The 222,619-nt window shown below is 73.7% G+C and carries 202 protein-coding genes, 1 tRNA gene, 4 pseudogenes and 1 riboswitch (1 of these 208 only partly in view); of the genes and pseudogenes, 99 read left to right on the top strand and 108 right to left on the bottom strand.

Annotated elements, in window-relative coordinates; genetic code table 11:
* A protein-coding gene (locus IF19_RS0125245) for a class I SAM-dependent methyltransferase (RefSeq protein ID WP_030116160.1) crosses the window boundary here: on the bottom strand, window positions 1-333 show its 5' portion. 294 nt of this gene lie to the left of the window's left edge; the window shows 333 of its 627 coding nt (coding positions 1-333); it begins with the start codon at window positions 331-333; its stop codon lies off the left edge, out of view.
* A 198-nt stretch (window positions 334-531) separates the two neighbouring features.
* Window positions 532-1,050, bottom strand: coding sequence for a hypothetical protein (locus IF19_RS0125240; protein ID WP_234310496.1), 519 nt, complete (start codon window positions 1,048-1,050; stop codon window positions 532-534).
* A 239-nt stretch (window positions 1,051-1,289) separates the two neighbouring features.
* On the opposite strand from IF19_RS0125240, the gene IF19_RS0125235 reads away from it, so the two are divergent.
* The 4 genes from IF19_RS0125235 (at window position 1,290) to IF19_RS0125220 (ending at window position 4,942) form a co-directional block, all read left to right on the top strand.
* Window positions 1,290-1,646, top strand: a complete 357-nt coding sequence (locus IF19_RS0125235) for a hypothetical protein (protein ID WP_030116162.1) — start codon at window positions 1,290-1,292, stop codon at window positions 1,644-1,646.
* A 373-nt stretch (window positions 1,647-2,019) separates the two neighbouring features.
* Window positions 2,020-2,676, top strand: coding sequence for a DedA family protein (locus IF19_RS0125230; RefSeq protein WP_030116163.1), 657 nt, complete (start codon window positions 2,020-2,022; stop codon window positions 2,674-2,676).
* 150 nt (window positions 2,677-2,826) lie between these two features.
* Complete coding sequence (locus IF19_RS0125225) at window positions 2,827-3,390, top strand: tellurite resistance TerB family protein (protein ID WP_030116164.1); 564 nt, start codon at window positions 2,827-2,829, stop codon at window positions 3,388-3,390.
* Between the two features lie 208 nt (window positions 3,391-3,598).
* Entirely contained in the window at window positions 3,599-4,942 is a 1,344-nt protein-coding gene (locus tag IF19_RS0125220) for a COG1361 family protein (RefSeq protein WP_030116165.1), read from the top strand.
* A 168-nt stretch (window positions 4,943-5,110) separates the two neighbouring features.
* On the opposite strand, the gene IF19_RS1000000138445 is transcribed toward IF19_RS0125220, so the two are convergent.
* The 3 genes from IF19_RS1000000138445 to IF19_RS0125205 all read right to left on the bottom strand — a co-directional run bounded on the left by IF19_RS1000000138445 (window position 5,111) and on the right by IF19_RS0125205 (window position 7,636).
* Window positions 5,111-5,317 (bottom strand): ferredoxin, encoded by a 207-nt coding sequence (locus IF19_RS1000000138445; protein ID WP_030116166.1) that lies wholly within the window; start codon window positions 5,315-5,317, stop codon window positions 5,111-5,113.
* On the bottom strand, window positions 5,314-6,564 hold the full coding sequence (locus IF19_RS0125210; RefSeq protein ID WP_030116167.1) for a cytochrome P450: 1,251 nt from the start codon (window positions 6,562-6,564) through the stop codon (window positions 5,314-5,316). The genes IF19_RS1000000138445 and IF19_RS0125210 overlap by 4 nt, the downstream gene beginning before the upstream one ends.
* Window positions 6,565-6,988: 424 nt before the next feature.
* Window positions 6,989-7,636, bottom strand: a complete 648-nt coding sequence (locus IF19_RS0125205; protein ID WP_030116168.1) for a DUF6518 family protein — start codon at window positions 7,634-7,636, stop codon at window positions 6,989-6,991.
* Window positions 7,637-7,944: 308 nt separating this feature from the next.
* Here IF19_RS0125205 and IF19_RS0125200 point away from each other — a divergent pair, with 308 nt between their 5' ends.
* Window positions 7,945-8,436 carry a flavodoxin family protein gene (locus IF19_RS0125200; protein ID WP_030116169.1) on the top strand — a complete coding sequence of 164 codons (492 nt, stop codon included), beginning with the start codon at window positions 7,945-7,947 and terminating at the stop codon, window positions 8,434-8,436.
* Window positions 8,437-8,481: 45 nt separating this feature from the next.
* Here IF19_RS0125200 and IF19_RS0125195 read toward each other — a convergent pair whose 3' ends face one another.
* Entirely contained in the window at window positions 8,482-8,973 is a 492-nt protein-coding gene (locus IF19_RS0125195; RefSeq protein WP_030116170.1) for an FBP domain-containing protein, read from the bottom strand.
* Window positions 8,974-9,055: 82 nt separating this feature from the next.
* Between IF19_RS0125195 and IF19_RS0125190 the strand changes: the two genes are divergently transcribed.
* Window positions 9,056-9,628, top strand: a complete 573-nt coding sequence (locus IF19_RS0125190) for a TetR/AcrR family transcriptional regulator (protein ID WP_030116171.1) — start codon at window positions 9,056-9,058, stop codon at window positions 9,626-9,628.
* A 50-nt stretch (window positions 9,629-9,678) separates the two neighbouring features.
* Window positions 9,679-10,863 (top strand): SGNH/GDSL hydrolase family protein, encoded by a 1,185-nt coding sequence (locus IF19_RS0125185; protein WP_030276985.1) that lies wholly within the window; start codon window positions 9,679-9,681, stop codon window positions 10,861-10,863.
* A gap of 145 nt (window positions 10,864-11,008) precedes the next feature.
* On the opposite strand, the gene IF19_RS0125180 is transcribed toward IF19_RS0125185, so the two are convergent.
* A complete protein-coding gene (locus IF19_RS0125180; RefSeq protein WP_030116174.1) occupies window positions 11,009-11,587 on the bottom strand; it encodes a snapalysin family zinc-dependent metalloprotease in 579 nt (192 codons plus the stop codon).
* A gap of 250 nt (window positions 11,588-11,837) precedes the next feature.
* Here IF19_RS0125180 and IF19_RS0125175 point away from each other — a divergent pair, with 250 nt between their 5' ends.
* Both IF19_RS0125175 and IF19_RS0125170 read left to right on the top strand, forming a co-directional pair.
* Complete coding sequence (locus IF19_RS0125175; protein ID WP_030116175.1) at window positions 11,838-12,731, top strand: NAD-dependent protein deacetylase; 894 nt, start codon at window positions 11,838-11,840, stop codon at window positions 12,729-12,731.
* A gap of 251 nt (window positions 12,732-12,982) precedes the next feature.
* Window positions 12,983-13,813, top strand: a complete 831-nt coding sequence (locus IF19_RS0125170; protein WP_030116176.1) for an aldo/keto reductase — start codon at window positions 12,983-12,985, stop codon at window positions 13,811-13,813.
* A gap of 89 nt (window positions 13,814-13,902) precedes the next feature.
* Here the strand turns inward: IF19_RS0125170 and IF19_RS0125165 are convergent, their stop codons facing one another.
* The 5 genes from IF19_RS0125165 to IF19_RS0125145 all read right to left on the bottom strand — a co-directional run bounded on the left by IF19_RS0125165 (window position 13,903) and on the right by IF19_RS0125145 (window position 19,940).
* Complete coding sequence (locus IF19_RS0125165) at window positions 13,903-14,925, bottom strand: ABC transporter substrate-binding protein (RefSeq protein WP_030120609.1); 1,023 nt, start codon at window positions 14,923-14,925, stop codon at window positions 13,903-13,905.
* Window positions 14,926-14,939: 14 nt separating this feature from the next.
* Window positions 14,940-15,722 carry an ABC transporter ATP-binding protein gene (locus IF19_RS0125160; RefSeq protein ID WP_030116178.1) on the bottom strand — a complete coding sequence of 261 codons (783 nt, stop codon included), beginning with the start codon at window positions 15,720-15,722 and terminating at the stop codon, window positions 14,940-14,942.
* Window positions 15,722-16,831: a FecCD family ABC transporter permease gene (locus IF19_RS0125155; RefSeq protein WP_030116179.1), complete on the bottom strand. Its 1,110-nt coding sequence runs from the start codon at window positions 16,829-16,831 to the stop codon at window positions 15,722-15,724. Before IF19_RS0125155 ends, IF19_RS0125160 begins: the two co-directional genes overlap by 1 nt.
* Window positions 16,832-17,092: 261 nt before the next feature.
* Window positions 17,093-18,616, bottom strand: coding sequence for a hypothetical protein (locus IF19_RS0125150; protein WP_030116180.1), 1,524 nt, complete (start codon window positions 18,614-18,616; stop codon window positions 17,093-17,095).
* Window positions 18,617-18,716: 100 nt separating this feature from the next.
* On the bottom strand, window positions 18,717-19,940 hold the full coding sequence (locus IF19_RS0125145; RefSeq protein ID WP_234313227.1) for an endonuclease/exonuclease/phosphatase family protein: 1,224 nt from the start codon (window positions 19,938-19,940) through the stop codon (window positions 18,717-18,719).
* 87 nt (window positions 19,941-20,027) lie between these two features.
* On the opposite strand from IF19_RS0125145, the gene IF19_RS0125140 reads away from it, so the two are divergent.
* The 3 genes from IF19_RS0125140 to IF19_RS0125130 are packed head-to-tail and all read left to right on the top strand — an operon-like array spanning window position 20,028 to window position 22,216.
* The gene (locus IF19_RS0125140; protein WP_030116182.1) at window positions 20,028-20,732 is read left to right on the top strand and encodes a response regulator transcription factor; all 705 of its coding nucleotides are present in this window, start codon (window positions 20,028-20,030) and stop codon (window positions 20,730-20,732) included.
* A 40-nt stretch (window positions 20,733-20,772) separates the two neighbouring features.
* On the top strand, window positions 20,773-21,849 hold the full coding sequence (locus tag IF19_RS0125135; protein ID WP_030116183.1) for a sensor histidine kinase: 1,077 nt from the start codon (window positions 20,773-20,775) through the stop codon (window positions 21,847-21,849).
* A 37-nt stretch (window positions 21,850-21,886) separates the two neighbouring features.
* Window positions 21,887-22,216, top strand: coding sequence for an antibiotic biosynthesis monooxygenase family protein (locus tag IF19_RS0125130; RefSeq protein WP_030116184.1), 330 nt, complete (start codon window positions 21,887-21,889; stop codon window positions 22,214-22,216).
* A 161-nt stretch (window positions 22,217-22,377) separates the two neighbouring features.
* Here the strand turns inward: IF19_RS0125130 and IF19_RS0125125 are convergent, their stop codons facing one another.
* On the bottom strand, window positions 22,378-22,923 hold the full coding sequence (locus IF19_RS0125125) for an AAA family ATPase (protein ID WP_030116185.1): 546 nt from the start codon (window positions 22,921-22,923) through the stop codon (window positions 22,378-22,380).
* Window positions 22,924-23,113: 190 nt separating this feature from the next.
* Here IF19_RS0125125 and IF19_RS0125120 point away from each other — a divergent pair, with 190 nt between their 5' ends.
* The 8 genes from IF19_RS0125120 (at window position 23,114) to IF19_RS0125085 (ending at window position 45,254) form a co-directional block, all read left to right on the top strand.
* A complete protein-coding gene (locus tag IF19_RS0125120) occupies window positions 23,114-35,722 on the top strand; it encodes a hybrid non-ribosomal peptide synthetase/type I polyketide synthase (protein WP_050493921.1) in 12,609 nt (4,202 codons plus the stop codon).
* 48 nt (window positions 35,723-35,770) lie between these two features.
* Complete coding sequence (locus tag IF19_RS0125115; protein WP_030116192.1) at window positions 35,771-36,289, top strand: hypothetical protein; 519 nt, start codon at window positions 35,771-35,773, stop codon at window positions 36,287-36,289.
* Window positions 36,259-37,692, top strand: a complete 1,434-nt coding sequence (locus IF19_RS0125110) for a hypothetical protein (RefSeq protein WP_234310494.1) — start codon at window positions 36,259-36,261, stop codon at window positions 37,690-37,692. Before IF19_RS0125115 ends, IF19_RS0125110 begins: the two co-directional genes overlap by 31 nt.
* The gene (locus tag IF19_RS0125105) at window positions 37,689-39,110 is read left to right on the top strand and encodes a VWA domain-containing protein (RefSeq protein ID WP_030117107.1); all 1,422 of its coding nucleotides are present in this window, start codon (window positions 37,689-37,691) and stop codon (window positions 39,108-39,110) included. Before IF19_RS0125110 ends, IF19_RS0125105 begins: the two co-directional genes overlap by 4 nt.
* Window positions 39,111-39,250: 140 nt before the next feature.
* Complete coding sequence (locus tag IF19_RS0125100) at window positions 39,251-40,381, top strand: ATP-binding protein (RefSeq protein WP_030120603.1); 1,131 nt, start codon at window positions 39,251-39,253, stop codon at window positions 40,379-40,381.
* A complete protein-coding gene (locus IF19_RS0125095) occupies window positions 40,378-43,248 on the top strand; it encodes a DUF5682 family protein (RefSeq protein ID WP_030117105.1) in 2,871 nt (956 codons plus the stop codon). Before IF19_RS0125100 ends, IF19_RS0125095 begins: the two co-directional genes overlap by 4 nt.
* Before the next feature lie 192 nt (window positions 43,249-43,440).
* Window positions 43,441-44,328, top strand: coding sequence for an SIS domain-containing protein (locus IF19_RS0125090; RefSeq protein ID WP_030117104.1), 888 nt, complete (start codon window positions 43,441-43,443; stop codon window positions 44,326-44,328).
* Between the two features lie 56 nt (window positions 44,329-44,384).
* Window positions 44,385-45,254 (top strand): class II fructose-bisphosphate aldolase, encoded by an 870-nt coding sequence (locus IF19_RS0125085; RefSeq protein WP_030276979.1) that lies wholly within the window; start codon window positions 44,385-44,387, stop codon window positions 45,252-45,254.
* Between the two features lie 70 nt (window positions 45,255-45,324).
* Here IF19_RS0125085 and IF19_RS0125080 read toward each other — a convergent pair whose 3' ends face one another.
* The 6 genes from IF19_RS0125080 to IF19_RS0125055 all read right to left on the bottom strand — a co-directional run bounded on the left by IF19_RS0125080 (window position 45,325) and on the right by IF19_RS0125055 (window position 52,626).
* Window positions 45,325-46,809 carry an HAD-IA family hydrolase gene (locus IF19_RS0125080; protein WP_030290105.1) on the bottom strand — a complete coding sequence of 495 codons (1,485 nt, stop codon included), beginning with the start codon at window positions 46,807-46,809 and terminating at the stop codon, window positions 45,325-45,327.
* 51 nt (window positions 46,810-46,860) lie between these two features.
* Complete coding sequence (locus tag IF19_RS0125075; RefSeq protein ID WP_050491023.1) at window positions 46,861-47,847, bottom strand: hydroxyacid dehydrogenase; 987 nt, start codon at window positions 47,845-47,847, stop codon at window positions 46,861-46,863.
* Window positions 47,848-47,891: 44 nt separating this feature from the next.
* Window positions 47,892-48,818 carry a carbohydrate ABC transporter permease gene (locus IF19_RS0125070; RefSeq protein ID WP_030117098.1) on the bottom strand — a complete coding sequence of 309 codons (927 nt, stop codon included), beginning with the start codon at window positions 48,816-48,818 and terminating at the stop codon, window positions 47,892-47,894.
* Window positions 48,815-49,807, bottom strand: a complete 993-nt coding sequence (locus IF19_RS0125065) for a carbohydrate ABC transporter permease (protein WP_030117097.1) — start codon at window positions 49,805-49,807, stop codon at window positions 48,815-48,817. The genes IF19_RS0125070 and IF19_RS0125065 overlap by 4 nt, the downstream gene beginning before the upstream one ends.
* A gap of 88 nt (window positions 49,808-49,895) precedes the next feature.
* The gene (locus tag IF19_RS0125060) at window positions 49,896-51,203 is read right to left on the bottom strand and encodes an ABC transporter substrate-binding protein (protein WP_030117096.1); all 1,308 of its coding nucleotides are present in this window, start codon (window positions 51,201-51,203) and stop codon (window positions 49,896-49,898) included.
* A gap of 289 nt (window positions 51,204-51,492) precedes the next feature.
* Window positions 51,493-52,626, bottom strand: coding sequence for a substrate-binding domain-containing protein (locus IF19_RS0125055; protein WP_030117095.1), 1,134 nt, complete (start codon window positions 52,624-52,626; stop codon window positions 51,493-51,495).
* 401 nt (window positions 52,627-53,027) lie between these two features.
* On the opposite strand from IF19_RS0125055, the gene IF19_RS0125050 reads away from it, so the two are divergent.
* Both IF19_RS0125050 and IF19_RS0125045 read left to right on the top strand, forming a co-directional pair.
* Entirely contained in the window at window positions 53,028-55,445 is a 2,418-nt protein-coding gene (locus tag IF19_RS0125050; protein WP_030117094.1) for a polysaccharide lyase 8 family protein, read from the top strand.
* 100 nt (window positions 55,446-55,545) lie between these two features.
* A complete protein-coding gene (locus tag IF19_RS0125045; protein ID WP_030117093.1) occupies window positions 55,546-56,058 on the top strand; it encodes a DinB family protein in 513 nt (170 codons plus the stop codon).
* A gap of 7 nt (window positions 56,059-56,065) precedes the next feature.
* Here IF19_RS0125045 and IF19_RS0125040 read toward each other — a convergent pair whose 3' ends face one another.
* Both IF19_RS0125040 and IF19_RS0125035 read right to left on the bottom strand, forming a co-directional pair.
* A complete protein-coding gene (locus tag IF19_RS0125040) occupies window positions 56,066-56,566 on the bottom strand; it encodes a GNAT family N-acetyltransferase (RefSeq protein WP_030117092.1) in 501 nt (166 codons plus the stop codon).
* A gap of 91 nt (window positions 56,567-56,657) precedes the next feature.
* Window positions 56,658-57,089 (bottom strand): hypothetical protein, encoded by a 432-nt coding sequence (locus IF19_RS0125035; protein ID WP_030117091.1) that lies wholly within the window; start codon window positions 57,087-57,089, stop codon window positions 56,658-56,660.
* 214 nt (window positions 57,090-57,303) lie between these two features.
* On the opposite strand from IF19_RS0125035, the gene IF19_RS0125030 reads away from it, so the two are divergent.
* The gene (locus IF19_RS0125030; RefSeq protein ID WP_030117090.1) at window positions 57,304-58,665 is read left to right on the top strand and encodes an ATP-binding protein; all 1,362 of its coding nucleotides are present in this window, start codon (window positions 57,304-57,306) and stop codon (window positions 58,663-58,665) included.
* Entirely contained in the window at window positions 58,662-59,789 is a 1,128-nt protein-coding gene (locus tag IF19_RS0125025) for a tetratricopeptide repeat protein (RefSeq protein ID WP_030117089.1), read from the top strand. Before IF19_RS0125030 ends, IF19_RS0125025 begins: the two co-directional genes overlap by 4 nt.
* 105 nt (window positions 59,790-59,894) lie before the next feature.
* On the opposite strand, the gene IF19_RS0125020 is transcribed toward IF19_RS0125025, so the two are convergent.
* Window positions 59,895-60,896, bottom strand: a complete 1,002-nt coding sequence (locus IF19_RS0125020; protein ID WP_030117088.1) for a sporulation protein — start codon at window positions 60,894-60,896, stop codon at window positions 59,895-59,897.
* 450 nt (window positions 60,897-61,346) lie between these two features.
* Here IF19_RS0125020 and IF19_RS0125015 point away from each other — a divergent pair, with 450 nt between their 5' ends.
* The 5 genes from IF19_RS0125015 to IF19_RS0124995 all read left to right on the top strand — a co-directional run bounded on the left by IF19_RS0125015 (window position 61,347) and on the right by IF19_RS0124995 (window position 65,481).
* Window positions 61,347-62,684: a hemolysin family protein gene (locus IF19_RS0125015; RefSeq protein WP_030117087.1), complete on the top strand. Its 1,338-nt coding sequence runs from the start codon at window positions 61,347-61,349 to the stop codon at window positions 62,682-62,684.
* Window positions 62,681-63,697, top strand: a complete 1,017-nt coding sequence (locus IF19_RS0125010) for a hemolysin family protein (RefSeq protein WP_030117086.1) — start codon at window positions 62,681-62,683, stop codon at window positions 63,695-63,697. The genes IF19_RS0125015 and IF19_RS0125010 overlap by 4 nt, the downstream gene beginning before the upstream one ends.
* Before the next feature lie 133 nt (window positions 63,698-63,830).
* The gene (locus IF19_RS0125005) at window positions 63,831-64,451 is read left to right on the top strand and encodes an L-threonylcarbamoyladenylate synthase (protein WP_030117085.1); all 621 of its coding nucleotides are present in this window, start codon (window positions 63,831-63,833) and stop codon (window positions 64,449-64,451) included.
* Between the two features lie 67 nt (window positions 64,452-64,518).
* Window positions 64,519-65,139 carry a hypothetical protein gene (locus IF19_RS0125000; protein WP_030117084.1) on the top strand — a complete coding sequence of 207 codons (621 nt, stop codon included), beginning with the start codon at window positions 64,519-64,521 and terminating at the stop codon, window positions 65,137-65,139.
* A 117-nt stretch (window positions 65,140-65,256) separates the two neighbouring features.
* Window positions 65,257-65,481 (top strand): hypothetical protein, encoded by a 225-nt coding sequence (locus IF19_RS0124995; protein ID WP_030117083.1) that lies wholly within the window; start codon window positions 65,257-65,259, stop codon window positions 65,479-65,481.
* Between the two features lie 18 nt (window positions 65,482-65,499).
* Here IF19_RS0124995 and IF19_RS0124990 read toward each other — a convergent pair whose 3' ends face one another.
* The 3 genes from IF19_RS0124990 to mptB all read right to left on the bottom strand — a co-directional run bounded on the left by IF19_RS0124990 (window position 65,500) and on the right by mptB (window position 69,629).
* The gene (locus IF19_RS0124990; protein ID WP_032747961.1) at window positions 65,500-66,063 is read right to left on the bottom strand and encodes a P-loop nucleotide/nucleoside kinase family protein; all 564 of its coding nucleotides are present in this window, start codon (window positions 66,061-66,063) and stop codon (window positions 65,500-65,502) included.
* A gap of 74 nt (window positions 66,064-66,137) precedes the next feature.
* Window positions 66,138-67,814, bottom strand: a complete 1,677-nt coding sequence (locus IF19_RS0124985) for an ABC-F family ATP-binding cassette domain-containing protein (protein WP_030117081.1) — start codon at window positions 67,812-67,814, stop codon at window positions 66,138-66,140.
* Between the two features lie 309 nt (window positions 67,815-68,123).
* Window positions 68,124-69,629 (bottom strand): polyprenol phosphomannose-dependent alpha 1,6 mannosyltransferase MptB, encoded by a 1,506-nt coding sequence (gene mptB / locus IF19_RS0124980; RefSeq protein WP_030117080.1) that lies wholly within the window; start codon window positions 69,627-69,629, stop codon window positions 68,124-68,126.
* A gap of 146 nt (window positions 69,630-69,775) precedes the next feature.
* Here mptB and IF19_RS0124975 point away from each other — a divergent pair.
* Window positions 69,776-69,848 (top strand) — tRNA-Trp (locus tag IF19_RS0124975).
* A 21-nt stretch (window positions 69,849-69,869) separates the two neighbouring features.
* On the opposite strand, the gene IF19_RS0124970 is transcribed toward IF19_RS0124975, so the two are convergent.
* Window positions 69,870-70,139, bottom strand: coding sequence for a hypothetical protein (locus IF19_RS0124970; protein WP_030117079.1), 270 nt, complete (start codon window positions 70,137-70,139; stop codon window positions 69,870-69,872).
* A gap of 175 nt (window positions 70,140-70,314) precedes the next feature.
* On the opposite strand from IF19_RS0124970, the gene IF19_RS0124965 reads away from it, so the two are divergent.
* From IF19_RS0124965 to IF19_RS0124945, 5 genes are all read left to right on the top strand, one after another.
* Entirely contained in the window at window positions 70,315-70,935 is a 621-nt protein-coding gene (locus IF19_RS0124965; RefSeq protein WP_030117078.1) for a DinB family protein, read from the top strand.
* 103 nt (window positions 70,936-71,038) lie between these two features.
* Window positions 71,039-71,872: a PP2C family protein-serine/threonine phosphatase gene (locus IF19_RS0124960; protein WP_030117077.1), complete on the top strand. Its 834-nt coding sequence runs from the start codon at window positions 71,039-71,041 to the stop codon at window positions 71,870-71,872.
* A gap of 63 nt (window positions 71,873-71,935) precedes the next feature.
* Entirely contained in the window at window positions 71,936-72,961 is a 1,026-nt protein-coding gene (locus IF19_RS0124955; RefSeq protein ID WP_167398100.1) for an MASE1 domain-containing protein, read from the top strand.
* A gap of 315 nt (window positions 72,962-73,276) precedes the next feature.
* Window positions 73,277-73,471 (top strand): antitoxin, encoded by a 195-nt coding sequence (locus IF19_RS0124950; RefSeq protein WP_030117075.1) that lies wholly within the window; start codon window positions 73,277-73,279, stop codon window positions 73,469-73,471.
* A gap of 266 nt (window positions 73,472-73,737) precedes the next feature.
* Window positions 73,738-75,354 carry a sigma-70 family RNA polymerase sigma factor gene (locus IF19_RS0124945; RefSeq protein ID WP_030117074.1) on the top strand — a complete coding sequence of 539 codons (1,617 nt, stop codon included), beginning with the start codon at window positions 73,738-73,740 and terminating at the stop codon, window positions 75,352-75,354.
* A gap of 218 nt (window positions 75,355-75,572) precedes the next feature.
* On the opposite strand, the gene IF19_RS0124940 is transcribed toward IF19_RS0124945, so the two are convergent.
* A complete protein-coding gene (locus IF19_RS0124940) occupies window positions 75,573-75,914 on the bottom strand; it encodes a hypothetical protein (RefSeq protein ID WP_106973584.1) in 342 nt (113 codons plus the stop codon).
* Between the two features lie 38 nt (window positions 75,915-75,952).
* A pseudogene (locus tag IF19_RS01000000134965) lies at window positions 75,953-77,547 on the bottom strand (cytochrome c oxidase subunit I).
* A gap of 341 nt (window positions 77,548-77,888) precedes the next feature.
* Here IF19_RS01000000134965 and IF19_RS0124930 point away from each other — a divergent pair.
* Window positions 77,889-78,395 (top strand): SRPBCC family protein, encoded by a 507-nt coding sequence (locus tag IF19_RS0124930; RefSeq protein ID WP_030118593.1) that lies wholly within the window; start codon window positions 77,889-77,891, stop codon window positions 78,393-78,395.
* Here IF19_RS0124930 and IF19_RS0124925 read toward each other — a convergent pair.
* On the bottom strand, window positions 78,392-79,261 hold the full coding sequence (locus tag IF19_RS0124925) for a pentapeptide repeat-containing protein (protein ID WP_032747902.1): 870 nt from the start codon (window positions 79,259-79,261) through the stop codon (window positions 78,392-78,394). The two genes, IF19_RS0124930 and IF19_RS0124925, sit on opposite strands and share 4 nt — an antisense overlap.
* Window positions 79,262-79,383: 122 nt before the next feature.
* Here IF19_RS0124925 and IF19_RS0124920 point away from each other — a divergent pair, with 122 nt between their 5' ends.
* Entirely contained in the window at window positions 79,384-79,866 is a 483-nt protein-coding gene (locus IF19_RS0124920; RefSeq protein ID WP_030276975.1) for a hypothetical protein, read from the top strand.
* A 65-nt stretch (window positions 79,867-79,931) separates the two neighbouring features.
* Window positions 79,932-80,159, top strand: a complete 228-nt coding sequence (locus IF19_RS0124915) for a hypothetical protein (protein ID WP_030118590.1) — start codon at window positions 79,932-79,934, stop codon at window positions 80,157-80,159.
* Window positions 80,160-80,306: 147 nt separating this feature from the next.
* On the opposite strand, the gene IF19_RS0124910 is transcribed toward IF19_RS0124915, so the two are convergent.
* On the bottom strand, window positions 80,307-81,416 hold the full coding sequence (locus IF19_RS0124910) for an enoyl-CoA hydratase/isomerase family protein (protein ID WP_030118589.1): 1,110 nt from the start codon (window positions 81,414-81,416) through the stop codon (window positions 80,307-80,309).
* 277 nt (window positions 81,417-81,693) lie between these two features.
* Between IF19_RS0124910 and IF19_RS0124905 the strand changes: the two genes are divergently transcribed.
* The gene (locus IF19_RS0124905; protein WP_030118588.1) at window positions 81,694-83,820 is read left to right on the top strand and encodes a SpoIIE family protein phosphatase; all 2,127 of its coding nucleotides are present in this window, start codon (window positions 81,694-81,696) and stop codon (window positions 83,818-83,820) included.
* 79 nt (window positions 83,821-83,899) lie between these two features.
* On the opposite strand, the gene IF19_RS0124900 is transcribed toward IF19_RS0124905, so the two are convergent.
* The 4 genes from IF19_RS0124900 to IF19_RS0124885 all read right to left on the bottom strand — a co-directional run bounded on the left by IF19_RS0124900 (window position 83,900) and on the right by IF19_RS0124885 (window position 87,050).
* Window positions 83,900-84,520 carry an LAETG motif-containing sortase-dependent surface protein gene (locus IF19_RS0124900; RefSeq protein ID WP_050493920.1) on the bottom strand — a complete coding sequence of 207 codons (621 nt, stop codon included), beginning with the start codon at window positions 84,518-84,520 and terminating at the stop codon, window positions 83,900-83,902.
* A gap of 255 nt (window positions 84,521-84,775) precedes the next feature.
* A complete protein-coding gene (locus IF19_RS0124895) occupies window positions 84,776-85,264 on the bottom strand; it encodes a GNAT family N-acetyltransferase (protein ID WP_030118586.1) in 489 nt (162 codons plus the stop codon).
* Window positions 85,265-85,303: 39 nt separating this feature from the next.
* Window positions 85,304-86,527: a DUF6397 family protein gene (locus IF19_RS01000000134960; RefSeq protein ID WP_418952724.1), complete on the bottom strand. Its 1,224-nt coding sequence runs from the start codon at window positions 86,525-86,527 to the stop codon at window positions 85,304-85,306.
* Window positions 86,528-86,636: 109 nt separating this feature from the next.
* Window positions 86,637-87,050, bottom strand: coding sequence for a roadblock/LC7 domain-containing protein (locus IF19_RS0124885; RefSeq protein WP_030118584.1), 414 nt, complete (start codon window positions 87,048-87,050; stop codon window positions 86,637-86,639).
* 142 nt (window positions 87,051-87,192) lie between these two features.
* Here IF19_RS0124885 and IF19_RS0124880 point away from each other — a divergent pair, with 142 nt between their 5' ends.
* Window positions 87,193-87,621 (top strand): PPOX class F420-dependent oxidoreductase, encoded by a 429-nt coding sequence (locus IF19_RS0124880; protein WP_030118583.1) that lies wholly within the window; start codon window positions 87,193-87,195, stop codon window positions 87,619-87,621.
* Between the two features lie 24 nt (window positions 87,622-87,645).
* Here IF19_RS0124880 and IF19_RS0124875 read toward each other — a convergent pair whose 3' ends face one another.
* Window positions 87,646-88,338 carry a GTP-binding protein gene (locus tag IF19_RS0124875; protein ID WP_030118582.1) on the bottom strand — a complete coding sequence of 231 codons (693 nt, stop codon included), beginning with the start codon at window positions 88,336-88,338 and terminating at the stop codon, window positions 87,646-87,648.
* A gap of 301 nt (window positions 88,339-88,639) precedes the next feature.
* Between IF19_RS0124875 and IF19_RS0124870 the strand changes: the two genes are divergently transcribed.
* The 5 genes from IF19_RS0124870 (at window position 88,640) to IF19_RS0124850 (ending at window position 93,581) form a co-directional block, all read left to right on the top strand.
* Window positions 88,640-89,005: an ArsR/SmtB family transcription factor gene (locus tag IF19_RS0124870; protein ID WP_030118581.1), complete on the top strand. Its 366-nt coding sequence runs from the start codon at window positions 88,640-88,642 to the stop codon at window positions 89,003-89,005.
* Window positions 88,989-91,745 (top strand): magnesium-translocating P-type ATPase, encoded by a 2,757-nt coding sequence (mgtA, locus tag IF19_RS0124865; protein ID WP_032747901.1) that lies wholly within the window; start codon window positions 88,989-88,991, stop codon window positions 91,743-91,745. The genes IF19_RS0124870 and mgtA overlap by 17 nt, the downstream gene beginning before the upstream one ends.
* Window positions 91,746-91,879: 134 nt before the next feature.
* Entirely contained in the window at window positions 91,880-92,044 is a 165-nt protein-coding gene (gene tatA / locus IF19_RS0124860; RefSeq protein ID WP_030118579.1) for a Sec-independent protein translocase subunit TatA, read from the top strand.
* Between the two features lie 213 nt (window positions 92,045-92,257).
* Complete coding sequence (locus IF19_RS0124855) at window positions 92,258-92,833, top strand: TerD family protein (protein WP_030118578.1); 576 nt, start codon at window positions 92,258-92,260, stop codon at window positions 92,831-92,833.
* Between the two features lie 127 nt (window positions 92,834-92,960).
* Entirely contained in the window at window positions 92,961-93,581 is a 621-nt protein-coding gene (locus IF19_RS0124850; protein WP_030118577.1) for a methyltransferase domain-containing protein, read from the top strand.
* Window positions 93,582-93,798: 217 nt separating this feature from the next.
* On the opposite strand, the gene IF19_RS0124845 is transcribed toward IF19_RS0124850, so the two are convergent.
* Entirely contained in the window at window positions 93,799-94,665 is an 867-nt protein-coding gene (locus IF19_RS0124845; RefSeq protein WP_050493918.1) for an oxygenase MpaB family protein, read from the bottom strand.
* Between the two features lie 240 nt (window positions 94,666-94,905).
* Between IF19_RS0124845 and IF19_RS0124835 the strand changes: the two genes are divergently transcribed.
* The gene (locus IF19_RS0124835; RefSeq protein WP_030276967.1) at window positions 94,906-95,754 is read left to right on the top strand and encodes a hypothetical protein; all 849 of its coding nucleotides are present in this window, start codon (window positions 94,906-94,908) and stop codon (window positions 95,752-95,754) included.
* A gap of 18 nt (window positions 95,755-95,772) precedes the next feature.
* Here IF19_RS0124835 and IF19_RS0124830 read toward each other — a convergent pair whose 3' ends face one another.
* Window positions 95,773-95,955, bottom strand: a complete 183-nt coding sequence (locus tag IF19_RS0124830; protein WP_030118573.1) for a hypothetical protein — start codon at window positions 95,953-95,955, stop codon at window positions 95,773-95,775.
* A 193-nt stretch (window positions 95,956-96,148) separates the two neighbouring features.
* Between IF19_RS0124830 and IF19_RS0124825 the strand changes: the two genes are divergently transcribed.
* From IF19_RS0124825 to IF19_RS0124815, 3 genes are all read left to right on the top strand, one after another.
* Complete coding sequence (locus IF19_RS0124825) at window positions 96,149-99,097, top strand: DEAD/DEAH box helicase (protein ID WP_030276964.1); 2,949 nt, start codon at window positions 96,149-96,151, stop codon at window positions 99,095-99,097.
* A complete protein-coding gene (locus tag IF19_RS0124820) occupies window positions 99,094-100,470 on the top strand; it encodes an SWF or SNF family helicase (RefSeq protein ID WP_030118570.1) in 1,377 nt (458 codons plus the stop codon). Before IF19_RS0124825 ends, IF19_RS0124820 begins: the two co-directional genes overlap by 4 nt.
* 247 nt (window positions 100,471-100,717) lie before the next feature.
* Window positions 100,718-101,302: an N-acetylmuramoyl-L-alanine amidase gene (locus IF19_RS0124815; RefSeq protein WP_030118569.1), complete on the top strand. Its 585-nt coding sequence runs from the start codon at window positions 100,718-100,720 to the stop codon at window positions 101,300-101,302.
* A gap of 64 nt (window positions 101,303-101,366) precedes the next feature.
* Here IF19_RS0124815 and IF19_RS0124810 read toward each other — a convergent pair whose 3' ends face one another.
* Together IF19_RS0124810 and IF19_RS0124805 are read right to left on the bottom strand one after the other, a co-directional pair.
* Entirely contained in the window at window positions 101,367-102,620 is a 1,254-nt protein-coding gene (locus tag IF19_RS0124810) for a DUF6357 family protein (RefSeq protein WP_030118568.1), read from the bottom strand.
* Window positions 102,621-102,660: 40 nt separating this feature from the next.
* Window positions 102,661-103,488 carry an AraC family transcriptional regulator gene (locus IF19_RS0124805; RefSeq protein ID WP_050492915.1) on the bottom strand — a complete coding sequence of 276 codons (828 nt, stop codon included), beginning with the start codon at window positions 103,486-103,488 and terminating at the stop codon, window positions 102,661-102,663.
* A 158-nt stretch (window positions 103,489-103,646) separates the two neighbouring features.
* Here IF19_RS0124805 and IF19_RS0124800 point away from each other — a divergent pair, with 158 nt between their 5' ends.
* On the top strand, window positions 103,647-105,083 hold the full coding sequence (locus IF19_RS0124800) for an MFS transporter (protein WP_030118566.1): 1,437 nt from the start codon (window positions 103,647-103,649) through the stop codon (window positions 105,081-105,083).
* 171 nt (window positions 105,084-105,254) lie between these two features.
* Here IF19_RS0124800 and IF19_RS0124795 read toward each other — a convergent pair whose 3' ends face one another.
* Entirely contained in the window at window positions 105,255-105,734 is a 480-nt protein-coding gene (locus IF19_RS0124795; RefSeq protein ID WP_030118565.1) for an HIT family protein, read from the bottom strand.
* A gap of 231 nt (window positions 105,735-105,965) precedes the next feature.
* On the opposite strand from IF19_RS0124795, the gene IF19_RS0124790 reads away from it, so the two are divergent.
* Window positions 105,966-106,145 (top strand): hypothetical protein, encoded by a 180-nt coding sequence (locus tag IF19_RS0124790; RefSeq protein WP_030118564.1) that lies wholly within the window; start codon window positions 105,966-105,968, stop codon window positions 106,143-106,145.
* A gap of 64 nt (window positions 106,146-106,209) precedes the next feature.
* Here the strand turns inward: IF19_RS0124790 and IF19_RS0124785 are convergent, their stop codons facing one another.
* Window positions 106,210-107,127 carry an NAD-dependent epimerase/dehydratase family protein gene (locus tag IF19_RS0124785; RefSeq protein WP_030118563.1) on the bottom strand — a complete coding sequence of 306 codons (918 nt, stop codon included), beginning with the start codon at window positions 107,125-107,127 and terminating at the stop codon, window positions 106,210-106,212.
* 629 nt (window positions 107,128-107,756) lie between these two features.
* Between IF19_RS0124785 and IF19_RS0124780 the strand changes: the two genes are divergently transcribed.
* Entirely contained in the window at window positions 107,757-108,644 is an 888-nt protein-coding gene (locus IF19_RS0124780) for a bile acid:sodium symporter family protein (RefSeq protein ID WP_030118562.1), read from the top strand.
* A gap of 471 nt (window positions 108,645-109,115) precedes the next feature.
* Window positions 109,116-110,067: pseudogene (locus tag IF19_RS1000000136450) on the top strand (alpha/beta hydrolase); the annotation flags it as partial.
* Window positions 110,068-110,115: 48 nt separating this feature from the next.
* Here IF19_RS1000000136450 and IF19_RS0124765 read toward each other — a convergent pair.
* Together IF19_RS0124765 and IF19_RS0124760 are read right to left on the bottom strand one after the other, a co-directional pair.
* Window positions 110,116-111,711 (bottom strand): succinic semialdehyde dehydrogenase, encoded by a 1,596-nt coding sequence (locus IF19_RS0124765; RefSeq protein WP_030118561.1) that lies wholly within the window; start codon window positions 111,709-111,711, stop codon window positions 110,116-110,118.
* 19 nt (window positions 111,712-111,730) lie between these two features.
* Window positions 111,731-112,657 (bottom strand): acetoacetate decarboxylase family protein, encoded by a 927-nt coding sequence (locus IF19_RS0124760; RefSeq protein WP_030118560.1) that lies wholly within the window; start codon window positions 112,655-112,657, stop codon window positions 111,731-111,733.
* Window positions 112,658-112,878: 221 nt separating this feature from the next.
* On the opposite strand from IF19_RS0124760, the gene IF19_RS0124755 reads away from it, so the two are divergent.
* The 3 genes from IF19_RS0124755 (at window position 112,879) to IF19_RS0124745 (ending at window position 116,120) form a co-directional block, all read left to right on the top strand.
* Window positions 112,879-113,646 carry a dienelactone hydrolase family protein gene (locus IF19_RS0124755; protein WP_030118559.1) on the top strand — a complete coding sequence of 256 codons (768 nt, stop codon included), beginning with the start codon at window positions 112,879-112,881 and terminating at the stop codon, window positions 113,644-113,646.
* 152 nt (window positions 113,647-113,798) lie between these two features.
* On the top strand, window positions 113,799-114,404 hold the full coding sequence (locus IF19_RS1000000137130; RefSeq protein ID WP_030121396.1) for a TetR/AcrR family transcriptional regulator: 606 nt from the start codon (window positions 113,799-113,801) through the stop codon (window positions 114,402-114,404).
* A gap of 57 nt (window positions 114,405-114,461) precedes the next feature.
* Window positions 114,462-116,120, top strand: coding sequence for an acyl-CoA dehydrogenase family protein (locus IF19_RS0124745; protein ID WP_030118556.1), 1,659 nt, complete (start codon window positions 114,462-114,464; stop codon window positions 116,118-116,120).
* Between the two features lie 48 nt (window positions 116,121-116,168).
* Here IF19_RS0124745 and IF19_RS0124740 read toward each other — a convergent pair whose 3' ends face one another.
* Window positions 116,169-116,933, bottom strand: coding sequence for a TioE family transcriptional regulator (locus IF19_RS0124740; protein ID WP_030118555.1), 765 nt, complete (start codon window positions 116,931-116,933; stop codon window positions 116,169-116,171).
* 58 nt (window positions 116,934-116,991) lie between these two features.
* Between IF19_RS0124740 and IF19_RS0124735 the strand changes: the two genes are divergently transcribed.
* The 9 genes from IF19_RS0124735 to IF19_RS0124695 all read left to right on the top strand — a co-directional run bounded on the left by IF19_RS0124735 (window position 116,992) and on the right by IF19_RS0124695 (window position 126,765).
* Window positions 116,992-118,194 carry an erythromycin esterase family protein gene (locus IF19_RS0124735; RefSeq protein ID WP_030118554.1) on the top strand — a complete coding sequence of 401 codons (1,203 nt, stop codon included), beginning with the start codon at window positions 116,992-116,994 and terminating at the stop codon, window positions 118,192-118,194.
* A gap of 140 nt (window positions 118,195-118,334) precedes the next feature.
* Window positions 118,335-119,234: a TIGR03620 family F420-dependent LLM class oxidoreductase gene (locus tag IF19_RS0124730; RefSeq protein ID WP_030276962.1), complete on the top strand. Its 900-nt coding sequence runs from the start codon at window positions 118,335-118,337 to the stop codon at window positions 119,232-119,234.
* Between the two features lie 142 nt (window positions 119,235-119,376).
* Complete coding sequence (locus IF19_RS0124725) at window positions 119,377-120,471, top strand: Rieske 2Fe-2S domain-containing protein (RefSeq protein ID WP_030276959.1); 1,095 nt, start codon at window positions 119,377-119,379, stop codon at window positions 120,469-120,471.
* 276 nt (window positions 120,472-120,747) lie between these two features.
* A complete protein-coding gene (locus tag IF19_RS0124720) occupies window positions 120,748-121,509 on the top strand; it encodes a DeoR/GlpR family DNA-binding transcription regulator (protein ID WP_030118551.1) in 762 nt (253 codons plus the stop codon).
* Between the two features lie 136 nt (window positions 121,510-121,645).
* Window positions 121,646-123,010, top strand: a complete 1,365-nt coding sequence (locus IF19_RS0124715) for an ABC transporter substrate-binding protein (protein WP_030121398.1) — start codon at window positions 121,646-121,648, stop codon at window positions 123,008-123,010.
* The gene (locus IF19_RS0124710; protein WP_030118549.1) at window positions 123,007-123,969 is read left to right on the top strand and encodes a carbohydrate ABC transporter permease; all 963 of its coding nucleotides are present in this window, start codon (window positions 123,007-123,009) and stop codon (window positions 123,967-123,969) included. The genes IF19_RS0124715 and IF19_RS0124710 overlap by 4 nt, the downstream gene beginning before the upstream one ends.
* Complete coding sequence (locus IF19_RS0124705; RefSeq protein WP_030118548.1) at window positions 123,966-124,847, top strand: carbohydrate ABC transporter permease; 882 nt, start codon at window positions 123,966-123,968, stop codon at window positions 124,845-124,847. Before IF19_RS0124710 ends, IF19_RS0124705 begins: the two co-directional genes overlap by 4 nt.
* Window positions 124,844-125,833 (top strand): zinc-dependent alcohol dehydrogenase family protein, encoded by a 990-nt coding sequence (locus IF19_RS0124700; protein ID WP_030276956.1) that lies wholly within the window; start codon window positions 124,844-124,846, stop codon window positions 125,831-125,833. The genes IF19_RS0124705 and IF19_RS0124700 overlap by 4 nt, the downstream gene beginning before the upstream one ends.
* A complete protein-coding gene (locus tag IF19_RS0124695) occupies window positions 125,830-126,765 on the top strand; it encodes a carbohydrate kinase family protein (RefSeq protein WP_050493917.1) in 936 nt (311 codons plus the stop codon). The genes IF19_RS0124700 and IF19_RS0124695 overlap by 4 nt, the downstream gene beginning before the upstream one ends.
* A gap of 116 nt (window positions 126,766-126,881) precedes the next feature.
* On the opposite strand, the gene IF19_RS1000000139010 is transcribed toward IF19_RS0124695, so the two are convergent.
* From IF19_RS1000000139010 to IF19_RS0124670, 6 genes are all read right to left on the bottom strand, one after another.
* Window positions 126,882-126,959, bottom strand: coding sequence for a 50S ribosomal protein bL37 (locus IF19_RS1000000139010; protein WP_472980334.1), 78 nt, complete (start codon window positions 126,957-126,959; stop codon window positions 126,882-126,884).
* A gap of 199 nt (window positions 126,960-127,158) precedes the next feature.
* Window positions 127,159-127,545, bottom strand: a complete 387-nt coding sequence (locus tag IF19_RS0124690) for a VOC family protein (protein ID WP_030118545.1) — start codon at window positions 127,543-127,545, stop codon at window positions 127,159-127,161.
* Window positions 127,546-127,594: 49 nt separating this feature from the next.
* The gene (locus tag IF19_RS0124685) at window positions 127,595-128,023 is read right to left on the bottom strand and encodes a DUF4190 domain-containing protein (RefSeq protein ID WP_030118544.1); all 429 of its coding nucleotides are present in this window, start codon (window positions 128,021-128,023) and stop codon (window positions 127,595-127,597) included.
* A 77-nt stretch (window positions 128,024-128,100) separates the two neighbouring features.
* A complete protein-coding gene (locus IF19_RS0124680) occupies window positions 128,101-128,667 on the bottom strand; it encodes a heme-binding beta-barrel domain-containing protein (protein WP_030276954.1) in 567 nt (188 codons plus the stop codon).
* Between the two features lie 236 nt (window positions 128,668-128,903).
* Complete coding sequence (locus tag IF19_RS0124675; protein ID WP_030118541.1) at window positions 128,904-129,122, bottom strand: MbtH family protein; 219 nt, start codon at window positions 129,120-129,122, stop codon at window positions 128,904-128,906.
* 156 nt (window positions 129,123-129,278) lie between these two features.
* A complete protein-coding gene (locus IF19_RS0124670; RefSeq protein WP_030118540.1) occupies window positions 129,279-130,172 on the bottom strand; it encodes a siderophore-interacting protein in 894 nt (297 codons plus the stop codon).
* 151 nt (window positions 130,173-130,323) lie between these two features.
* On the opposite strand from IF19_RS0124670, the gene IF19_RS0124665 reads away from it, so the two are divergent.
* Window positions 130,324-131,352 carry a S66 family peptidase gene (locus IF19_RS0124665; RefSeq protein ID WP_032747896.1) on the top strand — a complete coding sequence of 343 codons (1,029 nt, stop codon included), beginning with the start codon at window positions 130,324-130,326 and terminating at the stop codon, window positions 131,350-131,352.
* 101 nt (window positions 131,353-131,453) lie between these two features.
* Here IF19_RS0124665 and IF19_RS0124660 read toward each other — a convergent pair whose 3' ends face one another.
* The 3 genes from IF19_RS0124660 to IF19_RS0124650 form a co-directional block, all read right to left on the bottom strand.
* Window positions 131,454-132,017: a type 1 glutamine amidotransferase domain-containing protein gene (locus IF19_RS0124660; protein WP_030118538.1), complete on the bottom strand. Its 564-nt coding sequence runs from the start codon at window positions 132,015-132,017 to the stop codon at window positions 131,454-131,456.
* A 78-nt stretch (window positions 132,018-132,095) separates the two neighbouring features.
* Window positions 132,096-133,226, bottom strand: coding sequence for a glutamate--cysteine ligase 2 (locus IF19_RS0124655; RefSeq protein WP_050493301.1), 1,131 nt, complete (start codon window positions 133,224-133,226; stop codon window positions 132,096-132,098).
* A 32-nt stretch (window positions 133,227-133,258) separates the two neighbouring features.
* Window positions 133,259-133,486, bottom strand: a complete 228-nt coding sequence (locus tag IF19_RS0124650) for a DUF5133 domain-containing protein (protein WP_030118536.1) — start codon at window positions 133,484-133,486, stop codon at window positions 133,259-133,261.
* 299 nt (window positions 133,487-133,785) lie between these two features.
* On the opposite strand from IF19_RS0124650, the gene IF19_RS0124645 reads away from it, so the two are divergent.
* A complete protein-coding gene (locus IF19_RS0124645; RefSeq protein WP_030118535.1) occupies window positions 133,786-134,031 on the top strand; it encodes a hypothetical protein in 246 nt (81 codons plus the stop codon).
* 75 nt (window positions 134,032-134,106) lie between these two features.
* On the opposite strand, the gene IF19_RS1000000138715 is transcribed toward IF19_RS0124645, so the two are convergent.
* Window positions 134,107-134,235 (bottom strand): LPFR motif small protein, encoded by a 129-nt coding sequence (locus IF19_RS1000000138715; RefSeq protein ID WP_252120214.1) that lies wholly within the window; start codon window positions 134,233-134,235, stop codon window positions 134,107-134,109.
* A gap of 264 nt (window positions 134,236-134,499) precedes the next feature.
* Between IF19_RS1000000138715 and IF19_RS0124635 the strand changes: the two genes are divergently transcribed.
* Window positions 134,500-136,047: an MFS transporter gene (locus IF19_RS0124635; RefSeq protein ID WP_030118534.1), complete on the top strand. Its 1,548-nt coding sequence runs from the start codon at window positions 134,500-134,502 to the stop codon at window positions 136,045-136,047.
* A gap of 69 nt (window positions 136,048-136,116) precedes the next feature.
* On the opposite strand, the gene IF19_RS0124630 is transcribed toward IF19_RS0124635, so the two are convergent.
* From IF19_RS0124630 to IF19_RS0124595, 8 genes are all read right to left on the bottom strand, one after another.
* Window positions 136,117-136,320: a cold-shock protein gene (locus tag IF19_RS0124630; protein ID WP_030188562.1), complete on the bottom strand. Its 204-nt coding sequence runs from the start codon at window positions 136,318-136,320 to the stop codon at window positions 136,117-136,119.
* Between the two features lie 233 nt (window positions 136,321-136,553).
* Window positions 136,554-136,931, bottom strand: coding sequence for a DoxX family protein (locus tag IF19_RS0124625; RefSeq protein WP_030276952.1), 378 nt, complete (start codon window positions 136,929-136,931; stop codon window positions 136,554-136,556).
* Between the two features lie 113 nt (window positions 136,932-137,044).
* Window positions 137,045-137,443, bottom strand: a complete 399-nt coding sequence (locus IF19_RS0124620; protein WP_030118531.1) for a DUF6221 family protein — start codon at window positions 137,441-137,443, stop codon at window positions 137,045-137,047.
* Between the two features lie 95 nt (window positions 137,444-137,538).
* The gene (locus IF19_RS0124615) at window positions 137,539-138,003 is read right to left on the bottom strand and encodes a VOC family protein (protein ID WP_030276950.1); all 465 of its coding nucleotides are present in this window, start codon (window positions 138,001-138,003) and stop codon (window positions 137,539-137,541) included.
* A gap of 3 nt (window positions 138,004-138,006) precedes the next feature.
* Window positions 138,007-139,623, bottom strand: a complete 1,617-nt coding sequence (locus IF19_RS0124610) for an MFS transporter (protein ID WP_050491139.1) — start codon at window positions 139,621-139,623, stop codon at window positions 138,007-138,009.
* Window positions 139,624-139,746: 123 nt separating this feature from the next.
* Window positions 139,747-140,763 carry an NAD(P)/FAD-dependent oxidoreductase gene (locus tag IF19_RS0124605; protein WP_030118527.1) on the bottom strand — a complete coding sequence of 339 codons (1,017 nt, stop codon included), beginning with the start codon at window positions 140,761-140,763 and terminating at the stop codon, window positions 139,747-139,749.
* Window positions 140,760-141,287 (bottom strand): isoprenylcysteine carboxyl methyltransferase family protein, encoded by a 528-nt coding sequence (locus IF19_RS0124600; RefSeq protein ID WP_030118526.1) that lies wholly within the window; start codon window positions 141,285-141,287, stop codon window positions 140,760-140,762. Before IF19_RS0124600 ends, IF19_RS0124605 begins: the two co-directional genes overlap by 4 nt.
* A 97-nt stretch (window positions 141,288-141,384) precedes the next feature.
* Window positions 141,385-142,437 (bottom strand): type III polyketide synthase, encoded by a 1,053-nt coding sequence (locus IF19_RS0124595; protein WP_030118525.1) that lies wholly within the window; start codon window positions 142,435-142,437, stop codon window positions 141,385-141,387.
* A gap of 118 nt (window positions 142,438-142,555) precedes the next feature.
* On the opposite strand from IF19_RS0124595, the gene IF19_RS0124590 reads away from it, so the two are divergent.
* The 3 genes from IF19_RS0124590 to IF19_RS0124580 all read left to right on the top strand — a co-directional run bounded on the left by IF19_RS0124590 (window position 142,556) and on the right by IF19_RS0124580 (window position 145,227).
* On the top strand, window positions 142,556-143,470 hold the full coding sequence (locus IF19_RS0124590; RefSeq protein ID WP_030276947.1) for a UbiA family prenyltransferase: 915 nt from the start codon (window positions 142,556-142,558) through the stop codon (window positions 143,468-143,470).
* A gap of 201 nt (window positions 143,471-143,671) precedes the next feature.
* Window positions 143,672-144,751, top strand: a complete 1,080-nt coding sequence (locus IF19_RS0124585; protein WP_030118522.1) for an NAD(P)H-dependent amine dehydrogenase family protein — start codon at window positions 143,672-143,674, stop codon at window positions 144,749-144,751.
* Window positions 144,748-145,227 carry a carboxymuconolactone decarboxylase family protein gene (locus tag IF19_RS0124580; RefSeq protein WP_030118521.1) on the top strand — a complete coding sequence of 160 codons (480 nt, stop codon included), beginning with the start codon at window positions 144,748-144,750 and terminating at the stop codon, window positions 145,225-145,227. Before IF19_RS0124585 ends, IF19_RS0124580 begins: the two co-directional genes overlap by 4 nt.
* 106 nt (window positions 145,228-145,333) lie before the next feature.
* Here the strand turns inward: IF19_RS0124580 and IF19_RS0124575 are convergent, their stop codons facing one another.
* Window positions 145,334-146,977 carry a GMC oxidoreductase gene (locus tag IF19_RS0124575; protein WP_170757413.1) on the bottom strand — a complete coding sequence of 548 codons (1,644 nt, stop codon included), beginning with the start codon at window positions 146,975-146,977 and terminating at the stop codon, window positions 145,334-145,336.
* A gap of 157 nt (window positions 146,978-147,134) precedes the next feature.
* On the bottom strand, window positions 147,135-147,971 hold the full coding sequence (locus IF19_RS0124570; RefSeq protein ID WP_030118519.1) for a transglycosylase SLT domain-containing protein: 837 nt from the start codon (window positions 147,969-147,971) through the stop codon (window positions 147,135-147,137).
* Window positions 147,972-147,974: 3 nt separating this feature from the next.
* Window positions 147,975-148,133, bottom strand: a riboswitch (cyclic di-AMP (ydaO/yuaA leader).
* 483 nt (window positions 148,134-148,616) lie between these two features.
* Here IF19_RS0124570 and IF19_RS0124565 point away from each other — a divergent pair.
* Complete coding sequence (locus IF19_RS0124565; RefSeq protein ID WP_030118518.1) at window positions 148,617-150,008, top strand: FAD-dependent oxidoreductase; 1,392 nt, start codon at window positions 148,617-148,619, stop codon at window positions 150,006-150,008.
* A 15-nt stretch (window positions 150,009-150,023) separates the two neighbouring features.
* Here IF19_RS0124565 and IF19_RS0124560 read toward each other — a convergent pair whose 3' ends face one another.
* Together IF19_RS0124560 and IF19_RS0124555 are read right to left on the bottom strand one after the other, a co-directional pair.
* Window positions 150,024-152,642, bottom strand: coding sequence for a SpoIIE family protein phosphatase (locus IF19_RS0124560; RefSeq protein WP_030276946.1), 2,619 nt, complete (start codon window positions 152,640-152,642; stop codon window positions 150,024-150,026).
* Window positions 152,643-152,732: 90 nt separating this feature from the next.
* A complete protein-coding gene (locus tag IF19_RS0124555; RefSeq protein ID WP_030118514.1) occupies window positions 152,733-153,350 on the bottom strand; it encodes a hypothetical protein in 618 nt (205 codons plus the stop codon).
* Between the two features lie 271 nt (window positions 153,351-153,621).
* Here IF19_RS0124555 and IF19_RS1000000138710 point away from each other — a divergent pair, with 271 nt between their 5' ends.
* Entirely contained in the window at window positions 153,622-155,073 is a 1,452-nt protein-coding gene (locus IF19_RS1000000138710; protein ID WP_267882450.1) for a helix-turn-helix domain-containing protein, read from the top strand.
* Between the two features lie 100 nt (window positions 155,074-155,173).
* Entirely contained in the window at window positions 155,174-156,187 is a 1,014-nt protein-coding gene (locus IF19_RS0124545; RefSeq protein WP_030276942.1) for a PHP domain-containing protein, read from the top strand.
* A gap of 59 nt (window positions 156,188-156,246) precedes the next feature.
* Here IF19_RS0124545 and IF19_RS0124540 read toward each other — a convergent pair whose 3' ends face one another.
* Together IF19_RS0124540 and IF19_RS0124535 are read right to left on the bottom strand one after the other, a co-directional pair.
* Window positions 156,247-156,438, bottom strand: a complete 192-nt coding sequence (locus tag IF19_RS0124540; RefSeq protein ID WP_030081958.1) for a DUF6381 family protein — start codon at window positions 156,436-156,438, stop codon at window positions 156,247-156,249.
* A gap of 87 nt (window positions 156,439-156,525) precedes the next feature.
* Complete coding sequence (locus tag IF19_RS0124535) at window positions 156,526-157,731, bottom strand: FUSC family protein (protein ID WP_030121411.1); 1,206 nt, start codon at window positions 157,729-157,731, stop codon at window positions 156,526-156,528.
* Window positions 157,732-157,859: 128 nt separating this feature from the next.
* On the opposite strand from IF19_RS0124535, the gene IF19_RS0124530 reads away from it, so the two are divergent.
* Window positions 157,860-158,042, top strand: coding sequence for a DUF6480 family protein (locus IF19_RS0124530; protein WP_030118510.1), 183 nt, complete (start codon window positions 157,860-157,862; stop codon window positions 158,040-158,042).
* The gene (locus tag IF19_RS0124525) at window positions 158,039-158,710 is read left to right on the top strand and encodes a hypothetical protein (protein ID WP_030118509.1); all 672 of its coding nucleotides are present in this window, start codon (window positions 158,039-158,041) and stop codon (window positions 158,708-158,710) included. Before IF19_RS0124530 ends, IF19_RS0124525 begins: the two co-directional genes overlap by 4 nt.
* A gap of 81 nt (window positions 158,711-158,791) precedes the next feature.
* On the opposite strand, the gene IF19_RS0124520 is transcribed toward IF19_RS0124525, so the two are convergent.
* The 7 genes from IF19_RS0124520 to IF19_RS1000000137800 all read right to left on the bottom strand — a co-directional run bounded on the left by IF19_RS0124520 (window position 158,792) and on the right by IF19_RS1000000137800 (window position 163,943).
* Window positions 158,792-158,986 (bottom strand): CsbD family protein, encoded by a 195-nt coding sequence (locus IF19_RS0124520; RefSeq protein ID WP_030118508.1) that lies wholly within the window; start codon window positions 158,984-158,986, stop codon window positions 158,792-158,794.
* Between the two features lie 145 nt (window positions 158,987-159,131).
* Window positions 159,132-159,521, bottom strand: a complete 390-nt coding sequence (locus IF19_RS0124515; RefSeq protein ID WP_030118507.1) for a hypothetical protein — start codon at window positions 159,519-159,521, stop codon at window positions 159,132-159,134.
* 118 nt (window positions 159,522-159,639) lie between these two features.
* The gene (locus IF19_RS0124510) at window positions 159,640-161,229 is read right to left on the bottom strand and encodes a hypothetical protein (RefSeq protein WP_030118506.1); all 1,590 of its coding nucleotides are present in this window, start codon (window positions 161,227-161,229) and stop codon (window positions 159,640-159,642) included.
* A 282-nt stretch (window positions 161,230-161,511) separates the two neighbouring features.
* On the bottom strand, window positions 161,512-162,261 hold the full coding sequence (locus IF19_RS0124505) for a hypothetical protein (protein WP_030118505.1): 750 nt from the start codon (window positions 162,259-162,261) through the stop codon (window positions 161,512-161,514).
* 71 nt (window positions 162,262-162,332) lie between these two features.
* Complete coding sequence (locus IF19_RS0124500) at window positions 162,333-162,527, bottom strand: hypothetical protein (protein WP_030118504.1); 195 nt, start codon at window positions 162,525-162,527, stop codon at window positions 162,333-162,335.
* A gap of 117 nt (window positions 162,528-162,644) precedes the next feature.
* A complete protein-coding gene (locus IF19_RS0124495) occupies window positions 162,645-163,520 on the bottom strand; it encodes a phosphatidylinositol-specific phospholipase C/glycerophosphodiester phosphodiesterase family protein (protein WP_030118503.1) in 876 nt (291 codons plus the stop codon).
* Between the two features lie 276 nt (window positions 163,521-163,796).
* A complete protein-coding gene (locus IF19_RS1000000137800) occupies window positions 163,797-163,943 on the bottom strand; it encodes a hypothetical protein (protein ID WP_167345076.1) in 147 nt (48 codons plus the stop codon).
* A gap of 235 nt (window positions 163,944-164,178) precedes the next feature.
* On the opposite strand from IF19_RS1000000137800, the gene IF19_RS0124485 reads away from it, so the two are divergent.
* Genes IF19_RS0124485 through IF19_RS0124475 form a run of 3 tightly spaced genes read left to right on the top strand, consistent with a single transcriptional unit; the run spans window position 164,179 to window position 165,220 of the window.
* Window positions 164,179-164,595, top strand: a complete 417-nt coding sequence (locus IF19_RS0124485; RefSeq protein ID WP_030118502.1) for a phage holin family protein — start codon at window positions 164,179-164,181, stop codon at window positions 164,593-164,595.
* Entirely contained in the window at window positions 164,592-164,957 is a 366-nt protein-coding gene (locus IF19_RS0124480; RefSeq protein WP_030118501.1) for a DUF3618 domain-containing protein, read from the top strand. Before IF19_RS0124485 ends, IF19_RS0124480 begins: the two co-directional genes overlap by 4 nt.
* A complete protein-coding gene (locus tag IF19_RS0124475; RefSeq protein WP_030118500.1) occupies window positions 164,954-165,220 on the top strand; it encodes a DUF4235 domain-containing protein in 267 nt (88 codons plus the stop codon). Before IF19_RS0124480 ends, IF19_RS0124475 begins: the two co-directional genes overlap by 4 nt.
* Before the next feature lie 165 nt (window positions 165,221-165,385).
* Here the strand turns inward: IF19_RS0124475 and IF19_RS0124470 are convergent, their stop codons facing one another.
* Window positions 165,386-166,312: a serine hydrolase gene (locus tag IF19_RS0124470; RefSeq protein ID WP_030118499.1), complete on the bottom strand. Its 927-nt coding sequence runs from the start codon at window positions 166,310-166,312 to the stop codon at window positions 165,386-165,388.
* Window positions 166,309-167,120 (bottom strand): annotated as a pseudogene (locus tag IF19_RS01000000134955) (LysR family transcriptional regulator). The gene IF19_RS0124470 and the pseudogene IF19_RS01000000134955 overlap by 4 nt, the downstream one beginning before the upstream one ends.
* A gap of 190 nt (window positions 167,121-167,310) precedes the next feature.
* Between IF19_RS01000000134955 and bla the strand changes: the two are divergent.
* Together bla and IF19_RS0124455 are read left to right on the top strand one after the other, a co-directional pair.
* A complete protein-coding gene (bla, locus tag IF19_RS0124460; RefSeq protein ID WP_030276939.1) occupies window positions 167,311-168,276 on the top strand; it encodes a class A beta-lactamase in 966 nt (321 codons plus the stop codon).
* Between the two features lie 224 nt (window positions 168,277-168,500).
* Window positions 168,501-169,151, top strand: coding sequence for a GPR1/FUN34/YaaH family transporter (locus IF19_RS0124455; RefSeq protein WP_372340747.1), 651 nt, complete (start codon window positions 168,501-168,503; stop codon window positions 169,149-169,151).
* A 147-nt stretch (window positions 169,152-169,298) separates the two neighbouring features.
* Here the strand turns inward: IF19_RS0124455 and IF19_RS0124450 are convergent, their stop codons facing one another.
* From IF19_RS0124450 to IF19_RS0124400, 11 genes and pseudogenes are all read right to left on the bottom strand, one after another.
* Entirely contained in the window at window positions 169,299-169,973 is a 675-nt protein-coding gene (locus IF19_RS0124450) for an ABC transporter ATP-binding protein (protein ID WP_030122299.1), read from the bottom strand.
* Window positions 169,966-170,964, bottom strand: a complete 999-nt coding sequence (locus tag IF19_RS0124445; RefSeq protein WP_030276937.1) for an ABC transporter ATP-binding protein — start codon at window positions 170,962-170,964, stop codon at window positions 169,966-169,968. Before IF19_RS0124445 ends, IF19_RS0124450 begins: the two co-directional genes overlap by 8 nt.
* Window positions 170,961-171,818: an ABC transporter permease gene (locus tag IF19_RS0124440; protein ID WP_030118491.1), complete on the bottom strand. Its 858-nt coding sequence runs from the start codon at window positions 171,816-171,818 to the stop codon at window positions 170,961-170,963. The genes IF19_RS0124445 and IF19_RS0124440 overlap by 4 nt, the downstream gene beginning before the upstream one ends.
* Window positions 171,811-172,776 (bottom strand): ABC transporter permease, encoded by a 966-nt coding sequence (locus tag IF19_RS0124435; protein ID WP_030118490.1) that lies wholly within the window; start codon window positions 172,774-172,776, stop codon window positions 171,811-171,813. The genes IF19_RS0124440 and IF19_RS0124435 overlap by 8 nt, the downstream gene beginning before the upstream one ends.
* 23 nt (window positions 172,777-172,799) lie before the next feature.
* On the bottom strand, window positions 172,800-174,416 hold the full coding sequence (locus IF19_RS0124430) for an ABC transporter substrate-binding protein (protein ID WP_030118489.1): 1,617 nt from the start codon (window positions 174,414-174,416) through the stop codon (window positions 172,800-172,802).
* 143 nt (window positions 174,417-174,559) lie between these two features.
* Window positions 174,560-175,075 (bottom strand): hypothetical protein, encoded by a 516-nt coding sequence (locus IF19_RS0124425; RefSeq protein WP_030118488.1) that lies wholly within the window; start codon window positions 175,073-175,075, stop codon window positions 174,560-174,562.
* Window positions 175,076-175,175: 100 nt separating this feature from the next.
* Window positions 175,176-176,315, bottom strand: a pseudogene (locus tag IF19_RS1000000136445) (acyl-CoA dehydrogenase family protein); the annotation flags it as partial.
* On the bottom strand, window positions 176,312-177,502 hold the full coding sequence (locus IF19_RS0124415) for an acyl-CoA dehydrogenase family protein (RefSeq protein WP_030118485.1): 1,191 nt from the start codon (window positions 177,500-177,502) through the stop codon (window positions 176,312-176,314). The gene IF19_RS0124415 and the pseudogene IF19_RS1000000136445, both read right to left, overlap by 4 nt.
* Window positions 177,499-178,464: an NADPH:quinone oxidoreductase family protein gene (locus IF19_RS0124410; RefSeq protein WP_030276933.1), complete on the bottom strand. Its 966-nt coding sequence runs from the start codon at window positions 178,462-178,464 to the stop codon at window positions 177,499-177,501. The genes IF19_RS0124415 and IF19_RS0124410 overlap by 4 nt, the downstream gene beginning before the upstream one ends.
* A gap of 129 nt (window positions 178,465-178,593) precedes the next feature.
* Window positions 178,594-179,190 (bottom strand): helix-turn-helix domain-containing protein, encoded by a 597-nt coding sequence (locus tag IF19_RS0124405; RefSeq protein WP_030118482.1) that lies wholly within the window; start codon window positions 179,188-179,190, stop codon window positions 178,594-178,596.
* Window positions 179,191-179,255: 65 nt separating this feature from the next.
* Complete coding sequence (locus tag IF19_RS0124400) at window positions 179,256-179,990, bottom strand: PIG-L deacetylase family protein (protein ID WP_030122201.1); 735 nt, start codon at window positions 179,988-179,990, stop codon at window positions 179,256-179,258.
* Window positions 179,991-180,361: 371 nt separating this feature from the next.
* Between IF19_RS0124400 and IF19_RS0124395 the strand changes: the two genes are divergently transcribed.
* Entirely contained in the window at window positions 180,362-180,934 is a 573-nt protein-coding gene (locus IF19_RS0124395) for a rhodanese-like domain-containing protein (protein ID WP_030118480.1), read from the top strand.
* A gap of 100 nt (window positions 180,935-181,034) precedes the next feature.
* Here IF19_RS0124395 and IF19_RS0124390 read toward each other — a convergent pair whose 3' ends face one another.
* Complete coding sequence (locus IF19_RS0124390) at window positions 181,035-182,330, bottom strand: alpha/beta fold hydrolase (RefSeq protein ID WP_030276931.1); 1,296 nt, start codon at window positions 182,328-182,330, stop codon at window positions 181,035-181,037.
* A 194-nt stretch (window positions 182,331-182,524) separates the two neighbouring features.
* Between IF19_RS0124390 and IF19_RS0124385 the strand changes: the two genes are divergently transcribed.
* Window positions 182,525-183,688 (top strand): ABC transporter ATP-binding protein, encoded by a 1,164-nt coding sequence (locus IF19_RS0124385; RefSeq protein WP_030118477.1) that lies wholly within the window; start codon window positions 182,525-182,527, stop codon window positions 183,686-183,688.
* Between the two features lie 107 nt (window positions 183,689-183,795).
* Here IF19_RS0124385 and IF19_RS01000000134950 read toward each other — a convergent pair whose 3' ends face one another.
* The 4 genes from IF19_RS01000000134950 to IF19_RS0124365 all read right to left on the bottom strand — a co-directional run bounded on the left by IF19_RS01000000134950 (window position 183,796) and on the right by IF19_RS0124365 (window position 186,604).
* Window positions 183,796-184,002 carry a DUF2087 domain-containing protein gene (locus IF19_RS01000000134950; protein ID WP_050493916.1) on the bottom strand — a complete coding sequence of 69 codons (207 nt, stop codon included), beginning with the start codon at window positions 184,000-184,002 and terminating at the stop codon, window positions 183,796-183,798.
* Between the two features lie 259 nt (window positions 184,003-184,261).
* Window positions 184,262-185,212 carry an ABC transporter substrate-binding protein gene (locus IF19_RS0124375; RefSeq protein WP_030118476.1) on the bottom strand — a complete coding sequence of 317 codons (951 nt, stop codon included), beginning with the start codon at window positions 185,210-185,212 and terminating at the stop codon, window positions 184,262-184,264.
* Window positions 185,209-185,880 carry an ABC transporter permease gene (locus IF19_RS0124370; protein ID WP_030118475.1) on the bottom strand — a complete coding sequence of 224 codons (672 nt, stop codon included), beginning with the start codon at window positions 185,878-185,880 and terminating at the stop codon, window positions 185,209-185,211. Before IF19_RS0124370 ends, IF19_RS0124375 begins: the two co-directional genes overlap by 4 nt.
* Before the next feature lie 46 nt (window positions 185,881-185,926).
* On the bottom strand, window positions 185,927-186,604 hold the full coding sequence (locus tag IF19_RS0124365) for an ABC transporter permease (RefSeq protein WP_030118474.1): 678 nt from the start codon (window positions 186,602-186,604) through the stop codon (window positions 185,927-185,929).
* 403 nt (window positions 186,605-187,007) lie between these two features.
* On the opposite strand from IF19_RS0124365, the gene IF19_RS0124360 reads away from it, so the two are divergent.
* The 11 genes from IF19_RS0124360 (at window position 187,008) to IF19_RS0124310 (ending at window position 199,444) form a co-directional block, all read left to right on the top strand.
* Window positions 187,008-188,090 carry a tetratricopeptide repeat protein gene (locus IF19_RS0124360; RefSeq protein WP_030118473.1) on the top strand — a complete coding sequence of 361 codons (1,083 nt, stop codon included), beginning with the start codon at window positions 187,008-187,010 and terminating at the stop codon, window positions 188,088-188,090.
* Complete coding sequence (locus IF19_RS0124355; protein WP_030276929.1) at window positions 188,087-189,136, top strand: polyprenyl synthetase family protein; 1,050 nt, start codon at window positions 188,087-188,089, stop codon at window positions 189,134-189,136. The genes IF19_RS0124360 and IF19_RS0124355 overlap by 4 nt, the downstream gene beginning before the upstream one ends.
* Window positions 189,137-189,553: 417 nt before the next feature.
* Window positions 189,554-190,729, top strand: a complete 1,176-nt coding sequence (locus IF19_RS0124350; protein WP_372340745.1) for a glycosyltransferase — start codon at window positions 189,554-189,556, stop codon at window positions 190,727-190,729.
* A gap of 152 nt (window positions 190,730-190,881) precedes the next feature.
* A complete protein-coding gene (locus tag IF19_RS0124345) occupies window positions 190,882-192,201 on the top strand; it encodes an exopolysaccharide biosynthesis polyprenyl glycosylphosphotransferase (RefSeq protein ID WP_234313226.1) in 1,320 nt (439 codons plus the stop codon).
* Window positions 192,202-192,203: 2 nt separating this feature from the next.
* On the top strand, window positions 192,204-193,562 hold the full coding sequence (locus IF19_RS0124340; RefSeq protein WP_030276927.1) for an O-antigen ligase family protein: 1,359 nt from the start codon (window positions 192,204-192,206) through the stop codon (window positions 193,560-193,562).
* Complete coding sequence (gene murJ / locus IF19_RS0124335) at window positions 193,559-195,274, top strand: murein biosynthesis integral membrane protein MurJ (RefSeq protein ID WP_030276925.1); 1,716 nt, start codon at window positions 193,559-193,561, stop codon at window positions 195,272-195,274. Before IF19_RS0124340 ends, murJ begins: the two co-directional genes overlap by 4 nt.
* A complete protein-coding gene (locus tag IF19_RS0124330) occupies window positions 195,264-196,073 on the top strand; it encodes a polysaccharide deacetylase family protein (protein ID WP_030188459.1) in 810 nt (269 codons plus the stop codon). Before murJ ends, IF19_RS0124330 begins: the two co-directional genes overlap by 11 nt.
* On the top strand, window positions 196,070-197,206 hold the full coding sequence (locus IF19_RS0124325; protein ID WP_030276923.1) for a glycosyltransferase: 1,137 nt from the start codon (window positions 196,070-196,072) through the stop codon (window positions 197,204-197,206). Before IF19_RS0124330 ends, IF19_RS0124325 begins: the two co-directional genes overlap by 4 nt.
* Window positions 197,203-197,874 (top strand): YveK family protein, encoded by a 672-nt coding sequence (locus tag IF19_RS0124320; RefSeq protein WP_030276921.1) that lies wholly within the window; start codon window positions 197,203-197,205, stop codon window positions 197,872-197,874. The genes IF19_RS0124325 and IF19_RS0124320 overlap by 4 nt, the downstream gene beginning before the upstream one ends.
* On the top strand, window positions 197,871-199,019 hold the full coding sequence (locus IF19_RS0124315; protein ID WP_030276920.1) for a GNAT family N-acetyltransferase: 1,149 nt from the start codon (window positions 197,871-197,873) through the stop codon (window positions 199,017-199,019). The genes IF19_RS0124320 and IF19_RS0124315 overlap by 4 nt, the downstream gene beginning before the upstream one ends.
* A 140-nt stretch (window positions 199,020-199,159) precedes the next feature.
* Window positions 199,160-199,444 (top strand): chaplin, encoded by a 285-nt coding sequence (locus IF19_RS0124310; protein ID WP_030188449.1) that lies wholly within the window; start codon window positions 199,160-199,162, stop codon window positions 199,442-199,444.
* A gap of 63 nt (window positions 199,445-199,507) precedes the next feature.
* Here the strand turns inward: IF19_RS0124310 and IF19_RS0124305 are convergent, their stop codons facing one another.
* Both IF19_RS0124305 and IF19_RS0124300 read right to left on the bottom strand, forming a co-directional pair.
* Entirely contained in the window at window positions 199,508-200,371 is an 864-nt protein-coding gene (locus IF19_RS0124305; RefSeq protein WP_030118458.1) for a tyrosinase family protein, read from the bottom strand.
* A 19-nt stretch (window positions 200,372-200,390) separates the two neighbouring features.
* Window positions 200,391-200,864 carry a tyrosinase family oxidase copper chaperone gene (locus tag IF19_RS0124300; protein WP_030118457.1) on the bottom strand — a complete coding sequence of 158 codons (474 nt, stop codon included), beginning with the start codon at window positions 200,862-200,864 and terminating at the stop codon, window positions 200,391-200,393.
* 231 nt (window positions 200,865-201,095) lie between these two features.
* Here IF19_RS0124300 and IF19_RS0124295 point away from each other — a divergent pair, with 231 nt between their 5' ends.
* From IF19_RS0124295 to IF19_RS0124285, 3 genes are all read left to right on the top strand, one after another.
* Complete coding sequence (locus tag IF19_RS0124295; protein WP_030118456.1) at window positions 201,096-202,385, top strand: cytochrome P450; 1,290 nt, start codon at window positions 201,096-201,098, stop codon at window positions 202,383-202,385.
* A 121-nt stretch (window positions 202,386-202,506) separates the two neighbouring features.
* A complete protein-coding gene (locus tag IF19_RS0124290; RefSeq protein WP_030118455.1) occupies window positions 202,507-203,760 on the top strand; it encodes a glycoside hydrolase family 26 protein in 1,254 nt (417 codons plus the stop codon).
* 131 nt (window positions 203,761-203,891) lie between these two features.
* Complete coding sequence (locus IF19_RS0124285) at window positions 203,892-206,357, top strand: SpoIIE family protein phosphatase (RefSeq protein WP_030276919.1); 2,466 nt, start codon at window positions 203,892-203,894, stop codon at window positions 206,355-206,357.
* 26 nt (window positions 206,358-206,383) lie between these two features.
* Here the strand turns inward: IF19_RS0124285 and IF19_RS0124280 are convergent, their stop codons facing one another.
* From IF19_RS0124280 to IF19_RS0124230, 11 genes are all read right to left on the bottom strand, one after another.
* Window positions 206,384-208,267 (bottom strand): ABC transporter ATP-binding protein, encoded by a 1,884-nt coding sequence (locus tag IF19_RS0124280; protein WP_030276918.1) that lies wholly within the window; start codon window positions 208,265-208,267, stop codon window positions 206,384-206,386.
* Complete coding sequence (locus IF19_RS0124275; RefSeq protein WP_078580466.1) at window positions 208,264-210,105, bottom strand: ABC transporter ATP-binding protein/permease; 1,842 nt, start codon at window positions 210,103-210,105, stop codon at window positions 208,264-208,266. The genes IF19_RS0124280 and IF19_RS0124275 overlap by 4 nt, the downstream gene beginning before the upstream one ends.
* A complete protein-coding gene (locus tag IF19_RS0124270; protein WP_030276914.1) occupies window positions 210,102-211,829 on the bottom strand; it encodes a hypothetical protein in 1,728 nt (575 codons plus the stop codon). The genes IF19_RS0124275 and IF19_RS0124270 overlap by 4 nt, the downstream gene beginning before the upstream one ends.
* Window positions 211,830-211,843: 14 nt before the next feature.
* Window positions 211,844-213,313 (bottom strand): YcaO-like family protein, encoded by a 1,470-nt coding sequence (locus IF19_RS0124265; RefSeq protein ID WP_078580465.1) that lies wholly within the window; start codon window positions 213,311-213,313, stop codon window positions 211,844-211,846.
* Window positions 213,304-214,899, bottom strand: coding sequence for a CocE/NonD family hydrolase (locus tag IF19_RS0124260; RefSeq protein WP_030276913.1), 1,596 nt, complete (start codon window positions 214,897-214,899; stop codon window positions 213,304-213,306). Before IF19_RS0124260 ends, IF19_RS0124265 begins: the two co-directional genes overlap by 10 nt.
* Window positions 214,896-215,837 carry a hypothetical protein gene (locus IF19_RS0124255; protein WP_030118442.1) on the bottom strand — a complete coding sequence of 314 codons (942 nt, stop codon included), beginning with the start codon at window positions 215,835-215,837 and terminating at the stop codon, window positions 214,896-214,898. Before IF19_RS0124255 ends, IF19_RS0124260 begins: the two co-directional genes overlap by 4 nt.
* 127 nt (window positions 215,838-215,964) lie before the next feature.
* Complete coding sequence (amiA, locus tag IF19_RS1000000138425) at window positions 215,965-216,099, bottom strand: streptamidine family RiPP (protein WP_006129278.1); 135 nt, start codon at window positions 216,097-216,099, stop codon at window positions 215,965-215,967.
* Between the two features lie 68 nt (window positions 216,100-216,167).
* The gene (locus IF19_RS0124245; protein WP_234313236.1) at window positions 216,168-217,079 is read right to left on the bottom strand and encodes an ABC transporter ATP-binding protein; all 912 of its coding nucleotides are present in this window, start codon (window positions 217,077-217,079) and stop codon (window positions 216,168-216,170) included.
* Window positions 217,080-217,106: 27 nt separating this feature from the next.
* Entirely contained in the window at window positions 217,107-218,102 is a 996-nt protein-coding gene (locus IF19_RS0124240; RefSeq protein ID WP_234313235.1) for a FecCD family ABC transporter permease, read from the bottom strand.
* An 89-nt stretch (window positions 218,103-218,191) separates the two neighbouring features.
* On the bottom strand, window positions 218,192-219,268 hold the full coding sequence (locus IF19_RS0124235) for a FecCD family ABC transporter permease (RefSeq protein WP_030118439.1): 1,077 nt from the start codon (window positions 219,266-219,268) through the stop codon (window positions 218,192-218,194).
* Window positions 219,265-220,263, bottom strand: a complete 999-nt coding sequence (locus IF19_RS0124230; protein WP_030118438.1) for an ABC transporter substrate-binding protein — start codon at window positions 220,261-220,263, stop codon at window positions 219,265-219,267. The genes IF19_RS0124235 and IF19_RS0124230 overlap by 4 nt, the downstream gene beginning before the upstream one ends.
* A 191-nt stretch (window positions 220,264-220,454) precedes the next feature.
* Between IF19_RS0124230 and IF19_RS0124225 the strand changes: the two genes are divergently transcribed.
* Window positions 220,455-221,732 (top strand): hypothetical protein, encoded by a 1,278-nt coding sequence (locus IF19_RS0124225; RefSeq protein ID WP_030276911.1) that lies wholly within the window; start codon window positions 220,455-220,457, stop codon window positions 221,730-221,732.
* A gap of 67 nt (window positions 221,733-221,799) precedes the next feature.
* Here the strand turns inward: IF19_RS0124225 and rpsN are convergent, their stop codons facing one another.
* Together rpsN and rpmB are read right to left on the bottom strand one after the other, a co-directional pair.
* The gene (rpsN, locus tag IF19_RS0124220) at window positions 221,800-222,105 is read right to left on the bottom strand and encodes a 30S ribosomal protein S14 (RefSeq protein ID WP_030118434.1); all 306 of its coding nucleotides are present in this window, start codon (window positions 222,103-222,105) and stop codon (window positions 221,800-221,802) included.
* The gene (gene rpmB / locus IF19_RS0124215) at window positions 222,105-222,341 is read right to left on the bottom strand and encodes a 50S ribosomal protein L28 (protein WP_030118433.1); all 237 of its coding nucleotides are present in this window, start codon (window positions 222,339-222,341) and stop codon (window positions 222,105-222,107) included. Before rpmB ends, rpsN begins: the two co-directional genes overlap by 1 nt.
* 70 nt (window positions 222,342-222,411) lie before the next feature.
* On the opposite strand from rpmB, the gene rpmG reads away from it, so the two are divergent.
* A complete protein-coding gene (rpmG, locus tag IF19_RS0124210; RefSeq protein WP_030118432.1) occupies window positions 222,412-222,576 on the top strand; it encodes a 50S ribosomal protein L33 in 165 nt (54 codons plus the stop codon).
* Window positions 222,577-222,619 lie beyond the last annotated feature (43 nt).

Below are 222,619 nucleotides of genomic sequence, written 5' to 3'. Positions count from 1 at the left end.
GAAGTCGGCGTCCAGGCCGAGGGCGTCCAGCCGGGCGAGGTCGCCCGCACGCCAGTCCTGGCCGGGCGCTTCGCGCCGGGCGACGGCGAGCATCGAGGTGTCGACGTCCACGCCTGTGCAGCGGTGGCCCAGTTCGGCGAGGCGGATCGCGACGCGGCCGGTTCCGCAGCCCGCGTCGAGCACCTTGGCGGCGGGCTCCACCAGCGCGGTGCAGAAGGCGGCCTCCCCGTGGACGTCCTGGCCCGACGCGGCGAGCCGGGCGAAGCGCCGCGCGTACTCCTCCCCCGCCTGTCCCCCGGTGAGTTCCGCCCAGCGGTCGCGCTGCCCCGTCATGCTGTCCCGTTCTTCCGGCCGTCTCCCCCGGGCAGGAGCATAATCGAGCGGGCCGTACGGGGTTTCCCCCGCTCGCGTACGTGCCGCTTCCCGCCCGTGTGAGGGCGGCTGGTCACGGACGGTGGCCGACGGGGCGGGCGAGGACCGTCGCCAGGAGCCGTGACGTCCGGCTCCGGCGCCCCGTCGGCCGTCCGGCGCTCAGCCCTGTTCCTCCAGGGAGTCGGCGAACGCGCGCAGGGCGTCCGCCAGTTCCTTCTTCGTGGGCAGTTCGTCGACCTTCTTCTCCAACGCGTCGATCCGCTCCGCGAGGTCCGCGGGATCCGTGGGATCCGAGGGCGTGGGGCCGGGTCCGCCGGTGGGGGGCGGCCCGCTCGGGCTCGCGCTGGGCCCGGGCCCTCCGGAGGATCCGGAGACGCCGCCGTCCGTGCCGCCGGACCCGCTCACGTTCCCGCCGCTGTCCGAGCCGTCGGAACCGCCCTCGCTCACGCCCCCGACGGAGCCTCCGGAGCCGCTCGGGCTCCCGCCGTCGGAGCCGCCCGAGACCTCCCCGCCGCCGGCCGACGCCGGAGGCACGCTCTCGACCGGCGCCGGGCCGGCCGGCCCGTCGTCCGACGTGCCCACCGCGAGCGCGCCGCCGACGCCGAACACCACCGCCGCGGCCGCCCCGACCAGTGCTGCCATGACTCGTCTCGCCTGTGTCTTTCCCATGGTTGCCATGGTCCGGAGCGTAGCCAGAGCATGGTGGCGGAAGGACGGATTCCCCCATGTCCGCACGGTAGTTCGGCGGCTGCGGCTCGCCCTGCCGCCGCGCATCGCGCCCGATCGGCCGCGGCCGAAATGATCTTCAGGTTCGCTTCAGATCGGACTGTTACAGTGCAGTCCTGCGGCGGCGATACGCCGAGCGGCTCGGGCACGTCGTTCCACGAGCCGAATCATCCGGGACAGGGAGCGTAGGAATGCGCCGCAGGGAGATGCTGGCCCTCTACGCCGGTATCGCCGTGCTCCTGCTGGTGTCGACGTTCGCTCCCGGTTCCTTCGCGCAGGCGTCCCCCGCGGGCGACGCGGTGGCTCACTCCCCGGCCGTCTCCGTATGGGATCCGTCGGGGCCGGGCATGCCGCCGGCCGGCGCGGACGGTGACGCCACGCTGCAGCAGCGCCACAAGGCGGGGAGCGCGACCGCGTCCTTCCCCGTTCCGGCGGGGGTTTTCTGTGCATCGCCCGATCCGCACGACGGCACGGCGGTCATCACCCGGCAGCAGGCCGCGCACACAGGATCGCGGAGCCCTGTCCAGGCCCGGGTCCTTCGCTGCTGAGCAAGCGCGCCCTCCGAGCCTTTCCGCGCGTCCCCCCGCAGGACCACTGACCGCACGACCGCAGCCGACGGTTCGGCCGTCGCGCCGGCTCGTCGGACCGTCGCAGCTCGCCACGGTGGACGAACCGGGTGGTCTCCGGGCGCCGCCCGTCCGCCGATGAACGCGCGCCATGGCGCTTTCCCCTTGTTCACCGCGCATTCCGTCATGCGCCCCCTTTCCGCACGCACGGCCCGTGTCCCGTCGACAGCAGCCCGGAGCAGCGTGCTGCCGCGGCAGCGCACGGGCGGCTGGCGTGTTTCCCGACCGCACCTCACGAGGCCGGGTCGGCCGGTCATCCGGTCACGGCCCCGAACCATCCCTGGAGCAGACGCATATGCAGCACTTCCCCCTCGCCTCGGAGCCGACGAGCGGCATCGCGGGGTGGGCGACCGGCCTCGTCGAAACCATGGGAGGTCCCGGAGCGGGGCTGGCGATCGCGCTGGAGAACCTCTTTCCTCCGCTGCCGAGCGAGGTCATCCTGCCGCTGACGGGCTTCGCCGCGGGGCAGGGTGTGATCAGCCTGTTCTCCGCCCTCTTCTGGACGACGCTGGGGTCGGTGGTGGGCGCTGTCGCGCTCTACTGGATAGGCGCTCTCTTCGGCCGGGAGCGCATGTACGCCCTGTGGGAGCGGCTGCCCCTGGTGAAGGTGTCCGACCTGGAGAAGACCGAACGGTGGTTCCGGAAGCACGGGATGAAGGCCATCTTCTTCGGCCGGATGATTCCGATCTTCCGCAGCCTGATCAGCGTGCCGGCCGGCGTCGAGCGGATGCCGCTGCCGACGTTCGTGCTCTTCACCGCGCTCGGCAGTTTCATCTGGAACTTCATCCTCGTGATGGCGGGCTACCTGCTGGGGGACCAGTGGGATCTCGTGGAGCGCTACGTCGGAGTGCTTTCCAAGGTGGTGCTGGTCCTGGTCGTCGCGGCGCTGGTGGTGGCGGTCGTCCGCAGGGTGCGTGCCCGCCGGGGTGAGCGACGGAAGGACCGCGTGTGAGCGGTGCGGCGGACGGGCCGGCGCCGGCGGCCGGTGACGGCTCACCGGTGACCCGGCGGGGACCGCCGACGGGCTCTTCTTCACAGACGACCGTTGCACGGGGCCGCGCGCGGTGCGCGGACCATCGATCCGATCGACGAGGTGGCAGGCATGGCCATGTGGGACCGCATCAAGGAACAGGCCAAGGGGCTGCAGCAGCAGTCGCAGGGGGCCGGGCAGGCCTCCGGAGGCACGGCCGGGGGCCGGCAGCCGGGAGCGGGAGCGGGCGGCGGCTCGAAGGAGAAGCTGGTGGGGCTGCTCAAGTCCCAGCTGGGGTCGCTCAAGACCGAGCTGAAGAGCGGGGCGTACCGGGACGCGAGTATGGCGATGTGCGCGCTGGTCGCGGCCGCCGACGGCTCCGTCGACCCCGCTGAGCGGCAGCATGTGGAGAGTCTGATCCTGCAGAACGACGTTCTGCAGAACTTCCCCCCGGAGCAGTTGCGGCAGAGGTTCAACAAGCACGTCGACCAGCTGATGTTCAACTTCCCGCAGGGCAGGGCCGACGCCCTGCAGGAGATCGCCAAGGCGGCGAAGAAGCCGGTGGAGGCCAAGGCGGTCGTCCAGACCGGCTTCGTGATCGCCGGTGCGGACGGGTACATCGCCCCGGCCGAGGCCCAGGTGCTGCGCGAGGCGTGCACGGCGCTCGGGGTCTCCCCGCAGGAGTTCGGCCTGTGAGGCCGGTTCGAGAGCGCCGCGGGGCCGCACCCGCCCGGCTTCGCTGAAGGCTTCGCGCCGGGTCGCCGGAGGCGACGGACCCCCTCCGGCGACCCGTTCGCATCGAAGCGGAACCCGGTACAACCCTGTGTGTTCCTTGATCGTCTTATGGTGGCCGGGGCATCTCGTGCCACGGCGGGAGTACTACGTGTCCAGACACTGGAGAGCCATGAGACCCGTCTCCGTCCACCCCTTGGTCCGCTTCGGCGCCGGAGCCTTCGCGACCGCCGGAATCCTGCTGGCCGGCCTGGCGGCGCCGGCGTCCGCCGCGGAGTCCGACCAGCTGTGGATCGCCGCACCGTACGAGAAGAACCTGCAGGCAGGCGGGGCCGCCACCCCGGTCGAGGTCGGCCTGTACCACGACAACGACAACTTCACCGTGACGGACGGCCGTCTGACCGTCGACGTTTCCGGCCTCGCGGGCGTGGCCGAGGTGTCCTGGCCGGAGAACTGCGCGCCCAGCGGGACGAGCGCCCTGTGCTCCGTCGCCGAGGTGCCGGTGACGGGCGGGGACCACACCCCCCAGGTGCGGCTGGAGGTCCGTGCCGCGGACGGGGCAGAGGCGGGGGCCCGGGGCCGGATCACGTACGCGGCGAGTGCGACCGGCGGCCCGGACGGGACGCTGGAGGCTCCGCTGGACTCGTTCGACACGACGCTCACCGTCTCCTCCGGACCGGACCTCGTGCTGGACGGGCTCGACGCGATCGAGGGTGCCACCCCGGGGACGGTGCACACGGTGCCGCTCTCGGTGACCAACGCGGGCGCGGAGCCCGCCCAGGGCTTCACCCTGGGGATGATGGCGTCGCACGGCCTCGGGTACGAGTCGCGGTACGACGCGTGCACGTACACGCGGACGGGCGACGACGAGTACGCGCCCATGTCGCGGGCGGAATGCGCCTTCGACCGGGTGCTGCGGCCCGGTGAGACCTTCACGCTGCCGGAGCCTCTGCGGATAGCCGTGGCGGAGCACGCCCTCAGGGAGCGCCTCGACGTGGACGTGCGGCCCGGGGGCGGCGCCACGGACATCGACGAGGGGAACAACTACCGGATCCTCGCCGTGGACGCGGTGAACACGGCCGATTTCGCGGTGCGGGGGTCCAAGGTCTCCGGCGCGGCGGGCGAGACCGTGAAGGCCGCGCTCACCTTCCGGAACAAGGGGCCCGCCTGGATCGGCAACCTCGGCTCCGGTGACGCGGTCGCCCTCGTCGACTTCACCGTTCCCGAGGGCGTCACCGTCACCCGTGCGCCGGCCGCGTGCGACCCCCGCACGCTGGACGGCGGCTACCGGCCGGGCCGTACGGGCGCTCCGCGCTATGTGTGCGAGATGCCGTACTGGGTGCTGGAGGACGCGGTGCGCACGTTCCGCTTCGACCTGCGCGTCGACACGGTCGTGCCCGACGCCAAGGGACTGGTGGCCCTGCGTCCGGTGATCGCGGGCACGTCGTTCCCGCACGACCCGAAGCCGGGCAACGACAAGGGCTGGGTGACGGTCAACCCGACCCCCGCCGCGTAGGGCGTGCCCGGACGCGCAGGGCGTGCCCGGCGGATTCGGCCGGGTCCGCGATGACCGGCACGGCCTGTCCGATCCCGGTCCGCCGGACACGTCCTGACGGCCGCGGCCCGGTGGGGCGGGTGCCCACCCGCCCCACCGGGCCCGTTCCGGCGTCCGGCCCCGCGAGGGTCAGTCGTCGGTCAGGGTCACCGCCCCGACCGGGCAGGCCCGTGCGGCATCGCGTACCAGCGGGTGGCCTGCGGTGGCGGCCGTGCCACCGGGACGCACCTCGCTGAAACCGTCGTCGTCCTGTGTGAACACCTCCGGCGCGGTCAGCGCGCACATGCCGGCTCCCACGCAGCGTTCCCTGTTTACCTGGACGTCCACGCCGCTCACCAGGCCACGGGCAGTTCGAGCAGGCCCTGGATGGTGTCGCCGGGCTTGTGCCTCACCTCGTCCGCCGGTACGGCGAGCCTGAGCGCGGGCAGCCGTTCGAAGAGCGTGCGGAGCGCGATGTCGAGTTCGGCGCGGGCCAGGTTCTGTCCCAGGCACTGGTGGACGCCGAAGCCGAACGCGAGGTGGTGCCGGGCGGACCGCTCCCAGTCCAGGGTCTCCGGGTCCGCGAACACGTCGGCGTCGCGGTTGACGAGCGAGGTGGAGAAGAAGACGCCCTCCCCCTCGCGGATCGTCGTCCCGTCCACCTCGATGTCCTCGATCGCGAGGCGTTGCAGCCCCTCGGCGATGGAGAGGAAGCGCAGCAACTCCTCGACCACGACGGCCGTCGTGGTCTCCCCCGAGCGCAGCGCCGCCAGTTGACCGGGGTGGCGCAGCAGGGTGAACGTGCCGAGCGAGATCATGTTCGCGGTCGTCTCGTGTCCGGCGACGAGCAGGATCAGGGCGAAGGAGACGAGGTCCTCCCGGCTCACGGGTCCGTCCGGACGGTCCCGGTGGATCAGCTCGTCCAGCAGCCCCTCCCCCGGATCGGCGCGTTTGCGGTCGATCAACGCGCCGAGGTACTCCTCCAGTTCGACGCGGGCCGCGTCCACGTCGTCCGCGCCCGGACCGCGCAGGAGCCGGCGCGAACAGCCCTCGAAGAGCGCGTGGTCGGCGTAGGGCACGCCGAGGAGGGCGCAGATCACCATGGACGGCACCGGCAGCGCGAAGTCGGCGACCAGTTCGGACGGCGGCCCCTGCCGCTCCATGGCGTCCAGCAGCCGGTCCACCGTCTCCTGGATACGGGGGCGCAGCGCGGCGATCCGTTTCACGGAGAAGCTCGGGATGAGCATCCTGCGCTGGGTGTTGTGCTCGGGGTCGTCGACGCCGAGCAGGGCCACACGCCGCTGCCGGGTCTGCGCGAACCGCTCGGCCGGGACGGGGAAGGCGGGGTGGGTGCGGTCGGTGGAGAGTCGGGGGTCGGCCAGGAGGCGGCGGGCCAGGGCGTGTCCGGTGACGGCCCAGACCGGGCGTCCGTCGTAGAGCGTGACCCGGCTCAACGGCCGGTCCGCGCGCAGCGGTTCGTACCCGGTGGGCGGGTGGTAGGGGCACTCGCGGTCCTGCGGGAACGGTGGGGCGGAGGTCGGTTCGGTGGTGGCGCCGGTGAGGGCGGCGTCCTGGCGGGCCGGTTCCGTCGTGGATTCCGTCATGGGATCGGTCGCCTCGCAGTGCTCGGTGATAGGTCCGGAGCGGGCCGCTCCGGACCTCACACCCAATTGGATGCCTCAGGCACCTAATACGTCGACACGTGGATCGGCCACTTCGCGGGACCCCGCGATCTGGCTGGTGCCGTTCGCACAGATCCGAACAGCCGCGCATGCGCCGAGGTCGGACGGTCGCGGCCCCACGACGGTGGCGAAAACGCCACCCGCGCGGGGCCGGATCCGTTCATGAACGCGTCCGGAACGGAACGGTGGCGTCCGCACCGGAGGGCCCTGTCCGTCGCGTTGCGGAGACCGGCCCGGCCGTCGCACTGCGGAGACCGGTCCGGGAGCACCGGCGCCCGCACCGTTCTCCGGGGGCGGAACGAGCGACCGCGACCCGCGCGTTGGGCGAGCGGGAGGCCGGACGGCGTCACGCCGTTCCGATCAGGCTGTGGAGGATGGTCCTCTCGGCGAGGTAGAAGACGAGAGCGCCCACGGGTGCGAGCACGGCGCACAGCCAGGAGCGGCGCGCCCCGGTGCGCGCGAGGTAGACGGTCAGCAGGGCGGCCAGCAGCGCGCCGACGGCCAGGAAGACGGTCGCTTCCCCCCAGTAGCGGAGCGCCAGCCCCATCCAGAGCCCCTCCCCCAGCACCACCATGGCGACAACGGCCCCGGCGACCGCTCGCAGGTCGCCCCGCCCGCGCCGTACGGTCCACCCCGCCCATCCCAGCAGGGGGCCTCCGGCCATTCCGGCCACCGCCCAGACGGCGGCGGTTCCGAGCCCCCCGCTCCCGAACGTGCCCCCGAGGGCGGACGCCGCGTAATAGCCGCAACAGGTGGCGAGCATCATCAACGCCCCGCCCCAGACGGCGAGCCACCGGGAGCGGAACAGCGCACCGGCCGCGGCGGTCCAGATGATCCAGGTGGACGTCGAGTTCGTCGCCCGGTCCAGCACGGGGGTCAGTCCGTGCAGGCCGTACGTCGCCCAGCCGAGCAGGAGCCCGAAGAGGGCGGTCGCGGTGAGGACGGCGACGGGAGTGTTGAGGGTGTCGCGCCGGGACGCGGTCAGAAGAGCCATGGTCCGGAACTATACATGGCATGTATACCCTCGATGCATAGCCAGCGAGGGGACGGGGCTCGCACCGCCCGTCCCGTGCCCGCGCGACGCCCGCACCTTCCCCATGGCGGACCCGGTCGAGAGCCTCCGGGCGCGCCCTGGGCGCCGGATGCGTGACGCACCCGACGCCGCACGGTGTCAGATTCCGCGCGGCTACGCGGTCTGTCCCGTGTGGGCACGGCGAAACGGCACGGGACGCGCCGCCGGAGCCCTGCCCTCACGCGCACCTCCGCGGATTCGCCGCGGGGCCGGGAGAAGGAACCTCCGCCATGAAAGCCGTCATCGTCTGCGTCTCCGTGTCGCACGGGAACACCCTCCGGGTCGCCGACGCCATGGCCCGGGTGCTGGGCGCGAGCGTCGTCACCCCGGAGGAGGCCGACCCGAGGGAGCTGGCCGCCGCCGATCTCGTGGGGTTCGGCTCGGGTGTGTTCCACGGCAGGCTTCACCCCCGCCTGACCGCCTTCGCGCGCACCCTCCCCGCCACGCGGGGCCCGAGGAGTCCGCGGGCCCGCGCGTTCGTCTTCGCGACCAGCGGCCTCCCCGAAATCCCGATGGCGCCGTTCACCCGGCCGCTGACCCGCCTGCTCGACAGCAAGGGGTTCGACGTGCACGGGCCGGCCTTCGCGTGCCGCGCCTTCGACACCTGGGCGCCGTTCAGAATCGTCGGCGGCCTCAACAAGCGGCGACCGGACGCCGACGACCTGTCAGCCGCCCGCTCCTTCGCCGAGCGCCTGCGGGAGGAGTCGGGCCGGGCGGTCTGACCGCCCGCGCCCAGCCGCTCCTTGCGGCACCGCGCGGGTACGGGATCACGCGGTCACCTTGGCGATGAACGCGGCGAGGTTCGCGACGGTCCGTTCGATCTGCTGCTCCAGCGTGAGGGACTCGCGGAGCCGGCCGCCCGTACCCGCGTCCTTCTTCCGCCGTACGTAGAGGGAGCAGGCGAGGTCGCTGCACATGTACGCACCGACCGAGTTGCCCTGCTGGCCCGCCTTGCCCGACTTGGGCGCCACCAGGAGGGAGACGCCCCCGGTGTGGACGGTCACGCAGATCGAGCACATGCTGCGGCGGGTCTGCCAGGAGCCCGCGTCGGAGGAGCGGAGCTGGACGGCGATTGGCCTCTCCCCGGTCGGCAGCACCACATACGCCCGGTCGGGGGCCTGCGGGTCGCGCCAGCCCAGGAAGTCCAGGTCCTCCCAGGGACGGTCGGCCAGATCGCGGGGCACGGACAGGCGCTTGGCCTCGCCCTTGGTGCAGTTCACGAAGGCGGTACGGATCTCTTGCTCGGTCAGGGGCTTCATACGCACCACGCTAAGTTGCCTAAAACTATTAGGCAAACGTATATTTCTTTAGGCAATCATCGGGAGATCTTCGAGGAGTGGCATGGTGCGAGCAGGGCTGGACGCGGAGAGCGTGGTCCGGGCCGGAGCCGAGCTGGCGGACGAGATCGGTTTCGAGCAGGTGACCCCGTCGGAGCTCGCCCGCACGCTGGGCGTGCGCACCGCGAGCCTGTACTCGCACGTGAGGAACGCCCACGACCTCCGGACGCGGATCGCCCTGCTGGCCCTGGAGGAGCTCGCGGACGAGGCGTCCGCGGCCATCGCGGGGCGGGCGGGCCGGGACGCGCTCGGCGCTTTCGCCGACGCCTACCGCGACTACGCGCTCCGGCACCCCGGCCGTTTCGCCGCGGCCCGGTACCGGCTGGACCCGGAGACGGCCGCGGCGAGCGCGGGCCCGCGGCACTCCCGGCTGACACGGGCGATCCTGCGGGGCTACGACCTGGACGAGCCGCGGGAGACGCACGCGGTGCGGCTCCTGGGCGGATTCTTCACCGGCTACGTGGAGTTGGAGGGGGCCGGTGGTTTCAGCCACAGCTCCCCGGGCTCCCAGGAGAGCTGGACGGAGATTCTCGACGCGCTCGACTCCCTGCTGCGGAACTGGCCCGCCCCCTCCTGACCCCGCGCACATCCCGTATCCCCCTCACGAAGAACGAAGAGACCGAGCACATGAGCACCCCCCACGGCTGGACCACCACCCCGATCACCACCGGCATCCTGCGGGGCGCCCTCGACCTGGAGCGCACCGGGCGCGGGGTCCTGCCGCACCGGCTGCCCGCAGCGGCCCGGCGGCAGATCCCGGACGGCCAGCTCGCCATGGCCGAGTCGCAGCCCGCCGGGGTCCGGCTGGCGTTCCGCACCCGGGCCACCACCGTGGAGCTGGACGTGGTGGCCACCAAGCGGGTCTACGTCGGGGCGCCGCCGCGGCCCGACGGGGTGTACGAGCTCCTCGTGGACGGCCGCCTCGCGGGCCGGGCCACCGCCGCCGGCGGGGACACGCTCACCATCGACATGGCCGCGGGGACGGCGGAAAGCCTGCCGGGCCCGGCGGAGACGCTCCGCTTCACCGGGCTCCCGGAGGACGAGAAGGACGTCGAACTCTGGCTCCCGCACGACGAGACGACGTGCCTGGTCGCGCTGCGCACCGACGCTCCGGTCCTGATCACGCCGCCGAACGGCCGGCCGGTCTGGCTGCACCACGGCAGCTCCATCAGCCACGGCTCCAACGCGACCACGCCGACCGGCACCTGGCCCGCCCTCGCGGCGGCCGGCGGCCGGGCCGACCTGATCAATCTGGGCTTCGGCGGCGGTGCGCTGCTCGACCCCTTCACCGCCCGCGCCATGCGCGACACACCGGCCGACCTGCTCAGCGTCAAGATCGGCATCAACGTGGTCAACGCGGACCTGATGCGGCTGCGCGCGTTCGGCCCTGCCGTCCACGGCTTCCTCGACACCCTCCGAGAGGGGCATCCCACCACTCCGCTGCTGGTGGTCTCGCCGATCCTCTGCCCCATCCACGAGAACACCCCGGGGCCGTCCGCCCCGGACACCCGCGCCATGGGCGAGGGGAGGCTGCGGTTCCGGGCCGCCGGCGACCCGGCGGAGGTCGCGGCGGGGAAGCTCACGCTCACCGTCATCCGGGAGGAGCTGGCCCGCGTCGTCGGGCAGCGGGCGGCCTCCGACCCCCACCTGCACTACCTGGACGGGCTGGAACTCTACGGCGCGAGCGACCACGCCGAACTCCCGCTGCCCGACGCCCTCCATCCGGACCCGGCCGCCCACCGTCGTATCGCGGAGCGGTTCGCCCGGCACGCCTTCGGTCCCGGCGGGCCGTTCGCCCCGCACGGCGGGTAGCCGCGCGGGCCGAGCACGGTGACGGGCCGACAGCCGTGAAGGCCGGGGACGGGCCGGAAGCCGGACGGCCGGAATCAGGCGGGGCCGGACGGGCGGGAGCCGGAGCGTACGGCCACGGCGTCCCGCCCTCCGGCGTCCGCTCCGGTTACGGGGCGTCCACCAGGACCCGGCCGTCGGCCGGCGCGAGGGAGGCGAGGCCGCGCGCGTAGGCGGACTCCACGCGGGACCGTTCGGCGGCGTTCGGAACCGCGTTCGCGCAACTCGTCCCGGCGCTGGATCCCGACATCAGCTGCGAGCAGGGACCGGGCTTGGTGTCGGGCAGCCCCAGGCTGTGGCCGAGTTCATGGGCGGCGATACGGGTCTTGTCGTGCCCCTGCGCGACCGCCTGGCTGCCCAGCTCCACCCGGGCCTGGCCGCCGGGGCGGACCGGGCCGAGGGTGGCCTGCGGCCAGCCGCTGGTGGCCACGATCTGGATCTCGGCACGGGTGCCGGGGGCGGCCTCGACGAGCTTGACGTTGCCGACGTTCGCGTTCCAGGAGGCGACGCCCGCGGCGATCGCGGCCTCCCAGCCAGCGGCCCTGCTGTCGTCGTAGCGGAGCGTCACCGCGGCCGCCGCGCTCTCCGCCGCCGTGGCGGGGGCGGGAGCGGCGTACGAGGCCGTCGCCGTGGCCAGGGTGATCGCCGCGGCGACTCCGGCCGTCTTGAACCATCTCGAATCCAGCATTGCTGTCCCTTCACTCATGGGGGGCTCGGCTCCACGGGGAGCCGGGCGAGTGGGAGGGCGGTCGGCTCGCGGGGAGCCGAGCGGCCACGACGGCCGGTCTCCGCTCTCCCGGGGCCGCAGGAACGTATGCCGCGAACGGACCTTGATCATGCACCTGCCATTCACGTCTGGCCGGAAACGCACCCTCACCCGTCGGCGGCACGAGGCCCGGCACCGCCGGGGACCGGTTCCGTACCCTGGGGGCATGCGCATGCGACCCACGCTCAGCTGGACCTCCGCCGAGGAACCGCCGCCGGGCACGACCGACCTGGAACCGGTCGTCGAGGCGCTGCGCGGCGGAGGCGTTCTGGTGCTGAGCGGGGCGGGCATCTCCACGGAGTCGGGCATCCCCGACTACCGGGGCGAGGGCGGGAGCCTGAGCCGCCACACCCCGATGACGTACCAGGACTTCACCGCCGACGCCGCGGCCCGCCGCCGCTACTGGGCGCGCAGCCATCTCGGCTGGCGTACGTTCGGCCGCGCCCGGCCCAACGCCGGGCACCGGGCCGTGGCCGCGTTCGAACGGCGGGGGCTGCTCTCCGGCGTGATCACCCAGAACGTCGACGGCCTGCACCAGGCCGCCGGCAGCGAGGGCGCCGTGGACCTCCACGGACGGCTGGACCGGGTGATCTGCCTGTCCTGCGGCGATCTGAGCGCGCGGCGCGAGCTGGCGCGCCGGCTGGAGGAGGCCAACGAGGGCTTCGCGCCGGTGGCCGCCGCGATGAACCCGGACGGGGACGCCGACCTCACGGACGAGCAGGTCGGGGACTTCACCGTGGTGCCGTGCGTCGTCTGCGGCGGCGTCCTCAAGCCGGACGTGGTGTTCTTCGGGGAGGCCGTGCCCCCGGAGCGGGTCGAGCGGTGCCGCGCACTGGTCCGCGGGGCGTACGCCCTGCTCGTCCTGGGGTCCTCGCTGACCGTGATGTCCGGCCTCCGGTTCGTCCGCCAGGCCGCCGACGCGGGTACGCCGGTACTGATCGTCAACCGGGACGCAACCCGGGGCGACCGCCACGCCGTGACCCGCGTCGCCCTGCCGCTGGGGCCGGCCCTCACCGCCGCGGCCGGCCGGCTCGGTGTCCCCCTCCCCGACGGCGCGACGGCCTGACACCGAGCCCGGGCGGCCACGGGGTACGTCGGCGGCCCCGCCGGACACGGGGGGCCGACCGCGCCTCGCCGTGACTCTGCGCGCACAAGGCATTACCGGTATAGATGCTTATGGGTAGTTTTCCGCCAGGTCTGTCGGGTACCCCGCAGAGAGAGCGGAGTGCGACGGCCTCGCGGGGTGGGCGACCGCCCGCGCCGCCCCGTAACCCTTCGCACACCGCCTTCCGGGCGTCGAGACAGCAAGGAGCAACCGTGCCCTCAGTACCCTCCATCACCCTCAACAACGGCGTGACGATCCCCCAGCTCGGCTTCGGCACCTTCCAGATCCCGCCGGACGAGACCTGCGAGACGACGGTCGCCGCCCTGGAGACCGGCTACCGGCACATCGACACGGCGCAGATGTACGGCAACGAGAAGGAGGTCGGCCAGGCGGTCCGGGAATCGGGGCTCGACCGTGCCGACGTCTTCGTCACGAGCAAGCTGAACAACGGCGCGCACGCCCACGACGAGGCCCTCCGGGCGTTCGACCGCACCATGGAGGAACTGGACCTCGACTACCTGGACCTCTTCCTCATCCACTGGCCCCTGCCGGGCGGTTCGGGTGACTTCGTGGAGACCTGGAAGGCCCTGGAGGAGATCTACCGGTCAGGGCGCGTCAAGGCGATCGGGGTCTCCAACTTCCAGGAGAACCACCTGCGCCGTCTGCTGGACGACAGCACGGTGGTGCCCGCGGTCAACCAGATCGAGGTCCACCCGTACCTCACCCAGGACGCCCTCCGCGCCTTCGGGGCTGAGCACGGCATCGCGACCGAGGCGTGGTCCCCGATCGCCCAGGGCAAGGTGCTGGCGGATCCCACGATCACCCGCATCGCGGAGCGGGTGGAGCGGACCCCGGCGCAGGTGGTGCTGCGCTGGCACATCCAGCGCGGGGACATCGTCTTCCCCAAGTCCGTGACGCTGAAGCGCATCCAGGACAACTTCGCGCTCTTCGACTTCGAGCTGACCGAGGGGGACATCGGCGAGATCTCGGCCCTCAACCGGGACGAGCGCACCGGCCCCGACCCGGACACGTTCAACGGCTGAGCGGGACACGGCCGCACGCGGGCCCGGCCCGGGGACACCCCGGGCCGGGCCCGCGCCGTGTGGCGAGGGCATGGGGCGCGCCGCCGCCGCTACCGGGCGAACGTCCTGAGGTTTTCGGCGAGCGAGCTGATGGCCGCCGGGTTGCGCGGGCTCTCGACGAGGTCCACGTAGTCGAGGACGACGATCCGGTCGTTCTTGATCGCGGAGACTCCGGCGAGCGGCTTGTAGCTCTTCAGGAACTTCCGCTTCTCCTCCGCGCCGGTGTCACCGTAGTCGTTGATGACGATGACCTCGGGGTCGCGGTCGACCACCGTCTCCCAGCCCACGGTCGTCCAGCTGTCCTCGAGGTCCTTCATGATGTGGTCGCCGCCGGCCTTGGTGATGATGTCGTGCGGTCCGGCGTACGCGCCCGAGGTCAGCGGCTTGTCCTTGCCGTCGTCGTACAGGAAGACGCGGAGGCGGTCGTCGCCCGTCGCCGCCCGGGAGCGCGCGTCGGCGAACTCCTTGCGGAAGGAGGTGATGAGGGTGTCGGCCCGGTCCTCCACGTCGAAGATCTCGCCGAGGTTGCGCAGGTCGGTGTAGAGCGCTTCGAGCGGGGGCATGACGCCGCGGGCCTTGCCCTGGCCGTTGCGGCACGACTCGCTGAGCAGGTACGAGTCGACGCCCACCCGCTCCAGCTCGGCGGGGGTGAACCCCTCCCCCTCGTTGAAGCCGTAGTTCCAGCCGGCGAAGACGAGGTCGGCGCGGGCGTCGAGGACCAGCTCCTTGTTGATGCGGTCCTTGGAGAGCCATGTGGTCTTCTTGTAGCCGCCCTTCCACGGCACGGAGGTCATGTCGCCCTTGTCGTCGGGCATGACGTATCCGGCCATGTGGTCCTCGAGTCCGAGGGCGAACATGATCTCGGTGATGCCGACGTCGTTCGTCACGACGCGCTCCGGGGCCCGGTCGAAGCGCTTCTTCTCGCCGCAGTTCTCGACGGTCACCGGGTAGTGGCCGTCGGCGGCGGACGTGCCGCCCTCGCCGTCCTCCCGGGAGGTGACGTCGGCTCCGCAGCCGGTGAGGGCCAGGGCGGCGGCGAGGAAGAAGGCCGCGGGGCGCAGGGGGTGGGGCATGGTGGTCGGGCTCCTCAGGGTGCGGGGTGGGCGGGCGGAAGGTCGAAGAGGAGCTGGAGCGCTCCGGTCTCGGGGTGTGCGACGCGATGGGCCCGTACGCCGAAGACGTCGGCGAGCAGGTCTGCAGTGAGGACGTCGTCCGGCGTCCCGGAGGCCACGATCCGGCCGCCGGCGATGACGTGGAGGGCATCGCAGTGCAGGGCCGCGAGGTTCAGGTCGTGCAGGGCGGCGAGGACGGTCGGGCCGCTGGCCCGGACGAGGCGGAGGACTTCCAGTTGGTGGGCGATGTCCAGGTGGTTGGTGGGCTCGTCCAGCACCAGGACCCGTGGTTGCTGGGCGAGTGCGCGGGCGATGAGGACCCGTTGCCGCTCTCCGCCCGACAGGGTCAGGAAGCCGCGCTCGGCCAGGTGAGCCGCACCGACGTCCCGCAGCGCCCCGTCGCAGACGCGGCGGTCCTCGTCGGTTGTCCGGGCCACCGGCCCCTGGTGGGGCGTCCGTCCCATGGCGACGATCTCGGCGACGGTGAAGTCGAATTCGGCGACCGCGTCCTGCGGCAGCGCGGCGAGCCGCCGTGCGCCCTCCCGGGTGGTCAGGGCGTGCAGGTCCTCACCGCCGATCCTGACGGCTCCGGCCGAGGGGCGCAGGGCCCGGTAGACGCAGCGCAGCAGGGTGGACTTGCCGCTGCCGTTGGGCCCGACCAGACCGACCAGCTCTCCGTCGGCCGCGCCGAGGGTGACCTCGTCCACCAGGCGTGCGCCGGCGATCTCGACGGTGAGCGCGTCGATGTCGATCCGCATCAGATGCCCCCGAAGGAGTAGGCGCGTCGGCGCATGAGGAGGATGAAGCAGGGAACGCCGATGACCGCCGTCAGGACGCCCACCGGGAGTTCGGCCGGGGCGAGCACCACGCGTGAGAGGACGTCGACCCAGATCAGCAGGACGGCCCCCGCGAGGGGCGCGACGGCCAGGAGTCTGCGGTGGTCCGCCCCGACCAGCATGCGTGCGGCGTGCGGGACCATCAGTCCGACGAAGCCGATCGCTCCGCTGACGGCGACGACGGCCCCGGTGACGGCGGCGGAGACGAGGAAGAGTTCCCGGCGCAGCCGCCGGGGGTCGACGCCGAGCGCGGCGGCGGTCTCGTCGCCCATGGCGAGGGCGTTCAGCCTGCGCGCGGACCAGGCGAGGTGGGCGAGGCCGGCGAGTACGGACCCGGCGGCGATCGGCACGGCGGCCCAGTTGGCCCCGCTGAGGCTGCCCAGCAGCCACATCATCGCGGAGCGGGCCGCTTCCCCGCGCTCGGCGGCGAACACCATGAACGTGGTGACGGCGGAGAACCCGTAGTACATCGCGGTGCCCGTCAGGACCAGCCGGAGCGGGGTCAGTCCGCGTTCGGTGCGGGCCACCGCGTACACGAGCGTCATGGCGAGGAGGGCGGAGGCGAACGCCGCCGTGGACAGGGCCCAGACGCCCAGCGCGCCCATGGCCCCGAAGATGAGGACGGCGTTGGCGCCGACCGCCGCGCCGGAGGAGATGCCGAGCACGAACGGGTCGGCGAGCGCGTTGCGGACCATGGCCTGGACGGCGACGCCGATGGCGGACAGTCCGGCCCCGACGACGGCGGCCAGCACGGCGCGGGGCAGGCGCAGTTCCCAGACGATGGTGTACGCCGGGACCTCGTCGGGGCCGATCGCCCCGCCGGTCAGCCCCGCCCACAGATAGCGCGTCACCTCCGCCCAGGAGAGCCCCGACGCCCCGAGCGCCGCCCCGCAGAGCAGCGAGACGGGCAGGGCGAGGCAGAGGCCGGTCAGCAGGAGGGGCAGGGGGACGCGGCGGAGCGGCGCCGGTCCGGTGCCGACGCGCGCGGGACGCGGGAGCTCGGCGGGTATGCGGTCGAGGGACGTGGCCACGGGGGCGGTCGCTTTCGCCTCGGGCCGTGCGTCGCGCGGGGAGGTGCGGCCGCGGCCGGCGGCCGTCCCGCACAGCGCCCTTTCGCAGTCCACGGCGAATGGTCAGGAGCCTTCTCCCCCACGGGTGATCGGGCTCGTGGAACCGGGGGCTCCACCTACCGTTGCGGGTCAGCGCCGGATTTCGACCGGACTTCCCCCGCGGGGACATCGCAGCTTAGCGCGTACGTTCGGGCCGCCGTCGGCGAGGGCGGGAGGGGCCGGTCACACGGCGGGAGCGGGTGCGGGAGGCAGCAGCTCCGTCATCACGGCGCGCGGCAGCGACGGGTTGGCGGCGGCCGCCTCGGCTGACCGGACGTCGGCGCCCGTCACCAGGGCGGTGATGGCCTGCGGGGGGAGCGCCGGGTGCCCGGCGGCCACGACGCGCGCCTCGGGATCGTCCAGGCAGGCGAGGAGCGCGGGGGCGGTGGCGTTGGCATGGCCGGCGATCGCCCTGAGCGCCTTGCGCACGGGTGGCCGGCGCCGGGCCAGCTCGGCCAGGAGCGCCGGGGTCGCGTCGGGGTTGGCCGCGATGCCGGCGATGACCTGGACGCCGTGCCGACGGGCCAGATCGCGGAGCCGGGGCTCCGCCAGCCCGGGGTGCGACGCGACGGCACCGGCCACCTTGGCGTCGGGGTCGGCCGCCAGGGCGTCGAGAAGGCCGGCGGGGAGGTCGCGTCGTCGCGCCGCGAGCATGCGTACGGCCGGGTCGGCCGATGCGGCGAGAGCCGCGATTTCGGTGGGCGACGCGGAGTCCGTCTGGGGCAGCGGCGCGGTGCCGGTCCTCGTGCCGCTCGCCAGGCGGGTGAGCACGTCGAGCGGTATGCGCGGGTTCCCGGCGAGCGCTCGCCGGACATCGTGGCAGGCGTCGTCGGCGAGCGCGCGCATCACGTCGTCGCCGATCGCGGGATTCTCGGCCAGCTCGGCGCGGATCCCGGGGACGGGGTCGCGGGCCAGCGTCTCGTACGCCTCCGGGGGCAGGTCGCGGCGGGCGGCGAGCGGCCATCGCAGCAGCCGCGAGGGGTGGTCGGCGAAGGGGGTGACGGCTTCGGCGGGGGTGGTGGGGTTGTGGAGAGCCGCCCGGAGCAGTTCGTGTGCCGCACAGGTGTGGAGGCCGTCCCAGGAGGGCTCGGGCGCGGGGTCGTGGTCCGGCGTCAGGCCGTGGTCGGGCGACGGCGGTTCGCCTTCGCGGGCCGGGCAGTGGTGGGGTGCGGGCGGCCCGTCGCCGTTCAGCAGGGAGGCCAGTGCGGACGGGGGTGTCGCTTCGTTGGCCGCCACCGCGCGACGCACCTCGGTGCGCGGGTGCGCCGCGAGCCGGGCGGCCACGTGCGCGGGGGCCCGCAGGGCGGCCTCCGCGACGACTCGTGTCTCCGGGTCCGTCAGCAGGGCGTCGAGCACGTCGGGCGGCAGGTCCGGGCAGGCGGCCAGCTTCTCCCGGTGCTCGACGACCGGATCGGCCGCGAGGCGGCGCGCCCACGCGGCGGGGCCCGCGCCCGTGTCGAGCAGGGCGAGGGCCACGTCGGGACGGGCCCGGGGGTCGATGTCCGCCGCGGTCAGCCGGCCCTCGTACGCGAGACGCACCGCGCTCTCCTCGACCCGCCCGGCCAGGGCGACCGCCTGGGCGTGGCTGAGGTCGGAGCGGACGGCGAGGCGGTCGGCCGTCTCGTCGTCGGCGACGGCTATCAGCCGGTCGACCAGGGCGGGCGGCAGGTTCTCGTTCGCGGCGAGCCCGCGCAGGAGGTGGTTCACGGAAGGCATCCTGCCGGGTCGGCGGCCGGCGCGCAGGTCGTTTCCGCAGGCGCGGACGGCCGGGGAAACGCGGTTCGGCGACCGGCGCGGGGAGCCGCGTTCACCAGTGGACGCGCGCCGCCACGGGCAGGTGGTCGCTGCCGGTGGCGGGCAGCACCCAGGCGCTCGCGGGCTTCACACCGCGTACCAGGATCTGGTCGATGCGTACGACGGGGAAGGCGGCCGGCCAGGTGAACCCGAAGCCCGCTCCGGCCACCTCCTGGGCCGGTTCCATCCGCGCGGTGAGGGCGGTGTACGCGCGGTCGTCCGGGGTGCCGTTCAGGTCGCCGAGCAGCACCACCCGCTCGGTCTTCTCGGCGGCGACCGCCCGGCCCAACGCCTCTGCGCCGGCGTCGCGCTGCCCCGAGGCGAGGCCGGCCCGGGGATTGACGCGGACCGACCCGAGGTGGGCGGCGTACACCGCGAGCGGTCCGCGGTCGGTGGCCACGGTGGTGCGCAGGCCCCGGTTGTCGACCAGCTTCTCCTCGGCGGGTTTGGCGGCGCCCAGCGGCCCGGCATCCATCGCGACGTCGACCGGGCGGGTGTCCGACAGCGGGAACCTGCTCCACACCCCGACCGTGCCCAGCACCGTGTGGTGCGGGTACACCGCGGCAAGTTCCCTCTCGTACGTCCCCCGGGCGTGCGCGGCCAGCTCCTCCAGGGCCAGCACGTCCGCACCGGAGCCGGCGAGCGCGCGGGCGGTGCCGGTCGGATCGGGGTTCTCCGCGCCGACGTTGTGGGAGACCACCATGAGGTCGCCGGCCGGGTGGGTCTTGTCGGTGAGCAGCCCGCCGAAGAGGTTCAGCCATGCGGCGGCCGGCACCAGCAGGGCGAGCGCGGCGGAGGCGGAGCGGCGCAGCAGCGCACCGGCCGCCAGCGGCAGGATCAGCAGGCCGAACCAGGGGAGGAAGGTCTCGACGAGGCTCCCGAGGTTCCCGATCCGGTTCGGAACGCTCGCGTGCAGCAGCAGGAACAGGCCCAGGAGCACCGCAGCGGCGGCGAGCAGCGGGCCGCGCCGCCACACGCCCGGCCTGCGGGGCGCGTCCGCCGCACCCCGGCCGTCGGTGGCGCCGGGGTCCTCGCGCGTACCGCCGGTGCCGGGTGTGCCGGGCGGGCGCGGTCGCCCGGCCGTGCCGTCCCCGTTCACCGGGTCGGGGTGGGAGGCCGTCGTCCGTCCTCGTTCGCCGCCGTCCGCGGTCGCGGCCGAGGGGTCGTCGGGCCGATGCCGGGGGTCCGGGCGGGTACGGGAGGCCGGCGTGCGCGCCGACAGCGGAGATCGCGTCATGCCGCCAGTGAAGGCGGGGCGCGGTTGCCCGCGCGTATGCCCTTTTCGATACGCCGACCATAGGTGCCGGCTCCTACCATCGGACGCATGCGTGTGCTGATCGTCGAGGACGAGCCCTTTCTGGCGGAGGCCATCCGCGACGGTCTGCGGCTGGAGGCGATCGCCGCCGACATCGCGGGGGACGGCGGCACCGCGCTGGAGCTGCTGGGCGTCAACACGTACGACATCGCCGTCCTCGACCGTGACGTTCCGGGTCCCTCGGGTGACGAGATCGCCCGGCGCATCGTCGCCTCCGGCAGCGGCACACCGATTCTCATGCTGACCGCCGCCGACCGGCTCGACGACAAGGCGTCGGGGTTCGAACTCGGCGCCGACGACTACCTGACGAAACCGTTCGAACTGCGGGAGCTCGCTCTCCGGCTCCGGGCTCTCGACCGCAGACGGGCCCACAGCAGACCTCCTGTCCGGGAGATCGCGGGCCTGCGGCTCGACCCGTTCCGCAGAGAGGTGTACCGGGACGGGCGGTATGTCGCGCTGACCCGGAAGCAGTTCGCCGTCCTTGAGGTGCTGGTCGCCGCGGAGGGCGGAGTCGTCAGCGCCGAGGAGCTGCTCGAACGCGCCTGGGACGAGAACGCCGACCCGTTCACCAACGCCGTGCGCATCACGGTGTCGGCTCTGCGCAAACGTCTCGGGGAGCCCGGGATCATCGTGACGCTGCCGGGCGCCGGCTACCGCATCGCGGCGACGCCGGAGGCCGGGGGCGGTGCGGGCCGTGGCCGCGGGCGGGGCTGACGTGGTCGGGGCGGAGGGGGCCGGGGCCAGGCGGCCCGGGTTGAGCGTCCGCCTCAGGCTCACCCTCAGCTACGCCGGGTTCCTCATGGTGGCGGGCGTCCTGCTGCTCGCGGCGGTGTGGGTGTACCTCCTGGAGTACGTGCCCGACGACTGGAACCAGCGCATGCTGTACCAGAACCCCAACCGTCAGCTCCTCGCGTACACCTTCGCCCCGGCGGCCGCCACCGTCCTGGGGATCCTTCTCGTGTTCGGTCTGGTGGGCGGGTGGTTCCTGGCGGGGCGGATGCTCGCCCCGCTGACCCGGATCACGGAGGCCACCCGCACGGCCGCGCGGGGCTCGCTCTCCCACCGGATCAGGCTGCCGGGCCGTGGGGACGAGTTCCGTGAACTGGCCGACGCGTTCGACACGATGCTGGCGCGGCTCGAAGCGCACGTCGCGGAGCAGAGGAGGTTCGCCGCCAACGCCTCCCACGAACTGCGCACGCCGCTCGCGGTGTCGAGGACGCTCCTCGAAGTGGCCCGCGCCGATCCCGGCCGGGCGACCGGCGAGGTCATCGACCGCCTGCACGCCGTCAACAACCGGGCGATCGACCTCACCGAGGCGCTGCTGCTGCTCAGCCGCGCCGAGCGGGGGACGTTCGCACGGGAGCACGTCGATCTGTCGCTGATGGCGGAAGAGGCCGCCGAGACCCTGCTCCCCCTCGCGGAGGGACGCGGTGTCACCGTCGAGGCGCACGGCGACATCGCCTTCACGACCGGATCACCGGCCCTGCTGCTCCAGCTGACCACGAACCTGGTGCACAACGCGATCGTCCACAACCTGCCGGAAGCGGGCACCGTCCGGGTCACCACGAGCGTCCGCCCCGGGGCGGTGGAGCTGGCCGTCGAGAACACCGGGGCGCCGCTCCCGGCCGAGCTGGTGCCGACGCTCACCGAACCGTTCCGGCGCGGCGTGGAACGGCTGCGGACCGACGACGCGGGCGTCGGCCTCGGGCTGGCCATCGTCGAGACCATCACGCGCGCCCACGACGGGACGCTCGCTCTGGCGGCGCGCCCGGGCGGCGGGCTCCGCGTCACGGTGGTGCTTCCCGCCGCCGCCCCGCGCGCCGACGGGTGAGCGACGGCGGCCGGGGGCCGTACGGCAGGATGGGACCATGAGCGTAGTCAAGATCAATGTGCTGACCGTCCCCCAGGAACAACGCGAGACGCTGGAGAAGCGCTTCGCCTCCCGCGCCCACGCCGTGGAGAGCTCCGACGGCTTCGAGTGGTTCGAGCTGCTCCGGCCCGTCGAGGGCACGGACGACTACCTCGTCTACACGCGCTGGCGTGACGAGGAGTCCTTCCAGGCGTGGATGGAGGGACCGATGAAGGCGGCCCACCAGGGCGGCGGCGCCCCGAGCGGCGAGCGCCCGAAGCCTGCGGCCAGCGGTTCGACCGTGTGGTCCTTCGAGGTCGTGCAGCAGGCGGCGCCCAAGCAGGCGTAGCCCTCCTCGTACGCGTACGGGCGGGTGGTGGCGCGGCCACGCCCGTCCGGTGCGGTGCGGCCGAGCAGGGCGGGCTCGGCGGGCGGACCGGCCGCCGAGCCCTGCGGCTGCCCGTCCCCTCGCCGCTCCCGTCGCGGTTCCCGGCTGCTGGCCCGTGTGCGTCAGCGGTCGGTCGGCGGCAGTCCGGCGAGACCGGTCTCACGCATCACGCGTTCCACGGTCGTCTCCAGGGCGCTGTCGTGGCCGATCACCGTCTCGACCCCGCCGGGCAGCAGGTCTCCGGGGCGGTACCACTCTCGCAGGTGGCTCTCGTGGACCTCGTCGGCGATCGGTTTGGTCGCGTGCCGGGCCACGGTCTCGGCGAACGGCACGTCCAGGTAGTACCCGTGGGTCGGCCCGCGGTGGTCCGTCCGCAGCCCGGCGAGCATGGCGCCGTAGTGGTCGGCGTAGAGGATGCCCTCCACCACGACGTGGTAGCCGGCGTCCAGGGCGTAGCGGGCCGTCAGGTCGATCAGACCGATGTTCGCCTCTCCGGGACGGTCGCGTTCGCGCAGCACGGTACGGCGGATGGCGTCCTGGCCCACCACCGCCAGTCCACGCCCGAAGGCGGAGCGCAGCGCGGTCGCGACGCTCGATTTCCCCGATGCGCTGTTGCCGCGCAGAATGATCAACCGGGTCTCTTCGGTGCCGACCTTCACGGAGCCCACGGTAGAGGTCCGGGAGGCTTCCGCGTCCCGGATCCGGGGTTCCCGCGCCCGCGCCCCGGGTCGTACGCGGCGTACGCGGGGTCACTCCCAGGGCGCACGCCGTCTCCTCCCGGTGGTTGATTCCGCTCGCCCCGTCCGTTTTTAAGATCATTCTCCGAGCAACGGACCGACCGACCCGGTGGAGCGCCCCATGACCCTTCTGGATGTACTGCTGGACGCGGTCCGTGAGGCCCCCGGGCAGACCGTCGTCCATGTCCGTGGCGACGGGAGCGAGCTGACGGTCACCCTGAGCGAACTGCTGGACGACGCCCTGCTGGTGGCCGGCGGCTTCCGTGAGGCGGGGGTGGCACGCGGGACGTGTGTGCCGTTGTTCGCCGACCGCAGCGAGGACTTCCAGCCCATGTTCTGGGGCGCGGTGGCGGCCGGGCTGGTTCCGGTTCCGCTGGCTCCGGACACCCGGCGGGCGCTGCCGGTCTGGGAGCACCTGGGGCGGCCGCCCGTCGTGGTGGACGCCGCGACCGCTTCGCTGGCCGACGGTTTCCCCTCCGGTGTCCGGGTCCTGGCCCTCGACGCCCTGCGGGAGGGGCCGGCGGTGCGGGAGCCGGTCGCCGCCGGGCCCGACGACGTGGCGTTCCTGCAGTTCTCGTCCGGCAGCACCGGCGCGCCCAAGGGCGTGGAGGTGACGCACGGCGCGGTGCTGGCCAATCTGCGCCAGATACGCGAGGCGTCCGCCCTGTGCGCGGACGACGTGGTGGTCAGCTGGATGCCGTACTTCCACGACATGGGGCTCATCGGCACGCACCTCGCCCCGCTGGCCGCACGGGCCCGGCAGGTCAAGGTCGGCCCCATGTCGTTCGCCAAGCGTCCGCGCCTGTGGTTCGAGGTGGCGGCCCGGCACCGGGGAACGGTGCTCTCCGCGGCCAACTTCGCCCTGGCACTCGCCGTACGCCGGGTCCCCGACGAGGTCCTGGCGCGGCTGGACCTGTCGGCCGTACGCGTCCTCCTGGTCGGGGCCGAGCCGATCGCGCCGACCGTGTGGCGTGCCTTCGCGGCCAAGACCCGGCCCGCCGGGCTGGACCCGGCGGCGGCCCGGCCCGTGTACGGCCTGGCGGAGGCGACGCTGGCGGTGACCTTCCCGCCGCCGGGCGAGGTCGCCGCGCCGCTGGTCCTGGACCGGGCGGCGTTGAGCGGGGGCGTCGTGGTGGACGCCGAACCGGGTGACGGCGCCGTCGAGTTGATGGACGTCGGGCCGCCGGTGGCCGGGTGCTCCGTACGCGTCGTCGACGACGCGGGGGCCGTCCTCGGGGACCGGCGGGTCGGGCACATCATGGTGAGCGGCCCCCACCTGGCCCGTGGCTACCACGGACTTCCCGAGGTGAGCGCGGAGGTGTTCGCCGGGGGCTGGCTGCGCACCGGTGATCTCGGGTTCCTGAGGGACGGGCGGCTGTGCGTCACGGGCCGGCACAAGGACGTGCTGTTCCTCAACGGCCGCACCTTCCACGCCCCGGACATGGAGGAGGTCGCGGCGGCGACGCCCGGGCTGCCGTCCGGGGCCCCGGCGGTGGTCGGTTCGACCGACCCCGTCAGCGGTGCGGAGCGCGTCGTGGTGTTCGTTCCCTGGGCGCGGCCCGCGCACGGCGCGGCGGAGGTGCTGGAACGCGTGGCGGCCCGCGTGCGCGAGGCGTTGCTCCACGACGACGTACGGGTGCTGGCTCTGCCGCCCGCGTCCTTTCCCCGGACGACGAGCGGAAAACTGCAGCGGCGACGGCTGCGGGAGCGTTTCGAGGCGGGCGAGTTCGCGGCGTACGAGCGGGGTGCGCGCGGGCGGGCGGCGGGCGAGGGCGAAGCCGAGGGCGTCGTCGGTGCGAGGGGCGGCGAAAGCGGCGACGCCGGTACGACGGGCGGCGAGGGCGGTTCACCGCTCGCGGTGTGCGGCCGGGCGGAAGGCGGCCGGGCCCCGGACGTGAGCCGTGCGGCGGCACCCCGGGGGCGTGCGGAGACCGTCGAGGCGGTCCGGGGCGCGTGGGCCCGGGTGCTGGACCGGCCCGCCGAGTCGATCGGGGCGCACGAGCCGTTCGGAAGCCTCGGGGGCACGTCGCTCAAGGCGATGGAGGTGCTGGTGGCGCTGGAGGACGCGTTCGGTGTGACGCTGCCGCCGGCGGTCATCCGGGACCACGGCACGGTGTCCGCGCTCGCCGACCACCTGCTGCGGATCGCGCCCGGTAGCGCCGCCGCTCCCCCGCCGTCCGCCCCGGGAGCCGTGGGCGGCACCGCGTCGCGGGCCGGGGACGGCGTCCGCGGGGCAGCCGGGACGGCTGCCGCCTCCGGCCCCGCGGGCGCCTGCCCCACCGCCGTCATCGGTGTCGCCTGCCGGTTCCCCGGCGCCGACACCCCCGAGGCGTTCTGGGACCTGCTCGTGGAAGGGCGGGACGCCGTCTCCCCCGTACCGTCCGGGCGTTGGGACGAGGACCCTCGCGACCGCCGGGGCGGCCGGACGCGTTGGGCGGCGCTACTGGAGGATCCCGCCGCCTTCGACGCGGAGTGCTTCGGCATCGGCGCCGAGGAGGCGCGGGCGCTCGATCCGCAGGCGCGGATCTTCCTGGAACTCGCGCACGAGGCCCTGGAACGCGCCGGGTACGCGGGACCGCGGCGGCTCGATCGCCGGATCGGGGTGTTCGCGGCGGTCGGCGACAGCGGATACCGCGAGGTCCTGGACCGGGCCGCGGCCGACGGTTCTCCCCTGCCCGGCACACTCACCGGGAACCTGCCCTCCCTCATCGCCGCCCGCGTCTCCCAGCACCTCGATCTCGACGGTCCCGCTCTCGGCGTGGACACGGCGTGCTCGTCGGGACTGGTGGCGCTGCATCTGGCCCGGCGCAGCCTGCTGGACGGAGAATGCGACATCGCCGTCGTCGGCGGGGTCAACCTGCATCTGACCTCGTCCCCGCACCGGCTGCTCGAAGAGGTCCGGGCGCTGTCCCCGACCGGGCGCAGCCGCGCCTTCAGCGCCGACGCCGACGGGTTCGTCCCCGGGGAGGGCGGGGCGGCGATCGTCCTGACCAGCTTGGACGCCGCGCTGCTCGCGGACGATCCGGTGCTCGCGGTGGTCCGGGGCACGGCCGTCAACAACGACGGCCGGTCGATGAGCCTGATGGCCCCCCATCCGTTGCGCCAGCGCGAGGTCATCACCCGGGCCTACGAGGCGGCGGGCGTCGATCCCGCCGCTGTGACCTACGTCGAGGCCCACGGGACCGGCACGGCGGTGGGCGACCCGATCGAGCTGCGCTCGCTGGGGCACGCGTTCCCCGCGCGGCCGGACGGCGCTCCCCGGCTGCTCGGTTCGGTGAAGACGAACATCGGGCATCTGCTGAACGCCGCCGCGCTGCCCTCGCTGGTGAAGGTCGTACTGGCCCTGGGGCACCGCCGGCTCCCGCCGTCGCTGCACCACGCCACGCCCTCGGCGGGCCTCGCGTCCGCGGGCTTCCGGGTGGTGACCGAGGCCCTGGAGTGGAGGTCGGACGGGCCCCTGGTCGCGGGGATCAACGCGTTCGGTTTCGGTGGGACCAACGCCCACGCCGTGCTCGAACAGGCCCCGGAGGGATGGTCCGTGACGCCTGCGGCCTCCGTGCCGCCCGCATCGGTCGAAGAAGCCTCCCGGGAGGGCGCCGGGGCCTCGGCCGGCGGTCCTCACCTGCTGACCCTCTCGGCCCGGAGCGAGCCGGCGCTGCGGGAGGCGGTGGACCGGCTCGCCGAGCACCTGGAGCACCGTCCCGGCCTGCGCGAGGGCGATGTGTGCCGGACAGCGAGCACCGCCCGGGACGACGGGGCCCACCGGCTGGCGGTCGTCGCGGACGGTGATCTGCGGGAGCGGCTCGCCGCGCTCTCCTCCGCCGGCTCCGGCGACGTGCGCGGCGGCGTGGGGAGCGTCGTCCGGTCCCGGCCGCGCGTGGCGTTCCTGTTCCCGGGACAGGGCGCCCAGTTCTTGGGGCAGGACCGGGCGTTGTACGCCTCGGCCCCGGTGTTCCGCGAGGCGTTGGACGAGGCGTCCGCGCTCGTGGGCCCGGTGTCCGGCCGGTCCCTGCTGGACTGGGCCCTGGACCCGGAGGCGGACCCGGCCGCGCAGGCGGCGACGGAGGTGGCGCAGCCGCTCCTGGTCGCTTCCGGGGTGGCCCTGGCCCGCCAGCTGCGTGCCTGGGGTGTGGAGCCGGACGCGGTCCTCGGGCACAGCGTCGGGGAGATCACCGCCGCCTGTGCCGGCGGGATGCTGACGCTGCCCGACGCCCTGCGGTTCGCCGCCGAACGCGGCCGTCTCATGGGCGGGTTCACCGAGCCGGGCGCCATGCTCTCCGTGCTCGGGGCGGACGAGGCCGTCGCCGCCGCGGTGGCCGGCTCCGCCGGTGCCCTCGCGGTGGCCGCGTACAACGGTCCCGGTCTCCAGGTCCTCTCCGGGAGCGTGGCCGCCGTGGAGCGGGCGGCGCGCGAGTTCGACGCGCGGGGCGTCACGACGCGTCGTCTGCGTGTCTCCCGCGCCTTCCACTCCCCGCTGATGCGGCCGATCACCGGCCCGCTGGCCGACGCGGCGCGTGCGCTGGCCCCGGCGGCCCCGGCCGTGGCGCTGATGAGCACCGTCACGGCCGAGTGGCTGACGGCGCTCGGCCCGGAGTACCTGCGCGACCACGCCGAACGGCCGGTGCTGTTCGGGGCGGCCGTGGAGCGCCTGGCCCGGGAGGGGTACGACACCTTCGTCGAGGTCGGACACGGTGCGGCTCTGGCGGGCGCGGTCCGCGCGACGACGATGGCGTACGCGGACGGCTCCGCCACGCCAGGGACACGCGAGACGTCCGGGGTGAACGGGGCTTCCGGGGCTTCCGGGGCTTCCGGGGCGCACGGCGCCGACCGTCGCGCGGTCACGGTGCTGTGCGCCCTGCCGGGTCGTACGGCCGGCCGGGCGGACGCGGCGGGGCAGGCCGGTGACGAGCGCGGCGGACGCGGGGATCTGCTCGGGACCGTCGGCCGCCTGTGGTCGCTCGGCGTTCCGCTGGACCGGAGCGCGCTGGATCTGGGGCACCGCCGGATTCCGCTGCCCACCTACCCGTTCCGCCGCAGCCGTCACTGGCCCGGTACGACGAGACGCCCCCTGCTGCACCGGGTCGTGTGGGAGGAGGCCGCCCTGCCAGGACCGGCGGGCGGGGCCGTGCGTTCGGCCCTGGTGACCGGGCCCGACGCCGCGTCCGTCGACCGCCTGGTCTCCCTGCTCTCCGCCGAGGGCATCCGGGCGCACGCCCCGGGTGACGGCCCGCCGGACGCCGTGGTCCTGGTGGCAGGCCCCGCCCGCGCGCAGGACACCGCCGACGCCCTCTCCCGGGCCCAGGACATCGCGGTGGCCGCCTTCGACGAGACCCTGGCCCGGTACGACGAGACGCGCGCGGGCCGGCTGCTCGTGCTGACCGAGGACGTGCACACGACCGGAGCCGTACGGGAGGAGCCGCGCCCCGCCCACGCCGTGCTCGGCGGTCTTCTGCTGGCACTGCCCCAGGAGACCGAGGGCGCGGTCGCCACCGCCCTCGACCTGTGCTCGGCGGACACCCCGTCGCAGCGGCTGGCCGCCGTGCTCGCCGAACTCGGTGCGGTCGGCGTGCCGGGCCGGACCGTCACCGTCGCCTCGCGTGGCGGGCAGCGGCTCACCCGCCGTTTCGTCCCGTTGACCGGCGACGACGGGGCGCTTCCCGCCGCGGTCCCGCCGCCGTTGCCGCCCGACGGGACCTTCCTCATCACCGGAGGCGGCGGTGGGATCGGCGCCGCGCTCGCCCGGGAACTCGCGGCCCGGGGCCGCCCGGCGCTCGTGCTCACCGGACGCTCCCCCCTGCCGCCCGCGGGCCTCGTCGAGGAACTGCGTTCGCTGGGTGCGACCGTCCGGTACCGCGCCGCCGATGTCACGGTGGAGCGGGACGTGGACGCGCTCGTCGCGGAACTGCCCCGTCTCGACGCCCTCTTCCACACGGCGGGTGTCATCCGCCCGGGGACCCTGCGCGACCGGCGTGCCGAGGAGACGGCCGAGGCCCTCGCCGCGAAGACCCGGGGCACCCTGCTGCTCTCGCTCGCGCTGCGCCGGTACGGGCTCGATCCGGCGGTCCGTGTCGCGTTCTCCTCCGTCAGCGCCGTCCTGCCCGGTCTGGCGGGCGCGCTGGGCGACTACGCCGGGGCCAACGCCTTCCTGGACGCGTTCGCCGGTGCGGAACGGCGTGCCGGACGCCGCTGGCTCTCCGTGAACCTCGCGGCGGTGGCCGGGACGGGTATGGCGGCGGGCCTGGGCACCGGCTCGGCCGCCGTACGCGACGGAGCCGGCCGCCCGGTCGGACTGACCTCCGTGCTGGCCGCGCTCCATACGGCCTGTGGCGTCGACGCGGCTCAGCTGCTGCTCGCCGACCTGTCGCCGTCCCCGCGAACGGCGGTCGTCACGTCCGCGACCACCCGGGCGGACGGAACGGCGACGCGTCCGCCCGGCGCACCGGCCGTTTCCGGCACCCCGGCTGTTTCCGGCGCACCGGCTCCGAGTGAGGCGGCGGGCGACGGATCCCGGCCCGGCACCCCCACCACCGTCCTGCTGCGCCGGCTGCTGGCAGGGGCGCTGCGGCTGCCCGACGCCGCGGTCCCCGACGACGAGCCGTTCCTCTCCCTCGGGCTGGACTCGCTCGCCGCCGTCGATCTCGTCCGGCAGCTCGAACGGGAGTTGGGCAGGACCCTGCCCGCCACGCTCTTCTTCGAGTACCGGACCGTCGCGGAGCTCGCCGCCCACCTCGACACCACGCCGGCGTCGTCCGCCGCCCCTTCCTCGCCGGCCGTCGCCTCCCCCGCACCGGAGGGGCGCCCCTTCCCGCTCACCCCCGTCCAACTGGCGCTGCACACGAGCAGCCGCCTCCACCCGGACGTCCCGGCCCACGGCTACGTCCGGCAGACCGTCCGGGGCCCCCTCGACGCCGAGCTCCTGGGCCGAGCGCTCACCGCGCTCGCCGAGCGGCACACCATGCTGCGCGTCCGTATCGGCCGTGCGGGAGCCATCGGGGACGGCGGCGCGCCGACCGCCCCGACGCAGTACGTCGCACCGCCCGCCGCGCTCAGCGACTGGTACGAGGTCCGCGAGCTCTCCGGCCCTGTCGAGGAGCTGGAGACAGCCCTGTGCAACCGGCCGTTCGACCTCTCCTCCGAGCCGCCGGTGCGCGCCCTCCTCGCGCGCGAGAACGCGGACCTGTCCCATCTGGTGCTGGTGGTCCACCACGCGGCCGGCGACGGCTACAGCCTGAACGTCCTGGCCGGAGAGCTGTGGGCCCTCTACACCGCGCTCGCCCACGGCGAGGAGCCCCGGCTCCCCGCCCTGGACGCCGACTTCGCGGGATACGCGGCCGCTGTCGCCGCCGAGCGGTCCTCCGCCGAGGGCTCGGCGGCGCTCGACGCGGACCGGCGGTACTGGACCCCGCGGCTGGCCTCCCGGGGCGAGCCGCCGCGCCTGCCGTACGACGGTGACCCCGCCGGCCCGCCCGCCGCACCCATGACTACCTGTCAGAGCTCCCTCGACCCGGTGCTGACCGCCGCGTTGGAGCGGCGCGCGGCCGCGCGCGGGGTGAGCCTGTTCCATCTGCTCCTCGCCGTGCACGTGCGCTGTCTGGCCCGGTGGAGCGGGCAGCGGGACATCGCGGTGAACGTCGCCCGCGCCCGGCGCGACCACCGGGGGACGGGCCTGGACCGGCTGGTGGGGCCGCTCGCCGACTCGTTGCCCCTGATCTGCTCGACCGGCCCGGAGGAACCGGTCGACGCCCTGGCCGAGCGGCTGGCGGGGATCTGGTTGGAGAGCGAGCGCCACGCGAGCCTCACCGGCCTCGATCTGGCGCGGCTGCTGCCTGCCGAGCCGTCCGGGGCGGGCCCCCGGACCGTGTCCCCGGCCGGGTTCAGCTTCTCGCGGTTCCCCGTCGAACTCGACGGGCGGTGCCCGGTCGGTGTCCGGCCGACCGCCGCGGGCACCGCCACCGCCGCGACGCGCCTGAGTCTGCTGTGCTGGCAGGACGAGTCCGTGCTGCGCTTCTCGTGGAACTTCCCCACCCGGCTCTTCGCGCCGGCGACGGTGGAACGTCTCGACCGCGACTTCCACGCCGTGCTGACCGCGCTCGTCCGGCCCGACGCACCGGCGCTCCCCGCGACCCGGCCGGAGCCCGGCACGTCCGAGCGGACGCCGGCCGCCGGGCCCGACGCGCCGACGCCGCTTCCCGTCCGGGACGCGGATCTCGGCCCGGACGCCCGGACGGCCACACTCGTGAGCCGGTTGGTCGAGCGGTTCCGGGCCGTGCCGGACGCGGTCGCCGTCGACACCGGCGCCACCACCCTCACGTACGCCGAACTCGACCGCGCCTCCCACGCGCTCGCCACCGCGCTCCTCAGCCGGGGAGTGGTCCCGGGCAGCCTCGTCGGGCTGCTCACCGAACCCGGCGCCGACACCGTCGTGTCGGTCGTCGCGGCCCTGCGCGCCGGGGCGGGCTGGGTCCCCCTGGATCCCGGTCACCCGGCCGCGCGGCTGACGGACCAGCTCAGGCGGTCGGGGGCCCGTACGGTGCTGTGCCACGCCGCCACCCGGGCGGTGGGCGCTTCTCTCGGCGACGTCACCCTGGTGTCGGTCGACGACGCGGCCCGGATGCCCGCGGTGTCGACCGACGACGCGGACCGGGCGCCCGCACCGCTGCCGGGCGCTCACCCCGTACCCGACCGCCCGGCCGACGCCGACGCGATCGCGTACGTGATCTTCACTTCGGGTTCCACCGGCCGCCCCAAGGCCGTGCCCGTCACCCACCGGTCGATGGAGAACTACCTCGACTGGGCCGTCGACACCTTCGGATACGACGAGCACGACCGGCTCGCCCAGACCGCGTCGCCCTGCTTCGACGCCTCCGTCCGCCAACTCCTCGCCCCGCTGCTCGTCGGCGCGACCGTGGTCACGGTGGACTGGGACCTGCTGCGCGATCCCGACCGGCTGCTGACGCACGTCGAACGCGCCCGCATCACCGTCTGGAGCTCCGTCCCCACCCTCTGGGAACAGCTCCTGAACGCCTCCGAGGAACGGGTGCGGCGCGGCGTGCCCCGGCCGGACCTGTCCGCTCTCCGGTGGGTCCACGTCGGCGGTGAGGCCCTGTCACCGGCCCACGTCCGCCGCTGGTTCGACTTCTACGGCGACGGGCAGCGGATCGCCAATCTGTACGGTCCGACCGAGGCGACCATCAACACGAGCTGCCACATCATCAGCTCCCGGCCGGACGACACGGTCCGGCGGCTCCCGATCGGCCGGCCGGTGGCGGGCACGCGGGTGATGGTCGTCGGACCCGAGGGCGAGCCCCGGGCCCCCGGCGAGCCCGGCGAACTCCTGATCTCCGGCATCGGGCTGACCGCCGGATATCTGGGCGAACCGGCGCTCACCGAGGCCGCGTTCACCGTCCGGGACGGTCGCCGCTGGTACCGCAGCGGCGACCGGGTGCGGTGTTCGGAGGACGGGGTCCTGGAGTTCCTCGGGCGACTGGACGACCAGGTGAAGATCCGTGGCAACCGGGTCGAGCCGGGTGAGATCGAGGCGGTGCTCCAGATCCGCCCCGACGTCGGCAGCGCCGTCGTCCTCGTCCAGGAGGGCCGCCTCGTCGCCTTCGTGACTCCCGGTCACGGGGCATCGCAGGCCGAGGCCGCGGAGCTCCGGCACCACCTCGCACGGTCGCTGCCCCCGTACATGCTGCCGTCGCGGATCACCCGGGTCGACCGGATGCCGCTGACCGGCACCGGGAAGATCGACCGCCGCGCGCTCCTCGGCCTCCGGGAACCGTCCGCCCCGGCGGGGCCGGGCACGGAAGCCGGCGCGGGTTCGGGCGGTGCGCCCGTCCCGCCCCCGTCCCGTACGGCACCGCGCACGGCGCCCCGTACACCGACGGAGGTCCGGCTGGCCGGCATCTGGTCCGCCCTCCTCCGGACCGACGACGTGTGCCGTGAGGACGACTTCTTCGTCCTGGGCGGCGACTCCCTGCTCGTGCTGGAGGTGTTCGCCCGGCTGGAGCGGCACGGCGGACCGCTCCCCCGGCCGACCGCCGTCTACCGCCACCGGACTCTCGCGGCGCTCGCGGCGGCGCTGGACGAGGCGGCGGCGGGCTGTGTGCCGGAGGCCCCGGTCGTCTTGCCGGCCGAGCGCCCCGGCCGGGAACGGCCGGAGGGCCTTGCTCCCGCGCCGGTCCCGCTCACCCCGACGCAGCGGGGCTTCCTGCTGGCCGAGGCCCTGGCCCCGGGCGCCACCTCGTCGTGGCTCACCCGGCTGCGGCTGCGCGGCCACCTCGACGGCGACCGCTTCCAGCGCGCGGTGGACACCCTCGTCGCCCGCCACGCGATGCTGCGCACCGTCTTCCCCGCAGGGGCCCGTCCGGCGGTCCAGCAGGAGCTTCCGTCCTCGCTGCGGCTCCCCGTCGACTTCGAGACCGTCAACGGCCCGGAGCAGGTCGAGGAGCGGGTCGCCGCCGAGCGGGCCCGCCGCTTCGAGCCGTGGGCGTGGCCGCTGCTGCGCCTCCGCGTGCTCACCGTCGCCCCCGACGAGCACGTCCTGGTGGTGCACGCCCACCACATCATCGGCGACGGCTACAGCGCCGCGCTCCTGATCCGTGAGCTGACGACCGTGTACGACACGCTCACGGACGGCGGCGAACCCGCCCCGGCACCGCCGCGCAGCACCTTCCACGACCACGCCCGCCGACTCGCTGAGCGTACGGAGGCAGCCGCAGGCACAGGCGCGGACCCCGGGGGCCGGTGGGCGCGGCTCGGTGCGCCCTACACTCCTCCGGCTCTCTCCGCCCGTACGACGACGGCGGGCGGACCGGTACGCGCCGTGGACGCGCGAGCCCTGTTCCACACCCGCGGGTTCACGCTCGGCACCGGCCAGGTGGCGGCGCTGCGCCGGCTCGCCGCCGCCCGCGGCGGCTCGGGCCTCCACGCACCCGTCCTCACCGCCTACTACCGGGCCTTGGCAGCCGTCACCGGCCGCGGCGACCTGGTGCTCGGCCTCGCGGTGAGCGGCCGGGAGAACGCCCTGCCCGACGCGCACCGGGTGTTCGGGCCGTTCGCCACGGCGGTCCCGCTGCGCCCCGCCGGTCCGGCGGCCGGACGGCCCGGCGGCGCGCGGTTCGAGGACGACCTGCGGCGCGTCGCCACCGAGACCGCCGAGGCGCGCACGTACGAGGGGCCCGTGCCGTCGCTGCCCGGCGGGCTGCCGCTCGCCTCGCAATTCTTCTTCACCTACCTGGACTTCTCCGCCCTCGGACCGGAGAGCGGCCGGGCGCTGGCCGTCTCCCGGGAGGACGGTGACAGCGTGTTCACACCGCCTCCCGCCGGGACGGACGTGTTCCTGGCGGCCGCTCCCGAGGGGGGCCGGCTGAGGGTCACCGTCCGCGCGGCGGCGACGGCGTTCTCCCCGGAGGCGCTGACCGCGTTCGCGGACGCGGTGCGCGACGATCTCGTGGAGGCGGCGCGTTCGGCCGGGCCCGCCCCCGTACCGGAGCGGACGGGTCGGCAGGCCAGCCGGCCCGAGCGGGCGGCCCGGGAGAGTGCCCGGCCCGGGCGGGCGGCCCGGGAAGGAGGCCCGCCGGACCGGCGCTTCGATGCCGCGCTCATCGGCTATCTGCCGTCCCCGGGCGACCTGGCCCGGATGGCCGGGGTGCCCGAAACGACCCTGCCGCGCGAGGAGTTGCGGTCCCTGCTGTTCCCGGCCGGGCGGCCCCGGCACCTGGAGACCCTGAGCACCCCGCTGGGCCGTTCCGGCTTCGTGTGCGTACCGGTGTTCGCGGACGAACTGGCCCCGGGTGAGGCGCTGCTCGGGCACACCGCGCGGGGCGTGGAACTCGCCGGGGCGCTCGGGGCGCGGACCGTGTCCCTGGCGGGCATGATCCCCTCCCTCACCGGTTACGGCTTCGACGTTTTGCGGGAACTCGGCGCCACCGGGGCCGCGCCCGGCCTGCCCGCCGTCACCACCGGGCACGCGGCGACCGTGGTGTCCGTCGTCCGGACCGTGCAGGCCGCGCTCGACGCGACCGGGCGACGGCTGGACGCTCTCACCGTCGCCTTCGTAGGGCTCGGGTCGATCGGCTCCTCCTCCCTGGAGTTGCTGCTCACCCGTGCCCACCGCCCTCCCGCCCGGCTGCTGCTCTGCGACGCGCCCGGCAGCGGACCGCGCCTGAAGGAACTCGCCGAGCGTCTGATGGAGCGCGGCCTCGTCGAGGAGGTGGAGGTGGTGGAGTCGGAGGGCCACGGGCTTCCCGACGCGGTGTACGGGGCCGGTCTCATCGTCGCGGCGGTCGGCGGGGGCGGCGTGCTCCTGGACGTCGAACGGCTGGCGCCGGGCACGACGGTGGTCGACGACTCGTTCCCGCACTGCTTCGACACGGCACGGGCCCTGGACCGGATGGACCGGGCGAAGGACGTCCTCATCGTCGGCGGCGGGCTGCTCGACGCGGGGCCGGTGCACCGGGAGCCGGCCGAGGGGCTGCCGGCCGCCGCGGTGGCCGGGTACCTGGCCAGGCCGATGGTGCCGGACACCATCGCCTCCTGCCGGTTCGAGTCCCTGCTGCACGCGTCGGGGGCGGCCGTTCCACTCGTCCGGGGCCTCGTCGACCCGCCCACCGGGCTGGCGTACTGGGAGGCGGCGGAGGCGTCCGGCACCCGGGCCGCGCCCCTGCATCTCCTCACCCGTTCCATCGACGTGAACGGTCTCGATCGTGTTGTCAGTGGTCGGGACTAAGTTCGTCACCGTCCCGCCGCCACGGCGCGGACGCCCCCTTTCGTCTGCATGGGAGTTGGCGCGTTGTCGGTCTGGGAGAAGTCGAGTACCGCGCGGGTGACGGCGCCCGCGCGCCCGCGGAAGCTGGCCAAGGTGCCGTTCGTCGAACTGGCCGACGGGCGGTTGCAGGGAGTCGTCTCCAGCGGGTCGGACATCGGGCGGGTCTACGTGTCGTCGGTGGCGGCGCGGACGTACGCGTTCGCGTGCAGCACCAACAACAACCGGCCCTGCGGCGGTGCGCGCGGCATGTTCTGCAAGCACATCCAGGCGCTGGTCGCCGAGGCGGTGCTGCAGTACGGCGCGGAGCGCGTCGCCCGCTACCTCGCCGTGGAGCCCCCGGACGGCGAGCCGACCGCGCAGTCGATCACCGGTGCCATGAGCGCGGAGCGGCCGGAGAAGGGCGACGCCTCGGCTGCCGCCCAGGTGTTCAGCCGGTTCCTGCGCCAGCTCGCCTACCTCGAACGGGAGCCGGTCACCGCGCCGTTGCCGGAGATGCAGTGGTTCCCCCCGACGCGGGCGGTGGCCTGATGCGCGGCGATCTGCTCTCCGATCCGGTCGAGGGGCTCGACGAGGCGCTCGCCGTCGTGGACGCCTTCGACGAGGCGCTCGTGGCCGGGCTGCTGCGGCCGGGGCCCGCCCAGGCCGCCGGGGTCAGCGGGCTCGCCGGGGCGGTCGCCGGGACCCCGCTGGCCGCGCGGGTGGCGGAGGCGGCCGAGAAGGCGGCGGCCGGGACCGGCGGCGAGGATCACTTCGTGGCGCTCGCCGCCGCCCGGAGCGCCCTGCTCGGCTCCGTCCACGACGCCCTGGTGCAACGGATCGACGAGGCCGTGGGCCGGCCCGTCGAGGGTGATGAGACGGCCGGCCCGGAGCCGTTGGCCGCCGCGCCGGAGGAGGCGGCGAACCTGCTCGCGGCGGCCCGGAGCTGGCTGTGCGATCTCGCGCGCGGCGGCTGGCGGGGCCTGGACCACGAGCTGGTGGCCGGGGCCGCCCCGGTGGTCGCGGCGATGCTGCCCGAGCCCGGGATGCGGCGGCGGGCGGCGCTGCTCGACGGGTTCGCCGCCGAGCTCGCCGCGTCCTGCCCGGGGGCGACGCTGGAGCGGGTGCCGGTGCGCCGCTGGGCCGACCTGTGGTCGCGCGCCCTGCTGCTGACGGTGCCCGGTTCGGCCGGGGCGGGGGCCGTGGGCACGGTGACCGGCCGACTGCTGCCGCTCGGCGTCGACGTGCAGGAGCACGCGACGGCCGTGCAGGCGCAGGTCCACGCCGTGCTCGAACCGGCCGGCGGGGGCGCGCCCCGCCTGGTGCGGGCCTCGGTGTCCGCGCCCAAGCCCGACACGGTCGTCGGTGCGGGCCTGTGGCAGTTGCTGCGGCCACGGATGTCGTTGCTCGGCGCGGTGGGCGAGGGCCGTTCGGCGGAGGTGGAGGCCATGCCGGTGACCGCCGAGGGGGATCTGCTCTGGGACGACGCCCTGGCCCGTACGGGGGAGCCCGCCGACGCCTTCGCCACCGCGCGCGTGATGCTGTCGGCCGCGACGGCAGCCCGGGTCGAGCCGCTGGACCGCCATCCCGTGCGGATCGCCGTACCGGTGCTGCTGGAGGGGTACGCCGCACGGGAGGGGGAGGACGGGCTCGCGTTCGAGGTCGCCGGGCGGCTGCTGGCCGTGGACACCGACCGGATGCCCGCCGCGGGTCCGCTGACGCCGGAGGCGGTCGCCGCCTCCCACGCCTGTGTGGGGCTGCTGCGCTGGGACGCAGGGAAGTTCCTCCTCCAGCCGCTCGCGGTCGAGACGACCGTGCGGAAGAAGACCGTGGCCGTGCACGCGGGGGCGTGGGCGGGCGGGACGTCGGACAAGGCCGGTGTCCGGGCGGAGAAGGCCGCCACCGATGCCGTCGCCGTACTGCGCGAGCGCGCCGGAAGGCTGTTGCGGACATGACCGAGGACCCCACACTGGACGCTCCGGGACCCCCTGCCGTGTCGGCGGCGGAGCCCGGATCCGCCCCGGGCGCCCCGTCACCGGGGGAACCCGACGCGTACGACAACCGCCGCCAGGTGCTGTACTGGCGGCTCCTGTCCCGGCTCTTCGACGCGGAGGAGCAGCCCGCGCTGGAGTCGGCGAGCCTCGGCGTGGTCGAGGACATCGGGCTGCCGTCCGCGCTGCTGGATCCCGGTGCGTCGCTCGACTCGGTCGTGCAGCGCCATCCGGAGCTGGCGGCCGAGTTCGACGGGCTGATGACGCCGGACGACGACGGGGACGGCTCCCGCGACGGTGCGGCGGAGGTGCGGCGCGCCGCGCTCGTCTCGAAGGTGCTGCTCAACGTCTTCTCGACCGGTTCCGGCACGGTGTCGGCGAAGCAGTTGGCCCGCTGGCAGGCCGACGCCGGCTGGCTGGAGCGGGCAATGGGCTGCCCGCCCGGTGGTCTCCGCGGCGGCCGGGCGGCCGGCTCCGGACTCGACGCCGGCGGAATCGGACCCGAGCTGGCGGCGATCGAGGGGGACCTCGTGGGGCGCATGCGGCTGCGGGAAGTGCTGGCGGATCCGGTGCTCGCAGCCCGGCTCACGCCCAGCATGTCGCTGATCGAGCAGTTGCTGCGCGACAAGGGCAACCTGTCGGGCGTGGCCCTCGCCAACGCCAAGTCGCTGATCCGCCGCTACGTCGACGAGGTGGCGGAGGTGCTGCGCACGCAGGTGGAGAAGTCCACCGTGGGCGAGCTCGACCGCTCGGTGCCTCCCAAGCGGGTCTTCCGCAACCTCGACCTGAACCGCACGATCTGGAAGAACCTCACCAACTGGAGCCCGGAGGAGGAACGGCTCTACGTCGACCGCCTCTACTACCGGCACACCGTCCGCAGGACGACGCCGCAGCGGCTGATCGTCGTGGTGGACCAGTCCGGTTCGATGGTCGACTCCATGGTGAACTGCACCATCCTGGCGTCCATCTTCGCCGGGCTGCCGAAGGTGGACGTCCACCTCGTCGCGTACGACACGCGCTCGATCGACCTGACGCCATGGGTGCACGATCCGTTCGACGTACTGCTGCGCACCAACCTCGGGGGCGGGAACGACGGTCCGCTCGCGATGGCGATGGCCCGCCCGAAGATCGCCGAGCCGAAGAACACGGTCATGGTGTGGATCTCGGACTTCTACGAGTTCGACCGGTCCCAGCCGCTGTTCGAGGGCATCGAGGCCGTCCACCGCTCGGGCGTGAAGTTCATCCCGGTCGGATCGGTGACCAGCTCCGGGCGGCAGGAGGTCAACCCGTGGTTCCGGGAGCGGTTCAAGGCTCTCGGCACTCCGGTGGTCTCCGGCCACATCGACAAGCTCGTGCACGAACTCAAGACCTTCCTCACCTGAGGTGCCGGGCGCCGAAGGCCCGGCGTGAACCAGGGCGTGCACGGCACGATCCGCCGTGCACGCCCCGGCCGACCGCCCGCCCCGTCCACCTCGCTTCCCCGAACTCCTCCCCGCTTCCCCGCTTTTCAGAAAGGCCCCTCATGTCCGACGTGTTGCGTGCTCCCGCCGAGATCAAGTACGCGGAGGAGCTCGACTGGCTGGAGTCGATCGACGACAGCCCCAAGCCGTTCTCCTGGCGGCTGTCACCCAAGATGGTCCGCCTGTTCATCCTGGGGTCCGAGCGGGCCGACGGCCTGGAGCGGGATGTCGCGCAGAAGTGGTTCGGCGACCGAAGCTTCGTCGAGCGCTCGATCGTCACCCTGGCCTCCGACCGCGGTCTGCTGCTGATCGGGGACCCCGGCACCGGCAAGAGCTGGCTGGCGGAGCTGCTGTCCGCCGCGATCTCCCGCAACTCCACCCTGGTGGTGCAGGGCACGGCCGGCACGACCGAGGACCACATCAAGTACGCGTGGAACGTGTCGATGGTCATCGCCAAGGGCCAGTCGCGGCAGTCGATGATCCCCTCGCCGATCATGACCGCGATGGAGACGGGCGCCATCGGGCGCTTCGAGGAGCTGACCCGTTCCACCAGCGACGTCCAGGACGCGCTGATCTCCATCCTCTCGGAGAAGTACATCTCGGTCCCGGAACTGCAGAGCGACGGCGCGGACGCGGGTGACAACATCGTCTTCGCCAAGCCCGGCTTCTCGATCATCGCCACCGCCAACAGCCGCGACCGGGGTGTCAACGACCTGTCGTCTGCGCTGAAGCGCCGCTTCAACTTCGTGCGCATCCCGGTCGTGACCAACAGGAAGAGCGAGGCGGAGATCGTCCGGTTCCGCACCGAGGAACTGCTGCGCCGCCACGCGATCGACCTGGACGTTCCGCCGACCCTGCTCGACGTGCTGCTCCAGAGCTTCGCCGATCTGCGGGCCTCGGCCGCCGCCGCGGGCAGCGACGACGAGAAGCTGGAGTCGTCGCTGTCGACGGCGGAGCAGATCGGTGTGCTGGAGGACGCCGTCCTGCACAGCAACTTCTTCGGTGAGCGCACGCTGACCGCCCGGACCCTCGCCTCCTCGCTCGTCGGATCACTGGCCCGGCGCGACCCGGAGGACCTGGCCATCTTCAACAAGTACCTGCACGGGGTGGTCGAGCCGCGCGGCAAGGAGGAGGGCGGGGCCTGGCCGGAGTTCCTGGACGGCGGCCGCGACACGATCGCCACCCTGTCATGAGCGGGTCCCCCACCACCGGCTCTCCCTCCCCCACCCCCGGCTCCTCCGGCTCCGGCTCCGGGGAGACGTCGTTCGCCGCGCTGCGCGGGCAGTTGCAGGAGGCGGCCGCCGCATTCGCGGACGGGCCGGGCGCGCTGGAGGGCATCCTCCTGGGGATGGTCGACGACGTCGACCGGGCGGTGCGCGAGCCGCTGGAGATCTTCCCGGTCTGCCACCACTCGCCGGCCTCCGCGCTCGCCATGGCACGCCGGTTGCGGGAGAAGCAGCCGAGGGTCGTGTACCTGGAGCTGTGCGAGGACATGGCCCCGCTCCTGACCGAGCTGCGCAACTGCCGTCTACCGGTGGCGGTCCAGGCGTTCGCGAGCGATGTCGACGGGTTCCCCGCCGAGTGGGCCCCGCTGTCGGTCGTCGCGCCGGTCACCGAGGCGTCCGCCGAGTACCAGGCCATCGCCTACGCCCTGGACACCCCGGGCGTCGAGCTGGTCCTGGTCGACCGGTCGTCCGACCATGTCTTCCAGTGGGACGGCCGCCACGGCGAACACTCCCCCGAGGAGCCCTCCGCCCCGGCGGACGGGGCGCCCGAGCCCGAGGCCGCGCTGCACGGCGAGGCGGTCGGCGTGGAGATCGGCGACCTGCGACCGCGTTTCGCGGAGCTGGAGGAACATCTGCTGCGCCACGGAAAGGTCCGGCACTGGTCGGAGTGGTGGCACCAGTACGTCGAGGTGCCGCTGGGCAGCAGCGACCACGACGCCTACCGCCAGGTGATGTTCCTCGTCGGCAGTCTCTTCCGGCGGCTCGCCCCCGGCGACCGGGACCGGGTCCGGGTGGACGAGGACCGCGAGCGGTACATGTGGACGCGGATGCGCGAACACCTGGCGGCGACCGGGGCGGACCCGGAGGACTGCCTGTACGTGTGCGGCGCCTTCCACGCGGCCAGCCGGGTCGAGGAGTTCGGGGTCGCGGGCGGCGGGTCGTACGTGATCCCCCCGCGCTCCGCCACCACCTGGCAGCACGGGCTGATCCCGTCCAGCCACACGGCGATCGAGGCGCAGTTCGGGCTCGCCTCCGGTTCGGTGTCGATCGCCGCGACGCAGTGGGCCAAGAACCTCAGACGGACCCGGGTGCGGCCGTACCGGCTGGACGGGCAGGGCGGTACGAAGAAGTCCCGCGCGGCGGCGAAGGCCGCGGCCCCCGCCGTCCCCACGGCCGCGACGGAGACCGCCCCGGACCGGCTCACCGGGTTCCTGCGGCAACCGCCGGTCCTCGACACGCTGGACGAGGCCGAACTGCTGGGCTGGTCGGTGGAGATCGTGCGCGCGGCACGACGCGGCGGCTACCCGGCCTCCACCGCGGACGCCATCGCGGTGTTCGAGACGTCGATCCTGCTCGCCGGGGTGCGGGACCGGGCCAAGCCCACGCCGTACGACTTCCAGGACGCGGCGATCACCTGCATCGAGAAGGACGCGGTGCCGGGGCGACGCGATGTGCGGCGGCTCGTCGAGATCATGATGGGCGGCGACCGGGTCGGCCGGGTCGGGTACGACGCGCTGCCGCCACTGGCCCGTGACGTGTACGACCGGCTCGCCCCGCTGGGGCTGAAGCTCCAGCAGCGGGGCGTGCGGCGGGCTCTGCTGGACATGGACGCGCACCCGGAGCTGAGGGCCTGTTCCGACGTGCTGTGGATGCTCCGCCGGCTGATGCCGCACGGTACGGCCCGGCCGATCATGGGTGAGCGGAAGCTCGGCGAGCGGTCGATCCAGGAGTCGTGGGACCTGGCGCTGGGCACTCATGAGCGGTCGCTCATCGAGCTGGGGTACGAGGGGGTGAGCATCGAGCAGGTCCTGGAGCAGCGGCTGCGCCGCGAGGCGTACGGGCCGCGGGCGACCACGGCCGGCGTCCTCGCCGCCGTGGAGGACGCGACGCTGTACCTCCGCGGCGGGCGTCTCGCGGACGAGCTGGGCGCGCATGCCCTGGTCGTGCTGGCGGGCGAGCGGACGGTGGACGGGGCGCCGGAGGTGCTGCGCCGGATGCGGGGGCTGCTCGCGTACTACCGGACCGCGGAGCCGGTGCTGCCGCCGTGGGTGGAATCGTTCGTGAAGGCCGGTTACGCGCATTACTGCACATTGCTGCCGATGGCGTTCACGGACGAGGACGCCACGGTGGGGCAGGTGGCGGCGATGCTCGGCTTCCTGTTCGGCATGGAGAGCCTGGCGCTGTCCCTCGGCTGCGACCGGGCCCAGTTGGAGCTGGCCGTCGCCCAGTCGCGCCCCACGGATCCGGAGCGGACGGCGCTGCTGTGGGCGGCGCGGGTACAGCTCGGCGCGCTGTCCCGGGGCGAGCTGCGGGAGCGCTGCGCGCAGTTGCTGGCCAACCCGATGGCGGTGCCCGCCTATCCGCGCTATCTCAGTGGTTTCGTGCACGCGCTGGTGCCGGTGCCGGGGCTTGCGGACGTGGTGGTGGAGGCCGTGTCGAACGCGTTCGGACGGTTGCCGGACCGGGTTCTGCTGCCCTGGCTGCCGACCCTGATCACGACGCTGCGCTCCGGGGCCGCGGACCTGGCCCCGTTGCTGCCCCGGGAGGCGGGGCGGCTCTTCCCGGCCCGGCTCGCGGCGCTGGACGCGTGGGTGCCGCCGTGGCGCGCGGAGCCGTCGGCGACTCCTCCGGCCGGTGGAGCGGTCGCCGTCGGCGCGGACCGTGGGGCCGCCCTGCTGTTCGCCCATCCGGCGACGCTCGACGCGGTGGCGGGGCTGCTCGGGTGCGACGGCCCGTGGGCCGGACCCGGGTCGGAGGCTTCGGACGGCGCGGAGTTGGTGCGACGTCATCCGGACACGGCGGACGCGTGGGGGTCGCTGCTGGCGGAGGGCTGAGGCTCCGTGGCGGGGGCGCATGCGGCCCCGCCACGGGGCGATGGGGCGCCGGACCCGGACGGGACCGGCGCCCCATCGGCATGCCCGCGCCCAGCGTGCGGCCACCCCCTCACCATCGCCTGCTTGATATTGCTTGAAATGAACGCCTAAAATGCAGATTCGAGCATCGTTGGTCAGGGACAGGGAGTACAGATGACGTACGTGGCGCAGGAGCTGGCCAGCCAGCCCGACTGCTGGCAGGTCGCCGCCGGCATGGCGGACGGACTCGCCCACCGGCTTCCGGCGGCCGGCGAGCGCATCGCCGTGGTCGGGTGCGGCACGTCGTACTTCATGGCCCAGGCGTACGCGGCCCTCCGGGAGGGCAGCGGCCAGGGCGAGACCGACGCGTTCGCCGCGTCCGAGTTCCCGACGGGCCGCCCGTACGACCGGGTGGTGGCGCTGAGCCGCTCGGGCACCACGACGGAGGTGATCGGGCTCCTCGCGCGGATCGGTGGCACGACCCGTCGCACGGTGGTCATCGGCGACCCGGACACCCCGATGGCGGCGATGGCCGACGACACGGTCGTGCTCCAGTTCGCCGACGAGAAGTCGGTCGTGCAGACCCGCTTCGCGACTTCGGCGCTGACCCTGCTCCGCGCCCACCTGGGCCTGCACACCGACTCGGTCGTCGAGGACGCCCAGGTGGCGCTCGCCGAGCCGCTGCCCGCCGGACTGGTGGAGTGCAGCCAGTTCACCTTCCTCGGGCAGGGCTGGAGTGTGGGCCTGGCCAACGAGGCCGCGCTGAAGATGCGCGAGGCGGCGCTCGCCTGGACCGAGGCGTACCCGGCGATGGAGTACCGGCACGGCCCGATCAGCATCTCCACCCGCTCCACCGCGACCTGGATGCTCGGCGAGGCGCCTTCCGGGCTGATGGACGAGGTCCACGCGACCGGCGCCCGTTGGGTGGCCGGCGGCCTCGACCCGCTGGCGGAGCTGGTACGGGTGCAGCGCCTCGCCCTGGCCGTCGCCGAGGCGCGGGGGCTCGATCCGGACCGGCCGCGCCACCTCACCCGCTCGGTCATCCTCAGCACCACGGCCTGACGGCGCCAGCGCCACTCCCCGCCCACCGGCAGATCCAGTCCCCTCCCGGAGTCACCATGCCCATCGCCGCCACCGGCGATCTGATCGCCGAGGCCGACGCGCGGCAGCGCGCGGTCGCCGCGTTCAACGTCATCACCCTGGAACACGCGGAAGCCGTCGCCGAGGGCGCGGAGGCCGCGGGGTCCCCGGTGATCCTCCAGATCAGCGAGAACGCCGTCGCCTACCACCGGGGCCGTCCGGCTCCGCTCGCGCGCGCCGCCGCCGAGGTGGCGGCCCAGGCCGCCGTGCCCGTCTCGCTCCACCTCGACCACGTGCAGTCGACCGAACTGCTGCACCGGGCGGCGGACTGCGGCTTCAGCTCGGCGATGTTCGACGCCGCCCGGCTGCCGTACGCCGAGAATCTGGCGGCCACCCGGGCCGCCGTCGTCTGGGCGCACGAGCGGGGGCTCTGGCTGGAGGCCGAACTCGGGCAGGTCGGCGGGAAGAACGGTGAACCGCCGCTCGACGCCCACGCCCCCGGCGCCCGTACGGACCCGGAGGAGGCGCGGTCGTTCGTCGCGGCCACCGGGGTCGACGCGCTGGCCGTGGCGGTCGGCACCTCGCACGCCATGACCTCCCGGGACGCGGTGATCGACCACGCCCTGCTGAGCGGTCTGCGGGAGGCCGTGCCGGTGCCGCTGGTGCTGCACGGTTCGTCCGGGGCCTCCGACGAGGAGCTGTCCCGGGCGGTGACGGGCGGCATCCGCAAGGTCAACATCGGCACCGCGCTCAACATCGCGATGACCGGCGCGATACGGGAGCGGCTGGCCCGGGACGAGCGGAGCGTGGACCCGCGCCGGTATCTCGCGGACGGCCGGGACGCGATGGCGGCCACCGTCGCCCGGATGATCTCGCTGCTGCCCTCGGGGCGTGCGCACGCCGCGTGACGACAGGACGGACGCCGACGGCCGGCGGGCGCGATGCCCGCCGGCCGTCGGCGTCCGTCCTGTCGTCACGTCATACGGACTCCCGCTGTGCCCACTCGTGCAGCAGGGAGGTGAGGTCAAAGCGGACCCGGCGTCCCGGTGCGGGCTCGATGGGCGCCGACGAGGGCACGGCCAGGACCCGGCAGCCGGCCGCCTCCGCGGCGGCGATCCCGGTCGGGCTGTCCTCGACGACGAGGCACGCCTCGGGCGGCAGCCCCAGTCGTGCGGCGGCCATCAGGTAGGGGTCGGGGTGCGGCTTGGAACGGTCGCTCTCGCCGTCCGCCACCGTCGTGCGGAACGCCTCCCCGCCCAGGGTGCGCAGGACCGCGTCGACGACCCGGCGCGGCGAGGCCGACACCAGGGCGGCGGGAGGGCCGTCGTGTTCCAGCAGGTCGAGCAGGGCGCGCGCTCCGGGCCGGAGCGGGGCGTCCGCCTCGACCGCGGCGAGGAAGGTCTCCTCCAGTTCGGCCTCCAGTACGTCCGCGCCGCTGTCCGGGCAGTGGCCGTCGAGCCAGGCCGCGGTGTCGGCGCAGCTGCGGCCTAGGACCGACGCCCCCTCCGCCTCGGTGAGGGTGTGGCCGTGGGCGGCCGCCACCGAACGGGTCGCCTCCAGCCAGAGGGGTTCGGTGTCGACGAGGGTGCCGTCCATGTCGAGCAGCACGGCGCGCGGCACGGTCGGGATCCGGGCCCCGTCGAGCGTCCAGTGCGAGTCGGGGGTCCGGTCCAGGGCGGCGTACACCTGGGCGGCGACGTCCACGTGGCGGACCGGGCGGGCGGGGCGGGGGCCCGCCGTGATGTCCGGGCCGGCGCAGGCCAGCCAGGCGGTGCGTTCGTCCGGACTGCCCCCGCCGTGGCCGCCCTCGTCGCGGTGTCCGTGGTCGGTGACGACGAGGACGGTCCATGCCTCCGTCGCGTACGAGGGGCGGGATCGCAGGGCCGTCAGGAGATCGCCGAGGCGGCGGTCGGCCGTCTCGACGGACGTCTCGTAGGCGTCGCCGCAGCCGAGGTGGTGAGCCGTCTCGTCGGGGGCGCCGAGGTAGACGAAGGACGCCTCGGGGTCCTCGTGAGTGAGGACGGCCACGGCGTCGCGCACGATGGCGGCGTCGGCCTCCTCCCAGGCGGCGGGGGTGTCGGCCGCCGGTGCGTGGTGGGTGAGCCGGGTCGGGCGGCGGAGCATGGGGCCGCCGTCGGCGACGGTGACCAGCGGCTCCCAGGCGGCGGCGACGTAGGTGCGGCGGCCGTCCTGGCGGGCCAGCCGGGTGGCGAAGTCGGGGAAGACGCCGAGGCGGTGCCCGCTGAAGTCGTTGCTCCACACGCCGTGCTTGGTGACGTCCACCCCGGTGAGGATCGTCGCCCAGCACGGCCCGGACATGGTGGGCGTGGTCTCCGCCACGGCCACCGGGGACAGGAAGCCGGCGTCGGCCACCGCGTCGAGGTGCGGGGTGGGCACGCGTCGCAGGGTGTCGAGGCGCACCCCGTCGATGCCGACGACGAGCACACGGCGGATACGGGACATGGCGGTTCTCCCGGGAGAGGTACGAGGAGCGGGTACGGACACGGGTGCGGTTCAGGCCTGCTGGTGCAGGGTGTGCGGGTCCACCGCGTGGGCGAACGGCAGTCCGTGGGCGTACCGTTCGAGTTCGTCGACGGCGCTGTCCGCCAGTCGGTGGAGTTCGCCGCCCTGGGACCCGGCGATGTGCGGGGTGAGGAGCACGTTCGGCAGGTCGTAGAGGGGCGAGTCGGCGGGCAGGACCTCCGGTTCGGTGTGGTCGAGCACCGCGTTCAGGCGGCCGGGGACGAGCTCCTTCACCAGGGCGTCGGTGTCCACCAGGGAGCCCCGGGCGGTGTTGACGAGGGTCGCCCCGTCCCGCATCCGGGCCAGCGTCCGCGCGTCGAAGAGGTGGCGGGTCGAGGGGAGTTCCGGGGCGTGGATGCTCACGACGTCGCTCTGGGCCACCAGGTCGTCGAGCCCTGTGCGCTCCACGCCGAGGACGCGTGCGTCGGCCTCGTCGAGGTAGGGGTCGTGGACCAGGACCCGCAGGTCGTAGGGGCGCAGGAGCTCCACGACGCGGCGTCCGATGCGGGAGGCGCCCACGATGCCGACGGTGCGGCGGTAGTTGCCGATGCGGGGGAACCGTTCGAGGAGGTTGACCCGGGAGCGCGCGCGGCGGTAGACGCGGGCGCTCTCCAGGATGTTCTTGTTGGCGAAGAGGATCGCCGCGACCGTGTACTCGGCGACGGGGACGGCGTTGGCGGTGGCGGCGGTGCTGACGGCGATGCCGCGGTCCCAGACGTCCTGGGTGACGTGGTGCTTGACGGAGCCGGCGGCGTGGATCACCGCGCGCAGCCGGGGCATGGTGCTCAGGGCCGCCGGATCCAGCGGTGGGCAGCCCCAACCGGTGAACAGCACCTCGGCGTCCTGGAGCCCGTCGCGCTGTGCGGGGTCGTCGGCTCCGAAGTCGGTGACGAGGAGGCCGGGGACGAGGTCGGCGACGCGGGCGAGCCGGTCGAGGGCGGCGGGGGCCAGGACCGCCTCCCGGGTCTCGCCGCTCATCGCCAGGACGGTGCGGGGCCGGGGCCGCGGCTGCGGGGGGAGGCTCACTTGACGGCTCCTGCGGTGAGGCCCGAGCGCCAGAAGCGCTGGAGGCAGAGGAAGGCGACGATCAGGGGGACGACGGCGACGAGGGAGCCGATGATGACGAGCGGGTAGAGCTCCGGCTGCTGATAGACGTTCTGGTTCCACATGTAGAGGCCCAGGTTGACCGGGTAGAGCTGGTCGTCGTTGAGCATCATGAGCGCGCCGTAGAAGTTGTTCCAGCTCGCGGTGAAGGTGAACAGGAAGATGGTCACGAACCCGGGCGCCAGCATCGGCAGGGCGACCTTCACGAAGGTGCGCACCTCCCCGGCCCCGTCCACCCGGGCGGCTTCCAGGACCTCGCCGGGGACGTACCCCTCGGAGAAGACGCGGGCCAGGTAGACGCCGAAGGGGTTGACGAGGCCGGGGATCAGGACGGCCCAGTAGGTGTTGACGAGGCCGAGTTCGGAGGCCATCAGGTAGAGCGGGAGCTGGACGACCGTCGAGGGGATGAGGACGCCGACGAGGACGACTCCGAACCACTTCTCGCGGCCCCGGAAGGCGTACTTGTCGAAGGCGTAGCCGCAGGCCACCGAGATGAGGGTGGAGAGTCCCGAGGCGACGACGGTGTACAGCAGGCTGTTGAGCAGCCAGCGGACGAAGACGCCGTCGTTGTATTCGAGGAGGGCGTTCAGGTTCGCCAGGAACGCGAAGTCGCCGAGGCTGAAGGGGTTGGTCGCGAACAGGTCCCGGTAGCTCTTGGTGGAGGCGATGAGGAGCCAGGTCAGCGGCATCAGCGTGTAGACGGCGACGACGGCCAGCACCGCGTTCACCGCGACGCGGGAGGTGATCCCCCCGCGACGGTCGCGGCGCGGGGCGGGGCCGCGGGTCGCACGGCCGGCCGGCGCGGGGGCGGGCGGAGCCTCGGGGGCGGCTGTCTGGGTGCTCATGATGCCTTCCACCGGTTGCCGAGCTTGGTGACGACGAAGGACAGCAGTCCGGCGACGAGGGCGAGCAGGAGGGAGCTCGCGGCGGCCAGGCCGTAGTCGTGGCCCTTGAAGGCCGCTGTGAAGATGAACATGGTCGGCGACCAGTCCTCGCCCATGGTGTTGGCCCGCAGTTGGACGAGCTTGGGGGCGTCGAAGAGCTGGATGGCACCGACGCAGGTGAACAGCAGGGTCAGGACGGCGGTCGGCCGGATCATGGGGACCTTGACCTGGAGGGCGGTGCGCAGGGCGCCGGCCCCGTCGACCGTGGCCGCTTCCAGGACCTCGCGGGGGACGGCCTGGAGCCCGGCGTAGAAGATGATCATGTTGTAGCCGGTCCACTGCCAGGCGGAGATGTTGACGACCGAGAAGACGGCTTCGTCCTGGCCGAAGAAGTTCCACTGGGCGCCGAGCGCGTCGAGGGCGTCGGTGATCGGGCTGAGTCCCGGTGTGTAGAGGTAGAGCCAGATCAGCGAGGCGATCAGGCCGGGCACCGCGTGCGGCAGGAAGTAAGCGATCTGGAAGAAGCGCCGGGCCCTGGCCATGGTCGAGTCGACGAGGAGGGCCAGGACGAGTGCGCCGCCGACCATCGCCGGGATGTAGAGCACGCAGTAGAGGGCGATGTGTCCGAACGAGCGGAGGAACGCCTCGTTGCCGAGCGCCTCGGTGAAGTTGCCGAGTCCGGCGAAGACCCGTTCGGTTCCGCCGAAGCCCAGGCCGGAGGATTCCTCGCGGTAGAGGCTCATCCAGGCCGCGTAGAGCATCGGCAGGACGGTGACGGCGGTGAAGAGCGCGAAGAACGGGATGGTGAAGAGGGCGACGGCACGGCGCTGTCCGGCTCGTGCGCCGGGCCCGCCGGGGGCTTTCGGTCTGCCCGGTCCTCGGGGGACCGCGGGCGGCGGCGTGGCCTGGGGCGCCGGGTTCTTGGCCGGCCGGGCGAGTGGTGCTGCCACCTGGGGCTCCTTCGGCGGGGTGGGGTGGTGGGGCGGGCCGCCCGGGACGGCGGGTCCCGGGCAGCCCCGTACGGCGGTGGGCAGCGCCCTACTTGTCGAGCTTCAGACCGCGGTCGGTCACCGCGGTCTCGCCCTTGGCCTGACCGGAGGTCAGCATCTTGGTGTGGTCGCCGCCGGCGGCCAGCTGCGCCGAGGTGACCTGCTGCTGGACGGGGCCCCACGTCCAGCCCGGCACGATGGTGTCGGCGGCCTCGCCCGCCACGGCGTAGACGTCCTGGCCGGCGAAGTACGAGCCGTCGAACTTCTTCGCCGCCACGGCGCGCATGCCCTCGTTGGCGGGCAGGGCGCTGCTGGGGGTCTTGAGGGAGCTGAGGCGGGCGGTCATCGCCTCGGGGTCGGTGGTGACCCACTTGATGAACTCGGCGGCCGCCTTGGTCTGCTTGCTGCCCTTGGGCACGATGTAGGAGGTCCCGCCGTACATGCCGGTGCTCGCCTTGCCGTCCCAGGTGGGCAGCGGGGCTATGGCCCACTTGCCCTTGGCGTCGGGGTAGCTGACGGGGAAGTTCCCGGCGCTCCAGGCGGCGCCGATGATGGTGGCGACCTTGCCGGTGGCGCGTTCCTTGTTCTCGCCCTCGCCCCAGAGCGGGGTCCTGGAGGCGAGGCCGTCGGCGAGGAGCCCGTCCCAGTACGCGGCGACCTTCCGGGAGGCCGGGTCGTCGATGTCCACCTTCCAGGCGTCGCCGTTGGTGCCGTACCAGCGGGCGCCGGCCTGCCAGGCCAGACCGGACAGCAGGGCGGGGTCGCCGCCGCCGAAGTTGGTGATGGTGACGTCCGGGTCGCCCTGGTGGATCTTCTCGGCGGCGGTGCGGTACTCGGCCCAGGTCGTCGGCACCTTCGCCCCGTGCTTCTCGAACAGGTCCTTGCGGTAGAAGAGCTGGATGGGCGTGACGTCGAAGGGCACCGCCCAGGTGGAGCCGCCGAGGTTGACCAGGGACTGGACCGCCTCGGGGAACTCCTTCTTCACCAGTTCGCCGGAGGTGGGGGTGAGGTTCTCCAGGTTGCCCTCACTCGCGTACTCGGGCAGGGCGGAGTAGTCCATGGTGGCCACGTCGGGGGCGTTGCCGCCCTTGACCGCGTTGGACAGCTTGGTGACGCCCTCGGGTCCCGCGGGGACCATGAAGAACTTCACCTTGATGTCGGTGTGCGTCTTGTTGAACGCCTCGGCGGTCTCCTTGGCGCCCGCGGTGGCCGACCAGAAGGTGAGGGTGACGGGCTTGCCGTCGCCGCCGCCCGAGGCGTCCGACCCCGATCCGCCGCCGCAGGCGGTGGCGAGCAGGGCGAGCGAGGCGGCGGAAGCCGCGAGGGCGAGACGGGACGTGCGGGCGGTACAGGGCATGGGCCGGCTCCTACGAGACCTCGAACTGCGGTAGATGAGGTGAACGAGAGACATCATTTTGCGCAGAAGTGATCGCCGTCAAGGGCAAACGAGCAAATCAATCGATTCGATCATCACGGCTGACGCCCCGACGGCGAATACGAACGCCGCTCGGAAGAGCGAAGAGCCGTGCATCTGAGGCCGGTTGGCCCGGAGCACGGCTCTCGACGGGGAACGGGCACGGCCGGACCGGGAAGCGGTGCGGCGGCGGGAGGTCCGGCGGCGGTCGGCGCGACGGCCGCGCGGCAGGTCAGGAGGCGGCGGAGGCTCCGCAGGAGACCCGGACCCGCAGCGTGGGCAGGATGTCCAGGTGGCGGCGGGCGGCGGGCCCCTCCCCCGGAGCGTCAGGACCGGCGTCCACGCCGCCCGGAGCCGCCACCCCGAGGCGGGACAGCAGCAGCCGCGCCGCGGCGGCCCCCACGGCGCGCTTGTCCGGCGCCACGGCGGTGAGCGGCAGGTCGGCGAGGCCGGCGACCTCGTCGTCGTACGCGATCACCGCGAGGTCCTCGGGCACCCGTACGCCCCGGGCCTGGAGACGGGGGATGAGGACGATCGCGTCCGCGTCGCTGTGCACGATCGCGGCGGTCACGTCACCACGGGCCACTCCCTCGCAGAGGTACTCCAGCGTCCGCTCGAAACGATCGGCCTCCGATCGCGACGGGACGTCGTCCAGCGGCGACGCCGTCACCGGGGTGAGCCCCAGCGCCTCGACGGCGGCCCGGTAGCCGACCCGCAGCCGGGGCGCGGTCGGGCTGTCCTGCACGGCGAGCGCGATCGCCCGGTGGCCGAGCCCGGCCAGGTGGGCCACGGCTTCGGCGGCGCCGTGGGCGTGGTCCGAGCGCACCCGGTCCAGCCGCGCCGCCGGATGCCCGAGGGGCGCCGAGCGCTCCACCAGCACGACCGGGGTCGCCTGCTCCGCCGCCCACAGGCCCTCCCCGGGCCCCGGGCAGCCGTGCTCCCAGCTCGGTGTGAGCAGCAGCCCGTCGGCGCCGGTGGACAGCAGCCGGCGGGCCTGGGCGGCGTCCTCGTCGGGGAGGTAGCGGGAGAGCCCGATCGTCAGCCGGGCGCCCGCGCCCTCGACCGCCTCCCGGGCGCCCCGCACGACATCGGCGTAGTAGTAGTCGGTGGTCGGCACCACCATGCCCACCACCAGGCCGGCGGCGGGCCGCTCGGCGGCGGGTGCGGGCCGCGACTGCCCGGAGGGCCACACCACCGCGCCGTGGAGCCGCTCCACGAGCCCCTGGGCGGCCAGCGCCTCGACGTCCCGGCGCAGAGTGACGGCGGACATGCCGAGTTCCTCGGCGAGTTCGGCGACGCGCAGGCTGCCGCGCTCGCGGACGAGTTCGAGCACCTTCTCGTGACGCTGGTCGACGTGCAGTCGCATGGATCCCCCTGGGCTCGGATTCGGCTGGGCTGCGGCCCGACGGTCCTCCGGCGCCGACCGGACGCCGTCCCGGCCGCGCGGCCGTGCGGAGTCCCGGCCGGACGGCTGTCGCCCGGGACCCGTCCAGCACACCCCAACCATATCGATCACATCCGCTCGAAACGATCTGACCGGCGATTTGCCCCCGTGTGAGCCCGCGCACGCCGGTTGGGGAGGTGCACGCCCTTACACCCCCCGAGAAACGATCGACACGATCAATTCGGCCAAAGTCATTGAGCGAGTCGGCAGACGGCTGCTAGAAAGTGCCCGCCCGCTCAGAACAGTCGGATCTCGGGATCAGGTCAGCGCCCCGCGCGCCGGATTCCCCCGGAGACACGTCACCCCGACCCGGAGCCCTCCCCATGACTACTGCCTGGTCCCGCCGTACCTTCCTCGCCATGTCCGCGGTGCTCACCGCCGCGGTCGGCGCGGCGCTGACGCCGCCCGCGTCCGCCGCACCGCTCTCCCCCTCCCCCGCGGCCGATCCGTACGCCGCGCTCCGCGCCACCTGGAGCCGGCTGATCCTCGGCGAAGGGTTCAGCCCGACCGCCGAGCCCTTCAGGAGCCGGCTCACCGATCTCGGCGCGAAGGCCCGTGGTCTGCTGGAGACCATGGCCCCGGCCGACGGCTCCCTGTGGCCCGACGCCGTCTTCGCGGACCCCGACCCGGACACGGACGCCGAGTCGTTCGCCTTCTCCGGCCGCATGGCCGACAGCTTCACCCGGCTCAACACCATGGCGCAGGCGTACCGCCAGCAGGGCACCGGACTGACCGGGAGCACCGCACTGCGCGACGCCGTCCTCACCGGCCTGGAACACCTCAACACCCAGGTCTACAACGACCGGCAGACGCGGTACGGCAACTGGTACAGCTGGCAGATCGGCGCACCGCAGGCCCTGCTGGACGTGTGCGTGCTGCTGTACGACGCGATCGCCCCGGAGCGGCTGGCACGCTACTGCGCCGCCGTCGACCACTTCGTACCGGACTCCGCCGTCGCCTCGTACACCGGGACCAGCACCGGGGCGAACCGGGTGGACCTGTGCCGGGTGCTGGCCCTGCGCGGGGCGGTCGGCGCGAGCGCGGCGAAGATCGCGCTGGCCCGGGACGCCCTCTCCCCCGTCTTCCCGCTGGTCAGCAAGGGCGACGGGCTCTACGCCGACGGCTCGTTCATCCAGCACACCACCGTGCCCTACACCGGCAGTTACGGCTCGGTGATGCTCGGCGGGCTCGGCATGCTGTTCGCGCTGCTGAAGGGGAGCGACTGGGAGGTCACCGACCCGAAGCGGCAGGTGGTCTTCGACGCGGTGGAGAACGCCTGGGCCCCCTTCCTCTTCAACGGCCTCGTCATGGACGCCGTCGCGGGGCGCGCCATCAGCCGCGGCGAGGCCGACGACCACCGCCGCGGCCACCCGATCCTCGCCTCCATCGTGCTGCTGGGCCAGGGCGCTTCGGCCGCCGAGAACACCCGGTGGCGGTCGCTGGTCAAGGGCTGGGCCCAGCGCGACTACTACAGCCCGCCGCTGAGCAACCCCTCCCTGGGGCTCACCGCGCTCGCCCGGATCAAGAACGTCCTGGACGACACCGCCCTCACCCCGCTCCCCGAGCCCGACGGCCACCGGCTCTTCCCCGACATGGCCCGGGCCACGCACCGCCGTCCGGGGTGGGCGGCGTCGCTGAGCATGGCCGACCGGCGCATCACGTACTACGAGACCGGCAACGGCGAGAACCTGCGCGGCTGGCACACCGGCTCGGGAATGCTCTACTGGTGGGGCGACACCTTCGCCAACGGCCAGTACAGCGACGCGTTCTGGCCGACCGTCGACCCGTACCGGCTGCCCGGGACCACGGCCTCGCGCAAGGTGCTGGCCAACGGCGCCGGCGGCGACTGGGGCGCCTCCCTCCCCGATGTGAACTGGGTGGGCGGGGCGACCGACGGGAAGCGCGCCGCCGTGGGCCAGTACCTCCGGGGCCTGTCGAGCACGCTGATGGCGAAGAAGTCGTGGTTCTTCCTGGACGACACCGTGGTGTGCCTGGGGGCGGGCATCCAGTGCCGCGACGGCGCGACCGTGGAGACCACCGTCGACAACCGCAACCTCGGGCCCACCGGCAACGCCCCCTTCACCGTGGACGGTTCGGCCAAGCCCCTCACGCTCCCCTGGTCGGCGACGCTCACCGGCGCTTCCTGGGCCCATCTGGGCGGCCACGGCGGCTACGTGTTCCCGGGCGGGGCCACCGTCAAGGCGCTGCGGGAGAACCGGACGGGCCGCTGGCGCGACATCAACACCGGGGGCTCCGCGGACCAGCTCTCCCGGAAGTACCTCACCCTCTGGTTCGACCACGGCAGGGACCCGTCGGACGCCGGTTACGCCTACCAGCTCCTGCCGGGCGCGACCGAACAGCGTACGGCGGCGCGTGCGGCGGACTCCGGCTGGCTGCGGGTCCTCGCCAACTCCGACGACCAGCAGGGGGTGGCGGTGCCCTCGCTCGGCCTGACCGCGGTCAACTTCTGGTTCGGCGGGACCGTGGGGCCGCTGGTGGCGGACGCGCCGTGTTCGGTGATGGTGACCGAACACGGGGACGGAACGGCCACCGTCTGCGTGAGCGATCCGATGCGGAAGCGCACGAGCCTGACCCTGACCTGGAACCGGACCGTGGCGTCGGTGGTGTCGAAGCCCGCGACGGTGACGTCGGCCGCCACCGGGACTTCCCTGCGTCTGGTCTTCGGTGATCTGTCCGCGACGCGCGGGGCGACCCAGACGGTCAAGGTGCGGCTGGCCTGAACCGCTCCGGCCCCTGGGAGTCCGGTGGTGCGGCCCGCCCGGTGCGGGCCGCGCCACCGGACCCGCATACTGTCGGCCTGCATACGGAGTGGAGAACATCATGACGGCCGACGACCGGATCGCACCCCCGCTGCTGGGAGACGAGCGCGAGACCCTGCGCGCCTATCTCGACTACCAGCGGGACACCCTGGCGATGAAGTGCGCGGGGCTGGGCGACGAGGAGCTGCGCGAGCGGTCGATGCCGCCGTCCGCGTTGTCGCTGCTGGCGCTCGTACGGCATCTGGCGGAGGTGGAACGTGCCTGGTTCCGCCGGGTGTTCGAGGACGAGGCGGTCCCGATGGTCTGGTCGGAGAAGCCCTTCGACTTCCAGGCCGCGTACGACGCGGGCGCCTCGACGGGGGCCGAGGCGTTCGCCGCCTGGCGGGCCGAGGTGGAGCACTCGCGCCGGATCGAGCGGGATGCGCCTTCCCTGGACCTGGTGGGACGTCAGCCGCGCTGGGAGAAGGAGGTCTCGCTGCGGATGGTCATGGTGCACGTCCTGCTGGAGTACGGCCGCCACAACGGCCACGCGGACCTGCTGCGGGAGGGCGTGGACGGCACCGTGGGCGCCTGAGCCCGGTTCAACGGCGGCGGGTCAGCACGCGGGTGGTGCTGCCGTCGTCCTCGTCGATGTCCCGCGTGTGCTCGAAGCCGATGCGCTCCAACAGGGTCAGCGACGCCGTGTTCTCGGCGGCGACGGTGGCGTGGACCTCGGAGAGGCCGAGCGTGCCGAACCCGTGGTCGAGGAGCGCCCGCGCCAGCTCGGTCCCCAGGCCGATGCCCCACGCCGCCGGCGCGAGGGCGTAGATGATCTCGTGGCCGTCGACGGCTTCGGTCCGCTTGATCTCCGCGTGGCCGACCAGCTCCCCGTCGCGGCGCACGGCCCAGACGGCGAACAGGTCCTGGGCGTAGACCTTGGTGAAGACCCGCCCGAACAGGGCCCGGTCCTCGGCCTCGGTGGACGGTTCGTCGCCCATCCAACGGGACACGTCGGTGTCCTGGAACAGGGCGACGAAGTCCTCTTCGTCCTCGGGGGCGTACGGCTCCAGCAGAAGTCGCTCGGTGCGCAGGGTCGGGGTCACGGCGCGTGACGCTACCGGGGCGGTGGTCGCCCGGCAAACGGCTTTCCGTACGCCGGGAGCCCTCCCGGCCGGTGGGGTCCGGGCCCGTTCGTCAGTCCGCGGTGTGGTCCGGGTGCCCCTCGGTCCGTCGTGCCGCCTTCATCTCTGCCTCGTGGAGGTGATCGCGGCCGTCGGCGAGCTCCTGCCTGATCCCTCCCTCGACCTCCCGGAACGCGTCGTAGTAGGTGGCGTTGTACTCCTCGACGATCTGGAACGTCCAGTGGCCGGGGATGACGTTGCGGCCGAGGATCTCCCGTTCGACCCGTTCGGCGTGTTCCCCGTGTCCGGCCTCGCGGAGCAGCCGGACGGCGTCGTCGAGGGCGAGGTCGGCGCTCCCGGTGAGCTGGTGGAAGTCGTACAGGGCGCCGCGGGCCCGCTCCGTGGTCTCCAGGGCCTTCGACAACGCTCCGAGCGCCTCCACGGTCGCGTCGGTGACGCCGTCGGGGCGCTGGTGCCGGGCATCGGTCCGGGGTCGGGGGTTCATCGGGCTCCTCGTTCGGGTGGGCGGCGGTCCTCCCCCAGCTTCCTCCCCCACGTCCCCGCACACGCGCGGGAAACGCCCACCGCGGCCGACCGGCAGCCGAGGCGGGGCCCGCGCGCACGGCGAGGGGTCCCGTGCCGGCGCCGTCACCGTCGCGGCGGTCCGCCGCGTGCACCCCGCCTGAACTCCCGTCACACGACCCACGTACAAAGGGACGATGCCCGAAGATTCTTCCGTACAGGAATCACCCCTCATCCGAAGTCTGCGCGGCGCGGTCACGGCGGCTCCGGACGACGTCCCCCTCCGGCTGCACCTGGCCGAACTGCTGCTGGCCTCCGGTGCGCACGAGGCCGCCGTCTCCGAGGCGGCGGTGGCTCTGCAGCAGGCGCCGGGAGACGGTGCGGCACGTGACCTGATGCTGCGGGCCATGGGAGGAGCCGCCGGCCCGTCGCGGGCACCGGCCCCGGCTCCCGAACCCACGCCGACCGGACCCGCGCCGGCCGAGGCCGCTCCCCCGTCCTCCGTCCGGCCCGGCGAACCGGTCGGGGTGGATCCGGCGCGGCCCGTTTCCCCGCGGCCCGGCCCCGGCTTCGACTGGAGCGCCGCCGAGGACGAGGTCGAGGGCATCGTCGAACCGCGTTTCATGGAGTCCGCGTTGACCGTCGACGGGAGCGGCGACCCGGCGGAGGCCGACGCCTTCGACGTGACGGGCCCCGGGACGGTGCGCCTCGCGGACGTCGGCGGGATGCGGGAGGTCAAGGACCGGCTCGAGGCCGCGTTCCTCGCACCGATGCGCAACCCCGAACTGCGCAGGCTGTACGGCAAGAGCCTGCGCGGCGGGCTGCTGCTGTACGGTCCGCCGGGCTGCGGCAAGACGTTCATCGCCCGGGCCGTGGCGGGGGAGCTCGGCGCGAGCTTCCTGTCCGTGTCCGTCAACGACGTCCTCGACATGTGGATCGGCAACTCCGAGCGCAACATGCACGAGGTCTTCGCGACCGCCCGGCGCAAGGCGCCCTGTGTCGTGTTCCTCGACGAGCTGGACGCGCTCGGCGGAAAGCGGAGCCGGACGCAGAACAGCGGTATGCGCAACACCGTCAACCAGCTCCTCACCGAGCTCGACGGCATCGACTCCGCCGCCAACGAAGGCGTGTTCGTCCTGGCGGCCACCAACGTCCCCTGGGACGTGGACATCGCCCTGCGCCGCCCGGGACGGCTGGACCGCACTCTGCTCGTCCTGCCGCCGGACGCCGCCGCGCGGGACGCGATCCTCCGCTACCACCTGCGGGAACGCCCGGTGGAGGGCGTGGACCTGGGTCGCGTCGTCAAGGCGACCGAGGGGCTCTCCGGCGCCGACCTGGCCCATCTGTGCGAGTCGGCGGCGGAGAACGCGCTGCTCGACTCCGCCCGGACCGGAACCATCCGCATGATCGGCACCTCCGACCTGCTGACCGCGGCGAAAGCCGTGGTGCCCTCCAGCGAGCCGTGGTTCGCCGCCGCGCGGAACGTGGCGATGTTCGCGAACGAGGGCGGCGTGTACGACGACCTCGTCACCTATCTCAAGAAGAGGCGCAAGCTGTGACGACGGCTCCGAACGAGCTGGAACGGGCCTGGGCCCTCTACGAACTGGGCCGCTACGACGAGGCGGTGACCCGCCTGACCGCGCTCCTCACCGAAGACCCCGACCACACCCGCGCCTGGGGCGCGCTGGCCCGCGCCCATCTGAAGCGGTACCGGTACAAGGAGGCGCTCGAAGCGTCCGACCAGGCACTGCGGTGCGATCCGGAGTACGTCGACGCGCTTCTCGTACGGTCCGAAGCCGTACGGCAGACGGGCGGGGGAATCGCCGCGGCCGAGGAGACCCTGCGCGAGGCGGTCCGCGTCGCGCCGCAGTTCTGGGGCGGCTACGCGATGCTCGCCGACATCGTCTTCCGGCGTGACCTCCTCCGGTGCGCGCACGAGGCAGGGACGAACGAGCTCACCCCCGAAATCAAGGCCGCCGTGCCCGCGGAAGGCGCCGACCTGGCGCGGGAGGCGATCCGGCTCGGTCCGGAGGAGGTGTACGCGTACGAGGTGGCCCTGTTCATCGCGCAGATGTCAGGCGCGGAGGAGGACTCCGACGAGTTCGAACGGGCCATCCTCCGGCTCGACCCGACCCACCCCGGGGCCCTGTCCCGCCAGACCGCGAAGGCCGCGAGGGCTGAGGAGAGCCTCGCGCGCCGGGCGACGGACCTCTACGCCGACGCGCTTTCCGTGGCGCCGGACAACGCGGCGCTGCGCGGCGGCCTCGACAAGGCCACGTTCCGCCTGCTGCGGGGCACCCGTTGGCTCGCCGTCGCCTGCGTCCTCGCCGCCGGGGTGACGGTCGACCTCTTCGCCACGGCCGACGATCCGGTGCAACGCGAGCTGCCGCTGCCGTTGGGGCAACGGATCTGGCTGCTCTGCATCATGGCGTTGATCTGGGGATTCGGGGCCTGGCGCGTCTACCGCAGGCTCCGGACGGGGGCGCGGCTCAACGTGCGGTCGCTGATCCGCCGCGACCGGTGGGCGCGCGTGGTCGTGGGCCAGGCGTCCTTCACGACGCTGTGCGCGCTGCTGATCGGCCAGGTGCCGTGGACCGACCGCACCTGGCCGCAGGTCCTCTTCTGGTCGGGTCTGGTGGTGCCCTGGCTCACCATCTCCTACGACCGGCGCAGAACCGAGTAGGGCCTCCCCCGTCGCGCGCCCGATACGGCGGCGGCGCGGCGGGAGGCCGCCGCGGACGGCGCGGGGGCGGCAGACCGCCCGCCGCGCCGCGTCCGGGCGGAGGGGTCAGCCCTCGTCCCCGCCGTCCTCTTCCTCCTCCTCGCCCTCGAAGGCGTCGCCGATCTCGTCGACCACCTCGGCGGCGACCATGCCGCCGACGACCCCGACGGCCACGCCCGCCGCGACCCCGGCCACCACCGCTCCCGTGCCGGGGCCCGAGCGGTGCCCGTCACCGGGGTGGTGCCCGGGGTGTTCACCGTGGTGGCTCCCGTACGGGGCGGGCGCGGCATACGCCGCGTGGCCCGCGACGACCTCCTTCAGCCAGCCGTCCACCAGGGCGTTCCAGTCGGCCTGCGGGGCCGCGTGGTGGGAGGCGGTGAAGCGGTGGACGGTGTCGTGGCCCTCGGAGAGGAGACCGCCGCGCTTGTCCGCCTCGATCACGACCTCCAGCCCGCCCGGCGCGGCGAGGAAGGTCACCTCGATCTCGTTGACCGCGCCCGCCTGACCGGCCGGCGGAAGGATCTCGATCTCCTGGTAGCAGGGCAGCCGCTGGCCGGTCCCCCGGATGTGGCCGAGCTCCAGGTCGGCGGACTTGAAGGCGTAGCCGAGCTGCCCGAACGCTTCCAGGATCGCTTCCTGGGCGGGCAGCGGCCCCACCGCCAACGCGTCGAGGTCTCCCTTGTCCCGGGCGCCCGCGATCTCCAGCTCCGTGCGGATGCCGAGCACGGGCCCGAGGTGCTGGCCGTGCAGTTCGGTGATCGGCGTCTCCCAGGGCAGGGTGACGGTGAACGGCACGGTGTGTTCGGCCTCCTCCGCCAGCCGGAATCCGCCGCCGACCGTGAAGCGGTCGAGGACGGCCGTCGCCTCGTCCTCCTCGTCCTGGCCCTCGCGCTCGACCCTGGCGACGAGGAGGAGGGTGATCCGGTCCACCGTCGCGTCCGTTCCGCCGCCGCGCAGCCGGACCTCGCCGGAGAGGGTGCCGCCGGGCAGGGCCGGTCCGGGCTGCAGGACGGTGTCGACCGAGGGTCCGCCGACCCCGAGGGCTCCGAGCAACTTCTTGAACACCATGTGCGGCGTCCGCTCCTTCTGTGAATGGGCGATCGAGGGGCCCGGGGTCCGTCCGGCCCTGATCCGCCGGACGCGCCCCGGGCCGCCTCGCCGGGCGAGATCTCCCGGAAGGCAAAGGATTTCCCAAGCGCGAGACCGTTACGCACAGTTCCGGCCACCCGCGTCACGGTCCGGCTTCCGAAGCCCGCGCTTCCCCCGCGTCGCGCGGCCCGGGCCGCGCACGACGCCGGGACGGCTTCCCGGGCCGGCTCCGGTCGGCACTCCGTGTGACGTTCGGCACTCCCGTTTGCTTTGCGTTCCCTTTACTATCTATCCGACGGGTCCGCGCCCGTCCCGTCGTCGATCCCGACGACCCGAACAGAGAAGGAGCTACGGCACCGCAATGGGTGAGCCTCCCAGTAGGAACCGTGTCATCCCCGACCCTGCGCACCGCGGGACGGAGGTGACACGGTGAGCGAAGTGGCCCTGCTCCTCCTCGCCCTCGCGCTGACACTGGCCTGTGCGGTGTTCGTCGCGGCGGAGTTCTCGCTGACGACCATCGAGCGCGGCGAGCTCGAACGGGCCGCGCAGGCCGGAGAGCGCGGTGCCGAGAGCGCGTTGAAGGCCGCCAAGCGGCTGACCTTCCAGCTCTCCGGCGCGCAGCTCGGCATCACGGTGACCTCTCTGGTCATCGGCATGCTGGCCGAGCCGTCCCTCGCGGTGCTGCTGCGCGGTCCGCTGGAGGCCGTGGGGCTTCCGGGCGGCGCCGTGTCCACGGTCGCCACCGTCGTCGGCGTCGCCGCCTCCACCGTGGTCCTCATGGTCATCGGTGAGCTGGTGCCGAAGAACTGGGCGATCTCCAGCCCGCTGGCCGTCGCGAAGGTCGTCTCGACGCCGCAGCGGGCGTTCACGGCGGCTTTCGCCCCGCTCATCCGCCACCTCAACAACACCGCGAACCGCGCGGTGCGGCGGCTGGGCCTGGAGCCCGCCGAGGAGCTGGCCTCCGCCCGTACGCCGCAGGAGCTGATCGCGCTCGCGCAGCACTCCGCCCGGGAGGGCGCCATCGAGCCGGACTCGGCCGAGCTGTTCGTCCGTACGCTGCACCTGGCGGAGCTGTCCGCGGAGAACGTGATGACGCCGCGCGTCGACGTCCGGGCCCTGGAGGCGCACGCCACCGCGGCCGACGCCGCCAACCTCACACTGGCCACCGGCCTCTCCCGCTTCCCCGTCTACCGCGACAGCCTGGACGAGGTCATCGGCACGGTCCACATCCGCGACGTGCTGGCCCTGGACGAGTCCGAGCGGGCGCGGACCCCGGTCACGGCGCTGGCGACCGAGCCGCTGCTCGTCCCCGACTCGCTGCCGGTGGACCGGCTGCTCGCCCAGTTGCGCAAGCGCCGGACGATGGCCGTGGTGATCGACGAGTACGGCGGTACGGCGGGGGTCGCCACCGTCGAGGACATCGTCGAGGAGGTCGTCGGCGAGGTCCGCGACGAGCACGATCCGCACGAGCGCCCCGACCTCGCGCCGGCCGAGCCGCTCGGCGACGGCCGGGATGTCTGGGAGGCCGAGGGCAGCATCCGGCTGGACCAGCTCGACCGGATCGGGTTCCGCGCTCCGGACGGCCCCTACGAGACCCTCGCCGGCCTGCTCGCCAACCAGCTGGCCCGTATCCCGGTCCGCGCGGACCGGGTGGAGGTCGACGACTGGCGGTTCGACGTGCTCGACATCGAACACCACCGGGCCGACCGGGTCCGGATCACCGCGCCCGCCCCGGCGCTCGCCCTCGTGGAGGAGGACGCCCGATGACCACCGTCCAGCTCGCCATCGGCCTGCTCACCCTCCTCACCAACGCGTTCTTCGTGGGCGCGGAGTTCGCCCTCATCTCGGTGCGCCGCAGCCAGATCGAACCGCAGGCCGTCCAGGGCAGCCGCCGGGCCAGGAGCACCCTCTGGGGTCTCGAACACCTGTCGGCCGCCATGGCCACCGCCCAGCTCGGCATCACCATCTCGTCGCTGGTGCTGGGCGCCGTCGCCGAACCGGCCATCGCGCATCTGCTGGAGCCGCCGTTCGACGCGGTGGGCGTGCCCGACGCCCTGGTCCACCCGATCGCCTTCGTGATCGCGCTGACCCTGGCGACGTATCTGCACATGCTCATCGGCGAGATGATCCCGAAGAACATCGCGCTGGCCGCCCCGGTCGCCACCGCGCTGGCGCTGGGCCCCTCCCTGGTGGCCCTGACCCGGGCGCTGCGCCCGGTCATCTTCGGCATCAACGCCTTCGCCAACACCCTGCTGCGGCTGCTCAAGGTGGAGCCGAAGGACGAGGTCGCCTCGGTGTTCACCGACCACGAGCTCGTCCGGCTGGTGAAGGACTCCAGCGACGCCGGACTGCTCGCCCCGGCGGACGGGGAGCGGCTGCGGGACGCGCTGGAGCTCGGGACCCGTCCGGTCGGCGAGGTGATGGTCCCGCTGAACCGGACCGTCACCGTCGACCTGGGCATCACCCCGCGGGGGCTGGAGCGGGCCGCGGTCTCCTCCGGTTTCTCCCGGCTGCCGGTCACCGGTCCCGATGACGGGCTGCTGGGGTACTTCCACGTCAAGGACGCCCTCGGTGTCGCGGAGCGGACCGAGGCACTGCCGAAGAGCGCGCTGCACCCCGTCATCCGGGTCGAGATCGACACCCCGCTCGACGACGCCCTCACGGCGATGCGTGCCGCCGGCACGCATCTGGCGGCGGTCGCCGGGGACAAGGGCACGGTCATCGGCTTCGTGACGATGGAGGACGTGCTGGACGAGCTGGTGGGAGCCGCGGCGGTCTGACCGGCCGCCGGTGTCCGCCGGTGGGGCAAGCGGAACGGGAGGCGGCCGTCGCACGACGGCCGCCTCCCGCGGTTCTCCGCCCCGTCTCCGCGGAGGGCTCCGCCGCCCGCTCCCGAGCACGTAAGCTCGGTGAATGGCCAAGTACTTCGACGTGCACCCCGCGAATCCCCAGCCCCGCACCATCGGCACGGTGGTCGACAGCATCCGGTCCGGCGCGCTCGTCGCGTACCCGACGGACTCGTGCTACGCGCTGGGCTGCCAGTTGGGCAACCGTGACGCCATCGGCCGGATCAAGTCGATCCGGAATCTCGACGACCGCCACCACTTCACACTGGTGTGCCACGACTTCGCGCAGCTCGCGCAGTTCGTCCGCGTGGACAACGACGTGTTCCGCGCGGTCAAGGCGGCGACGCCCGGCAGCTACACCTTCATCCTCCCGGCGACGAAGGAGGTGCCCCGCCAACTGCTGCATCCGAAGAAGAAGACGGTCGGCGTGCGCATCCCCGACCATGTGGTGACACAGGCGCTGGTCGCGGAGCTGGGCGAGCCGCTGCTGTCCAGCACGCTGCTCCTGCCGGACGAGGAGGAGCCGATGACGCAGGGCTGGGAGATCAAGGAGCGGCTGGACCACGAGGTGGACGCCGTCATCGACTCGGGCGACTGCGGCACCGAGCCGACCACGGTCATCGACTTCTCCGGCGACGAGCCCGAGATCGTCCGCCGCGGCGCCGGGGACACGTCCCGCTTCGAGTAGCCCGTGCGGCGCGCCGCGCCGGACGCCGGGGTCTCCCTCGGCGCCGGCGGCGGGCAGACTGGCGGGCATGACGGGTGAGCGACTGCGGTTCGACGGCTGGATCGCCGGTGTGGGCACGTCCTCGGGGGTCCGGCTGGTGGTCGGGCACTGGCCGCGGTCCCCGTTCGGGGCGTTCAGCGACGTGATGGTCGAGCACCCCGACGGCGAGCGGGTCCTGCTGGCCCCGGACCGGCGGATCGCGGACTTCGTCGCCGCCACCTACCGGTTCGACCGCGTCGAGGTGGTCCCGGTGGCCGTCGCCGTCGCCGGGGACACCTGGGCCGTCGAGGCGGGGGCCCTGCGGCTGCGGCTGCGGGCCGGCCGTCCGACCGTTCTCGGTCTGCTGCTGTCCGCCGTGCCGGCCCCACTGGTCCGCAGCCCGCTGTGGGCCGCGCTCTGCGATGTGCCGGCCAGGCTGCTGATGCCGGGGGTACGGACGCTGGGCCGCGCGGGCCCGGACCGGCGCGAGTGGTACGGGGCGCGCGGGCTGCGGCCGGTCGTGGCCGCCGAGGCCGTGCTGGACGGGGTGGGCCTGGGGCGTCTCGGGCCCCTCGATCCGCCGGTCGCCTTCGGTTTCGGCTCCGCACCGCGCACCCCGTCCCTGGTGCGCGTCACCACAACGGTGGAACTCGCCGGCCCGGGACGCTGAACACCGCCGAGCCCCTTCGGCGAAGGGGCCGGAGGCCGTCGCGCCCCCTGCCGGTTCCGTTCACGGACGGAGCCGGTCGGGGATGCGCGGGTGCGGGGCGCGGCGCAGGGTGGAGCCATGGCAACTCCCCCGATCGTCATCCACCGGCCGACCCCGTCGGGCGGCCGCCGGGTGACCGTGCACTACGAGGGCCGGGACGAGATACTCGGGCTGGCCCACAGCGACCACGACGTGATCGTGTTCCTGAGCGAGGCCGGCCTCGAAGAAGCGGACCGGCTGCTCGACAACCCGGTCTGGGTGGAATGGCGGGGCGGGCGGGCCCACCATTACGAAGCGGCCTGACCCGTCGCCCCGCCCCGGTCATCCCTGCCGCGGCTCGCCGGGTTCTCCGGCTCCCCCGCTCAGGCCGTCGAGGATGGCCGAAATCGTCTCCTCGGGGGTCTGCCCGGATGTGTCCAGCCAGAGACCGATGCGCGGCGTCCCGTCCCGCAGATACGCGTCGAACGCCTCGACCGTCCACTCTCCGTACCCCGTCTTGCCGCGCCCGGCCTCCCGCGCGCGCACCGCGTCGGGAGAGGGCGCGAGCACGACGACGTGGAAGGGGCGGGTGCGGACCCGCTCGACGTAGCGCGTCAGGTCGTCGCCGAGCACGATGTCCTGAACGACGGCCGTCCAGCCGTCGTCCGCGTACGCGTCGGCCACCTGGGCCGAGAGCCGCTGGCGCAGGTCGAGCTGGCCGCGCGCCTCCGCCGACTCGTCGGGGGCCATCTCCGCACGGCCGGAGACGATCATGCGGCGGAAGACGTCGCCGCGTACGTGGACCGCTCGCGGCAGGGTCTCCGCCAGGAGCTGGGCGACGGTGGACTTCCCCGCGGCCATCACTCCGGTGATCAGTACGACGCAGGGACCCGGATCGGCGCCCATCGTGATGTCCTCCTTCGTCGTCCTGTCCGTCATCGTCGTCTCCGTCATCGCCCCGTCCGGTCGCGCGGCCGGGGTCACGCGGTGCCCGCCGGGGCGGAGTCGGGGTTCGCGAACAGTTCGCGAACCCCGTCGGCGTCGGTCTCACGCAGGGTGTCGTCCAGCACGATCCAGCGGGTGACGCCCACGGACTCCAGGAACGGCAGGTCGTGGCCGGCGACCAGGAGCGCGCCCTCGAAGGACTCCAGGGCGCTGGTCAGCTGCCGCACACTGGCCACGTCGAGATTGTTGGTCGGTTCGTCCAGCAGGAGCAGTTGCGGCGCGGGGGCGGCGAGCACGGTCGCCGCGAGGGCGGCCCGGAAGCGTTCGCCGCCCGACAGGGTGCCGGCCGGCTGCTCGGCGCGGGCTCCCCTGAAGAGGAAGCGGGCGAGCTGTGAGCGGATCTGGTTGTCGGTGGTGCCCGGGGCGGTGCGGGCGACGTTGTCGGCGACGCTGAGGGTGTCGTCGAGGACGTCCAGCCGCTGCGGGAGGAACTTCAGCGGTACCGCCGCCTCGGCCTCCCCGGTGGTGGGCGCCAGCTCTCCGGCGATGGTGCGCAGCAGGGTGGTCTTGCCGGCCCCGTTGCAGCCGACGAGGGCGATGCGCTCGGGGCCCTGCACGTGGAGGCTGCCCCCGGTCAGCCGACCGTAGGGGAGGCTCAGGTCCCGTACGGTCAGCACGGTGCGGCCGGCGGGGACGGCGGTGTGGGGCAGGCTCACCTTGATCTCGGCGTCCCGGCGGACGGCCTCGGCGGCCTCCTCCCGGCGCTCGCGTGCCTCGTCGAGGCGGTCCTCGTGCAGCCCGCGCAGCCGGTCTCCGGACTCCTGGGCGGAGCGCTTGCGCTCACCGGCGACGATCCGGGGCGCCTTGCGCCGGCCGTCCAGCTTCTTGTCGTGGCTCCGGCGGCGGGCCACCTTGGTCCGGGCCTCCTCCAGCTCGCGCTGCTGGCGGCGTACGTCGGCGTCGGCGGCGCGCAGCATCCGTCCGGCGGCCTCCTGCTGGGTGGCGAGGGCTTCCTGGTAGGCGGACCAGCCGCCGCCGTACCAGCTCACCGATCCGGCCCGCAGTTCGGCGATGCGGTCGACGCGTTCCAGCAGGTCCCGGTCGTGGCTGACGACGACCAGGATGCCGGAGCGCCAGGAGTCGACGGCGTCGTAGAGGCGGCGGCGCGCGAACAGGTCGAGGTTGTTGGTCGGTTCGTCGAGGAGGAGCACGTCGGGGCGTTCCAGGAGCAGCGCGGCGAGGCGCAGCAGGACGGTCTCGCCGCCGCTGAGCCGGCCGACGGTGCGGTCCAGGTCGATGCCGCCGAGGCCGAGGGAGCCCAGGGTGGCCAGGGCGCGCTCCTCGACGTCCCAGTCGTCGCCGACCGTCTCGAAGTGCTCCTCGCGTACGTCCCCGGCCTCGATGGCGCGCAGGGCGGCACGCCGTTCGGCGATGCCGAGGGCCGCGTCCACACGCAGGGAGGTGTCCAGGGTGATGTTCTGCGGCAGGTGGGCGAGGGTCCCGCCGACGGTGACCGACCCCGCCGAGGGGCGCAGGAGTCCGGCGAAGAGGCGGAGCAGCGTGGACTTTCCGGCGCCGTTGGACCCGGCGAGGCCGGTGCGTCCCCGGGGGAGGGTGAGGGAGAGCCCGTCGAAGAGGCCGGTGCCGTCGGGCCACTGGAACGAGACGTCGGAGACGGTGAGGGAGGCGCCGGGCGCGGTGGGATGGCTCATGGTGGTTCTCGCAGTCGGAAGCGGAGGAACAGGGGCTTCGTATGCGAACAGCACGCGGCGACCCGGCCGGAGTGGGCCGGAGGGCGGTGGGAGAAGCAGTCCTGCGATGGTGGGGACGGCTCGGCACCGAGGTCGCATCCACGCGGCGATCACGGACGGCGGGCATGCCGACAACGTCGTGACCGTGTACGGGCCAGGGCCGTACCGCGCGATGATCGCGGACCTCAGATGCGCAACGTCCACCTCTATCGGAGACAACAGGACGTGCCGAGCGTAGCCGATGCTCCTCCCGGGCGTCGAGGGAGTTGTCTACGGGGTGCTCCGCGCGGTCGGTGTCCGCTCGGGCGAGGCGGAGGAGACGCCCTGGTCGGCCGCGGGGTCGACGGGTCCGCGTGGGCCGGGAGGGAGCGTCCCGGGCGGCACGACCGGGTCCCGGCGGATCGCGAACGTGCCGAGCAGCACGGCGAGGCCGGCCAGGACGAATCCGTACGGCGGGGTCGCACCCATGGGGTGGGTCTCGTAGACCAGCGCGGCCGAGAGCACGATCAGCACGGCGGAGAGGCGGCCGTACCGTCCGGTCGCCGCGACCACGGCCATGCCCCACAGCAGGTACCACGGCTGGACCATGGGCGAGAGGGCGACCAGGAGCAGCAGCGAGAGGCCCAGGGCGTGCGCCGGTGCGACGGCGCCCCGCATCGCGCGGCGCGCCAGCACGAGGATCAGCCCGATCGCGACCGCGAGGCCCAGCGTCTGGACGGCGGACTTGACGGAGTCGGCGTCGACGTCCAGGAGCAGGTGGGCCAGCTGGCCGAGGCCGAGGCCGATGTCGCTGGTGACGGAGAGCGCGGTGTGGATGTTCGCGGCGACGCCCTGCGTGTGCAGCCAGCCGAAACCGGTGCCGCTGACGAGGGTCGCCCCTCCGGCGACGGCGCAGGCGACCAGGCCGGGTGCGAGGAGGCCCTTGGCCCAGCGGCGCCAGGCGGGGCCGGTGGCGGCGGCGTGCACGAGGACCCCGATGAACAGGAGCGCCACGGCCGCCGGGGACTTCACCATCATGGCGAGGCCGATCAGGGCGCTTCCGACGATCCACCTGCCGCGCAGGGCGAGGACGGATCCGGCGAGCATCAGGCCGATCATCAGCCCGTCGTTGTGGATACCGCCGATCACGTGCATCAGGAGCAGCGGGTTGAGGGCGCCCAGCCACAGGGCGCGGCTCTCGCTGTGTCCGTGTTCGGCCGCGAGGCGGCGCAGGGACCAGACGATCAGGACGAGGGAGGCGAGGGCGACGAGCCGCAGGCCGAGGACGGCGGGGACGATCGTTCCGCCGGTGGCCTTGGCGACGGCTGCGGAGAGCAGCAGGAAGAGGGGGCCGTAGGGGGCCGGGGTGTCGCGCCAGTGATGGCCCACGCTCGCGGCGGCGTCACCGCCGATCCCGCCGGGGTCCAGGGCGGAGGGGCCCACGGTGTAGACGTCGTGGCCCTCGACGACCATCGAGCCCTGGGCGATGTAGCTGTACACGTCGGCGCTGTAGAGCGGCGGGGCGATGAGGAACGGGGCGGTCCACCAGGCGAGGGTGACCAGGGTGTCCCGGACGGTGGCGGCGGTCCTGCCGTACTGCCACCAGGCCACGACGAGCACGGTCAGGCCGATGTAAGCGATGACCGCTCCGACCGCTTTCGCGGCGGATCCGTGATCGACCCACAGACCCCAGGGGTCGTGCACCGGCAGCTTCCCCGCGAACCAGCCGCCGATGACGACCGCCAGCGATCCCGCCGCACCCAGCCGTCGGTATCCGACCGCGCTCAAAGCCCACATGACCGGCCAACCTATCGGACGGCGGGGCCCGGTCCGCATCCGCTCCCCCGGCCCGTGCGACCGCGCCCGCGCGCCGGTCGGTCGCGCGGGGTCGGATAATCCGTTGGCACCCGGGCCACGAGGTGGCAGGCTCCGTGACGCAACCAAGGGGCGTAGCTCAGCGGCCAGAGCGGCGGTCTCCAAAACCGTATGTCGCAGGTTCGATTCCTGCCGCCCCTGCCGACACCGCCCGGCGCCGTGTCAGCGCACGTCGCCGCGCCAGTCCCACTGGTGGCTGTCCGGCGAGCGCGGCCCGTACTCGGCACGTCCGCCGGGGCCGTAGGCGCCGATCTCGGTGACCAGCCCGGCGCCGTCGCGCAGGTCGGCGTCGTCCCACCCCGTGACGTCGAGCAGCAGCCCGTCGAGCGGGCCGCCGACCAGCTCGCGGTAGTCGTGCCCCGGTCTCGGCCCGGGGCAGGGGTCGTCGTGGTCGGTGCCGTACACCCGTCGCTGCCTCATCAGCTCGTCCATGCGGGCAGCATCCCACCGGCCACTGACAAAGGCTCGGCGCGAGGGTCCATCCGGCCTCCCGCCCCCTCTCCCCCGCGCTTGGCCCGGACTCCCCCCGCGCTCCGGTCGCCGAACCTTCCCGGCCTCCGCCGAAAAGGGAGGCGCGTGCGGGCACGAGCTGTGGCACGCTCCACCGGTGACACTTCCTTTGCGCCTGATCCCGCTCCTGGAGCAGTACGACTTCGCCTGCGAGCGGCTCCTGTCCCGCCTCGCCGGTCCGCTCATGGACAGCGGCAACGGCGTCGACATCGGGGTCGTCCCGCTCGGCGACGACGAGTACCTCTGGGAGCCCGCGCCCGGCTGCTGGTCCGTCCGACGGCGCGACGACGGCCCCGGGGAGCGAGCGACCGCGCTGGCGGGGGCCGGTGCGTGGGGTCGGGACTCGGCCGACTCGCCGCACCCCTTCCCCCCGCCGTTCACCACACTCGCGTGGCGGCTGAGCCACCTCTCCGAAATGCTCACGCTCCGGGCCGACCACACCCGGGGCTCCAGGTCGCTCACGCGTGAGGGCTACCGCACCCCGGGTGACGCTGCCGGCGCGGTGGCCGCCTTCGAGTCCGCGTCCGCCGCGTGGAGGGAAGCGCTGCTCTCCGCCGACGAGGCCGCCCTGGACACCATCGGATACAGCACGTACCCGAACGGCAGCGACGCCGAGGACGTGTTCGTCGACATCGTCTGGTGGGTCAACCAGGAGGTACTGCACCACGGGGCCGAGATCGCCCTGCTCAGGGATCTGTATCGCGCCCGGGCGTCCTGACCGGGGTGGCTGATCCGCCGTAGCACCGGTCCTCGCCGCCGCAGTCGCCGGACCGGGGAACCGGTTATATGATTCATGGACATATCGCACCGCGGAGCGGCACATGAACCGGCGTCGGACCTCCCGCTCGGCCAGTGCGGACGATCTGCTCTCCACCCTGCAGGACCTCACCGCCCGCGCCCGGCGCGAGGTGGAGTTCCATCAGGCGAGGGTGGAGCTGGCGCAGGCGCTTCAGCGCGACATGCTCCCGGCCGCGCTGCCCTCCCTTCCGGGGCTGCGGTCGGCGGCGGGCTACGCCCCCGCCCGCCACGGGCTGGACATCGGCGGCGACTGGTATGACGGCTTCCCGCTCGCGGACGGCTCCCTCGGTTTCGCCATCGGCGACGTCCAGGGCCACGACGTCGAGGCGGCCGCCTTCATGGGACAGGTGCGCATCGCGATGCGGGCCATCGCGGGCACCGTCTCCGACCCCGGCGAGATCCTGGGCCGGACCAACGATCTGCTGCTCTCCGTGGACTCGGGCCTCTTCGCGACCTGCACCTTCCTGCGGCTGGACCCGGCGACCCGGGACCTGCACAGCGCGCGGGCCGGCCATGTGGCGTGCGTGTGGGCCACCGCGGAAGGCAGGTCCGGCGTCACCGAGGACCCCGGTGGCCTGCCGCTGGGCATCGAACGCGGCGAGGGCTATCCGGTCACCCGGCGCACCCTCGACTCCGACGGGGCGATCGTGCTGCTCACGGACGGCGTGGTCGAGGGCCCGTCACTGCTGATCGAGGACGGTCTGGAACGGGTACGACGGCTGATCGCCGGGCACGTGGGGGCGAGCGCGAGCCGGCTGGCAGGCATGGTGCTGGGCGCGGCGGAGGACACGGGCCACGAGGACGACGCCGCCGTACTGGTCCTGCGGCACGGGGCGGCCCGCGGCGGGAGGCGGTGACGGCGCGATCGCGCCGCGCGTGTCACCGCCCCTCTCCTCCCGCGGCCGGTGTCTGATGAGTGGGTGATCCGCAGCGAGGAAGCCAGACGTCGGGCCGTGTACGTGGCGCAGGTCCTGGGTGTGACCGGCGCCTACTTCCTCGCCGGGCGAATCGGGCTGATGCGCCAGATCGTCCTGGACGGCGCCGTGGTGACACCGCTGTGGCCGCCGACCGGGATCGCGGTTGCCGCACTCCTGTGCCTGGGCGTCCGCGTCTGGCCCGGCATCCCCCTGGGAACCCTGCTCACGGTCACCGAGATCGGCGACGCGTTCACCGTGAGCCGGCTGGCCATCATGTTCGGCAACACCATCGCCCCGCTCGCGTCGTACGCGCTGCTGCGCAAGGTGGGCTTCCGCATCGAGCTGGCCCGGCTGCGGGACGGCGTCTGCCTGGTGTTCCTCGGGGCGTTCGCGGGGATGCTGCTCAGCTCCACCGTCGGGAGTCTCACGCTGCTGATCGACGGGAAGGTGCCGCCCGGCCGGTTCTGGCTGGTCTGGTCGTCGTGGTGGGCGGGGGACGCGATGGGCGTCCTGGTGGTCACCCCCGTGCTGCTGGTGCTGCGCGGGATCCGGTGGCCCCGGCCGGGCGACCGGTGGCTGGAGGCGTCCGTCCTCGGAATCACCGTGGTGGCGGCATCCTTGATCGCCACGCGCAGCTCGCTGTCGATGATCTATCTGGTGTTCCCGGTCGTCATCTGGGCGGCTCTGCGCTTCCAGCTGCCCGGCAGCGCTCCGTGCGCCCTGGTCGTCTCGGTGCTCGCCATCATCGCCGGAACGGATGCTCTGGGTCCGTTCGCGGGGCACAGCCTGATGGAGGTCATGGTCAACCTCTCGGTGCTCAACGGATGCGTCGCCCTCACCGCGCTGCTGCTCGGCGCCATCGTGGCGGAGCACAGGAACATCCGCAGGGAGACGGAGTACGCCGTCGAGGAGCTGGAGGCTCTGGTGGAGCAGCTCGCACCGCTGTCGGGTCCGCCCTCGGAGCGGTACGAGGACCGCCCGGGACGCCACGGTCCGCTCGACGGCGGACCGCTCCCCGATCACGGGTAGCACGCAGGGACGCCACCGGCTTCGTGGAGGGCCGGTGGCGTCGCGGGTCAGTACGGAAGGGGGCGGCCGGAAGGGGTCCGCAGGTCGAGCGGCGGCGGCCCCGTAGGGGGCGGGGGACGACGGACGACGACTCGGATGCGGCCCAATGCCACCACCTCCTCCTGGTAACCCGGTATCTGCCCAGCCGTCGCGGGTTCACACCTGTCCCCCGCCGCGGCCCGCGCTCCGCAGGAGGGTCCGCTCGCCGGCGCGGATGCGGAGAGCGCCCCGGGCGGTGACCCTTGGGAGGGGGAGCAGCGTCGACGAGGAGGACGTATGTCCGCACTGGACAAGATCAAGAAGATGCTCAAGGGCCACGAGGACCAGGCCGGCAAGGGAATCGACAAGGCCGGGGACATGGTCGACGACCGTACGCAGGGCAAGCACGCGAAGCATGTGGACACCGCCCAGGACAAGCTGAAGCAGCAGTTCGGTACGGAGCGCGACCAGGACGGGCCGTCGCGCGGCTGATCGGCCCCTCCGGCCACCGCCGGCCGCACGCACGGGTCCCGGGCCACAGTCGCCGACTGTGGCCCGGGACCCGTGCCTCCCCGTCGCACCGCACTCGGCCCGTTCGCGCGGGCCGCCGGCGCGGTGTCGCCGGAGCCCGGACAGCCCGGAAAGGCTGATGGAAAGTTTCCGGGGTCCTACCGGAGATTCTTGTTATCGTCCCGCTCGCACGCCGTCTCCCGAGTGTGGGAAGTGACAGAACCCGACCCCGGAAGAGTGAGCACAGCATGGGCAAGGATCACCCGACGGCCTTGATCACCGCGGCACGGAGCGGCGACCGGCGGGCCGAGGACCGGCTCGTCTCGGCGTACCTGCCGCTGCTCTACAACGTCGTCGGGCGTGCCCTGGACGGCCACGCGGACGTGGACGACGTGGTGCAGGAGACGGTCCTGCGCATGCTCAGGGGCCTGCCCGAACTGCGTTCCCCGCAGAGCTTCCGTTCGTGGCTGGTGGCGATCGCCATGAACGAGATACGCACGCACTGGCGGCAGCAGCAGTCGGGGGCGATACCCGCGGACCGGCTGGAGGCCGCCTACGAACTGCCCGACCCCCGGGCCGACTTCGTCGAGGCGACGATCCTGGAGCTCGGCCTGACCGGTCAGCGGAGGCAGGTGGCGGAGGCGACACGGTGGCTGGAGGAGGACGACCGCGCCCTGCTGTCGCTGTGGTGGCTGGAGACCGCCGGGCACCTGTCCCGGTCCGAGGTCTGTGCCGCGCTCGAACTCACCCCGCAGCACACCGCCGTACGGGTGCAGCGCATGAAGGCGCAGTTGGAGGCGGCGCGGGTCGTGGTGAGCGCGCTGACCGCCGAACCTCCCTGCGTCCTGCTGGAGGACGTCGCCGCGGGGTGGGACGGTGTCCCCTCGGCGCTGTGGCGCAAGCGGTTGGCCCGCCACGCCCGCGACTGCACGGTCTGCTCGGGACTCAGCTCAGGCCTGGTGCCCGCCGAGGGGCTGCTCGTGGGGCTCGCGCTGATTCCGGTGGCCGCGATCGCGGGCGCGGGGGCGACCCCCGAACTTCTGGCCGCCGCGGCGCGGCTCCAGGTGCCCGCGCCGGGCGCGTCCGGTAAGGCGACCGCGGCGGGGCGGGCCGAGCGCAGGCGGGTCCAGTCCCGGCGCCGTCGGCGCAATTCGACCATCGCCGCGGTGGTGGCGGTCGCCGCGCTGGGCTCGGGCGGCACGGCGGTGCACCTCTACACCGACGGCGACGAGCAGGACGCGACGACGGTGACGGCGGACGCTCCGGCCTCACGTTCCGGGCTACCGCTACCCGCTTCCCCTTCGTCGGCCCCGACTCCCTCGGCCTCCGCGTCGGCGCCGGCGTCGCCCAGCGCTTCGGCGTCGCCGAGCCCTTCTCGCACCGCCGCGGCGAAGCCGAAGAAGAGCACTCCGGCACCGCCCGCGCCCACCTCCGCGGCCCCGGCCCCGAAGCCGCCCAAACCCAAGCCTGCCCCGCCCGCCCCCTCGGGGATGGCCGAGCAGGTCACCGCCTTGGTCAACGCCGAGCGCGCGAAGGAGGGTTGCGGTCCGGTGTCGGTCAACGGTCTGCTCAACACGGCGGCGCAGCGCCACTCCGCCGACATGGCGGCCAACGACTACTTCGACCACACGTCACAGGACGGCAGGGAGCCGGACGACAGGATCACGGCCGCCGGCTATCAGTGGACCACCTACGGCGAGAACATCGCCAAGGGCCAGCGCACCCCCGCCGAGGTGATGCAGGCGTGGATGGACAGCCCGGGGCACCGTGCCAACATCCTCAACTGCTCGTTCAAGGAAATCGGCATGGGCAAGCAGGAGTCGGGGGACGGACCGGTGTGGACGCAGGTGTTCGGCTCCCGCTGACTCCGTGCGGGGCAGGGAGGTGTGCCGCCCACGGGGTCGTGCCCGGCCCGAGCAGGCCACCCGGCGCACGCCGACGACGCGGGCGCCATCGTGATCGTGATCGCTGGAGGGTGTGCGCCGATCCCGCCGGCCGCCCCCTTCCACCGGACACTCCGTCGACCGTCCGGGATCTCGCGGACCGGGCGTTCCGGTGCGGCCGGTCGACGGCCGCACCGGGGTCAGCGCAGGACCAGCGTCAGGGCCGTACCGAGACAGGTCGCCGCGCCCACCGCGCCGGCGGAGACGGCGACGCAGCGGGCCCGGAGGCGGTTGTAGCGCCCGCTGTACTCCGCGCGCAGTTCCTCCGCGCGGTCCCGGACGCGGATGAGCGATTCCCGGGCGGTGGTGACGTGTTCGGCGACGAACACCCGCTCGACGTCCTCGCGCTGCGCCGTGGTCAGCCAGGGCAGCTGATCGGTGAACCGGCACGCCCGGCGGCGGGCCCGCTCGACCTCGGCGTTCCACAGCAGGAAGCCCTCCAGCTGGGCCAGGCCCCGGGCGCTGTCCTTGTCGGATGTCACATGCCGTCCTCTCCGTGGCCTCATCGGTACGGGGCCGGTCACGTCTGCTGGTCCCCCGGGGCGACGACCACCGAGTTGTCGGGACGGTTGGTGGCGTCCGCCAGGGCCCGGACGGTCGGGTGGTGCAGATCGAAGGCCGGGGATTCGGACCGGATCCGCGGCAGGGTGACGAAGTTGTGCCGGGGCGGCGGGCAGGAGGTGGCCCACTCCAGCGAACGGCCGTAGCCCCACGGGTCGTCGACCTCGATCTTCTCGCCGTACTTCGCGGTCTTCCAGATGTTGTAGAAGAACGGGAGCATCGACAGGCCGAGCAGGAACGAGGAGATGGAGGAGATCGTGTTCAGCGCGGTGAAGCCGTCGGCGTCGAGATAGTCGGCGTACCGGCGCGGCATGCCTTCCGCGCCGAGCCAGTGCTGGACGAGGAACGTGCCGTGGAAGCCGACGAACAGCGTCCAGAACGTCACCTTGCCGAGCCGTTCGTCGAGCATTTTCCCGGTGAACTTCGGCCACCAGAAATGGAATCCGGCGAACATCGCGAACACGACCGTACCGAACACCACGTAGTGGAAGTGGGCGACGACGAAGTACGAGTCGGAGACGTGGAAGTCCATCGGCGGCGAAGCCAGGATGATCCCGGTCAGGCCGCCGAACAGGAAGGTGACCAGGAATCCGACGGCCCAGAGCATCGGGGTCTCCATCGAGATGGACCCCTTCCACATCGTGCCGATCCAGTTGAAGAACTTCACCCCGGTCGGAACGGCGATGAGGAACGTCATGAACGAGAAGAACGGCAACAGCACACCGCCCGTGACGAACATGTGGTGCGCCCACACGGTCGCGGAGAGGCCGGCGATGGCGATGGTGGCCGCGACCAGGCCGATGTAGCCGAACACCGGTTTGCGGCTGAAGACCGGGAAGATCTCGGTGACGATGCCGAAGAACGGCAGGGCGATGATGTACACCTCGGGGTGGCCGAAGAACCAGAACAGGTGCTGCCACAGGAGCGCTCCGCCGTTCGCCGCGTCGAAGACGTGCGCGCCGAACTTGCGGTCGGCCTCCAGCGCGAGCAGGGCCGCGGCGAGGACCGGGAAGGCCAGCAGGACCAGGACGCCGGTCAGCAGGACGTTCCAGGTGAAGATCGGCATGCGGAACATCGTCATGCCGGGAGCGCGCATGCAGATGATGGTGGTGATGAAGTTGACCGAGCCGAGGATCGTGCCGAAGCCGGAGAAGGCCAGACCCATGATCCACATGTCGGCGCCGATGCCCGGGGAACGGACGGCGTCGTTGAGCGGGGAGTAGGCGTGATCCAGTTCGCGAATCCGGCGAACAGCGGCGTCGCGAACATCAGCAGCATGATCGTGCCGTGCATCGTGAACGCCTGGTTGAACTGCTCGTTCGACAGCAGCTGGATTCCGGGGCGGGCCAGTTCGGCACGCATGACCAGGGCCAGGAGACCTCCCACGCAGAAGAACGCGAAGGAGGTGACGAGGTAGAGCGTGCCGATCGTCTTGTGGTCCGTCGTGGTCATCCACTTGACGACCACGTTGCCGGGTTCCCGGCCGCGTACCGGCAGTTCGTCCTCTTCGGCGGTATCGGTTCCCACCGATTGCGAGATGCCCCTCGTCGTCACTACGACGCTCCTTCGATCAGCGGCCCGTGTGGACTCGGCGACCAGAATGGACCCGTGGCGTCAGGTGCGGTGGGACATCCTTCCCCGTCCGGCGGACAGGACCGGCAAGGGCACTCAAACGGCCTACAGGCACACGTGGTTCCACCGTTTCCCTGCGGGCTCCACCTGCCGCGGCGCGTCGGACGCCTCGCCGCCTTCGGTCCGCGCCCGCTCCGGATGTCCGCGGCAGGGGAGCCCATGCGACCTACTGGCGAGTAAGGTGGGGCTCCGGGTCCACCGTCCCGCGGTCCGTGCGGTGCCCGGAGGGGAATCGCCGACGGCCGTGGACGAGGAGTCGCCCCATGCCCCGCACTATGTCCGTAGCGGACAGCATCGTCATCGAAGCCACCCCGGCAGAGGTCTACGCGCAACTCAGCGACCCCACGGCGATGGGACGTTGGAGCCCGGAGAACCTGGGCGCCACCGTGCGCGGCGATCGGCACGGCGCCTACGTCGGCATGGTCTTCGAGGGCCGCAACAAGCGGGGGGCCGTGCGGTGGACGACGCGGTGCACGGTGACGGCGGCCGACCCCGGCCGGCGCTTCGCCTTCCGGGTCCACGCGATCGGTCTGCGACGCCCTTTGCTGCCGGGGCCGATCGCCACCTGGGAGTACCGCTTCGAGCCGGAGGCCGGTGGGACGCGGGTCACCGAGACCTGGACCGACGACCGCCGCCGCTGGCCGGACGCCGTCGCCAACGCCTTCGACCGTGTCGCGACGGGCGGGAAGACCTTCGCGCAGTTCCAGGTCGGCAACATCCGTACGACGCTGAAACGCCTCAAGGAGGCGCTGGAGACGGTTACCCCTTAGGGCGTGTTAGGGCGTGCCCGTGCGTGGGCAGTCCAGTGCGCAGGGCGGTCCAGAGCCGGGGGAAGCGTTGTTCTCCCGTCGCCCTTCGAGGCGTTGACCTGCGCCTGGGTCAGGAAGAGGCTTCCGGTCAGGTCGGCGCCCGAGAGGTCGGCGTCGCGGAGGTCCGCGCCGATGAGGTCGGCCAGCCGGAGATCGGCGCCGGTGAGATCGGCGGCGATCAGACAGGCGCCGCGGAGATCGGCCCCGCGCAGGTCGGCCCCGCGCAGCCGGGCGCCGAAGAGGTCGGCGCCCGCGCGGTAGCGCTTCGTGCGGCGGGGAGCGGTGGCACGGACGAGTCCGCTGGTACGCCGGAGCAGCCCGGCGGCCTGGTCCCGGTGACCGCCGACGTCCAGGGCGGCGAAATCGACGGCGGGGCGCGCGGTGTGCCGTTCGGTCTCCTCCAGCGCGCGGCGGAGCTCGGTGTGCAGGGACCGCGCCTCGGGCCGGGCGAGGGCTTCGGTGAGGTACCAGAGCAGTTCGTGGAGCTGCCGCATCACGGGGAACACCTGGAACATCTGCGCGGCGTGGTCGGGGGACGACCGCCAGTCTCGGCCTCCGTAGGTCTGCTGGGAGACCTTCTGCCCGGCGCCGAAGCAGTCGTACACGGTGCAGCCGGGAAAGCCCTTCGCGCGCAGTCGGGCGTGGATGCCGCAGCCGAAGTCGTCCCGCAGGTTGGGGCAGGGGCGGCCGGCCTCCTTGTCGATCGCGAAGTCCGACGACGCCGTCAGTGTGAGGGCGACGCAGCAGAGGGCGAAGCAGTTCGCGCAGTCCGCGCGCAGCGCCTTCTGTCCGTCGTCGGCCACCGCGGTCTGTACGTCATCGGGCACGGGTGAGGGGTCCTCGCGTGAGTGTTGCCGCGGGAAGGCGGACTGCGGTCGGGAGCGGGCCGCACGAGTCTACCGAGGTGGCGGGGGTGCACACTGGGCGCGTACGGACGACGAGGGGGCGTATGGGGCCGGAGCAGAGCGGCGGGTTCGAGCCCGCGACCGGGGACGGGCCGCCGCCGGCCGAGCCCGCGGCGGTACGGGCCGGTTCGGTGCGGACGGCTTTCGAGGGGCTGCTGCAGATCCGTCGCCTCACCGGTGGCGGGGCGGCCGGGCCCGCGCCGTGGGAGCGGAATCGTCCGGTCAGAGCGGTCGCCCTGGCTCTGGAGCACTCCGGGTCCGCGCCCTCGGCCGTCGACGCCGGGGGACGCCGCGTGTCGGCCGGCTATCGGGTGAGCGGCGGGGAGTCGGCGGGCTCGGTCCGGGTCGAGTGGGTCGGGCCGCCCGGCAGCGGAGCCGTTCATGACGAGGAGGAGGCGCTGTCCGGATGCGCGACGGTCCTGCGTGGGCTGGGCTGGACGGTGCTGCTCTACCGCGGGCCCCGTCGGCGACGCTATCTGGAAGTGGAGCCGCCGGGTGGGATGTCCGGCGGGCACGGCCGGTCCTGAGGCCCCGTTGTCAGACCCATGGGGGATGCTTGACGGCCCGACAGCTCCGAGGAGGAGATGCTGAGATGGACAAGGACGAACTCGCGGCGGCGCAGGCGTACGTCCGTCTGCTGGAGGCCGCCCGTGCGGCGCTCTCCGACCCCGACGACGCACCGGCCTACCTGCCGCTGCTCACCTCTCCGATGCGCGAGGCCGACCAGGCTCTGCGCGGCGCGGGTCTGACGGGCAACGAGGACCGGTTGTTCGCTCTCGTCCGGGCTCTGCGGCCGAGCCTTTCCGGCAGTGGCGGGTAGCCGGGCCGAGGGGTGAGCGGCGTGCGGGCCCGGGCGCAGTGGTCCGCACGGCCGCCCCCGGGCGACCGGCAGGCGCCGCACGAGTGCGGGCGGGCCGGGCCGGTGGCGGCCGCACTCGCGCGGCGTACGGGGCCGTGCCCGTCCGCCCTACCCGGCCTGCGCCCCGCCCTGTGAGGACGTGTCGTGCGCGGGGCGGGGGGCGAGGCCGAGTTCCCGCTCACCCGGGGTGAGCGGGTCGAAGAAGCGGGCGACCTGCTCGTCGTCGACCTCGGACAGCGAGCCCGGTTTCCACTGCGGGGCGTTGTCCTTGTCGATGATCCGGGCGCGTACCCCTTCCACGAAGTCGGGCTGTTCGAACGCCCGGCTGGAGACGCGGAACTCCTGGTCGAGTACGGCTTCCAGAGTGCCGAGCCGGGCGGCACGGCGGACCGCGGCGAGGGTGACCTTGAGCGCGGTCGGGGACTTGGTCAGCAGGTCGTCGGCCGCCGCGCCGGCTGCCGGGTCCCCGCTCGTACGGAGGCGGCGCACGATCTCCTCCACGGTGTCCGCCGCGTAGCAGTGGTCGATCCAGGCGCGCTGTGCGGCGAGTTCTCCGGCGGGCGGAGGGGTGGCGAACCGCTGGACGATGCCCTCGACGGATGCACCGGACCCGGTCTCCTCGCCCAGCGCCTCGGTCAGCGCGGGCAGAAGGCGGGACGGAACGTGGTGGTCCGCCAGGCCGCACAGGACGGCGTCGGCCGCGCCGACCGAGCGGCCCGTGAGCGCGAGGTGGGTGCCCAGCCGGCCCGGGGCGTTGGCCAGCAGGTAGGTGCCCCCCACGTCGGGTACGAAGCCGATGGCCGTCTCCGGCATGGCGACGCGTGAGCGTTCCGTGACGACACGGATTCCGGCGTGGGCCGAGACACCGACGCCGCCGCCCATCACGATGCCGTCCATCAGGGCGACGTACGGCTTGGGAAACCGTGCGATGCGCGCGTTGAGGCGGTACTCGTCCCGCCAGAAGTCCAGCGAGGCGCGCCCCGAGGCCCGTGCGTCGTCGTGCAGGGCCCGGATGTCACCTCCTGCGCACAGGCCCCGGTCCCCCGCTCCGGTGAGCAGCACGGAGACGATCGCGGCGTCCTGCTCGGCGCGGGTCAGGGCCTCGTCGAGGATCCGCACCATGGTGTGGCTGAGGGCGTTGAGGGCCCGGGGGCGGTTCAGGGTGAGGTGCAGGCATGCTCCCCGCGTCTCCAGCAGGACGGGCCGGTCGTCGTTCATGGGTGCGCTCCGCTCACTGGCTCGTGGACATGCTCGGGACGTACGGGGGCACTGCCGTGATCGAGGACGGTCCCCCCGAGCCATTCTGCGACCCCCGGATCCGGCCGGATCCGGGGGGGCGGGATACGGAAGCGCGCCTTGCGTCCCGGTGCGGGCCGGGTCACGGCGCGCGGCTCCGCGGAGCGAGCCCTGTGGCATTCCGATGGTCGCGGCTCGACAATTGAGGCCGACGGGGTGCACCGAGGCACGGCCCGACCGGACGATCTCCGGAGCTGGAATGACCGACGACAGACGGCCGCGGGACGCCGAACCCTCTCCGCTCCCCCCGTTCGACCGGAGGAACGACGGGGAGATCCGGCCGACGGAACGCCTCGCCATGAACAGGACCGGCAGCTTCGACTGGGATCTGGACACCGGGACCCTGGACGTCGACGAAGCCGGGCTGATGGTGTTCGGCGTGGATCCGGCGACGTACGACTCGCGGCCGGGCAGTCTGTTGGAGCACCTGGAGCCCGCGGAACGGGCCAGGCTCGACGTCACGGTCGACGAGGCCATCACCGGCGGCAGCAGTTCCTACAGCGTCCACTTCCCCGTGCCGCTCGACGACGGCGCCACGCAGTGGACCCACGTCCAGGCGCGCATCCTGCGGTCGGGGGACGGGCGGGCCCACCGGATCGTGGGCATCGTCCGGGACGCGACGGCGGAGGTCACCCATTCGGCCTTCATCCTCGATCTGGAAAAACGGCGGCAACGCCAGACGAATATCGTTGAACGCACAACGAGCGCGATGTCGCGCGCGGTGACCGTGGACGACGTGACGGCCGCACTCACCGGTTCCGGCGGCCTGGCCCGGCTCGGTGCGGACGGCCTCGCCCTGGGGCTCGTGGAGAACTCCACGCTGAACATCGTCGCCCTGAGCGGCGAATCGCTCGAGGTGCTCGACGGTCTCGGATCGGGAACGCTCGACCGCGACCTCCCGCTCGCGGACACCATCCGCAGCGGGCGCCCCCGCTTCATCACCTCCCTGTCCGCACTGGCCCGCCGCTACCCGGAGTTGGAGCCGCATCTCGGGAGACTCAGGTTCCGGGCGGCGGCCTACCTCCCGCTGGTGGCGCAGGCCCGGTCGCTCGGCGGCCTGGCCCTCTTCTACCGCGAACGCACGGTCTTCAACGCGGACGAACGCATCCTGTGCCTGGGCCTCGCCGCCATCGTCGCGCAGTCCCTGCAACGGGCGATGCTCTTCGACGAGGAACGCGAGTTCGCCACCCAGCTCCAGTCCGCGATGCTCCCGTCCCGCATACAGGAGGTCGAGGGCGGCGAAATCGCGGTCCGGTACCACGCCGCGTGGAGCGGACGACAGGTCGGCGGCGACTGGTACGACGTGATCACCCTGCCCAAGAGCCGGTACGGGCTGGTCGTGGGGGACGTCCAGGGGCACGACACGCACGCGGCGGCGATCATGGGCCAGTTGCGGATCGCCCTGCGCGCGTACGCCTCCGAGGGGCACCCGCCGGCCACGGTGCTGGCCCGCGCCTCCCGGTTCCTCTCCGAACTGGACACCGAACGCTTCGCCACCTGTACGTACGCCCAGGTCGATCTGGCGTCCGGGGCGGTGAAGGTGGTGCGGGCCGGGCACCTCGGACCGCTGATCCGGCACGTCGACGGGCGGGTGGGCAGCCCTCAGGTACGGGGCGGGCTGCCGCTGGGCACCTCCACGGACCTCCTGGACGAGGAGTACCCGGAGACGCGGCTCGACCTGGTGCCCGGTGAGACGTTCGTGCTGTACACGGATGGCCTGGTGGAGGAGCCCGGGGCCGACCTGGACACCGGGATCGACGCGTTGCGCAACGAGGTGAGCCGCGGGCCCGCCGGGGCCGAGGCGCTCGCCGACCACCTGTCGGAACGGCTGTGGGAGCGGTGGGGCTCAGGGGACGACGTGGCTCTGCTGGTGCTGCGTCGAAGCCCCGACGTGGGGACGTCGCACGCCCCGCGACTCCACCAGTACATCCACCAGGCGGACCCGGAGGGGCTCTCGGACGCCCGTGCGATCGTCCGCCAGGCCCTCGCCGACTGGGACATGGCCGATTTCGCCGACGACGCCGAACTGGTCACCGGCGAACTGCTGGTCAACGTACTCCTGCACACCGAGGGCGGGGCCGTCCTGACACTGGAGGTGCTGCCCGAACCGGTGCGCCGGATCCGGCTGTCGGTGCAGGACCGGTCCAGCGCCTGGCCCCGCCGGCGCACGCCGGGCGAGACGTCCACCTCCGGCCGGGGGCTGCTCCTGCTCGACGCCGTGGCCACCCGCTGGGGTATCGAACCCCGCGGCGAGGGCAAGGCCGTCTGGTGCGAGATCGGGCCCCCTCCCCCACCGGCCACCACGCCACCACCCGCTGTGCGATGACGAGCGAAGAGGGGGTGTGGTGCGGCACCGCGGTGCCGCACCACACCCCCTCGCTCAGCTGGTCCGCCGGGCGGAAGCGTCAGTTCTGGGCGGTACGGCGCTTGCGGACGGACCACATGATGCCGCCACCGGCCAGCAGCACCGCGACGGCGGCGCCCCCGATGACCGGCGTCGACGAGGACGAGCCGGTCTCGGCCAGGTTCGGCGAGCTCGGGCTCGGCGCGGGCACCGCGGGCGCGGACTCCGAGGGCTTCTCACTGGGGGTGGCGCTCGGCTCGGGCGTCGCGGTGGTCTCCGACGGAGCGGGCTGGGTCGGAGTCGGCGGCGTGGGGCTGGGCTTCTCGCACACCTCGGCCGTCTCCGTCTTGTCGATGGAGTACTTGCCGTCGCCTTCGGCGTCCTTGACGACCAGTCGGACGGTCACCGGCTCGTCGTGCTCGGGAAGCGTCAGCTTTTTGTGGAATTCACGGCCGAACGTCTCGGTGGGGAGCAGGTCCTTTCCGTCCACCGTGACGGTCACCGTGTTGGGCACGCCGGCCGTGTAGTTGGTGAGGTCGACGGTCACTTCGGAGCAGGTCACGGCCCAGGTGGGAGTGTGAGCCGCGGCCGGGCCGGCGGAGATGGCGGCTCCGGTCAGACCGACGACCGCAGCGGCCACGAACGTTCCCGCGCCACGCCACGATCTCCTGGGTATGGTCATGGATGCTTCCTCCAGACATGCGCACCGCCCCCATGGCGGTGGGGCGCACAGTACTGCCATCACACCGTGGCGACTCACCCGCCCCGGGAGCTGTCCGGCGCACCAACTCGGCTCATATCACCGCCACTCCCAGCAAGGCGGGCACACTTATCGGCCCCGGAAGCCCGCAGTACGGCCGAAAGTGTGTGGGTCATGCAGGTACCTTCCGCCGGGCCGCGCGGGCTCCCGCGCGGAGCGTCTCCGCCCAGGCCGCCGTCACAGCGCCTTGTGCATGATGTGGAGCCCCACATAGCCCTGGGTCGGGTGGTCGAAACCCTTTGGAAGGGTTCCGATCACGTCGAATCCGAGCGACCGGTACAGCGAGATCGCGGCGGTGTTGGTCTCGACCACCGCGTTGAACTGCATGGCCCGATAGCCCTCGGCGCGGGCCCAGTCGATCGTGTGCGCGCACAGGGCGCGCCCCACTCCTCTGCCCGCGTGGGCGGGGTCGACCATGTAGGTCGCGCTGGCGATGTGGGACCCGTTGCCCATGTGGTTGCGGTTCATCTTCGCCGTGCCGAGCACGGTTCCGGCCTCGTCGACGGCGACGACCACACGGCTCGGCGCCGGGACGAACCACCACCCCTCGGCCTCCTCCCGTCCGAGATCGAGCGGGTAGGTGAGCGTCTCGCCGGCGGAGACGATCGCATGGAAGAACGGCCAGATGGCGGGCCAGTCCTTCGCGGTGGCTTCCCTGATCAACATCCGCACAGGATGACCCATCCGGGCGACCGGTGCGACGTGTTATCCGGCACACCCACCCCGGCCACGCCACCCCAGCCGGGCGAGGAGTCCCCTCCCTCTCGGCAGGCCCGGGGCACAGCCCGCCGGGCCGGCGGCACCGGCAGGCGGGCCGGCGGCAGCGACTCGCGACGCCTCGACGCACGCGGTCGCCCGATGCGGCACCGGCAAGACGAGGGACGCCGAAGCCGCTCTCCCGGCACCGGCCGCGACCCCCGCCGCGGCACCTGCCGCCGCGCCTCCGGCGCCGCTCGCAGCCCCGGCGCTTCTCGCCGCCCCCGCCCTCCCGCGCACCGACGTGGCGTGGGCCGCCACGTCACCACCGGGCGCCGGTGCGGGCCGGTCCTCACGCGCCCGGTCCAGCTCCAGCGTCAGACCGACCCGGCGCCAGAGGATCTCGTCGGGGTCGTCCGCCGGCAGCAACTCCGCCATCGCCTCCCGCGCCGCCGGCGAAGCCGGCCGCCCGAACACCGGCTCCGGGCGGACCCGTGCGAGGTAGGCGCGCTCGTACGGGTCGTCCACCACTTCCGCCAGTTGAACCGGGTCCAGCGCGGAAGCCTGGACCGCCGCTCTCGCCCAGGGGTCCCGGGAGCGGCTCACCAGTCGGTCGATCCGCTGGGAACGCCAGTTGCGCGGACGCCGGTCGACGCCCGACTCCAGCAGGGCCCTCATCTCCACCGGCGCCCGGCCGCCCAGCAGTTCGGGCTCCCGGGCGGCGAACGCACTCAGTTCGTCCGCCAGATACAGCCACACCACCGCGCGATACCGGTTCAGGTAGAAGGTCACCGGGCAGAAGCATCCCGCCCGGGCCAGCCGGGTGAACCGCGCGGGGGCGATGCCGAGCAGGGCCGCACCCTCCGCCGTGCCGACGGTGCGGACCCGCTCCGCCATGCCGCCGGGAAAGCCCGGCACCTTTCGCAGACGGGCGATCTCCTCCTCGGGCACGCGCGGCCGCCCACCGTCCCGCGCGGTGACGACCTCGATCAGCCCGAGGTGCACCGCGATCTCGAACTCCGCGCGACGGAGACCGAGATCGCGGGCGGCCCGCCCCGCCGCGACCGTCGGCGCGGTAGCGGCGGCCTCATCGCGGCCGCTCACTCCGTCCGCCCCGCCCGCACCCGCGCCGGCCCGGGCGTCCACCTGCGCGGCCTCGCCCCGCCCTGGATCGCTATCGGCTCGCACGCTCCGGAGACCGGCATTCGTCCGGAGTACTCCACTGACTGCCATGACTGCACTCCCCCACCATCTCGACTACTCTCCGTAACCACGGTAGTCCAGAGGAGCCCTTCCTCGTCAGCCCTGTGGATAACTCGGAAACGAGACCGGAAAGAGCAGGTCAGAGAGGTCCGAACCCGTCGGGAGCACTCTGCCGGACGGAGACGCCGAGGTGTTCCCCGACGCGGTTGACGAGCAGGGTCATCTCATAGGCGACCTGGCCGACGTCGGCTTCGGCAGCGGTGAGCACACACAGGCAACTGCCGTCACCGGCGGCCGTCACGAAGAGCAGCGCCTCGTCGAACTCGACCATCGTCTGGCGGGCCCGGCCCGCCCTGAAGTGCAGCCCGGAACCGCGGGCCAGGCTCTGGAGGCCGGAGGCGACCGCAGCCAGATGTTCAGCGTCCTCGCGGGCGAGCCCCGTACTGGCTCCGGTGACCAGCCCGTCGTTCGACAGCACGAGGGCGTGCCGTACGAACTGCACCCTCTTGGTGAGATCGTCGAGAAGCCAGTCAAGTCCCCGGTCAAGCGGCATGTGCTCGTCCTCCCCGTGCCTTCGTTCCCCGTGCCCCCGTTACGGTCGCAAGCCTTGCGCAACCCTCTCGCCGGGGCAAGCGCCCCTCACGCCCGGGGGCGCCGCTTCGCGCCATCCGCGGACCGAGCCCAGGATGGTGCCCATGGCACATCACATGACCGAAGACGCATGGCGGGCCTTCCTCTCCGAAGGGACGCGCACCGCGAAGGTTTCGACGGTGCGAGCTGACGGCAGTCCGCACGTCGCCCCCGTCTGGTTCCTCCTCGACGGCGACTCGGTGGTCTTCAACACCGGCAAGGAGAGCGTGAAGGGGCGCAATCTCGCACGGGACGGACGGGTCTCCCTGTGCGTCGACGACGACCGACCGCCCTACGCATTTGTGGTGGTGAACGGCCGTGCCGAGCTGAGCGAAGACCCCGGCGACCTCCTGCGGTGGGCGACGCTGATCGCCCGCCGTTATGTGGCGGCAGACGAGGCGGAGGAGTTCGGACGGCGTAACGGCGTGCCGGGCGAACTGGTCGTGCGGGTGCGGATCGACAAGGTGATCGCCTTGGCCGACATGGCCGACTGACGGCCGGGTTCCGGTCCCGAGACCTCAGCCGACGGAGGCGAGCAGTCGGGCGGCGTGCACCCGGCCGGCGTACTCGACCGTACGGATCAGGACATCTTTTCCGGACTCCCGATGTCGCGCGTCGCACAGCACGACCGGCACACCCGCATCGAGGCCGAGCGCTCGCGCGACATCCCGCTCCGGAAGGCCGGGGGAATCGCAGAAGCGGTTGACGGCCACCACGAACGGAATCCGGGCACGTTCGAAGTGGTCGACCGCCGGAACGCAGTCCTCCAGCCGTCCCGGATCGGTGAGCACGATCGCCGCCAGGGCTCCCGTGCTCAGCTCCTCCCACAGGAACCGGAAGCGTTCCCGGCCCGGCATGCCGAACAGGTACAGCGAGAGTCCCGCGTGGACGGTGATCCGGCCGAAGTCCATCGCCACGGTCGTCGTGGGCTCCCGCCCCATCTCTCCCGCCTGCCGCTCCACCTCTGCGCCGACGGCCCCTCCGGCGGTCACCCCGAGTCCGACCCCGCCGGCCTCCTCCTCGCAGTACAGCGGACGGATCTCGCTCACCGAGCCGACCAGGGTGGTCTTTCCCGCTCCGGCCCCGCCCGCCACGACGATCTTCACGTCGAGTGCGATGTCCTCCCCGAGCATGGTCCTGCCGATGTTCCCGCCGGATCGATGGCCGACTCCGCGGAGGCCGCGATCGTTGTCGGTGTGCTCGGACGGCATGCGCTCCCTCTTTCCAGGAATCGCTTCGGTCTCTCCAGGAATCGCTTCGGTGCGACAGCATGGCAACCGGTCGGCTCAGAGCGAGCGGATTGATCGTTCTTGACCGATGGGGCGCCACCAAGGTTGCTTCTTGCCTGATCCTGACCTCATCGCTTCCCTCTTGGATGGGCGGTTGACGGACGGCCTTGTCCCACGCAGGCCGGAGGATCTTTGCCCCTGCCCCCTACACTGGCTTTTTCGGCCGCCCGGAACGGTGGCGGTGCCGGGTCCGCACGGGCCCCGGGGACGAGGAGAGACGAGCGTGTCGACAGGTTCCGGTGGCGGTTTCCAGGATCCGCCCGCGGAGGTGCTGGCGGAGGCCGCCTCGGCGTTCGGGCTCCTGGCGACACCGGCACGGCTGCACATCGTATGGGCGCTGGCCCAGGGGGAGAGCGATGTGACGGGGCTCGCCGAGCGGGTGGGCGGCACACTGCCCTCGGTCAGCCAGCACCTGACGAAACTGAAGCTGGCCGGTCTCGTCCGCTCGCGCCGCGAGGGCCGACGGCAGGTCTATCTGGTCGACGATCCCGATGTGGTGACGGTCGTCCGGCTCGTGGTCGGTCAGCTGGCCGAACGTGCCGGTCACAGCGCCGGGGAGCCCGTCCACCTGCGTGAACTCGGTGCCTGAGAGCACCTCAGCCGCGGGTCATGGCCGTCCCACCGCCGGTGTGCCGGGCTCGGTCACGCCGTTCCCCGGCACCGGACCACGGGTCGCGGGAGAGCCGGGCGGGGACCCCGCGGGCCGTGCCGCTCCCGCCGTGCAGGGGCCGACTCCTCTGCAGACGCTGCGCGCCCTCGGCAGCGGTCCGCGCGGGCTGGTGGAGGCGGAGGCCGAGGTCCGTCTCGCGCGGACGGGCGAGAACGTACTGCCCGCCCGGCGCCCGGTCCCCTGGCCCCGGCGTTTCCTGCGCAGTCTCCGTGATCCGTTCACCTCCGTGCTGCTCTGCCTGGGACTGGTTTCGGCCGTCGTCTCCGCCTGGGGAACCGCCTGCGTCATCCTGGCCCTCGTCGCGGTGAGCTGTGTGCTGCGCTCAGCCGAGGAGCACCGCGCCGACCGTTCGACCGCGAGCCTGCGCGAGCTCGTGGCGACCACGGCGACCGTGGTCCGCCGGGCGTCGGAGGACGCCTCCCCCGTGGAGCGGGAGGCGCCGGTCGCCGACCTCGTTCCGGGGGACGTGATCCGGCTGCGGGCCGGGGATCTCGTACCCGCCGATGTGCAACTGCTACGTACCGACGGCCTCACCGTGCACCAGTCGGCGCTGACCGGCGAGTCCGCTCCGGTGGTCAAGCGGGCCCTCGACGTACCCGACCCCGCGCTGTCCGGAGCCGGACCCTTCGCGCAGCCCCAGTGGTGCTTCCAGGGCAGCAGTGTGACGTCCGGCAGCGGTACGGCGGTGATCGTGGCCACCGGCGGGGAGACCCGCTTCGCGGCCACGCACGACGGGCGGGCGGGCCCGCGTGGCGCGAGCGCCTTCGACCGGTCGGTCCAGGGGATCTCCTGGACGCTCATCCGTTTCATGCTGCTGACCCCGCCCCTGGTGCTGATGGCCAACGCGGCGCTGCGCGGCCGGGGCCTGGAGACGCTGCCGTTCGCCGTGGCCGTCGCGGTGGGACTCACGCCGGAGATGCTGCCGGTCATCGTCACGACGGCTCTGGCACGGGGCGCCGCCCGGCTGGCCCGTACCGGCGGGGTGATCGTCAAGCGGCTGCCGGCCCTGCACGACCTGGGCGCGGTCGACGTGCTGTGCCTGGACAAGACCGGCACGCTGACCGAGGACCGGCCCGTCGTCGCGGGCGCGACCGACTCCGGGGACCTGCCTGCTCCCGACGTGCTGCGATGGGCGGCGGTCGGCGCCTTCTGGACGCTCCACCTGGCGGAGCTGCCGACAGCCGACGCGCTCGACGAGGCGGTACTGGACGCGGTGGAGGAGTACGGCCCTCCCGACCCCGGCGAGGTCGATCCGGAGGCGTACGAAGGCGTCGCGGTGCTGCCCTTCGACCCGGTGCGCCGCGTCGCGACCGCCGTGGTCACGAAGCCCGGCCGGATCGGCGTCCACACACTGGTCACCAAGGGAGCCGTCGAGGCCGTGCTCGACCGCTGCGCCCTGGACCGGGACGAACGCGACCGGCTCCTCGCCCTCGCGGACCGGAAGGCCGCGAGCGGGCTGCGCCTGCTGGCGGTGGCCCGCGCCGAGCGTGCGGCGCGGGCCGGCGCGTACACCCCCGCGGACGAGCGGGGACTGACCTTTCTGGGCCTGGTGGCGCTGCGGGACGTTCCGGACCCGAGTGCCGCCGCCGCGCTCGGCGTGCTGGCGCGGCGGGGCGTGGCCGTCAAGGTGCTCACCGGCGACCATCCGGGTACGGCGGCCCGGATCTGCTCGGATCTCGGTCTGCACCCGGGCGGGCCCGTCGGCGCCGACGATGTGGTGACCGCCGACTCGCTGGACGGCCTCTCGGACGCGGAACTGGTCTCGGTGGCGGACCGCGCCACCGTCTTCGCCCGCTGCACCCCGGAGCACAAGGCCCGTATCGTCGCGGCGCTGCGGGCCGGCGGCCACACCACCGGTTTCCTGGGCGACGGGGTCAACGACCTGGCCGCCCTGCACGCCGCCGATGTCGGCATCTGCCCCCGCAACGCGGTGGACGTGGCCCGGGAGGCGGCCGACGTCGTGCTGGCGGAGAAGAACCTCACCGCGATCGGCCACGCCGTGCTGGCGGGCCGGCGGAGCAGCGGCAACATCGCCGCCTATCTGCGGATCACGCTCTCCTCCAACCTCGGCAACGTCATCGCCATGCTGACGGCCGGGTTGATGCTGCCCTTCCTGCCCATGCTCCCGGCGCAGGTGCTGGTGCAGAACCTGTGCTTCGACGCGGCGCAGCTCGCGTTCGCGTTCGACCGGCCGGCGGCATCGGCCCTGCGCCGCCCCACCGAACTGCGTCCGCGCGACTTCCTGCGCTTCATCACGGGGTTCGGCCTGCTCAACGCGGCCGCCGACCTCGCCACCTTCGGGGTGCTCGCCCTGGCTCTGCACAACGCGTCCGGGGACAGCGGGGAAGCGGCGTTCCATGCCGGCTGGTTCACGGAGAACCTGCTGACCCAGGCGCTGGTCATGGTGCTGCTGCGCACCGGCCGCGGGGCCGCCGAGCGCCGGCCGGGCGGCCCGCTGCGGGCGGCGGCGGCCGGGCTCGCGGTGATCGGTGTCGTGCTCCCGCTCACCCCGGTCGGGCCGCTGCTGGGCATGAGCGCGCTGCCACCCCTGTACTACCTGCTGCTCGGATCGGTGCTGGGCCTGTACGCGGTCGGGCTGACGGCGGCTCGCCGCCGGTACGAACGCCGCCACGCTCCCGAGGCCGCGACGCTCTCGTAGGCCCCCGGGTTCAGCCGGCGGTCCGGGCGGAGCGCGTCGGCCCGGGGCGCTCGTTCCGCCCCGCGCATCCAGTTGTACAGTTGCGCAATGCGGCAACTGTTGTCGCGCGAACGGAGAGAAGGGCGGGATTCGGAATGCTGCGCAACGGCCTGGAACCATGGCACCTGCTGGTCCTGGCGGTCGTCGTGATCGCCGTCTTCGGCTCCAAGAAGCTGCCGGACACCGCCCGGGCCCTGGGGAAGTCGATGCGCATCCTCAAGAGCGAGGCCAAGGCGATGAAGGACGAGAACGCCACCTGAGACTCCCGGGGCGAAGCGGCGGACAGCCCGCTCCCCCGATCACGCTCACTTCACTGCTTGCGCAATCCGGGAACCCCGAGGGGCGTGCGGAGCGTTCGTACGGGTAGCGGGTACACGCGTGACAGCACACCAGCACCGGTCACGGGCCCCGGGCCCGGCCGAGCCGAGCCCCCGCCCCGTGGGTGCGCACCGACGGAACACTGGAGGAAATTCATGGGTGTCAGCCTGGCGAAGGGCGGCAACGTCTCCCTGTCGAAGGAGGCCCCCGGCCTCACCGCCGTGACGGTCGGGCTCGGCTGGGACGTACGGACCACGACCGGCGCCGACCACGACCTGGACGCCAGTGCGCTGCTCTGTTCCGATGCGGGAAAGGTCCTCTCCGACAGCCATTTCGTCTTCTACAACAACCTCAACAGCCCCGACGGCTCCGTCCGCCACACCGGCGACAACCTGACGGGCGAGGGCGAGGGCGACGACGAGTCGGTCGAGGTCGACCTGTCATCGGTCCCCGCCGAGGTGGCGAAGATCGTGTTCCCCGTCTCCATCCACGACGCCCAGAGCCGGGGCCAGAGCTTCGGACAGGTGCGCAACGCTTTCATCCGCGTGGTGAACCGCGCGAACGGCGTGGAACTCGCCCGTTACGACCTCAGTGAGGACGCCTCCACCGAAACCGCGATGGTCTTCGGCGAGCTGTACCGGCACGGCGCCGAATGGAAGTTCCGGGCCGTCGGCCAGGGGTACGCCTCGGGCCTCGCGGGCATCGCCTCGGATTACGGCGTCAACGTCTGACGAGCACGCCGCAACCACGGGACACCGGGGCCGCCGGTGGGTATCGGACGCCCGCGAGCACCACGGGCGGGCGTCCGGCCGGGGCGCACGGGGCACGGGTCCCGGCGGGCTGCGCGACCATGTCCTCATGACCGACGACCACACTTCAGTCCTGGACTTCTTCACCCCGCGTGCGGCCGGCTGGGACAGCCGGTTCCCCGACGACGGCCCCGCCTATGCCGCCGCGGCCGGCCTGCTCGGCCTGCGCCCCGGTGACGCCGTGCTCGACGCGGGCTGCGGTACGGGGCGCGCGCTGCCCGCGCTGCGTGCGGCGGTCGGGCCGAAGGGCACGGTCCTGGGCGCGGACCTCACCCCTGCCATGCTCACGGAAGCCGTACGGGCGGGGCGTGACGGCAGCGGGGCGCTGCTCCGCGCCGACGTCGCGCGGCTCCCGCTGCGCGACGGGGTTCTGGACGCCGTCTTCGGAGCCGGGCTGATCTCCCACCTGTCCCGGCCCGAGGCGGATGTGGCGGAACTCGCCCGCGTCGTACGGCCGGGCGGCACGCTGGCCCTGTTCCACCCGATCGGCCGGGCGGCCCTCGCCGCGCGGCAGGGGCGCTCCGTCTCCGACGACGACCTGCGGGCCGAGCCCCGGCTGCGGATTCTCCTGGCCGGCGCGGGGTGGCGGCTGGAGTCCTACACCGACGAGGACGACCGCTTCCTCGCCCTCGCGGTCAGGCAGGGTCAGGGCGTGTCCGGCAGATCTTGACCGGGTCCACGGCCCTGACCCGCCGGACAGGCCCCCGGGTCCATGGCCCTGACCCGCCGGACACGCCTGAGGCCCGCCCCATCGCCGGACCGGGCGGAACGGCGCGCCCTCAGGAAGGCGCACGCCCGGGCAGCCGCGCGGTCGAGCAGGCACCCGGTCGGGGCGGAAGCAGCCGTGCGGTCGCGGCGGGAGACGGCGCCCAGGAGGCGCGGCCGCCTCAGTCGGCCGGCGTCCGCGACGACCGGTGGCCGGGGACGGGGCAGCCGCGGACGCCGGGCGTGGGCCACGTACCGAGTTCCGGGAGCTCGTACCCGCCCGGGTACCCCTTGATCTCGGGGTTCTGGCGCGCGTAGTGGGGCTTGCGGCGAGGTGGCATGAGGCGGACGGCGCGGGCCCGCAGTCGCAGCGCCCCCCTGGTCACTCCGCGCGCGACCGGCCCCGGGCGGGGGTAGCGGAACGCCTTCAGCAGTGCGTCGTCCAGCAGCGCGAGGCTGGCGCCGCGCACCAGCGGCGCCAGCGGAGCGGGATACCAGGAAGCCATCAGCCCCAGGGTGGCGTCGGAGACCCGGCGTGCCCCTGGGTCCCAGCCGAAGTGTTCGTCCTCGTAGGCGTCGAGGGTGCGCTCGAAGTCCTCGTAGCTCTCCGGCAGGTCCTTGATCCCCATCCGGGTGCCGAGCGCGCGGTAGTAGGCGGCGAAGGCGCGCAGTTCGTGGCAGCAGAGGCGTCGCCAGCCGAAATCGTCCAGCCAGCGTTTCGGGGTGACGACGAAGGTGCACAGGACGTAGCGCATGTCGTCGTTGCTGATGTCGTAGCTGCGGTGCATCTGGTTGATGCGGCGGATGGCCGTGCGGCCTTCCTCGGCGTCGAAGCCGTGCTCCACCAGCGCATCTAGGAGCAGGGCGGTGTCGTCGTAACGCTTCTGGGAACGGCCCGTCAGCTCCGCTGTCTCGTCGAGGAGCCGGCCGATGCTGGGAACCGCGTAGGTGCGGTAGAGGGCCAGTTCCAGGGCGCGGGTGACGTCCCACGGGAATTCACGGGTGACGGTGATCCGGTAGATCTCGTGGAAGTCGCGCTCCGGGTCCATTCCCCGGATCTCTTTCAGCCGGTCGTACCGATTCACGTTGTCGTCCCCCTCGTTCCGCCGGAGCCTCGAACCCTACGCAAGGAGCCCGCGCACGCCCGGACGCGTGGCCTGGACCCACTCGGACGAGTGGATCCGCCCCCTGACCGACGGCTCATGTCAGGGCCTCGACGGCGAGGTTACCGAGTAGTTAGGGTGCGCCGACAGACCGAGGGACGGACCGACACGAGGGGCGAGTGGGCGATGAGCGATGGGGAGGCCACCGTGCCGGGTGCGGGCGGCGTGGCGGGCGACGACGCGCTGCTGGTCCTGACCGCGATGCTGTTGACGCCCTCGCGGTTCCCGGGCGTGCTCGGGGACGACTATCCGGCCGCATGCGCCGCGCTCGCCCTCGAACCGTACGAGGAGGGCTACGGCCTCGTGCTCGGGCAGGACGGCCGGGGAGCCCGTTGGACCGTGGTGATCGAGGACGCCTCCCAGGTGGCGGTCGCCATCGCCGCGTGGGACTGCGGCGTGGAGCACGACCTCTCCCCCGACGAGCGCTCCGTGGTGTGCGCGCTGCCGGGCTGGCCGATGGACCTCGCCGTCGCGGCGCCCGGCGTTCCCGCGCCGCACGATCCGGAGCCGGACGAGGGCGCCCCCGAGCCGCTGTCCCCGCCCGACGCGGGGACGTGGGGGCCGCCGCAGCGGCGGCTCGGGGCGGATGAGATCGCCGCGCAGTGGCCGGTGTGGCGCGAGCAGCTCGATGACGCGCAGGTGTTGCCGGACGGCGGGGAGGCGCCCGAGGGCGGCGTCGCAGGAGAGCTCGCGGCCGACGCGGTCCGTCACCCCGGGGTGCGCAGGGCCCTGACGGAGGCGGCCGCCTACACGAAGGCTCCCCCGCCGCCCGGGCGGATCCGCTCCTCGTACGCCTCGGCCGAGGCTCGCACCCTGCGCGTCGACGGACCGGGGTGGTCGATGGTGGCGCGGACGGACGACATCGCCCTGTTCCTGCTGGACGAGGAGCCGGGAACCGTCATACCCGTCGGCCGCGGGGCCGCGCTTCCCGGCCTCCTCGCGGCCCTGGACGGGCTGGCCGTCCACCCGTCGTGACGCCAGCACGCCCGGCGGTCAGCGCCCGATCTGCTTGCGGTTGATCCTGCGGAGCCTGCGCCGCTGGGACGGGTCCAGCAGCAGATAGCCCGCCACGGGCACCCCGATCACGATCAGCAGCGCCCACCAGAATCCGAGCAGGGGCCACAGGATCGCCGCCGCGAGAACTCCCCCGATGGCGACCTTCGCACCGTTCGACATGGTCCATGCCTCCTCCGCGGCCGACGCCGCTCTGTCCTGTGAACGCTCGCCCGCGCGTCCGCGTTCCCCGCCGGGCCACTCCGCGCGATGAGAAGTGATGCACACCACACGACCATGCGCCCCGTGGGTGCGCGCAAGGGAGTACCCTCGGCGACTCCGCCCGCTAGTCAAATTTGAGGAATTCGACATCGCCGTGCACAGACACCCTGTGGCAACCCCTGCCGAGATCGCCGAACTGTCCCGCTGCTCCGCGGTCTTCGTCCCCGGGGACCCGGCCCGTACCGGCGGTGTCGCGTTCTGGCACACGGACGGGAGCACCCCTCCCGGCGCTCCGGACGCGCTGTCGGAGCTGACCGTACTCGGGGACGATCTGCTTCCTCGTACGGTTCCGGCACTGCGGCTTCCCGTACGGGACGCCCTGCCGGTCCTGACCCGGGCGCGCGTCGTCGCCCACGCCTCCCCCGCCACCGCGTTCTGGGGCGCCGCCGCGCTGCTCGGCCTCCAGTTCGTCGCACGCGGGCTGCTGCTGCCGGGGCTGAGCGGCGCCGAGCACGACGCCTGGCGGATCGGGCCGCTGAGCGGCGACGACCTGGAACGGCTCCGCGAGCTGGCGGCGTCGATGCCGCCGGCCGCCCACGCGACGCCCCTCCCCGGCGACGACGAGCCGCTGCTGCCCGAGCAGGAGCGGCTGTTGCGGGCGTTCCTCGACGCGGTGGCCGACGCGATGCCCCGTACGCCTGCTGCCGCGATCGTCGCCGGCGGGCCCGCGTTCGCCGGTCGGGAACCCCGGCGGCTGCCGGAGGCACGGGACTGGGCGGCGGATGTGGCGGCCGGTCACGACGCCGGTGTGCGGCTCTCGTTGCGCATCGAGGTGTCGGGGGTGGGGTCCCGGCGCGACGGTACGGAGGCGGAGGCGGGCGCGCATCCCGGGGACGGGCGGGGAGCGGTGGGGACCGGTGCGGAGGCGGACGCGCCTTCGTTCCGGGCCGTGCTCCAGATCCACAGCGTCAGCGATCCCTCCCTGGTGGCCGACGCGGCCGAGGTGTGGGCGGGGGCTTCGCGGACCGCCGCGGCCTTCGGGCCCGGGGCCCGGATGGACGCCCTCCTCACCCTGCGGCGGGCCGCACGCGCCTGGCCCCCACTGGCTCCGCTGCTCTCCGCCGCGGTGCCGGATGCGGTGGAACCGGCCGACGAGGAGATCGCCGAACTGCTCGGGTCCGCCTCCCGTGCCCTGGCCGCCGTCGGCGTACGGGTGCACTGGCCGAAGGAACTGGCCCGGAAACTCACCGCGCGTGCCGTGATCGGACCGGACGGCCGGTACGCGGAGGGCCACGACGGCGAGGGCGCCGGGGCGCGGGGACGTTCGGCCGCGGGCCTGCCGTCGTTCCTCTCCGCCGACGCGCTGCTCTCGTTCGACTGGCGGTTCGCCCTGGGCGACAGGTCGCTGACCCGCGAGGAGGTGGAGCGGCTCGCCGAGTCCAAGCGGCCCATCGTGCGGCTGCGCGACCAGTGGGTGCTCATCGACCCGGAGGAGGCGCGCCGGGCGCGGGAGAACCAGGACCGCAAGGTCACCCCGATCGACGCTCTCGGCGCTGTGCTGACCGGTTCCACGGAGGTGGACGGCCGGCGCGTCGAGGTGGAGGCGACCGGGCTGCTGCGGCGGCTGCGCGACCGGCTGGCCGACCCCGAGTCCACCGGTCAGCAGGAGATCGGGCAGCCCGAGGCGCTCACCGCGACCCTGCGCGACTACCAGTTGCGCGGGCTGAACTGGCTGAACACGATGACGTCGCTCGGACTCGGCGGCTGCCTCGCCGACGACATGGGACTCGGCAAGACGATCACCCTCATCGCACTGCACCTGCACCGGCAGACCGACCGCGAGGCGGCGGGACCGACGCTGGTGGTGTGCCCGACGTCCCTGATGGGCAACTGGCAGCGGGAGATCGAGAAGTTCGCGCCGGGCACCCCCGTCCGCCGCTTCCACGGCGGATCGCGTTCGCTGGAGGGCCTGGCGGACGGCGAGTTCGTCCTGACGACGTACGGCACGATGCGGCTCGACGCGCCCCGGCTCGCCGGCGCGGCCTGGGGCATGGTCGTCATCGACGAGGCACAGCACGTCAAGAACCCGCACGCGGCGACGGCCAAGCAGTTGCGCACGATCCCCTCACGGGCCCGTGTCGCCCTCACCGGCACCCCGGTCGAGAACAACCTCACCGAGCTGTGGGCGATCCTGGACTGGACGACGCCCGGTCTGCTCGGCCGCCTCGGCACGTTCCGTACGCGGTACGCCACGGCGGTCGAGGGCGGGGAGGATCCGGCCGCGGCCGAGCGGCTCGCCGCGCTGGTGCGGCCGTTCCTGCTGCGCCGGCGGAAGTCGGACCCGGGCATCGCGCCGGAGCTGCCTCCGAAGACCGAGACCGACCGGGCCGTGTCGCTGACGCCGGAGCAGACCGGACTGTACGAGGCGGTGGTCCGCGAGACGCTGGCGGAGATCTCCGCGGCGGACGGTTTCGAGCGCCGGGGGCTCGTGATGAAGCTGCTGACGGCTCTGAAGCAGATCTGCAACCACCCCGCGCAGTACCTCAAGGAGGAGAAGCCGCGGATCGCGGACCGGTCGGGCAAGGTCGAGCTGCTGGACGAGCTGCTCGACACGATCCTCGCCGAACGGGGTTCGGTGCTCGTGTTCACCCAGTACGTGCGGATGGCCCGGCTGTTGGAGGAGCACCTGGCGGCGCGCGGGGTGGAGACGCAGTTCCTGCACGGCGGTACGCCGGTGGCCCGGCGCGAGGAGATGGTGGCCCGCTTCCAGGCGGGCGAGGCTCCGGTGTTCCTGCTGTCCCTCAAGGCGGCGGGGACCGGGCTCAATCTCACCCGGGCCGGCCATGTCGTGCATTTCGACCGCTGGTGGAACCCGGCGGTCGAGGCGCAGGCGACGGACCGCGCCTACCGGATCGGGCAGACACAGCCGGTGCAGGTGCACCGGCTGATCGCCGAGGGCACGATCGAGGACCGGATCGCCGGGATGCTCGCCCGTAAGCAGGGGCTCGCGGACGCGGTGCTCGGCTCCGGCGAGGCGGCACTGACCGAACTGACCGATGCGGAACTGGCCGACCTGGTCGAGCTGCGAGGGGGCGCACGATGAGCGACGACTACGAGGACGACCGCCGGTACGGGGCGGAGTACGGCGACGGGGACGCGGAGGGCGCGGGAGACGGCCGTCGCGGACCTGAGCGTACGTTCGCGGCGTTCCCTCCGGCGCGGGGCCGGGGGTTCGCGACGTCCTGGTGGGGCCGGGCGTGGCTCCAGGCCCTGGAGGACACGGCGCTGGACGGCCAGCAGCTCAAGCAGGGACGCCAGTTGGCCCGGCAGGGCGGAGTCGGGGCGGTATCGGTGCGCCCGGGGCGGATCACCGCGATCGTCCGGGACCGCGACGGCACGGCCCACCGCAGCGACGTCCTGCTCCAGCGGCTGGACGCGGACGACTGGGACCGGTTCCTGGACATGGCCGTGGACCGGGCCGGGCACATCGCCGCGCTGCTGGACCGGGAGATGCCCCCGCATCTGGTGGAGGACGCGGCGGGCGCCGGGGTCGACCTGCTGCCCGGGATCGGGGATCTGGAGCCGGAGTGCACCTGCGGGGCCTGGGACCACTGCCCGCACTCCGGTGCGCTCTGCTACCAGGTGGCGCGCCTGCTGGACGCCGATCCGTTCGTCCTGCTCCTGATGCGGGGGCGTGACGAACGGCGGCTGCTGGACGAGCTCCAGGTCCGCAGCGCCGCCCGTGCGGCGGGGGCGGCCGACAGCGGAACACGGGCGTCCGCCGACGACGCGCGGCGGGAGATCCAGGGGGTGCCGGCCGGGGAGGCGTTCGCCGCGGCCGGGATCCTGCCGCCGCTTCCCGCTCCCCCGCCGGTCCCCGGCGAGGCGGGGCTCGGGCCGTCGCTGGACACGGAGACGCGGCCTCCGGCGGGGGTCGACCCGGCGGCGCTGGAGGTGCTGGCCGCCGACAGTGCGGTCCGCGCCCGCCGGTTGTTGATGGACGCCCTGGCCCCGGGCCACGAGGAGCAGCCCCTTCCGGTGGAGCTGACCCCGCCGCAGGACGCGGTGCGGCTGGCGGCGGACGTCCGGCCCGAGGCGCGGACCGGTGCGCTGCTGGCAGCCGCCTCCGGTCGGCCGGCGGCGGAGCTGGACGCGGCCGTGCGCGCCTGGCGGTACGGCGGGGTCGCGGCGCTCGCGGTGCTGGACGAGGAGTGGACACCTGACCCGGAACACCTGGAGCGGGCCCGCGTCCGGCTCGGCGAGGCGTGGGAGGCGGGCGAACGGCCGTCGTTGCGGGTGAGCGGGCGGGCCCGTTGGACGGTGGCGGGGGCCGACCTGCAGCTCCGGCTGGACCGGGACGGGCGGTGGTGGCCGTACCGCAGGGAGCGCGGCCGCTGGATTCCGGCCGGGCCGGCGGACGACAGCCCGGCGGGGGCGCTGGCGGGGGCCGAGAGCACGGCGGAGGCGCCGGTCTGACGCCCGGGCCGGGCCCGGCTCGCTCGGGGCCCGGCCCGGAGGGTTCGGCGGGTGGCGCCCCCGGCGTGCGGGGGGGGCCGGGCGCGCCCGGCGGCACGCTGCCCGGGGCAGGGGCCGTGCGCGTCGGGAACCGGAGCCCCGGTGCGCTCGTCATCTGTCTCGGCGGGGTGATCTTCCTACCGGGCCCCACCCCCGGTCCCGGCCCCGTCGCAGGCCCGCACCTCACCCTCCGCCCCCGGGAGCGCCGTTGCATCGCAGAAGGATCGTCCAAGGCGTCGCCGCGACAGTGACGGCGGCTCTCCTTCCGTCCTCCGCGCGGACCGTTGCGGCACCGGACAGCGCCACCGACTACGCGAGCGCCTTCTGGTCCCCGGCCGACCCCGCCAACTACACCGTGCCGTCCCACCCCTCCGAGCGCCGGGTCGACCGCGTGATCATCCACGTCGCCCAGCAGTTGTTCACACCGACCGCGGGCATCTTCCGCAACCCGGCCCAGAAGGTGTCCGCGCACTACGTGGTGCGCTCGGGCGACGGACTCGTCGCCCAGTGCGTACGGGAGAAGGACATAGCCTGGCACGCCGGCAACTGGGACTGGAACACCCGGAGCGTCGGCATCGAGCACGAGGGGTGGGTGGACCGTCCCGAGTTCTTCACCGACGTCATGTACCGGAGGTCCGCCGTGCTCACCGCCGACATCTGCGCGCGTCACGGCATCCCCCGGGACCGCGAGCACATCGTGGGCCACCACGAGGTGCCGGGCAGCGACCACACCGACCCCGGCGTCCTCTGGGACTGGGACCGCTATCTCCTGCTCGTGGCCGCCGCCGGCTGATCGCCGCGAGCCACCGGGCGGACCCGGCGCACCGGCGAGAGTGCCTCGCATCAGCTGCCGCGCGCTAGGTGACAGGGCGTTCCCGGCGTGCCCGCTCGAAGTCGGCGACGTCCGAGAACCAGGGTTCGTGCCGGTCGAGCGCCGCGCATCCGCCCCGGACGAACGCGCTCACCAGTTTCCGGTAGCCGCCGATCCCGTCGACCAGGCTGTATTCGACCCGGTATGCGGGATCCGCCCCGCCCCCTCCTTCGCGCGCCGTCGTGATCCGGGCGATGGAGTCCGCGTAGAAGTGGAGCTGGATTCCCTCGCCTCGCTGCTCGTCCTCGATGGTGAACACCTCGTCGGCCGCGGGCGAACGATCCTCGACGAAGGCCCAGAACTCCGCGGTGGCGGTGCCGCCGGCGGCGGCGACCCACTTCTTCTCGGCCCCTCTGTCGTCGGTGAACGTCAGGGCCGTCTTCCTCGCGCCCTCGGGCGAACCGCCGTCCGCGAGGTCGTCATCGTCCATGGGGACGTCCCTGGAGCGGTTCGCCGCCTCCGAGCACATCAGGAAGCTCACGGTGCGTACCGCGTCGTCGGCGAGCCCGGGGTGCGCCCGGCGCACAGCCGCTTCGACGGCCGCCTCCATCCGTTGCCAGTCACGCTTGTCCGTGGCGCGCCTGCCACGTCGCGGGTCGCGGCCGATCCGCAGTCCGGCACACGCCTGTTCGGCGGTGGCGACCACCCGCATGGCTTCGGGAAGCAGCGCGGGATCGACGTCGCCGGGGGTCCGCTTCGGAATCGTCGCCCCGTGCAGGTACTGGCCCGTGTACTTCAGCAGAGCGGCGTCGAGCGGGCCGAGCACCACCCCGCGTTCGGCACGGCGGCGGTCGGCGTGGTGCTCCTGGGCCCGTGCGGTGTCGGCCGTCTCCGTCGCCGTACGCATCGCCGCGCAGACCTCGCCGCGGTCGAGGAGGCCCGTGTCGGCTCCGTGGGCGACGAGCTGCCCCCTGTTCCACCTGATGGTCCGGAAGTACGCGTCGACGTCGGCCGGCGAGCCGAGAAGGACCGGGTCGAGGAGTGCGACGGCGGCGTTCTCGTCGAGTGGTCCCCGGGTCCCGGCGGCGTCGCACAGCGGAAGTACCGCGCTCCACAGCAGGAGGTGCCGGGCCAGGTCCTCCCGGATCACCTCCAGATGGGCTTCCCCGATGGGAAACGTGAACGTACGGGGCTCGTGGTTGGCGTCGGCTCCCGCTCCGAGCGACAGCCTGAACCCACCGCCCTCACGGATCACGCTCGGGATCCAGCCGCTCCGGCGTGTGAACACGATGTCGCTCATGTCGCCAGTCTCCCTCATCGGGCCAGGCCGCGGCCGACGGTCATGTCACGTCGGGGGACGCGAGGTTGCTCGCCTCCGTGCACGACGGCGGTGAAGGAACCGGCGGAACGTCGCCGTTGAGGTAGCGGCCCGGGGACGTGCCCACGGTGCGCCGGAACGCCGCGAGGAAGGCGCTCGCAGTCGCGTATCCCACGGCGTGCGCGACCCGGGAGACGGGCTGGCCCTCGGCGAGGAGGGGAAGGGAGGCACGCAGCCGCACATGGGTGCGCCAGCGGTCGAAGTTCATCCCGGTGTCGTGGACGAACAGCCGGGTCAACGTGCGGCGGCTGACCCCGACGCCCCGCGCGTGTGCTTCGAGGCTCCGGGAGTCGGCGGGGTCGGCGAGCAGCGCGTCGGCCACGGCGCGTACGCGGTCGTCGGCGGGGCTCGGCACATCGATGGGCGTGGCCGGCAAAGGGCGCAGCAGGTCCAGGACCACCGCCTCGGCGCGTAGTCGCGCGTCATCGGGGAGGTTCTCGTGGCCGAGGTAGGCGATCAGGTGCGCCAACAGCCCGTCGACCCCGACCGGCGTGGGTTCCGTCCAGCCCTGATCGCACCTGTCCGGTTCGAAGTAGAGGCTGCACAGCACCGCGTCGCGGGTCGCGCCGGTTCGGTGCACGACTCCCGCGGGCAGCCACAGCGCCCGTGTCCGTGGCAGGACCCAGGAGGACTCGTCGACGGCGACGCCGAGGACACCGCGCCGCGCCCAGGCCAACTGGTGCTGCGGGTGGCTGTGCGGGACGAACCACTGCCCGGACGCCAACGGAAAGGTGCCGACGACGATGGCGCCCACTCCGGCCGGGACGTCTCCCACGAAGGCATCGGTCATGGCTCCCAGCCTATGTCCCCCATGCGCTACGACGTGGCCCCGTAGCGCATCGCGGCCGGAACGGCGGGTGCATAGCGTCGTCCCATGCCGATCAACCACCGGCGCCACGGGCGCTGTCGCAGTGTGAACGGACCGCTCACGAGGAAGGGGCGCTCAGCATGACGTCGGTAGCGACCACGGCCGGGGCCGATGCCGTCGGCCGCCGCGGGGCGGCCCTGGTGGTGCTCTGTTTCGTGCAGTTCATGCTCGTCCTGGACGACAACGTGGTGAGTGTCGCGCTCCCCAGCATGCGCGACGACCTCGGCTTCGGCGCCGCGGGCCTGGCCTGGGTCGTCAACGCCTACTTCCTCGCCTTCGGCGGGCTGTTGCTGCTGTTCGGCCGCATGGCCGACCTGCTGGGCCGCAGGCGCGTCTTCCTGACCGGTGTGGCCCTGTTCGGCGCGGCGAGTCTGGTCTGCGGGCTCGCGCAGGAGCCCTGGCAGCTCGTGGCCGGGCGCTTCGTCCAGGGGGCGGGCTCGGCGATGGCGAGCCCGGCCGCGCTGGCGCTGATCGCGCTTCTCTTCCCGGGCTCAGCGGAGCGCGCCAGGGCGTTCGGGATCTGGGGCGGGATCGCGGCTCTGGGCGGCACGACGGGCCTGGTGATCTCAGGCGCCCTGACCGGCCTCGCGTCCTGGCGCTGGATCTTCCTGATCAACCTGCCTGTGGCCCTGGCGGCTGTGGTCCTGCTCCCGCGCCTGGTACCCGAGAGCCGGGCCGGGCGCGCGGTGCGCCTCGACGTACCAGGGGCGGTACTGGGCACCGGCGCCCTGGTGGCCCTGGTGTACGGGCTGCTCCGGGCCGGTGAGTCGAGCTGGGGGGACGCGACCGCTGCCGGGCCCCTGGTTCTCGCCGTGGTCCTGGCCATCGCCTTCGTCGCGGTCGAAGCGCGCGCCGCCGAGCCGCTGGTGCCGTTGTCGTTCCTCTCCTTCCGGTTCCGCGCCGTCGCCAACGGGGCGACCCTGCTGTTCTCCGCCGCCATGTACGCGATGGCCTTCCTGCTGATGGTGCACCTGCAGACCGTGCTGGGGTACCGCCCGCTCGCGGCCGGACTCGCCTACCTGCCGTACGGCGCCGGCATCCTGGCGGGCATGTGGCTCTCCTCCCGCGCGGTGGCCCGGCTCGGCATGCGGCCGGCGCTGGTCATGTCGTTCCTGATCACCGCGGCCGGGCTGCTGCTGCTGTCCGGCGTGGCCCCGGACGACGGCTACGCTTCCGGGGTCCTGCCCGGCATGCTCGTCACGAGCATCGGGTGCGGCCTGAGTCTGCCCGCCCTGACCGTCGCGGCGCTCACGGGCACCACCGAGGAGAACGCCGGGCTGGGCTCGGCGGTCCTGAGCTCGGTTCAGCAGATCGGCGGCGCCGTGGGGGTCGCCGTGCTCGTCGCCCTGGCCACGCGCCGCCGCGACGGGCTGACCGTGGAGGGCTCCCAGTACGCCGCGACGGAAGGCTTCTCCTTCGCGCTCGTCGTCGCCGCCGTCCTCGTCGCGCTCGGCGCCGCCGTCATAGCCGCCTTGCTCGGGAGGGCCCGCCCACCGGAAGGCACGCCGGACGTCTGAGAAGACCCGACCGGCGCGGGAACCCGACAAGGCCGTACGGTCGTACGCGGAGACGGGGGGCACGTGGTGCCGTCAGCGCACGGCCTGCCTCAACGCCCCGCGCCGAGCCTCCCTCAACGCCCCGCGCCGGCCCGCCCGGTGAGGATCGACGGAGTCTCCGGACGTCGGGGGCTACTCGGCGGTGGCCAGCAGGTCCAGTTCCTCTCCGATCGCCTCTCGCACGACGTCGTGCCGCGGTTTCAGCGCGAACCGCTCGTCGGTCCACCGCTCGCGCGGGTAGAGCCACACCGGCATGCACACGAGGTCGGCCGGCTCCCACGCGTACCTCGGCCACACGTGCGCGTGGAGAAAGCCGTCGGTATTGCCGAGGATCTCCAGGTTCACCCGCCGGAAGGCCGGGTCGAGGCGTCGGCACGCCCGCTCGACGGCCTCCCCCAGTCGATCCATGTCGGCCAGGTAGGCCGACCGTCTCCGCCTCGGCAGATCGGAGAGACGCCGCGCCCCCGGGTCGTCGGTGAGCAGGACCGAGTACCCGGGCAGGAACTGCACGTCCCCGATCACGGCGAAGCCTGCTTCCAGGCGCCGCAGGACAGCGGGGTTCTCCCCTCTCAACGCGCTTCCGATTCGGTCCGTCCGCCAGTCATCGCTCATGGCGGCGAACGCTACACACTCGCGTTCACCCCACCGTCGACCGGTTCCGCCATCGGGTCCGCCACGCGCGCCCGGCCCCGGTCGCAGGGGCCCGCCGGTGCGCCCGGCACTCCGCGCTTCGCGGCGGCACCCGGCGCCCGCTGCCCGCGGCCGCCGCTCCGGTCCGCGTCGTGGGTCTACGCGCGCCGATGCCGGGCACACGGGATGCACCGCTCGGAAGGAGCAACTCCCATGTTGGGTATAGCCGCTGCTGTCCTGTTCTTCATCGCGTTCCTCATCAACGCGGCCGACATCTCGACCAACGACGTCTTCGCGTCCGGCAATGTGATGCTGCTCGGACTGATGCTTCTCGCCCTGCACGTGGCGGGGGTGGGGGCAGGCACCCGGATCGGCGGGTCGCGCAGGCGCTGAGACACCCGCGGCGGCCCGGTCCCACCGTGTGGGGGCCGGGCCGCCGCGCGTTCCGCCGTGGAGTTCAGGCGAGGATCTCGGTGACGCCCTCGCGGTAGGAGGTGACGGCGAAGTCCGGAAAGCGCCTGGTGAACGCGGAGCTGTCGAAGACGTTGTCGCCCCGGTAGCGCGGCAGCAGTTCCTCGACCTCTCCGAGCGGTCCGACGAAGCGGCCTCCGACGGTGAAGACAGCCAGGGGCAGCACCGTGTACGGGATCCGGCGGCCGGTGACCTCCTCGGCCACCCCGATCAGTTCGGCGTAGGTCAGCCGGTGGGGGTCGACGGGCAGGTGCCAGGTCTGCCCGTAGGCGTCGGGGGTGTTACCGATCAGAGCCATCGCCCGGCTCGCGTCGGGCGTCCAGATGAGCGATCGGACGGTCTTCGCGCTGACGGGGACGAAGGGCCTCTTGCCCGCCTTGATCCGGTCGAAGACGAGCGAGTTCGTCAGGCTCTTGGTCTTGCCGGGACCGTAGAACTCCGGCGCGCGGCAGATCACGGCGTCCACCGTGCCGGCCGCCATCGCGGCCAGCAGCGTGTTCGCGATCTCCGCGCGCACCCGGCCCTTGCGGCCGTTCGGCTCGAAGCGTGTCGACTCGGTCTGCGGGGTGGTGGTGCCGGGGTACATGTACGTGTTGTCGAAGAAGACGAGCTTGGTGCCGTACGTCGCGCAGGCGTCGATGACATTGCGCATCATCACGGGGAACTGCCGCTCCCACAGTTCCGAGTCCATGGGCAGGCCCACGGTGAGGTAGGCGACCTCGCTGCCCTCGACGGCCCGTGCGGCGGCCTCGGGATCCGTTAGGTCGGCCTTGACGAGCTGATCGGTGTCGTGGACCTTCGCGGGGTTGCGGCTGACCAGGCGGATGTCCCGCGTGAAGGTGCGGTACAGCTCCTTGGCGAGCTCCTCGCCGATCGGCCCGTTGGCGCCCAGAACGGTGTGCATGGGGTGTATCACTCTCTCGTGTCTGCTTGACGCCCGTGGGGCGTGTACGGGTCCGCGGTCCCGCGAGAACGACGCGGGCCGGGCCGCGAAGGCGTCCGGCGGGCGGCCGCTTCCGTCGTCAGCGACTTTTGTCGCGACGCGGCGTGTCCGCTCCCGGTCGCGCTCCCGTGCCGCCTCGTCGAGCCCGCGAGCGGCGTCGGCCCGGAGGTCTCTCACGGCCGCCGCTTCCGTTCTCACTGCCCGACGGGGCCCGGGACACCCACCGTACACCAGAATGTTGGCAATGCTCACATGGAGAGGTCCCCCTCGTCGATCACCATGCACGCGACCCGGGTCCGGCCGTCCCGGCACGTCCATCGTTGCCCCGGCATACGGCGCACGCACGGCGACGCGACGGGCCGACGGCGGCGCGCGAGGGTGGCGGACACACCCACCCCCAACAGACCCCGCAGGCGGCGGGAAGCGAGGCGCCACCTCAATGTTGACAGTGCTCACGCGGGCCCCTACTGTGCGCGGAACGGTCGGCGCCCGGCCGCGCGGGCCGTACGGCCGCCCCGCCGGTGCGCCGCACCCCCCGTCCTTCCGCCCCGCCCTTCGCGCCACACCCGCCCCTGGAGACGAAGCCGCGCATGGACACGCCTCTCACCACCGTCTTTCTCCCGCTCGCCCTCGCCGTCATCATGTTCGGCCTCGGGCTGTCCCTGACCGTCGACGACTTCTGCCGGGTCCGGCGTCATCCCCGCGCCGTCGTCGTGGCCATGGTCTGCCAACTCCTGCTGCTGCCCGTCGTGTGCCTGGGGCTGGTCGTCGCCTTCGGCCTCTCCCCCGTACTCGCCGTCGGCATGATGCTGCTGGCCGCGTCGCCCGGCGGCACGACGGCGAACCTCTTCAGCCACCTGTTCGGCGGCGACGTGGCGCTGAACGTCACGCTCACCGCGGTCAACGCGGTGCTGGCCATCGTGACGCTGCCCGTCATCACCAACCTCGCCCTGCGGCACTTCGAGCCGGACATCGGCCAGGACGGTCTGGGGCTGCAGTTCGGGAAGGTGCTCCAGGTGTTCGCCCTGGTGCTCGTGCCCGTGGTGATCGGCATGGCGGTGCGCCGCCGTTCGGAGGTCTTCGCCCGGCGCATGGACCGTCCGGTGCGGCTGCTGTCGGTCGTCGTCCTCGTCGCCGTGATCCTCGGGGCGCTGGTGGCCGAGCGGGACTCCATCGTCGGCTATCTCGTGGACGTGGGACCGGCGGCACTGGCGTTCTGCGTGGCGAGCCTCGCCCTCGGGTACGCCGCGCCGCGTCTGCTGAAGCTCGGCGAGCAGCAGTCGATCGCCTGCTCGATGGAGATCGGCGTGCACAACAGCGCCGTCGCGATGACCCTCGCGATCAGCGTGCTCGGCAGCGTCGGGCTGGCGGTGCCCGCCGCCGTCTACGGGGTGCTCATGTACCCGGTGGCGGCGCTGGCGGGGGTGCTGATGGCCCGGGGAGCCCGCACCGCCGAAGAACCCGCCCCGGTCGTCTGACCGCTCGGCGGCTTCCGGGCGGGCGGCGCCCCACGGCCCGCCTCCCTCTCCACCGGCCCGGCAGCCGGTCGCCGGGCGGGTGGACCGTACCGGGGTGAGGCGGTCCTCGACCGGGACGGGACCGCGTGAGGCCCCGTGCTCCCGACGGGGTGGAGGCCGTCGCGAGCCGGGGCGCTGCAGCGGGGTGCGCCGGCCCGGCAGCGGCTTCGTGCGGCTGACCCGTCGGCGTACCGCCCCGTCCCCGGGCGGCGCGTCCCGGGTGCGGAGGCCGCCGGGCGCTTCCCGAAACGACGCCGGCGGCCGGTGACCGGGTTGCGGAGGACGGGGCGGCCTCGAACGATGGAGGAATGCGTGGCGCGCCTGCCCGGCGCGGGCGGACCGTCCGTCCGTACGGCAGGTGCACGCACCGGCGGCGACCGGCCGTCCGGCCGCGCGAACCGGGCACCCGTGTGCCCGCGACAGGGAGCGGACATGACTGACCTTCCCCCTCCGATCCCCCTATCTGGAACCCGCGGCGAAAGAGCTGTGCGAGGCGACGGATCCGCATCCCCGGATCTACGAGGTCCCGCCGGAGAAGGGCCGGGACATCCTGCTCGGCCTGCAGAGCGACGCGAGTGTCCCCCGCCCCGAGGTCGACGAGGAGTGGGTCGACGTGGACGCGGGCGCCTGGGGCACCGTCCCCACCCGCATCATCCGTCCGAAGGGCGCTGCGGGGCCGCTGCCGGTGGTGTTCTACATCCACGGCGCCGGCTGGGTCTTCGGCGACGACAAGACCCACGACCGCCTCTTCCGCGAACTCGCCGTCGGCGCGGACGCGGCCGGGGTCTTCCCGGTCTACGACCGGGCCCCCGAGGCGAAGTACCCCACCCAGGTCGAGCAGAACTACGCCGTGGGCCAGTGGGTCCTCGAACACGGCGCGGAACACGGCCTGGACACCTCGCGGATCGCCGTCACCGGCGAATCGGTCGGCGGCTGCATGTCGGCCGTCTTCGCCCTCATGAACAAGGAGCGCGCGGGGATCGACCTCAAGGCGCAGGTCCTGCTGTACCCGGTGGCCGACGCCGACTTCGACACCCCGTCCTACCTCCAGTTCGCCGAGGGCTACTACCTCACCCGCGACGGCATGAAGTGGTTCTGGGACGCCTACACCAGCGACCCCGCGCAGCGGACCGAGGTCTACGCCTCGCCGCTGCGGGCCACCCTCGACCAGTTGAAGGGGCTGCCCACCACCCTCGTCATCACCGACGAGGCGGACGTCCTGCGCGACGAGGGGGAGATGTACGCCAACAAGCTGCGGGAGGCCGGTGTGGACGTCACGTCGGTGCGGGTGGCCGGCATGGTCCACGACTTCCTCCTCCTGGACAGCCTGCGGGACACCCGTGCCGCCAACGTGGCGCGGACCCTCGCCGTGGACGCGCTCAGGTCCGGGCCCGCGTGTGCCGGGCGCCCGGCGGGCCCGGAGGGTGGTCGTTCAGCGGGCGCCGATGGCTTTCAGGAGCTTGATGGAGCCGGTGAGGAGCGTGGCCCAGGTCTCGGGGCTGATGCCCGGGGGCGGGGTGAAGCCCTGGAGGCGCTGGTGGGCGACGGTCTGGGGTTCGGTGTACTTGAGGATGCCGTCGGCGCCGTGGCGGCGGCCGAGGCCGGAGTCGCCCATGCCGCCCATGGGCGCGTCGACGCTGCCCCAGGCGGCGGCGAACGCCTCGTTGACGTTGACGGTCCCGGCGTGGACGCGGGCGGCGACGGCCCGGCCGCAGGCACCGCTGCGGGACCAGACGCTGGCGTTGAGCCCGTACGGGGTGGCGTCGGCCAGGGCGATGGCCTCCTCGTCGTCCCGGTAGGTGTGGACGGAGACGACGGGGCCGAAGGTCTCGTGGGAGTGGAGCGTCATGTCGGGCGTGACGTCGGTGAGGATCGTCGGCTCGTGGAAGAGCGGGCCGAGGTCGGGACGCGGACGGCCTCCGGCGAGAACCGTGGCGCCCTTGGCGACGGCGTCGTTCACGTGGTCGGTGACAGTGGCGAGCTGGGCGGGGGTGGTGAGGCTGCCGACGTCCATGCTGTAGTCGTACGCGCCCCCGATGGCGAGTTCCCGGGTGCGGGCGACGAACGCGGCGATGAAGTCGTCGCGCAGGGACTCGGGGACGTAGAGGCGTTCGACGGAGACGCAGAGCTGCCCGGCGGAGGGGAAGCAGGCGGCGACGGCTCCGGCGGCGGCCTCGTCGATGTCGGCGTCGTCGAGGACGATCATGGGGTTCTTGCCGCCGAGTTCGAGGGAGGCCCCGATCAGGCGGCGGCCGGCGTCGGCGGCGATGTGACGGCCGGTGGCCGTGGAGCCGGTGAACATCATGTAGTCGGCGTTGTCCATCAGCGCACCGCCGATCGAGCTGCCCCGCCCGATCACCATCTGCCACACGTCCTCGGGGAGTCCGGCCTCGCGCAGGAGATCCATGGACCACAGGGCGGTCAGCGCGGTCTGGGTGTCGGGCTTCTGCACGACGGCGTTGCCGGCCATGAGGGCGGCGACGGTGTCACTGGCGGCCATGCTGAGCGGGTAGTTCCACGGCGAGACGACCGTGACGACGCCCTTCGGGTGGCGCAGTTCGGTGGTGCGGGTGAGCAGCGGGATCGCGCCCCGGCGCCGCTTGGGCCGGAGGTACTTCTCGGCGGTGCGGGCGTAGTAGCGGGAGACGATCCCGATGTCGACGACTTCGAGGAAGGCGTCGCGGCGGGTCTTGCCGTTCTCGGCCTGCATCAGGTCCAGGACCTCGTTCCGGCGGGCCAGGACCAGGTCGTGGTAGCGGAGCAGGATCCGCTTGCGCTCCCGCACCGGCGTCGCCGCCCATCCCCGCTGCGCGACCCGGGCGCGGGCGAACGCCTCGTCCACGTCGTCGGGGGTGGAGACGGGGAGGTCGGCCAGCGGGAGGCCGGTATAGGGGGCGGTGGTGGTGGTCCGCTCGGCGCCGGGGGCGGCCGCGACCAGGGCGGCCAGCCGCCCGAGGAGCGCCGGGGTGATGGTGGCGGGCAGGTCCGGACCGCGGACGGCCTTGCTCTCGGCGTGGATGGTGGCCATGACGGGGCTCCTTCGCTGCTTACTTGACGCGGCTGTCGACCGAGGTGGGCACCGGCATGTGCAGCGCCGCCTGCCCCTCGGTCATCACGTCGAACTGGATCGTCCGCTTCGGCCTCAGCGACCGCAGGTCGTCGGACATGCGACCCTCGCCGAGCTGAAGTGCGATGCCGCGGGTGGCGCGGGTGGTACCGGCGTTGAGCACGTTCGTCTGGTTCAGCGTCGCGTGCCAGGCGCCGTCGATCGTGGTGTAGGAGGTGAGCGAGCCGACCCGTTCACCGCTGTGGTAGGCCCGCTGGGGCGGGGTGGGCGCCGACAGCGCCAGGTCCACGCCGCCGGCGTCGTCGGCCACCCGGGCGGTGGTGCGCCGGTCGTCGATGCCGACGTCCAGGCCGGTGACCCATTTCGGGAAGCCGTAGCCGTCGTGGCCGCGCACCTGCGCGATCTGCGAGCTGACCGGCAGCGACAGCACGTACGAGTGGAGGTGCTCGTTCTTGAGCCCGGTGACCAGGTCGAGGAAGCCGAGCTTCCCGTGCCGGGCCGGGCGTACGGCGATCCCGACGGCGGCCTCGGTGTAGAAGTCGATGTCGCAGACGTCGTACCGGAAGAACATCACCGACACCAGGCCCAGCCCCGGCGCCGCTTCCAGCGGCGCCAGCTCCCGCGGCAGCCGGGCGCGGATCGCGCGCGAGGGCGCCAGCATGGTCAGTCGTGCCGTCGAGATCGTGTAGTAGAAGTTCGGGGTCAGGGTCGGCCCGATCGGCGAGTCGACCCTCGTCTTCGGCTGCCGCCGGAAGAAGTCCACGCCGCTGACGCGCGGGTCACGGGCGATCTCGTCGAGATCGGGGGCCATCCGGAACCGGTCGTACAGACCGCCTTCGGGAACCAGGACCTCGCGGCCTCCCAGATCGACCTTGACGGCGTCGTTGCTGTTCCGCGGCGATGGCATGACGGATTCCCCACTTTCATGTAAGCGATGCACACATGACCATAGAGGGCGATGTGAGCACCCTCAACAACGGGCGGCGTCCCGTCGGCGGCGCGAGCGGGGCGGGGCCTCGACCGCCCCCGGGCAGGGGCCGCCGTCCGGATGTCACCGCCGTTCCGCCAGTGGCGGAACGACAGCCGGGCAGGGCCGGGCGCTCACTACAGTCCGACCCCATGAGGACGATGACGACGGTGACCACACGCACGGTCGAGTACCCGGCCGACGGTTTGACGATGGTCGGGCACCTCGCCCTCCCTGCCGGTACCGGCCCCCGGCCCGCGGTACTGGTGGGGCCGGAGGGCATGGGGCTCGGCGACGTGGAACGCCGCCGGGCCGAGGCGCTCGCCGAACTGGGGTACGTGGCGCTGGCCTTCGACCTCCACGGCGGTCGCTATCTGGGCGACCCCGAGGAGATGCTGGCCCGGTGCCTGCCGCTGCTCGACGACCCCGACCGCATGCGGGAGATCGGCGGTGCGGCGCTCGACGCGCTGTGCGCCGAACCGCGGACCGACCCCGACCGGATCGCCGCCATCGGTTACGGGACCGGGGGCGCGATCGGCCTGGAACTCGGGCGCGCCGGCGTCGGCCTGCGCGCGATCGGGACGGTCAACGCGACCACCACGGGCCGGCCGGGCGAGGCGGCCCGCATCCGCTGCCCGGTGTGGGCCGGGGTCGGGTCGGAGGACCCGATCATGCCGCCCGCGCGACGGGACGCGTTCACCGCCGAGATGCGGGCGGCGGGCGTCGACTGGCGGCTCACGGTCTACGGCGGCGCCCTGCACGCCTTCCACCACCCGCCGGTCGACCACCCCGTGGTCGCCGGCGTCGGGCACCACCCGCGGCACGCGCGGCGGGCCTGGCGCGATGTCGTGGACCTGCTCGCCGAGTGCCTGCCCGTGACCGAGAGCCCGGGGCGCGGCACGGACGAACACGCCGGCACAGGGCACTGATCGCCCCTCGCTCACGGGCCTGGCCCGCCCCGGCGGGAGACCGCCAGCCCCACGGCCCGGCCCGCCCACCGGTCGCCGTGGCCCGACGGGCCACGGCGTCACCTCGCGCCGGGACCATGGCGCGATGGTCTGAATGGTGGTTCACTTCTTGCATGGCCTACCGCAAGACCCCGGCCGAGGTGCGCCGGCTCGAAGCCGCCCGGGAACATCTCGTCGTCCGCGCCACCGAGGTCGTGGCGGAGGCGGGCTGGGCGCAGGCGTCCGTGTCGGCCGTCGCCGACGCGGCCGGGATCGCCGCCGGCTCGGTCTACCAGCACTTCCCCTCCAAGTCCGCGCTCGCCGTCGAGGTCTTCCGGCGCGCCGCCCGGCGCGAGGTGGAGGTGCTGGGTGAGGTGCTGGCGGGCGACGGCGACGCCGTCGAGCGGCTGCGCCGGGGCGTGGACGTGTTCGCCCGCCGCGCCCTGGAGAACCACGGTCTGGCCCACGCCCTGCTCGCCGCCCCCGTCGAGCCCGCGGTCGGCGCGGAACGCCTCGCCTTCCGGCGCCGCTACCGGACGCTCTTCGCCGAGGTGATCGAGGAGGGCGTCACCGCCGGCGTACTGCCCGCCCAGCACCCGGAGACCACCGCGGCCGCCCTCACCGGCGCCGTCGGCGAGGTCCTCGTGTACCCGCTCGGCACGTCGGCCGCGCACGACGTGGACCTGCTCGTGGCCCGCCTCACCGCCGTGGCGCTGCGCTGCGCGGGCGCCACCCCCTGAGACCCGTACCGCACGCGTGTCCGCAGCACGACGTCCCGCCGCCCCGGAGGAGATCCGATGACCGCACCCGAAACGCCGCGCAGCCGTCCGACCGCCGTGACCCACGAGGTGACGAACCAGCCGCCCCCGCTCACCGGCCACGACGTGGCCGACGACGCGGTCCTGCTCGAAGGGGTGCGGCGCGAGGGCGCCGGGTGGCACGTGGACGAGCTGCACCGCTTCGGCCGGTACGCGGGCGGCGAGGAGGCGCAGCGCTGGGCCGACCAGGCCAACCGCCACGAGCCCGAGCTGCGCACCCACGACCGCTTCGGCCACCGCGTCGACGAGGTCGAGTTCCACCCGGCCTACCACGCGTTGATGGACGCCTCGGTCGGGGCCGGGCTCGCGGGCGCGGCCTGGGCCGACGGGCGTCCGGGCGCCCATGTCGCCCGGGCCGGCGGCTTCATGCTGGCCACGGCCCTGGAACAGGGGCACCTGTGCCCGGTCTCCATGACGTACGCCGTCGTCCCGGCGCTGCGCCGGTCGCCCGACCTCGCCAAGACGTACGAGCCGTTGCTGACCGGCCGGGTGTACGAGCCGGGACTGCGGACGCCGACCGCCAAGCGGGGGCTGCTCGCCGGGATGGGCATGACGGAGAAGCAGGGCGGCACCGATGTACGCGCCAACACGACGACCGCGGTCGAACAGCCGGACGGAACATGGCGGCTGCGCGGCCACAAGTGGTTCACGAGCGCGCCGATGAACGATCTGTTCCTGGTGCTGGCCCAGTCGCCGGCCGGTCTGTCCTGCTTCCTCGTGCCGCGCGTGCTGCCGGACGGAAGCCGCAACACCTTCCGGATCCAGCGGCTCAAGGACAAGCTCGGCAACCGGTCCAACGCCTCCAGCGAGCCCGAGTTCGACGACACCGTGGCCTGGCTCGTCGGTGACGAGGGCAGAGGGGTGCGGACCATCATCGACATGGTGACGATGACCCGGCTCGACTGCGTGCTCGGTTCGGCGGGCGGCATCCGGGCCGCGCTCGCCCAGGCGGTGCACCACGCCCGTCACCGTTCCGTGTTCGGCGCCCTGCTCGTCGACCAGCCGCTGATGCGCAACGTCCTGGCGGATCTGTCGCTGGAGTCGGAGGCGGCCTCGACGCTGGCGCTGCGCCTGGCGGGGGCCGCCGACCGGGCGCACCGGGGCGACGCCGGGGAACGCGCGTTCCTGCGTCTGGCCACCGCGATCGGGAAGTACTGGGTGTGCAAGCGTCAGCCCGTGGCGGTGGCCGAGGCGTTGGAGTGCCTGGGCGGCAACGGGTACGACGAGGCGTCCGGCATGCCCCGGCTCTACCGCGAGGCTCCGCTCAACGGCATCTGGGAGGGCTCCGGCAACGTCAACGCCCTCGACATGCTGCGGGCGTTGACGCGTGAGCCCGAGTCGCTCGAAGCGCTGCGCTCCGAGATCGAGGCGGCCGCCGGAGCGGATGCCCGGCTCGACGCGGCCTGGCGGGAGCTGCGGGCGGAGCTGAGCCGCCCGGAGGACGCGCAGGTGCGGGCCCGCCGGGTCGTCGAGCGGGCCGCCCTCGTGCTCCAGGGCTCGCTCCTGGTGCGTCACGCGCCAAACGCGGTGGCCGACGCGTTCTGCGCGTCCCGTCTCGCCGGTGACCAGGGGCTCGCCTTCGGCACCCTGCCGCCGGGCACGGACTTCGCCGCTCTGTTGGAGCGAACGCCGGTCTGACCGGGGCGGTGCGGCCTCTCCTGTGCGGTCTCCGGCTCGCCGCACCGCTCAGCCGGTGTCCGCCCGCCGGTCCGGTGCGTCGCGCTGGTCGAGGTAGGCGTGCAGCGCGGCGGCACCGGCCAGCATCGCGCGCCCGCGAGCGGTCAGCCGGGCGTGCCAGTCGCCCAGGACGGCGGCCAGCGGCTCCGGACCGCCGGCCTCCCGCACGTGGGCGGTCAGCAGGGCGATCCGGTCCAGCCGGTAGCCGCCGCGCCGGAGCTGGTGGGCCAGGCGTGCGTCCCGTACGTCGGCCGCCGCGTACACCCGGTACCCGGTGCCCGGGTCGCGGCGTGGAGTCACGATCCCGGCCCGCTCCCACTTCCTGAGGGTGGCGGGTCTGATCCCGAGTTCGCGGGCCAGCGGCCCCACGAACATCCCCTCGCCGCCGGGGCCCGTTCCTTCGTCGGCCGGGGACGGAGTGGTGGACCCCAGGTCGCGCAGGGCGTCTTCGACGGCTCGCAGCGTCCGCCGGTCCTGGAGGAGTTGGGCGTGGCTCTCGTCGACGAGACGGAACGCCTCCTCCGGTTCGGCCCGGTTCACGGCCCGCATGATCGACGTCGCCGTCGCGTGCCCATGGCCCGGGAGCAGCGCGAGGAACGCGTCCAGGGCGTGCGCGTGCAGCGGTGTGTAGGTGCGGTAGCCGTGGGACGTGCGCCCGGCCTCCGGCAGGATCCCCGCCGCCTCGTAGTTCCTGACGGCCTGCGTCGACAGCTCGTGCCGACGGGCCAGATCGACGGGCCGGAGCCGTCCGGTCGTTTGAGGGTTCTTCCCCATGGCAGCGCGCCTTTCGCGGCAAAGTTTCCACCGAGGGTTCAACGATACGGTTGAAGCCATGCCCAACGACATCAAGGACATCGCTCGTACCGTCGAGGCGGCCTCCGTCAGGGAGCTGTTCGCCGCCCCGCCCCGGATCCTGGCCCTCGGCGAACCCACCCATGGGGTGGACGCTCCGCTGCGGCTGCGCAACGCCCTCTTCCGTGAACTGGTCGAGCGGGACGGCTACCGGACCGTCGCCGTGGAGAGCGACGCCGTGGCGGGACTGCTCGTGGACGACTACGTGACGACGGGCGCCGGCAGCCTCGACGAGGCGCTGGAGCGCGGGTTCAGCCACGGTCTCGGGGCCTCGGCGGCCAACCGTGAACTGGTGCGTTGGATGCGCGCGTTCAACGACGGCCGCCCCGCGTCCGACCGGGTCCGGTTCGCCGGTTTCGACGGTCCGCTGGAGATGGCGTACGCCGCGAGCCCCCGCAGGGCCCTCACCGCGCTCCACCGCTGCCTCGCCGACCATGTGGACGCGGGCCTCCTCCCCTGCGCCGACGAGACCCTGGACCGCCTGCTCGGCCCCGACGACCGGTGGACCGACCCCGCCGCGATGCTGGATCCGTCCGCGTCGTGCGGGCGGTCGGCCGAGGCACGGGAACTGCGGCTGCTCGCCGACGAGTCGGTGGCGCTGCTCGACGCCTGGACGCCGCACCTGCTCACCGTCGTCCCCCGGGAGACGTTCGACCGGGTGCGTCTGTACGCCCGATCCGCCGTCGGCCTGCTGCGGTACCACCACGGGATGGCCGACGCGTCGCCGAACCGGCTGGCGCGGTTGTCGGGGCTGCGCGACCTGATGATGGCGGAGAACCTCCTCGCCCTCGCCGAGCGCGGCCCGGTCCTGGCGCACGCCCACAACGCCCACCTCCAGCGGGACATCAGCTCGATGCGGATGGGCGGGGAGCGGCTGGAGTGGTGGAGCGCGGGCTCCCTGGTCGACGCCCGGCTGGGCGAGGCGTACGGGTTCCTGGCGACCGCCTTCGGCACGCTGCGGCACCAGGGGGTGGGCGCTCCCCCGCCGGACACCCTGGAGGGGGCCCTGTACGGGCACGGGGCGGAGAGCTGCCTGGTGGGCGGGGCCGGTCTGGCCGCCGCGCTCGGCTCTCCCGGCCCCGGGCCGCGCACCTCCCCGTACTTCGGCTACGCCCCGCTCGACCCGGCGCATCTGGCCCGGATCGACGGCGTCGTGTTCATGAGGGACCTACCGGAGAGCTGAGCGTGTTCCGCGGTCCGAGCGTGCTCCCCGGTCCGGGGGAGCCGCCCCCGGCCGGTTCCGTACCGCCCGGGCCGCGCGACCGGGCGGGTGATTCTCCGCCCGGTCAGGAATAGGCGGGGCGGGGCGTTGTTGATCACACCATGACTTCTGAGACTTCGGGAACGGGCGGGACCTTCGGACGCGTGGGGATCTGGAGCGGCGCGCTGCACGCGTCGCGCGTGGACGACGCGGGACGGAGGGCGATCACGGACGCGCTCGCCGAACTCGACGGCCTGGGATTCGGCACCGTCTGGATCGGGGGCAGTCCGACGCCCGCCGACGCCGCCGCCGTCGTGGCCGCCACCCGCTCGCTCACGGTCGCCACCGGCATCCTGAGCATCTGGAACCACTCGGCGGAGGAGGTGGCGGCGGTAGTCGCGGCGCTCGGTCCGCAGGAGCGCCGCCGCTTCGTCCTCGGTCTGGGGGTCAGCCACGGCCCGATGGTGCCGCAGTACGCGAAGCCGTACAGCGCGATGGTGGAGTACCTCGACGCGCTCGACGCGGCCGACCCGTCCACCGGCGCCCGCCACCGGGTCCTGGCGGCCCTCGGGCCGAAGATGCTCCGGCTCGCCGCCGGCCGGGCGCTGGGGGCGCACCCCTACCTCGTCACCGCCGAGCACACGGCCGAGGCCCGCGAGGCGCTCGGCCCCGACGCGGTGCTCGCGCCCGAGCTGACCGTGGTGCTGGACACCGATCCCGACCGGGCCCGCACCACCGCGCGGACGATGCTGGAGATGTACCTCGGACTGCCGAACTACACCGCCAACCTGCTGCGCCTGGGGTTCACCGAGGGCGACTTCGCAGGCGGCGGGAGCCTCCGGCTGCTCGACGCGCTCTTCGCCCTGGGCGACGCCGCGCAGGTGGTGCGCCGGACCCAGGAGTACCTGGACGCCGGGGCGGACCACGTCGCCCTGCAGGTCCTCACCGCCGAGGAGGGCGGCGGGGGCCTGCCGCGCGCGGAGTGGCGGGCGCTGGCCGAGGCGTTCGGCGACCGCCTCTGAACTCCCGGGCCCACGCGGTCCCGCTCCGTCCGCCCCGTCAACGCCTCGTGCCTCGCCTTCCCTTCGGGTGATGCGCGCGGTACCGGGAGGTTCGAGGGCGGGCCCTGGGCAGCCTCCGTACGACCGATCGTGGAGGGGACGCATGGGAGTGTCACGTGAGTACCGGCGCGCCATCAGTGAGGGTCCGACACCGTGCGACGCGGCGGGCGCTCCCGCCCTGCCGTATCCGAGCGGCTGGTCCGCGACGGCCTTCTCGCACGAGCTGCGGCCGGGCGCCGTGCTCACCAGGCCGCTCGCCGGACAGGACGTGGTGCTGTACCGCACCGAAGACGGGAGGCTCCGCGCCGTCCGGCCGTACTGCCCGCATCTGGGGGCGCATCTCGGTCTGGCGAAGGTCGAGGGGGAGGATCTCACCTGCCCCTTCCACTTCTTCTCGTTCGGACCCGACGGCGCCTGTGTGCGGACGGGATACGGCACGGAGCCTCCCCGGTCCCGGCTGACGCATCTGCCCGTCCACGAGGTCAACGGAGCCGTCTTCGTCTGGCAACACCACGAGGGCCGGGAGCCGGACTGGTTCGTCCCCCGGTGGCACGAGATCGGACACCGGCCCGCGCGCACGGCCGCGTGGGAGCTGGCGGGCAACGTCCAGGAGGTCATCGAGAACGCGGTGGACCTCGGGCACTTCGCCACCCTGCACGGCTGGGCGAAGGCCGAGATCGACGGGCCCGTGGCCTACGACGACGCGACGTTCCGGGTCGCCATGCGGGCCCACGAGACAGCGCCCCTGGTGGGTGACTTCACCGTCGACGTGAAGGTGACCGGATACGGACTGGGCTGCCTGCACGCCGATGTGCACACGCCGCGCTTCGGCCTTCGGATGTGCACGATGGTCATGCCGAGCGCGATCGGCCCGAACCGGATGCAGTTCCGTCAGCTCAACCGCCTCGCTTTCGACGAGCCGGGCGGGCTGCCGCCGGGGGTCGCCCGGATCGTCAGCCGTACCGCGGCCCGGCTCCTGGAGCGCCCCGTCTTCCGGTCCAGTTGCGAGTTCACCGCCGCCGACTTCCCGATCTGGCACCACAAGCAGTACCAGCAGCCGCCCCGGCTGGCCGCCGGGGACGGGCCGATCGGGCCGTTCCGGCGCTGGGCCGAGCGGTTCTATCCCGAGCCGCCCGGCAGGAACGTCGCGTCCCGCCGCCGTCGCGGCGAGGACGAGGGCAGCACCGTGCTCTCCTGAGCCGGCCCCGGCCTCCTCCCGGAGGCCGGGATCGCGCACTTCGGGCGCCGTTCGGGCAGCCCTCGCGCCTATTCGGGCGGTTCGAAGGACCGGATCGGGGGCCGTACCGGGCATGACCAGCAGCGCCGCCCCCGGGAAACGGGCAGGAACGGGCCGAGGGGACAGGGTGAGGTGGCTGGTCGTAGCCCCGGCACTGCTTGTACAAACGACACACGAGCCCGAACGGACATGCGGGCTCTGCCCGCAACGGGCCAGCAGCGACCGGGGAAGTGCGACGTGGACACCGAGGAACGCCGTCGGGGAATTCTTGACACCGCCCGGCGGGAGGGCTCCGTCGGTGTGAACGCCCTCGCCGAACTGTTCCAGGTGGCCAAGGAGACCGTCCGGCGCGATCTGCACGTCCTGGAGGAGCACGGGCTCGTCCGCCGCACCCACGGCGGCGCCTACCCGGTGGAGTCGGCCGGCTTCGAGACGACGCTCGCGGTCCGCACCACGCGCAACGTCCCCCAGAAGTCCCGGATCGCGGCCGCGGCCGCCGATCTGCTCGGCGACGCCGAGACGGTCTTCGTCGACGAGGGCTTCACCCCGCAGCTCGTCGCCGAAGCCCTTCCCCAGGACCGGCCGCTGACCGTGGTCACCGCGTCCCTGGCCGTCGCCACCTCCCTCGCCGGGGTCGAGAAGACCTCGGTGCTCCTGCTGGGCGGCCGGGTGCGCGGTTCGACGATGGCGACCGTCGATCACTGGGCCTCCCGGATGCTCGCGGACTTCGTCATCGACCTCGCGTTCCTCGGGGCCAACGGCATCTCCCGCGAGTACGGGCTCACCACCCCGGATCCCGCCGTCGCCGAGGTGAAGGCGCAGGCGCTGCGCAGTTCACGGCGGCGGATCTTCGCCGGGATCCACAGCAAGTTCGGGGCGGTGAGCTTCTGCCGCTTCGCCGGGGTGGCCGACTTCGAGGCGATCGTCACCGACGCCGGGCTCTCCTCGGCCGAGGCCCAGCGGTACTCCCTCCTCGGCCCCCAGGTCATCCGCGTCTGACCGCATCCCCCGGGCGCTCCCCCGCCCGTACGGCCGACGCGCCGCACCCTTCGCACACCCCTGCCCGCCGGGGCGTGGCCCGCCCATGCCCGCGACGGCCCGATCACCGAGCCGCTACGACTGATCAGGAGCCCCCATGCCCCATCCAGGACGCCACCGGCCACGTCTGCGTGGCCGTGCCTGTGCCGCGGCCGCCGCACTGGCCCTCCTCGCCACCGGCTGCGCCGGGGCCGGCGGGACCTCCTTCGGCGGCGGCGACGCGCTGAACGTACTGATGGTGAACAACCCCCAGATGGTCGAGCTGCAGAAGCTGACCGCGAAGCACTTCACCGCGAAGACCGGCGTCAAGGTGCACTTCACGGTGCTTCCCGAGAACGACGTGCGCGACAAGATCAGCCAGGACTTCTCCAACCAGGCCGGTCAGTACGACGTCGCCACCATCAGCAACTTCGAGCTGCCGTTCTTCGCCGAGAACGGGTGGCTGAGTCCCCTCGACTCGTACGTGGAGGCCGACACCGCCTTCGACCAGAAGGACATCCTCCAGCCGCTGCGGGACTCGTTGACGGCTGAGGACGGCAAGCTCTACGCCCAGCCGTTCTACGGCGAGTCGTCCTTCCTCATGTACCGCAAGGACGTCTTCGAGAAGCAGGGCCTCACCATGCCCGAGAAGCCGACCTGGCAACAGGTGGCGAAGCTCGCCGAGCGGGCGGACGGGGCGGAGCGCGGGATGAAGGGCATCTGCCTGCGCGGGCTGCCGGGCTGGGGCGAGGTCATCGCCCCGCTCACCACCGTCGTCAACACCATGGGCGGCACCTGGTTCACCGAGGACTGGGAACCGCGCCTGACGGCACCGGAGTTCAAGAAGGCGACGAAGTTCTACGTCGACCTCGTGCGCGAGCACGGGGAGTTGGGCGCCCCGCAGTCCGGGTACGCCGAGTGCCTGAACAACATGACCCAGGGCAAGACCGCCATGTGGTACGACGCCACCGCGGGCGCCGGCTCCCTGGAGGCCGAGGGCTCCCCCGTCAAGGGAAAGATCGGGTACGTCCCCGCCCCGGTCGAGCGGACCAAGAGCTCGGGGTGGCTGTACACCTGGGCCTGGGGTCTGCAGAAGGCGTCGAAGAAGACCGACGACGCCTGGAAGTTCGTCTCCTGGGCCTCCGGCAAGGAGTACGAGGAGCTGGTCGGTTCCACCAGCGGCTGGTCCAACGTCCCGGCGGGCAAACGGGCTTCCACCTACGCCCATCCCGACTACCGGGCGGAGGCGGGGGCGTTCGCCGACGTCACCGAGCGGGCCATCTCCGAGGCCGACCCGATGAACCCGGGCACCCAGCCCCGCCCCACGGCGGGCATCCAGTTCGTCGGCGTACCGGAGTTCACCGACCTGGGGACCAGGGTGGCGCAGGAGATCAGCGCCGCTATCGCGGGCCGCCAGTCGGTGGACGCCGCGCTCGCCACCTCCCAGAAGCTGGCCGAGAAGGTCGCGGAGGAGTACCGATGACCGTCACCGAGACAAGGGAGGCCGCCGCGCCTCCCCGGGCACCGGAGAAGAAGCCGGCCGGCGCCCGGCGGCGCGCGTGGGCGACCCGCGCTCCCCTGCTGCCCGCCCTGATCTTCCTCATCGCCGTCACCCAACTGCCCTTCGTGGCGACCCTGGTGATCTCACTCTTCGACTGGAACTCCCTCAAGCCGGAGAAGCGCCACTTCACCGGGTTCTCCAACTACGCCTCGGTCTTCACCGACGAGGCGCTGCGCGAGTCGGTCGTGACGACCGTCGTGCTCACCGCGTCCGTCGTCATCGTCAGCGTGGTGCTGGGGCTCGCCTTCGCGCTGCTGCTCAACCGCGCCTTCTTCGGCCGGGGATTCGTGCGCACGCTGCTGATCACCCCGTTCCTGCTGGTGCCGGTCTCGGCGGCGCTGCTGTGGAAGCACGCGCTCTACAACCCGGAGTACGGGCTGTTCAACGGGGCGCTCACCTGGTTCGGCGACCTGTTCGGCATCGAGTCGATCGCGCAGCCGGAGTGGACGTCCGAGATGCCGCTGATCGCCATCGAGGCGGCACTGGTGTGGCAGTGGACGCCGTTCATGATGCTGATCCTGCTCGCCGGGCTGCAGAGCCGCCCCGCCGAGATCATCGAGGCCGCGCGGCTGGACGGGGCGGGCCCGTGGCAGATCTTCCGCCATCTGACCCTGCCGCATCTGCGCCGCTACCTCGAACTCGGCATCCTGCTCGGGTCGGTGTACATCGTGCAGAACTTCGACGCGGTGTTCACCATCACCTCCGGCGGTCTCGGCACCGCCAACCTCCCCTACACCGTCTACGAGACCTTCTACCGGGCCCACGAGTACGGGCTGGCGTCCGCGGCGGGCGTGGTCGTGGTGATCGGCACGATCATCATCGCCACCTTCGCGCTGCGGGTGGTCTCCTCCCTCTTCCGTGAGGAGGCGAGCCGCGCATGAGCGCCTCGACCGTGACACCAGCCGCCCCCGCGTCCGCCGACGCCACGACCCGCAGGGCCCGGCGCCGCTCGGCCGCCCTGGGAGTGGCCGCCTGGGTCGTCGGCATCGGGTTCTGCCTGCCCGCCCTGTGGATGGTGCTGACCTCGTTCCACGCGGAGGCGGACGCGGCGACCAACCCGCCGTCGGTCGCCGCCGCCCTGACGCTGGACGGCTACCGCACCTTCTTCGGCGGCGGGGGCGGCCCGACGCCGTGGCCGCCGCTGGTCAACTCGCTGGGGGCGTCGTTCTTCTCGACCGTCCTGGTCCTGCTGCTCGCCCTGCCGGCCGCGTACGCGCTCTCCATCCGTCGGGTGCGCAAGTGGACGGACGTGATGTTCTTCTTCCTGTCCACGAAGATGCTCCCGGTGGTCGCCGGGCTGCTGCCGGTGTACCTCTTCGCGAAGAACGCGGGGCTGCTGGACAACATCTGGCTGCTGGTCCTGCTCTACACCTCGATGAACCTGCCGATCGCGGTGTGGATGATGCAGTCCTTCCTCGCGGACGTGCCCGTCTCCATCATCGAGGCGGCGCAGGTCGACGGGGCCCGGCTGCCGACGGTGCTGCGCCGGGTCGTCGCGCCCGTCGCCGGTCCGGGGATCGCCGCGACCGCTCTGATCTGCTTCATCTTCAGCTGGAACGAGCTGTTGTTCGCACGGGTGCTGACCGGTGTGGTCGCCGGCACCGCGCCCGTTCACCTGACCACCTTCGTCACCAGCCAGGGGCTCTTCCTCGCCCAGCTGTGCGCGGCGTCCGTGGTCGTGTCCCTGCCGGTGCTCGTCGCCGGCTACGCCGCCCAGGACAAACTCGTCCAGGGCCTCTCGCTGGGAGCAGTCAAATGAGGGCAGCCATCGTCGAAGCCGTCGGCAAGGTCTCGGTGACCACCGTCCCGGATCCCGTGCCCGGACCCCGCGACGTGGTCGTGAAGGTCGCCTCGTGCGGGCTGTGCGGGACCGATCTCCACATCCTCCAGGGCGAGTTCGCCCCGACCCTGCCGATCGTGCCGGGTCACGAGTTCGCCGGGGAGATCGTCGGCCTCGGCCGGGACGTCACCGAGCTGTCCGTCGGCGACAAGGTGGCCGTGGACCCTTCGCTGCACTGTCACGAGTGCCGCTACTGCCGGTCGGGGCGCGGCAACCTGTGCGACAACTGGGCGGCGATCGGTGTCACCGTGCCCGGTGGCGCGGCCGAGTTCGCGGTGGCGCCCGTCGCCAACTGCGTACGGCTGCCGGACCACATCGACGTGCGGGACGCGGCTCTGATCGAGCCGTTGTCCTGCGCGGTGCGGGGGTACGACGTCCTCAACGGCAACCTCGGGGCCCAGGTGCTGATCTACGGGTCGGGGACGATGGGGCTGATGATGCTGGAGCTGGCCAAGCGCACCGGCGCCGCGTCGGTGGACGTGCTGGACGTCAACGCCCAGCGGCTGGCGACCGCGACGACCCTGGGGTGCACGGGCGCCGCGGCCCGCGCCGACGAGCTGGACCGGCCGGGCGGCTGGGACGTCGTCATCGACGCGACGGGCAACGCGGCGGCGATCCAGGACGGGCTGGGTCGGGTCGCCAAGGGCGGTACGTTCCTCCAGTTCGGGGTCTCGGACTACGCCACGACGGCGGTGATCGAGCCGTACCGGATCTACAACCAGGAGATCACCATCACCGGGTCGATGGCGGTCCTGCACAGCTACGAGCGGGCCGCGGCGCTCTTCGCGAGCGGGGTGCTGGACGCGTCGGTGTTCATCAGCGACCGGCTGCCGCTGGAGCAGTACCCGCAGGCCGTCGAGCGTTTCCAGGCGGGCATCGGCCGCAAGATCGTGGTGGAGCCGTGACGGACGTGCCGGCCGACGGTCCCGGGCGGGAGCGCACGGTCCTCGTGGCCGGCGAGGCGCTGGTGGACCTGGTCCCGGCCGGGGACGACGCCGGGGTCCGGGTCGCCCAGCCGGGCGGCGCGCCGGCGAACGTCGCGGTGGGCCTGGCCCGGCTCGGCGGGCAGCCGTCGTTCCTGGGCGGGCTCGGGGACGACGTGTTCGGCGACCGCGTCGAGGCGTGGCTGTCCGGGGCGGGCGTCGATCTGTCGCTGAGCGCCCGCCCGGCGCTGCCCACGGCGCTCGCGGTGGCCGACCCGGGGGCCCACGGGAACACGTACCGCTTCCACCTCGGGAACACGGCGACCTTCGCGCTGCCCGACCGGACGGCGGACGTGGGGCGCTTCGGCGCCGTGTACGCGGGCGGGCTCGCCGCGGTCGTGGAGCCGGCGGCCGGCGTGGTGGCGGGCCTCGCGCGGGAGGCCGCCCGTACGGGGCTGCTCGCGGTGGATCCCAATGTGCGCGAGGACCGGACCCTGGACCCGGCGAAGAGCCTGGAGCGGTTGCGGGAGCTGTGCGCGCTGGCGGGGGTGGTGAAGGCAAGCGACGAGGACCTGGTGCGGCTGTGGCCGGACGCCGACCCGGAGGAGAGCTGCCGGGAGCTGGCGGCAGGGGGGCGGCTGGTGGTGATGACCCGGGGTGAGCGGGGCGCCACGGCCTATGTCCACGGCGCCGCCGCGGTCTCGGTACCGGCGCGGCCGGTGCGGGTCGTGAACACCATCGGCGCGGGTGACGCGTTCATGGCGGGGATGCTGACCTGGCTCGGGACGGCGGCCGGCTGGGACACGGAGCTGTCCGCCGGGGCGACGAAGGCGATGCTGGAGTACGCGGCCGGGACGGCGGCGTCGGTCTGCGCCAGGGCGGGAACGGAACCCTCGGCGCCGCCCGGGGTGTGAACCCGGCGTCCACCGGGCATCAGGAGGTGGACCCGAGTTCCGCACGGCCCTCCCTCGGCCCACGGAAACCGCCGAGGCCCCGACAGGCCGTCGCCTGTCGGGGCCTCGGCGCGTTCTCAGCTCTGCGGCCGGCTGCCGTGGTTCGCGGCGTTCTTGCGGCGGGCCTTCTTCTTACGACGTCGCTTCGAGGACATCGAACCCTCCTTTTCTGCTCGGTGCTCCATTGCGGACGGTCCAGCGGGTGGTGCCACCCGTGATCAACGGGCCGCCTACCCACCCACACCGTGGCAAACCCCCGCGGCGTGTGCAACCGGCGGCCCGTGGCCGGGCAGGGGTGGACTGATGTGCGGGAGGGCACCGGGCGCATCGCACCCGGCGGGCGGCCCCGCGTCCTCAGGGCCGATAGCGCAGGGGGTGGTCGTCCGGCACCTGGACGACGGCGATGCGCACTCCGTCGGGGTCCTCGATCCACATCTCGACCAGTCCCCAGGGTTCGCGGCGGGGCGGGCGCAGGACGGTCACGCCGTTCGCCCGCAGTTCCTCGTGCGCGGCCTCGGCGTCGTCGACCTGGAGCCAGATCCGTACGGAGGGCGAGGGCCGGGCCTCGCTCCTGCCGGACAGTTCCAGGAATCCGCCGCCGAGGAAGTAGACCGTGCCGCGTTCGGGGCCGGTGCCGAACTCCCGGTACACGGCGAGGCCCAGGGCTTCGCCGTAGAAGGCGCGCGAACGCTCGGGGTCGGTGGGTCGGAGCAGAATCCTGCTGCTCAGTACGTGCACCATGGCCCCGAGCGTACGCCTTCCGCCCCGTGGGGCGGCCGTGTCACCGGTGTCAGTTGGTCAGTTCGTCGACGAAGTCCTCGGTGCACCGGTCCTCGGCCGACTGGCTGGTGGCCTTGTCCACGCAGTCCTCGAAGTTCTTGAACTCCTGGGAGTCGAAGACGGAGATGGCCGCCACGAGGACGATCGCGGAGCCGATCAGACCGAGGGCGCCGAACACGGTGCCGACGATCGCCATCACCCGGCGCGGGGCGCGGCCCTGGCGGGTGCGGAGTGCGGCGACGATGCCGAAGATCACCGCGAGCAGGCCGAGCAGCAGTCCGCCGACGATGGTCCAGAAGAACAGGCAGGCGAGGAGGCCGAGCACGAGGGCCGCGACCGCGAAGCCGTTCGTCCGCGCGGGCGCCTGCCCGCCGTAGGGGTCGTGGTGGCCGGCGGACTGTCCCGGGTACGAGGCGTCCGGGTACGAGGGAAGGGACATCGGGGCGGTGCTCCTGTTCTCCTGGATTCCGTTGCACCTGCCCAGTGGCCCGGCCGTCAACCGCCGTTCGGGTAACGCTACGGCAACTGAATCCCCTGGCCGGCGTCCTCTCTGCGCAGCCGGGCGGACAGGTGGTGCTGGAGCGGCAGGCCGACCGCGGCGAGGTCGTGGACGAATTCGAGCGTGTCGGGGTCCGTCAGCGCGTAGCGGCGGCGGGTGGCGTCGACCTGTTTGGCGGTGGGGGCGAGGGAGACCTGCTCGGTGGCGAGGTCGACGGTCCCGTCGAGGGCGTGGCCGGACAGGATCTCCGCGATGCCGGTCGGCTGGGTGATCAGGGCCTCCGTCCGCCCCTCCGGCAGCATCCGCCACCATCCGGTCTCCCGGGCCGAGGGCCGCAGCGGGTTCCCGTCGGCGTCGAGCAGCCAGGCGCGGGCCTCGTAGGCGAGGAAGGGGCGCCCGTCGTGGCTGAACGTGATCTCCTGGGCGTACGTGAAGCCCGCCTCCAGCGTCGGATCCCCGCCGCTCCCCGTGCCCCGCCAGGTGCCGAGGTAGCCGGTGACCGGGCCGAGCAGGGGGTGCGGGGCGGGGGCCGCGTCGGGGCGGAGGGCGTCGGGGAAGGGGAGGTCGCGGTCGGGGCGGTTCATACGGGGTGTGCTCCTGGGCCGGCGGGCGTTACCGGGTCGCAGCCTAGGCGCTGCCGTGAGCACGCGGGCCCCGCACCCGGGGTGCGGGGCCCTCGGCGATCGGGGTCAGTTGTGGGCGAGGAGGGCGTTCCCGTCGAGGCGGGCGCCATGCGCCCTGCGTGAGCGTGCTGTTGCGATGCCGACGAGGGCGCCCCCTCGGGGCGCCCTCAGATGGGCGGCGCGTGGCGGGGACCCTCTCACAGCGGATCGGCCTTCATGCGCTCCGCCAGACTCCTGGGCCGCAGGTCGGTCCAGTTCTGCTCCACGTAGTCCAGGCATGCTTGGCGGGTGTCTTCCGGGTGGGCCACGGTCCAGCCCGCAGGCACCGCTGCGAAGGCCGGCCACAAGGAGTGCTGCCCCTCGTCGTTGACGAGAACCAGGAAGGCACCGTCCTCGTCGTCGAACGGATTGGTCATCTCATCCCCCTGGGAAGATAGGTAAGGCTACCGTTACCTGATCGTCGATCAGCGTACCCGCCCGCTCAGCGGCTGACGCACCGAACGCGGCAACGGTGAGAAGTGAAGCGGTAATCCGCCGCCCGCCCGGGGCGGACGGGCCGCCGGGCTCCCGGGTCAGAGGCCGAACTCGCTGAGCCGGGCCTCGTAGCGGATGGTGACGTCCACGGTGTCACCGCCGGGGCCGTCCCACAGGGCCTCCAACTCGGCGCGCACGGAGTCGGGCAGCGCCTCGTACCGCTCGGACCAGGTGTCGGAGTTCGGTATCCAGTAGCCGACGACCTTGAAGCGGTCCGCCGGGAGCCCGAGGTCGCGGCGGAGGTAACGGCGCACCGCGCGCAGGGCGTTGGTCTCCCCCGCGACCCAGACGTAGCCGCCGGCGAGGTCCGTGCCGGGCGGTACGGCGGCGGCCACCAGGTCGGCCAGACGGCTCGGCCCGTGGCCGTTCCCGCCGTACGTCCAGGTCACCTTGGAGTCGGGCAGCTCGCGCAGCGGCAGTACGGCGGAGGGATCGGGCGCCTCCAGCACCACCCGGGTCCGGACGTGGTCCGGGGTGTTCTCCAGCAGGCGGGCGACGGCGGGGAGCCCGGTCTGGTCGGCGACCAGCACCTGCCAGGCGAGGTCGTCGGGCGGGCTGTAGAGGCCGGTGGGGTCGTTGAGGCCGATGACGTCCCCGGGCCGCGCCCCGGCGGCCCAGGTGGAGGCGATCCCGCCTTCGTGCAGGACGAAGTCGATGTCGATCTCGCCGGCCTCGGGCCGCACCTCGCGGATCGTGTAGGTGCGCATCGGTGCGACGGGCTGCCCCTCAGGGGTCTCCCAGCCGCCCTGCTCGGTCGTCCGGGGCAGCGAGACGTCGGTGCGGTCCGGGCCGTGCGGGAGGAAGATCCGCACGTACTCGTCGCCGGTCCCGGTGGTCCGGAAGTCCTTGACGCCTTCGCCGTGGAGGGTGACGCGGGTCATGGTCGCGGTGAGCGGTCGCACTCGGGCGACGACGGCTCGGTGGATCGTCATGGACACTGCCCCTTCGTACGCGTGGTCGGCTTGAACGCCTCGCCCGCCGGGACGAGAAAACCGAATCGACTTAGGCCAGCCTAACCTTTCGCGGCCCCTGCTTCGAGAGCGCGTTGGCCCCCCGCCTCCGCACCGTGCCACACTCCTGCGCATGCCCATCAGATACCCCCGCCCCCTGCGGCCCGGTGACCGTGTCGGCGTCACCTCCCCGTCCAGCGGAGTGCCCGACGCGCTGCGCGAGCGGCTCGCCGTCGCGGTACGGACGGTGGAGGCGCGGGGGTACGAGGTCGTGACGGGCCGGTGCATGGACGGCTCCGGGCACGTCAGCGCGCCGGCCGCGGACCGGGCGGCGGAGCTGATGGACCTGTTGACGGACCCGGGCGTCCGGGCCGTGGTCCCGCCGTGGGGCGGGGAGACCGCGATCGATCTGCTGGCGCTGCTCGACTGGGAGCGGCTGCGGGCGGCCGAGCCGACGTGGCTGGTGGGCTACTCGGACCTGTCGACCGTCATGACGCCGCTGACCCTGCTCACCGGGGTCGCGACCGTGCACGGCAACAACCTGATGGACACCCCCTACGGCCCCCCGGACGGGCTGGCGTCCTGGCTGGACGTCGTCGCCGCGCCACCGGGCCACCGATTCACCCAGATTCCGCCGGAGCGGCACCGGGCCGACGGCTACGACGACTACGCGCTGCGCCCGGACGTCCGCACGTTCACGCTCGACACGCCGGGCCGGTGGACCCGGCTGGACGGCGGCGGCGACGTGGACGTCGAGGGCCGGCTCGTCGGGGGCTGCGTCGAGATGCTGGCGAACGTGGCGGGCACGCGGTACCTCGACACCGCGGCCTTCGCCCGGACGCACGCACCGGAGGGGCTGCTCGTGTATGTGGAGGCGGGCGGTGACGACGCGTTCGCGATCTGCCGCAATCTGCACGGGATGCGGCTGGCCGGGTTCTTCGACGCGGCCAACGCCGTGCTCGTCGGCCGGACCTCGGCCCCGGACACGGCGTCACTCACCCAGCACGCGGCCGTACTGGAGGCGCTCGGTCCACTCGGCGTGCCGATCGTCGCCGATGTCGAGTGCGGCCATGTGCAGCCGTACCTCCCCCTGGTCAACGGTGCGCGCGCCCGCGTCGTGCACACGTCGGCCTACAGCGAACTCACGCAGACCCTGGACTGAGCACAGGCGGTCGCCCCCGGCCCGGTTCCCCGCGGTCACGCGCGACGCCCCCCATGAGCGTCCGTGGGGGGCGTCGCGCGTGACCGCGTGGGGAAGACGGCTCACTCCTCCGCGAGGACGGCGTCGATCTCGCCGAGGAAGTCCTCCAGGTCGCCCGGGTTGCGGGAGGTGATCAGCGGCCAGCCCGAGGCGTCGTCGCGGACCACCGGCTTGTCGACCCAGGTGCCGCCCGCGTTGGTGATGTCGGTGCGCAGCGAGGCGTACGAGGTCAGCGTCTTGCCCTGGACGTAGCCGCCCTCGATCAGCGCCCACGGCCCGTGGCAGATGGCGGCCACCGGCCGTCCGGAGGCGGCGAACGAGCTGACGATGCGGGTGGTGGCGTCCTCCAGGCGCAGCGAGTCGGCGTTCAACGTGCCGCCCGGGACCAGCAGGAGGTCGTACGCGGCGGGGTCGACGCCGTCGAGCGTGAGGTCGGGCCGCACGGTGTCGCCGGGATCGCGGTCGCCGACGAGGGTGCGGATGTCGTCGGTGGAGACCGCCGCCACGCTGACCTGCGCTCCGTGGTCGCGCAGGTGGTTCACGGGGACGACGAGTTCGTCCTGCTCGACGCCGTAGTTGGTGACGATGGCCAGGATGCGGTGGTCGCCGAGAGCGTTGGTGGGCATGGTCTGCTCCGTTCCTCTGGTGTCGTTCGCCCGGGGTGGTTCATCCGGGGTGGTTCATGCGGTCCGCGCCTGCGGGCGCTATGGGGCGGGCGTGCCCGCCGGCCCCTCCGTCAGGGGTTCGCCCGCCGTGATCCGGACGCATTCGGCGACCGTCTCACGCAGGCTCCCGGTCCGTTCGAGGATCCCGCGCTGGATCCGTGCCCCGTTCCCCCGCCGGTCCACCTCGGCCAGCGCCTTCTCGACGGCCTCCAGATCGCCGCTGTCCTTCAGCGCGTCCCGTACGTGGTCCAGCAGGCTCAGCAGGACCTCGCCCGCGGGCTCCGGCCGCAGTGTGCGGGGGTGGAGCAGCCGGTCGTCCAGGCCCGAGCGGCCCGCCTGCCAGGAGGCGACCCGCAGCAGGCCGGCGCTGGTGTCCGGCACGGGGCGGCCCTCCCGCCACTCCCGTGCGGACGTCTCCACCAGGCCGCGCACCAGCGTGGCGAGCAGCACGGTGTCGGCCGGGTCCAGGCAGACGTCCGCGACCCTCACCTCCACGGTGGGGTACCGGTGGGAGAGGCGCGCGTCGAAATAGATCATCCCCTCGTCCCGGAGCGCGCCGGTGGCGACCAGGGACCGGACCCGGGCGTGGTACGCCTCGGCCGATCCGTGGATCTCCACCGGGCCCGCCGACGGCCACCGGCCCCAGACCTGGCTGCGGTAGCTGCCGTAGCGGGTGTCCTTGCCCTGCCAGAACGGGGAATTGGCGCTCAGGGCGAGCAGGACCGGCAGCCAGACGCGCATCCGGTCGAGCACGGCGACGCCCTCCTCGTCGGACTCCACCGAGACGTGGACGTGGCAGCCGCAGGTCAGCTGTTCCTGGGCGGTGAGCCCGTAGTGCTCGGCCATCCACCGGTAGCGCTCCCCCGCGCCGATCTCGGGGCTGACCGGGAGCGGCGAGGTGGCCAGCGCCGCGACCGACGCGCCGGCCTGTTCGGCGTGGCGCACCGCTTCGGCGCGCCAGCGGCGGACCGAGTCCCCGAGCTCTCCCATGTCCGCGCAGGGGTGCGTGGAGAATTCCAGTTGCTGGCGGTGCAGTTCCGACTCGAAGGCCGACTCCCCGTCCGCCCTGCGCTCGGCGATCGCCAGCACCGCCGAGGAGAGCGCCCGCGCCTCCCCGCTGTCCGCGTCGACCAGCAGCAGTTCCTCTTCGACGCCCACCGTACGGGTCACAGCACCCTCCCCTTGTCTCCGGTCGGCGGTGGTCAGGCGGAAAGGACGGAGTCGTCCTCGGGCCGGGCGCCGGGCAAGCGGTGGCGGGCCGCGACCAGGGCGCTGTCGACGTCCGCCGTGCCGGTGGAGACGCAGAGCGTGTACGCCACGTCGTCCATGCGCTGACGCGCCTCCGCACTGCCGCTGTCCGCGTGCAGGACGCGGAGCACCTCGTACTGCTCGACGAGGTTGCGCAGGACCGTGGGGTGGGCCATCAGCATGGAGGGTTCCTTCCGCCGGATTCATCGGTGACGTCGTGCGCCCGGGTGGGGCACGGCCACGGGTACCCGCGCAACGGCGTGCCACACACGGCGTGCGGCGCGTGATCGGTGCGACCGCGCGGCGGCGGCCCGGCGCTCCCAATATGGCCGTACGCCGGGACGCGCGCATCTTCTCCGCGCCCCCCGGACGGGTGGCCGACGCCTCACCGGGGCGGGTGAGTGGTTCGCCCGGGAACGGGTACCCACCAGGTCGCATCACCCATCCCCGGTCCCCCGGGGCAGCACGGAAGGAAGCTCTCATGACCGACCGCAGGCCGGAAGGCACCGCCTACACCGGAGCTGCCGGCAGCCCTCCTCCCGTACCGGCGGACATGCCGGACCAGCAGACCCAGGAGGGTGAGGACGCTCTCGACATACCGGTTCCGGACCGGGTGGCCCGCGAGGGCGATCCCGAGCTGGACGAGGCGGGGGCCGGCCGGGACGCCCCCCGCAACGCGGGCGCGCACCCGGAGGAGCACCCGGCCCCGGACGAGTCGACGGGCTGACGACCGTCCGGCTCACTCCCGCGACGCACGGCTGCCCCGGCCCTTCGGAAGGGCCGGGGCAGCCGTGCGTCGCGATCAGTGGTGTCCGCGCGCGCTGCTCGACGCGCCGGAGAACAGCCTGGCCACCGCCCGGAAGGGCAGGGTGACCACGGTGGCGACGGCTCCCCCGATGGAGCGGAGCACGTCCGCGATGGCCTTCAGCATGGGTCGGCCCTCCGTTCTCGCTCCCGGAGGCTTCCCGGGGCGTTCGGTTCGAGGGCCACCGCGTACCCATGCCACCGCGCCCCAATCGGATCACGGCCGACGGAGTCGGATCGGGACCGCGGCGGACGGGACCGGCGGGAGTGGGAGGAGGGTCCTTCCGGCGCGGCCCGCCGCCCCGGCCGCTGTTTGTCCGGTTTCATCTCCGGGTACCCGCGCCCCGGCCCGGACGGCGAGGCCGGGCGCCGCGGCTGAGGAGGCATGCGCATGAGCAGAGACGAACCGGTGCTGGGGACGGTCTCCACCCGGGTCCCCGCCCGGCTGGACCGGCTTCCCTGGTCGCGATGGCACTGGATGATCGTGATCGGCCTCGGAACCGTGTGGATCCTCGACGGCCTGGAAGTCACCGTGGTCGGCAACATCGCGAGCCGCCTGTCCGAGGACGGCAGCGGCCTGGCCATCACGGACGCCCAGGTCACCGGGGTCGCGGCCGCGCTGTACGTGGCGGGGGCCTGTTCCGGGGCGCTGTTCTTCGGCCGCCTCACCGACCTCTACGGCCGCAAGAAGCTGTTCCTGGTGACGCTGGCCGTCTACCTCGGGGCGACCGCGATGACCGCGGTCTCCTTCTCGCCGTGGTGGTTCTTCCTCTTCCGCTTCCTCACCGGGTTCGGCATCGGCGGGGAGTACGCGGCCATCAACTCCGCCATCGACGAGCTGATCCCCAGCAAGTACCGGGGCCGGGTCGACCTCATCATCAACGGCAGCTACTGGTTCGGCGCCATGGGCGGGGCCCTGCTGTCGGTGCTCGCCCTGAATACGGACATCTTCCCGAAGGACATCGGCTGGCGGCTCACGTTCGCGCTCGGCGTGATCCTCGGCCTGGTCATCCTCCTCGTCCGCCGCCACGTTCCGGAGAGCCCCCGGTGGATGTTCATACACGGGCGCGGGGAGGCGGCGGAACGCCTCGTGGACGACGTGGAGCGCACGGTCGAGCGGGAGAAGGGGCGGCCCCTCCCGGAGGCCGCCTCGGAGATCACCATCCGGCAGCGCAGGAGCGTCGGGTTCGTCGAGATCGGCCGGAGCGTCTTCCGGGACCATCCCCGGCGGGCCACGCTCGGCTTCGCCCTCTTCGTCGGCCAGGCGTTCCTCTACAACGCCATCACCTTCGGGTTCGGATCCATCCTGGTGAAGTTCTTCGACGTCTCCAGCGGGGTCACCGGGTACTTCTTCGCCGTCATCGCGTTCGGCAACTTCCTCGGCCCCCTCCTGCTCGGCCGCCTGTTCGACACGTGGGGGCGTCGCCCGATGATCGCGGGGACGTACATCCTGTCCGGGGTGCTGCTGTTCGGGACGGCGTGGCTGTTCGGGGCGGGGCTGCTGACCGCCACCACCATGACGCTGTGCTGGTGCGCGGTCCTTTTCTTCGCCTCGGCCGGGGCGAGTTCCGCCTATCTGACGGTCAGCGAGATCTTCCCGATGGAGACGCGCGCCATGTCGATCGCGTTCTTCTACGCCATCGGCACCGCGGCCGGCGGGATCTCGGGGCCCCTGCTGTTCGCGAGCCTCACCGAGAGCGGTGTGGTCTCCGACGCCGTCATCGCGTTCTGCGTCGGGGCGGCGCTGATGGTGGCGGCGGGTGTGGTGGCGGTCTTCTTCGCGGTGCCCGCCGAGCAGCGCTCGCTGGAGGACATCGCCACGCCCCTGTCGGCCGTGGCCGGCGAGGGCGGCACGGGCGGCGGGCGAGGTGAGGCGGCGAAGGGAACCGGGAAGGACGTCGGGGACGGCCCCGCCGACGAGGGGCGTCCGCCCCTCTGACGGCGGGCCGGACGCCCCGGAGCCCCGGAACGCGTCGCGTCCCGGGGCTCCGGAGTCGGTCCACCCGGATCAGGCGGCGGTGATGTTCTCCGCCTGCGGGCCCTTCTGGCCCTGGGTGATGTCGAAGGTCACCGCCTGGCCTTCCTGGAGCTCACGGAAGCCGGAGGCGTTGATGTTGGAGTAGTGCGCGAAGACGTCCGGGCCGCCGCCGTCCTGCGCGATGAAGCCGAAGCCCTTTTCCGAGTTGAACCACTTGACGGTTCCGCTGGCCATGCCTGTACCTCTCAGCAGTAAACGGATCCGCACCGTGCGGATCCGGAGGTGATCGCCCTGGTTCTCAGGCACTGCACAGCAAAACGCCCGCGCCAGGCGCGGGCAGGTACTGCGAACCACGACATCTGTCGGCGACGCTACACGGCGAGATCACTCCTCACCAGAGAGCAACGCCATTTTGCTGCGGATCACTCACCCCGTCGCCGGCCCGTACGGCTGCCGTGACACCCCGTTCACGGCCGCCCGGAACCGCGCGCCACCCCGCGCGCCCACAGGACCAGCGGCAGTTGCAGGGGCAGGCGCGCACAGGCCGCGAGCCGTTGGGGGCGGGGGCGGTCGCGCCAGTCGACCGCCATCTGCACATTGGCCGGAAACACACCGACGAGGAAGCCCGCGGTCGCCCGGGCGGCCAGGGGGCGCGTCCGGGGGTGGGCGAGCCCCGCGGCCAGGGCGAGTTCGACCGCTCCGCTGGCATAGGTCCAGGTCCGCGCCTTGCCGGGCAGGATGCGGGGCACGGTCGGGTCGAAGACCTTCGGGGCCGCGAAGTGGAGCAGGCCCGCTCCCCCCATGAGTCCGGCGAGCAGGGCGGCGGAACGCTTCTGGCGCGACATGGTTCTCCTCGTGCGACGACCCGAACAAAACTTACCTGCAAGTAAGTTACGGGTTTCCGCACCGCCGCGCACCCCCATCGGCACCCCGGATCACCCGGCGGCGGACGGGAACGTCACTGGATGAACCGGGGCAGCCAACGGGCCTGGTAGTCGGGGTGGCCCGCGTACTCGGCGGCGAGCTGGCGTACCGCGAAGCCCAGACCCACGGCCCGGCCGGAGCGGAAGTCCTCGGCCGGGCGGTCGGTGTCCAGGTCGGCCACCTCGACGTACTCGCCGAGCATGACCCGGTTGGTCTCGATGCGCTCCAGGGTCCGGGCGGGGTCCTGCAGCGCGATGTGCTGGTCGAAGCCCCGGCCCCGTACCGTGAACGCCACGCCGCCGGTGCGGTCGTGGACCTCGCCCGGCACGTCGGCCGGGCACCGCCATCGGTCCCCGCCGGCGGCCAGTGCGACCTGTTCCTCGTCGGCGAGCCGCGCCGTGACGAAGGCCACCATGTCTGCGTTGGCGCCCATGTGGATGCCGCTCCCTTGCGCTGATGAATCGCTGCACTCGCTACGGGGAGCATTCTGGTGGAACCGGCGCGACGCGATCCACCTCCGCATCCGGTTCACCCCACCGTGTCCCCCGGGCCGTCCGCGTTCCGCGCCGCCAGGGCGGCGAGCACCCGGTGCAGCGGCTCGGTCCTGCGCCGCCGGTACTCCTGCACCGCCCACCCGTTGCCGTCCGGGTCGGTGAAGTACAGGAAGGTGGCGCCGTCGTCGGGCGAGTACCGCTGCGGCTCGCTCACCTCGACGCCCCGGCCGACGAGTTCGGCGTACGCGGCGTCGATGTCGGTGACGCAGAGCTGGAGACCGTGGTACGAGCCCGGCCGCGGGGTTCCGGTCGGGCTGGGCAGACCGTCGGTCAGCGCGATCGAACAGCCGGACCCGGGCGGTGTCAGCTGGACGACGCGGGCGCCCGGCATGACCTCGGCGTCGATGTCGACGTGGAAGCCGACCTTGTCCCGGTAGAAGTCCCGGGCGCGGTCGAGGTCGGTCACGGGGAGCACGATCACTTCGAGGGTCCAGTCCATGGCTCAACGCCCCTTCGCGGGTCGGTCGGTGTCGGGGCCGGCGCCCGGCCCGGTCTCGGCGTCCTCGCCCGCGCCCTCCCCCGCGAGCGGCGTCGCGCCGCCCTGGAGGCGGGCCAGGTCGCTGGAGCGCACCTGGATGACGAAGAGCGCGACGAGGGCCGCGAGCACGGCGAAGCAGGCGGCGACGACGAAGGCGCTGGAGACACCCGAGGTGAGGACCTGATCGCCCCAGGGCGAGGGCAGTTGGCCGGTCCTGCGGAACTCCAGGAGCTGGGCGGGGGTGCCCTCGCGGAGGAACTTCGGCACCTGGTCGGACGCCTCGTTGCGGCTCGCCGTGCCGAACGTCGTGACCAGGATCGAGAGGCCCAGGGAACCGCCGACCTGCTGGGTGGCGTTGAGGACGCCGGAGGCGGCGCCCGCCTCCTTCGGGGCGACGCCGGAGACCGCCATCAGGGTCAGCGACACGAACTGCATGCCCATGCCGAAGCCGAAGACGAGCATCGGTCCGAGGATCGAGCCGAGGTAGGTGCTGTGGACGTCGGTCAGCGTCAGCCAGCCGAGCCCGGCGGCGGCCAGGAGCGCGCCCACCACCATGAAGGGCTTCGGCCCCCACTTGGGCAGCAGTTGCGAGGCCAGCCCGGCGCTCACGGCGATGACCGCGCTCACCGGCAGGAAGGCGAGCCCGGCCCTGAGCGGGCTGAACTCGAGGACGTTCTGCACGAAGAGCGTCAGGAAGAAGAACATTCCGAACATCGCGGCGGCGAGGCTGAGCATCATCGCGTACGACCCGGCGCGGTTGCGGTCGCGGAACATCCACAGGGGGGTGATGGGCTGCTTCGAGCCGCGCTCGACCAGGATGAACACGGCGAGCAGGACCACGGCGGCGGCGAACGAGCCGAGGGTCAGCGCCTCGGTCCAGCCCTCCTCGGACGCCCTGATGAACCCGTAGACGAGCAGCACCATGCCGGCCGTCGAGGTGAGCGCGCCGGCGATGTCGAAGTGGCCGGGGCGGCGCTCCGATTCAGGGATGAACCGGGGTGTGGCGAGGGCGATCAGCAAGCCGATGGGGACGTTGACGAACAGGACCCAGCGCCAGTCCAGCCACTCCACCAGCACCCCGCCGGCGAGCAGTCCGATCGCGCTGCCGCCCGCCGAGACGGCCGCGAACACCCCGAAGGCGCGGTTGCGTTCGGGGCCCTCGCGGAAGGTCGTGGTGATCAGCGACAGGGCGGTGGGCGAGGCGATCGCGCCGCCGACGCCCTGGAGGGAGCGGGCGGCGAGCAACTGCCAGCCCTCCTGGGAGAGCCCGCCGAGCAGCGAGGCGAACACGAAGAGGAGCACGCCGAAGATGAAGACCCGGCGGCGGCCGAGGATGTCGCCGAGCCGTCCGCCGAGCAGCAGCAGGCCGCCGAAGGTCAGCGTGTAGGCGTTGACGACCCAGGACAGGTTCTCGGTGGAGAACCCGAGGTCCTTCTGCATGTGCGGCAGCGCGATGTTGACGATGGTGACGTCGAGCACCACCATCAGCTGGCAGGAGGCGATGACCAGCAGGGCCAGTCCGCCCCGGTTCCGGTCGTGTGCGGTGGCCGTGGGCGCGGGTGTCGCGCGGGAGCCCGTCATGGTGGAGTTCGTCCTCCCTGCCGGGGGCGGTGCGCCGCGTACGCGCGGGCGCTCACCCGATCGACGGTATGCCCGAACCGGGGGCCCCGCCATTCGGACGGCCGGCCGTCCCGGCCCGGCGTCTCACTGGAGCGCGTGCACGGCGCCGCGGAACACGGCGGGCGCCCGATGGGCCGCGGCGACGATGATCCGCCCGGCGGCTGGGCGCCCCGCCGCGCCGACGAGGGCCGCGGTGAGCCACCGGTGGCGCCTGGTGACCCGCGCCCACCGGCGGGGGTATTCCTCGGGCCGTCCGGCGGCCAGGCAGTCGACCGCGGCCGTCGCGGTGGCGACGGCGAGGGCGATGCCCTCGCCGGTCAGGGCGTCCACGTAGCCCGCGGCGTCGCCGACCAGCAGCACCCGCCCGGCCCGCCGGTCGTGTGCCGACTGGCGCAGCGGTCCGGCCCCGCGCACGGTGGTGGCCCCCGGTACGTCCGCGAGCCGGGCGGCGAGAGCGGGAAAGGCCGCCAGGTGGCCGTCGTAGGGGCGGCGGTCACGGCTCAGCACGGCCACGCCCACCAGGCGGTCGCCGACCGGGGTCACGTACGCCTCGCCGTGCGGGGACCAGTGCACCTCGACGTGGTCGGTCCACGGGGCGACGGGAAAGTGCCGGCGCAGTCCGTAGCGTCCCGGCCCGGACGCGGGCCGGTCCAGGCCCAGGGCGCGGCGCAGCGGCGAGTGGAGGCCGTCGGCCGCGATGAGCCAGCGCGCGGTGAGTCCGGCGGCGGTGACGGCGTGCTCGTCCTGCCGGACGCCGTGCACCTTGGCGTCGACGACGCGTACACCGAGGGCGGCTGCCCGCTCCCGCAGGGCGGTGTGGAGCTCGGTGCGCCGCACGCCCGCGCCGGGTCCGTCCCGGAAGGCCGCTTCCGCGCTGTGCCGGCCGTCGGTGTAGCGGATGCCGCGCAGCTCCCGGCCGCCGACCCGTACGCCGAGGGCGCGCAGGGCCGCCACGCCGCCCGGCATGATGCCCTCGCCGCACGCCTTGTCGAGGGGGGTGGCGCGCGGCTCGACCACCACGGCCTCCAGGCCCGCCGACGCGGCCCGGATGGCGGCGGCCAGCCCGGCGGGCCCGCCGCCCGCGACGAGGACGTCGATCATGCCCGGGCGTCCGCGGCCGCCGGGTGCGCGAGCGCCCCGTCCTCGCACCGGATCCGTACGGTCAGCAGCGCCGCGTTCAGGGCGGTGAACACGAGGGCGGTCAGCCACGCCCCGTGGGCCAGCGGCAGCGCGATCCCCTCGGCGGCGACGGCGACGTAGTTGGGGTGGCTCAGCCACCGGTAGGGGCCGCCGGCGACCCTGGGCAGGCCGGGGACGACGATGACGCGGGTGTTCCAGCGGGGGCCGAGCGTCCGGACGCACCACCAGCGCAGCCCCTGGGCGGCGAGCACGACGGCCACCATGGCCCAACCGAGCACGGGCGGAAAGGGGCGGTCGGCGAACCCGGTCTCCGCCAGGCAGCCGACGAGCAGCGCCGTGTGCAGCGCGACCATCGCCGGGTAGTGTCCGCTCCCCGCTTCGACGCCGCCCCGGGCACGGCTCCAGCGGGTGTTGCGGCGGGCCACGACGAGTTCGGCGAGGCGCTCGGCGGCGACGGCCAGCACCAGGAGGGTGTACCAGGTCATACGGGCGTCCGTTCCAAAGGCTCGCGGAGGCGGGGGTGTCGGTGCCGGGCGGGCGGGCGTCCGGGCCTGTGCGTCGGCTTCGGAGCCTCCGGCCCTGCTACCAGCGCAGCAGCACCAGTTCGCAGCAGAATCCGGGGCCCATGGCCAGCAGCAGTCCTGGGGTCCCCGGCTCCGGCCGGCGGTGTTCGACGGTGTCGCGGAGCACGTGGAGCACCGAGGCCGAGGAGAGGTTGCCGATGCCGGCCAGCGACCGCCAGGTGACGTCGAGCGCCCCTTCGCGCAGGTCGAGCACCTCGGTCACCGCCTCCAGCACCTTGGGGCCGCCCGGGTGGCAGACCCAGTGCGCCACGTCCTTCGGTTTGAGGCCGTGCTCGTCGAGGAACTCCCGTACGTCGTCGGCGAGATACCGGCGTACGACGTCGGGGACGGCCGGGTCGAGGACGACGCGGAATCCGGTGGAGCCGACGTCCCAGCCCATGACGTGCCCGGTGTCGGGGTACATCCGGCTGCGGGTGGCCACGATCTCCGGTCCCGCGACGGCCCGGCGCGCGCCGAGGGCGACCACCGCCGCCGCGCCGTCGCCGAACAGGCCGGTCGCCACCAGGTTGGCGGGCGAGGCGTCGTGGCGCTGGAAGGTGAGGGAGCACAGCTCGACGGAGAGCAGGACGGCCACCTCGTCCGGGTGGCCGAGCAGGTAGTCGTGCAGCCGGGCCGTGCCGGCGGCCCCGGCGACGCAGCCGAGGCCGAAGACGGGCAGCCGTTTGACGTCGGACCGCAGGCCGAGGCGGCCCACCAGCCGGGCGTCCACGGAGGGGGCCGCGATGCCGGTGACGGAGGTGAACATCAGCAGGTCCACGTCGGTGGGGCGCAGGCCGGCCGCCGACAGGGCGCCGCGTACAGCCCGTGCGCCCAGGTCGACGGCGGACCGGATGAACACGTCGTTGGCGGGGCCGAATCCGTCGAGGTCGCGGTAGCCGTCCAGGGGCAGGACGGTGTGCCGGGTGCGGACCCGGGCGTTCGCGTGCAGGCGGTCCAGGACGCGGCGGTCGGCGCCGGGCGGCAGGCAGGTGCGGGCCACCATGTCGGTGATCTCCGGCTGGGTGTGGCGGTGGGGCGGCAGAGCCCCGTGGACCGCGACGATGCGGGTCATCCTGCCTCCTGCTTCGGTGGCGTCATGCGCCCATCCTGCCCACAAAGCAACCTGAATCAGTGCAAACAACCCGCCCGGTCGCCGCTTTGACGGGTCGGCGGGCTCCTACGATCGCCCGATGGACGCCACGGACAGGGTGGGCACGACCGGCCCGACCGCACCGGAATCCGCCCCGCGCGTGAGGGTCGCGGGCCCGGCGGGGGCGGTGCGGCGGGGGCCGCTCGTCGGGCTCGCCCTGGCGTGCCACCCGGGGCCGGCGCTCGCGGTGACCGCGCTCGCCTGCGCCCTCGCCGTCGGCGCCGGGCTCGACGGCGCCCACGCCGCACTCGTCACGGCGGCGGTGCTGACCGGCCAGCTCTCGGTGGGCTGGTGCAACGACGCGTACGACGCCCGCCGCGACGCGCGGGCCGGCCGCCGGGGGAAGCCCGCGTCCGACGGGACGGTGCGGACGGGGGCGGTGTGGGCGGCGGCGGGCATCGCGCTCGCCCTGTGCGTACCGCTCTCCCTGGCGTGCGGCGGGCTCGCGGGTGCGGTGCACCTCGCCGCGGTGGCGGTCGCCTGGCTCTACAACCTGCGGCTCAAGGCGACCGCCCTGTCCTGGCTGCCGTACGTGAGCGGATTCGGGCTGCTCCCCGCCGCCGTGACGCTCACCCTGCCGGGCCAGCCGTGGCCCCGGTGGTGGACGGTGGCGGCCGGCGCGCTGCTGGGGCTGGCCGCCCATCTGGCCGACACCCTGCCGGACATCGCGGCGGACCGGGCGGCCGGCGTCACCGGACTCCCCCACCGGCTGGGCGCCGCGGGTACACGGCTGCTGCTGCCGTTGCCGCTCCTCGCCGCCGCGGCGGTGCTGGCGTTCGGCCCGCCGGGGCCGGTGGGCGCCGGGGGCGGGGCGGCTCTCGTGCTGGCCGGGGCGACGGCGGTGGCGGGTCCGGCCTGCGGTCGGCGGTGGCGGAAGGCCGCGCTGGGCGGCGCGGTGGCCGCTGCGGCGGTGGATGTGGGGCTGCTGGCGCTCCGGGGCTCGGCACAGGTCTGAAGCGCGGCGTGCGAACCACCTCGTGACGTCGCGTCACCTCGCTCCCGTGCCCTCCCGACGGGTGGTGCGCGCGGCGGCCGACGGCCCGAGCGGCTCCCGGTGCGGCGCGTCCCCGCCAGGCCGTCGGCCCCCGTCCTCCGGGGAGCTTTTGGTGGTGTCACGGCTCTGGGAAGTGCACGGCGGCGGGGCTACCCTCCGCGCATGATTCCCACGGTTGTCTGGGGTACCGGCAACGTCGGCCGCGCGGCGATCCGCGCCGTCGAGGCCCATCCGGCACTGGAACTCGCCGCCGTCCTCGTGCACGATCCCGCCAAGGTCGGCCGCGACGCGGGCGAGCTCGGCGGGGCCGGACGCACGATCGGGGTCGCGGCCACCGACGACATCGCCGCCGTTCTGGCCGCCCGCCCCCGCGCGGTGTTCTACGCGGCGTCCGGCGACATCCGTCCCGACGGCGCCCTCGCCGACATCGGGCGGGCGATCCGGGCGGGCGCGGTGGTCGTCACGCCCTCCCTCTATCCGCTCTACGACCAGCGCAACGCCCCGCCGGAGCTGCGGGACCCGCTCCTGGCGGCCGTGGCCGAGGGCGGCGGCTCCCTCTTCGTCTCCGGGGTCGATCCCGGCTGGGGCAACGACGTGCTGCCGCTGCTGGTCAGCGGTCTGGGCACCGAGGTGGAGGCGGTCCGCTGCCAGGAGATCTTCGACTACTCCACGTACGAGCAGGAGGATTCGGTCCGCCATCTGATCGGGATGGGGCACCCGATGGACTACCAGCCGCTGATGCTGGCGGAGGGGGTCCCGACCATGGTGTGGGGCGGGCAGATCCGGCTGATGGCGCGGGCGCTGGGCGTCGAACTGGACGATATCCGCGAGACCCTGGAGCGGCGCGCCCTGGAGGAGGAGGTGCGCACCCGCACGATGGGAGCGTTCGCGGCGGGCACCCAGGGCGCGGTGCGGTTCGAGGTCCAGGGCGTCGTGGGCGGTGAGCCCCGCATCGTCATCGAGCACATCACCCGTATCCACGCCTCGTGCGCCCCGGACTGGCCCTCGCCGCCCGACGGGGTGGGCGCCCACCGCGTGGTGATCGAGGGGCGGCCCCGTATCGAGGTGACGGTCGAGGCGTCCGACGAGGGCGAGAACCGGTCGGCGGGCGGGAACGCCACGGCGGTCGGGCGGCTCGTCTCGGCGATCGACTGGCTGGTGGAGGCGGAGCCGGGCCTGTACGACGCACTCGACGTACCGCTGCGGCCTGCGGTCGGCAGGCTGGGAAGGAGAGCGACATGATCATCGATATTCCGGAGGGCCAGGAGCCCATCGGCTACGTCTGGGGGGAGATGGTGCCCGGCATCGGCGTGGCCGCCGCCACGTTCTCGATGTCCGTGTACGAGCACACGACGCTGGGCCTGCGGGAGTTCGAGGCGGCCCGGCTGCGGGTGGCGCAGATCAACGGCTGCCTGTTCTGCCTGGACTGGCGGACCGAGCGGGAGGGGGCGAAGGTCGAGGAGGAGTTCGCCGACGCGGTGGCCCGGTGGCGCACGACCGACCTGTTCGACGAGCGGACCCGGCTCGCGGCGGAGTACGCCGAGCGGTACACGCTCGACCACCACGGTCTGGACGAGGCGTTCTGGGAGCGGATGACCGCACGGTACAGCCAGCGGGAGATCGTGGAACTGACGATGAGCATCGGCTCGTGGCTGGCGTTCGGGCGGCTCAACCATGTGCTGGGCATCGACGCGGTGTGCGTGCTGCCCGGTCACTGACGGAGTCCGGGGCCGCCGGGTTGGCACTCCCGGCCCCGGGCTCTCCGCTCGGTCCCGGCCTCGCGGGATCGCGGTTCGCCGTGGATCGCGGCTCCTCGTGAATCGCCTACAGGTCGGTGGCGATGATGCGCTCGATGTTGCGTTCCGCGAGCGCGGTGATGGTGACGAACGGGTTGACGCTGGTGTTTCCGGGGATCAGCGCGCCGTCGATGACGTACAGACCGGGGTGGCCGCGCAGTCGGCCGTAGTTGTCGGTGGCCTTGTCGAGCACCGCGCCGCCCAGCGGGTGGTAGGTGAGGTGGTCGCCCCAGATCTTGTGGACGCCGAAGAGGTCGCTCCGGTAGATCGTCCCCTCCTTCCTGTTGATCCGGTCGAAGATGGTCTTCGCCGCGTCGATGGACGGCTGCTTCCACGCCGTCTGCCAGTCCAGTTCGGCCCGGCCCGCCGCCGCGTTCCAGGTGAAGCGGGCACGGTGGGGGTTCTTGGTGATGGAGAGGTAGAACGAGGCCCACGTCTCGATCCCGGTGGGCAGCGGGGCGACTTCGGCGAACGCGCCGCCCGCGTCCCAGTTGTCGATGCCTCCGGTGGGAATGGACGCCTGGAGTTTGCCGGTGGGGTCCCAGAGGTGGTTGGCCCGGCCGCACATGACGTTGCCGTTGTCGCCCCAGCCCCTGCCGACCTCGTCGTTGAGGAGGGGCAGCGCACCGGTGGCCTTGAGGCCGACCAGCAGCTTGCTCGTGCCGACGCTGCCGGCGGCGAAGAACACCTTGTCCGCCGTGACCGTCTTGGTGGCGGTGGTCCGGCCCGTGGTGTCCAGTTGGTCGATGAGCACCGTGTAGCCGCCGCCCGGCGCCGGCGTCACGGTGGTGACTTTGTGGAGCGGGGAGATGGTGACCCGGCCGGTGGCCCTGATCCGGTCGATGTAGGTCTTCTGGAGGGACTTCTTGCCGTGGTTGTTGCCGTAGAGGATCTCCCCGTCCAGGGCGGACCGGGGAACGGTTCCGGCCGCTTCCCGCTTCATGTAGTCCCAGTCGTAGACGGCCGGGACGAAGAGGAAGGGGAAGCCGGCCCGCTGGGCGTGTTTCCGGCCGACCCGGGCGTACTGGTAGCAGTCGGCCTCCTCGAACCAGGCGGGGTCGATGGTGGTGACGCCCAGTCCGCTGTTGGCCCGCGGGTAGTAGGTGCTGTACATCTCCTCGGCGTCGACCGTGGGGAGGATCGCGCCGAAGTTCTCCCGGCGCGGGGTGACGGCCATGCCGCCGTTGACGAGGGAGCCGCCTCCGACGCCCCGCCCCTGGTAGACGGTGATGCCGCCGAACTCCTCGGCGTCCAGGATGCCGGTGTACCGGTTGACGTTCCGGTCGAGGGGGAAGCCGAGGAAGTTGCTGAGCGGCTGCTTGGTCCGGGTCCGCAGCCAGAAGGAGCGGTCGTCGGGCCTGGTGGTGTTGGCGAAGATCTTGCCGTCCGAGCCGGGGGTGTCCCAGGCCATGCCCATCTCGGCCATGTGGACGTCCGTGCCGGCCTGGGCGAGCCGGAGGGCCGCGACGCAACCGCCGTATCCGGTGCCGATGACGAGCGCGGGCACCCGGGATCCGGAGGCGATCGGCGCCGCTGCCGTACGGGGGGTCGCCCACGCCGACGGGATGGGTCCGGCCAGCGCCGCGGCACCGAGAAGAGAACCTGTTCCTGTGATGAATCGTCGACGCGAGAAGCCTGCTCTCCCGTCGTCCTTCAGGGAAGTGTCGTTCACGTGACCTCCCTCACTCTCTGTAGGGTGGAACAGGTTCTACTGCCGATCGCGCGGTAAGTCACGTGAAACCGGGGGGTAACTTCCCGGTACGCCGAAGGGCCCCGGACCGTGGGTTGTTCCAGCGGTCCGGGGCCCTTCAGGCGGTGGCGCGGGTGGATCAGTAGGCGCCGAAGACGTTGTCGATCGAGCCGTACCGGTCGGCGGCGTAGTTGCACGCGGCCGTGATGTTGGCGACCGGGTCGTAGCTGTCGGTCGAGGTGCCGGGCACGTGGTACGCCTGGAACGTCGGGTCGATGACCTGGAGCAGGCCCTTGGACGGGGTGCCCTTGACCGCGTTGGAGTCCCAGTTGTTGATCGCGGCCGGGTTGCCCGAGGACTCGCGCATGATGTTGCGGTGGATGCCCTCGTAGGTACCGGGGATGCCCTGCTCGGCCATGATCGCGAGCGACTCCTTGATCCAGCCGTCGAGGTCATTCGTGTAGGCGACGGCCTGCTTCTCGGCGGCCGGGGCGGCGTTCGCCACCGGGGCGGCGGCGATGCGCTCGGAGCGGTCGGCCCGGTCGGCCGCCGCACCGCGGGCGGCGGACGGGGAAGCCTTAGCGGCCTTGCCGTCGGAAGCCTTGGCGGAGGCGGCTCCGAGGGTCAGCTTGATTCCCGGGTGAATGAGATCGGGATTCTCGCCGACGATCTTCCGGTTGCCTTCGTACAGCTTCTCCCAGCCGCCGCTCACGGAATGCTCGCGAGCGATCTTGGAAAGAGTTTCGCCGGCCTTCACGGAATGCTGGGCGGGCGCGGCCTGCGCGGCGGAATTCGCCTGCGCCGACACGGCGGCGGGGGCGGGGGCCGCCTGCGGGGCGGCCGGCGTGGGGGCGGCGAAGGCGCTGGTGGCGCCGATCACCGGGAGGGCGAGAACGGCTCCACCGGTGGTCACGGCGGCGAGGCCGCGGCGCAGCGAGATGGTCCGGGTACGACGGTGCTTACCCTGTGCGGGCATGGGGAATTTCCTCTCCGGCGCCTACGAGGTGAGCTGTCGGGTTCAGACGGGAGATGCCTGGCCGCACAGTCGTGCGACTTCACCCCAAGCCGTTCCGGTCACGGATCGGCGACTTACCTGGGTCCCCCGCTCCTGCCGTACGTGAGTGGGTTTCGGATTCCCGGACGGCGGCAGGATTCGGCGTTCCATCCGGATTGACGGTGACCGTAGGCGAGAAACATCGGAGCGAACAAGCCCCGATTTCCGCATTCCCTTTTCTCCGCATGATCGAATAACGGAATGCGGGCATCGCGTCGCGCCGTCGCACCGTCAACTTTCCCCGAAAGAAGGGGAACCGATGGTTCCACTTCTGCGTCCGCCCGCATGGACGTGACGCTCACCACTTCTTCACACCCATGGCGAGAACGCGACCAAGCAAATGCCTTAGTGGGCCCAATAAGCCCCTTTATTCAACAGAAAGCCCAAACCACCCAAATCGCCCATACCGCCAGGACAAAACGGCTTGATCGGGCACTCCAGGCGGGGGCGGTCGAACGGTCGGCGAGTCGATCGCTTACGGTGTGGGGTGGAGACTAGTAAGCCCACCCTTACCTCCGACGTACGCTGTACCTGCCCGCGTTCGCCCGCCCCGAAGGATCACCACCCATGACACGCCCCGTCCGCGTCGCCATTGTCGGAGCCGGCCCCGCCGGTATCTACGCTGCGGACGCGCTGCTCAAATCCGAGGTCTGCCAGGACCCGGGGGTCTCGATCGACCTCTTCGAGCGGATGCCCGCGCCCTTCGGCCTGATCCGTTACGGAGTGGCCCCCGACCACCCGCGCATCAAGGGCATCGTGAAGGCCCTGCACCAGGTGCTGGACAAGCCGCAGATCCGTCTCTTCGGCAATGTGAGCTACCCGGACGACATCGACCTGGACGACCTGCGCTCGTTCTACGACGCCGTGATCTTCTCCACCGGCGCCGAGGCCGACCGGTCGCTCGACGTCCCCGGCATCGAGCTGGACGGCTCCTACGGGGCGGCCGAGTTCGTCTCCTGGTACGACGGCCACCCCGAGGTGCCGCGCACCTGGCCGCTCACCGCGGAGAAGGTCGCCGTGCTCGGCGTCGGCAACGTGGCGCTCGACGTGGCACGCGTCCTGGCCAAGACGGCGGACGAGCTGCTGCCCACCGAGATCCCGGACAACGTCTACCAGGGCCTCAAGCAGAACAAGGCGCTGGAGGTGCACGTGTTCGGGCGGCGCGGCCCGGCCCAGGCCAAGTTCAGCCCGATGGAGCTGCGGGAGCTGGACCACTCCCCCAACATCGAGGTCATCGTCAACCCCGAGGACATCGAGTACGACGAGGGCTCCATCGCCACCCGCCGGGAGAACAAGCAGGCCAACATGGTCGCGCAGACCCTGGAGAACTGGGCGATCCGCGATGTCGGCGACCGCCCGCACAAGCTGTTCCTGCACTTCTTCGAGTCCCCGGTCGAGATCCTCGGTGAGGACGGCAAGGTCGTGGCGCTGCGCACGGAGCGCACCGAGCTGGACGGCACCGGCAACGTCCGGGGCACCGGCCGGTTCACCGACTGGGACATGCAGAGCGTCTACCGGGCCGTCGGCTACTACTCGGAGGAGCTGCCGAAGCTCCCCTTCGACGTGGCCTCCGGCACCGTCCCGCACGAGGCGGGGCGCGTCATCGCCGGGGACGAGCACATGGCCTCGGTCTACGTCACCGGCTGGATCAAGCGCGGTCCGATCGGACTGATCGGCCACACCAAGGGCGACGCCAACGAGACGGTCGCCTGCCTGCTGGAGGACCGCGCCGCCGGCCGCCTGGCCGAGCCCGCCACGCCCGCCCCGGAGGCCGTCGAGGCGTTCCTGGAGAGCCGCAACGTGCGTTACACGACGTGGGAGGGCTGGCACAAGCTGGACGCCCACGAGCAGGCGCTGGGCGCGGCCCAGGGCCGTGAGCGGATCAAGGTCGTGGAGCGCGACGGCATGCTGGACGCCTCCGGCGCCTTCGTCCCGGCCGAGCGCCCCGCAGACGTCTGACCGGCAGGACGGTTTCTAGGAGGCCGGATCCGGGGCGCCGCTCGCCGGGCGCCCCGGATCCGGCCTCCTGAACGTGCGCCACAGGTCGGGCCCGGCCGCCCGCTCCGTCGTGGGCCGCCGGGACCGGGCGGGCCCGCCCGCCCAGCGGGCGGCGAGGAGCAGCGCGATGTCGTCCGGGCGGTCGGTGGCGGCCCGTGCCTCCGCGATGACCTGGTCCGCGCGGTCGGCCAGCGGGACCTCGCCGATGCGTTCGACCGTGGCGCGCAGCCGTTCGATCCCCTCGTCGATGTCCGTCCCCGGGCGTTCGATCAGCCCGTCCGTGAACAGGGCCAGCATCGCGCCCGGTTCCAGCCGCAGCTCCGTGACCGGGTAGGCCGCGTCCCCGTCGATCCCGAGGACGATGCCGCCGGGCAGGTCCAGCACCTCCGTCCGGCCGTCGGGGTGGCGCAGCACCGGTTGCGGGTGCCCCGCCCGTACGGCGCGGGCGAGGCCCGTCTCCGGGTCGAGGGCGATGTAGCAGCAGCTCGCGAACTGCCCCGGGTCGAGGTCGATGAGCAGCCGGTTGGTGCCGCTGATCACCCCCTGGGGGTCGTAGTTGTCGAGCGCGAACGCCCTGACCGCACTGCGCAGCTGGCCCATGGTCGCGGCGGCGGCGACCCCGTGGCCCTGGACGTCGCCGATGATCAGGGCGAGTTCGCGGCCGGTCTCGATGACGTCGTACCAGTCGCCGCCCACGTCCATACCCTGGGTGCCGGAGAGGTAGCGCCCGAGGGTGTCGACCCCGTCCACCTCGGGCAGCCGGTGCGGCAGCAGGGCGTCCTGGAGTCCGCGGGCGAGGGCCGACTCGTTGTCGTAGCGCTGGGCGCGCTGCAGGGCCTGCGCGATGAGTCCGGCCAGGGCGGTGAGGACCGTGCGCTCCTCGGGGCTGAAGCCGCGCGGCCGGTCGAAGCCGAGGATGCAGGAGCCGACGGGGCGTCCCGAGGCGATCAGCGGGAGGAACGCCCGCGCTCCGACGTCCGCGTCGATCGGGATGCCCGGGTACGCCTCGACCAGCCGCTGCATGGACTCGAAGAAGATCGGGCGGCCCGTCGTCAGGGTCTCCACGCCGGGGATGCTGACGTCGAGCCCGACCCCGTCGAACCGGTCGAGGAACCCCTGGGGGAACCCGGTCTCCCAGGCCAGGTGCAGATGGCGGTCGTTCAGCAGGTAGATGGCGATCTGGCGGCCGCCGAACGCGGGCAGCAGCTCCTCGGTGACCACCGCCGAGACCTGGCGGGCGGTGACCGCCTCGGTCAGCGCGATGGCGAGGGCCACGGGACGGTACAGGGCGGAGGAACGGTCGGCGGTGGACCCGATGCCCAGCCCGGGCGCGGTGACCGAGCCGGGGGCGTACGCCGGCCGGTCGGTGTCCTGGAGCACGACGCTCACCCCGTCGTGGTCCGGGTACAGCGAGACCGACAGCCAGCGCGAGGGCGGGCGCCGGGCCAGGAAGTGGACGGGTTCGTCGGCGATCATGGCGGCCCGGTAGTGGTCCTCGTACGCCTCGTGCCCGAACCAGGGAAGGGCCTGCCACACCGGGTGGCCCACCAGCTCGGTGCGGGTGTGGCCGAGCAGTTCCTCGGCGAGGACGTTGGCGTACGTGATCCGGCCCAGCCGGTCCAGGGAGAGGATGCCCCGGGGCAGCCGGTCGGCGGCCTCCGGCACCACGGGACCCGAGCCGAGGTCGACCAGGAAGCCGGTGAGACGGCCCTCGGGCTCATCGCCGTCCGGGTGGGTCCAGCGGCCGGAGAGCTCCAGCAGGTGCGAGCGGCCGTCCGGGCCGCGCAACCGCATCCGGCGGACGACCGGCTCGGCGGACTCCACCGTCTGCCGGGCCAGCGCCCACAGCCCGTACACGTCCTCCGGGACCAGCCGTTCGGCGAGGGCGTCGACGGTGCCGGGGAAGGCGGCGGGGGCGAAGCCGAGGATCGCGCACAGCTCGTCGTCGGCGGCGACCCGCCCGGAGTGCAGCTCCCAGTCGAAGCGGCCGACCCGTACCGGGGGCGCGGTGGCCACGGGCAGTTGGACGGGGACCGGCTCGCCGTCCCACACGCAGGTGACGCCCTGCCGCTCCAGGTCGGTGAGCGCGTCCCCGAGCCGTTGCCCCAGCCGGTGCAGCCGGTCGCCGTCGGCGGGGGCCACCGGCCGGCCCGGTGTGGAGGCCCGCAGGACCACCAGGACGCCCACGCTCCCCCGGGGGCCGGGGATCGGGACCCACAGCGAACCGAACGGGAACGGCAGCCCGGCCATGAGCTGCGGGAAGCGGCGCATGGCCTCCTCGGCGTCGGACAGCAGCACGGGCCGCCCCGTGCGGTACGCCTCGGAGACCGGGAAGGGCCGGTTCACGTGCATCCGCCACCATGGCCGGAAGAGCGGGCCGGGCAGTCCGGCCAGCACCGCGAGGCGCAGGAGCCCGGGCGTGCCGCTGCGCAGGTACACCCCGCCCGCGAAGCCTCCGCCGGACTCGACGGCGCCGACGAGCGCCTGGGCGAGGACGAGGGAGAGCTCGTCGGGTACCCGGCCGCCGTCGTCCGCGCCGGCCGGGCGCCCGTGTCCGGCGGGCGGGGGCTGCCGGTTCGTGTCGTGCCGGGTCACACCGTCAGGATGCGCCGGGCGGCGGTGCCGCGCACATCGGGCGACCGGCCGCCCCCCGGCGGCCGGTCGCGGTCCTGGGGCCCGGCGGGGTCAGTACAGCTTGGCGACGGCGGTGCGCGTCGTCTTCCTGAACCCCTCCAGCGGCGCACCGTCCAGCTCGCCCATCTGCCCCCACTCGACGACGGTCACCGCGCGGCCGTCGCGGCCCACGGAGTACAGCCCGATGTCGGTGGAACCGACCTCCGGGTGGGAGGTGTCGATGCTGTGGAGATGCGCGCCGTCCTCGATGCCGATCCTGCCGTGGTAGAACGCCTCCCCCTCCAGGCCGGGGTCCTGCTCCTTCATCCGGTCGAGGCAGGTCGCCAGGGCGTGGTGCAGGTCGGCGGCGAGCTTCTCGGCCCGGGCGGCGGTGGCGGCAACCGTGATGGTCTGGCGGGCGTTGGTGTCCAGCTCGGTGCGGAAGTCGCGGTACCGGGTGCCGGCCGCCGGAGCGATCCCGGCGGTGCACACGGACCCTTCCTGGGGCGCCCCCGTGCGTACGGGCCCGGCCGTCCAGGGGGTGGGGGAGGCGGGGAGCTGGGCCGCGCTCAGGAACTTCGGTGCGGCGGGAGCGGGGGCGGGAGCCGCGGCGGCGGGCGCCGGGGCCAGAGCGGTGACGGCGAGGCCGGCGGCCGCGACGGTCAGGAGTGCGGTGCGGACGGTGCGCATGGTGGATCTCCCCGTTTCGGACGGTGTGTCGAAGAGTGCGGTCGGACGGTGGTGCTCCGCGTCGGCCGTACGGCCCGGCGCGGCCGGTCGGACGGGCCCGATCGGTTCGGGGCCGTACGACGGCTTCGCAGGAGGCGGTACGGGGACGGGGACCAGGTTGGGCCGCAGCACCGGATCCGGACAAGCACGACACGGCTTCCCGCCGGGCTGGAACCGTCCCACCCCTGGTGACGTGGGTGTTCCCGGGGGGGCTGGAACGCCCTGGAACGGTGTGGGGGAGGTCGAGCGGGTGGTGGAGGACGCCGAGGGCACGGCGCGGGCGGCACTGTCGGCGCGGCTGGACACGCTGCGGGAGGGATCGGGGCGCACGTACGCCTCGCTGGCCCGCCGCATCGGGGTCAGCGGCTCGACCCTGCACCGGTACTGCACGGGGCGTACGGTCCCCGCCGAGTTCGCCCCGGTGGAGCGGCTGGCCCGGCTGTGCGGCGCGTCGGCCGCCGACCGGGAGGCGCTGCACCGGCTGTGGCTCCTCGCGGACCGGGGGCGGGTGGACCGGCAGGGGCCGGGAGCTCCGGCGGACGCGGTCGCGTGCGGACCGGTGCCGGACGAGCGGGCCGGCGGTGAGGTCGCGGCGGAGGCCGAAGGCCCCCGGACGGCGGGCGAGCGCCCGGCCGATCCGGCGCGGGAGGCGCGCGGTCCGGAGGCACGGGGCCCGTCGGGTCCGATGCGGGAAGGCGGCGGCCTCCGCCCGTCGGAGGACCGGCCCCGGCGAGCGCGCCGGTACGGGCAGGTGCTCGGTGGGCTCGCCGCCGCCTCCCTCGTCGTCGCCCTGGCCGCGACCCTGGGCACGCCGGCTCCCTCCGGCCCGGACCGGGGCCGGTCCCCGGCGCAGTGGCCGGGCCCGCCACCGGTGGAGAGCCCCGCGCCCTCCCGTTCCGGCTCCCCCGCCGCCGCGGCACCGCCCGCCACGCCGCGTACGGCCCCGAGCCGCACGCCGTCGGACGGCGGTACGGGTTCGGCCGCGCCGCCCGGCGCCGGAACGCGCGGCCGGGCCGGAGCCGGGGCCGCAGCGCCCTCGGCGGGGCCGGCCGCCGGTCGCGCGCCGTTCACCTGGACCGGCGACGCCCACGTCTGGAAGAACGGCTGCGACCACGCCTACCGCGTCGACCGGGCGCCCGACGCGGTGCCGCCGCCCCCGGTGGAGGCCGACGCGGCCCCCTGGGCGTCGGCGCTCGGCGCGGTGCACGCGGGCGAGACCGGGGTCCGGATCACCGTGCAGGGGCGGGACGACCGTGCGGTGGTGCTGGAGTCCCTGCGCATCCGGGTCGTCGAGCGCCGCCCGGTGGGCGCGGGCCGGATCTACCGTATGAGCTCTGGCTGCGGCGGCTCCCTCACGCCGAGGATGTTCGACGTGGACCTCGACGCGCCCCGGCCCGTCGCCCGCCCCCTCGCCGGCAACGACTCGGGCGAGCCCGTCGCGGCCGTCGCCTTCCCGTACCGCGTCTCGGTCACCGACCCGGAGGTGTTCCTGATCACCGGCCGTACGGTCGGCTGCGACTGCGACTGGTTCGCGGAGCTGGGCTGGAGCGGCGGCGGACAGTCCGGCACCGTGCGCCTGGACGACGGCGGCAGGCCGTTCCGTACGGGCGGGGTGCGGGGGAGGCAGGTGCTCGACTACGACACGACCGCCCGCCGCTGGGTGGCCGCGGAGAGCGGGGCCTGAGGCGGCGCGCGGAGGCGGTGCGGGGCGCTTGCGGCCATCCTGAGGGGGAACACGCGGCGGCGGGTCGGAGCGGCCGCGGCCGCTCCTGGAGGAGGCGCCGATGGATCCGGTCACCGCCCTGCGGCGGATCGCCTTCCTGCTGGAACGCTCCCAGGCCGCGACGTACCGGGTGAAGGCGTTCCGTACGGCTGCCGCCGTCGTGGACGCGATGGCTCCGGGAGAGGCGGCCGGGCGGGTGGCCGCGAAGTCGCTGGAGCGCGTCCCCGGGATCGGGCCCCGCACGGCCGAGGTGATCCGTGAGGCGCTGGCGGGCGGGACGCCCGGGTACCTGGAGCGGCTGGAGGTGGAGGCCGCGGCGGAGGAGCCTCCTGCTGGGGGCGAAGCGCTGTACCGGCGGCTGACCGGCGACTGCCACCTGCACTCGGACTGGTCGGACGGGGGCAGCCCGATCGAGGAGATGGGCCGGACCGCCGCGGAGCTGGGGCATGCGTGGGCCGTGCTCACCGACCATTCACCCCGGCTGACGGTGGCGCGCGGCCTGTCGCCGGACCGGCTGCGGGAGCAGCTCGCGGTGGTGGCACGGCTCAACGAGGAGTGGGCGCCGTTCCGGCTGCTCACCGGCATCGAGTGCGACATCCTCGCGGACGGGTCGCTCGACCAGGAGGACGAGCTGCTGGAGCGGCTCGACGTGGTGGTCGTCTCCGTCCACTCCAAGCTGCGGATGGACCCGGAGCCGATGACACGGCGCCTGGAGGCGGCGGTGCGCCATCCCCGGGCCGATGTGCTCGGCCACTGCACGGGTCGCCTGCTGTCCGGACGTGGCAGGCCGGAGTCGCGGTTCGACGCGGAACGGGTCTTCGCCGCCTGTGCGGAGGCCGGGACGGCGGTGGAGATCAACTGCCGTCCGGAGCGGCGCGATCCGCCGCTACGGCTGCTGCGTACGGCGGTCGCGGCGGGCACGCTGTTCGCGATCGACACGGACGCGCACGCTCCGGGCCAGCTCGACTGGCAGCGGTCGGGGTGCGCCCGCGCACAGGAGTGCGGGGTGCCGGCGGACCGGGTGGTCACGACGTGGAGCGCGGACCGGCTCCTGGAGTGGGCCGGCGCCGACTGACGACGCCGGAAGCAGCCCCGGGCGGGCGCGGGGCTGCTTCCGGGTCACGGCTCTTGGGGCTACTTCTCGGGGTAGATGTCCCCCGCCGCCATCGCGCTCTGCTGCTCGCTGCGGTCCCGGATCGTCCGGGACTTCTTCTCCAGCCGCTCGCGCTCATGGGGGTCGCTCGCGCGCTCCGCGGCCTCCGCCAGCTGCTGAGCCTTCTCACGCATCTGCCGGGCCAGGTCGGCCGGCTCGTCCGAACCGCTCATCACCACTCCTTGGACGCAGGGACCTCTGCACCCCAGCGAACCAGCGACCGGCCGCCTCCGCATCCCGCGATGCCGGGCCGCGGGTACTCAGGCGGGCTGACGGCCCAGGCGGCGCGCCAGTGCGCGCAAGCGGGGGCGGCGGGCGTGGGCCTCCGCCGAGCGGCGGTCCAGTTCCTCACCGAGGCGCTTGGTGCGCTCCTCGATGTCGAGCTCGTCCAGGACCCGGTCGATCTCGGCGAGCAGGGCGCCGTGCAGCTGCCACTGGCGCGGGTGCTCCTGGACGTCCTCCAGGAGCAGGTCGGCCACCAGGTCACGGGTGGCGCGGCTGCGGGCGAGCGCGTCGGCGAGACGTTCCTCCGCCGCGTCGGCGTCGGCGGCGAGCTGCGTCGTGACCAGTACGGCGAAGCTCTCGATCGCCTCGGCGAGGCGGCCGAAGAGTTCCTGGAGCAGCTCGGTCACGTCGGGTGGGAACAGCGCCTCCTCGGTACGGGCCTTCGCCAGGTCGGTGAGGGTGCGGGAGAGGACGCGCACGACGACGGCGCAGATCTCCAGCGTGTCGAGGCCGGTACGGAGCACGACCCGATGGAGCAGACCATGTCTTACCCTAGGGTTGAGGGTGAGACTTTCCTCCGCCTGGCGCAGGGAGGCGTCGACCTCCACGATGTCGTGGTCGAGTCGGCGGGCCTCGTGGAGCCGGGCGGCGGCCCTGGACACGGGGTTGTTCCCCACGACCTCCTCGCCCATGCTGCGCAGCATCGTGCCCATCCGGACGGCCAGCGACTCGATGGAGGAGCCGGCCGAGCCGACCCAGACGGGCGGGGCCAGGAGCAGGTTGAACAGGAGCCCCACGACGGCGCCGATGAGCGTCTCCCAGACCCGGTCCCAGGCGGTGTCCGCGACCTGCGAGACGCCGAGGACGAGCATCGCGCTGATCGCCACCTCCGGCACGAACTCGTTGACCCGGACCAGCCGCCCGATCATCAGCGCGGTGAAGATGGTCAGGCCCAGGCTCCACCAGCTCAGCCCCACCAGAGAGCTGAAGCCGATGGCGATGAGGACGCCGACGACCACCGAGTTCACCCTGCGGATGCCGGTGGTGAGGGTCGCGTAGAGGGTCACCTGGACGACCAGGAGCGCGGTGAGGGGCGCGGTCAGCGGGGCCGGTTCGGGCAGGAACCAGACGGCGACGGAGTAGGCGATGACGGCTGCCGCCGTCGAGCGCAGGGTCTGCACTCCGGCGGGTTCGGTGGTGCGCTGCACGAGCTTGACGACGGGGGCGGAGACTCGGGGCATTCCTTGACGGTGCCCGGTATCCCCCCGGTGCAGCGCTCCCCCGGTCCGGGCTCCGCCGTACGGCCCTGCCGTCGGCGCCGTGACCAGGACGGGGTGCGCCGCCGCCCGGCCGGAGAGACCCTGGAGGCATGGCTGCTTTGCTGAATCCCCCAGGAGAGACACCGCCGGCCGAGGGCTCCATCGGTGAGGCGCACGAGGAACGCCCGGACGGAGGGCTCTGGGAGCACCCGGGCCTCTGGACCGCTCTGATCGTGCTCGGAGCGATCATGGTCGCCGGCTTCTTCCTCGCCCGCGTCTTCGGTTTCGGGTGAGCGCGGCGGTCTCCGCGGCGGCGCGCCGGACGGCCGACGCGCTGCTGGAGGAGTGCGGCCGTACGTACGCGGCGGAGGCGGGCATCCGGTTGCGGGACACCCCGCAACCCCTGTACCAGGTGCTGGTCCTGAGTCATCTGCTGAGCGCCCGTATCCGCGCGTCGGTCGCCGTGGCGGCAGCGCGGGCGCTGTTCGAGCACGGGATGCGCACGCCGCGCCGGATGGCCGACGCGACCTGGCAGCAGCGCGTGGACGCGCTGGGCGAGGGCGGCTACCGCCGCTACGACGAGCGGACCTCCACCCAGCTCGGGGAGGGCGCCGAACTGGTCCTCGACGTCTGGAAGGGCGATCTGCGGCGGCTGCGCGCCGAGGCGGACGGTGACGGGGACACGGTGCGGGCCGGGCTCCAGCGGGTCCAGGGGATCGGACCCGCCGGGGCGGACATCTTCGTGCGCGAGGTGCAGGGGGTGTGGCCGGAGACCGGTTTCCACGTCGGCGCGAAGGGTCTTCAGGGGGCCGAGCGGCTCGGTCTGCCCACCTCCACCGCCCGGCTGGCCGAGGTGGCCCGGGGGCGGGATCCGGCGGTGTTCGCCGCGGCGCTGGTCCGGGCGGCGCTCGACCGGGAGACCGCCGAGAAGGTCCGGGAGGCCGCCCGATCCCGCCCGTGAGGCCGGGGACTCCGACGCCATGGACGTACGAGGGGGCCCGCGCCGTGTTCGGCGGCGCGGGCCCCCTCGGTCTGCCCCGGCTCAGCGGTCGGAGGACGGACGGTCGGAGGACGGTCGTGCCGCGCGGGCCAGGGCCTCCTCGCGGCGCGCCTCGGCCTGTTCCCTCCTGCCCTCGGCCTTCAGCCGCTCGTCGTCGAGGGCGATGCCGTCCGATTCCTTGATCATGCCTTTGACCCTCCGCGCCTTGGCGCGGGCCACGTCGGTGCTCTTTCCCACAGCTGCCTCCATGCCGCGAGGGAGATACGCGCTTGCCCTCCCACTATGCCCATCCGCGCGGCGTGACGCAGGGGCCCCAGGGCGCGACGGCCCGCACTGCGGGCAGGAGCCCGAGACCTCTCGTTCGGAACAGGAACGAAAGGCCCTACAACAAGGGGTCCTCGCCCTCCTCGGTGCCGCCGCCCTCGACCCGCAGGGCGAGGTCCTGGAGGACGTCCGCGGAGGACACGTCGGTCTGCCCCGCGTCATGGACCTGGGCCAGCATCGTGAACGCGAGGGTGAAGGCGCTCACGAGCTGTTCCACCGCGCCGCCGACCTCACGTCCGACGACGGCGACCACCTCCTCGACGGTGAAGTCCTCGGGGATGGCGATGTGGGGCATCGTCTCGTTCAGCAGGGCGGTGACGGCACCCGCTCCCGCGTCCAGATCTTCTCGTTCGAGGTCCGCCTCCAGCAGACGCTGCATCTCGCGCGCCTCTGTGAGGATGCCGATCACACGTTTCACGACTTCCCGTTGCTCCATGGCCGCGAGCATAGGCCGTTCGGCCCCGTCGCAGCGCCCCGCGGAGACGACTCGCCCCCGGTTGGTCCGGGGGCGTCGCCTCCGAGAAGGGGCTGGTCCGCGGAGCGGTGCCGCTCGGGCGTACGGGCCGTCAGGCGGTGTCGCGCACCGCGACGATGCCGTTGAACACGCCCGCGTACGCCGTGCCGTCGGGGCCGATGGTGATGGGCGCCCAGTTGTTGTCGTAGGCGGGGCCGGTGCCGGTGAGGACGCGCCAGCGGCGCTCACCGGTGCGGAAGTCGACGGCGGTCAGGTACCAGGCGTCGACGCCCAGGGCGTTGGGCTCCTTCTCGTAGAAGTAGAGCAGTCCGTTGGCGGTGGACAGCTTGGGCACGGTGGAGGGCGAGCGGACCGTGCTCTCCCACACCGTGTCGCAGCCGCTGCCGTCGGGCCGTACGTCGATGCGGGTGGCGCCGCCGACGACGCTGCGGCCGAGCAGCAGGGAGGTGGGGTTCTCGTAGCCGAAGTTGTTCTCGACGACCAGGCTGTTCCCCCAGCTGATCAGGGAGTTGTCGGTGGTGGAGCGGCCGTGGCCGAAGACCGGGACCGAGCAGACCAGGCGGCGGTCGGCGGGGATGTCCGCGCCGCGCCGAAAGACGAGGACGTTCATCCGGTCGTCCGCGTTGTCGGTGATCGCGACGTACTCCTGGCCGGTGCCGAACAGGTCGGGGGTGGTGCCCGAGCCCTGGTTGACCGAGCCGGGTTTGGTGCCGGTCCCCCGGTCGTAGGTCTGGCGCCACTGGACCTGCGGGGTGCCGTCGGGGGCCGCCGTGAAGCTGTAGAGGGCGTGGTCGGAGACGATGGAGACCGCGTCCCGGTCCACGGAGAAGGAGTTCTGGATTTCCTCGCCGTCGAGGCGGACCGACCGGACGGCCGAGGTGTCCGGATCGACCGTGCCGACCCGGCCGAGGCGGGTGACCCACCAGATCCGGCCCTGCCAGTCGGGCATCACGGACGTCACCGGGTCGCAGGTGCCGCTGGGGAAGAGGTTGGTCCAGGACACGCAGTCGTGCGGGACGTGACCGGTGAGGTCCCAGTCGTCCTCGACGGTGAACTCCCACCGGCCCGCGGCGTCCTGCCGGTGCGCGATGCGCAGGACGTGCTGGCGGGAGTCGGCGAGGACCACCCGGTCCCGGTCGTCGAGGTAGAAGTAGGCCCCGCCGGAGGTGTCCTTGAAGATCCTGGCGAAGTCCAGCCGGGTGATCGCCTCGACCGTGGAGGAGCGCTGCGGCAGCTTGTACTCGGCCAGGGTGTCGAGGGTGCGCGGGTCGAGCAGTTTGAGCAGGAAGCCGGTGAACGTCCCGCAGACCGTGATCAGCCGGCCTGCCGCGTCGAACGTCGCGGTGGCGCACTCACCGCCGATCGGGGCGATCTTCTCGCTGGTCACCTCGGGGTTCCGGCCGAGCGGGCCGGCGTAGGGGTGGGTGCCGCTGCCCGCCGCGTCGGCGTGCATGCCGCTGCGCCCGTTGGGGGCGAGGTGGGGGTGGCGCGGGAGCGCCGGGCCGGGGACGGGCGAGGCGGTGGCGGGGGCGCCCCCGTACCGCTCGACCAGGCGATGGCCGGGGGCCTTGGGGATGTCGTCGGCCTGCGCGGGGGACGCCGGTCCGGCCAGGGTGAGCGTGGCGACGGTGAGCGTCAGGGCCAGGGCACGGGCGAGCGCTCTGCGGTACGGCGGGGGCATCGGGGGCTCCTCGGTTGCGGGCGGGGGTCGCGCCGCCGCCCGACGCTAGGAGGAGGGGGGTGAAGTGTCCATGAGAACGCGGAGGGTTTCGCGGGGCCGAAACGCTGCCGCAACACGCGGGCCCGCGCACCGCCCCGGCGGCCTTCCCCGGACCGTCGCAGCGCCTCGGCGCCCTTTCCGGGTCCGTCGCACCGTCTCGGCGCCCTTTCCCGGATCGCCGCGGCAGGCCGGCCGTCCGCCGCGCCGCCGAGGTGCCCGGCAGGCCGGGCCGAGGTGGTCCCGTCAGCGCTGCGGGGGCCTCGGGCGGGTCGGACGGGAGCGGTTCTCCCGCATGGCCCGCCGGATGTCTGCCGCCGCGGAGCGCGCGTGTTCGCTGGTCGCCGTGCGGTCGGCGACCGAGGTGACGAAGCGGTGCATCGGCTGCCGGCAGTGGGGGCACGGGGCGTCGGTCACGCTGTGGTAGCCGTCCTCGCACTGCGGGTCGGTGCAGGAACCGGGACGCAGCAACTGCTCGGCGATGTCCTGGGCGCTCCACCGTCGGCGGCCGTCCTCGTCCAGCTCGCCCAGCGCGTGGGACCAGCGCAGGTTCCAGCGGCGCTCGATCCGCTCGCGGAGCTGGGCGGCGCTGCGGACGGCGATCTCCTGGTGGATGAGGTCGTGGACGGTGCTCGGCACCCGGCCGCCGAGTGCCTGGAGGAGCTGGGGCGGCAGGGCCTGGAGGACGTAGCCGCGCGGGTTGCTCCGGGCGTTCTCCCGCCAGCGGTCGCAGGCGCAGGATCCGTCGGGGCGCTTCGGGGCGTGGCAGCGGCCGCACAGGCCGCGGCACTCGGCGCAGAGACCGCCGTCGAGCCCGTCCAGGTGGGGCGCGGGGGCCCGCCCGCACGCGTGGCAGCAGGCGGCGCACGGCCCGCAGAGCCGCTCGTTGCCCGCCTTGGTCGTCCAGGTACGCGACTGGCACCGGCAGCACATGGCGGTGTTGCAGTACTCGTGGTGGGCGGCTCCCGAGTGCCGGCCGGGGGACGGGAAAGGCATCTGCCCATTGTGCGGGATGTCCGGGGCGGCTGCGGCCGGTCCCCCGTGCGAGGGACCGGCCGCCGGGTTCGTCAGGGGTCCAGGCTGCTGACCAGGTCGGCGGTGGCGCCGATGCCGTCGTGGATGGTCGGGGCCATGCTCGTACTGGCCAGGAGGAAGCCCAGCAGGGCGCAGACCACGGCGTGCGAGGGCTTCAGCCCGCCGTTGCGCAGGAAGATCACCGCCAGGATCGTCAGAAGCAGCACCAGTGAGATCGAAATGGCCATGGCCAACCTCCTCCGCCGCGCCGGATTTGCGGCATTCGGCGGCCAGTGTGGCGCAGCGGGAAGGCCGTTCGGCGCACTGGCGTGTCCGCCGAACGGGTACTCCCGGGAGGTCGCGCGTTACAGCGCCCCGGCGGCTCCTCCACGGCCGCGGAGGAACGCTTCGAGTCCGGCCAGGTCGTCGGTGTTGAGGTGGTCCACCCCGGCGGCGAGCAGCTCGGTCCAGACGGCCTCGCGTTCGGGGCCCGGCAGGTCGGGCGTGGCCCAGAAGCGGATGCGGCGCCCTTCCCGGTGGGCGGTGGCGACGAGGGTGCGCAGCCGGTCCCGCTCGGCGCGGGGGAAGGGGCCCGCGCCGAGCCAGTCGAAGCTCTGGGTCCAGTTGGCGCTGACGAGCGGAGCGAAGGTGGCGGGGGCCGGGGTGCCGAGGTCGTCGAGGCGGCCGTCGTAGAAGGCGAGCCGGTCCTCCTGTGCCTCCATCGGAGCGCGGGCCGCGCGGTCGCCCGAGATGACGACGGTGACCGCTCCGGTGCGGACGCGGCCGTGGCGGTAGCGGGTGACGTAGGAGTGGCGGCGCAGTTGCCGGTCCAGTTCGCGGTAGGCGGCGACGCCGTCGGCCTTCAGGTCGACGAGGAGTTGCAGCGGGGCCCGGTGGTGCGGGTGGACGCTTCCGTGCGCCGCCCGGACGAGGGCGGCGAGCGGGTCGAGGTAGAGCGAGGCGAGGGTCCGGGCGGGGTCCAGCGTGGCGGGCTCGTGGGCGACGAGGAGTTCGCCGTCCACGAGGAAGACGTCCGCCTCGACGCTGGTGAATCCGTGGGCGAGCGCGTCGTGGAGCGGGCGGGGGTGGAGGTAGTCGTTGTGCGCGTGGGCATGGCGTAACGGGCGCGGCCGTGGGGGGCGGGCCGGTGCGGCGAACGCGGTCGCGGTGGGGACGGCGACGCTCGCGGCGGCCGTGGCGAGGGCGACCGTGAGCGCGCGGCGGCGGGTGGGGTGGGCCATGGGCACTCCCTGAGCGGCGGACGGGGTCGCCACGAGTATGGGGGTGTCCGGCCTGATTCTGTCAGGTGCCTGACAGGCTGTTCGGCGATGCTTCACGCCCCGGCCACCTCGGGGGCGCGGGGCCGGAGCGGGCAGGGGCGAGGGGCCGCGTCCGGTCCGACCGGGGCCGAGCCTTCGGCAGGGACGCGGAAGGTCACAGGGTCGGGGCCGCGGCGGTCGCCGCGGCCCCGATTCCGGGGTGCCCGCCGGGGCGGTCGTGAGCCCGGGGCACCGAGGTCATCGGCGTCCGCGGAGCCGGCCGAACAGGCTGCGTGCCTGGGCGCGCTTGCGCGGGTCGGCCGCCGCGCGGCGGGCCGACTCGATGGTCCGCCGCCCCTGCGGGCTGCGCGTGAACCGCGTGATGCGGGCGATGAGTCCGGGCATGGTTCCTCCTCGTGGGCCGTGGTGCCCTTCGTCTACCCCGCGCGGGGGCGCCCGCACCTGCCGCGTGAAGCGGCACCCCTGTCCGGGGCTGGGTGCGAACGCGATCGGACGGGTGCGAACGCGATCGGTGGGTAGCCGGGCGACAACGGCTCACACAACCGGACGCGGCGGTTCCGTCACGGCGGCCCCGCTCCCCCGTGACGATCCCGACGGAGAAGAACCAGGTGACCTCATCATGAGCACAGCAGGAGGGCAGGCTCCCGCCACCGGCGACGAGCCGGTGGGCGTTCTCGTCTCGCGTGCCTCGCAGCAGATCTCGGAGCTGGTCCGCGAGGAAATGCGGTTGGCGCGCGCGGAGATGACCCAGAAGGGCAAGCGATTCGGAAAGGGCGGCGGTCTGTTCGGCGCCGCGGGGCTCGTCGGTTTTCTGGCCGCCCAGGCGTCGGTGGCGACGTGTATCGCCGCTCTCGCCCTGGTCCTGCCCCTGTGGGCCGCGGCCCTCATCGTCACGGCGGTCCTGGCGGCCGTGGCCGGCGTGGCGGCCCTGGCGGGCAGGAAGCAGATCGCGAAGGCCGGGGCCCCCGCCCCGGAGCAGACCATCGACAGCGTCAAGGCCGATCTGGCCGAAGTCAAGGAGAGGGCTCACCGATGAACGACGAATCACAGAACACCATGGGGTCCCCCACCCCCGAGGAACTGCGCGAGCAGGTCGAGCGCACGCGCGACGAACTCGGGCAGACCGTCGAGGCGCTGGCGGGCAAGGCCGACGTCAAGGCCCAGGCGAAGGAGAAGGCGGCGGCGGTGAAGGAGCAGGCCGCGTCGGCGTCCGCCCAGATCCGCGAGAAGACGGCCGAGGCCACGCGGTTGGTGAAGGACAAGGCGCCCGAACCGCTGTGGGAGAAGGCCGAGCAGGGGGCGAAGGCCGCGCGCGACAACCGCACGCCGCTCCTCGCGGGAGGCGCCCTGCTGATCGCCTTCCTGTTGATCCGCCGCGGCCGGAGGCGCAACCGATGAAGGCGTCCAAGATCGCCTACAAGCCGGTGGGGTTCGCCCTCGGCGCGCTCAGCGGCATGATCGCGGGCGCCGTGTTCCAGCAGACGTGGAAGCTCATCGAGGGCGAGGGCGACGCGCCCGACGCCCTCGACGAGGACCGCTCGTGGCGGCAGATACTCCTCGCCGCCGCCGTACAGGGCGCGATCTTCTCCGTGGTCAAGGCGACGGTCGAACGCTCGGGCGCCACCGCCACCCGACGCGTCACGGGCACCTGGCCGGCGTGACCGCGACCCGGTCGCACCACGACCGCCCGGGCCGGGCCGGCCGGTCCGCCCGGCCCGGGGCGCGGCCGCGACAGGCTCCGGGCCGCGCCGCCTGAACGGACGTGAAGCTCCGCGAAAGCCGCGGACATGCCGCGGGGCGGCCGGTCAGCGGCCTCCCCCAGAGCCCTACCTGAGGCGGCCCAGGGGTCCCGGGCCCTGGCGGAGGTGGTCGCGCAGCCGTCGCGCCGCCTCGGCCATCAGGGCGTCGGCCCCGGGCTGCGCGGCCGCCGCAACCGAGGACTCGGTCAGTACGGCGATGGCGAAGCTCTCTCCGCCCGCGTGCTCGACGACGCCGATCTCGTGGCGCAGGTTCAGCAGGGTGCCCGTCTTGGACGACCACCTGCTCGCGTCGGAGCTGAAGTCGGGGGCCAGCCGGTGGCGCAGGACGTTGTGCGCCAGGAGGTCACGGAGACGCCCGGCCACCTCCGGATGGACCTTCGACGGGGTCCACAGCGCCTGCAGGAGGTCGGTGAACGAGCGCGCGCTGCCGGTGTTGGCGCGCGTCGTGTCCAGTTGCGCCACCCGGTGGCCCCGCCCGCTGGTGCCCGCGTCGATGGCCAGGGCGTGGGCCAGGTGCACCTGGTCGGGGTCGAAACGCTCGACGGGCGTGTCGAACAGCTCCTCCGTCCGGTGCCGGACCGTGATGCCGCGCAGCCCGGCGTCCCGGAGGATGCCGGTGACCTGCTCGGGCGGGGTGAGGTCGAACAGCGCGTCGGCGGCCGTCCCGTCGCTCAGGCAGATGCTCAGGTAGAGCAGGTCGTCGATCGCGATCCGGGCGGGGTGCCGGAACCGGCTGAGGCCCGTCGGGCCCGGCGTGGTGACGCGTCCGGGCGCCACGTCCAGCACCGTCGCTCCGTCCAGCTCCCCGCGCCGGACGCGTTCGAGCGTGGCGAGCGCGAGCGGCACCTTGACCAGGGAGGCCGACGGCAGTTCGGTGTCCGGCTCGATGCCCAGCTCCTCCCCCGTGCGCAGATCCCGCACCAGCAGGCACGCGCGCAGGCCGCCGTCGGTCAGCTGTTCCCGCACCTCCCGCAGGAGTGCCTCGGTGTTCATGTCTCCTCCCTCTCTCCGTCGCGGCCCGGGTCCTCCGCGGACAGGCAGCGGGCGATGGCCTCGCCCAGCCGGTCGGCCACGGGCAGGGGGTCGCCGTCCGCCGCGACCGTCAGCGCGTAGCCCCGGCGCGGCGTCAACTCCCCGATCGGAAGCCAGACCAGGGCGAGTTCGTCCGCCTGCGCCCGGGAGCACAGCAACAGGTCCTCGGAGCAGAGGACTTCGGGGGTCCGCCCCCGCCGGCGGGCCCCGGCGGGGGGGGGGGGCCCCCCGGGGGGCCCGGGGGGAGCCGCAGTGTCTCGACGTGGATCCGCCGCGCCCCGCCGTCCCGCGCCCCGGCCAGCCCCAGCGGAACGGACCAGGACGCCTCCTGGGCCGGTACGGCGAGCAGGGCGGCCCGCACCTGGTGCGCGTGCAGGAGTTCCTTGCGCCGGGAGGGCCCGGCGGGGCGGATGTCGAGCCGGACACCGTGCCCGCGCGCCTCGGCGACGAGGCGGGCCAGCGCGGCCGCGGAGCAGGTGGCGGGGACGGCCAGCCGCCAGGGCTGGTGCTTGACGGCCTCGGCCTCGGCCAGCAGGACGTCGGCGGCGTGGACGAGGTGTACGGCGGAGGCGAGCATGTCGCGCCCGAAGGGGGTGAGGACCGGCCGCCGGGAGGTGCGCTCGAACAGCTGCGCGCCGAAGCGTTCCTCCAGAGCGGCGATGCGGCGGCTCGCCACCGACTGGGACATCCCCGCGGCGGCCGCCCCGTCGGTGAAGCCGCCGTACTCGCTGACGCTCACGAACGCCCGACACGCTCCGACCAGATCCACGCCCCGAGCCTATGCGGTCCCCTTACCCGGGACCCATGCGGTTTCGGCATGGAAACGCCCGTGGACGTATTGGACCGCATGGCCCGAAGAGGATGAAGGTGATCCCGGCACGCACGACCCCGTACCGGGGCGGAGGCGTGCCGCCCCGTCCCCGACGCGCTCCGGTCCGGAGCGTCAGGAGGTTTCGCCCATGTACCGCTCCCGTGTCAGGACCGGCGTCGCCGGTGTGCTCGCCGCGCTGTCCCTCGTACCGCTGGTGGCCTGCGGGCAGGACGGCTCCTCCGCGCCGCCCGCGTCCGCCGGGCCCGTGGCGGGCGCCTCCGCGTCGGCCGCCGACGCGAGCGCATCGGCCCCCGCAGCCGCCGCGAAGCCGTACACCGCCGCGTTCGAGAAGCTGGAGCGCGCGTTCGACGCACGGCTGGGCGTGTACGCGATCGACACCGGCACCGGCCGGGAGGTGGTCCACAACGACCGGGCCCGGTTCGCCTACAACTCGACCTTCAAGGCCCTGCAGGCCGGAGTCATGCTCGACAAGTACTCCCTGGACGGCCTCGACCAGCGGGTCACCTACACCCGGAAGGAGCTGGTCGCCAACTCCCCGGTGACCGAGAAGCACGTGGGCACCGGCATGACGCTCAAGGAGTTGTGCGACGCCTCCGTGCGCTACAGCGACAACACCGCGGCCAACCTCCTCTTCGACCACGTCGGCGGCCCCCGGGGCCTGGACGCCTCGCTGGAGAAGCTGGGCGACGACGTGACGCGGATGGACCGGGTGGAGCCGGAGCTGAGCCGCTGGGTCCCCGGGGAGAAGAGGGACACCTCCACTCCGCGCGCGCTGGCCGGGGATCTGCGCGCCTTCGTCCTGGGCGAGGCGCTGCCCGCGCCCGAGCGCGAGCAGTTGACCACGTGGCTGCGGACCAACACCACCGGGGACGCGGTGATCAGGGCGGGGGTGCCAAAGAACTGGGTCGTCGGCGACAAGACCGGAACGGGCAGCTACTACGGGGCCCGCAACGACATCGCCGTGGTGTGGCCCCCGGACTCCTCCCCCATCGTGATCGCCATCCTCTCGAACCGCGCCACGAAGGACGCCGAGCCGTCCGACGAGCTGATCGCCGAGGCGGCCTCCGTGGTCGCCGACTCACTGTCCTCCTGAGGCCCGTACGGGTCGGGCGGCCCGGCCGCCCCCGCTCTCCTCCCGAGGCCCGTACGCGGTCGGGGCAGCCGGTCCGCGCGGGCGGCCGCGGCCGGGCCGCCGGCCTACGCCCGCCCTGCTCGGCCGGCGCCGGTCGCCGTCGCCCGGTCCGGAACTCGTACGCTTGCGCGGTGACCCAGGAACCCGGCCGTACCGGCCCCTCAGAACCGCTGACGACCGACGCCGTGACGCGTATCGTGCTGCGCCCGATCGCCAGCCCGCTGCCGCTGGGCTTCTTCGCCCTCGGGATGGGGAGCACGGTCCTCTCCTCCCTCCAGCTCGGCTGGGTGCCGCCCGCGCAGAGCGGCATCCTGCTGCTGCTCGTCCTCATCTTCGTCGTGCCGCTCCAACTCGTCGGCGGGATCTTCGCCTTCCTCGCCCGCGACGCGGGGGCGGGCACCGCGCTGCTGCTGCTCGGCGCCGCCTGGGCCGGGACGAGCGTGACGTCCCTGGACTCGCCGCCCGGCGAGCCGGTGGTGGCGCAGGCCGTCTTCCTCCTGGCGCTCGTCCCGTTCGTCCTCGCCCTGGCCGGAGCGGCCGTGCAGTCGAAACCGCTGTTCGCCGTCCTGCTCACCCTCACCGCGGTCCGCTTCGCCCTCACCGGCCTCTACGAGGCGGGCCTCGGCAACGCCCTTCAGACGGCGGCGGGCTGGACCGGTGTCGGCATCGGGGTCTTCGCGCTCTACGGCGGGCTCGCCCTGCTCGTCGAGGACGGGAAGCAGCGCACCGTCCTTCCCCTCTTCCGCCGCGGCAAGGCCCGCGAGTCCATCGAGGGCGATCTGCGCGAACAGCTCACGGAGGCCCAGCAGGAGGCGGGGGTCCGCCACCAGCTGTGAGCCCCGGTGGACGGTGGCCGAGACACGACGTCCGGCCCACCGTCCGCGCGGGCCGGGTCCCGTCGGCCCGCCCTCCCCGCAGGCCAGGCCCCGTCGGCCGCCCGGGCGAGCCGGGGCGGCCGGGCGAGCCGGGGCGGCCGGGACCCCTCACCCGGTGGGCGCGTGCTCCGCGTGGTGCTCGCCCCACCGGACCGTACGGTCGCACCAGCGCTCCAGCAGCACCCGGTCGTGGCCCACGGCCAGCAGGGCGGCCCCGGACTCCGCGCGGTAGCGCTCCACCACGGCGACCAGCGCGGCCGTCGTCGAGGCGTCGAGCATCGCGGTCATCTCGTCGCAGATCAGCAGGCGGGGCCGCAGGACCAGCGCCCGCGCCAGACAGGCCCGTTGCAGCTGGCCGTCGCTCACCGCGTGCGGGCGGCGCTCCAGCAGTTCGTCGGAGAGGCCGACGAGCCGGGCCAGTTCCGCCACCCGCTCGGGGACCTCCCGGCGGCGGCCGGTGGCGCGCAACGGCTGGGCGATGAGTTCGCGCAGCCCGATGCGGGGGTCGGCGGAGAGCCGGGGCTGCTGGAAGACGACGCCCACGGCCGTGCGCTGCTCGCGCGGGGCGCGGTGGCGCCAGCCGCGTACGACGGCGCCGTCGAGGGTCATGGTCCCGGCGTCCGGTCGGTGCAGCAGCGCGGCGACCCTGGCCAGGGTGGACTTGCCGCAGCCGCTGGGGCCCAGCAGCCCGACCGCCTCCCCCGCCGCGACGCTCAGCGACACCTCGCGGACGACGGGGTCGCGGCGGTCGTATCCGGCGGTGATCCGGGTCAGCTCAAGCATCGGCCGCCTCCTTGAGCGGGTGCGTCCGGCCGGTCGGGGCGTGGTGGCAGGCCAGGTCCGCGCGGAAGGCGGGGCGTTCGGCCGTGCAGCGGTCGTCCGCGTGGCCGCAGCGGGCGGCGAAGGCGCAGCCCTCGGGCAGGGCGCCCAGCTCCGGCGGCATACCGGGGATCGGGGCGAAGTCCCTCTCGGGCAGGGCCGCCAGCAGCCCCCGGGCGTACGGGTGTCGGGGCCCGGGCGCTTGGAAGAAGTCCTCCGCGTCGGCGATCTCGACGATGCGGCCCGCGTACATCACGGCGACCCGGTCCGCGACGCGTTCGGCGGCGGCCAGGTCGTGGGTGATGATCAGCAGCGCGCGGCCCGTGTCGGTGTGGCGGCGCAGTTCGTCGACGGTCCGCTCGACGAGGTCCCGGTCGAGTCCGGTGGTGGGTTCGTCGGCGAGCAGCAGCGGGGCGTCGCCGATCAGGGCGAGGGCGGTCGCGGCGCGCTGGGCGAGACCGCCGGAGAGTTCGTGCGGGTAGCGGTCGAGGTGGCCCTCGGGGAAGGAGGCGCGGGCGGCGGCCGCGAGTGCGGCCTTCGGCAGGTCGCTCCCCCGCACCCCGGTCAGCTCGCGCAGGGCCTCCTCCAGTTGGGCGCGGACCGTCCGCACGGGGGTGAGGTGGGCGGCGGGGCTCTGCGGTACGAGGCCGATGCGCCGTCCCCGTACGGTGCGGGCGAGGGTGCGTTCGCCGGCGGTGAGCAGGTCCGTGTCCCCGCCGAGGACGGCGCTGCCGGTGGTGGCCGCGTTGGCGGGCAGCAGGCCGAGCAGGGCGGAGGCCAGGACGGACTTGCCGCAGCCGCTCTCGCCGACCAGGGCCAGGCACTCCCCCGGCGCGACGGAGAAGCGGGCGCCGGAGACGGCGGCGATGTCGTTGCCGCCGCGCATCCGGAAGCGTACGGAGAGGTCCCGGACGTCCAGGACGGGGGCCGTGTCGGGCGCTCGGTCGGCGGTCACAGCATCAGCTCCGATTTCCGGCGCGGGTTGATCCGGTCGCGCCAGGCTCCGGCGAGGCCGGCGAGCGCGAGGGTCGGGATGATCAGGAAGAGGCCGGGGAAGAGGGTCGGCCACCAGTCCCCCGCGAGCAGCGAACCGCGCGCGGACTGGACAAGGTTGCCGAGGCTGGCCTGGTGGGCGGGGAGCCCGAGCCCGAGGAACGACAGGGCCGACTCGTGCCACATCGCGTGCGGCACCATCAGCACGGCGGCCAGCCCGGCCTGCGGGAGGACCCCCGGCAGCAGATGGCGCACGACGATCCGGGTGCGGGAGGCGCCGCCGGAGACGGCCGCGTCGATGAAGGGGCGCGAGCGCAGCGAGAGCACCTCGGCGCGGACGATGCGGGCGGTGGAGATCCAGTGCGTCAGGGCGACCGAGATGATCACCGGCCAGACGCCGGGCCGGAACATCGCGACGATGAAGATGCCGAGCAGCAGATGCGGGATGGAGGAGAGGGCGTCGACGACGCGCATCACGATGCGGTCGGCCCAGCCGCCGAGCGCCCCGGCGAGCGCGCCGATCGCGGTGCCGACGACGGTGGCGGTGAGGGCCGCGACCAGGCCGACGAGCAGGGAGACCCGCAGGCCGTAGACGCAGCGCAGCAGGAGGTCGCGCCCGACGTCGTCGGTGCCGAAGGGGTGGGCGAGGGACGGCGGGACGAGCTTGTTGGCGAGGTCGACGGCCTGCTGGTCGAGCTGGGTCAGCGGCGGAACGACGAGGACGGCGAGTCCCACGGCGACGACGATCACGGCCGAGGTGGTGACCCGGACGCGGCGTGCGGTGCGGCCCGGCAGGGCGATCGCGGTGTCAGCCATCGAAGGCCACCCGGGGGTCGGCGAGTCCGTAGAGGAGGTCGGAGAGGAGGTTGCCGAGCAGGACGGCGGCGGTGGCGAGCACCGTGAGCGCGGCCAGCAGGCAGAAGTCGACGGAGGTGGCGGCCTCGACGGTGGCGGCGGCGATGCCGGGCCAGCTGAAGACGGTCTCCACGAGCAGGGCGCCGGTGATGAGTTCGGGGACGCGGGAGCCAATGAGGGTGAGCATCGGCAGCATCCCGGAGCGCAGGGCGTGGCCGAGGAGAACCGTGCGTTCGCTCAGCCCCCGGGCGCGGGCGCCGCGCACCGGGTCCTCCGCGAGGGCGTCGGCGACACCTTGGCGTACGTAGAGGTAGAACCACGGGAGCTGGGAGACGCCGAGGACGGCGGCGGGCAGCACCAGGTGGGAGGCGACCTGGCCGAAGGTGACGACGTCGCTGGCGGCGTCGGTGAGCCCGCCGGCCGGCAGCACGTCGAGTTTCAGGGCGAAGAACCAGATGGCGAGCAGCCCGAGCCAGAAGGCCGGGGCGGCTTCCAGGGTGTAGGCGACGGAGCTGACGCACCGGTCGAGCCAGCCGCCGGGCCTGCGGGCGGCGAGGACGCCGAGGCCGGTACCGAGCAGGATCGCGATGAGGAAGGCGGTGGCGGCGAGCAGCACGGACCAGCCCATGCGCTCGGCGATGACGTCGGCGACGGGCTGGCGCATCACGCTGGAGTCCCCGAAGTCGCCCTGGAGGGCGGAGGTCAGCCAGTCCCACCAGCGGGCGACGAGCGGCCGGTCGACGCCGAGGTTGGCGCGGAGCTGGTCGAGGTTCTCCTGCGAGGCGGTGAGTCCGGCGGTGCCGGCATACGCCTTGACCGGGTCGAAGGGGGAGGCTGCGGCGACGGCGAAGACGCCGAAGGTGACGACGCCGAGGACGGGGACGGCGAACAGGGCCCGCCGTCCCGCCATCCGCGCCATCGGCCCCCAGGGGAGGCCGCGGCTCACTTCTTCGCGTCCTCGCCGCTCTCGGCGGACCACTTCTCGACGTTCCACCAGGGGCCGGAGGCCAGTCCGTGGTCGTGCGGTTCGACCTGGGTGGTGAGGGCGCCGAAGCGGTCGTCGACGACGTACAGGTGGTCGATGTGGGTGAGGAAGGTGTAGCCCGGGTTCTTCACCAGTTCGCGCTGGACGGTGTCGTACGCCTTCTTCCGCTCGGCCTTGTCGCCGCTCCTGCGACCGGCCTCGATCGCCGCGTCCACGGCCTTGTTGTCGTACCAGGCCATGTTGTTGAAGCCGTCGCCCGCGAGGGAGGACTTGAGCAGGGTGTACTGGTCGAAGTCGGGGTCGGCCGGGGAGCCGCCGCCCGCGAGCACGGCGTCGTGCTCCATACGGGGTTCGATGACCTCCCAGGTCCCGGCCTCGGTGCGGATGTCGATGCCCGCCTTCTTGGCGTCGGAGGCGTAGGCGAGGGCGTGCTCCTGGCGGAGCTTGTCGCCGCTGAGATACCAGAGGGGGAAGGTGGCCCGCACCCCGTCCTTGACGCGGACGCCGTCCTTGCCGGGCTTCCAGCCGGCGTCGTCGAGGATCTTCCGCGCGGCGTCGAGGTCGTGCTTGCGCTCGGTGCCCCGGGTGAACCACTCGCTGTCGGTGGGGACGGGGCCGTAGGCGGGCTTGCCCGCGCCGTTGAGGATGGCCTTCACCATGGCTTCGCGGTCGACGGCGACGTCGAGGGCGCGGCGTACGGCGGTGTCCCCGGCGACCTTGTTGTGGGTGGGGAGCGTCACCGTGCGGTAGTCGTAGCTGGTCGCGGCGTAGGTCTTCTTGCCCTGGTCGTCGCTGAAGCCCTTGGCGAGGTTGGGCGGCAGGATCGCGCCGTCGAGGTCGCCGGAGCGCAGCCGGGTGGCGCGCACGTCGTCGTCCTTGATGATCGCCATGGTGAACTTCTTCACCTCGGGTTCGCCGCCCCAGTAGTGGGGGTTGGCGGTGAAGCTGAGCTTCTCGCCCTTGGACCACTTGGTGAGGACGTAGGGGCCGGTGCCGATGGGCTTGGTGGTGAAGGCTCCGGTGTTGACGTCCTGCTTGCCCGCGATGTGCTCGGGGGCGATGGGCAGGACGGTGCGCTGGGCGAAGGGAGCGTAGGGGTACTTGAGGGTGAAGACGACCGTGTCCTCGCCCTTGGCGGTGACGTCCTTGACGGCGTCCAGCTCGGTGCGGGAGGGGTTGTTGGTCTTCGCGTCGAGGATGGTGCGGTAGGTGAAGACGACGTCCTTGGCGCTGAACGCCTTGCCGTCGCTGAACTTCACGCCCTGACGCAGCTTGTACGTGTAGGTGAGGCCGTCGGCGCTGACCTCGGGGAGTTCGGCGGCGAGCGCGGGGCGCAGCTTCATGTCCGCGTCGAGGGCGAGCAGTCCGTCGAAGATCTTGGAGTTGCCGTCCTTGCCGTAGCCGAGCAGCGGGCTCAGGCTGTCGGGCTCGTAGGCGATGCCGACGACGGCCGAGGTGGTCCCGGTGCCGGAGCCGTTCCCGGCGCTGTCGGGGTTCGAGCAGGCCGCCGCTGTGAGGGACAGTGCGGTGGCGAGTGTGGCGGCGACCGCCACCCGTATCGATCGGGCCGTCATACTCTGCACATCCCTGTCCAAGATCGACTGTAATTGCGAACAGGTCGCAATTAAACAGCACGTCAAAGACCCCGGTACACCCCGCCCGACGGGCGGAACGAGGCGTGCCGGGGCCGGGGCGAGCGGGGGCGTGCCGCCCGGGTCTACGGCGCGGTGTCGGCCAGGTCGATGGTGAGGACGTCCTCGTCCCTCGTCCGGTGGTCGATCGTGATCGAGCCGGACGCCGCGGCGTAGCTCTCCGTGCCGCCGGTGATCGCGAAGGTGTGGGACCACGGCCGCGGGTTCACCGGGGACTCGGTGACGGCGGGGAGCGGCCGCTGGTAGGCGGTGGCGGCGGTGATCAGGCCGTCGTCGAGGCTCAGGACCAGCGTCGCCAGGACGAACGAGCCGTCGAGGTCCACGGCGACGGGCAGGCAGTGCGCGTTCTCGGTGCCCACGGCGGCGCCCTGCGCGTCCGACAGGTCGTAGCGGACGAAGTACGGGACTCCGGCGGTGAGGACGTCCGGGATGTTGGCGCCCGTGCGCCTGCCGGTCAGGACGATGCGGCGGGCGGCCCTGCGCGCCGCCTGCGCCGTTCCGCCGGACCCGGCGACCAGCCCCCCGGCGACGGCCGCCGCCGAGGTCAACTGCAGAACGCTCCTGCGATCCATGTCCGTCATCGCCTGCCTCACCCTTGTCGGTCGTGTCCGGGCCGCAGCCGCGCCCCACGGCCAAACGCCGGGCGGGGGCGCAACGGAGCGCCCCGCACGCGCGCACCACCGGATCGGACCAGCGGGCGGCGCGTACGTGACGGCTCCGGTGGCTGCCCGCCGAGCCGTACGCGATCGAGTCCGCCTTGGCGCGCTTGAGATACAGGTGCGCCGGGTGCTCCCAGGTCATGCCGATGCCGCCGTGCAGTTGGACGCACTCCTCGGCGGCGTGGACCGCGACGCCGGAGCAGTACGCCTGCGCCACCGCGACCGCGAGCGGGGCGTCGGGGCTGCCGGTGGCCAGCGCGTCGGCGGCCTTGCGGGCGGCGGCGCGGGCCGAGACGGTCTCCAGCCAGAGCTGCGCCATGCGGTGCTTGAGCGCCTGGAAGGAGCCCACGGGCCGGTTGAACTGGTGGCGTTCGCGGGTGTACCGGACGGTCTCGGTGAGGCACCACTCGGCGATCCCGAGCTGTTCGGAGGCGAGCAGTCCGGCCCCGGCGAGCAGGCCGCGCCGTACGGCGGTGGTGCTCGCCTCCGCGTCGGCGAGCAGGGTCCCGGTGGCGCCGGCCAGGGTCAGGGTGGCGAGGGGGCGGGTCAGGTCCAGCGGTACGAGGGGTTCCACCGCCACTCCGGGGGCCGTCGCCTCGACCGCGTACAGCCCCTCCGAGGTCGGCACGAGCAGGACGTCGGCGGCGGCCGCGTCGGCGACTCCCCGTACCGTGCCGTCGAGTGGGGTGAGGGCCGCCCGCGCACCGGCGGGCGGGGTGGCGAAGGGGACGGCGAGCACCGCCGTACGGGCGCCGGAGGCCAGCTCGGACAGGAGTGCGGGGGCCGGTCCGTCGTCCCGCGCCAGTGCGAGCAGCGTTTCCGTGGCCACGACGGAGCTGGTCAGGTACGGGGCGGGGGCCACGCTGCGGCCCAGCTCCTCCAGGACCACGGCGGCCTCCCGGTGGGACGCGCCCTGGCCGCCGAGCTTCTCCGGTACGAGGAGGCCGGCGGCGCCGATGCCGGCGGCCAGCGCCTCCCAGAGCCGGGGGTCGTACGGCGTGTCGGACTCGGTCGCCGCGATCACCGCCGGCGCGTCGGCCCGGTCGGCGAGGAGGGCCCGTACGGCGGAGCGCAGGTCCTCCTCGTCCTGGGTGTAGAGGAGGTCGGGGGTGGCGGTCGGCTGCCCGGGGGTGGCGGCGGGCGGCTGTGCGGCGGCGGTCATCGGCTCAGGTCCTTCCAGGCGACGTCCTTGTCGTTGCGGGGTTCGGCGGGCAGCCCGAGGACGCGTTCGGCCACGATGTTCAGCAGGACCTCGCTGGTTCCGCCCTCGATGGAGTTGCCCTTGGAGCGGAGGTAGCGGTAGCCCGCGTCCCGTCCGGTGAAGTCGACCAGCTCCGGGCGGACCATGGTCCAGTCGCCGTACAGCAGTCCCTCGTCGCCGAGGAGTTCGACTTCCAGGCCGCTGATCTCCTGGTTGAGCCGGGCGAACGCGAGCTTCATGCCCGAGCCTTCGGGGCCCGGTTGTCCGGCGACGAGCTGCTGGCGCAGCCGCTCCCCGGTGAGCCGGGCCACCTCGGCCTCGACCCAGAGAGTGAGCAGGCGCTGGTGGGTGTCGGGGGTGCGCAGTTCGGGGCGTTCGCGCCAGGTCCGCGAGACCGGGCCGATCATGCCGCCCTCGCGCGGGATGCGGGAGCCGCCGATGGAGACGCGCTCGTTCATGAGGGTGGTCCGGGCGACCTTCCAGCCGTCGCCGACGGGCCCGAGACGGTGGCCGTCGGGGATGCGGACCCCGGTGAGGAAGACCTCGTTGAACTCGGCCTCGCCGGTGATCTGGCGCAGCGGCCGGACCTCGACGCCGGGGTCGGTCATGTCGCAGATGAAGTAGCTGATGCCCTGGTGCTTGGGGAGGTCCGGGTCGGTGCGGGCGATGAGGATGGCCCAGCGGGCCAGGTGGGCGCTGGACGTCCAGACCTTCTGGCCGTCGACCACCCACTCGTCGCCGTCGCGGACGGCCCGGGTGGCCAGGGCCGCGAGGTCGGATCCGGCGCCCGGCTCGCTGAACAGCTGGCACCAGACCTCCTCGCCCACCCACAGCGGGCGCAGGAAGCGGCGCTTCTGCTCGTCGGTGCCGAAGCCGAGGATGGTGGGCGCGGCCATGCCGAGACCGATGCCGATGCGGCGCGGGTCGTTGTCCGGCGCGCCGGCGGCGGCGAGTTCGGCGTCGGCGACCTGCTGGAGAGAGCGGGGCGCGTCGAGCCCGCCGAGGCCCACCGGGTAGTGGACCCAGGCGAGGCCGGCGTCGAAGCGGGCCTTCAGGAAGTCGGTGCGGCCGGTGGTGGCGGGCGGGTGCGCGGCGAGCAGCTCCCGGGTGCGGCGGCGGACCTCGGCGGCGTCCGCGGCGGGGCTCATCGGGCGCCTCCGGGCAGGACGACGATGCGGCCGGTGCTGGTGCCCTCGGCGACGCGCCGGACGGCGTCGGCGGCACCGGCCATGGCGACACGCTCGCTGATCAGGGGCTTGACGATGCCCTGTTCGGCGAGCTCGGTCAGCTCCTCGTGGCAGGCGCGGACGGCGGCCGGGTCCTTGGTGTTGTACAGGCCCCAGTGGAGTCCGACGACGGAGTAGTTCTTCACCAGGGCGTGGTTGAGGGCCGGGGCCGGGATGCTGCCGCTGGCGAAGCCGACGACGAGGATGCGCCCCTCGAAGGCGACGCACTTCGCGGACTTGGCGTACGCGTCGCCCCCGACCGGGTCGTAGACCACGTCCGCGCCGCGCCCGCCGGTGGCCTCCTTGACGGCGGCGACGATGTCCTCGCTCCGCCGGTCGACGACCAGATCGCAGCCGAGTTCCCGGGCGACGGCGGCTTTCTCCGGGCCGCCGACGACGCCGATGACGTTCGCCCCCGCCGCCTTGCCGAGCTGGACGGCGGCGCTGCCGACGCCGCCGGCCGCCGCGTGCACGAGGAGGGTCTCGCCGGGCTGGAGGCGAGCGCGGCGGTGCAGGCCGAACCAGCCGGTCTGGTAGCCGATGTGCAGGGCGGCCGCCTCGGCGTCGTCCAGCGCGTCGGGGGCGGGCAGCAGGGCCGCCTCGTCCGCGACGACGAAGTCGGCGAAGCCGCCGTGGGGCAGGACGGGGGTGGCGAGGACCCGCCGGCCGTCCTCGGTCGTGCCGCACACCTCGACGCCCGGGGTGAACGGCAGCGGGGGCCGCACCTGGTACTGGCCCCGGCAGAGCAGGGCGTCGGGGAAGTTGACGTTCGCCGCGCGGACCTCGACGAGCACCTGCCCGTCGCCGGGCGTCGGCCGGTCCGTCTCCTCCAGCCGCATCACCTCGCCCGGCTCGCCGTTCCGGTGCACTCGCCATGCCTGCATGAGGGGCCTCCACAACACTGTCGGCGTCAACCGCCGGAGCGGTCGGCATTACCACTGCAGCCGCATACTAAGCGGTCGCTTGCTAATCTGGGAACACCTCGATCCGGGCCGCCGGACGGCCCCCGGCCGTCAGCCGCGCCTGGGCTTCGCCCGTACGTGCATGCGCTCGCCCTGCGGCCCGAAGAGGCTCAGGAACTCCACCGTCTCGTCCTCGGCCGGGCCGAACCAGTGCGGCAGCCGGGTGTCGAACTCGGCGGCCTCCCCCGGCTCCAGCACCAGATCGTGTTCGGCCAGCAGGAGCCGCAGCTTCCCGGAGAGCACGAACAGCCACTCGTACCCCTCGTGCGTGCGCTGCTCCGGCGGTCCGCCGCCCGGCTCCTGGATCAGCTTGTACGCCTGGAGGCCGCCGGGGCGGGCGGTCAGCGGCAGCATGGTCCGGCCGTGCTGCACGATCGGCTTGGCCCGCACCCGGGGGTCCCCGACCGGGGCGGCGCCCACCAGGTCGTCGAGCGGCACCTCGTGGGCGCGGGCGATCGGCAGCATCAGCTCCAGGCTGGGGCGGCGGCCGCCGGACTCCAGGCGGGAGAGCGTGGAGACGGAGATGCCGGTGGCGGCCGAAAGGGCGGCGAGGGTGACGCCGCGCTCCTTGCGCAGCCGGCGCAGGCGGGGTCCGACCCCGGAGAGGACGGCGTCCAGTTCCGGGTCGTCCCGGTCGTGTTCCTTCATCCGGCCATTGCAGAATCGGCAAGCGGCTTTGTCAACCCGCCAAAACCCGGCACGCGAGCCGGAGCTCAGTGGGCGAAGACCTCGAAGGGGATTGCCGGCCGTCCGCCGAACCGCTCGGCGGACGCCTCGGCCATGCCCGTCAGGAAGGTCCGGCAGTACCGTTCCGGGTCCTCCCGGGTCAGCGCCTCGATGTACGTGCGGTGTTCCAGCAGCGACCGGACCGAGCGTTCGAGACCGGCGGTGGCGTCGACCGCGTGCGTGGGCCGGTCGGTGCCGGCCACGGCGGTCCAGCGCACCCCGTCCCACGGCTGGAGGCCCTGCTCGGTGAGGTCCGGGAAGATCCAACGGTTGCCCGCGTCGGCCACCGCGTCCAGCGTGGCACGCCCGACGGCGCGGTGGTCGGGGGTGTTCCAGGCGGTCCCGCCCCAGGTGTCCCGGTGGTTGAGGGTGACCACCAGTTCGGGGCGGTGGCGGCGGATGGCGGCGGCGATGTCGCGGCGCAGCCCGGTGCCGTACTCGATCACCCCGTCGCGGTGGTCCAGGAACTCCACGGTCCGTACGCCGACGACGGCGGCGCTCGCCCGCTGCTCCCGCTCGCGCACCGGGGCGCACTCCTCGGGCGGCAGGGTGTCGATCCCTGCCTCGCCGCGGCTGGCGAGCAGGTAGACGACCTCGCGCCCGCCGTCCGTCCACTCGGCCACGGCGGCGGCCGCCCCGTACTCCAGGTCGTCGGGGTGGGCGACCACGGCCAGGGCACGCCGCCAGTCGGAGGGCATGGGTTCCAGTCGCTGCGAGGTCATACCGGCAGGCTACCCACGTACGGCCACGGCGGCAGGCGCTCGGGTACGGGTGCCCGTGCGGGCGCCGGTACGGCGTACGGCGGACGCACCCCGCGCGGCTTCCGCCGTAGCGGCCCCGAGTCCGCACGCCACCCCTCCGGTGCAGGTCACCGCGCATGAGGTCCGCGGCGCGGGGAACACGTGCGGGACCGGTCCGGCGCCGGGGCCGCCCCACCGCGAGCCCGGGTGGCACGCTCGGACGTGCGACGCTGGAGGCCGGTGACGATCACCGCGAAGACGGGCGGCCCGGCGCGCCCGGGCCGGACGGGGGTTCCGTCCTCCCGGACAGGAGGGCCCCTCCCCGCCGCCCGGCGAACGAAAGGAAACCGCTCGTGCCCACCCCCGCCTCCCTCTCCCCCGCCCAGGCCGCAGCCCGCCTGGAGGAGTTCACCGTCATCGACGTGCGGGCGCCCGGTGAGTACGCCTCCGGGCATGTGCCCGGCGCCCTGAACATCCCGCTCGACAAGCTGCCGGACGCGCTCCCGGCGCTCAAGTCGGCCTCCGCACGCGGTTCCCTGCTGGTGGTGTGCGCCTCCGGGGTGCGGTCCACCCGGGCCTGCGAGATCCTCGCGGGCGCCGACATCGAGGCCGTGACGCTGACCGGCGGCACCTCGGCCTGGGAGGGCGACGGCCGCGGCCTGGACCAGCCCGAGGGCGCCCGTTCCACCTGGCCCATGGAGCGCCAGGTGCGGCTCGCGGCCGGGTCGCTGGTGGTGGCCGGGCTGGCGGCGGGGGTCCGCTTCCCGGCGGCGCGCTGGCTCTCCGCGGGCGTCGGCGCGGGCCTGGTGTACGCGGCGGTCAGCGACACCTGCGGAATGGCGGCGGTCCTGTCGAAGCTGCCGCACAACCGTGCCCCGCGCGCCGTCGGCGACCTCGACGCCACCCTGGCCGAACTCCAGCGCTGAGCCCGGGGCCGGGCCTCCAGGGGGCCCGGGCGGGGCGCGTCCGGCGCGCCCCGCCTCTCGGCCCCCGGTCACCAGGCGCGGCCGGGCCCCGGAACCCGTCTCACACCTCGTCGCGCACCAGCGCCAGCAGCCGGTCCAGGACCCGGGGGCCGCCCGCGCGCACCCCGTCGTGCTCGTACTCGTCGGTCACCCAGGTCCGCAGCCCCCGGATGGCGGCAGCCGTGCGCAGGGAGTCGGCGGTGTCCACGTACATGTCGTCGTGGTACACGGCCGCCGCGACCGGGACCTCGTTGGCGGCCAGCCGCTCGGGGTCGTACAGCACCGGCCAGTCGGTGCGCCGCGCCAGCAGTTCGGCGGTCTCGCGGAGCGGGCGCAGCGCCGGGTCGACGTCGAAGTGCCAGGGGTGGACGGTCTCGCCGGTGAAGAGGACGGGCCCGTCGCCGGCGAGGGCAGCCGCCGCGTCGAACTGCGGGAACTCCCCCCGTACGCGCTCCGCCGCCCAGTCCGTGGCGCGGTCGCCCTGCCCGTAGATCGCCTCGTGCAGCAGGGCGTAGAGCGGGTGGCCGGCGAAGGAGACGGAGGTGTGCATCGCCTCCTGGAAGGCGTCGGAGAGTTCCGTGCCGTGCGGGGTGCGCACGAAGGCGTTCTCCAGCAGGTAGTGGAGCTGGTGGCTGCCGCTGCCGGAACCGAGGAGGATGCCGAGCGACTGGAAGCCCTCCGGGGTGAGCCGGTGGCCGGCGCTCTCGGGCCGGTGCTCGGCCAGGTACGCGGTGATGGCGCGGGCGCGCTCGACGTCCTGCGGGTAGCGGGCGTAGTGGGCGGCGACCTTCCGCTCGATGCGCGGGTACGCGGCCCGGTAGACGTCGTCCGCGTGCGCGTCGAGGGATGGCAGCCCGCCGGTGATCAGGACCTCCTTGAGCCCTTCCGGGGCGGCGGAGAGGTAGCGGACGGCGCAGAAGCCGCCGAAGGACTGGCCGAGGACGGTCCAGGGCGCTCCGCCGGTGAGCCGCGGCCGGATCAGCTCGCAGTCGCGGACGATGGAGTCCGCACGGAAGTGGGCGAGGTAGGCGGCCTGTTCGCGCGGGCCGCCGCGCAGGGGCAGGGTCTGCCGGTTGGCCGGGGTGGAGAGGCCGGTGCCGCGCTGGTCGAGCAGGAGCACGCGGAAGTCGCGCAGGGCCCGGCCGAGCCAGGCTTCGGCGCCGACGAAGCGGCGCGCGCCGAAGCCGGGGCCGCCCTCCAGGTAGACCAGCCAGGGCAGGTCGTCGCCGACGCGGGAGGCGGCGACGGCTTCCCGGCCGTAGACCTCGATCTGCTCGCCGCCGGGGTCGCTGTGGTCGAGGGGCACGGTGAAGTGCCGGTCGGTGAGGACGACTCCGGGCTGGCGGTAACTGCTCACGGGGAACTCCTGAATCCGGGGTACGGACCGGCCGGGGGCGCGGGCCGACGCGAGGTGCGCGCCGGTGCGGGGCGCGGGCCGATCGGGCGGGAGGCCCAGTCCAGCACATGCCCGTGCCACCGGTCGCGCGAGGGCGTGCCCCGGACGGTCCCGGCCCGTGTGCGGTCCGGCCGGGGCGCTCCTAGCGTTCAGGCATGATCCGGTTCGAGCAGGTCGGCAAGGTCTATCCGGACGGGACGACGGCGGTCGACGGGCTGTCCTTCGAGGTGGCGGAGGGCGAGCTGGTCACGCTGGTGGGGCCCTCCGGCTGCGGCAAGACCACGACGATGATGATGGTGAACCGGCTGATCGAGCCGACGTCGGGCCGGATCCTCGTGGACGGCGAGGACATCGCGAAGATCGACCCGGTGAAGCTCCGCCGCCGCATCGGCTACGTCATCCAGCAGGTCGGCCTCTTCCCGCACCGGACCGTCCTGGACAACACCGCGACCGTTCCGGCGCTGGTCGGCTGGAAGCGCTCGCGGGCCCGGGAGCGGGCGGCGGAGCTGCTGGACCTGGTGGGCCTGGATCCGGCGACGTACGGCTCGCGCTATCCGGCGCAGCTCTCGGGCGGCCAGCGGCAGCGGGTGGGCGTGGCGCGGGCGCTCGCGGCGGACCCGCCGGTCCTGCTGATGGACGAGCCGTTCGGCGCGGTGGACCCGGTGGTGCGGGAGCGGCTGCAGAACGAGTTCCTGGCCCTCCAGCAGCGGGTGCGCAAGACGGTGCTCATGGTGACGCACGACATCGAGGAAGCGGTGCGGATGGGCGACCGGATCGCGGTGTACGGGGAGGGGCGCATCGAGCAGTTCGACACCCCGGCCGCCGTGCTCGGCACCCCCGCCACCCCGTACGTGGCCCGGTTCGTGGGCTCCGACCGGGGGCTGAAGCGGCTCTCGGTCACCGCGATCGAGCCGGAGGACCTGGAGGAGCCGCCGGTGGCGCTGCTGGCGGAGTCCGCCCGGGAGGCGGCGGCCCGGCTGGCGGCGTCCGGGGCCCGGTGGGCGGTGGTGCTGAACGGTGCGGGCGAGCTGCACGGCTGGGTGTCGGCGGACGCGCTGCGGCCCGCCCGGGAGGGCGAGCGCGTGGGGTCGCTGGCACGCCGGATGGACGCGTGGGTGCCGGTGGGCGCCCCGCTGAAGCAGGCGTTCAGCGAGATGCTCCAGTACGACGCGGGGTGGGTGGCGGTGCTCGACGGGAGCCTGTTCCTCGGCGTCCTCACCCCGGCGAAGCTGCACGAGGCCCTGCGCCGGTCGGTGGACGCGGACGCGCAGGGCGTGGGGCGCGACGAGGTGGAATTCGATTCCGTGTCGGACGCCTGAGCCGACGGGGCGCGGAACCGGGTGAGGGGCGCCGCCGCCGGACCGGGGCGTGCGCACCGGCCCCGGTCCCGGCGCCTTAGCCCGACGCGGGCCGCGAAACCGCCCGGTCAGCGGCCGCGCCGGTAGCTCGTGCCGTCCCGGGTGCGCACCATGAGCCCCGCGACGACCAGATAGCGGCGCAGCGCGGAGCAGTCCTCGTGGACGGTGCGCAGCGCCTCGTTCACCTCGGATTCCGTGTACGAGCGTTCCCGCTCGAACAGCGTGTCGGCGAGGTGGGCGAGCAACTGCTCACGCCGGGCCGGCCTGCGCGGGATCGCGACGAGGCGGCCGCGCGAGAAGAGCGCCCCACGGAGTGCGTACGGGAGGCGGACGACGGCGTCCGGGCGGGCAGGGTGTCAGGTGCGGCAGACATGCCCGGAAGCGTCGCAGGGTTCCCGGGGGCGGGCAACGCGTTTTCGCCCGGCCCCGGGACAGCCCCGCACAGTCCGCCCGTCGGCCCGTCGGTCCGGCCGTCGGCCCGGCCGTCCCCGACCCGCCCGTCCGCCGGCCCGTCGGTCCGGCCGTCCGCCGGGCTCAGCCCTTCGGGAGGAGCTTCTTCGCCTCCAGGTAGGCGCGCGCGACGTCCTCGGGCAGTCGGCGCCAGCTGTCGACCTGTTCGTTCATCGACGCCAGGTCGGCGGTGGTCAGCACGGTGTTGAGGCGGCCGAGGGCGTCGCGCACGCCGGCGCTCCCGGCGCGGGCGCGGTTGACGACGGGAACCACGTAGTCCGCGTTCTGGAGCTTCTTGTCGTCCTCCAGCAGCACCAGCCCGAACTGGTCCAGCGTGGCGTCGGTCGTGGTCGTCAGCACCATCTGGTCCTGCCCGCTCTGGACGGCCTGCTTGGCCTGGGTGGTGCCGACGCCCTTGGGATCGACGGCGACGACGTCGATGCCGTACGTCGAGCGCAGCCCGGGGGCGCAGTAGGGGCGCTGTACGCACTCGTCGCCCGCCGCAAGCCGTACGGGCAGCTTCGCCGCGCCGACGTCGCTGAGCGTCCGGAGCCCGTGCTTCTTCGCGTACGCGGCCGTGACGGCGAAGGCGTTCTGGTCGACGGCCCGGCCGGGGTCGAGGACGGTCAGCCCGCGCGGGGCGGCGAGCTCGCGGAGCGCCTTCATCGTGGTGGTGAGGTCGGGCGATCCGACGGGTTTCGCGTCGGCCCCGTGGGCCTTGGCGCCCAGCCAGTCGGCGAAGGTCGCCGCGTACTCCGGTACGACGTCGATCTGGCCGTTCTCCAGGGCGGGTTCGTAGATCTCCCGGTTGGTGACGGAGATGAGGTCGGTGGAGTATCCGGCGTGTTCCAGGAGCAGGGCGTACAGCTGGGCCAGCAGGTCGCTCTCGGTGAACCCGGCCGACCCGACGGTCAGTTCCCGGCTGTCGCCGGGCGGGGCGGTGACCTCGCCCCGGTTCTCCAGGGACGGGCCGCCGGCGCAGGCGGTGGCGGCGAGGAGGGCCAGCGCGGCCAGGGCGCGGCGGACGCGGTTCACGCGGCCTCCCGGCCGCGCTGCAAAGCGAGCCGCTGACCGGCCTCGAAGAGGCTCTCGACGAGGAGCGCGAAGACGGCCACCAGGATCGCTCCGGCCACCACCTGCGGGGTGGAGGCGAGGTTGAAGCCGGCGGTGATGATCCGGCCCAGTCCCCCGCCGCCCGCCAGCGCGGCGAGGGTGGCGGTGGCGACCAGTTGGACGGCGGCGATCCGCACGCCGGTGAGGATCATCGGGAGGGCGAGCGGCAGTTCGACGCCCACCAGCATCTGGCGGCCGGTCATGCCCATGCCCCGGGCGGCCCGGACGACGTCCCGGTCCACCTCGCGCATCCCGACGTAGGCGTTGGTGAGCAGCGGCGGCACGGCGAACAGGACGAGCGCGATGATCGTCGACCACTGGCCGTGCGTGCCGATGGGCGTGAGCAGCAGCAGGACCAGGACGGCGAAGGTGGGCACGGCCCGCCCGACGTTGGAGAGGTTGACGGCGAGTGCGCCGCCCTTGCCGAGGTGGCCCAGGACCAGGGCGACGGGCAGGGCGATCAGGCAGCTGATGAGCAGGCAGACGGCGGTGAGGAAGAGGTGTTCGCCGAGCCGGTGCCAGACGCCGTCGGGGCCGGACCAGTGGGCGGCGGTGGTCAGCCAGGACCAGGTGTCGGAGAGGGTGTTCACACCGGGCTCCCGTTCCGGGGCGTCCGCGCGCCCCCCGTGCGTACGTTCACGCCTGCCTCCGGGTCCAGGGGGTCAGCAGCCGCCCCGCCCCCAGAAGCAGCAGTTCGGCGGCGACGGCGATGAGGACGCACAGCACGGAGGCGGTGAGCACCTGGGCCTTGAAATAGGTGTTCATGCCGGAGTAGATGAGGTTGCCGAGCCCGCCGTGGCCGACGATCGCCCCGATGGTGACCAGGGAGACCGCGGAGACGGTGGCGATGCGCAGCCCGGCCATCGCGGCGGGCAGCGCGAGCGGCAGTTCGACGGCGAGCAGCAGGCGCAGCGGCCCGTACCCCATGCCGCGTGCTGCCTGCCGGGTCTCCTCGGGCACGGCCCGGAGTCCGGCGAGGATGTTGCGGACGAGGAGCGTCAGGGAGTACAGGACGAGCCCGGCGATCACCAGTGCGGCGGAGAGCCCGTACAGCGGCAGCAGCAGCGAGAACATCGCGAGCGACGGGATCGTGTAGAGGACCGTCGTGGTCGCGAGCACCGGGCCGGCCGCCCAGCGCCACCGGCGGGCGGCGAGTGCCAGGGGGACGGCGATCAGGAGGGCGATGGCCACCGACGCGACCGTCAGCTGGAGGTGTTGCAGCACCGCGTCGATGAGGATCTCGCGGCGGCTGGACAGGTAGGCGCCGCAGATCCACTCGTTGCGGGCGAGGCAGTCGTCCGGGGGCGCCGTCATCCGCCCATTCGAACGCGGCCGCCGTCCCGCCGCCCGCCGCGGGCCGCCGTTCGGGTGCGGGGGAACGAGCCGCGTCCGCGCCCCGGCGGACCCGGCACCGGGCCGCCACGAGACCCGAACAGGGGCCGGGCGCGGGCCGGGGGCGGGGACGGACATGGGCCGGGGGGCGGAACGGACGTATCGGTACGGGCGTGGCGCGATCCGGAACGACCTGGACCGCCCGAGCAACCCCCCGCGCCCCGTCGCCGTCTTGATCGTCGACAGGACGGTCCGCCGCGCAGGACGAGCGGCGACCCCACCCCCACATGTTCCGGGCCTGCACGACCGGTCGACTATACGCCCCATGTATACATAGGGCGTATAGCGACTCCGTTCCGGTCCCGGCACCGCGCGGAAGGCACCCATGCAGACCAAGGCACTGGCGCCCGAGTACCAGGGAGCGCTCACCAGGATGTCGGTGAACGCCTCCCTCACCGATGTACTGGCCGAAGGCGTACGCCACTTGAAGCGGGCCGAACGCTCCGGATCGCAGGAGGAGGTGGCGCGCGCGGGGCTCGCCGTGGCCGAGGCGCACCGCAGGCTCGGACACGTCGCGGAGGCGGACCGGGCCTGGAAGGCGAGCTACCGGGCCGCACGGTCGGCCGGGAACACCGGGGCGATGGCCTGGGCGTTGTGGAGCGGCGGCACGCTGGCACGTCAACGCGGTTCGCTGCGGCTCGCGTTCCGGCTGCTCGGGCTCGCCGCCGAGGCGGGGAAACGGGGCGGCGACGTGGTCGCCCGGGGCTACTCGCTGGCCGGTCTGGCCGAGACCGGCCGGATCCAGGGCGACTACGCCACCGTCGCCACGCTGCACGAGCAGCTTCTCGCCGAGGCCCGGGCCAGGGGCGAGGCCCGGCACACCGTCTGGGCGCTGGAGGGGATCGCGCAGATCCACCGCAACACCGGTTCGCTGGACTCGGCTCTGGAGATGTTCGAGGAGGCCGCGGAGCTGGCGGGCGCGGCGGACGACCGCCGGGGCCGGGCCTGGGCGCTGCGCGGCATCGCCGACATCGTCTCCCTCCGGGACGGGGCCACGGCCCGCGCCCTCGGCCTGCTCTCCGAGGCCGAGGCCACCTGCCGGAAGATGAACCTCTCCAGTGCGCTGGCGTACAACCACAAGATGCGGGCCAACGTGCTGTTCCGCGCCGGGCGGTACGCGGAGGCGCGCGAGGTCTACGAGCAGGCGCTCGGCGAGTTCCGCGCGATGGACGAGCCCCGGGGCGAGGCCCTGGCCTCCCTCGGCCTGGTGAAGGCGCGGGCCCGGCTCGGCCGGGACCGCGAGGCCACCGCGGCCGACCTGGACGAACTGCGCGGCAGGCTCGACCGGATCGGGCTGCTCAACGCCCGCGAGATGGTCGAGAGGGCGTACGCCGAACTGGGCGTGGAACCCGCGTCGCCCGAACGCGCGGAGACCGCGTCCGCCGGCGCCGGGGACGGCCGCCGATGACGCTCTCCACGGCCCGGCGGGCGGGAGCCCCGCACATACTGGACCGGTGCCGCGAACTGGTGCGCCCCGCGCTCGTGGAGGCGGTGGGGCGGCTGCACCCGTGGCACGCGGAGACGGCGGCGTTCTCGCTCGGCTGGCGCGGGACCGGCGGTGAGCCGCTGCCCGGCTCGCAGGGCAAAGGGGTCCGGCAGGCTCTCGCGGTGCTCGGCGCGGAGGCGGCCGGCGGCAGCGCGGCGGACGCGGTGCCGGGGGCGGTGGCCGTGGAGCTGATCCACACCTTCTCGCTGATCCACGACGACATCATGGACGGCGACGAGACCCGCCGTCGGCGGCCGACGCTCTGGAAGGCGTACGGCACCGGGCCGGCGGTCCTCGCGGGCGACGCCCTGTTCGCCCTCGCCGTCTCCACGCTGGCGGAGGCGCCGGGCGACGCCAGTCCCGCGGCGGTGCGCCACCTGGCGCGCGCCTTGGGCGATCTGGTGCACGGCCAGGCGCAGGACCTGCTCTTCGAGACGCGGCCGTGGACCGGGCCGGGGGCCGTCCTGCCGCACGAGTACCGGGCGATGGCCACGCACAAGACGGGCTCCCTGCTCGGTTGCGCGGCTGCTCTGGGCGCGGCACTGGCGGGCGCCCCGGCGGCCACCGTGGAGGCGCTGGACCTGGCGGGCCGCCATGTGGGGGTGGCGTTCCAGGCGGTGGACGACCTGCTCGGGATCTGGGGCGATCCGCTGGAGACCGGCAAACCGGTCCACAGCGACCTACGGCGGCTCAAGAAGACGTATCCGGTGCTCGCGGCCCTGTCGGCCGACCACCCGGCGGCCCGGCGCCTGGACGCGCTGCTCTCCCGCGACCGACCGCTCGACGACCGGGCGGCCCGGCACGCCGCCGACCTGATCGACGAGGCCGGCGGGCGGGCGGCGGCGCTCGGCGAGGCGCACGAGCACCTGGCCGCCGCCCGCTCCTGCCTGGACCGGGTGCAGCTGGCCCGCCCGGCGCGGGAGGACCTGCTCACGCTGATCCCGTACCTCGTGGACCGTACCGGCTGACCCGCCCTCCCCCGACCGTCACCGAAAGCGCCCCGGACACCGTCCGGGGCGCTTCCGCGTCCCGGACGACCGCGCCCCGGGCCGCCGGGGCGGGAGGGGCGGCAGGCGATGGGTGGTGCGGCCATCGATTGCGGCGATCGGTGGTGTGTGCCCGAGGGAAAAGGCCGACGGTATGCCTGGCGGCGGCCGTACGGATCGCACGTCGCGCTCCCGCCGCGCGGGCCCCTCGGGGCCTTGGCGCCACTGGGCTTCGCAGGCTCCGGGCCCGCACCGCGCCTGCCTCCGGTCACCCGTACGGCCCATCTGCACACGCAATCCCCATGTGGTCGTATGAGCGAGTCACACGCACCATTTCGCCACATATCTGCCAAAGTGCACCTCGGCTTTACTCACCGGATTGAGCGAAGAGAGCCGTGCGTGCTGCACATGCGTCGTACCGAGGAAAGACAAGTGACGGTCCTTCATCTGGTTCAGCCCGTGGACGGCGGAGTGGCCCGGGTGGTCACCGATCTCGTCCGGGCCCAGGCCGGATCCGGGCTGCGGCCCGTGGTGGCCTGCCCGCCCGGCGGCCCGCTGGCCCGGGAGGCGGCGAAGGCCGGCGCCGAGGTGCACGACTGGCACGCCACCCGCGCCCCCGGGCCGGGGCTGGCCCGCGAGGTCGCCGCCGCGCGCCGGATCGTCCGTGCGAGCCGTCCGCACGTGGTGCACGCCCACAGCGCCAAGGCCGGGCTGGCGGGCCGCGTCGCGGTGCGCGGCCGGGTCCCCACCGTGTTCCAGCCGCACGCCTGGTCGTTCGAGGCGGTCGACGGACGCACCGGCGCTCTGGCCCTCGGCTGGGAACGGTTCGGGGCCCGGTGGGCCGATCACATCCTGTGCGTCAGCGAATCCGAACGCCGCACCGGCCAGGAGGCGGGCATCGCCGCCCGCTGGTCGGTCGTCCACAACGGCATCGACCTCGACCGCTTCCGTCCCGGCAGCCGCGCGGACCGGGACGGGGCCCGCGCCTTGCTGCCCCTGCCGCGCGACGCCGACCGTGATGCCCCGCTGGTCGTCTGCGTCGGCCGGCTGACCCGCCAGAAGGGCCAGGACGTCCTGCTGCGCGCCTGGCGCCGGACGGCGGTGCCCGGGGCCCGGCTGGTGCTGGTGGGCGACGGACCCGACCGGAAGGCCCTGGAGGAGGCGGCGCCGCCGGGCGTGCTCTTCACCGGGGCCTGCGCGGACGTCCGGCCGTGGCTCCACGCCGCCGACGTCCTGGTGCTGCCCTCCCGCTGGGAGGGCATGGCACTGGCCCCGCTGGAGGCGATGGCCTGCGGCCGCCCCGTGCTGCTGACCGACGTGAACGGCGCGCGGGAAAGCCTGCCGCCCGGCCATGAGGAGCACTGCCTCGTACCGCCGGAGGACCCGGCCGCGCTGGCCCGGGCGCTCACCGCGCTGCTCACCGACCACGCACTGCGTGAGGCGGTCTCACGCCGGGGCCTGCGCCACACCCGGACGGCGTTCGACGTCCGCCGGACCGCCGGGGCGATCGCCGGTCTCTACCAGGAACTTGTCGGCACGTCCGCCCTTACGACGAGGAAGCGCACCGAGCGATGACGATGGAGAGTGCACCGGCTCCCGGAGCCGGCCAGGCAACGGCCGTGCAGGCTCACACGGTTCATCCGCCGCGAAGAAGCGGCGGCGGTGCACAGGTGCGGCCCGGTGGGCGGCGCGCCGTCCGGTGCGGGCGGATCACGCCGTTGCTGTGCGTGGACGCCCTCGCCCCCGTCGCGGCGGTCGCCCTGGCCGTCCCCGTGGCGTGGCCCTGGCCGCTGGTGGCCCTCCAGGCGGTGGCGCAACTCCTGCTCTTCGCGCACCGGGGCCTGTACCGCAGGCGGCTGTCCCCCTCGGTCCTCTCCGAACTCCCCGCGCTCCTGGGCCTCGCCCTCCTACAGTGGTACGTGGCCATGGAGGTGCTGGACGCCTGGGCGCCGCAGCAGGCGATCGGCTGGACGGTCCTCGCCTGCGGAGCCGGTACGCAGACCGCGCTGGGCTGCGCCGGGCGTGCGGCGGTGCACCGGGCCCGGCGGCGGGCCGCCGTCCGCCGCCCGCTGTCCACGCTGGTCGTGGGCCAGGGCGCGCAGGCCCGCCAGGTGACGGCGGCCCTGTACGACCACCCCGCGTACGGGCTGCGGCCCGTCGGGCTCGTCGTGGCGCCGGGGGCCGGCGACGAGGACCGGGCCACGGGCGCCGTACCGCTGCCGGTCCTGGTCTCGCCGCAGGAGGTGGGGCGGGCCGTCGTGCAGAACAGCGTGCGGCACGCGGTGTTCACCGCGCCGCCCGAGGCGACGCCGGACGGTCCCGCCCTCCTGTCCCTGCTCTCCGGGCACGGGTGCCGGGTGTGGCTGGTCACCGGGCCCGGCGCCACCGCGTCCGCCCCGGCGGACGCCCGCCCCGACCACCTGTGGGGCTTCACCGTCCGGCCGCTCAGCGACGGGACGGACCGCCCCGTCGGCCACGCGGCGAAGCGCGCGGTGGACGCGGTCCTCGCCGCGTTCGGCCTCCTGCTGGCGGCCCCGGTGATGGCGGCCTGCGCCCTGGCCGTACGGCTCGCCGACGGCCCCGGGGTGGTCTTCCGGCAGGAGCGCGTGGGCCGGCACGGGCGCACCTTCGTCCTCCTGAAGTTCCGCACGCTGCGGCCCGCCGACGCCCAGGAGTCGGCCACCCGGTGGAACGTCTCCTCCGACGAGCGGATGAGCCGGGTCGGCAGGGCGCTGCGGCGAACCTCCCTCGACGAGCTGCCGCAGCTGTGGAACGTCCTGCGCGGCGACATGAGCATGGTCGGCCCTCGACCTGAACGCCCCTTCTTCGTAGCGCAGTTCAGCCGCGTGCACCCCGGCTACCAGGCCCGCCACCGGATGCCCGTGGGCATCACGGGACTGGCCCAGGTCAACGGGTTGCGGGGGGACACCTCGATCGAGGAGCGGGCCCGCTTCGACAACCACTACATCGAGACCTGGTCGCTGTGGCAGGACGCGTGCGTGCTGGCGCGGACGGCGGGCTCCCTGTTCCGCCTCGGAGGCAGCTGACCATGGCGGCCGTCCTCACCCCGCCCACCGCCCCGGCGCAGGCCGGTCCCGGAGCGCTCCCCCGCGCGCGGTGGGGCGGGTGGCGGGAGCGCTGGCCGCTGCTGCCCCTCGTCGCCACCGTCCTGCTGCCGGCCCTGCCCTACGGGGCCTCGGGCGGGGGCGGTCCGGCCGACCTGGCGTCGGGCCTCGCGGTGCTCGTGTGCGGGGGGCGGCTGCTGTACCTGCGCCGCCGTCCGCTGAGCGCCACCGCCGCGCTGGTGCTGGGGCTGCCCGCCGCGGGCTTCGCGGTGGCCACCGTCACGGCGGCGGACCCGGCGGCGGCCGTGCCCGGGCTCGTGCGCTACCTCCAGGTCTTCGTGCTCGTGCCGGTCGCGGTGTTCCTGCTGCTCCGGGACGCGTACGGATTCCGGGTCGTCGGCGGGTCGCTCGTCCTCCTGGCGGTCGTCCAGGGGGTCACGGGCGTCCACCAGTACGTCACCGGGACCGGCGCCTCGTACATGGGCGAGGACGTCCGCGCGGTCGGCACCTTCGGCCCCAGCGACATCATGGGCATGGCGACCGTCGTCGCCTACGGGCTGCTCGCCGCGGCGGCCTGTGCGCTGCGCACGCCGCGTGCCGCCCCGTCCTGGCTGCGGCCGGCCGCCGCCGTGCTCGCCGTCGCGCTGGTCGTCCCGCTGATGCTGTCGTTCAGCCGGGGCGTGTGGATCGCCACGGGCGTCGCGCTCCTGGTGGCCCTGGCGCTGGCCGGGCGGCGGCAGGCGCTGACGTCGCTGGCCGTGCTCGGGGCGGCGGGCGTGGTGCTGGTCGGCGGGTTCGGCGTCGGCTCGGAGATGATCGCGGACCGGGCGGCGAGCGTGACCCGGGTGACCAGCACCCCGGACCGGTCGGTCAGCGACCGCTACGCCATGTGGAGCGCGGCGGGCGCGATGTGGCGCGAGCGGCCCGTCACCGGGGTCGGTCTCAAGGGCTTCCCCGCCCACCGCGACGCCCACGCCTCCATCGGCCTCTCCTCCGGCAGCGACACCGCCGGGGCGGGCCAGGCGTTCCGCCGCCAGGCCCTGCTCTCCCCGCACAACATGTACCTCCTGGTCCTCGGCGAACAGGGCCTCGTCGGGCTGACCGCGCTCGTCGGCAGCTGGGCGGCGATCCTGGTCGGCGCGGTCCGCAGGCTGCGCCGCGCCCGTGCGCGCGGGCACGCCGCCGTGGACTGCGGTCTGGTCGCGGTCGCCCTGATGGTCTGGCAGAGCGTCAACTTCCTGTACGCGGACATCGGCGGACCCACCACCGTGCTGAGCGGCGTGGTGCTGGGACTCGCCGCCTGGTGGGCGCTGGCCGAGCCGGAGCGGGTGGGCGCCGCGTGAGCGACACCGGTACGGAGACGGAGGCCGGGGCCCGGCCGGGGCCCGGCGCTCCCCTGCTCCCGGCCCCCGCCGCCCCTCGGGAGGCCGGTGGCGGCGAGCCGCCCCGGCTCGGATCGTTCCTGGCCCGCGCGGCGGCGGCGACGGCCGTGCTGACCGTGCTGGGCGCCGCCCTGGGACTGGTACGGGACCAGGCGATCGCCCGGTATTTCGGAGCGAGCGACGCGAGCGACGCCTTCCTGATCGCCTGGACCGTGCCGGAGATGGCGGCGACGCTGCTGATCGAGGACGGGATGGCGCTGCTCCTCGTCCCCGCGTTCAGCCTCGCCCTGAGCCGTCGGGGCGCCGCCGCCGGGGCCGGGGCCGGGGCCGGGAAAGAGATCACCGTCGGCGTCGGGGACGCCGAGGCGTCCGACCCCGTGCGGGAGCTGGTCGCGGCCACGCTCCCGCGCCTGTTCCTGCTGCTGTCCGGCGGCGCGGCGCTGCTCATCGCGGGCGCCCCCTGGGTCGTGGGGGTGCTGGCCCCCGGGCTCGCCGACCCCCGTCTCGCGGTGGACTGCACCCGGCTGACCGCCGTCACGGTCCTCACCTTCGGGATCACCGGCTACTTCAGCGCCGCGCTGCGCGCCCACCGCAGCTTCCTGCCGCCCGCCGGGGTCTACGTCGCGTACAACGTCGGCATCATCGGGACGACGCTGGCCCTGCACGCGGTGTGGGGGGTGCGGGCGGCGGCGGCCGGGGTCGCGCTCGGCAGCGTGCTGATGATCCTCACCCAGCTTCCCGTGTTCCTCAGGTTCGTACCGCTCCGCCGCCCCCGACCGCGCCGGTTCGGCACGCGTGCGACGCGGACCGCTCCGCCGCTGGGGTTCGCGGTGCTGGCCCCGGTGATCCTGTTCGTGGTGAGCCGGCAGTCCCAGGTGCTGGTGGAGCGGTTCCTCGCCTCCACGCTGCCGGCCGGCGCGATCTCGCACCTGAACTACGCGCAGAAGGTCGCGCAGCTCCCGATGGTGCTGTCGCTGATGATCTGCACCGTCACCTTCCCGGTCGTCGCGCGGGCGATGGCCGCCGGGGAGCGGGAGAAGGCCCGGCTGCGGGTCGAGCGGGATCTGGCGCTGGCCGGGACGGTGGTGCTGCTCGGAACGGGCGTCGTCCTCGGCTACGCGCCCCAGATCATCGAAGTGCTCTTCCAGCGCGGCGCGTTCGACGCCTCCGACACCGGCTCCACCGCCCAGGTCATGCGGGTCTACGCGCTGGGGCTGCTCGGCCACTGCCTGGTCGGGGCGCTGAGCCGGCCGTTCTTCTCGTCGGGGCGGCCCACCTGGTTCCCGGCATTCGCCATGGGCACCGGGCTGGTCGTCACGACGGGGGCCGGGTACGCGCTGACGTACCGCTTCGGGGTGGACGGCATCGCGACCGCCAACGCGCTCGGGATCAGCACGACCGCCCTGCTGCTCCTGATGGGCCTCGGCACCCGGGTCGTCCCGATCCGGGCCCGGTCGGTGGCGTTCTCGCTGGGCCGGCTCGCCGGGGCGTCGCTGGCGGCGGGCGCGGCCGGGTGGGCGTGCGCCCCGCTCGTACCGGACCCGGTGCTGAGCCTTGCGGCCGGGTGCCTCCTCGTCCCCGCCGTGTTCCTCCTGACCGGCCTCGCCCTGCGCTCCCCCGAGCTCACATCCCTGCTGGTACCGATCCGACGGAGGTTCCTCGATGGCCGCTGACACCCCGGCACCCCGCGCTGACGCTCCCCCGTCCCGGCCGCGCCCGCACACACGCCGTCAGCCGTGGATCCTCACGTACCACTCGGTGACGGATCCGGGCGACGACCCGTACGGCATCACCGTCTCCCCCGACCGCCTGGACGAGCAGTTGTCCTGGCTGCGCGGCCGGCGGCTGAGAGGAGTCGGCGTCTCCGAGCTGCTGCGCGCCGGGGCGGGGCGGCGCGGGCTGGTCGGGCTGACCTTCGACGACGGGTACGCGGACTTCCTGGACGAGGCGCTGCCGGTGCTGCGCCGGCACGGTTTCCGGGCGACGGTGTTCGTGCTGCCGGGCCGGCCGGGCGGCGTCAACGAGTGGGATCCGCTCGGCCCGCGCAAACCGCTCCTCACCCACGAGGACGTGCGACGGGTCGCCGCGGCGGGCATGGAGGTCGGTTCGCACGGCCTTTGCCACCAGGACCTGACGGCGCTCACGGACGAGGAGCTGCGCCGCGAGACCCGGCACAGCCGGGAACTGATCGGCGATCTCACCGGCTCGCTCCCGGAGGGTTTCTGCTACCCGTACGGCTACGTCGACCGCCGGGTGGCCGACGCCGCGCGCACGGCGGGCTACGGCTACGCGTGCGCGCTGGCCCCGGGGCCGCTGCTCAGCCGGTTCGCCCTCCCCCGCACCCACATCAGCCAGGCGGACCGGGGAGTGCGGCTGTGGGCGAAGGACCTGCGGCACGGGCTGCGCCAGGTGACGTCGCCCGCGGCCGGCCACCGCAGCGCCGGGCGGGCGCGGGCGGGCGGTCCGCGATGAGGGCGCTGCACGTGATCACCGGGCTCGGGGTGGGCGGCGCCGAGCGGCAGTTGCGGCTGCTGCTGCGCCATCTGCCGGTCGAGTGCGACGTCGTGACGCTCACCAACCCGGGGGCGGTGGCAGAGGAGCTGCGGAACGACGGGGTCCGGGTGACGCACCTCGGGATGCGCGGGAACCGGGACCTGTCGGCCGTGGGCCGGCTGGCCCGGCTGATCCGCGAGGGCCGCTACGACCTGGTCCACACGCATCTGTACCGGGCCTGCGTGTACGGCAGGGTCGCGGCCCGTCTCGCGGGGGCGCGGGCGACGGTGGCGACCGAGCACTCGCTGGGCCGCGCCGAGATCGAGGGCCGCCCCCTCACCCGGTCCGTCCGCGCCCTGTACCTGTCCACCGAACGCCTCGGCGCGGCGACCGTCGCGGTCTCCTCGACCGTGGCCGGGCGGCTGCGGGACTGGGGGGTGCCCGCCGACCGGATCCGGCTGGTGCCCAACGGCATCGACGCGGACCGGTTCCGCTTCGACGCGCGGCGGCGGGCACAGGTCCGGGCCGCGCTGGACGTCCCCGCCGACGCTTTCGTGGTCGGCGGCGTCGGCCGGCTTGTGCCGGGCAAGCGGTTCGACGTGCTGATCCGCGCGGTGGCCGCCCTGCCCGAGGCGCGTCTGCTGCTGGCCGGGGACGGCCCGGAGGCCGGGGCGCTGCGGACGCTGGCGCTGCGGCTCGGGGCGGTGGACCGCGTCCGGTTCCTCGGCGAGTGCGACGAGGACGGCGAGGGCCCGGTCCCGGGTGTTCCGGCGCTGCTCAGCGCCCTGGACGTGTTCGTGTCCACGTCCCGGGAGGAATCCTTCGGCCTCGCCGCGGTGGAGGCGCTCGCCGCCGGGCTGCCGGTGCTCCACGACGCCTGCCCGGCCATCGACGACCTGCCCGCCGCGCACGCCCCGGAGGCCACCCGGATCGCCGGGAGCCCCGAGGAGCTGACGGCGAGGCTGCGGCAGCGGATACAGGCCCCCACGGACCGCCGCCCGCCGCCCCGGGCCGTCGGCCACTACGACATCCGGCGCAGCAGCGAGCGCCTGATGGACGTGTACGCGTACGCCCTCGACACCGCCCCACCGAACCGGAGAGCCTTCTCATGACCGACTCACCCGAGCAGCAGCGGCGCCTCGTCACCCAGCGGCTGCGCACCGCGTTCGCCCGGCTGCCGCAGTGGTGGCCGCTGCCCGTCTCCGTGCTGATCGGCGCCGCCTCCGGTCTCTCGTACGGTCTGCTCGCCTCCCCGCAGTACGAGGCGACCAGCTACGCGATGGCCGTGGCGGAGGGGGAGACGGACCCCTCGGCGGCGCTGGGGTACGCCCAGTCGTACGGGCGGCTGACCACGAGCGACGCGACGCTCTCGTACGCCCGGGGCGCGGCCGGCGAGCCGGTGCGCGAGCTGCGGTCCCACGTCAGGTCGGAGACCTCCCCCGACTCGCCGATGATCGCGGTGACGGGGACGTCCGAGGACCGGCACCGGGCCGCCGACATCGCTAACGCGGTCATCGAGGCCGTCGTGGTGAGCAGCGGTCACGTCTCGAAGGACACCGGGGTGAAGCTCATCGCGTTCACGCACGCGATGACGCCGGACGAGCCGGTCTCGCCGTCCGTGCCGCTGGGCACGGCCGTGGGGGCCGCCGCCGGCGGTCTGCTGGGCGGCCTCGTGCTGCTGGTGCGGCCGCGCGGGGCGGGGTGGAGCGTCTCGGCACAGGTGCCGGCTCCGGCGACCGGGGACGCCGTCGCCCAGGACGACCGGGAGCCGGTCCGATGACGGCCCACCGGGCGGGCCGGCTGGCCGTGACGCTCTGCCGGGACTTCGGGGAGTTCGGCGCGCTCGCCGCCGAATGGGACGCGCTGCACCGCCGGTGCGCCACCGCCACCCCGTTCCAGAGCCATGCCTGGCTGCACTCGTGGTGGATCTCCTACGGCCAGGAGGGGCGGCTGCGGGTGCTGCTGGTCCGCCGGGCGGGCCGGCTGATCGGGGCGGCCCCGCTGATGCTGGTGCACCGCCCGATGCCGCTGCTCGTCCCGATGGGCGGGGCGATCTCGGACTTCTTCGACATCCTGCTGGACGAGGAGGAGGCCGGCTGGGCGGTGGGGGCGCTGGGGCGCGGTCTGGACCGGGCGGCCCGGCACACCGTGGTGGATCTGCGGGAGGTCCGGCCGGACGCGTCGGCGCAGTTGCTGTTCGGGCGGTGGGCGGGCGCCCGGGCCCGGCTGGCGGACTCGACGTGCATGGAGCTCCCGGCGACGCCGCTGGGCGACCTGGTGACGCGGCTGACGGGCTCGCGGGGCCAGCGGCTGCGGTCCAAGCTGCGCAAGGTCGAGGCCCTGGGTGTGGAGGCGCACCGGGTCCCGAGGGAGGAGATCCCCGCCGCCGTGGGCACGCTGCTGCGGCTGCACGAGCGGCAGTGGGAGGGCCGGAGCGTCAATCCGGAGCATCTGCGGGCCCGGTTCTCGGACCATCTGATCCGGTCCGTGGGCCGGATGGTGGGGAACGGCACGGCCGCCCTGACCGAGTTCCGGCTCGGCGGCGAGGTGGTGGCGTCCAACCTGTCGCTGGAGTCCGGGCGGCTGTCGGGCGGCTATCTGTACGGCGCGGATCCGGCACTGCGCGAACGCAAAGTCGATGTGTCGACGATGCTGTTGCGGGAAGTCGCCCAGCAGGCCGCGGACGGCGGCCGCGAGGTGCTGAGCCTGCTGCGCGGCGCGGAGTCGTACAAGAACCACTGGCAGCCCTCCCCTGTGGTCAGCCAGCGGCTGCTGCTGGCCCGGCCGGGTCTGGAGCCGCTGCTGCGGCTGCGTGAGTCGCAGGTGGCGGTGCGGGAGCGGGCGGCGGAGACGGTGAAGGCCCGCTTCCCGGCGGCGCGGACCTGGCACGAGCGGCTGACCGCGCTGCCGGTGATCGGCCGCTGACGCGCCTCGGGTACGCCGAACGGCGGCGTCGCGGAGAACTCCTGTGCGTTGATCCGTTACCGCTCGGCGTCTCTCGCGTTGTCAGGGGGTGCGGGCCTCGTGCCCGCGGCACAACCCCCCTTCTTTACAAGGAGTTCTCCATGTCTCGTATGACGAAGGTCGCCGCCGTGATGGCCGGCACCGGCGCGCTGATCGCCGGCGGCGCCGGCATGGCGTCCGCGGACGCCGGTGCGCAGGGCCTCGCCGCCGGCTCCCCCGGTGTCGGCTCGGGCAACGTCCTGCAGGTCCCGGTCCACATCCCGGTGAACCTGTGCGGCAACACGGTCAACGTGATCGGCGTGCTGAACCCCGCCTTCGGCAACACCTGCGTCAACGCCGACAGCCCGAAGGGCGGCCACGACGGCGACTACGGCTACGGCCGCTGATCACCCGCGGTACTGAAGCGGCCGGTCCCCTCCTCTCGGAGGGGGCCGGCCGTTTCGACGTGCTCAGGCGTAGCGGTAGACCTTTGCGTGATCGAGGAGCTTCCTCGGGGTCACGCCCCACGGGGGCATCGCCTCGTCGAGCCCGAACACGTGGTCGCGCTCCGGCCCGGGGTCGGCGGGCTTGCGGCCGGGGACGTAGGCGGACTTCGGGTGGGCCGTGCGCCAGCGGTCCCAGATGAGGTCGATGAAGGAGTGGTGCAGCCAGAACACCGGGTCCTCCGGGGACGCCGCGCCCGCCATGGGCCCGCCGACCCACTGGTGGACGCGGTTGTGGAGGCCCACGGTGCGTACGCCCCGGATGCCCCACCCCTCGACGCGGTTGCGGAAGCCCTGGGTGCACACGCTGTTCCAGGGCTCGGTGTCGTAGACCGGGTCCTTGAGCGCCCGCGCCAGGTCGTCCCCGGTGGGGAGCGAGACCGGGTTGCTGCCGGGACGGCCGAAGTTGCGGGTGAGGTAGTGCTCGTCCGTGACGCCCCGGCCGACGCTCCAGTTGCCGGCCGCGTAGGCGAACGGCCCGGTGGTGACGCGGCGGTCGCCGGGCCTGCCGTTGCCGCCGAGGAAGTCCTCGGCCCACAGGGACGAGGTCGGCGTGTTGTCCCGGGTCCAGTCCCAGTAGGGGACGCTGACGCCCGCGTCGACGCGCTGGAGCGCCTTCTCGAACTCCAGCAGGTACTGGCGGTGCCAGGGGAAGAAGGAGGGCGTCATGTGCGCCGGGCGCGACCGGCGTTCGGTGTCCATGACGTAGTACTCCCGGTGCATGACGACGAAGTCGTCGTAGCGGCCCGAGCGCTTCAGTTTCAGGATGGCGTCGACGAGCCGGCGCTTCTCGGTGCGCGTGAGGTCGCGCTGGTTCTTGCGGGTGTACACCGGTGCTGGTCCTCCTGGTTCACATGTGGTGCGCGGCGGGGGGTGCGAGCCGGGCGTGGCCGAGCTCGTCGACGGCGGCGCGGGCCGTCTCCAGGAGCGTCGGGTACGACTCGTAGTGCCGGACGTCGCTCAGATAGGTGCCGTCCGCCCGCCGCATGACGTGCAGCGGCCTGCCGTCGATACGGATCTCGGTGAACGGTTCGACGGTGACCGTCACGCGGTCGTCGTCGGTGGCTCCGGCGGGGACGACGGTCGTCGCCGTACCCCGGATCTCCCGCCCCCGGTACATCTCGGCGAACTCTTCGGCCGGGGATCCGGATGCGGCCCTTCCAGGACCGGGTGCGGGGCGGGCCTCGGCGGGCCGCTCGTGGTCGAGCAGCGGGAGCAGCGCTGTGGCGGTGCCCGCGGCGACGGCGGCCGTGAAGGCGCCGCGCAGCACGATCCTGCGGGTGGGGGTGCGGGCGCCGCCCGGTTTCTCGGGGATGGGGCTCATGGGAAGACTGCCTGCCTCTCGTTAACTCGTCCGAGGTGCTTCTGGTGGCGATGTTGACAACGAGGCGGTGGTGAAACAGTTCTCGTGCGTGCGGCGTACGGTGCACGCGCGGGCCTCGCGTTCCGGCAAACGTGTGAGGGTGCGGGGCCGGCCGCGGCGGCCGGCCGCGTCGCGCGGTCCATCGCCTCCCGGGGCCCGGACCATGGGCGGCGAACCGTGGAGGTGATGGGCATGACCGTCCCGTACCAGCTGTCCTCAGGCCGTACGACGTGCGCGGCGGACGTCGATCTGGCCGACCCGGCGTTCTGGCGGCTGCCGCGCCCCGAGCGGCTGCGGGCCTTCGCGCTGCTGCGGGAGGCGGACGCGCCGGTTCTGTTCACTCCCCGGCCGGGCGCCGCCCGTACCTCCGGCAAGCCGTTCTACGCCCTGGTGCGCCACGCCGACGTACGGGCCGCGAGCCGTACGCCGCAGGTCTTCGCGAGCGCCCCGGGGGCGACCACCCCGGAGCCGGCCGGCTGGGCGAAGGCGCTGTTCGGGCACTCGATGGTGAACATGGACGGGCCCGAGCACGCGGCGCTGCGCCGGATCATCTCGCGCCGGTTCACTCCCCGGCTGCTGGCGGACGTCGAGGAGAACGTCGGCAGGCTCGCCGGACGGCTGGTGGACGAGCTGATCGCCGAGCGGCCCCGGGACTTCATGGCGTCGGCGGCGGTACGGCTGCCGCTGGAGGTGATCTGCGACCTGATGGGCGTCCCGCAGGCGCTCCGGAGGCGGATCGCGGAGCAGATCGACCACGCGTCGGCGCAGGTCGGCGTGGAGCGCCGGGGCAGGGCCCGGCTGCGGGTCCCGGGGCGGGGGCTGGCCTCCCTCGCCCGGATGCAGTACGTCATGGGGCGGCTCGCCCGGGAACGCCGCCGCCGTCCGGCGGACGACCTCGTCTCGGCGCTCGTGTGCGCGGACGTCGACGGCGAGGCGCTGTCGGGGCGGCAGCTGGGGGCGTTCTTCTCACTGCTGCTGGTGGCCGGGGTCGAGACCACCCGCAACGCCCTCGCGCACGGGGTGTTCCTGCTCGACAGGCATCCGGAACAGCGGGAGCTGCTGCGATCCGACTTCGACCGGTACGCCGGGGGCGCGGTCGACGAGATCGTGCGGTATTCGACGCCGATCATCCAGTTCCGCAGGACCGTCACCGCCACGCACACCCTGGGCGGCCGGACTTTCCTTCCGGGCGAGAAAGTCGCCCTCGTCTACGCGTCCGCCAATCGCGACGAGGCCGTTTTCACCCGGCCGGACCACTTCGACATCACCCGGTCGCCGAATCCTCACCTGGGATACGGAGGCGGGGGTCCGCACCACTGTTTGGGCGCACATCTGGCCCGGCTCGAAATGACGGCTCTGCTGCGGGAACTGACCGAGCGGCGTCCGATCGTCCGGAGCACCGGTGACCTGGAGCTCGTCGATTCGAATTTCGACAACCGCGTCGGTTCGCTGCCGTTCACGTTCGGCGGCACATTCACCTGAACGGCAGCCCCGCAACGCCGCATACGATAAATGGGCTCTTTCGCGCGCGGACGGGGCACCATGATGAAACTCTTTCCTCACCGGCCGAATCCGCCGGAATTCATCACCGCCAGGAGGAGCAATGCCGGCCAAGCGCCGTCTCATCGTTTCGTGTGTCGCGGCGCTCGCCCTCAGCCTCCTGGCGGGCGGCGGCATCGCGGGCAGACCGACCCCCGGCCAGGACGCCGTCGACGGCGCCGCCCCCGGGCCGCGGCGGGCGGCGGGCGACACGGCGCACGGCGCGTATCTGGACTACGGACCGGACGGGGTCAGCCGCATGGCCGAACTGTCGCGCTGGCTCGGCGGGGCCGAGCTGCGCGTGGGCCACACCTACCTGCCGGGCGATCTGTGGGTGAACATCGAGGGCGCCCCCGCGTTCCTGGAATCCTGGGCGGAGTGGAAGCGGGCGGACGCGGACCGGATGTTCGTCCTGAACGTACCGATGCTGGAGCGCAACGAGGAGCGGGTCCCCGACGGCCAGGTCCGCGCCCTGCTCCGGGCGGGTGCGGCCGGTGAGTACGACGACCACTTCACCCGGCTCGCCGAGCGTCTGGTGGGGCTGGGCGTCCCGGACACGGTGATCGTGCTCGGCTGGGAGATGAACGGCACGACCTACACCCACCGGTGCGGCCCCGATCCCGCGTCGTGGAAGGCGTACTGGGAGCGCATCGTCACGGCGATGCGCGCGGTTCCCGGCCAGGAGTTCCGCTTCGACTTCACGCCGAGCCGGGGGCGGGACGCGGTGCCGTGGACCGAGTGCTACCCGGGCGATGACGTGGTCGACATCGTCGGGATGGACTCCTACGACCAGCCGCCCGGCGAGACCTTCGACGACCAGGTCAACGACCCGTACGGCCTGCAGAAGCACGTCGACTTCGCCGCGGAGCACGGCAAGCCCATCTCGTTCCCGGAGTGGGGCCTCTTCCGCAACGGCGACAACCCCGAGTACATGCGGCGGATGCTGGAGTGGATCGACCGGCACGAGCCGCTCTACCAGACGCTCACGGACTACTGCCCGCACGGCGTCTGGCAGTGCACGAGCAATCCGCGGTCCTCCGAGGTGTTCCGGTCGATGATGACCGAGCTGGCCGCACCGGACGCCCCCTCCCCCGACCCGACGCCCACGGCCACCGACACGCCGGATCCGACGCCCACGCCCTCCGAGCCGGTCCCGTCCCCGGCAGCACCGTCCCCGTCCGCTCCGTCCCCGTCCGCGACGGATACGCCCTCCCCCGGGACCGGGGCGGGGCCGTCCGGCAAGTGGTGTGTCTCCGTGCCGTTCGCACAGTGGCTGGGGCCGTGGCTGCGGGAGCGCGAGATCTGCTTCCGCCACTGACCCGGGCCCGTGGGGGTGGGGCCCACACCGTCGCGGCCCCGGACCGAGGGCGGCGCCGCGGGGACCGGCGCACCGGGCGCGGTCCGGGCCGACGCGCGACCATGGAGATCTACCGAGGATGGTGAGGTGCAATGGCGTCCGCCGATGAGGGCTCCTCGACGGGGTCCGGCCCATCGCCCTCCGGGGGCGGTCGCGGCCCGGCGTGGAGGGCCGACGACGCGGCGGCGGTGGTCGCCGGGGACGGCACGGTCATCGGCTGGACCCGCGGCGCCGAGGCCCTGCTCGGGTATCCGGCGTCCGAGGCGGTCGGCCGGTCCGCCGCGTTCCTGCTGACCGGGCCCCCGGATCCTCGCCGGACCGCCGCCGTGGCCGCCCACTGCCGGGCGGGCGCGGGGTGGAGCGGGCTGCTTCCCCTGCGCGCCCGGGACGGCCGGTCACTGGACATCGACGTACGGGCCTCGGCCTCGTTCACCGTCGACGGCCGGGAGGCGTTCCTGGTGTCCGGGCGGGAACTCACCCCGCACTGGACGATGAGCGGGTCCGTCCTGGACGACTTCCTGAGCCGGTCACCGGTCGGGATGGCGGTCCTCGACCCCGAACTGCGCTACCTCTGGATCAACGACACGCTGGAGCGGTTCGGCGGCGTGCCCCGGGAGCAGCGGCTGGGCCGCAGGCCCGGCGAGGTGCTGCCCGGGACGCTGGCGGACCCGCTGGAACGGCTGATGCGACAGGTCCTGGCGACCGGCCGGGCGATCACGGACTACGAGTACCTGGGCTGGAGCTGGGCCGATCCGCATCGCAGGCGGGCGTACGCCAGCTCGTTCTTCCCACTGACGGACGCCCGGGACCGGCGGATCGGCATCGGATACATGGTCCTCGACGTCACCGACCGGTGGAACGCGCGCCGGCTGCTCGCCCTGGTGAACGAGGCCGGGGCCAGCATCGGCTCCACCCTGGACGTCCACCGCACGGCGCAGGAGCTGGCCGATTTCGCGGTGCCCCGGTTCGCGGACTACGTCTTCGTCGATCTGCTGGAGGTCCCGTTCGGCGGTGACCGGCCCGGGGCGGTCCCGCCCGCCGAGGGCGATCGGCCGGCCATGCGCCGGGCGGGCATGCGCTCGGTGCGGGAGGGCTGCCCGGAGTCGGTCGTCCGGATCGGGGAGCCGGTCGACTTCGTGCCGCCGCCGCACGACGCGCACTTCCTGCTGGACGGCGACCCGGTGCTGCTCCCGGTCCTCGATCCGGACAGCCACGGGTGGACGGTGGAGCAGCCGGAGCGGGCCGCCCGGCTGCGGGAGTTCGGGCTGCACTCGCTGATCTCCGTACCCATGCGGGCGCGGGACACCGTCCTGGGGCTGACCACCTTCATGCGGTCGCAGAACCCGGTGCCGTTCGACGAGGACGACGTGGCGCCGGCCAGGGAACTGGTGGCGCGGGCGGCGGTCTGCGTCGACAACGCCCGCCGCTACACCCGGGAGCACACGGCGGCGCTGGTGCTCCAGCAGAGCCTGCTGCCGCACACGCTGCGCGGCGGCACGGCGCTGGACGTGGCGTCCTCGTACCTTCCGGCCGACGCGAAGGACGGGGTCGGCGGCGACTGGTTCGACGTGATCCCGCTGTCCGGGGCCCGGGTCGGCCTGGTCATCGGCGATGTGGTGGGACACGGCATCGGGGCGGCCGCGACCATGGGCCGGCTGCGCACCGCCGTACAGACCCTGGCCGACATGGACCTCCCCCCGGACGAGCTGCTGGCCCGCCTGGACGATCTGGTCCTGCGGCTCAGCGAGGAGGAGCCGGTGACGGGTCCCGCGGAGCGGGGCGGTACGACGGTGGTGGGCGCCACCTGCCTGTACGCGGTCTACGATCCGGCGAGCGGCTGCTGCACGATGGCGCGGGCCGGCCATCCGCCGCCGGTCGTCGTCACCCCGGACGGGGCGGTCAGCTTCCCGGACCTGCCGTCCGGGCCTCCGCTCGGGCTGGGCGGGCTGCCCTTCGAGTCGCTGGAGATCCGGCTGGCCGAGGGGAGCCTGCTGGGCCTGTACACGGACGGTCTGGTCGGGGGCGCCGACAAGGACGTCGAGAACGGCATGGACCGGCTGGCCCTGGCGGTCTCCCGGACCGGCCTGCCGCTGGAGGACCTGTGCCCGGCGGTGGTCAAGGAGCTGCTGCCCGTACCGCAGCCGGACGACATCGCGCTGCTCCTCGCCCGGACGCACGTGCTCAGCCCCGACCACCTGGTGTCGTGGGACGTCCCGGTGGACCCCGCCGCGGTCGGGGAGGTCCGGGCGAAGGTCGCCCGCCAGCTGGAGGTGTGGGGGATCGCGGAGCTGTCGATGACGACGGAGCTGATCGTCAGCGAACTGGTGACCAACGCGATCCGTTACGCCTCCGGGCCGGTGCGGCTGCGGCTGCTGTTCCAGTCGGCGCTGACCTGCGAGGTGTCCGACGCCAGCAACACCTCACCGCGGCTGCGCCACGCGCGGACGACGGACGAGGGCGGGCGCGGGCTGTTCCTCGTCGCTCAGCTCGCCCACCGGTGGGGGACGCGGTACACCGACCAGGGGAAGATCATCTGGGCGGAGCAGCCGCTGCCCTGAGCACGGCGGGCGCCCGGCCGGGGCCGTCAGGCGGTGGCGGTGCTCCCCTCCCGGGTGAAGAGTCGGGCCAGCGGGCCGTCGGCTCCGATCAGCTCGTCCCAGGTGCCCTCCTCGACGATCCTCCCGCCCTCCAGCACGGCGATCCGGTCGGCTCGGCGGACGGTGGCCGGGCGGTGGGCGATCAGCAGGGTCGCCCGGGTGGCGGAGTGGGCGGTGAGCGCTTCGGCCAGTTCCGCGTCGCCCCGGTGGTCCAGGTGCGCCGTCGTCTCGTCCAGGACCAGGACACGCGGCCCGCCCAGCAGCCCCCGGGCCAGGGCCACCCGGGCGCGCTGGCCGCCGGACAGGGTGGCGCCGCGCTCGCCGACGGGAGTGTCGAGCCCGTCGGGCAGGGCGTCGGCGATGGCACGGACCCCGCAGATCCGGGCCACCTCGCTCAGTTCGCCGGCCGTGGCGTCGGGCGCACCCAGCCGGAGGTTCTCGGCGAGCGTGCCGTGGAAGAGCGGGGCCTCCTGTCCCACCACGGACACGGCGGAACGCAGATCGTCCTCGGCGAGGTCGCGCAGGTCGAGGGGGTGGCCCGGTTCAGGGGGCAGCAGTTCGACGGCCCCGTCTGCCGGGTCCCAGTACCGCGCGAGGAGGTGGGCGCAGGTGGACTTGCCCGCACCGGACGCACCGACGAGGGCCACCGTCTCGCCCGGCCGCACGGTCAGGTCGACGCCGTCCAGCACGGCCTCTCCCCCGTAGTCGAACCGTACGCCGCGCAGGCGCAGGCCCAGCGGGCCCGGCGGCAGGGGGCGCGGGGCGGCGGGCGCGGGCGCGAGGGCCGGGGCGTGCACGGCGGCCCGGACACGTGCGGCGGCGGCGCGCAGTCCGCCCGCCCGGCCGAGCGAGGCCGCCGACTCCGCGACCGGGGCCAGCGCGCCCAGGGCGAGGGCCATGGCTGCCGGGGCCCACGCCCCGTCCAGCCGTCCAGCGGACGCGGCGTGCGCGGCGGCGGCCACGACGCCGATGACGGCGGCGACGACCAGGAGGTCGCGGGCCGCGCCCGCCCCGGTCTCCCAGGACTGTTCGGCCCGCTGGGCACGGGCGAGCCGGCGTCCGGCGGAGCGGAGCCGGGCCCGCCTGCGGTCAAGTGCCCCCGCCATCAGCAGCTCGCGCAGCCCGTCGACGCTCTCCACGGTCTCGGCCGAGACCTCGGCGAGCGCGCCCCGGGTCCGGGCCCCGCGCTCGGCCCGCCCGCGCGCTTCGGCCAGGGGCGACCAGGCGAGGAGCAGCGCGGCGGGCAGGACGGCGAGCAGGAGCCATGGTCCGAGCGCGGCCAGCACGGCGGCCGCCGCCGCGAACACGATTCCGGATGCGATGAGTTGGGCGATGGCGTGGGCGTAGAAGAACTCCAGCGCCTCGACGTCCCCGAGGGCGGTGGCCGCCAGGTCGCCGCTGCGCCGGCCCGCGATCCGGGCGGGGGCGCTGCGGGCCAGCCCGTCGAAGACCCGGACGCGCAGTTCGGCCAGCACCCGGTAGGCGAGGTCGTGCGAGAGGTCCATCTCGCGCCAGGTGGCCAGCGCCCGGAGCAGGACGAGCCCGATGAGGACGGCGACGGTTCCGGGGACGGGCGGGCGCTGCTCGGTGACGGCGGTGCCGACCGTGTGCGCGGCGAGGGCGACGAGGGCGACCAGGGCCGCTTGGTCGACGAGGGCCGCCAGGCAGGTGCGGAGCACGGTGGCGCGGTGAGCGCCGAGGACCGGGAGGAGCGAGCGGAGCGCTCCGGGCGGGACGTCGTGGTCCGGGGTGCCGGCGGGGGCGGAGAGGGCCCGGGTGGAGGCAGGCGCGGGCGGGCCGGCGGGAGAGGCAGGTGCGGGCGAGTGAGCGGGGTCGGAAGGGGCGGGGGTGGGCGCGGGGCTGGTGGTCATGCGGCGCGTTCTTCCTGTGGGGTGCGTCCGGTCGCTTCATGGGCGGGGTCCGGATCGTCCGCTTTCCGGGTGGTGGGTCCGGCCGCTTCATGGGTGGGTCCCGGGTCGTCCGTTTCCCGGGTGGTGCGTCCGGCCGCGACGAGGGCTGCGTACACGCCGCCGCCCGCGAGCAACGTGGCGTGGTCGCCCTCGGCGGCCACCCGGCCGGCGTCGAGGACGACGATGTGGTCGGCGTGGCGTACGGCGTCGAGCCGGTGGGCGACGACGATGCGGGTGCGGTCCCGGCCGACCGCCGACAACGCGCGGACGATCCGCGCCTGGCCGCGTTCGTCGACCGCGCTGGTGGCCTCGTCCAGGACCAGGACGGGGGCGTCGGCGAGCAACGCCCGCGCGAGAGCGATCCGTTGACGCTGCCCGCCGGAGAGCGTGGCGCCGCGTTCACCGACGAGCGTGGCGTAGCCGTCCGGAAGGCGGCTGATCTCGTCGTCGATCCCCGCGTCGCGGGCGGCGGCGCGCAGTTGCCCGTCGGTGGCGGCCGGGCGGGCGATGCGCAGGTTCTCGGCGATGGTGGCGTGGAAGAGGTAGGTCTCCTGCGAGACCACGGCGATGCCCCGGCGCAGCGAGGCGAGGGTGTAGGCGGCGGTGTCGGTCCCGGCGACGGTGACGATCCCGCTGTCCGGGTCGCGTTGCCGGAGCAGCAGGCTGAGGAGGGTCGACTTTCCGGCCCCGGACGGGCCGACGACGGCGGTGGTGCGCCCGGGGGCGGCCGTGAAGGCGACACCGTCCAGGGCAGGCCGATCGCTCCCCGGGTGGGTGAAGCGCACGTTCTCGAAACGGACTTCGGGCGGACCGTCCCAGAGCGCCGTCCCGGTTCCCCGGTCCGGCACGGCGGGTTCGGCGGTGCGCAGGGCGGCGATCCCGTCGGCGGCGGAGACACCGAGGTAGCCGGCGTGCCATTCGCGGGAGAGGTCGCGGACGGGCCGGAAGCACTCGGAGGCGAGGAGGAGCAGGAGGTAGGTGCCGGTGGCGGCGGTGGCCCCGGTGGCCGCCGAGGAGCAGGCCACGAGGACGGCGGCGACCGTACCGCCCTGGACCGCCAGGTCGGTGAGACCGGTGTCGACGAGGGAGACCCGCAGTTTGGCGACGGTGCTCCGGTGCAGAGCGGCCGACCGCAGCTCCAGCCGCTCCCGAACGCGCCCCACCGCACCGGCGGCCCGCAGGGTCGGCATTCCCTGGAGGGCCTCCAGATAGTCGGCGGCGAGCGCTTCGTAGGAGTCCCAGTGGTCCTTGCCGCGCCGTGCGAGCAGCCGGTCCCACCCTCGTGGTCCCAACAGGGCCAGCAGCAGGGCGAGTCCGAGGGCGAGTGCCGCGTACGGGGCGACGAGGGCGACGGCGACCAGGAGCACCGGCGGCACCAGGCAGGTGATGAGCGCCTGGGGCAGATAGCGGGAGACGTACGCGTCGACGCCCTCGACGCCGTCCACGAGGGCGGCCCGGACGGCTCCGGCCCGTGCCCCCGTGACGGCGGTGGGGCCGAGCGCCCCGAGCCGCAGCAGCAGCGTGTCGCGGAGCCGTACTCGTACGGCGGCCCCGGCCGTGACGGCGGTCATCCGCTGGGCGCGGCCGAGGAGGGCGCGGGCCAGGACGACGGCGATGACGGCCGCGAGCAGGGGGGCGAGGTCAGCCGTGGCCCCTTGGGCGATCCGGGCGAGCACGAGGGCGAGGAGTACGGCTTGGGCGAGGTGGGTGGCGGTGACCGCCGCGAGCAGGGCGGCGGCGAGGCCGAGGGGGCGGCGTGCCGTGTTCGCTGCGCGGAGGAGTTCGGGGTGGAGCATCATGGGCGTTCTTCCTCGCCGGGCGGTGTGGTGCGGGCCGTGGTGCCGGGGGCGGGCGGGTCGGTGGAGTGCGGCGTGGGCCGGGTGGCGCGCGGGGCTGCGGTAGGGGCGGCAGGGGCTGTCGCCGTACGGGGGGTGAGGGGTGTCGCTGTACGGGTGGCGGGTGGTGTCGTCGTTTTCGCCGGGGGTGCGCCGAGGGCCAGGCCGTGGACGATCCAGTCGCGTCCGGGCGCTTCGCCCAACGCCGCTCCGAGGTCCGCCTGCTGCCAGGAGCCGATGGGCCGGGACCGCAGCCCCAGGGCAGTCGCGTGGGTCTGGGCCAGGCCGATCGCGTATCCGGCGGCGAGATGGCTGATGCGGACCTCGGCGGGCGAGGCGTCGTCGGGGCAGCCGTGCGCGAGGAGGACCGCCCCCGTCGTGCCGATCCACGTCTGACGGGCGGCCCAGTGGGCGAGGGTGGGGCGTGCGTCTCCGTGAGCGTGGAGAAGAAGGCCGGGTCTTCCCGGGCTCGCCGTGTACAGGGCCGGGGCAGCGCCCCCGGTCACCACCGTCCAGTCGGGCCCGGCCGGGCTCGCCGTCCGGGCGGTGGTGAGGACACTGGCGAGCAACTCCCGTTCAGGCGGGCGGCGCAGGTCGTCGGGCGGCGCGCTCCGGCGGGTCGTGAGGGTCTTCCCGGTCACGCCTTCCGGGCGGGATGCCGGGTGCCACGTACCGGCGGGACGAGCCGGAGCTTGCGCGAGGAGGCTCAACAGGCGCTGTGTGCGGCTGAGTTCGCGGGGCTGGGCGATCGGGGGGCCGGGGACACGCACCGGTGCTGATGCTCGGCCCCGGGTTGCCCAGGCGCTCAGTGGATCGATGGTCCGCACAGGGCCACCGGAAGGCGTGAACCACACTGCGGCGAGGGGCGGTTCGAGTTCCGCCGCCTGCCATTCGCTGTGCCGGGCCGGGGCGCGGGGCAGTCCTGCCGCAGCGGACAGCAGGGCCCCGTCGGCGTCGAGGCAGACCAGCACGTCGGCGGTCGGCGGACCGGCCTGCGCGAGCGCCGCGGCGGCATGGCCCGCGTCGAGCAGCAGCAGCGGCCAGGCCCGGTGACCGTAGTGGGCGACCGTACGGGAAGCCGCCACCGTGAGCACGGCCAGCGCCCCCACAGGTACGCCGTCCGGGGCCGGGCCGCGCGGGTGGGCCCGGTGGGTGTGCGGGTCGTACGCGTAGCGGCCCGGCGGCAGTGAGCACCCCGGGCCGACGAGCAGGTGGGCCCGGACCGGGTGCAGGGCCCCTGCCGAGGGAACGGGACGCAGTCGCCCGGACGTTCCGGCGGGCGCGGCAAGGGAGAGCCTCAACAGGCGGGCGAGGTCGAGCGGGGCGTCGTGACGGATGGGGGCGGCGCCCACCGTGGCAAAGCCGGTGACGACGGAGCCGGGACCGGAGTCGGTACGCGCACCGGCGGCGGCCCTCCCCCGGGGCCCTCCGAAGGCCGCCGCCGCATCGGTCTGCCGCCGACCGCCAGCGGAGAGCGGCAGCCCCGGGCCGCTCCACGGAAACGGGCGCTCCGGGACGTACGGGGAGAGCGCCGGAACCCGCGGCGAGCGGGCATCGGCGAGTGCCCGGCCCAGGCAGTCCGGCGCGCCGGCGGACGATCCGGCCGGATCCTTCGCGGCGAATCCGCCCGGCGGCTCCGCGCGCGGATCTCGGGTGGGGACGGCGGCTCGGTCCGGTACGTCAGGCATGGCAGCGCGCTCCTTCACATGTGCGGGGGCGGGGCGAGGGTGAAGTCCTCGGGTCCGGTGGGCGGTTGCGAGCGCCAGCCCCGGTCGAGCGCGGCGTCCGCGAAGCGCGGGCAGCCGAAGTAGCCGAAGGCCGCCGGGGCGTTGGGGACGAGACCGGAGACGAGGACCCGGGCGACCCTCAGCGAGGTCTCGGCGACGTCCTCCGTGGTGAGGTCCGCCGTGATCACCCGGTGGCCTCCGGCGGCGAGCGCCGCGTCGAGGGCGGCCCGGCTGCCGGGTTCCACCGCGGCGACCGGGACAACCCCGAGGGCGGGCGCGGTGAAGCGGCGGGCGAGCGGGGCCATGCGGTCGTCCAGCCAGACCTGGACGTGGGCGCCCAGGTCGCGTACGGCGGCGAAATCCGTTCCGCAGTCGTCGAGATAGCGCCGGTCCGCCCTGTGGTCCAGGTAGAGGCCGCGGGCGAGCATGCCGGCGTCGATCGCCCGGTACACCCATCCGTCGGCGTCCACCGCGCCCTGGGTGAAGACCCAGGTGTGCACGGCCTCCAGCACGGCCTTGCGCGCCGCCTCCGCCGGGTCGTACCGGCAGGCGAACCCGGCCGCGTATATGCCGCGTTCGGGATCGTGCACGAGCGCCGCCACGCAGGGGGCGAACTCGGAGGGCATCTCCACGATGTGCACGTCCAGCGCACAGCCGGCCAGATCATCGGTGAGCCCGGGTACGGTCGCGGGGTCGATGCCCCGGGTGGGCCCGTCCAGGTGCCACCACAGCTCCAGCGCGTCGCGTTCGACGATTTCGAGGAGGCCGCGCTCGACGGCGTCGTCCAGGCCCTGCCCGGTCGCGATGCCCGCGTAGTTCAGGTGGTGGGTGCGGGGCAGCGAACGCAGCTCGCCCTGACGCCAGTTGAGGTGGGTCAGCGCGACGGGGGCCCAGCAGGGCCGCCCGTTCTCGGTGGCGCGGGTCCACAGCGCCGGTGTGTCCGGGGTGAGTTCGGCGTAGGGGAAACCCGTGCGGCCGTACTGCCAGGAGGCGTACGTCGGCAGGGAGCCGGGTCCGTAGACGCGGTGCCCCTCGGCGGCCAGCTCGGCGGCGGTGGCCCGCCGGGGCGCCCGGGGATGCCCGGGCGGCGGGACGCGGTTGCCGCAGTAGCGCTCCACCGCCTCCGCGACGGCGGCGATCCACGCGCCCTCGCGGTCGCCGAACGTCGTGCCGAGCGAGACCCGGTCGGCGGGCCAAGCGCCGAGGCGGCGGGCGTCGGCGACGTCGGCGGTCATCGCGGTGTAGCGGGGCGGTGCCCCGGTGGGGTGCTCGACGGGTGCGACATCCCGGACGATTCCGCTGACGGGATCGACGAGGGCTTCGACGGGCAGGGTGCCGACCGACGGCCCATCGCCGCTGCGGGTCGACGGCCCTGCTCCACTGCGGGTCGACGGCTCTGCTTCGCTGCGGGTCAGCGGTTCTGTTCCGGTGCGGGTCAACGGCATATCTCCGGTACGGGCTCGACATAGCGGCGTCGGGCGACGACGGGCAGGTGGAGGGCGCTGCCCCGGGCGTGCACGGTGCGGTGGGACGGGGCGAGCCTGGTGGCGGTGACAGGGTCCTCGCCGGTGTGCGGGTTGCGGGCGTGGGCGGGGAAGTGGTGTCCGGTGACCTCGGCCCGCAGGCGGGTCCCGGCGGGAAGGCGGCGGCCCAGCGTGCCGAGCGGCACGGTGATGTCCGCCGCCCGGCCGGGCGGGTCGGTCCGGCGGACGATGCCGAAGGCCAGGGGCTGGGCGCGGCCAGCGGGGTCGAGCGTGGTCAGGCGGACGGCCCAGTCGGCCGAGGGCGTGTCGGCCGTGACGTGGAGTCGGGCGACGGCCGGCCCGGCGAGATCGAGCGGGCGGGCCAGGGGCGGCGAGACGAGCAGGCACCGGTCGGGCCGTTCGCGGTCTGCCGGGACGGTGAGGTCGTCGGAGCGCACGGGTCGGTCCGGGTGGGCGGTGAACTCCGCACCGTGGAGCAGTCGCAGTCCGGTGCGTGAGCCGAAGGGCCAGCGCACCGCCGCCTCCGGTCGACGCGGCTCGGAGGGGCCGGGCGTGGGTTCCGTCCCGGTCACGCGGTGCCAACGGCCGCTGCCGCCCAGGGCGATGACCCCACGCGGGCGTGGTTCCAGTCGCCCGGCGAGCGCGGCCCGGGCCCACCGTACGTACAGCGCACCGAGGTTGACGTGAGCGCGGGACGGTGCGGTCGGGTCGGCGGTGAGGTGGTGGCCCCACGGGCCGAGCAGCAGTCGGGCCGGTCCGCCCCACCCGCGCCACAGCGCGACGGTGTCGTCGGCGAAGGGGTCGCGGGTGCCGCCCACCGCGAGCAGCGGCAGCCGTGACGAGGAGCCGGCATCGGACAGTCGCCCCCGGTCGCGGCCGGTCCAGAGACGGGGCCACGACGGCAGTTCACGCCCCAGCCCCTCGGCCAGCCGCTCCGACACGCGGGCCACGGGGAGGTGTTCGAGAAGGCGGGGGTCGCTCGCCAGGGCGCGGCTCAGCGCGTCCGGCTCGGAGTCGCGGCGGTCGCCGTGGGCGGCCCACCAGCCGGCGCGGGCCCACAGCCGTTCCGGGCCGCCGGGCTCCCGCGCCGTTTCGACGAGTCCGAGCGCGGGAACGGCGGCGATGACGGCGTCGGGACCGCCGTCGCGGTGGGCCTCTCCCGGCCGCGCACCCGGCCGCCGGTCGTCGGGCCCGGTGAGCGCGGGGACGAGGGCGCAGTACGCGGCGTACGAGGCTCCGGCCGCGACGACCTCGCCGTTGCTCCACGGCTGGGAGCGCACCCAGGCGATGGCGGCGGTTCCGTCCGGCCCCTCGTGCTCCCCGTAGGGCTGCCACTCCCCCGGCGAACCGTGGCGGCCCCGCACGTCCTGGACGAGGACCGCGTATCCGTGCGCCGCCCAGCCGCGCGACTCGGCGCGGTGGGCACCCCGCCCGTAGGGGGTTCTGATGAGGACGGCGGGGCAGGGGTGGGGGCCGTCCGGCAGGCAGATGTCGGTGGCGAGCGCGGTGCCGTCCGGCGTGGGGACGTACACCGTACGGGTCTTCATGAGCGGGCCGTCCCGGCGCCGTTCCCGGCGCGCGGGCCCGGGCGGCCCCCGGTCGGCAGCGGTGCGACGTCCGGGACGGGCAGCGCGGGGTGCTCGGTGACGGTGAGATCGCGCAGGTCGATGCGGCGCAGCCGCCGACGGGGCGGAAGGCCGGCACGGCGCACCGGTCCGGAGCCTTCCCGGGCCTCCGCGTCCGCATGCGCTTTCGCACCCGCCCAGGCGATCAGGTCTGCGGTGAGGAGTGCGGCGATCAGCGCGGCGGAGGCGGCCGTGGGGCGTGGTCCGGTGTCGGGGGTGCGGTGCCCGGCCCAGTACGCGGCGAGTTCCCGGTGGGCCGGGGTAGCCGCGAGTCTGCGGAGCCGGACGTGGCGGGAGGAGACGTCTCCGGGGGCCGCGGCGAGAGGCTCGGTCCAGACGTGGGCCCCCTCGCGGTGGCAGCGCAGCCAGGCGACGCGATGGTCCGGGAGCCGGTCGGCGGCATCCCAGATCCCTTCGGCCGCGGGCGAGTCGAGGCACCACACCACCGCGACGTGTCCCTCCGCGTGCTCGTCGTCCGGGCCCGCCAGGGCGAGCTCCGCCACACCGTCCGGGGTGATCGGGCGGACGTCCGCCCCTTCCCCGCGTACGCAACGGGCCAGGGGCTCCGTCAGCACGGGGTCGCCCAGGACGTGCACGACGCGACCGCTGAGCGGCGGCCGGGGCGAGGAGGCCACCGCGTACCCGCCGGCCTCGAACGCCTCGATCAGCCGGTGGAGACGGTCATCGTGCGGATCTCCCGAAGCCGCTTCCGCCTGCCCGGTGAGCCGGCGCGCCAGGACGTCGCCGTCGACGCCTCCGGTGTCGATGCGCAGGAACTCCCCTTCCGGAGAACGGAGTACGGGGCCGGCACCGGGAACGGTGACGATCCCGGCGCCGGGAGCCAGTCGACTGCGGGTCACGAATCCTCCGAACGGAAGGCGGGGCGGGGAGCGGATGGAGCGGTGAACGGGACGGGCCCGTCCGGAATCTCACCGGGCGGGCCCGCCCGCACTGTGCGGGGAAGCTGCCGTCAGCGGCAGGTCTCGCTTACTTCTCGGCCGCGGTGTCGGCCTCGACGGCGTCGTCGAAGGGGTTCTCGACGAGGGCGTTCGAGTGGGTGGCGGAGAGGTGGGCGAGCTGGCCCTGGTCGGCGATCGGGCTGAACACCTTGTTCTGCTCCATGAGTTGAAGCCTCCATTCAGATCGGATGGGTGTCGTTCGCGGCGATGTTCTCCGCCGCACCACAGACACTAATGAATATGATTTTCATTCCGCAATAGCTGGAACGAGTCGAGAGGGTGATCTGGGTAACAGACGGGCCACCCGCCCTCGCCGTCGATCCCCACCCGCCCCTCCACGCCGAGGACTTCGGCCAGCAGCCGACGCGTCACCACCTCTGCCGGAGAGCCGTCCGCAGCGACGCGCCCGTCGCGCAGGGCGACGATGCGATCGGCGAACCGGGCGGCGTGGTTGAGGTCGTGGAGCACCATCACCACCGTCAGCCGGCGTTCCGCGCGCAGCCGTACGACCGTCTGCAGCACCTCCAGTTGGTGACGCAGATCGAGGTACGTGGTCGGCTCGTCGAGGAACAGCAGCCGGGCGTCCTGGGCCAGCGCCATGGCGAGGCGGACACGCTGGCGCTCCCCGCCGGACAGCGCGTCCACCGGGCGGTCGGCCCAGCCGGTGACGCCCACGTCCGCGAGGGCTCGCGAGGTCACGTCGTCATCGCCCTCCCGCAACATCCCGAGTGGCCCCCGGGCGGCGTAGCGACCCTGTCGTACGAGCTGTCGCACCGTCAGCCCCGGTACCGCCGGTGCCGCTTGGTGGAGCAGCGCCACGCGTCGGGCGGCGGTGCGGCGCGACAGCCGCGCCACGTCGTCGCCCTCGAGCAGGACGCGCCCGGCGCTCGGCGTGAGCAGTCCTGCGGCGAGTTTGAGGAAGGTGCTCTTCCCGCAGCCGTTCAGCCCGATCAGGGCGACCAGTTCGCCGGCCCGGAAGGCGAGGTCCACCCCGCGCAGCACCGTGCGTCCCGGGTAGCCGAAGGACAGCCCCTCGGCACGGACCACTTCCGGGCCGCCCCGCTCCCCGGCCCCCGGATCCGCCGGGAGCCGGGGCGGCCGTACCGGGCTCGCACCGACGCCCCCGGCCGCTCCGTCGGACATGTCAGCGTTCTCCATCCGCTCTCTCCCTCATCGCTCGTCGGCCCGTCGTCGCGCCACGGCCAGCAGCAGCCCCGCCCCCACACAGGTGGTCAGGGCGCCGACCGGCAAGGTCAGCCGGTCGGCGTCGAGGGCACTGGACAGCAGCCGGGACAGCAGTTGGGCGGCTGCGTCCGCGCCGCCCACCACCACCGCCCCGAGCAGCGCCGCGCCCGGCACGGTGACCCGCAGGTCGGCCCCGAAGACGGCCAGTGCCAGATGGGGCACGAGCAGTCCCACGAAGCCGAGCGCGCCCACCGCCGAGACGGCCCCGGCCGTCAGCGCCACCGCGCACACGAGCGCCGCGCCCCGCCCCCGGCCCGTGGCGAGCCCGGCCGCGGACGCCTGCTCGTCACCGCAGCGCAGCAGCGTCAGCGGACCGGCGAGCAGCCACGCCGCCGCGCCCCAGAGGAGCGCCCACGGCCAGAGCAGATTCCAGTGCTGCCACACCCGGCCCTCGGTGGATCCGATCAACCACTGGACGACGCTGCCGAGTTCACCGGGGGCCACCAGGAGGACGACGGCGGTGAGCCCGGCGAGCACCGCCGAGACGAGGACCCCGTACACGGCGGTCCGCTCGGGGTCGCCCCGGTCCCGCCCGGTGAGCAGCCAGAGCAGCCCCGCTCCGGCGAAGCCACCGAGGCAGGCCGCCACGACCACGGCCGTGGGGGAATCCCATCCCGCGAGACCGAGCCCGGTCGCGGTCACCGCGCCGAGCACCGCGCCGGGCGTGACGCCGGTGACCTCGGGGCCCGCCAGCGGGTTGCGCAGCGCGGACTGCAGCACCAGGCCCGCGACCCCCAGGCAGGCGCCGGCGACCAGCGCCACCAGCAGCCGGGGCAGCCGCAGCTGGAGCACGATGTGTTCGGCCGTCGGATCGTCGGCGGCCCCGAGCAGCACGGCCCGTACGCCACCGGGCGTGACGCCCCGGCCCGCCAGCAGGCCGGCGCAGGCCACCACGGCGAGCAGCAGGGCCAGAACGCCCATCCGGACGCCTGGCGCCCGGAGCACCCGGAGTGCGCGGCGCGCGCGGTGCCGAGCACGGGCGGGCCGCTCGGTCAGGGTGTCGGAGGGGGTCATCGTTCCGCCTTCCGGAGGACGGGGGCGGGCAGGGCGGTACCCGGGAGGGCCGCGGGGACGTCCGGTGCGGCAGCGGCGTTCCGCCCCCGCTTCCGGGCGGGGCGGCTCCCCCACTTCAGCAGCGCCACCCCGGCCGGGACCCCGACCAGGGCCGTCCACGCGCCGACGGGCGTCTCGACCGGGGCGAGCGCCAGCCGGGCGGGCTGGTCGGCGCAGAGCACGACGACCGCACCGCACACGGCGGACCGGACGAGCCACCCCGCCGCGCCGCCGTCCGGGCGCAGGCGGCGGGCCAGGTGCGGGGCGAGGAAGCCGACCCAGGCCACCGGGCCGCAGACGGCGACGACGGGCGCGATGAGGACGACGACGATGCCCAGGGCGGCCACCCGGGCCCGTTCCACCCGTACGCCGAGTGCGCGGGCGTCGTCGTCGCCGAGTCGCAGGACGCCGAGTACGGGCACGCACAGCACCAGCGCCGGGACGGCCGCGGCCAGCCAGGGCAGCAGTCCGGTGACGTCGTCCCAGGTGCGGGCGGACAGACTCCCCAGCAGATAGCGGTAGATGAGCTGGAGGTCGAGCTGGTCGGCCATCACCATGAGCACCAGCAGGGCAGCCTGGAGCGCGGCGGCGACGGCGGCCCCGGTCAGCAGCACCGCCGAGGGGCTCCGGCCGAATCCGGCGGCGACCAGGGTGAGCAGTCCGCCGAGCGCGGCCCCGCCCAGCGCGAGGAACGGCTGCAGTCCGAGCGGGACGGACAGCGTCAGAACGAGCGGTGCGGCGACGCCCAGCGCGGCGCCCGACGACACCCCCAGCATCTCGGGCACCGCCAGCGGGTTGCGGAGCGCCTCCTGGAGGACGAGTCCCGCCGCGCCCAGGCAGGCGCCGGCGACCAGTGCCAGCACCATGCGCGGAAGCCGGAGTTCGGTGACGACGACCCCTGCGAGCCCGTCGTCCCCCAGCGTCGCCGGAAGAGCGGCCGGCGGGACGTACGGCGTGCCGAGGCTGAGCGCGCAGACCGCGCCCGCCAGGGCCGCCGCGCCCAGGCAGACGAGCGCCGCGGACGGCCGCCTCACCGCAGTGCGGCCGTCGCCTCGTCGAGGACGATCCCCAGGGAGCGGGTGCCGCGCCCCTTGGCCCACACCTCCGAGTCGACCTCGATGACCTTGCCGTTGCGCACCGCGGGGATACGGGACCAGAGAGGGTTCTCCGCCAGCTTGTCGGAGAGCTTGCCGTCCGGTGCGCCGAAGGACAGGGTCTCCACGAAGAGGACGTCGACGTCCCGGGCGAGGATCTCCTCCAGGCTGTAACTGCCGTCCACGCCACGGCTCTTCCAGGGGTAGTGGGAGATCTTCGGGAAGAGGCCGGCCGCCACGTCGGTCTCCGGGGTGGCGACGCCGAAGTTCTCGTCGCTGCCGAAGACGATCAGCGCGGTCCCCTCGCTCCTCTCCTTCTCCGCCCGTGCCAGGCGGGTCCGGAATTCCCCTTCCGCCTTCTCGCCCTGTTGTGTGCGGCCGGTGAGCGCGGCGAGGTTCCGGAGGTAGCCGACGCTGTCCTGCCAGGAGCCCGGCTGGACGGGCCAGAAGACCGTGGCGCCCTTCAGCGCGGGAGCCAGCTTGCCGTGCGTGTCCTCCAGGCCGATGACCAGGTCGGGCCGGTGGGAGAGGATCGCCTCGACCTCGGGGCTGAGGAAGCCCCCGGGAACGGCCGGTATCCTCTCCGCCTTCTCCTTGCCGAGGAAGCGCGGGTGCGCCAGCAGCCGGGAGTTGGTGGCGGTGGGGGTCATGCCCAGCTCGGCGAGGATGTCGTCGCAGAGGGCGACCAGGCAGACGATCTTCTCGGGCGGCTTCGGCAGGGAGACCGTGACGCCCTTGGCGTCGGTGATCCGGGTGGCGGCCTCGATGGGCCGCACGTCCGTCGCGGTGCGGTCAGCGGCTCCGCCGCCCGGAGCGGCGGCCCCCGTGCGGCCGCCCTTCCCGGAGTCGGCCTCCTCGGTGCCGCAGCCGGCCAACAGGCCCCCCAGTACGGCGATCGCGACCCATCGGCGAACTCTCAGCGCGGTTCGTGGCATCGGCGGTCCCTCAACGTTCTCTTGCGGTCCCGGGCATGCGACAGCGACGGCGGCGGAGCCCGGGAGCGTTCCCCCGCCACGAGCCGAAACTCTACACATGATTATCATTTCCAATAAAGCGCGCTGCGGGACGGCCCGGAACCCGTCGCCCACCGCAGCACCACCGCCCCCGCGCACCCCAGGAGTTCGCCATGCCGCACCCCGTGTCCCCCGACGCCGCCCCGGCCCCACGGCTGCTGGTCTCCGACCACGTCGCCGGGCGGATCAGCCTGCTGGATCTCCCCGACGGCACCGAGCGGGCGGAGGTGAACCACCGGCACCTCTCCGAGCACGCCGGCTTCCTCGCCCTCCCCGGCGACCTGGTCGCCTGCGTGGACGAGCGGGCGGGCGAGCTGCTGATCCTCGATCCCTACGGCCCGGACGCGGGCCGCCGGCTGGTACGGCGGCGCGTGCCGGTCGCGGTTCCGGCCGAGCATCTCGCGGCGGACCCGGAGGGCCGGCTGCTCGCGGTGACCACCGGCCTCGGGCGCAACGAGGAGGCGTGGACCGGGCTGCTCACGGCCGTCGATCTCGCCGCCCCGGACGGCGCGGTCGCCGTCCGCGTCCGGGGACGGACCGGAGAGCCGGGCGTCACGGTCCTCGGCGGGCCGTCCCCCCAGGTGGTGCTGCGCCACCGCGAACCGGGCGAGCTGCTGACCCTCCGACACGGCGAGTTGATGAGTTCGGCGCCGTCCTGCCCGCGGGCGGAGCCGGTCCGGCGGATCGCCCTGCCGGACGACGACGGGCACGGAGACGCCCATGACCCGCTCACCGGGCGGGTGTTCGCCGCCGCGGGCTCGGGCGTGCATCGCGTACGGCGGCACGGCGACGGGCTCACGACGGAACCGCCGCTGCCGTGGTCCGCCGACGGGCGATCCGGCGGCCGCGGCTACTATCTGCGGCTCGATCCCGTACGGCGCATGCTCTGGTCCTGCGTGCGCGGCGGCTCGGGCGATCCGGGACGGTGGCCGGAGTGGTCCAACGACGCCTGGTGGCACCAGCTCGACACGGGGGCCACGGGCCGCCTGGAGCTGGGCCCCGGGCTGGTCTTCCGGCTCGCGGTGTCCGCTCGCCACATCGCGTACACCAGGATCCACCCCGACGGCGACGAACTCGTCCTGCTCTCCGCGCCCCGGGAAGCCGAGGCCCGGCCGGACGTGTGCGCTCGGCTGCCACTGCCCGCCATGACCGGTGCGCCCCGGCCCGGCGGGACGCCGTGGGACGGGGTCCAGCGGCGAGCGGTCGCCGCCTCACCCGGCGCGGGCCTGATCGCGGTGAGCCGGGGAGGCCACGGGGAGGTGCACGTCGTCGACGCGGACCGCCGGGCGCAGGTCACAACCCTGGCCGTCCCTACCCCGCTGGACGACGGCGGCCACCTGGCCCTCGTCACCCCCGGGGACGGGGCGCACGCGGATCCGGTGGGCCGCTGAGACCGGTGGGGCGGGCGGCGGCCACGTCGCGCCGCCGCCCGCCCCGTGCCTCCCCTTGCGACCTGGCTCACCAGGAGGACTTGGTCACCCCCGGCAGGAACCCCGCGTGGGCCTGCTCGCGCATCCGGACGCGGGAGAGGCCGAAGTCGCGGAGGTAGCCGCGCGGCCTGCCGTCCACACTGTCGCGGTTGCGGACCCGGGTGGCGCTGGCGTCACGCGGCTGACGCCGCAACTCCGCCACAGCCGCGGCACGTTCACCCTCCGGAGTGCCGGGCCGCCGGATGATCTCCTTCAGCTCGGCCCTGCGGGCCGCGTACCGTTCGACGGTCGCCCGCCGCTTCTCGTTCTGCGCGATCTTGCTCTTCTTCGCCATCAGACCTTCCCTCCCCGCGCCCGGATGCGCGCCACTGCGGCTTCGATGCCGATGCCGTCGATGGTCCTGATCGCACGGGCGCTCAGCGTGAGACGCACGTGGCGCCCCTCACTCGGCAGCCAGTACCGCTTGCGCTGGACGTTCGGGTCGAACCTGCGGGACGTACGGCGGTGCGAGTGGGAGATGTTGTTGCCGAATCCCGGCTTCGAGCCGGTCAGTTGACAGTGGGCGGACATGGAAGAACCTGCCTCTCCTACGGAACGGTCCATTATTGAAAATGGAAACCATTGCCATATAGTAGCGCCCATGGCTCGCAACGAAGTACGCCCGATCATCAAGCTCCGGTCCACGGCAGGCACCGGCTACACCTACGTCACGCGCAAGAACCGGCGGAACGACCCCGACCGGATGGTGCTGCGCAAGTTCGACCCGGTCGCCCGCCGCCACGTCGACTTCCGCGAGGAGCGCTGAGGCCCGGCCCTCCCGCACCACCCCACCCGACTCCAGCGCCTCC

The sequence above is a fragment of the Streptomyces californicus genome (assembly GCF_000717645.1).
GTDB classification, from domain to species: Bacteria; Actinomycetota; Actinomycetes; order Streptomycetales; family Streptomycetaceae; genus Streptomyces; species Streptomyces californicus.
Note: the sequence above shows the minus strand (reverse complement) of the source record. Positions and strands in the feature narration are given on the sequence as shown.

What these genes read in the sequence shown, in the direction of transcription:
- IF19_RS0124790 (WP_030118564.1), top strand. Translation starts at nt 105,966, where the DNA reads ATGTTGGGTATAGCCGCTGCTGTCCTGTTCTTCATCGCGTTCCTCATC.
- IF19_RS0124310 (WP_030188449.1), top strand. Translation starts at nt 199,160, where the DNA reads ATGTCTCGTATGACGAAGGTCGCCGCCGTGATGGCCGGCACCGGCGCG.
- IF19_RS01000000134960 (WP_418952724.1), bottom strand. Translation starts at nt 86,527, where the DNA reads ATGGCAGTCAGTGGAGTACTCCGGACGAATGCCGGTCTCCGGAGCGTG.
- IF19_RS0124960 (WP_030117077.1), top strand. Translation starts at nt 71,039, where the DNA reads ATGAACCGGCGTCGGACCTCCCGCTCGGCCAGTGCGGACGATCTGCTC.
- IF19_RS0125205 (WP_030116168.1), bottom strand. Translation starts at nt 7,636, where the DNA reads ATGGCTCTTCTGACCGCGTCCCGGCGCGACACCCTCAACACTCCCGTC.
- IF19_RS0124995 (WP_030117083.1), top strand. Translation starts at nt 65,257, where the DNA reads ATGGCAACTCCCCCGATCGTCATCCACCGGCCGACCCCGTCGGGCGGC.
- IF19_RS0125200 (WP_030116169.1), top strand. Translation starts at nt 7,945, where the DNA reads ATGAAAGCCGTCATCGTCTGCGTCTCCGTGTCGCACGGGAACACCCTC.
- IF19_RS0124230 (WP_030118438.1), bottom strand. Translation starts at nt 220,263, where the DNA reads ATGCCACGAACCGCGCTGAGAGTTCGCCGATGGGTCGCGATCGCCGTA.
- IF19_RS0125210 (WP_030116167.1), bottom strand. Translation starts at nt 6,564, where the DNA reads ATGACGGAATCCACGACGGAACCGGCCCGCCAGGACGCCGCCCTCACC.
- IF19_RS0124700 (WP_030276956.1), top strand. Translation starts at nt 124,844, where the DNA reads ATGAGGGCAGCCATCGTCGAAGCCGTCGGCAAGGTCTCGGTGACCACC.
- IF19_RS0124855 (WP_030118578.1), top strand. Translation starts at nt 92,258, where the DNA reads ATGGGTGTCAGCCTGGCGAAGGGCGGCAACGTCTCCCTGTCGAAGGAG.
- IF19_RS0124315 (WP_030276920.1), top strand. Translation starts at nt 197,871, where the DNA reads ATGACGGCCCACCGGGCGGGCCGGCTGGCCGTGACGCTCTGCCGGGAC.
- IF19_RS0124570 (WP_030118519.1), bottom strand. Translation starts at nt 147,971, where the DNA reads ATGCCCGCACAGGGTAAGCACCGTCGTACCCGGACCATCTCGCTGCGC.
- IF19_RS0124830 (WP_030118573.1), bottom strand. Translation starts at nt 95,955, where the DNA reads ATGTCGAACGGTGCGAAGGTCGCCATCGGGGGAGTTCTCGCGGCGGCG.
- IF19_RS0124795 (WP_030118565.1), bottom strand. Translation starts at nt 105,734, where the DNA reads ATGAGCGATGACTGGCGGACGGACCGAATCGGAAGCGCGTTGAGAGGG.
- tatA (WP_030118579.1), top strand. Translation starts at nt 91,880, where the DNA reads ATGCTGCGCAACGGCCTGGAACCATGGCACCTGCTGGTCCTGGCGGTC.
- IF19_RS0124970 (WP_030117079.1), bottom strand. Translation starts at nt 70,139, where the DNA reads ATGGACGAGCTGATGAGGCAGCGACGGGTGTACGGCACCGACCACGAC.
- IF19_RS0124645 (WP_030118535.1), top strand. Translation starts at nt 133,786, where the DNA reads ATGACCGACCGCAGGCCGGAAGGCACCGCCTACACCGGAGCTGCCGGC.
- IF19_RS0124730 (WP_030276962.1), top strand. Translation starts at nt 118,335, where the DNA reads ATGACTTCTGAGACTTCGGGAACGGGCGGGACCTTCGGACGCGTGGGG.
- IF19_RS0125140 (WP_030116182.1), top strand. Translation starts at nt 20,028, where the DNA reads ATGCGTGTGCTGATCGTCGAGGACGAGCCCTTTCTGGCGGAGGCCATC.
- IF19_RS0124515 (WP_030118507.1), bottom strand. Translation starts at nt 159,521, where the DNA reads ATGCTCGCGGCCATGGAGCAACGGGAAGTCGTGAAACGTGTGATCGGC.
- IF19_RS0124985 (WP_030117081.1), bottom strand. Translation starts at nt 67,814, where the DNA reads ATGAGCCATCCCACCGCGCCCGGCGCCTCCCTCACCGTCTCCGACGTC.
- IF19_RS0125075 (WP_050491023.1), bottom strand. Translation starts at nt 47,847, where the DNA reads ATGAGCGGCGAGACCCGGGAGGCGGTCCTGGCCCCCGCCGCCCTCGAC.
- IF19_RS0124410 (WP_030276933.1), bottom strand. Translation starts at nt 178,464, where the DNA reads ATGCAGGCATGGCGAGTGCACCGGAACGGCGAGCCGGGCGAGGTGATG.
- rpsN (WP_030118434.1), bottom strand. Translation starts at nt 222,105, where the DNA reads ATGGCGAAGAAGAGCAAGATCGCGCAGAACGAGAAGCGGCGGGCGACC.
- IF19_RS0124875 (WP_030118582.1), bottom strand. Translation starts at nt 88,338, where the DNA reads ATGCCGTCCGAGCACACCGACAACGATCGCGGCCTCCGCGGAGTCGGC.
- IF19_RS0124225 (WP_030276911.1), top strand. Translation starts at nt 220,455, where the DNA reads ATGCCGCACCCCGTGTCCCCCGACGCCGCCCCGGCCCCACGGCTGCTG.
- IF19_RS0125105 (WP_030117107.1), top strand. Translation starts at nt 37,689, where the DNA reads ATGACCGAGGACCCCACACTGGACGCTCCGGGACCCCCTGCCGTGTCG.
- IF19_RS0125235 (WP_030116162.1), top strand. Translation starts at nt 1,290, where the DNA reads ATGCGCCGCAGGGAGATGCTGGCCCTCTACGCCGGTATCGCCGTGCTC.
- IF19_RS0125225 (WP_030116164.1), top strand. Translation starts at nt 2,827, where the DNA reads ATGGCCATGTGGGACCGCATCAAGGAACAGGCCAAGGGGCTGCAGCAG.
- IF19_RS0124480 (WP_030118501.1), top strand. Translation starts at nt 164,592, where the DNA reads ATGAACGACGAATCACAGAACACCATGGGGTCCCCCACCCCCGAGGAA.
- IF19_RS0124485 (WP_030118502.1), top strand. Translation starts at nt 164,179, where the DNA reads ATGAGCACAGCAGGAGGGCAGGCTCCCGCCACCGGCGACGAGCCGGTG.
- IF19_RS0125195 (WP_030116170.1), bottom strand. Translation starts at nt 8,973, where the DNA reads ATGAAGCCCCTGACCGAGCAAGAGATCCGTACCGCCTTCGTGAACTGC.
- IF19_RS0124365 (WP_030118474.1), bottom strand. Translation starts at nt 186,604, where the DNA reads ATGACGGCGCCCCCGGACGACTGCCTCGCCCGCAACGAGTGGATCTGC.
- IF19_RS0125035 (WP_030117091.1), bottom strand. Translation starts at nt 57,089, where the DNA reads ATGAACCCCCGACCCCGGACCGATGCCCGGCACCAGCGCCCCGACGGC.
- IF19_RS0124330 (WP_030188459.1), top strand. Translation starts at nt 195,264, where the DNA reads ATGGCCGCTGACACCCCGGCACCCCGCGCTGACGCTCCCCCGTCCCGG.
- IF19_RS0125020 (WP_030117088.1), bottom strand. Translation starts at nt 60,896, where the DNA reads ATGGTGTTCAAGAAGTTGCTCGGAGCCCTCGGGGTCGGCGGACCCTCG.
- IF19_RS0124535 (WP_030121411.1), bottom strand. Translation starts at nt 157,731, where the DNA reads ATGCCCCGAGTCTCCGCCCCCGTCGTCAAGCTCGTGCAGCGCACCACC.
- IF19_RS0125230 (WP_030116163.1), top strand. Translation starts at nt 2,020, where the DNA reads ATGCAGCACTTCCCCCTCGCCTCGGAGCCGACGAGCGGCATCGCGGGG.
- IF19_RS1000000137130 (WP_030121396.1), top strand. Translation starts at nt 113,799, where the DNA reads ATGGCCTACCGCAAGACCCCGGCCGAGGTGCGCCGGCTCGAAGCCGCC.
- IF19_RS0124950 (WP_030117075.1), top strand. Translation starts at nt 73,277, where the DNA reads ATGTCCGCACTGGACAAGATCAAGAAGATGCTCAAGGGCCACGAGGAC.
- IF19_RS0124295 (WP_030118456.1), top strand. Translation starts at nt 201,096, where the DNA reads ATGACCGTCCCGTACCAGCTGTCCTCAGGCCGTACGACGTGCGCGGCG.
- IF19_RS0124505 (WP_030118505.1), bottom strand. Translation starts at nt 162,261, where the DNA reads ATGCCTTTCCCGTCCCCCGGCCGGCACTCGGGAGCCGCCCACCACGAG.
- IF19_RS0124690 (WP_030118545.1), bottom strand. Translation starts at nt 127,545, where the DNA reads ATGGTGCACGTACTGAGCAGCAGGATTCTGCTCCGACCCACCGACCCC.
- IF19_RS0124405 (WP_030118482.1), bottom strand. Translation starts at nt 179,190, where the DNA reads ATGAAGGAACACGACCGGGACGACCCGGAACTGGACGCCGTCCTCTCC.
- IF19_RS0125115 (WP_030116192.1), top strand. Translation starts at nt 35,771, where the DNA reads ATGGGAGTTGGCGCGTTGTCGGTCTGGGAGAAGTCGAGTACCGCGCGG.
- IF19_RS0124990 (WP_032747961.1), bottom strand. Translation starts at nt 66,063, where the DNA reads ATGGGCGCCGATCCGGGTCCCTGCGTCGTACTGATCACCGGAGTGATG.
- IF19_RS0124620 (WP_030118531.1), bottom strand. Translation starts at nt 137,443, where the DNA reads ATGGGCGCCAACGCAGACATGGTGGCCTTCGTCACGGCGCGGCTCGCC.
- IF19_RS0124780 (WP_030118562.1), top strand. Translation starts at nt 107,757, where the DNA reads ATGGACACGCCTCTCACCACCGTCTTTCTCCCGCTCGCCCTCGCCGTC.
- rpmG (WP_030118432.1), top strand. Translation starts at nt 222,412, where the DNA reads ATGGCTCGCAACGAAGTACGCCCGATCATCAAGCTCCGGTCCACGGCA.
- IF19_RS0124630 (WP_030188562.1), bottom strand. Translation starts at nt 136,320, where the DNA reads ATGGCCAGCGGAACCGTCAAGTGGTTCAACTCGGAAAAGGGCTTCGGC.
- IF19_RS0124635 (WP_030118534.1), top strand. Translation starts at nt 134,500, where the DNA reads ATGAGCAGAGACGAACCGGTGCTGGGGACGGTCTCCACCCGGGTCCCC.
- IF19_RS0124510 (WP_030118506.1), bottom strand. Translation starts at nt 161,229, where the DNA reads ATGCCCCCGCCGTACCGCAGAGCGCTCGCCCGTGCCCTGGCCCTGACG.
- IF19_RS0124610 (WP_050491139.1), bottom strand. Translation starts at nt 139,623, where the DNA reads ATGACGGGCTCCCGCGCGACACCCGCGCCCACGGCCACCGCACACGAC.
- IF19_RS0125005 (WP_030117085.1), top strand. Translation starts at nt 63,831, where the DNA reads ATGGCCAAGTACTTCGACGTGCACCCCGCGAATCCCCAGCCCCGCACC.
- IF19_RS0124245 (WP_234313236.1), bottom strand. Translation starts at nt 217,079, where the DNA reads ATGTCCGACGGAGCGGCCGGGGGCGTCGGTGCGAGCCCGGTACGGCCG.
- IF19_RS0125080 (WP_030290105.1), bottom strand. Translation starts at nt 46,809, where the DNA reads ATGTCCCGTATCCGCCGTGTGCTCGTCGTCGGCATCGACGGGGTGCGC.
- IF19_RS0124885 (WP_030118584.1), bottom strand. Translation starts at nt 87,050, where the DNA reads ATGCCGCTTGACCGGGGACTTGACTGGCTTCTCGACGATCTCACCAAG.
- IF19_RS1000000137800 (WP_167345076.1), bottom strand. Translation starts at nt 163,943, where the DNA reads ATGCCCGGACTCATCGCCCGCATCACGCGGTTCACGCGCAGCCCGCAG.
- IF19_RS0124435 (WP_030118490.1), bottom strand. Translation starts at nt 172,776, where the DNA reads ATGGCGCGGATGGCGGGACGGCGGGCCCTGTTCGCCGTCCCCGTCCTC.
- IF19_RS0124625 (WP_030276952.1), bottom strand. Translation starts at nt 136,931, where the DNA reads ATGTCGCGCCAGAAGCGTTCCGCCGCCCTGCTCGCCGGACTCATGGGG.
- IF19_RS0124285 (WP_030276919.1), top strand. Translation starts at nt 203,892, where the DNA reads ATGGCGTCCGCCGATGAGGGCTCCTCGACGGGGTCCGGCCCATCGCCC.
- IF19_RS0125045 (WP_030117093.1), top strand. Translation starts at nt 55,546, where the DNA reads ATGACGGCCGACGACCGGATCGCACCCCCGCTGCTGGGAGACGAGCGC.
- IF19_RS0124900 (WP_050493920.1), bottom strand. Translation starts at nt 84,520, where the DNA reads ATGACCATACCCAGGAGATCGTGGCGTGGCGCGGGAACGTTCGTGGCC.
- IF19_RS0124290 (WP_030118455.1), top strand. Translation starts at nt 202,507, where the DNA reads ATGCCGGCCAAGCGCCGTCTCATCGTTTCGTGTGTCGCGGCGCTCGCC.
- IF19_RS0124425 (WP_030118488.1), bottom strand. Translation starts at nt 175,075, where the DNA reads ATGACGGACATGGATCGCAGGAGCGTTCTGCAGTTGACCTCGGCGGCG.
- IF19_RS0124300 (WP_030118457.1), bottom strand. Translation starts at nt 200,864, where the DNA reads ATGAGCCCCATCCCCGAGAAACCGGGCGGCGCCCGCACCCCCACCCGC.
- mptB (WP_030117080.1), bottom strand. Translation starts at nt 69,629, where the DNA reads ATGTGGGCTTTGAGCGCGGTCGGATACCGACGGCTGGGTGCGGCGGGA.
- IF19_RS0124765 (WP_030118561.1), bottom strand. Translation starts at nt 111,711, where the DNA reads ATGGCCACCATCCACGCCGAGAGCAAGGCCGTCCGCGGTCCGGACCTG.
- IF19_RS0124710 (WP_030118549.1), top strand. Translation starts at nt 123,007, where the DNA reads ATGACCGTCACCGAGACAAGGGAGGCCGCCGCGCCTCCCCGGGCACCG.
- IF19_RS0124555 (WP_030118514.1), bottom strand. Translation starts at nt 153,350, where the DNA reads ATGCGCACCGTCCGCACCGCACTCCTGACCGTCGCGGCCGCCGGCCTC.
- IF19_RS0124500 (WP_030118504.1), bottom strand. Translation starts at nt 162,527, where the DNA reads ATGGCCATTTCGATCTCACTGGTGCTGCTTCTGACGATCCTGGCGGTG.
- IF19_RS0124910 (WP_030118589.1), bottom strand. Translation starts at nt 81,416, where the DNA reads ATGAACGACGACCGGCCCGTCCTGCTGGAGACGCGGGGAGCATGCCTG.
- IF19_RS0124735 (WP_030118554.1), top strand. Translation starts at nt 116,992, where the DNA reads ATGCCCAACGACATCAAGGACATCGCTCGTACCGTCGAGGCGGCCTCC.
- IF19_RS0124880 (WP_030118583.1), top strand. Translation starts at nt 87,193, where the DNA reads ATGGCACATCACATGACCGAAGACGCATGGCGGGCCTTCCTCTCCGAA.
- IF19_RS0124805 (WP_050492915.1), bottom strand. Translation starts at nt 103,488, where the DNA reads ATGACCGATGCCTTCGTGGGAGACGTCCCGGCCGGAGTGGGCGCCATC.
- IF19_RS0124715 (WP_030121398.1), top strand. Translation starts at nt 121,646, where the DNA reads ATGCCCCATCCAGGACGCCACCGGCCACGTCTGCGTGGCCGTGCCTGT.
- IF19_RS0124945 (WP_030117074.1), top strand. Translation starts at nt 73,738, where the DNA reads ATGGGCAAGGATCACCCGACGGCCTTGATCACCGCGGCACGGAGCGGC.
- IF19_RS0125100 (WP_030120603.1), top strand. Translation starts at nt 39,251, where the DNA reads ATGTCCGACGTGTTGCGTGCTCCCGCCGAGATCAAGTACGCGGAGGAG.
- IF19_RS0124615 (WP_030276950.1), bottom strand. Translation starts at nt 138,003, where the DNA reads ATGGACTGGACCCTCGAAGTGATCGTGCTCCCCGTGACCGACCTCGAC.
- IF19_RS0124725 (WP_030276959.1), top strand. Translation starts at nt 119,377, where the DNA reads ATGGGAGTGTCACGTGAGTACCGGCGCGCCATCAGTGAGGGTCCGACA.
- IF19_RS0124430 (WP_030118489.1), bottom strand. Translation starts at nt 174,416, where the DNA reads ATGACGGCCCGATCGATACGGGTGGCGGTCGCCGCCACACTCGCCACC.
- IF19_RS0124400 (WP_030122201.1), bottom strand. Translation starts at nt 179,990, where the DNA reads ATGACCTCGCAGCGACTGGAACCCATGCCCTCCGACTGGCGGCGTGCC.
- IF19_RS1000000139010 (WP_472980334.1), bottom strand. Translation starts at nt 126,959, where the DNA reads ATGTCCTCGAAGCGACGTCGTAAGAAGAAGGCCCGCCGCAAGAACGCC.
- IF19_RS0124675 (WP_030118541.1), bottom strand. Translation starts at nt 129,122, where the DNA reads ATGACCAATCCGTTCGACGACGAGGACGGTGCCTTCCTGGTTCTCGTC.
- IF19_RS0124755 (WP_030118559.1), top strand. Translation starts at nt 112,879, where the DNA reads ATGACGACGGTGACCACACGCACGGTCGAGTACCCGGCCGACGGTTTG.
- IF19_RS0124605 (WP_030118527.1), bottom strand. Translation starts at nt 140,763, where the DNA reads ATGATCGACGTCCTCGTCGCGGGCGGCGGGCCCGCCGGGCTGGCCGCC.
- IF19_RS0124240 (WP_234313235.1), bottom strand. Translation starts at nt 218,102, where the DNA reads ATGGGCGTTCTGGCCCTGCTGCTCGCCGTGGTGGCCTGCGCCGGCCTG.
- bla (WP_030276939.1), top strand. Translation starts at nt 167,311, where the DNA reads ATGTACCGCTCCCGTGTCAGGACCGGCGTCGCCGGTGTGCTCGCCGCG.
- IF19_RS0125010 (WP_030117086.1), top strand. Translation starts at nt 62,681, where the DNA reads ATGACCACCGTCCAGCTCGCCATCGGCCTGCTCACCCTCCTCACCAAC.
- IF19_RS0124270 (WP_030276914.1), bottom strand. Translation starts at nt 211,829, where the DNA reads ATGCCTGACGTACCGGACCGAGCCGCCGTCCCCACCCGAGATCCGCGC.
- IF19_RS0124595 (WP_030118525.1), bottom strand. Translation starts at nt 142,437, where the DNA reads ATGACCCGCATCGTCGCGGTCCACGGGGCTCTGCCGCCCCACCGCCAC.
- IF19_RS0124920 (WP_030276975.1), top strand. Translation starts at nt 79,384, where the DNA reads ATGGGGCCGGAGCAGAGCGGCGGGTTCGAGCCCGCGACCGGGGACGGG.
- rpmB (WP_030118433.1), bottom strand. Translation starts at nt 222,341, where the DNA reads ATGTCCGCCCACTGTCAACTGACCGGCTCGAAGCCGGGATTCGGCAAC.
- IF19_RS0125180 (WP_030116174.1), bottom strand. Translation starts at nt 11,587, where the DNA reads ATGCTGGATTCGAGATGGTTCAAGACGGCCGGAGTCGCCGCGGCGATC.
- IF19_RS0124385 (WP_030118477.1), top strand. Translation starts at nt 182,525, where the DNA reads ATGATCCGGTTCGAGCAGGTCGGCAAGGTCTATCCGGACGGGACGACG.
- IF19_RS0124760 (WP_030118560.1), bottom strand. Translation starts at nt 112,657, where the DNA reads ATGCCATCGCCGCGGAACAGCAACGACGCCGTCAAGGTCGATCTGGGA.
- IF19_RS0124280 (WP_030276918.1), bottom strand. Translation starts at nt 208,267, where the DNA reads ATGACCACCAGCCCCGCGCCCACCCCCGCCCCTTCCGACCCCGCTCAC.
- IF19_RS0125220 (WP_030116165.1), top strand. Translation starts at nt 3,599, where the DNA reads ATGAGACCCGTCTCCGTCCACCCCTTGGTCCGCTTCGGCGCCGGAGCC.
- IF19_RS0125050 (WP_030117094.1), top strand. Translation starts at nt 53,028, where the DNA reads ATGACTACTGCCTGGTCCCGCCGTACCTTCCTCGCCATGTCCGCGGTG.
- IF19_RS0124660 (WP_030118538.1), bottom strand. Translation starts at nt 132,017, where the DNA reads ATGCCCACCAACGCTCTCGGCGACCACCGCATCCTGGCCATCGTCACC.
- IF19_RS0124745 (WP_030118556.1), top strand. Translation starts at nt 114,462, where the DNA reads ATGACCGCACCCGAAACGCCGCGCAGCCGTCCGACCGCCGTGACCCAC.
- IF19_RS0124355 (WP_030276929.1), top strand. Translation starts at nt 188,087, where the DNA reads ATGACGCTCTCCACGGCCCGGCGGGCGGGAGCCCCGCACATACTGGAC.
- IF19_RS0124820 (WP_030118570.1), top strand. Translation starts at nt 99,094, where the DNA reads ATGAGCGACGACTACGAGGACGACCGCCGGTACGGGGCGGAGTACGGC.
- IF19_RS0125085 (WP_030276979.1), top strand. Translation starts at nt 44,385, where the DNA reads ATGCCCATCGCCGCCACCGGCGATCTGATCGCCGAGGCCGACGCGCGG.
- IF19_RS0125095 (WP_030117105.1), top strand. Translation starts at nt 40,378, where the DNA reads ATGAGCGGGTCCCCCACCACCGGCTCTCCCTCCCCCACCCCCGGCTCC.
- IF19_RS0124740 (WP_030118555.1), bottom strand. Translation starts at nt 116,933, where the DNA reads ATGGGGAAGAACCCTCAAACGACCGGACGGCTCCGGCCCGTCGATCTG.
- IF19_RS0125060 (WP_030117096.1), bottom strand. Translation starts at nt 51,203, where the DNA reads ATGCCCTGTACCGCCCGCACGTCCCGTCTCGCCCTCGCGGCTTCCGCC.
- IF19_RS0124705 (WP_030118548.1), top strand. Translation starts at nt 123,966, where the DNA reads ATGAGCGCCTCGACCGTGACACCAGCCGCCCCCGCGTCCGCCGACGCC.
- IF19_RS0125090 (WP_030117104.1), top strand. Translation starts at nt 43,441, where the DNA reads ATGACGTACGTGGCGCAGGAGCTGGCCAGCCAGCCCGACTGCTGGCAG.
- IF19_RS0125120 (WP_050493921.1), top strand. Translation starts at nt 23,114, where the DNA reads ATGACCCTTCTGGATGTACTGCTGGACGCGGTCCGTGAGGCCCCCGGG.
- IF19_RS0124530 (WP_030118510.1), top strand. Translation starts at nt 157,860, where the DNA reads ATGGCTGCTTTGCTGAATCCCCCAGGAGAGACACCGCCGGCCGAGGGC.
- IF19_RS0124930 (WP_030118593.1), top strand. Translation starts at nt 77,889, where the DNA reads ATGCCCCGCACTATGTCCGTAGCGGACAGCATCGTCATCGAAGCCACC.
- IF19_RS0125070 (WP_030117098.1), bottom strand. Translation starts at nt 48,818, where the DNA reads ATGAGCACCCAGACAGCCGCCCCCGAGGCTCCGCCCGCCCCCGCGCCG.
- IF19_RS0124275 (WP_078580466.1), bottom strand. Translation starts at nt 210,105, where the DNA reads ATGATGCTCCACCCCGAACTCCTCCGCGCAGCGAACACGGCACGCCGC.
- IF19_RS0124785 (WP_030118563.1), bottom strand. Translation starts at nt 107,127, where the DNA reads ATGCACACCGTTCTGGGCGCCAACGGGCCGATCGGCGAGGAGCTCGCC.
- IF19_RS0125130 (WP_030116184.1), top strand. Translation starts at nt 21,887, where the DNA reads ATGAGCGTAGTCAAGATCAATGTGCTGACCGTCCCCCAGGAACAACGC.
- IF19_RS0124680 (WP_030276954.1), bottom strand. Translation starts at nt 128,667, where the DNA reads ATGAACCGCCCCGACCGCGACCTCCCCTTCCCCGACGCCCTCCGCCCC.
- IF19_RS0124600 (WP_030118526.1), bottom strand. Translation starts at nt 141,287, where the DNA reads ATGACCTGGTACACCCTCCTGGTGCTGGCCGTCGCCGCCGAGCGCCTC.
- IF19_RS0125175 (WP_030116175.1), top strand. Translation starts at nt 11,838, where the DNA reads ATGCGACCCACGCTCAGCTGGACCTCCGCCGAGGAACCGCCGCCGGGC.
- IF19_RS0125165 (WP_030120609.1), bottom strand. Translation starts at nt 14,925, where the DNA reads ATGCCCCACCCCCTGCGCCCCGCGGCCTTCTTCCTCGCCGCCGCCCTG.
- IF19_RS0124340 (WP_030276927.1), top strand. Translation starts at nt 192,204, where the DNA reads ATGGCGGCCGTCCTCACCCCGCCCACCGCCCCGGCGCAGGCCGGTCCC.
- IF19_RS0124650 (WP_030118536.1), bottom strand. Translation starts at nt 133,486, where the DNA reads ATGCTGATGGCCCACCCCACGGTCCTGCGCAACCTCGTCGAGCAGTAC.
- IF19_RS0124360 (WP_030118473.1), top strand. Translation starts at nt 187,008, where the DNA reads ATGCAGACCAAGGCACTGGCGCCCGAGTACCAGGGAGCGCTCACCAGG.
- IF19_RS0124545 (WP_030276942.1), top strand. Translation starts at nt 155,174, where the DNA reads ATGGATCCGGTCACCGCCCTGCGGCGGATCGCCTTCCTGCTGGAACGC.
- IF19_RS0124895 (WP_030118586.1), bottom strand. Translation starts at nt 85,264, where the DNA reads ATGTTGATCAGGGAAGCCACCGCGAAGGACTGGCCCGCCATCTGGCCG.
- IF19_RS1000000138715 (WP_252120214.1), bottom strand. Translation starts at nt 134,235, where the DNA reads ATGCTGAAGGCCATCGCGGACGTGCTCCGCTCCATCGGGGGAGCCGTC.
- IF19_RS0124475 (WP_030118500.1), top strand. Translation starts at nt 164,954, where the DNA reads ATGAAGGCGTCCAAGATCGCCTACAAGCCGGTGGGGTTCGCCCTCGGC.
- IF19_RS0124320 (WP_030276921.1), top strand. Translation starts at nt 197,203, where the DNA reads ATGACCGACTCACCCGAGCAGCAGCGGCGCCTCGTCACCCAGCGGCTG.
- amiA (WP_006129278.1), bottom strand. Translation starts at nt 216,099, where the DNA reads ATGGAGCAGAACAAGGTGTTCAGCCCGATCGCCGACCAGGGCCAGCTC.
- IF19_RS0124685 (WP_030118544.1), bottom strand. Translation starts at nt 128,023, where the DNA reads ATGTCCCTTCCCTCGTACCCGGACGCCTCGTACCCGGGACAGTCCGCC.
- IF19_RS0124665 (WP_032747896.1), top strand. Translation starts at nt 130,324, where the DNA reads ATGCCCATCAGATACCCCCGCCCCCTGCGGCCCGGTGACCGTGTCGGC.
- IF19_RS0125000 (WP_030117084.1), top strand. Translation starts at nt 64,519, where the DNA reads ATGACGGGTGAGCGACTGCGGTTCGACGGCTGGATCGCCGGTGTGGGC.
- IF19_RS0124850 (WP_030118577.1), top strand. Translation starts at nt 92,961, where the DNA reads ATGACCGACGACCACACTTCAGTCCTGGACTTCTTCACCCCGCGTGCG.
- IF19_RS0124915 (WP_030118590.1), top strand. Translation starts at nt 79,932, where the DNA reads ATGGACAAGGACGAACTCGCGGCGGCGCAGGCGTACGTCCGTCTGCTG.
- IF19_RS0125185 (WP_030276985.1), top strand. Translation starts at nt 9,679, where the DNA reads ATGAGCACCCCCCACGGCTGGACCACCACCCCGATCACCACCGGCATC.
- IF19_RS0124590 (WP_030276947.1), top strand. Translation starts at nt 142,556, where the DNA reads ATGGACGCCACGGACAGGGTGGGCACGACCGGCCCGACCGCACCGGAA.
- IF19_RS0124265 (WP_078580465.1), bottom strand. Translation starts at nt 213,313, where the DNA reads ATGCCGTTGACCCGCACCGGAACAGAACCGCTGACCCGCAGCGAAGCA.
- IF19_RS0125145 (WP_234313227.1), bottom strand. Translation starts at nt 19,940, where the DNA reads ATGACGCGATCTCCGCTGTCGGCGCGCACGCCGGCCTCCCGTACCCGC.
- IF19_RS0125055 (WP_030117095.1), bottom strand. Translation starts at nt 52,626, where the DNA reads ATGCGACTGCACGTCGACCAGCGTCACGAGAAGGTGCTCGAACTCGTC.
- IF19_RS0124905 (WP_030118588.1), top strand. Translation starts at nt 81,694, where the DNA reads ATGACCGACGACAGACGGCCGCGGGACGCCGAACCCTCTCCGCTCCCC.
- IF19_RS0124800 (WP_030118566.1), top strand. Translation starts at nt 103,647, where the DNA reads ATGACGTCGGTAGCGACCACGGCCGGGGCCGATGCCGTCGGCCGCCGC.
- IF19_RS0125190 (WP_030116171.1), top strand. Translation starts at nt 9,056, where the DNA reads ATGGTGCGAGCAGGGCTGGACGCGGAGAGCGTGGTCCGGGCCGGAGCC.
- IF19_RS0124495 (WP_030118503.1), bottom strand. Translation starts at nt 163,520, where the DNA reads ATGGCCCACCCCACCCGCCGCCGCGCGCTCACGGTCGCCCTCGCCACG.
- IF19_RS0124580 (WP_030118521.1), top strand. Translation starts at nt 144,748, where the DNA reads ATGATCATCGATATTCCGGAGGGCCAGGAGCCCATCGGCTACGTCTGG.
- IF19_RS0124845 (WP_050493918.1), bottom strand. Translation starts at nt 94,665, where the DNA reads ATGGACCCGGAGCGCGACTTCCACGAGATCTACCGGATCACCGTCACC.
- IF19_RS0124450 (WP_030122299.1), bottom strand. Translation starts at nt 169,973, where the DNA reads ATGCTTGAGCTGACCCGGATCACCGCCGGATACGACCGCCGCGACCCC.
- IF19_RS0124415 (WP_030118485.1), bottom strand. Translation starts at nt 177,502, where the DNA reads ATGAGCCCCGCCGCGGACGCCGCCGAGGTCCGCCGCCGCACCCGGGAG.
- IF19_RS0124565 (WP_030118518.1), top strand. Translation starts at nt 148,617, where the DNA reads ATGACACGCCCCGTCCGCGTCGCCATTGTCGGAGCCGGCCCCGCCGGT.
- IF19_RS0124540 (WP_030081958.1), bottom strand. Translation starts at nt 156,438, where the DNA reads ATGAGCGGTTCGGACGAGCCGGCCGACCTGGCCCGGCAGATGCGTGAG.
- IF19_RS0124810 (WP_030118568.1), bottom strand. Translation starts at nt 102,620, where the DNA reads ATGAGCGACATCGTGTTCACACGCCGGAGCGGCTGGATCCCGAGCGTG.
- IF19_RS0124470 (WP_030118499.1), bottom strand. Translation starts at nt 166,312, where the DNA reads ATGAACACCGAGGCACTCCTGCGGGAGGTGCGGGAACAGCTGACCGAC.
- IF19_RS0125030 (WP_030117090.1), top strand. Translation starts at nt 57,304, where the DNA reads ATGCCCGAAGATTCTTCCGTACAGGAATCACCCCTCATCCGAAGTCTG.
- IF19_RS0124835 (WP_030276967.1), top strand. Translation starts at nt 94,906, where the DNA reads ATGAGCGATGGGGAGGCCACCGTGCCGGGTGCGGGCGGCGTGGCGGGC.
- IF19_RS0125160 (WP_030116178.1), bottom strand. Translation starts at nt 15,722, where the DNA reads ATGCGGATCGACATCGACGCGCTCACCGTCGAGATCGCCGGCGCACGC.
- IF19_RS0124585 (WP_030118522.1), top strand. Translation starts at nt 143,672, where the DNA reads ATGATTCCCACGGTTGTCTGGGGTACCGGCAACGTCGGCCGCGCGGCG.
- IF19_RS0124440 (WP_030118491.1), bottom strand. Translation starts at nt 171,818, where the DNA reads ATGGCTGACACCGCGATCGCCCTGCCGGGCCGCACCGCACGCCGCGTC.
- IF19_RS0124325 (WP_030276923.1), top strand. Translation starts at nt 196,070, where the DNA reads ATGAGGGCGCTGCACGTGATCACCGGGCTCGGGGTGGGCGGCGCCGAG.
- IF19_RS0124670 (WP_030118540.1), bottom strand. Translation starts at nt 130,172, where the DNA reads ATGACGATCCACCGAGCCGTCGTCGCCCGAGTGCGACCGCTCACCGCG.
- IF19_RS0124260 (WP_030276913.1), bottom strand. Translation starts at nt 214,899, where the DNA reads ATGAAGACCCGTACGGTGTACGTCCCCACGCCGGACGGCACCGCGCTC.
- IF19_RS0125240 (WP_234310496.1), bottom strand. Translation starts at nt 1,050, where the DNA reads ATGGCAACCATGGGAAAGACACAGGCGAGACGAGTCATGGCAGCACTG.